At 54.2% G+C, this 230,686-nt stretch carries 204 protein-coding genes, 1 tRNA gene, 2 riboswitches and 1 other annotated feature (2 of these 208 only partly in view); of the genes, 149 read left to right on the forward strand and 56 right to left on the reverse strand.

The genetic code is table 11. From position 1 onward, the window contains the following. Positions 1-364, forward strand: partial view of a lipoyl synthase gene (gene lipA, locus MHH78_RS08020; RefSeq protein ID WP_341167073.1) — the 3' portion only. The gene continues 542 nt to the left of window position 1, outside the view; 364 of the gene's 906 nt are visible here — the last part of the coding sequence; the start codon falls outside the window, past its left edge; the stop codon is at positions 362-364. A gap of 404 nt (positions 365-768) precedes the next feature. After that, positions 769-1,428 carry a YutD family protein gene (locus MHH78_RS08025; RefSeq protein ID WP_341167074.1) on the forward strand — a complete coding sequence of 220 codons (660 nt, stop codon included), beginning with the start codon at positions 769-771 and terminating at the stop codon, positions 1,426-1,428. 164 nt (positions 1,429-1,592) lie between these two features. On the opposite strand, the gene MHH78_RS08030 is transcribed toward MHH78_RS08025, so the two are convergent. The 4 genes from MHH78_RS08030 to ylbJ all read right to left on the reverse strand — a co-directional run bounded on the left by MHH78_RS08030 (position 1,593) and on the right by ylbJ (position 6,631). Next, positions 1,593-3,044 carry a S41 family peptidase gene (locus MHH78_RS08030; RefSeq protein WP_341167075.1) on the reverse strand — a complete coding sequence of 484 codons (1,452 nt, stop codon included), beginning with the start codon at positions 3,042-3,044 and terminating at the stop codon, positions 1,593-1,595. Between the two features lie 34 nt (positions 3,045-3,078). Further along, complete coding sequence (locus tag MHH78_RS08035) at positions 3,079-4,257, reverse strand: stalk domain-containing protein (RefSeq protein WP_341167076.1); 1,179 nt, start codon at positions 4,255-4,257, stop codon at positions 3,079-3,081. A gap of 172 nt (positions 4,258-4,429) precedes the next feature. Next, positions 4,430-5,227 carry an NAD kinase gene (locus tag MHH78_RS08040; protein WP_076081552.1) on the reverse strand — a complete coding sequence of 266 codons (798 nt, stop codon included), beginning with the start codon at positions 5,225-5,227 and terminating at the stop codon, positions 4,430-4,432. A gap of 132 nt (positions 5,228-5,359) precedes the next feature. Then, positions 5,360-6,631, reverse strand: coding sequence for a sporulation integral membrane protein YlbJ (gene ylbJ / locus MHH78_RS08045; protein ID WP_341167077.1), 1,272 nt, complete (start codon positions 6,629-6,631; stop codon positions 5,360-5,362). Positions 6,632-7,070: 439 nt separating this feature from the next. Here ylbJ and MHH78_RS08050 point away from each other — a divergent pair, with 439 nt between their 5' ends. Continuing rightward, the gene (locus MHH78_RS08050; protein WP_036722077.1) at positions 7,071-7,454 is read left to right on the forward strand and encodes a globin domain-containing protein; all 384 of its coding nucleotides are present in this window, start codon (positions 7,071-7,073) and stop codon (positions 7,452-7,454) included. Positions 7,455-7,471: 17 nt separating this feature from the next. Then, on the forward strand, positions 7,472-8,188 hold the full coding sequence (locus MHH78_RS08055; RefSeq protein ID WP_036722075.1) for a DUF2225 domain-containing protein: 717 nt from the start codon (positions 7,472-7,474) through the stop codon (positions 8,186-8,188). A 120-nt stretch (positions 8,189-8,308) separates the two neighbouring features. Here the strand turns inward: MHH78_RS08055 and MHH78_RS08060 are convergent, their stop codons facing one another. Next, positions 8,309-8,539, reverse strand: a complete 231-nt coding sequence (locus tag MHH78_RS08060; protein ID WP_036722073.1) for a hypothetical protein — start codon at positions 8,537-8,539, stop codon at positions 8,309-8,311. After that, positions 8,536-8,727, reverse strand: coding sequence for a YycC family protein (locus MHH78_RS08065; protein WP_036722071.1), 192 nt, complete (start codon positions 8,725-8,727; stop codon positions 8,536-8,538). The genes MHH78_RS08060 and MHH78_RS08065 overlap by 4 nt, the downstream gene beginning before the upstream one ends. 105 nt (positions 8,728-8,832) lie before the next feature. On the opposite strand from MHH78_RS08065, the gene MHH78_RS08070 reads away from it, so the two are divergent. Together MHH78_RS08070 and MHH78_RS08075 are read left to right on the forward strand one after the other, a co-directional pair. Next, positions 8,833-10,632, forward strand: coding sequence for a M3 family oligoendopeptidase (locus MHH78_RS08070; protein ID WP_341167078.1), 1,800 nt, complete (start codon positions 8,833-8,835; stop codon positions 10,630-10,632). 353 nt (positions 10,633-10,985) lie between these two features. Further along, positions 10,986-11,399: a hypothetical protein gene (locus MHH78_RS08075; protein ID WP_036722066.1), complete on the forward strand. Its 414-nt coding sequence runs from the start codon at positions 10,986-10,988 to the stop codon at positions 11,397-11,399. Positions 11,400-11,513: 114 nt separating this feature from the next. On the opposite strand, the gene MHH78_RS08080 is transcribed toward MHH78_RS08075, so the two are convergent. Together MHH78_RS08080 and MHH78_RS08085 are read right to left on the reverse strand one after the other, a co-directional pair. After that, complete coding sequence (locus MHH78_RS08080; RefSeq protein ID WP_036701727.1) at positions 11,514-11,747, reverse strand: alpha/beta-type small acid-soluble spore protein; 234 nt, start codon at positions 11,745-11,747, stop codon at positions 11,514-11,516. A gap of 102 nt (positions 11,748-11,849) precedes the next feature. Beyond that, positions 11,850-12,821, reverse strand: coding sequence for an aldose 1-epimerase (locus MHH78_RS08085; protein ID WP_341167079.1), 972 nt, complete (start codon positions 12,819-12,821; stop codon positions 11,850-11,852). A gap of 447 nt (positions 12,822-13,268) precedes the next feature. Here MHH78_RS08085 and trpS point away from each other — a divergent pair, with 447 nt between their 5' ends. Next, the gene (trpS, locus tag MHH78_RS08090; protein ID WP_341167080.1) at positions 13,269-14,258 is read left to right on the forward strand and encodes a tryptophan--tRNA ligase; all 990 of its coding nucleotides are present in this window, start codon (positions 13,269-13,271) and stop codon (positions 14,256-14,258) included. 1 nt (position 14,259) lies between these two features. On the opposite strand, the gene MHH78_RS08095 is transcribed toward trpS, so the two are convergent. Next, positions 14,260-14,451 (reverse strand): hypothetical protein, encoded by a 192-nt coding sequence (locus tag MHH78_RS08095; protein ID WP_036701722.1) that lies wholly within the window; start codon positions 14,449-14,451, stop codon positions 14,260-14,262. A gap of 233 nt (positions 14,452-14,684) precedes the next feature. After that, positions 14,685-15,689: a metal-dependent hydrolase gene (locus MHH78_RS08100; protein WP_341167081.1), complete on the reverse strand. Its 1,005-nt coding sequence runs from the start codon at positions 15,687-15,689 to the stop codon at positions 14,685-14,687. Between the two features lie 206 nt (positions 15,690-15,895). Between MHH78_RS08100 and cyoE the strand changes: the two genes are divergently transcribed. Both cyoE and MHH78_RS08110 read left to right on the forward strand, forming a co-directional pair. Then, positions 15,896-16,828 carry a heme o synthase gene (gene cyoE / locus MHH78_RS08105; RefSeq protein WP_076081577.1) on the forward strand — a complete coding sequence of 311 codons (933 nt, stop codon included), beginning with the start codon at positions 15,896-15,898 and terminating at the stop codon, positions 16,826-16,828. Positions 16,829-16,859: 31 nt separating this feature from the next. Further along, on the forward strand, positions 16,860-17,477 hold the full coding sequence (locus tag MHH78_RS08110; protein WP_143803800.1) for an SCO family protein: 618 nt from the start codon (positions 16,860-16,862) through the stop codon (positions 17,475-17,477). A gap of 107 nt (positions 17,478-17,584) precedes the next feature. On the opposite strand, the gene MHH78_RS08115 is transcribed toward MHH78_RS08110, so the two are convergent. Both MHH78_RS08115 and MHH78_RS08120 read right to left on the reverse strand, forming a co-directional pair. Beyond that, positions 17,585-17,944 carry a DNA primase gene (locus tag MHH78_RS08115; RefSeq protein WP_076081579.1) on the reverse strand — a complete coding sequence of 120 codons (360 nt, stop codon included), beginning with the start codon at positions 17,942-17,944 and terminating at the stop codon, positions 17,585-17,587. A 110-nt stretch (positions 17,945-18,054) separates the two neighbouring features. Then, complete coding sequence (locus tag MHH78_RS08120; protein WP_341167082.1) at positions 18,055-19,233, reverse strand: MFS transporter; 1,179 nt, start codon at positions 19,231-19,233, stop codon at positions 18,055-18,057. A gap of 253 nt (positions 19,234-19,486) precedes the next feature. Here MHH78_RS08120 and MHH78_RS08125 point away from each other — a divergent pair, with 253 nt between their 5' ends. From MHH78_RS08125 to MHH78_RS08150, 6 genes are all read left to right on the forward strand, one after another. Continuing rightward, positions 19,487-19,930 (forward strand): hypothetical protein, encoded by a 444-nt coding sequence (locus MHH78_RS08125; protein ID WP_036722049.1) that lies wholly within the window; start codon positions 19,487-19,489, stop codon positions 19,928-19,930. Positions 19,931-19,981: 51 nt separating this feature from the next. After that, complete coding sequence (locus MHH78_RS08130; RefSeq protein ID WP_341167083.1) at positions 19,982-21,121, forward strand: transglutaminase domain-containing protein; 1,140 nt, start codon at positions 19,982-19,984, stop codon at positions 21,119-21,121. Positions 21,122-21,271: 150 nt separating this feature from the next. Next, a complete protein-coding gene (locus tag MHH78_RS08135; protein ID WP_341167084.1) occupies positions 21,272-23,338 on the forward strand; it encodes a peptidoglycan D,D-transpeptidase FtsI family protein in 2,067 nt (688 codons plus the stop codon). A 33-nt stretch (positions 23,339-23,371) separates the two neighbouring features. After that, positions 23,372-25,486, forward strand: coding sequence for a peptidoglycan D,D-transpeptidase FtsI family protein (locus tag MHH78_RS08140; protein ID WP_341167085.1), 2,115 nt, complete (start codon positions 23,372-23,374; stop codon positions 25,484-25,486). A gap of 93 nt (positions 25,487-25,579) precedes the next feature. Continuing rightward, positions 25,580-26,359 (forward strand): Cof-type HAD-IIB family hydrolase, encoded by a 780-nt coding sequence (locus tag MHH78_RS08145; protein ID WP_341167086.1) that lies wholly within the window; start codon positions 25,580-25,582, stop codon positions 26,357-26,359. 19 nt (positions 26,360-26,378) lie between these two features. Then, on the forward strand, positions 26,379-26,861 hold the full coding sequence (locus tag MHH78_RS08150; RefSeq protein WP_341167087.1) for a DUF456 domain-containing protein: 483 nt from the start codon (positions 26,379-26,381) through the stop codon (positions 26,859-26,861). Between the two features lie 194 nt (positions 26,862-27,055). Here MHH78_RS08150 and tnpB read toward each other — a convergent pair whose 3' ends face one another. Further along, positions 27,056-28,195, reverse strand: coding sequence for an IS200/IS605 family element RNA-guided endonuclease TnpB (tnpB, locus tag MHH78_RS08155; protein WP_445668035.1), 1,140 nt, complete (start codon positions 28,193-28,195; stop codon positions 27,056-27,058). A gap of 279 nt (positions 28,196-28,474) precedes the next feature. Between tnpB and MHH78_RS08160 the strand changes: the two genes are divergently transcribed. The 8 genes from MHH78_RS08160 (at position 28,475) to MHH78_RS08195 (ending at position 37,151) form a co-directional block, all read left to right on the forward strand. Beyond that, positions 28,475-30,103, forward strand: a complete 1,629-nt coding sequence (locus tag MHH78_RS08160; protein WP_209875896.1) for a putative polysaccharide biosynthesis protein — start codon at positions 28,475-28,477, stop codon at positions 30,101-30,103. Positions 30,104-30,217: 114 nt separating this feature from the next. Then, positions 30,218-30,562, forward strand: a complete 345-nt coding sequence (locus MHH78_RS08165) for a thioredoxin family protein (RefSeq protein WP_341167088.1) — start codon at positions 30,218-30,220, stop codon at positions 30,560-30,562. 108 nt (positions 30,563-30,670) lie between these two features. Further along, on the forward strand, positions 30,671-31,606 hold the full coding sequence (locus MHH78_RS08170) for a COX15/CtaA family protein (RefSeq protein WP_341167089.1): 936 nt from the start codon (positions 30,671-30,673) through the stop codon (positions 31,604-31,606). Positions 31,607-31,667: 61 nt separating this feature from the next. Further along, complete coding sequence (locus tag MHH78_RS08175) at positions 31,668-33,440, forward strand: UbiD family decarboxylase (protein WP_341167090.1); 1,773 nt, start codon at positions 31,668-31,670, stop codon at positions 33,438-33,440. A gap of 26 nt (positions 33,441-33,466) precedes the next feature. Further along, complete coding sequence (locus tag MHH78_RS08180; RefSeq protein ID WP_076081601.1) at positions 33,467-34,213, forward strand: Cthe_2314 family HEPN domain-containing protein; 747 nt, start codon at positions 33,467-33,469, stop codon at positions 34,211-34,213. A 92-nt stretch (positions 34,214-34,305) separates the two neighbouring features. Beyond that, positions 34,306-34,441: riboswitch (SAM riboswitch) on the forward strand. Positions 34,442-34,541: 100 nt separating this feature from the next. Continuing rightward, positions 34,542-35,558, forward strand: coding sequence for a methionine ABC transporter ATP-binding protein (locus MHH78_RS08185; protein WP_341167091.1), 1,017 nt, complete (start codon positions 34,542-34,544; stop codon positions 35,556-35,558). After that, on the forward strand, positions 35,558-36,217 hold the full coding sequence (locus MHH78_RS08190) for a methionine ABC transporter permease (RefSeq protein ID WP_036722016.1): 660 nt from the start codon (positions 35,558-35,560) through the stop codon (positions 36,215-36,217). The genes MHH78_RS08185 and MHH78_RS08190 overlap by 1 nt, the downstream gene beginning before the upstream one ends. Positions 36,218-36,275: 58 nt before the next feature. Then, the gene (locus MHH78_RS08195; RefSeq protein ID WP_340938298.1) at positions 36,276-37,151 is read left to right on the forward strand and encodes a MetQ/NlpA family ABC transporter substrate-binding protein; all 876 of its coding nucleotides are present in this window, start codon (positions 36,276-36,278) and stop codon (positions 37,149-37,151) included. Between the two features lie 184 nt (positions 37,152-37,335). On the opposite strand, the gene MHH78_RS08200 is transcribed toward MHH78_RS08195, so the two are convergent. Beyond that, the gene (locus MHH78_RS08200) at positions 37,336-37,584 is read right to left on the reverse strand and encodes a NifU family protein (RefSeq protein ID WP_036701687.1); all 249 of its coding nucleotides are present in this window, start codon (positions 37,582-37,584) and stop codon (positions 37,336-37,338) included. A gap of 82 nt (positions 37,585-37,666) precedes the next feature. Here MHH78_RS08200 and MHH78_RS08205 point away from each other — a divergent pair, with 82 nt between their 5' ends. Next, positions 37,667-37,921, forward strand: a complete 255-nt coding sequence (locus tag MHH78_RS08205; RefSeq protein ID WP_063829082.1) for a YuzB family protein — start codon at positions 37,667-37,669, stop codon at positions 37,919-37,921. A 26-nt stretch (positions 37,922-37,947) separates the two neighbouring features. Here MHH78_RS08205 and MHH78_RS08210 read toward each other — a convergent pair whose 3' ends face one another. Together MHH78_RS08210 and mqnE are read right to left on the reverse strand one after the other, a co-directional pair. Further along, a complete protein-coding gene (locus tag MHH78_RS08210) occupies positions 37,948-39,009 on the reverse strand; it encodes an NAD(P)/FAD-dependent oxidoreductase (RefSeq protein ID WP_036722010.1) in 1,062 nt (353 codons plus the stop codon). A gap of 78 nt (positions 39,010-39,087) precedes the next feature. Continuing rightward, positions 39,088-40,194 carry an aminofutalosine synthase MqnE gene (gene mqnE / locus MHH78_RS08215; protein ID WP_341167092.1) on the reverse strand — a complete coding sequence of 369 codons (1,107 nt, stop codon included), beginning with the start codon at positions 40,192-40,194 and terminating at the stop codon, positions 39,088-39,090. A gap of 381 nt (positions 40,195-40,575) precedes the next feature. On the opposite strand from mqnE, the gene MHH78_RS08220 reads away from it, so the two are divergent. From MHH78_RS08220 to MHH78_RS08275, 12 genes are all read left to right on the forward strand, one after another. Beyond that, positions 40,576-40,935 (forward strand): HesB/IscA family protein, encoded by a 360-nt coding sequence (locus MHH78_RS08220; protein WP_076081607.1) that lies wholly within the window; start codon positions 40,576-40,578, stop codon positions 40,933-40,935. A gap of 172 nt (positions 40,936-41,107) precedes the next feature. Next, positions 41,108-41,707: a hypothetical protein gene (locus MHH78_RS08225; RefSeq protein WP_341167093.1), complete on the forward strand. Its 600-nt coding sequence runs from the start codon at positions 41,108-41,110 to the stop codon at positions 41,705-41,707. Between the two features lie 263 nt (positions 41,708-41,970). Then, entirely contained in the window at positions 41,971-42,636 is a 666-nt protein-coding gene (locus tag MHH78_RS08230) for a GntR family transcriptional regulator (protein WP_341167094.1), read from the forward strand. Positions 42,637-42,654: 18 nt separating this feature from the next. Then, entirely contained in the window at positions 42,655-43,815 is a 1,161-nt protein-coding gene (locus MHH78_RS08235) for an amidohydrolase (protein ID WP_341167095.1), read from the forward strand. A gap of 42 nt (positions 43,816-43,857) precedes the next feature. After that, a complete protein-coding gene (locus MHH78_RS08240; protein ID WP_341167096.1) occupies positions 43,858-44,901 on the forward strand; it encodes a methionine ABC transporter ATP-binding protein in 1,044 nt (347 codons plus the stop codon). Further along, positions 44,876-45,535 carry a methionine ABC transporter permease gene (locus MHH78_RS08245; RefSeq protein ID WP_076081622.1) on the forward strand — a complete coding sequence of 220 codons (660 nt, stop codon included), beginning with the start codon at positions 44,876-44,878 and terminating at the stop codon, positions 45,533-45,535. The genes MHH78_RS08240 and MHH78_RS08245 overlap by 26 nt, the downstream gene beginning before the upstream one ends. A 27-nt stretch (positions 45,536-45,562) precedes the next feature. Next, positions 45,563-46,582 carry a uroporphyrinogen decarboxylase family protein gene (locus MHH78_RS08250; RefSeq protein ID WP_341167097.1) on the forward strand — a complete coding sequence of 340 codons (1,020 nt, stop codon included), beginning with the start codon at positions 45,563-45,565 and terminating at the stop codon, positions 46,580-46,582. A gap of 12 nt (positions 46,583-46,594) precedes the next feature. After that, positions 46,595-47,428: a MetQ/NlpA family ABC transporter substrate-binding protein gene (locus tag MHH78_RS08255; RefSeq protein WP_341167098.1), complete on the forward strand. Its 834-nt coding sequence runs from the start codon at positions 46,595-46,597 to the stop codon at positions 47,426-47,428. A gap of 16 nt (positions 47,429-47,444) precedes the next feature. Continuing rightward, on the forward strand, positions 47,445-48,260 hold the full coding sequence (gene proC, locus MHH78_RS08260) for a pyrroline-5-carboxylate reductase (protein WP_341167099.1): 816 nt from the start codon (positions 47,445-47,447) through the stop codon (positions 48,258-48,260). Further along, entirely contained in the window at positions 48,260-49,033 is a 774-nt protein-coding gene (locus tag MHH78_RS08265) for a VOC family protein (RefSeq protein ID WP_341167100.1), read from the forward strand. The genes proC and MHH78_RS08265 overlap by 1 nt, the downstream gene beginning before the upstream one ends. 122 nt (positions 49,034-49,155) lie before the next feature. After that, a complete protein-coding gene (locus MHH78_RS08270) occupies positions 49,156-49,635 on the forward strand; it encodes a DinB family protein (protein ID WP_341167101.1) in 480 nt (159 codons plus the stop codon). Positions 49,636-49,658: 23 nt separating this feature from the next. Then, entirely contained in the window at positions 49,659-50,198 is a 540-nt protein-coding gene (locus MHH78_RS08275) for a GNAT family N-acetyltransferase (protein ID WP_341167102.1), read from the forward strand. A gap of 383 nt (positions 50,199-50,581) precedes the next feature. On the opposite strand, the gene MHH78_RS08280 is transcribed toward MHH78_RS08275, so the two are convergent. Further along, on the reverse strand, positions 50,582-53,377 hold the full coding sequence (locus tag MHH78_RS08280; RefSeq protein WP_341167103.1) for an O-antigen ligase family protein: 2,796 nt from the start codon (positions 53,375-53,377) through the stop codon (positions 50,582-50,584). A 341-nt stretch (positions 53,378-53,718) separates the two neighbouring features. Then, positions 53,719-53,928 (reverse strand): hypothetical protein, encoded by a 210-nt coding sequence (locus MHH78_RS08285; RefSeq protein WP_036701644.1) that lies wholly within the window; start codon positions 53,926-53,928, stop codon positions 53,719-53,721. Positions 53,929-54,127: 199 nt separating this feature from the next. Between MHH78_RS08285 and MHH78_RS08290 the strand changes: the two genes are divergently transcribed. Both MHH78_RS08290 and MHH78_RS08295 read left to right on the forward strand, forming a co-directional pair. Next, the gene (locus MHH78_RS08290; RefSeq protein WP_341167104.1) at positions 54,128-54,790 is read left to right on the forward strand and encodes a YheC/YheD family protein; all 663 of its coding nucleotides are present in this window, start codon (positions 54,128-54,130) and stop codon (positions 54,788-54,790) included. Positions 54,791-55,117: 327 nt separating this feature from the next. Then, positions 55,118-55,261 (forward strand): sporulation histidine kinase inhibitor Sda, encoded by a 144-nt coding sequence (locus MHH78_RS08295; protein ID WP_036721967.1) that lies wholly within the window; start codon positions 55,118-55,120, stop codon positions 55,259-55,261. A gap of 132 nt (positions 55,262-55,393) precedes the next feature. Here MHH78_RS08295 and MHH78_RS08300 read toward each other — a convergent pair whose 3' ends face one another. Next, positions 55,394-56,392 (reverse strand): NAD(P)/FAD-dependent oxidoreductase, encoded by a 999-nt coding sequence (locus MHH78_RS08300; RefSeq protein ID WP_341167105.1) that lies wholly within the window; start codon positions 56,390-56,392, stop codon positions 55,394-55,396. Between the two features lie 301 nt (positions 56,393-56,693). Here MHH78_RS08300 and MHH78_RS08305 point away from each other — a divergent pair, with 301 nt between their 5' ends. Next, on the forward strand, positions 56,694-57,887 hold the full coding sequence (locus MHH78_RS08305; RefSeq protein ID WP_036701637.1) for an NAD(P)/FAD-dependent oxidoreductase: 1,194 nt from the start codon (positions 56,694-56,696) through the stop codon (positions 57,885-57,887). Position 57,888: 1 nt separating this feature from the next. After that, the gene (locus MHH78_RS08310) at positions 57,889-58,167 is read left to right on the forward strand and encodes a hypothetical protein (protein WP_076081643.1); all 279 of its coding nucleotides are present in this window, start codon (positions 57,889-57,891) and stop codon (positions 58,165-58,167) included. A gap of 157 nt (positions 58,168-58,324) precedes the next feature. Here MHH78_RS08310 and hemQ read toward each other — a convergent pair whose 3' ends face one another. Next, complete coding sequence (gene hemQ, locus MHH78_RS08315; protein ID WP_036721960.1) at positions 58,325-59,083, reverse strand: hydrogen peroxide-dependent heme synthase; 759 nt, start codon at positions 59,081-59,083, stop codon at positions 58,325-58,327. A 268-nt stretch (positions 59,084-59,351) separates the two neighbouring features. On the opposite strand from hemQ, the gene MHH78_RS08320 reads away from it, so the two are divergent. From MHH78_RS08320 to dnaI, 3 genes are all read left to right on the forward strand, one after another. Beyond that, positions 59,352-59,648, forward strand: coding sequence for a YuiB family protein (locus MHH78_RS08320; protein ID WP_341167106.1), 297 nt, complete (start codon positions 59,352-59,354; stop codon positions 59,646-59,648). A 180-nt stretch (positions 59,649-59,828) separates the two neighbouring features. Beyond that, a complete protein-coding gene (locus tag MHH78_RS08325) occupies positions 59,829-61,379 on the forward strand; it encodes a DnaD domain protein (RefSeq protein ID WP_076081645.1) in 1,551 nt (516 codons plus the stop codon). Between the two features lie 18 nt (positions 61,380-61,397). Beyond that, positions 61,398-62,357, forward strand: a complete 960-nt coding sequence (gene dnaI, locus MHH78_RS08330; protein ID WP_341167107.1) for a primosomal protein DnaI — start codon at positions 61,398-61,400, stop codon at positions 62,355-62,357. A gap of 126 nt (positions 62,358-62,483) precedes the next feature. Here dnaI and MHH78_RS08335 read toward each other — a convergent pair whose 3' ends face one another. Both MHH78_RS08335 and MHH78_RS08340 read right to left on the reverse strand, forming a co-directional pair. Next, positions 62,484-63,857: a glycoside hydrolase family 43 protein gene (locus MHH78_RS08335; RefSeq protein ID WP_341167108.1), complete on the reverse strand. Its 1,374-nt coding sequence runs from the start codon at positions 63,855-63,857 to the stop codon at positions 62,484-62,486. A gap of 207 nt (positions 63,858-64,064) precedes the next feature. Further along, complete coding sequence (locus MHH78_RS08340) at positions 64,065-64,226, reverse strand: YqzM family protein (protein WP_143803803.1); 162 nt, start codon at positions 64,224-64,226, stop codon at positions 64,065-64,067. 184 nt (positions 64,227-64,410) lie between these two features. Between MHH78_RS08340 and MHH78_RS08345 the strand changes: the two genes are divergently transcribed. From MHH78_RS08345 to MHH78_RS08375, 7 genes are all read left to right on the forward strand, one after another. Then, positions 64,411-64,857, forward strand: coding sequence for a GNAT family N-acetyltransferase (locus tag MHH78_RS08345; protein WP_341167109.1), 447 nt, complete (start codon positions 64,411-64,413; stop codon positions 64,855-64,857). 240 nt (positions 64,858-65,097) lie between these two features. Next, positions 65,098-65,415 (forward strand): thioredoxin, encoded by a 318-nt coding sequence (trxA, locus tag MHH78_RS08350; protein WP_036701616.1) that lies wholly within the window; start codon positions 65,098-65,100, stop codon positions 65,413-65,415. A gap of 178 nt (positions 65,416-65,593) precedes the next feature. Further along, positions 65,594-67,627, forward strand: a complete 2,034-nt coding sequence (gene uvrC / locus MHH78_RS08355) for an excinuclease ABC subunit UvrC (protein ID WP_341167110.1) — start codon at positions 65,594-65,596, stop codon at positions 67,625-67,627. 486 nt (positions 67,628-68,113) lie between these two features. Then, entirely contained in the window at positions 68,114-72,688 is a 4,575-nt protein-coding gene (locus MHH78_RS08360) for a galactose-binding domain-containing protein (protein WP_341167111.1), read from the forward strand. Next, entirely contained in the window at positions 72,688-74,361 is a 1,674-nt protein-coding gene (locus MHH78_RS08365; RefSeq protein ID WP_076081655.1) for an extracellular solute-binding protein, read from the forward strand. The genes MHH78_RS08360 and MHH78_RS08365 overlap by 1 nt, the downstream gene beginning before the upstream one ends. Positions 74,362-74,426: 65 nt before the next feature. Then, the gene (locus MHH78_RS08370) at positions 74,427-75,983 is read left to right on the forward strand and encodes a response regulator transcription factor (RefSeq protein WP_341167112.1); all 1,557 of its coding nucleotides are present in this window, start codon (positions 74,427-74,429) and stop codon (positions 75,981-75,983) included. A gap of 6 nt (positions 75,984-75,989) precedes the next feature. After that, positions 75,990-77,750 carry a cache domain-containing sensor histidine kinase gene (locus MHH78_RS08375; protein ID WP_341167113.1) on the forward strand — a complete coding sequence of 587 codons (1,761 nt, stop codon included), beginning with the start codon at positions 75,990-75,992 and terminating at the stop codon, positions 77,748-77,750. Between the two features lie 67 nt (positions 77,751-77,817). On the opposite strand, the gene MHH78_RS08380 is transcribed toward MHH78_RS08375, so the two are convergent. Then, positions 77,818-79,521 (reverse strand): CPBP family intramembrane glutamic endopeptidase, encoded by a 1,704-nt coding sequence (locus tag MHH78_RS08380; RefSeq protein ID WP_341167114.1) that lies wholly within the window; start codon positions 79,519-79,521, stop codon positions 77,818-77,820. A 241-nt stretch (positions 79,522-79,762) separates the two neighbouring features. On the opposite strand from MHH78_RS08380, the gene MHH78_RS08385 reads away from it, so the two are divergent. The 6 genes from MHH78_RS08385 to MHH78_RS08410 all read left to right on the forward strand — a co-directional run bounded on the left by MHH78_RS08385 (position 79,763) and on the right by MHH78_RS08410 (position 89,046). After that, positions 79,763-81,133 (forward strand): TrkH family potassium uptake protein, encoded by a 1,371-nt coding sequence (locus MHH78_RS08385; RefSeq protein WP_076081658.1) that lies wholly within the window; start codon positions 79,763-79,765, stop codon positions 81,131-81,133. A gap of 12 nt (positions 81,134-81,145) precedes the next feature. Continuing rightward, complete coding sequence (locus MHH78_RS08390; protein ID WP_036721939.1) at positions 81,146-81,814, forward strand: potassium channel family protein; 669 nt, start codon at positions 81,146-81,148, stop codon at positions 81,812-81,814. 245 nt (positions 81,815-82,059) lie between these two features. Next, a complete protein-coding gene (locus MHH78_RS08395; RefSeq protein WP_341167115.1) occupies positions 82,060-84,327 on the forward strand; it encodes an AraC family transcriptional regulator in 2,268 nt (755 codons plus the stop codon). A gap of 1,130 nt (positions 84,328-85,457) precedes the next feature. Then, on the forward strand, positions 85,458-86,417 hold the full coding sequence (locus tag MHH78_RS08400; RefSeq protein ID WP_076082240.1) for an ABC transporter permease: 960 nt from the start codon (positions 85,458-85,460) through the stop codon (positions 86,415-86,417). 14 nt (positions 86,418-86,431) lie between these two features. Beyond that, a complete protein-coding gene (locus tag MHH78_RS08405) occupies positions 86,432-87,331 on the forward strand; it encodes a carbohydrate ABC transporter permease (protein ID WP_341167116.1) in 900 nt (299 codons plus the stop codon). A 65-nt stretch (positions 87,332-87,396) separates the two neighbouring features. Further along, a complete protein-coding gene (locus MHH78_RS08410) occupies positions 87,397-89,046 on the forward strand; it encodes an ABC transporter substrate-binding protein (protein ID WP_341167117.1) in 1,650 nt (549 codons plus the stop codon). 115 nt (positions 89,047-89,161) lie between these two features. Here the strand turns inward: MHH78_RS08410 and MHH78_RS08415 are convergent, their stop codons facing one another. Continuing rightward, positions 89,162-90,061 carry a LysR family transcriptional regulator gene (locus MHH78_RS08415; RefSeq protein ID WP_036701597.1) on the reverse strand — a complete coding sequence of 300 codons (900 nt, stop codon included), beginning with the start codon at positions 90,059-90,061 and terminating at the stop codon, positions 89,162-89,164. 417 nt (positions 90,062-90,478) lie between these two features. Here MHH78_RS08415 and MHH78_RS08420 point away from each other — a divergent pair, with 417 nt between their 5' ends. From MHH78_RS08420 to MHH78_RS08450, 7 genes are all read left to right on the forward strand, one after another. Beyond that, positions 90,479-91,144, forward strand: coding sequence for a succinate dehydrogenase cytochrome b558 subunit (locus MHH78_RS08420; protein ID WP_076082248.1), 666 nt, complete (start codon positions 90,479-90,481; stop codon positions 91,142-91,144). A gap of 41 nt (positions 91,145-91,185) precedes the next feature. Continuing rightward, entirely contained in the window at positions 91,186-92,928 is a 1,743-nt protein-coding gene (sdhA, locus tag MHH78_RS08425; protein WP_036701593.1) for a succinate dehydrogenase flavoprotein subunit, read from the forward strand. Positions 92,929-92,966: 38 nt separating this feature from the next. Beyond that, positions 92,967-93,731 carry a succinate dehydrogenase iron-sulfur subunit gene (gene sdhB, locus MHH78_RS08430; protein WP_036727090.1) on the forward strand — a complete coding sequence of 255 codons (765 nt, stop codon included), beginning with the start codon at positions 92,967-92,969 and terminating at the stop codon, positions 93,729-93,731. A gap of 373 nt (positions 93,732-94,104) precedes the next feature. Then, the gene (locus MHH78_RS08435; RefSeq protein WP_341167118.1) at positions 94,105-94,938 is read left to right on the forward strand and encodes a DUF3891 family protein; all 834 of its coding nucleotides are present in this window, start codon (positions 94,105-94,107) and stop codon (positions 94,936-94,938) included. Between the two features lie 99 nt (positions 94,939-95,037). After that, entirely contained in the window at positions 95,038-95,724 is a 687-nt protein-coding gene (locus tag MHH78_RS08440) for an ion channel (protein ID WP_341167119.1), read from the forward strand. 37 nt (positions 95,725-95,761) lie between these two features. Further along, positions 95,762-96,694, forward strand: a complete 933-nt coding sequence (locus MHH78_RS08445) for a metallophosphoesterase (protein ID WP_076082256.1) — start codon at positions 95,762-95,764, stop codon at positions 96,692-96,694. Between the two features lie 52 nt (positions 96,695-96,746). Beyond that, positions 96,747-97,289: a GNAT family N-acetyltransferase gene (locus tag MHH78_RS08450; protein ID WP_339250861.1), complete on the forward strand. Its 543-nt coding sequence runs from the start codon at positions 96,747-96,749 to the stop codon at positions 97,287-97,289. 383 nt (positions 97,290-97,672) lie between these two features. On the opposite strand, the gene MHH78_RS08455 is transcribed toward MHH78_RS08450, so the two are convergent. Continuing rightward, the gene (locus MHH78_RS08455; RefSeq protein WP_341167120.1) at positions 97,673-99,232 is read right to left on the reverse strand and encodes an IS1182 family transposase; all 1,560 of its coding nucleotides are present in this window, start codon (positions 99,230-99,232) and stop codon (positions 97,673-97,675) included. Between the two features lie 820 nt (positions 99,233-100,052). Between MHH78_RS08455 and MHH78_RS08460 the strand changes: the two genes are divergently transcribed. Together MHH78_RS08460 and MHH78_RS08465 are read left to right on the forward strand one after the other, a co-directional pair. Continuing rightward, positions 100,053-101,375: an IS4 family transposase gene (locus MHH78_RS08460; RefSeq protein WP_076086935.1), complete on the forward strand. Its 1,323-nt coding sequence runs from the start codon at positions 100,053-100,055 to the stop codon at positions 101,373-101,375. A gap of 471 nt (positions 101,376-101,846) precedes the next feature. Beyond that, positions 101,847-102,587 carry an NADPH-dependent oxidoreductase gene (locus MHH78_RS08465; protein ID WP_341170296.1) on the forward strand — a complete coding sequence of 247 codons (741 nt, stop codon included), beginning with the start codon at positions 101,847-101,849 and terminating at the stop codon, positions 102,585-102,587. 190 nt (positions 102,588-102,777) lie between these two features. Here MHH78_RS08465 and MHH78_RS08470 read toward each other — a convergent pair whose 3' ends face one another. Together MHH78_RS08470 and MHH78_RS08475 are read right to left on the reverse strand one after the other, a co-directional pair. After that, entirely contained in the window at positions 102,778-103,587 is an 810-nt protein-coding gene (locus MHH78_RS08470; protein WP_341167121.1) for a histidinol-phosphatase, read from the reverse strand. 45 nt (positions 103,588-103,632) lie between these two features. Then, complete coding sequence (locus MHH78_RS08475; RefSeq protein WP_036701586.1) at positions 103,633-104,535, reverse strand: LysR family transcriptional regulator; 903 nt, start codon at positions 104,533-104,535, stop codon at positions 103,633-103,635. A gap of 386 nt (positions 104,536-104,921) precedes the next feature. Between MHH78_RS08475 and MHH78_RS08480 the strand changes: the two genes are divergently transcribed. The 5 genes from MHH78_RS08480 to MHH78_RS08500 all read left to right on the forward strand — a co-directional run bounded on the left by MHH78_RS08480 (position 104,922) and on the right by MHH78_RS08500 (position 109,820). Next, positions 104,922-105,377 (forward strand): chemotaxis protein CheX, encoded by a 456-nt coding sequence (locus tag MHH78_RS08480; RefSeq protein WP_036727095.1) that lies wholly within the window; start codon positions 104,922-104,924, stop codon positions 105,375-105,377. 28 nt (positions 105,378-105,405) lie between these two features. Then, a complete protein-coding gene (locus MHH78_RS08485) occupies positions 105,406-106,182 on the forward strand; it encodes an SDR family NAD(P)-dependent oxidoreductase (protein ID WP_341167122.1) in 777 nt (258 codons plus the stop codon). A 185-nt stretch (positions 106,183-106,367) separates the two neighbouring features. After that, positions 106,368-107,855, forward strand: a complete 1,488-nt coding sequence (locus MHH78_RS08490) for a DEAD/DEAH box helicase (protein WP_076082288.1) — start codon at positions 106,368-106,370, stop codon at positions 107,853-107,855. Then, positions 107,852-108,598, forward strand: coding sequence for an ABC transporter ATP-binding protein (locus MHH78_RS08495; protein WP_036701580.1), 747 nt, complete (start codon positions 107,852-107,854; stop codon positions 108,596-108,598). The genes MHH78_RS08490 and MHH78_RS08495 overlap by 4 nt, the downstream gene beginning before the upstream one ends. 1 nt (position 108,599) lies before the next feature. After that, entirely contained in the window at positions 108,600-109,820 is a 1,221-nt protein-coding gene (locus MHH78_RS08500) for an ABC transporter permease (protein ID WP_341167123.1), read from the forward strand. A 211-nt stretch (positions 109,821-110,031) separates the two neighbouring features. Here MHH78_RS08500 and MHH78_RS08505 read toward each other — a convergent pair whose 3' ends face one another. Further along, entirely contained in the window at positions 110,032-110,145 is a 114-nt protein-coding gene (locus MHH78_RS08505) for a YjcZ family sporulation protein (protein ID WP_209875980.1), read from the reverse strand. A gap of 153 nt (positions 110,146-110,298) precedes the next feature. Further along, entirely contained in the window at positions 110,299-111,600 is a 1,302-nt protein-coding gene (locus MHH78_RS08510; RefSeq protein WP_341167124.1) for an aminotransferase class I/II-fold pyridoxal phosphate-dependent enzyme, read from the reverse strand. A gap of 224 nt (positions 111,601-111,824) precedes the next feature. On the opposite strand from MHH78_RS08510, the gene MHH78_RS08515 reads away from it, so the two are divergent. The 3 genes from MHH78_RS08515 (at position 111,825) to MHH78_RS08525 (ending at position 114,807) form a co-directional block, all read left to right on the forward strand. Continuing rightward, the gene (locus tag MHH78_RS08515) at positions 111,825-112,610 is read left to right on the forward strand and encodes an AraC family transcriptional regulator (RefSeq protein ID WP_341167125.1); all 786 of its coding nucleotides are present in this window, start codon (positions 111,825-111,827) and stop codon (positions 112,608-112,610) included. Between the two features lie 407 nt (positions 112,611-113,017). Next, a complete protein-coding gene (gene gpmA / locus MHH78_RS08520) occupies positions 113,018-113,767 on the forward strand; it encodes a 2,3-diphosphoglycerate-dependent phosphoglycerate mutase (RefSeq protein WP_209994797.1) in 750 nt (249 codons plus the stop codon). A 170-nt stretch (positions 113,768-113,937) separates the two neighbouring features. Next, positions 113,938-114,807 (forward strand): imm11 family protein, encoded by an 870-nt coding sequence (locus MHH78_RS08525; RefSeq protein ID WP_341167126.1) that lies wholly within the window; start codon positions 113,938-113,940, stop codon positions 114,805-114,807. Between the two features lie 151 nt (positions 114,808-114,958). Here the strand turns inward: MHH78_RS08525 and asd are convergent, their stop codons facing one another. Together asd and MHH78_RS08535 are read right to left on the reverse strand one after the other, a co-directional pair. Further along, positions 114,959-115,750 (reverse strand): archaetidylserine decarboxylase, encoded by a 792-nt coding sequence (asd, locus tag MHH78_RS08530; RefSeq protein ID WP_341167127.1) that lies wholly within the window; start codon positions 115,748-115,750, stop codon positions 114,959-114,961. A 90-nt stretch (positions 115,751-115,840) separates the two neighbouring features. After that, positions 115,841-116,938: a YheC/YheD family endospore coat-associated protein gene (locus MHH78_RS08535; protein WP_341167128.1), complete on the reverse strand. Its 1,098-nt coding sequence runs from the start codon at positions 116,936-116,938 to the stop codon at positions 115,841-115,843. A 220-nt stretch (positions 116,939-117,158) separates the two neighbouring features. Between MHH78_RS08535 and MHH78_RS08540 the strand changes: the two genes are divergently transcribed. The 5 genes from MHH78_RS08540 to MHH78_RS08560 all read left to right on the forward strand — a co-directional run bounded on the left by MHH78_RS08540 (position 117,159) and on the right by MHH78_RS08560 (position 125,950). Then, positions 117,159-122,273, forward strand: a complete 5,115-nt coding sequence (locus MHH78_RS08540) for a WIAG-tail domain (RefSeq protein ID WP_341167129.1) — start codon at positions 117,159-117,161, stop codon at positions 122,271-122,273. 350 nt (positions 122,274-122,623) lie between these two features. Beyond that, positions 122,624-123,448, forward strand: coding sequence for a glycosyltransferase family 2 protein (locus MHH78_RS08545; protein WP_341167130.1), 825 nt, complete (start codon positions 122,624-122,626; stop codon positions 123,446-123,448). Continuing rightward, positions 123,445-124,437, forward strand: a complete 993-nt coding sequence (locus MHH78_RS08550; RefSeq protein ID WP_340827557.1) for a glycosyltransferase family 2 protein — start codon at positions 123,445-123,447, stop codon at positions 124,435-124,437. Before MHH78_RS08545 ends, MHH78_RS08550 begins: the two co-directional genes overlap by 4 nt. Further along, entirely contained in the window at positions 124,434-125,171 is a 738-nt protein-coding gene (locus tag MHH78_RS08555; RefSeq protein WP_341167131.1) for a glycosyltransferase family 2 protein, read from the forward strand. Before MHH78_RS08550 ends, MHH78_RS08555 begins: the two co-directional genes overlap by 4 nt. Positions 125,172-125,218: 47 nt before the next feature. Continuing rightward, a complete protein-coding gene (locus MHH78_RS08560) occupies positions 125,219-125,950 on the forward strand; it encodes a sugar phosphate nucleotidyltransferase (protein ID WP_341167132.1) in 732 nt (243 codons plus the stop codon). 792 nt (positions 125,951-126,742) lie between these two features. Here MHH78_RS08560 and MHH78_RS08565 read toward each other — a convergent pair. Further along, complete coding sequence (locus MHH78_RS08565) at positions 126,743-127,267, reverse strand: GNAT family N-acetyltransferase (RefSeq protein WP_341167133.1); 525 nt, start codon at positions 127,265-127,267, stop codon at positions 126,743-126,745. 275 nt (positions 127,268-127,542) lie between these two features. On the opposite strand from MHH78_RS08565, the gene MHH78_RS08570 reads away from it, so the two are divergent. The 9 genes from MHH78_RS08570 to MHH78_RS08610 all read left to right on the forward strand — a co-directional run bounded on the left by MHH78_RS08570 (position 127,543) and on the right by MHH78_RS08610 (position 135,213). Further along, positions 127,543-127,836, forward strand: coding sequence for a nucleoside-diphosphate sugar epimerase (locus tag MHH78_RS08570; protein WP_081751236.1), 294 nt, complete (start codon positions 127,543-127,545; stop codon positions 127,834-127,836). Positions 127,837-127,869: 33 nt separating this feature from the next. After that, positions 127,870-128,205: a hypothetical protein gene (locus MHH78_RS08575; protein WP_036727122.1), complete on the forward strand. Its 336-nt coding sequence runs from the start codon at positions 127,870-127,872 to the stop codon at positions 128,203-128,205. Further along, on the forward strand, positions 128,202-128,489 hold the full coding sequence (locus tag MHH78_RS08580) for a hypothetical protein (RefSeq protein ID WP_036701531.1): 288 nt from the start codon (positions 128,202-128,204) through the stop codon (positions 128,487-128,489). The genes MHH78_RS08575 and MHH78_RS08580 overlap by 4 nt, the downstream gene beginning before the upstream one ends. Positions 128,490-128,505: 16 nt before the next feature. Beyond that, positions 128,506-128,904, forward strand: coding sequence for a hypothetical protein (locus tag MHH78_RS08585; RefSeq protein ID WP_341167134.1), 399 nt, complete (start codon positions 128,506-128,508; stop codon positions 128,902-128,904). 190 nt (positions 128,905-129,094) lie between these two features. Then, entirely contained in the window at positions 129,095-129,637 is a 543-nt protein-coding gene (locus MHH78_RS08590) for a GNAT family N-acetyltransferase (protein WP_341167135.1), read from the forward strand. Between the two features lie 141 nt (positions 129,638-129,778). Continuing rightward, positions 129,779-129,877, forward strand: a riboswitch (purine riboswitch). Positions 129,878-129,938: 61 nt separating this feature from the next. Beyond that, positions 129,939-131,276: a 5'-deoxyadenosine deaminase gene (locus MHH78_RS08595; RefSeq protein WP_341167136.1), complete on the forward strand. Its 1,338-nt coding sequence runs from the start codon at positions 129,939-129,941 to the stop codon at positions 131,274-131,276. 326 nt (positions 131,277-131,602) lie between these two features. Then, the gene (locus MHH78_RS08600) at positions 131,603-133,501 is read left to right on the forward strand and encodes an LTA synthase family protein (protein WP_341167137.1); all 1,899 of its coding nucleotides are present in this window, start codon (positions 131,603-131,605) and stop codon (positions 133,499-133,501) included. 9 nt (positions 133,502-133,510) lie between these two features. Next, positions 133,511-134,923 carry a glycan biosynthesis hexose transferase WsfD gene (wsfD, locus tag MHH78_RS08605; protein ID WP_341167138.1) on the forward strand — a complete coding sequence of 471 codons (1,413 nt, stop codon included), beginning with the start codon at positions 133,511-133,513 and terminating at the stop codon, positions 134,921-134,923. 116 nt (positions 134,924-135,039) lie between these two features. Beyond that, entirely contained in the window at positions 135,040-135,213 is a 174-nt protein-coding gene (locus tag MHH78_RS08610) for an aspartyl-phosphate phosphatase Spo0E family protein (RefSeq protein ID WP_076082320.1), read from the forward strand. A 154-nt stretch (positions 135,214-135,367) separates the two neighbouring features. Here MHH78_RS08610 and MHH78_RS08615 read toward each other — a convergent pair whose 3' ends face one another. Then, entirely contained in the window at positions 135,368-136,144 is a 777-nt protein-coding gene (locus MHH78_RS08615) for an AAA family ATPase (protein ID WP_341167139.1), read from the reverse strand. 272 nt (positions 136,145-136,416) lie between these two features. On the opposite strand from MHH78_RS08615, the gene MHH78_RS08620 reads away from it, so the two are divergent. The 11 genes from MHH78_RS08620 to MHH78_RS08670 all read left to right on the forward strand — a co-directional run bounded on the left by MHH78_RS08620 (position 136,417) and on the right by MHH78_RS08670 (position 147,515). Continuing rightward, complete coding sequence (locus MHH78_RS08620) at positions 136,417-137,514, forward strand: CgeB family protein (protein WP_076082324.1); 1,098 nt, start codon at positions 136,417-136,419, stop codon at positions 137,512-137,514. Between the two features lie 32 nt (positions 137,515-137,546). Next, positions 137,547-138,698, forward strand: a complete 1,152-nt coding sequence (locus MHH78_RS08625) for a glycosyltransferase family protein (protein WP_083685550.1) — start codon at positions 137,547-137,549, stop codon at positions 138,696-138,698. Between the two features lie 178 nt (positions 138,699-138,876). Continuing rightward, positions 138,877-140,415 carry a glycosyltransferase family 4 protein gene (locus tag MHH78_RS08630; RefSeq protein WP_341167140.1) on the forward strand — a complete coding sequence of 513 codons (1,539 nt, stop codon included), beginning with the start codon at positions 138,877-138,879 and terminating at the stop codon, positions 140,413-140,415. A gap of 51 nt (positions 140,416-140,466) precedes the next feature. Beyond that, complete coding sequence (gene wecB, locus MHH78_RS08635) at positions 140,467-141,561, forward strand: non-hydrolyzing UDP-N-acetylglucosamine 2-epimerase (protein ID WP_036727134.1); 1,095 nt, start codon at positions 140,467-140,469, stop codon at positions 141,559-141,561. Continuing rightward, positions 141,551-142,537: a polysaccharide biosynthesis protein gene (locus tag MHH78_RS08640; RefSeq protein WP_076082328.1), complete on the forward strand. Its 987-nt coding sequence runs from the start codon at positions 141,551-141,553 to the stop codon at positions 142,535-142,537. The genes wecB and MHH78_RS08640 overlap by 11 nt, the downstream gene beginning before the upstream one ends. Next, complete coding sequence (locus MHH78_RS08645) at positions 142,534-143,373, forward strand: dTDP-4-dehydrorhamnose reductase family protein (RefSeq protein ID WP_341167141.1); 840 nt, start codon at positions 142,534-142,536, stop codon at positions 143,371-143,373. The genes MHH78_RS08640 and MHH78_RS08645 overlap by 4 nt, the downstream gene beginning before the upstream one ends. Further along, on the forward strand, positions 143,370-144,365 hold the full coding sequence (locus MHH78_RS08650; protein ID WP_076082330.1) for an NAD-dependent epimerase/dehydratase family protein: 996 nt from the start codon (positions 143,370-143,372) through the stop codon (positions 144,363-144,365). Before MHH78_RS08645 ends, MHH78_RS08650 begins: the two co-directional genes overlap by 4 nt. Next, positions 144,362-145,078: a glycosyltransferase gene (locus tag MHH78_RS08655; RefSeq protein WP_076082332.1), complete on the forward strand. Its 717-nt coding sequence runs from the start codon at positions 144,362-144,364 to the stop codon at positions 145,076-145,078. Before MHH78_RS08650 ends, MHH78_RS08655 begins: the two co-directional genes overlap by 4 nt. 73 nt (positions 145,079-145,151) lie before the next feature. Continuing rightward, positions 145,152-145,727, forward strand: coding sequence for a class I SAM-dependent methyltransferase (locus MHH78_RS08660; protein WP_076082334.1), 576 nt, complete (start codon positions 145,152-145,154; stop codon positions 145,725-145,727). 25 nt (positions 145,728-145,752) lie between these two features. Continuing rightward, positions 145,753-146,475 (forward strand): glycosyltransferase family 2 protein, encoded by a 723-nt coding sequence (locus tag MHH78_RS08665; protein ID WP_341167142.1) that lies wholly within the window; start codon positions 145,753-145,755, stop codon positions 146,473-146,475. Beyond that, positions 146,472-147,515 (forward strand): glycosyltransferase family 4 protein, encoded by a 1,044-nt coding sequence (locus MHH78_RS08670; protein ID WP_076082341.1) that lies wholly within the window; start codon positions 146,472-146,474, stop codon positions 147,513-147,515. The genes MHH78_RS08665 and MHH78_RS08670 overlap by 4 nt, the downstream gene beginning before the upstream one ends. 106 nt (positions 147,516-147,621) lie before the next feature. Here MHH78_RS08670 and MHH78_RS08675 read toward each other — a convergent pair whose 3' ends face one another. Beyond that, positions 147,622-148,692 (reverse strand): glycosyltransferase family 4 protein, encoded by a 1,071-nt coding sequence (locus MHH78_RS08675; RefSeq protein WP_209876019.1) that lies wholly within the window; start codon positions 148,690-148,692, stop codon positions 147,622-147,624. Between the two features lie 189 nt (positions 148,693-148,881). Here MHH78_RS08675 and MHH78_RS08680 point away from each other — a divergent pair, with 189 nt between their 5' ends. Continuing rightward, complete coding sequence (locus tag MHH78_RS08680) at positions 148,882-149,625, forward strand: YhcN/YlaJ family sporulation lipoprotein (protein WP_341167143.1); 744 nt, start codon at positions 148,882-148,884, stop codon at positions 149,623-149,625. 194 nt (positions 149,626-149,819) lie between these two features. Here the strand turns inward: MHH78_RS08680 and nagA are convergent, their stop codons facing one another. The 7 genes from nagA to MHH78_RS08715 all read right to left on the reverse strand — a co-directional run bounded on the left by nagA (position 149,820) and on the right by MHH78_RS08715 (position 158,660). Then, entirely contained in the window at positions 149,820-151,013 is a 1,194-nt protein-coding gene (gene nagA, locus MHH78_RS08685; protein WP_341167144.1) for an N-acetylglucosamine-6-phosphate deacetylase, read from the reverse strand. Beyond that, on the reverse strand, positions 151,001-151,729 hold the full coding sequence (gene nagB, locus MHH78_RS08690; RefSeq protein WP_341167145.1) for a glucosamine-6-phosphate deaminase: 729 nt from the start codon (positions 151,727-151,729) through the stop codon (positions 151,001-151,003). The genes nagA and nagB overlap by 13 nt, the downstream gene beginning before the upstream one ends. Then, positions 151,729-152,607 carry a MurR/RpiR family transcriptional regulator gene (locus MHH78_RS08695; RefSeq protein WP_341167146.1) on the reverse strand — a complete coding sequence of 293 codons (879 nt, stop codon included), beginning with the start codon at positions 152,605-152,607 and terminating at the stop codon, positions 151,729-151,731. The genes nagB and MHH78_RS08695 overlap by 1 nt, the downstream gene beginning before the upstream one ends. Before the next feature lie 427 nt (positions 152,608-153,034). After that, the gene (locus tag MHH78_RS08700) at positions 153,035-154,852 is read right to left on the reverse strand and encodes an FTR1 family iron permease (protein ID WP_341167147.1); all 1,818 of its coding nucleotides are present in this window, start codon (positions 154,850-154,852) and stop codon (positions 153,035-153,037) included. Positions 154,853-155,211: 359 nt separating this feature from the next. Then, positions 155,212-156,561, reverse strand: coding sequence for an iron uptake transporter deferrochelatase/peroxidase subunit (gene efeB / locus MHH78_RS08705; RefSeq protein ID WP_341167148.1), 1,350 nt, complete (start codon positions 156,559-156,561; stop codon positions 155,212-155,214). A gap of 5 nt (positions 156,562-156,566) precedes the next feature. Beyond that, the gene (gene efeO, locus MHH78_RS08710) at positions 156,567-157,481 is read right to left on the reverse strand and encodes an iron uptake system protein EfeO (RefSeq protein WP_341167149.1); all 915 of its coding nucleotides are present in this window, start codon (positions 157,479-157,481) and stop codon (positions 156,567-156,569) included. 201 nt (positions 157,482-157,682) lie between these two features. Then, positions 157,683-158,660 (reverse strand): LacI family DNA-binding transcriptional regulator, encoded by a 978-nt coding sequence (locus MHH78_RS08715; RefSeq protein ID WP_076082359.1) that lies wholly within the window; start codon positions 158,658-158,660, stop codon positions 157,683-157,685. Positions 158,661-159,137: 477 nt separating this feature from the next. Between MHH78_RS08715 and MHH78_RS08720 the strand changes: the two genes are divergently transcribed. Next, on the forward strand, positions 159,138-159,362 hold the full coding sequence (locus MHH78_RS08720) for a helix-turn-helix domain-containing protein (protein ID WP_019908812.1): 225 nt from the start codon (positions 159,138-159,140) through the stop codon (positions 159,360-159,362). Positions 159,363-159,484: 122 nt separating this feature from the next. Here MHH78_RS08720 and MHH78_RS08725 read toward each other — a convergent pair whose 3' ends face one another. Continuing rightward, on the reverse strand, positions 159,485-159,874 hold the full coding sequence (locus tag MHH78_RS08725) for a hypothetical protein (RefSeq protein WP_341167150.1): 390 nt from the start codon (positions 159,872-159,874) through the stop codon (positions 159,485-159,487). After that, positions 159,871-160,131 (reverse strand): hypothetical protein, encoded by a 261-nt coding sequence (locus MHH78_RS08730; protein ID WP_341167151.1) that lies wholly within the window; start codon positions 160,129-160,131, stop codon positions 159,871-159,873. The genes MHH78_RS08725 and MHH78_RS08730 overlap by 4 nt, the downstream gene beginning before the upstream one ends. 387 nt (positions 160,132-160,518) lie before the next feature. Here MHH78_RS08730 and MHH78_RS08735 point away from each other — a divergent pair, with 387 nt between their 5' ends. The 9 genes from MHH78_RS08735 (at position 160,519) to MHH78_RS08775 (ending at position 171,868) form a co-directional block, all read left to right on the forward strand. Beyond that, positions 160,519-161,508, forward strand: coding sequence for a LacI family DNA-binding transcriptional regulator (locus MHH78_RS08735; protein ID WP_341167152.1), 990 nt, complete (start codon positions 160,519-160,521; stop codon positions 161,506-161,508). Positions 161,509-161,528: 20 nt separating this feature from the next. After that, a complete protein-coding gene (locus tag MHH78_RS08740; RefSeq protein ID WP_076083023.1) occupies positions 161,529-162,518 on the forward strand; it encodes an N-acetylglucosamine kinase in 990 nt (329 codons plus the stop codon). Then, positions 162,503-163,801: a 6-phospho-beta-glucosidase gene (locus MHH78_RS08745; RefSeq protein WP_341167153.1), complete on the forward strand. Its 1,299-nt coding sequence runs from the start codon at positions 162,503-162,505 to the stop codon at positions 163,799-163,801. The genes MHH78_RS08740 and MHH78_RS08745 overlap by 16 nt, the downstream gene beginning before the upstream one ends. Positions 163,802-163,825: 24 nt before the next feature. Next, entirely contained in the window at positions 163,826-164,752 is a 927-nt protein-coding gene (locus MHH78_RS08750; RefSeq protein WP_076083030.1) for an ABC transporter permease, read from the forward strand. A gap of 43 nt (positions 164,753-164,795) precedes the next feature. After that, a complete protein-coding gene (locus tag MHH78_RS08755; protein WP_036723509.1) occupies positions 164,796-165,686 on the forward strand; it encodes a carbohydrate ABC transporter permease in 891 nt (296 codons plus the stop codon). Positions 165,687-165,720: 34 nt separating this feature from the next. After that, positions 165,721-167,355, forward strand: a complete 1,635-nt coding sequence (locus MHH78_RS08760) for an extracellular solute-binding protein (RefSeq protein ID WP_341167154.1) — start codon at positions 165,721-165,723, stop codon at positions 167,353-167,355. Between the two features lie 50 nt (positions 167,356-167,405). Beyond that, positions 167,406-169,145, forward strand: coding sequence for a family 10 glycosylhydrolase (locus MHH78_RS08765; protein ID WP_341167155.1), 1,740 nt, complete (start codon positions 167,406-167,408; stop codon positions 169,143-169,145). A gap of 12 nt (positions 169,146-169,157) precedes the next feature. Then, entirely contained in the window at positions 169,158-170,882 is a 1,725-nt protein-coding gene (locus MHH78_RS08770) for a beta-N-acetylhexosaminidase family protein (protein WP_341167156.1), read from the forward strand. A 224-nt stretch (positions 170,883-171,106) separates the two neighbouring features. Further along, positions 171,107-171,868: a SagB/ThcOx family dehydrogenase gene (locus MHH78_RS08775; RefSeq protein ID WP_341167157.1), complete on the forward strand. Its 762-nt coding sequence runs from the start codon at positions 171,107-171,109 to the stop codon at positions 171,866-171,868. Between the two features lie 7 nt (positions 171,869-171,875). Here MHH78_RS08775 and MHH78_RS08780 read toward each other — a convergent pair whose 3' ends face one another. Continuing rightward, on the reverse strand, positions 171,876-172,406 hold the full coding sequence (locus MHH78_RS08780; RefSeq protein WP_341167158.1) for an NAD(P)H-dependent oxidoreductase: 531 nt from the start codon (positions 172,404-172,406) through the stop codon (positions 171,876-171,878). A gap of 200 nt (positions 172,407-172,606) precedes the next feature. Here MHH78_RS08780 and MHH78_RS08785 point away from each other — a divergent pair, with 200 nt between their 5' ends. The 3 genes from MHH78_RS08785 to MHH78_RS08795 are packed head-to-tail and all read left to right on the forward strand — an operon-like array spanning position 172,607 to position 174,380. Next, entirely contained in the window at positions 172,607-172,981 is a 375-nt protein-coding gene (locus MHH78_RS08785) for a winged helix-turn-helix transcriptional regulator (protein ID WP_341167159.1), read from the forward strand. A 48-nt stretch (positions 172,982-173,029) separates the two neighbouring features. Beyond that, the gene (locus MHH78_RS08790) at positions 173,030-173,491 is read left to right on the forward strand and encodes a MarR family winged helix-turn-helix transcriptional regulator (RefSeq protein WP_341167160.1); all 462 of its coding nucleotides are present in this window, start codon (positions 173,030-173,032) and stop codon (positions 173,489-173,491) included. Between the two features lie 52 nt (positions 173,492-173,543). Continuing rightward, on the forward strand, positions 173,544-174,380 hold the full coding sequence (locus MHH78_RS08795; RefSeq protein WP_341167161.1) for an alpha/beta hydrolase: 837 nt from the start codon (positions 173,544-173,546) through the stop codon (positions 174,378-174,380). 322 nt (positions 174,381-174,702) lie between these two features. Here the strand turns inward: MHH78_RS08795 and MHH78_RS08800 are convergent, their stop codons facing one another. Together MHH78_RS08800 and MHH78_RS08805 are read right to left on the reverse strand one after the other, a co-directional pair. Beyond that, positions 174,703-174,888, reverse strand: a complete 186-nt coding sequence (locus MHH78_RS08800; RefSeq protein WP_036723496.1) for a hypothetical protein — start codon at positions 174,886-174,888, stop codon at positions 174,703-174,705. Between the two features lie 251 nt (positions 174,889-175,139). Beyond that, positions 175,140-175,601: a histidine kinase gene (locus tag MHH78_RS08805; protein ID WP_340950516.1), complete on the reverse strand. Its 462-nt coding sequence runs from the start codon at positions 175,599-175,601 to the stop codon at positions 175,140-175,142. Positions 175,602-175,856: 255 nt separating this feature from the next. On the opposite strand from MHH78_RS08805, the gene MHH78_RS08810 reads away from it, so the two are divergent. The 3 genes from MHH78_RS08810 to MHH78_RS08820 are packed head-to-tail and all read left to right on the forward strand — an operon-like array spanning position 175,857 to position 178,364. Then, entirely contained in the window at positions 175,857-176,855 is a 999-nt protein-coding gene (locus MHH78_RS08810; protein ID WP_341167162.1) for an ABC transporter substrate-binding protein, read from the forward strand. Then, positions 176,836-177,618, forward strand: coding sequence for an ABC transporter ATP-binding protein (locus tag MHH78_RS08815; RefSeq protein WP_341167163.1), 783 nt, complete (start codon positions 176,836-176,838; stop codon positions 177,616-177,618). The genes MHH78_RS08810 and MHH78_RS08815 overlap by 20 nt, the downstream gene beginning before the upstream one ends. Continuing rightward, positions 177,612-178,364, forward strand: coding sequence for an ABC transporter permease (locus MHH78_RS08820; protein ID WP_341167164.1), 753 nt, complete (start codon positions 177,612-177,614; stop codon positions 178,362-178,364). The genes MHH78_RS08815 and MHH78_RS08820 overlap by 7 nt, the downstream gene beginning before the upstream one ends. 107 nt (positions 178,365-178,471) lie before the next feature. Here MHH78_RS08820 and MHH78_RS08825 read toward each other — a convergent pair whose 3' ends face one another. Next, the gene (locus MHH78_RS08825; RefSeq protein ID WP_076083072.1) at positions 178,472-179,299 is read right to left on the reverse strand and encodes a TerC family protein; all 828 of its coding nucleotides are present in this window, start codon (positions 179,297-179,299) and stop codon (positions 178,472-178,474) included. A 636-nt stretch (positions 179,300-179,935) separates the two neighbouring features. Here MHH78_RS08825 and nifB point away from each other — a divergent pair. The 16 genes from nifB (at position 179,936) to MHH78_RS08905 (ending at position 199,411) form a co-directional block, all read left to right on the forward strand. Beyond that, on the forward strand, positions 179,936-181,303 hold the full coding sequence (nifB, locus tag MHH78_RS08830; RefSeq protein WP_341167165.1) for a nitrogenase cofactor biosynthesis protein NifB: 1,368 nt from the start codon (positions 179,936-179,938) through the stop codon (positions 181,301-181,303). A 6-nt stretch (positions 181,304-181,309) separates the two neighbouring features. Next, positions 181,310-182,176 carry a nitrogenase iron protein gene (nifH, locus tag MHH78_RS08835; protein ID WP_036723486.1) on the forward strand — a complete coding sequence of 289 codons (867 nt, stop codon included), beginning with the start codon at positions 181,310-181,312 and terminating at the stop codon, positions 182,174-182,176. A gap of 222 nt (positions 182,177-182,398) precedes the next feature. Then, the gene (nifD, locus tag MHH78_RS08840; RefSeq protein WP_341167166.1) at positions 182,399-183,856 is read left to right on the forward strand and encodes a nitrogenase molybdenum-iron protein alpha chain; all 1,458 of its coding nucleotides are present in this window, start codon (positions 182,399-182,401) and stop codon (positions 183,854-183,856) included. Beyond that, on the forward strand, positions 183,853-185,412 hold the full coding sequence (gene nifK, locus MHH78_RS08845) for a nitrogenase molybdenum-iron protein subunit beta (protein ID WP_341167167.1): 1,560 nt from the start codon (positions 183,853-183,855) through the stop codon (positions 185,410-185,412). Before nifD ends, nifK begins: the two co-directional genes overlap by 4 nt. Before the next feature lie 56 nt (positions 185,413-185,468). Beyond that, complete coding sequence (nifE, locus tag MHH78_RS08850) at positions 185,469-186,833, forward strand: nitrogenase iron-molybdenum cofactor biosynthesis protein NifE (RefSeq protein WP_341167168.1); 1,365 nt, start codon at positions 185,469-185,471, stop codon at positions 186,831-186,833. Beyond that, positions 186,823-188,151: a nitrogenase iron-molybdenum cofactor biosynthesis protein NifN gene (gene nifN / locus MHH78_RS08855; protein WP_341167169.1), complete on the forward strand. Its 1,329-nt coding sequence runs from the start codon at positions 186,823-186,825 to the stop codon at positions 188,149-188,151. Before nifE ends, nifN begins: the two co-directional genes overlap by 11 nt. Further along, positions 188,126-188,530, forward strand: a complete 405-nt coding sequence (gene nifX, locus MHH78_RS08860; protein ID WP_341167170.1) for a nitrogen fixation protein NifX — start codon at positions 188,126-188,128, stop codon at positions 188,528-188,530. Before nifN ends, nifX begins: the two co-directional genes overlap by 26 nt. Beyond that, on the forward strand, positions 188,523-189,080 hold the full coding sequence (locus MHH78_RS08865; RefSeq protein WP_341170297.1) for a DUF269 domain-containing protein: 558 nt from the start codon (positions 188,523-188,525) through the stop codon (positions 189,078-189,080). The genes nifX and MHH78_RS08865 overlap by 8 nt, the downstream gene beginning before the upstream one ends. Positions 189,081-189,116: 36 nt before the next feature. Next, positions 189,117-189,869, forward strand: a complete 753-nt coding sequence (locus MHH78_RS08870) for a HesA/MoeB/ThiF family protein (RefSeq protein WP_341167171.1) — start codon at positions 189,117-189,119, stop codon at positions 189,867-189,869. After that, complete coding sequence (locus MHH78_RS08875) at positions 189,866-191,008, forward strand: homocitrate synthase/isopropylmalate synthase family protein (protein WP_341167172.1); 1,143 nt, start codon at positions 189,866-189,868, stop codon at positions 191,006-191,008. Before MHH78_RS08870 ends, MHH78_RS08875 begins: the two co-directional genes overlap by 4 nt. A 396-nt stretch (positions 191,009-191,404) precedes the next feature. Then, the gene (locus MHH78_RS08880) at positions 191,405-192,175 is read left to right on the forward strand and encodes a Cof-type HAD-IIB family hydrolase (protein WP_076083110.1); all 771 of its coding nucleotides are present in this window, start codon (positions 191,405-191,407) and stop codon (positions 192,173-192,175) included. A gap of 474 nt (positions 192,176-192,649) precedes the next feature. Beyond that, on the forward strand, positions 192,650-193,876 hold the full coding sequence (locus MHH78_RS08885; RefSeq protein ID WP_341167173.1) for a BclA C-terminal domain-containing protein: 1,227 nt from the start codon (positions 192,650-192,652) through the stop codon (positions 193,874-193,876). Positions 193,877-194,219: 343 nt separating this feature from the next. Next, entirely contained in the window at positions 194,220-195,947 is a 1,728-nt protein-coding gene (locus MHH78_RS08890) for a glycoside hydrolase family 13 protein (RefSeq protein WP_341167174.1), read from the forward strand. Between the two features lie 297 nt (positions 195,948-196,244). Then, positions 196,245-196,982, forward strand: coding sequence for a class I SAM-dependent methyltransferase (locus tag MHH78_RS08895; protein WP_341167175.1), 738 nt, complete (start codon positions 196,245-196,247; stop codon positions 196,980-196,982). A gap of 41 nt (positions 196,983-197,023) precedes the next feature. Further along, complete coding sequence (locus tag MHH78_RS08900; RefSeq protein ID WP_341167176.1) at positions 197,024-198,019, forward strand: MBL fold metallo-hydrolase; 996 nt, start codon at positions 197,024-197,026, stop codon at positions 198,017-198,019. Positions 198,020-198,832: 813 nt separating this feature from the next. Continuing rightward, positions 198,833-199,411, forward strand: coding sequence for a TetR/AcrR family transcriptional regulator (locus MHH78_RS08905; RefSeq protein ID WP_341167177.1), 579 nt, complete (start codon positions 198,833-198,835; stop codon positions 199,409-199,411). A gap of 54 nt (positions 199,412-199,465) precedes the next feature. On the opposite strand, the gene MHH78_RS08910 is transcribed toward MHH78_RS08905, so the two are convergent. Further along, on the reverse strand, positions 199,466-200,257 hold the full coding sequence (locus MHH78_RS08910) for a hypothetical protein (protein WP_341167178.1): 792 nt from the start codon (positions 200,255-200,257) through the stop codon (positions 199,466-199,468). Between the two features lie 42 nt (positions 200,258-200,299). Beyond that, entirely contained in the window at positions 200,300-200,899 is a 600-nt protein-coding gene (locus tag MHH78_RS08915; protein ID WP_036694809.1) for a phosphatidylglycerophosphatase A family protein, read from the reverse strand. A gap of 196 nt (positions 200,900-201,095) precedes the next feature. Between MHH78_RS08915 and MHH78_RS08920 the strand changes: the two genes are divergently transcribed. The 8 genes from MHH78_RS08920 to MHH78_RS08955 all read left to right on the forward strand — a co-directional run bounded on the left by MHH78_RS08920 (position 201,096) and on the right by MHH78_RS08955 (position 210,087). Next, complete coding sequence (locus MHH78_RS08920; protein WP_341167179.1) at positions 201,096-202,217, forward strand: GerMN domain-containing protein; 1,122 nt, start codon at positions 201,096-201,098, stop codon at positions 202,215-202,217. 191 nt (positions 202,218-202,408) lie between these two features. Next, positions 202,409-203,167 (forward strand): ribonuclease PH, encoded by a 759-nt coding sequence (rph, locus tag MHH78_RS08925; RefSeq protein ID WP_341167180.1) that lies wholly within the window; start codon positions 202,409-202,411, stop codon positions 203,165-203,167. Between the two features lies 1 nt (position 203,168). Beyond that, positions 203,169-203,810: an XTP/dITP diphosphatase gene (locus tag MHH78_RS08930; protein ID WP_341167181.1), complete on the forward strand. Its 642-nt coding sequence runs from the start codon at positions 203,169-203,171 to the stop codon at positions 203,808-203,810. 482 nt (positions 203,811-204,292) lie between these two features. Further along, positions 204,293-206,347, forward strand: coding sequence for a glycosyl hydrolase family 18 protein (locus MHH78_RS08935; protein WP_341167182.1), 2,055 nt, complete (start codon positions 204,293-204,295; stop codon positions 206,345-206,347). Between the two features lie 740 nt (positions 206,348-207,087). Further along, positions 207,088-207,522: an NfeD family protein gene (locus MHH78_RS08940; protein WP_076083137.1), complete on the forward strand. Its 435-nt coding sequence runs from the start codon at positions 207,088-207,090 to the stop codon at positions 207,520-207,522. After that, positions 207,522-208,457, forward strand: coding sequence for an SPFH domain-containing protein (locus MHH78_RS08945; RefSeq protein WP_083685599.1), 936 nt, complete (start codon positions 207,522-207,524; stop codon positions 208,455-208,457). The genes MHH78_RS08940 and MHH78_RS08945 overlap by 1 nt, the downstream gene beginning before the upstream one ends. Before the next feature lie 145 nt (positions 208,458-208,602). Further along, the gene (locus MHH78_RS08950; RefSeq protein ID WP_341167183.1) at positions 208,603-209,061 is read left to right on the forward strand and encodes a cupin domain-containing protein; all 459 of its coding nucleotides are present in this window, start codon (positions 208,603-208,605) and stop codon (positions 209,059-209,061) included. A gap of 189 nt (positions 209,062-209,250) precedes the next feature. Next, positions 209,251-210,087, forward strand: coding sequence for an aldo/keto reductase (locus MHH78_RS08955; protein ID WP_341167184.1), 837 nt, complete (start codon positions 209,251-209,253; stop codon positions 210,085-210,087). Positions 210,088-210,183: 96 nt separating this feature from the next. On the opposite strand, the gene asnB is transcribed toward MHH78_RS08955, so the two are convergent. Next, positions 210,184-212,028 (reverse strand): asparagine synthase (glutamine-hydrolyzing), encoded by a 1,845-nt coding sequence (asnB, locus tag MHH78_RS08960; protein ID WP_341167185.1) that lies wholly within the window; start codon positions 212,026-212,028, stop codon positions 210,184-210,186. Between the two features lie 148 nt (positions 212,029-212,176). On the opposite strand from asnB, the gene MHH78_RS08965 reads away from it, so the two are divergent. Beyond that, the gene (locus MHH78_RS08965; protein ID WP_341167186.1) at positions 212,177-212,533 is read left to right on the forward strand and encodes a hypothetical protein; all 357 of its coding nucleotides are present in this window, start codon (positions 212,177-212,179) and stop codon (positions 212,531-212,533) included. A gap of 190 nt (positions 212,534-212,723) precedes the next feature. Continuing rightward, positions 212,724-212,797: transfer RNA gene (locus MHH78_RS08970), tRNA-Arg, on the forward strand. Positions 212,798-213,590: 793 nt separating this feature from the next. Here MHH78_RS08970 and MHH78_RS08975 read toward each other — a convergent pair. Continuing rightward, positions 213,591-215,711 (reverse strand): arginine--tRNA ligase, encoded by a 2,121-nt coding sequence (locus MHH78_RS08975; RefSeq protein WP_341170298.1) that lies wholly within the window; start codon positions 215,709-215,711, stop codon positions 213,591-213,593. Positions 215,712-215,765: 54 nt separating this feature from the next. Further along, positions 215,766-215,987, reverse strand: a binding site (T-box leader). Positions 215,988-216,221: 234 nt separating this feature from the next. Beyond that, complete coding sequence (locus MHH78_RS08980; RefSeq protein ID WP_076086516.1) at positions 216,222-216,527, reverse strand: hypothetical protein; 306 nt, start codon at positions 216,525-216,527, stop codon at positions 216,222-216,224. 204 nt (positions 216,528-216,731) lie between these two features. Between MHH78_RS08980 and MHH78_RS08985 the strand changes: the two genes are divergently transcribed. Together MHH78_RS08985 and MHH78_RS08990 are read left to right on the forward strand one after the other, a co-directional pair. Further along, entirely contained in the window at positions 216,732-217,091 is a 360-nt protein-coding gene (locus tag MHH78_RS08985; RefSeq protein WP_076086513.1) for a hypothetical protein, read from the forward strand. A 41-nt stretch (positions 217,092-217,132) separates the two neighbouring features. Then, positions 217,133-218,518, forward strand: coding sequence for an exosporium glycoprotein BclB-related protein (locus MHH78_RS08990; RefSeq protein WP_341167187.1), 1,386 nt, complete (start codon positions 217,133-217,135; stop codon positions 218,516-218,518). A 381-nt stretch (positions 218,519-218,899) separates the two neighbouring features. Here the strand turns inward: MHH78_RS08990 and MHH78_RS08995 are convergent, their stop codons facing one another. The 4 genes from MHH78_RS08995 to MHH78_RS09010 form a co-directional block, all read right to left on the reverse strand. Next, on the reverse strand, positions 218,900-222,244 hold the full coding sequence (locus MHH78_RS08995) for a DEAD/DEAH box helicase (RefSeq protein ID WP_341167188.1): 3,345 nt from the start codon (positions 222,242-222,244) through the stop codon (positions 218,900-218,902). A gap of 65 nt (positions 222,245-222,309) precedes the next feature. Beyond that, on the reverse strand, positions 222,310-222,996 hold the full coding sequence (locus tag MHH78_RS09000) for a TetR/AcrR family transcriptional regulator (protein WP_051478062.1): 687 nt from the start codon (positions 222,994-222,996) through the stop codon (positions 222,310-222,312). Between the two features lie 57 nt (positions 222,997-223,053). Then, a complete protein-coding gene (locus tag MHH78_RS09005) occupies positions 223,054-224,091 on the reverse strand; it encodes an ABC transporter permease (RefSeq protein ID WP_341167189.1) in 1,038 nt (345 codons plus the stop codon). Continuing rightward, the gene (locus tag MHH78_RS09010) at positions 224,088-224,819 is read right to left on the reverse strand and encodes an ABC transporter ATP-binding protein (protein ID WP_341167190.1); all 732 of its coding nucleotides are present in this window, start codon (positions 224,817-224,819) and stop codon (positions 224,088-224,090) included. The genes MHH78_RS09005 and MHH78_RS09010 overlap by 4 nt, the downstream gene beginning before the upstream one ends. A gap of 184 nt (positions 224,820-225,003) precedes the next feature. On the opposite strand from MHH78_RS09010, the gene MHH78_RS09015 reads away from it, so the two are divergent. From MHH78_RS09015 to MHH78_RS09040, 6 genes are all read left to right on the forward strand, one after another. Continuing rightward, positions 225,004-225,447: a hypothetical protein gene (locus tag MHH78_RS09015; protein ID WP_340938540.1), complete on the forward strand. Its 444-nt coding sequence runs from the start codon at positions 225,004-225,006 to the stop codon at positions 225,445-225,447. 171 nt (positions 225,448-225,618) lie between these two features. After that, positions 225,619-227,052: a stalk domain-containing protein gene (locus tag MHH78_RS09020; protein WP_341167191.1), complete on the forward strand. Its 1,434-nt coding sequence runs from the start codon at positions 225,619-225,621 to the stop codon at positions 227,050-227,052. 44 nt (positions 227,053-227,096) lie between these two features. After that, positions 227,097-227,960 carry a phosphate ABC transporter substrate-binding protein gene (locus tag MHH78_RS09025; RefSeq protein ID WP_076086489.1) on the forward strand — a complete coding sequence of 288 codons (864 nt, stop codon included), beginning with the start codon at positions 227,097-227,099 and terminating at the stop codon, positions 227,958-227,960. Positions 227,961-228,051: 91 nt separating this feature from the next. Beyond that, the gene (gene pstC, locus MHH78_RS09030) at positions 228,052-228,996 is read left to right on the forward strand and encodes a phosphate ABC transporter permease subunit PstC (RefSeq protein ID WP_341167192.1); all 945 of its coding nucleotides are present in this window, start codon (positions 228,052-228,054) and stop codon (positions 228,994-228,996) included. Further along, entirely contained in the window at positions 228,996-229,877 is an 882-nt protein-coding gene (pstA, locus tag MHH78_RS09035) for a phosphate ABC transporter permease PstA (protein ID WP_076086486.1), read from the forward strand. Before pstC ends, pstA begins: the two co-directional genes overlap by 1 nt. 240 nt (positions 229,878-230,117) lie before the next feature. Next, positions 230,118-230,686, forward strand: the 5' portion of a protein-coding gene (locus MHH78_RS09040; protein ID WP_341167193.1) for an RQC-minor-1 family DNA-binding protein. It continues 238 nt past the right edge of the window; only the first 569 of its 807 coding nucleotides appear in the window; the start codon lies at positions 230,118-230,120; the stop codon falls past the right edge of the window.

Consider the following 230,686-nt stretch of genomic DNA (forward strand, 5'->3'; position numbering starts at 1 on the left):
GTACCGCCGTTCCCTCGAGCTGCTGCGCCGGGCCAAGGAGATGAAGCCGGAGATTCCGACCAAATCGAGCATTATGCTTGGCGTCGGTGAGCAGTGGGATGAGATTCTGCAGGCGATGGATGACCTTAGAGCTGTAGATTGTGATATATTGACATTAGGACAATATCTTCAGCCTTCGCCGAAGCATCTGAATGTGGAGAAATACTATCCGCCGGAGGAGTTCGCGGTGCTGAAGGAAGAGGGCCTGAAGCGCGGCTTCAGCCATGTGGAGGCCGGCCCGCTGGTGCGCAGCTCTTATCGTGCCCATGAGCAGGTGAAGTCTGCTGCCGTGGCCCGTGAGGCGCGCTCCGTTTCACAGGCATAGGTAGGTCTTTTAGTCTATTTGCGTTGGGTTCGATTTTATAAAAACTTGTGTAAACAAGTTTGCCGCGTGACGGAGTCACAGTAGATAGGTTTTGGTTTTAATGTTTTTAGGTTTTAAGGTTTAGGTTTGTTTTTAAAAGGGGTTGAAGGGTCGAAAGAACCAATGCCGCGATAGCCGGCGAGGTTCTTGGGTGACGTTTGCACCCCCTTCACGTTGATGGAGTCATGGAGAGGGATTTTGAAATTGTAGGAGCGGCAGCGTCCGCCTTTGTGTTCTGATTTCAACCGCTTAGCGGTTAAATGGAGGAAATCAGAACACAACAGCGGCCGGAAATTCAAAATCCCGCGCAATGACGGCTTATCAACGCCCCCCCTAGATATTATTGAAAGGCAGGCGACACACGCTTGATCGTTATAGGTGGAAAAGGTTACGAGCTGATGCTCGATCATAAGGATGGCTGGAACCCGGAGGCTTTTCGCGGAAGATACAGCGAAGTGCTGGACCGGTACGATTATATCATCGGTGACTGGGGCTACAGCCAATTGCGCCTCAAAGGCTTTTACCGGGATAATCACCCTAAAGTGAACCGGGACACGGCCATCTCAGGCATGGTGGATTATATTAACGAATATTGTAACTTTGGTTGTGCGTACTTTGTGTTGCATAAGCTGAAGGAGTCCCCGCAGGAGGGAAGCTTCAAGGATATTCTGATCAAGGAAATCCCGGAGCCGGAGCTAGACGAAGATCTGGAGCAGGATGCTGAACAGGTGGTAACGGTAAAAGAACACCGGGAGCCGCAGACGAAGAGTGCAGGCCGGGAGCATGTAACCAAAGACAGACCGGTGCGTGAGCACCAGAGCCGCAATCACCGCAACAAAGAAGGCCAGGGCAAGAAGAACCATAAAGAGTTCCAGGGCAGAGGCCAGCAAGGCCAACCGAATAATCCCCGGCAGAACAGAGAACACAAAGACAACCATTCCAACCGGTCTAACAAGCAGGCGAATCAGAATAAGCAGGATAGACCGGAGAAGCAGGACAACCAGAGCAGACAGGATAGTAACTAGAACAAGCAGGACAACTAGACGATAGCCAAGGGGACAGCATGTACCCCCGGATCTCAATGTAACTCAAAAAGCCTCTTCAGCACATTAGCTGAAGGGGCTTTTTCTAATTCTATGGGCGGGCGAGAGGGCACGGGCCAAAGGTATGCGAAAAACCTCTGACGATTCTATTTAACAGCTAATTTCAGCTGTTTCAGTGAAGCATTGTAGCTCCATACGAGCGCAGGGAACTTTTTCTTGAAGGCATTCAGCTCGATGAAGGACTCTCCGTCCTGGAACAGCGCCTCCTTGGAGGCCAGGGTGAACCCGAATACGTTACCGGCGCCGGTGGTCAGCATTACCTTTTTATTCTTGGCATCCCAGGAGACCTCATTCTCCACTAGTGCGGCGAGGACACGGGAGGCAGCATACACCTTATCGCCCTGCTTGATCAGACCTACATTTCCGGCAAAAGCAGTGCCGTTGATATCCAGGATATGATGGTCACCAGACGCGACAATCTCTTTCATACCGGCAATTTGCAGAGCGGTAATCAACTGGGCAGTTTTGCCCTTGACCTCGATATCAGGCGCAAGCCCGATATGGTTGAAGTCCTCCTTGTTCGGAGTCAGATACTTCATGGTGGTCAGCTTCAGCTCGCCGCCGCCGGACATGGGAATCAGGCTCTGAATCCGGGCCTTTCCGTATGAGCGCGTGCCTACAACTGTAGCAAGCTTGTTGTCACGAAGTGCACCGGTTAAGGCTTCGGAGGCGCTGGCCGTATATTCATTGGTCAATACGACCACAGGCACGCCGATCTTGCTGCCGTTCGTAATTGCGACCGGCTTCAGTGTACCGGTCTGATCGGAGGTGTACATCATAATGCCGGAATCCATGAACTTTGAGACGATATTCTGAGCGCTGTCCATATATCCGCCCGTATTATTTCGCAGATCAAGAACCAGCGATTTCATGCCGCCTGAACGCATTTTGTCCAGCGCTGCGGAGAATTCCTCATCGGCAGTCTGGGTGAAGCCGTTGATGGAGATATAAGCAATTTTAGAGTTAAGCATCTTGCTGGTCACGGAGCTTGTAGCAATTTCACTGCGGGTTACCGTATAGGATTTGTTAGCTCCGTTTCTCTGAATCAGCAGAGAGACCTTCGTACCCGCTTTGCCGCTCAGCTCATCGCCGTTCGTATCAGCCACCCGCACCCCGTTGATCTTGAGAATGGAGTCGCCGCGCTTTAGCCCAGCGGCCTCGGCCGGTGAACCGCTCATGACCTCTTCAATATATAGCTCTTTGGCCGTATACATCAGCCGGACACCGATGCCGACATATTCCAGATCGACCTGATGACCGAAGTCAGCAGCCTCCTCCTTCGTGAAATATTGGCTATAAGGATCTTCCAATGTGCCTACCATACCGTCAATTGCACCGCGGATAAGTGTATCCTGGTCCACACCCTCAACGTTGTAATACTCCAGATATTGCATAATTTCATTGATGATCTCCGTCTTCGAGGCTTGCGCCGCTTCTGTAGAGGCAGCAGCATCTGCCGCTGAAGCAGCAGGGGCCCAGGCGATGGATAGCGCCAGACAGCCGCTTAAGAGTGCGGTAACGATTTTGGCTGATTTCATGAGTTCATTACATCCTTTAGATGAATTTTTGAATTTAGGACTGCGCGTCGAAGCCGATATGATAAGTAGTGTCGATCGTCCAGGCACCGCTCTCCGGCTTCGAGAGCAGGAGGATCAGAGACTGGGTATAGGTCTCCTTCGATTCACCGTCCGTAATCACCACTTCCGTATAGACTGCGGCTTCATAGTCAGTGTAATAGAAGACATTGGAGGAAGACACCGCATAGCTCAGATCGTAGGTTTTGAAATAATCACGCAGCTCCTCTTTGTAAGAGTCATCCTCTTCCTTATCGTACGAGGTCATCACGGCAAGGACTGCATCTGCATTGCGGGCATTCATACCCTGGTAGTATTTGCTGAGCGTATCCTTAATCCCGGTCTGATCGCCCTGTGGAAGCACAGCGGGCTTCATGCCTTGTTCGCGCGTCAGCAGCACAGAGGATTCCTGCAGCTCCATTTCGGAGATCTTCCACGCGCCGTCTTGACGGATCAGTGTATATAAATATTCGTACTGCTCATCCGGAGTATAATAACCGCCGGTTCGTACTGCTTTTTCGACAGTATAGACTGTAGCTTCATTACCTGTAACACTGAGGACTTTAAGACTCTCAATCGTGTTCTTGATGTCATATAGTTCGAACTGGGAATTCATATTGCTTACAGCTTCTGTTTTGTCTGCCCCTGCATCGACAAGCGAATAGAAGCTGCTGGCCTTCTCTTCATTATAATATTGGTTAGCTAATTGAATGATAGCCTTGATCTCCTGCTCACTGGAGGCGGAGGACGGCGATACGGTGATCTTCACGCTGCGGCTGGCTGCATCCCAGACCGCTGTGCCCCCGGTAGCTTCGGCAATGAAGCGCAAGGGTATGTAAGTGGTCCCGGCGTTCGATACAGGAGCGACTGTAAGCTGCTTGACGGTTCCATTGACGCTGGCCCGCTTGCTGCCTACCTTAAGGCTGATATCCAGCCCTGTTCCGGTGCCGGTTACCGTACCCGTCTTGGAGTCCCACAGCACCTGCAGGCCAAGCTTCTCAAAAACAACGCGGAAAGGCACGAGCACCGTATTATTCTTCAGATACGGAGTCCCTGCTGTGAAGGCAAGATTGCTGCCGTTAATATACACCTTAATGGGTTTGTCTGCGGCAAAAGCGGGAACCGCCAGCACAAGGGCCAGCAGGCTGATGCCTAGCAGGGATACTAATTTCTTCAATAGATTCGCTCCTTCAAATAGAAAACTTTGTAAAATAGAACCATTATACCATTTGGAAATTCCGTCTGTCTATTTATTCTACGGGATACTGCTAGGCTCAATAGAGTTCCCTTCAGCCGGCATGATAAAGCCGGAGATCGGGGGCATCTCCGGCTTTATCGGCAAATACTAACTAGACCAAGAAGGCCTCCCGGACACGGTTCCAGAACGGGAAAGGGCGGTAACGGGCGAAGCTGATTTTGTGGTCAGCGACCTGAGCACGTACCGAAATCAGATCATCCACCGGAATATTATTATGGTCAATGGTCAGCAGCAGGCGCTGATCCTTGCGCGAGAAGATATCGCAGTGATGATGCTTAGGCAGCATTAGCGGCGAGCCCATGGTGCGGAATACCCGGTTATTAATGGAGGCAATTTCAGCAATCTGCAGCGCCTCGATCGAGGGGTGTACCATAGCACCTCCCAGACTTTTGTTATAAGCGGTACTGCCGGAAGGTGTGGATACACACAGGCCGTCCCCGCGGAACATCTCAAAGGTCACATCATTAATATCCACCTGGATCACAACCGTCCCGTCCACGCCCTTAAGGGTGAATTCGTTCAGGGCAATGTGCTTGCTGGAGCCGGATTTCTTATGTATTTCCAGTTCGAGCAGCGGGTACTGTACGATACGGGGTTTATGCGGCCCAACCTCTCCGCACATGTAATCAATCAAGGACGGCAGCTCTTCGGCCTGCCAGTCCGCATAGAAGCCCAAATGGCCGGTATGCACGCCTACAAATGCGAGGTTCGGGATCTGATCGATAAACGTATGAAAAGCGTGCAGCATCGTGCCGTCACCGCCAATCGAGATCACGATTTCCGGTGACTTGGCATCCAGCTCCAGATTCCGGCCTTGCGCCAGCTTGTGAAATTGCTCCGCTAGTTGGATGGATAATTCATCTCCGCGGTCCAGAACATAATATCTCAAGGTGTACAGGCTCCTTTGTGTAATTCAGTCATACACCGATCATAATCAATCTTGACCCGGAACACAATATTAGCGCTGTGAAAAGCCGGAATCCGCTTCAGTGCTGCATCAATAGAGCCGTGGCATATCGAATTAGCTGCGGTGCGCATAAGATTGCCGCCACAGCTTCCCCAGCAGAAAGACCACCAGCGACAGGGCCAGCATGACTGCGAGCAGAAGGCAGAGCAGGCTGATGCTGCTGATTAGAGCGGCTTCTGGAGCGGCCAGCCCGGAGGCGGCGGGTAGTGCGGACCACTGACCAGCCAGTCCCGAGCTGACTACCGGCTTCCATAGCAGGAGAAGCAGAACCGCTGAGAGCAGGGCATGCACCAGGCGGGCGGCCATGAACGGGAGATAGCGCAGTCCGGTACCGTTCAGGATACTGGCGACCTGTGCATGAACCGACAAGCCGCCCCAGGAGAGGATGAACGCTGCCGCCGCAGCCTTGAATTGCAGCGGTACGCCTCCGGCAGCTTCACCAGCCGACCGGGCGCCAAGCGTCACTTCGAATAAGCCGCTCACCAAGGCGGCTGAGAGCTCAGGCGGGAAGCCGGCCAGCGACAGCAGTCGTCCGGTCATGCTGAACAGGGCGGACATTACGCCGGCACGGGCGAGCAGCTCCATCAGCACATTGAAGAAGACAACCAGGCCGCCGACAACAATAATAAGCTGGAGTGAGGAGGTAATGGCACTCTTCAGCAGCTCGCCGAGACTTCTGCCGTCTACCCGGCGCGCATGTGCCATCGCGTTCAGGGCAGTCCGCAGCCTGCCGGGGCCTTGTCCTTCCGAAGATTTAGAAGAGCTGCCTGAATGGAGGAGGGCGGTGTTCACAGCTGCTGCTTCCGGCCTGCCCCGGCCATGGAAGGACATCAGCAGACCTACGATGAGCCCTCCCCCGTAATGGGCAAGGGCAAGCACAAGCCCCAGAGAGGCATCGTGAAAGAATCCGACAGAGACAGCACCCAGCAGGAAAATCGGGTCCGAGGAGGTCGTGAAGGCGACGAGCCGCTCGCCTTCTATTCTGCTGATCATTCCCTGCTCGCGCAGCTTGGCGGTTAATTTCGCGCCGACAGGGTATCCTGATACATATCCCATTGCTAGGGCGAAGCCGCCGCTGCCGGGTATATTGAAGAGAGGGCGCATCAGCGGATCAAGCAGAGCGCCGAAGAGATGGACGATGCCGAAGCCCAGCATAATTTCAGAGATGACGAAGAATGGGAACAGCGAGGGAAACAGCACATCCCACCAGACGGCGAGCCCGCGCAGCGCCGCATCCAGGGAGCTGGCGGGATGGACCAGCATCAGCAGCATACAGCCCGCCAGCACGATCCCGAGCAGCGGGCTTGCGATTTTGTTCAGAGTCATCGGTTTCTCGCCTCCAGTTCTATGCTTAGTTGTATGCCGAAAGCTGGACAAACAGCACAAAAAAACGAGGAAAACGGTTACATTTACCGGTGCTTTTTCATTGAAATTATGGTATTATAAACTTAATTAATGCACATCTTGTTGAGATAGATTTTCAGGGATGGAGTGATGGTGATGAGTGTAGTTGCCGGAGTGCTCGTTTGTGCTTTTGTATATGTGATCCGGGTCTCCCTTGTCCCGCCTGGTGATGAAGATTTTAGAACATACTGATTAGCTTACGAGCGCTGAACTCCGGTTTGGCGCCTTTTTTTGTTCAAATTTTTATTTTCATAGGCTTAGCAGGCATGTCTTAAGGCAGGGATAACTGTGCAGCCTGTTTTTTGGTATAATGATAAGCAACTGCTTATCAGATTAATATGGAAGAAGGCGAAACCTCCAAATGAATCCGAAAGAGAGCCTGTATGACAGCCTGGGAGGCGCTGAGGGAATTCACCGTCTGGTGACTGTGTTCTATGCCAAGGTGCAGCTTCACCCGCAGCTCAGCCCGTTATTCCCTGAAGATATTACTCCGGTGCTGGAGAAGCAATATCAGTTCTTGAGTCAATTCTTTGGAGGCCCTGCCCTGTTCTCCGAGCAGCACGGCCATCCCATGATGAGAGCCAGACATATGCATGTCCCCATCACTCCTGCTCTGGCGGAGGATTGGCTCGCCTGCATGAAGGCGGCGCTGGAGGAGATTGGTGTGGAGGAGTCCCTGCGTACGTTTGTCCTGAGCCGGCTGGCGGGTCCCGCCCATCATTTTGTCAATATGCCCCATGAATAAAGTGTAGTTGTGAAAGGATGAGGGCACCCGTGCCGGAATTAATACCGCTTTACTCGATTAAGGTTACCTGCTGTAACTGTGAACATGAATTTTCAACCTCAAGAGTACGTCCCAGCCTTAAGAAGGCTATCCGCCGCGATGCGGACTTCTGCTCCTATTACAAGGCGGAGAATCCCGATTATTATGTGGTTCGGGTCTGTCCAAAGTGCGGCTTTGCCTCCACGGAGAATTCTGCAGACAAGCTGGCCGACTGGCAGCGCAAGTCCTTCGATGCACAAGTAGGAAGACGGTGGCAAGCCCGCGACTTCGGAGAGAAGCGTAGCTGGGAGGAGGCGCTGGAGACGTACAAGCTGGCGCTGATCTGTGCGCAGAGCATTAAGGACAAGGAACGTATTATAGCAAGCCTGCTTCACCATATTGCCTGGCTGTACCGGTATCAAGGGGATTCGGTGCAGGAGCAGCGTTTTCTGGCCTATTCGCTGGATGAGTATGTGAAGGTGTTCGAGAATGATTCATCCGGTGGTAATGATGCGCGGCTGATGTATCTGATTGGTGAGCTGAACCGCCGGATCGGGGAGTTCGCCGCTGCTGTGCGGTGGTTCTCAAGGGTCATTAATGACCAGCGGATTACGGACGCGGCCATGATCCGGGCTTCGCGCGAGCAATGGGCCATTCTGCGTGAGCAGATGCGCGGGCTGGACGTTGATCCGGACGGGCTTCCCGCAGGTACATAGAAGGCGGAGTGAGGGTGTTAGAGTGTCTATCCGGTATACCGGAACGCAAAAAGGCGTAGAAGGGATGCCTCTTCTACGCCTCTGCCCGCTTAAGCGGGGCCAACTGCCGGACAACCGCGTTTAGCGGACCGCCCGGTCAAACAACAAGTAGTCATTGTCATTATCAATGACGGTGGGACTTGCACTGCAGCAGGGAAAGACCAGCAGCTTTTTTTTGCCGTCACGCACGTGCTGCAGCTCCCGCGGCTTCATCGGCAGAAGAACATTCTCATGGTCGCAGAAGGGGCAGTATTGCACGTACATGTCGCCAAGAATAATGTCATAAGGCCAGGTATGGCTGAAGGGGATCATTGCTTGTCCTTCTCGTCAGAGGGAGCAGGCACGCTGCCTTCGGGGGTCTCGCTAGCGGCCTTCTTGGATAATTCAGCGATCTTTTGCAGCAGGATATGTTGGGGCATATGCATCAGGTGTTCCAGCGGAACGCCGAGTTGTTTCGATAAGGTGATGGCCGTCTCCGGCGATATTTGCAGTGGCTTCATCAGGATGCCCTCCTTACAATTAGTGGAGTATCATGATTCACTTTACCATGGCTGTACCGCAAATACAAAGAAAACTACTCTATAACGAAGGAATGGTGAGTATACATGAAACAACCGTTATCACTGACATGGGAGCTGGAATCGATTTTTCCGGGAGGCTCTGCCTCCCCGCAGTTTGAGAGCTTCCTCAGCCAGCTCGAATCCGATATTGAGCGCCTGCGCACACAGGTGGCTGCCGCTGCCGCACCGGCTGATGCGGCTTCAACGAAGGGGCTGGACCCGGTCATTGAGCTGCTGCAGAGCTGTGCCGGACGCCTTACACAGGCCTCGGAATTCGCCGGTTGTCTGGGAGCACAGAATCAGCTCGACAAAGGGGCGGTGAGACTGTCCTCCAAGGTAACGGGGCTGCGCGCCGGTTATGAGGGCATCAGCGCTGCCTTCGATAACGTGCTCCGTCAGACCTCTGACGCGGTATGGGCCGAGTGGATGGCCCGGCCGGAGATTGCCCCGCTGAATTTCGTGCTCAGTGAGAGCCGGAATCTGGCCCGTGAGAAGATGAGCCCGGAGCTGGAGAGCCTGGCACTTGAGCTTGCAGTTGACGGCTATCATGGCTGGAGCGAGCATTATGAGACGATTGTCGGACAGATCCAGATTCCTTGTGAAGAAGACGGGGAGCAGAAGCTGCTCTCTGCCGGGCAAGCCTTCAACAAGCTGGCGGATGAGAATCCTGAGGTCCGCAGTACGATGTTCCGCAAATGGGAAGAAGCCTGGGGCGGGGCGGCCGACTATTGTGCAGATACCTTGAATCATCTGGCAGGCTTCCGCCTGAAGCTGTACAAGGGCCGCGGCTGGGAGGATGTGCTGAAGGAGCCGCTGGGCATCAACCGTATGTCCCGTGAGACCCTGGATGTCATGTGGGGTGTAATCACGAAGAGTAAGCCTGCCCTGGTATCTTATCTGAAGCGCAAGGCGGAGATTCTGGGTCTGGAGTCACTCGCCTGGGTCGATGTGGATGCGCCAGTCGGCAAGTCCTCCGGCAAAATTCCCTATGAACAGGCAGCCGCCGACATCGTGACCCAGTTCCGCAAATTCAGTCCGAAGCTGGCGGATTTCGCCGAACGCGCCTTCGACAAGGATTGGATCGAGGTCGAAGACCGGGCCGCGAAGCGTCCGGGGGGCTTCTGCGTCTCCTTCCCGGAGAGCAAGGAATCCCGCATCTTCATGACCTACAGCGGTACGCCGTCCAATGTATCCACACTTGCGCATGAGCTGGGCCATGCCTATCATTCCTTCCTGCTGGAGGACCAGCCGCTGTTCAACCAGAACTATGCGATGAACGTGGCGGAGACGGCTTCCACCTTCGCGGAGGTCATTGTGTCGGATGCGCAGGTGAAATCTGCGACGGACAGTGAGGAGAAGCTGGCGCTGCTTGAAGCGAAGATCCAGAACAGTGTGGCGTTCTTCATGAATATCCATGCCCGCTTCCTGTTCGAGACCCGCTTCTATGAGAAGCGCAAGGCAGGTCTGGTAAGCAGTGAGGAATTGTCCGCGCTGATGGAGGAAGCCCAGAAGGAAGCCTTCTGCGGGGTTCTTTCCGAATATCATCCTCATTTCTGGGCGTCCAAGCTTCATTTCTATATCACAGATGTGCCGTTCTACAACTTCCCGTATACGGTAGGGTATATGTTCAGCACCGGTCTATACCGGCTCGCGCTTGAGGAAGGGGCTTCCTTTGCCGGTAAATATGACAGCCTGCTGCAGGATACCGGAGTGATGAAGCTGGAGGATCTGGTGTCGAAGCATCTGGGCGTTGATCTGTCCAAGCCGGATTTCTGGCAGGGGGCTGCAGATTTAATCGTTGCCGATATTAATGAATTCCTGGAAATGACGGAACAACGCGGCTAAGAATTTGTCGAAAATGAGACGAATTGTTTTTTTACAGTAAAATGATAGCGGTTGAATATGGTGTGAATGTGCAAAGACCCCGGTTTAGGGGTCTTTTTATGCTGTTTATTTGTCGATAAATGGCGACAAAAGTTTGTATATTGCTATTAATACTAAATAATTTGCGCATTTATAGGGATTATAACCCAATTATGTTGAATAATGTTGTGCGTGTTTAATTAGTATCCTATAATGAGCCTAAAGCCTTATATAAGCGCTGCTAGACCCACAAAATTCAAACAACTGCTTACGAAGCAAGTGTTGTGTGAGGCAGAGCCATGAGGCTGCATCACCCACAAGACTTTTAGGAGGAAATGCATGTGAGGACGGAACAATTATCGCTTGCAAGACAGATGGATCTGGTATTTCATGAGCTGCAGGAGGAATTGTCAGGACTGAATTCAGGGACCGTATTTGTACAGATCAGGAATAATATCATCGGCAAGTTCGGGGTCCGCCACAATCCGCTCGCCGGACGCAGCGGAAGCTTCGCAGCCGGGCAGGAGGGGCTGACTTCAGGCCAGCAATCCTCATTCCGCGTCATGGCGCTGGAGAGCCTGAAATATAAGAAACGGTGGACACATGGAGAGATCAGCTATGAATTTGCTGTACGCCAGGGGATGGTAGTGGTGGATGCCACGCTGGAGTCCAATTACAATATGGCGAATCTGATGATCCGCTATCCGCGCAGCAGCCACGGCGATGTCTCGGATCAATCCTTCGGCTGATTCTATATACATATAGAAAAGCCCCCCTGCGATTCGACGAGAAGCGCGGGAGGGCTGTGAAGCTGCTCGGTCTATGCCTCACGGCTTAGACGGTTTGTAAAGATAAGGTAGCGATTACGAACGACCGGACAGTTGTTGCTCTGCCAGTTGCACCAGACGTTTGGTGATATATCCTCCCAAAGAACCTGTTTCGCGGGAAGTATAGTTCCCATAATAACCGTCAGCCGGGATAGTTACTCCAAGCTCTTGTGCTGCTTCATATTTCAACTGCTGCAGCGCTGCATTCGCTTGAGGAACGACCAGGTTGTTAGAACGGCTACCACGACTTTGTTGACCTGCTTGACCCATGTGTGCTCACCTCCTTCGCCCGTTGTGAAGATAGTATGAGCGCGGGAGGGAGAATTCATGCACGGATGTTGAAGTTTTATAGGATGGTAATTATTATGAAATTTATTGTTCCGGGTAGATCATCTGCAGGGTGCCCCCCAGCACCAGCGTCTGTCCGGGTTCAAGCGTGATCAGCCCGGTAGCGGAGGCGTCCTGCTGGAGATTAGGCGCATCCGGGAGCCAGGTGAGCGGTTCAATGCACAGGAACTGGTCAGCCTCGCCTTTGGTATAGAGAATCCAGTGGCGGAAGAAGTCAGTATCGGCTGAGTAACGCAGCCCGTATCCATCATCGCGCATCAGCACGGCCTCGGCAGGCTGGCCCTCTGCTATACGCAGGACGGTATCCAGGTCCGCACCTTGAAGATTCAGCCGGGTGTGCAGGCTCGTAAGCTCTCCGAGCGGCAATAGCTGTCCGGTAGGCAGGAGATCCTCACTCAGCTCGCAGACGGCTCCGGCAGGAAGGGTAACATTCCAGCGGGACGGGGTTCCGTCAAGCATGAACCAGGTATGGTAGCCTGCGCCAAAAGGAACATGCTTGCTGCCGAGATGAGTGACCTTGAGCGTCTGCTGCAGCCGGTCATCCTGAAGCCGGAAGGTCATTTCAAGCTTCAGCGGCTCAGGGAATTGTCTGATCCACTCCGGATCATCTGTGGTTATGAACTCAGTGGTGACCGCACAGCCGAACTCGTCCTCCTCAATATCACTGACACACCAAGCCTGGGCGCGGTGCAGCCCGTGAATATGATGTTCTCCCGCATTCCGGTCGAACTGGTAGCTTGTGCCGTCGAACAGGAAGCTTCCGCCGCGTATGCGGCCAGGCGGCACAAGAAGCGGGAGGCCGAAGTGATAAGGCTTCTGCATATACGATGCCAAGTCGCTTTCTTCAGGCTGACGGAGGATCTGCCGCTCCATGGTGCGGTCCCATAATGAAATTACGTTATTACCCAGCCTGGGCAGAAGCGTGACTTCCAGTTCCCGGCTATGCAAAATATACGTATCATAACCGTTCCATTGCCCTTTGGTCACCTGTTTCATAAGAGATATGCTCCTTTGATAAGCTGTAATCAGATTACATACACACGAATACCTTTATCATACCAGATTTATCCGGCGGAGGTTAGGGATTTGACAACTTCTCCGGGCCGATCTATGATGGAGGCATCAATTAACACAGGTAACGCGATGACAGGGACAAGTAAGCATGGACTGTACCTCCAGAAAGCCGGTGGCTGATGTGAACCGGTGGTGCACCTCTGACTGAATGGACCCTTGAGCGCCGCGCTCGAACAGGCTACAGAAGCCCTAAGTAGACCGGCCGTCTCTTCCCCGTTAACGGAAGCCAAGGCTGTTTGCATAGATCCCTCCGGGGACTCCAGGCAGCGAATAAGGGTGGTACCACGGTCTCACGTCCCTTGCGGATGTGGGGCCTTTTTGCGTTCCTTGCGCCAGCGGACAATTATAATGATGATGGAGGATAAGAGGATGGCTAAAAAAGTATTGTCGGGCATACAGCCCAGCGGTTCACTCACACTCGGTAATTATATCGGGGCAATCAAGAATTTCGTCAAGCTTCAAAAGGAATACGAATGTTACTTCATGGTGGTCGATCTGCATGCCATTACGGTAGCCCAGGACCCCGCAGCCCTGCGCGAGAATTCGGAATCGGTAGCCGCGCTGTATCTGGCAGCAGGCATTGATTCATCGATCGCGCATGTCTACATGCAGTCCCATGTGCCGCAGCATGCCGAGCTGGGCTGGATTCTGACTACGCTCACTGCCATGGGTGAGCTGGAACGGATGACACAGTTCAAGGATAAGTCGGCCGGCAAAGAATCCGTAGGCGCAGGTCTGTTCGTCTATCCGTCGCTGATGGCCGCCGACATTCTGGTCTACAATGCGGATCTGGTACCGGTAGGCGAAGACCAGAAGCAGCATCTGGAGCTGACACGTGACCTGGCGGGACGCTTCAATCACCGGTTCGGTGACTTCTTCACCGTCCCTGAGCCTTACATTCCGGAGGTCGGGGCGCGGATCATGTCCCTGGATGACGGCACCAAGAAGATGAGCAAAAGCGATCCCAACCCCGGCAGCAGAATCGGACTCCTGGACCCGCCTGATGTAATCCGCAAAAAGATTAGCCGGGCCACAACGGATTCCGGCCGTGAGGTTATTTTCGACCCGGCGGCTAAGCCGGAGATCAGCAATCTGATGAGCATCTATGCAGAGTGCTCGGGAATGAGCCTGCAGCAGATTGCCGACAAATATGAAGGCCAAATGTACGGCGGCTTCAAAAAAGAGCTGGCTGAAGTGGTCGTAGCGCTGCTGGAGCCAATCCAGCAAAGATACCAGGACATCCGCAGCTCAGGGATGCTCAGCGATATTCTGGCTCAGGGTGCTGAAAGTGCACGTATAAGTGCCGCCCGTACCCTGGAGGGCGTGAAGGAACGGATGGGCTTCCTGCCTACCCGTTAAGTTAAGGGGTAGGCTGGTTGCTCTCCGCCTTGCGTCTCAGCCTGGCCTTGACGATGAAGCCCCAGCCGATGTTAAGCACGCACAGCGCGCCGAGCAGCAGCGCCAGCCAAATGTTATAGCTGATCGAGATGGAAGCTGCTGTGAGGAGTAGAATTGAAGAGCAGGCGAACCACAGTGACAGACCTTTACCCATATGTTCCAGCCTTCCTTTCTGCTTCAAATAGTGTACAAGTGAATCCCGGTGTGCCTCGCAGCATGCCGGGATTTTACGTAAAGTGAGCGTATATAGGCTTTGACCTGTAAGCGCTTTTGTTGTTGATTGTGCCTTATGCGGTCCCGGACGTCAAGAGGGTTGCCCAAGGCAGCCATTTCCTTCCTGGCTTCCGGGGCAACCCTCTCCATGGTGATTATCGTTTGCAAATCATACTACAGCTTGACGGTTCCCGGATCAACGGCGAAGCGCTCATCCAGCTTCTCGCTGCTCAGCCAGCCGACATAAGTATTCAGCGCTTTATACTCATGGTCCATGACCAGCACAGCCACGAACGGGAATTGCTTACGGTGTAAATAACGGACATCTCCCCAGCGTACAATATAACCAGAGGGCAGCTCCTCCACCTCCGCGACAGCGTACGAGGTGAAGTACAGGAAGGCCTGAATATCCGGATGGGATTTGGAACGCTCGACAGCGGGGTGAGTGGAGCACACCGCATGCTTGAACCATTCCAGCCGTCCGCTGTTCAGCTGCCCCACATTGTAGCTGCCGTCCGGCTTGGCTTTGACCAGATTCCACCGCGTTGGCGAAATGGTTGGGATCACATAGTAACGGTCGCCTGCATTATGGTGAACATCCTTGTTCTTGATGTTACGGGTAATGCGGGCATGAACGAGGGTCCGCCAGATGTAGTACAAGACGATGCAGGCATACAAGGTGATGAACAGGGGAGCGGGCGGCACCAGTCCGCTGGTCCAGAGAATAATCGCCGCTGCATGGCTGCCGAAGATAAACGGATCGAAAATATGGATGATGTTCCAGGCGATCCATTTCTCGGTGAACGGGCGTGCGGCCTGAGTCCCGTAGGTGTTGAACAGATCGGAGAATACATGGACGGCAACGCCGATGAAGCTCCAGAGTGCGATATGGCTTAAGGTGCTCAGGTCCGTGAAGCCGAACAACGGCCCGATGACCACGGTGATCAATGCCGGCCACAGCAGTAAGAAGGGCAGGGAATGGGTGATCCCCCTGTGATTGCGGATGTATACCGCGTTATCCTTCAGACGCAGGGCGGTATCGGCATCCGGTGCCTGAGAAGCCAGTACAGTAGCTACCATCACCGCTCCGGCAAGCGTTCCATTCGAAGCGACGAGCGGATCGACGAAGGACAGACCTGCAAGTCCAAGTCCCATAACAAAATGTGTGGCAGTATCCATTAGTCAGATCTCCTTTGTACGGAAGTTCTCTATTAATAACTACCCATTATTGGGCTAAGTTATTTAAGGACGGGGAAATAAATATCGTCACGTAATTGTCGAATTAATGAACATCTTGGTCAATGATTGTCAAAGTCTTTCCCAGTTTGCTATGATAAAGTTAATAGCGGAGTGTAAGAAGTTCCCTAGAAGGAGGAACCCGATACGTGGACAATCAATTGAGATATCAAGCTTCTTCTGATTCCGCATCAATGTCTGCCAAGTCTCCACCGGAAGGTGCAAGCTGGCGCGACTTTATTACCGTTACGAAGCCCGGCATTATCCGCTCCAATCTGATTGCGGCCTTCGCAGGCTACTGGGTGGCATCAGGCTGGGATGTACAGTATGGCCGTCTGATTCTGACTTTGCTCGGCACCATGCTGGTCATGGCTTCAGCCTGTGTCTTCAATAATTATTTTGACCGCGATTTGGATATGAAGATGGAACGGACCCGGGAACGCGGGCTGCCTACAGGCAGGCTGAAGCCGACAACGGTACTTATCTATGGCATTGGACTCGGCATTGCCGGGCTGGCCGTACTGTTCGCATTCTGCGGCGTGCTGGCCGGATTGTTCGGCATAGTCGGCATGTTCGTATATGTTGTAGTGTACACCCTTTGGCTCAAAAGAACCTCTACCTGGAGCACCTCGGTAGGTGCGATCTCGGGGGCCATGCCTCCTGTCATCGGCTATGTGGCTGTTACAGGAACAGTGGATCTCGGCGCCTGGCTGCTGTTCGCAATGCTCTTTCTGTGGCAGCCGCCCCATTTCTGGGCGCTTGGCATCCGCCGCAAGGAGGAATACCGGGCTGCAGGATTCCCGCTCCTTCCGGTTGTGAAGGGGACGCGCCGCACCAAATTCCAGATGATTCCTTATGTGGCGCTGCTGCTGCCGGTGCCGGTGCTGATGTATGCCTATGATTATGCAGGTATTTATTATCTGATTGTATCACTGGCCTTGTCGGTTGGCTGGCTCTACTTAACCCTCATCGGATTCAAGGCAAAGGATGATGAGGTCTGGGCGAAGAAAAGCTTCCTCTTCTCTATTAATTATCTGACGTTAAGTCTGATTGCCCTCGTGCTCAATACCATTCATGTGTAAGCATTCTTAGGATAGAGGGGGAAGGTGTCCTGTGCAGACCTTGAAACGTTACAAATGGACCTGGCTGTTGCTGCTGCTTGCAGTGATTATGGCGGTCTATCTGGCAGTCAAATCATTTGATTTCGGAGGTGAGAAGCTGCCGGTCATCGGTCAGGTACAGGACTTCTCCCTGGAGAATGTGGACGGGAAGCAGATCAGTCTGGCGGATACGGCCGGCAAGGCAAGGCTGGTCTATTTCTTCTTCACCGTCTGTCCCGATGTGTGTCCGATTACCACCTATATGCTGTCAGAGACGCAGGATATCCTGGTTAAGGATGGCAGCTTCGGCAAGGACGTTGAATTCGTCTCGATATCTTTCGATCCGAAGAATGATACCCGGGAAGCGATCAAGGCCTTCGCCGACAAGTTCCATGCCGATTACAGCGGGTGGTACTTCCTGCGCGGGGATCAGGAGCAGGTACGTAAGCTCGCAGCGGAATCCTTCAAGGTGTTGATCTACGGCACGAGCAAGGATGATTTCGCCCATGCGAACCTCATTGGTCTGGTGGATAAGAACAACCAGCTCCGGGGATTGTATGATGCCGGGGATACGGAGAATGTAACGCCGGAGTTCCTGGCGAGAACGGTGAAGAAGCTGGCCCGTGAATAGCATAGGCATGAAATAAACGAGGGTGTCCGTGGAGCAGTGGAGCTGCTGCACAAGGCACCCTCGTTTTGTGATGAATGGTTAAGAATATATATGCTTCATACGGTGAATTATCCTTCTATTCCCTGAGGATACGGCTGGGGGTAGATAATGTAGTCTTCAAGCCCTGCCTTCTCCAGCTGGGTGATGTTATATTCATCCGGAGTTCCTTCCACGCCTGCATAGCCCTTGCGGGTATACATATGAACGGCATCGGGAAAGGCGTCGCGCAGCACTGCGCGGATTTTTTTGCCTGAGCTGTCATTGTCCATGTACAAGTAGACTTCCCCGTCCCGGATGGTATTCCGCAGGGATTCCAGCTTCAGGGTATTCAGCGTACCGAAGGTGCACAGAATGTCGACCTCTGGTTCAAGCAGCCGCCTCAGTCTGCTGCGGTCGTTCTTGCCTTCGACAATAATGGTGATGGACATATGCAATCAGCCCCCGGATCTTAGTTGTTATGACGATATTGTACCTAAGCTGCGCTATTTTTAACAGCCGGGCGGAACAATATGTATTCATTCCCCGGGAAATGTCGCATTCAGGCGGCAGGGCTGTTCCAGCCGGGAGCGTAGGAAGAGAGACGGCCGGATCTGCCCGGAGGCAGCAGCATAAGAGCTGTCATCAGAAGGACGAAGGCGATGAAGTACGGGGACACGTACTCCCTTAGCTGTCCGGCAGCGACGGGTCCGGCAAAGGCCCCGAGGGACATGGCAATGGATTGCAGCGAGAAGGTCCGGCCCAGCCGTCCTGCGCCGCCCAGGCTGATGAAGAGGGAGGCCATAGCGGGGAACAGCACGCCTTTGGCAGAGCCGAGCAGGAAGAGAACCACTCCCGCCGGGATGCTGCGGAAGGCAGCCAGGGTGAAGAAGCAGAGAGCCATTCCCAATAAAGCAGCGGCAATGCGGATGCCTGGCGAGATGCGGTTCAGGAAGAACAGGCAGAGGGTCGCCAGCGCCCCAAGGCTGAGCAGGGAGAGCAGAATTCCGGTGGAGACCATTCCGTCCTGTCCCTGTGACAGGGGAAGCTCGAAGAAGAGCACGCCCTGGGAGCAGGATACGAAGAAGGGCAGCAGATAATAACGCCTGGAGACAGCGGGCCGGTCAGCAGCGGCCGCCCCAGGCGGCAGATTCTCCTTCACCGGGAGTGCAGGCTTATGCAGGGCCAGGGCCGGATTATGCTTCGGCACGCTGAAGAAGGCCATCACACCGGTGAAGATCAGTAGCCAACCCAATGTACTGAACGTGCCGGAGTAACCGGCTTTGGCGACGATGAAGGCTCCGGCGGCAGGGGAGACGACCGAAGCCAGCGTGTGAATAATTCCGTTGCCTGACATGTATTTACCCTGGGTCGCAGGGTCAGACGAGAGCGAGGCCAAGAGGGTCATACAGGCAGGGGAGAGGAACGCCAGGGCGAACCCGCTCGCTGCCCGCAGCAGGAGCAGATGCCAGGGCAGCTGGGCATGCGCCTGCAGAAGCAGGATCAGCCCCGCTACGGTAAGGGCGAATACGATATAGCGGCGGCTGCCGTTGCGGTCTACAAGTACACCGGCCAGCAGATTGCCCGGGAGGTGGGTCAGGGAATACATCCCCATCATCCAGCCGATGAAGGCCGGGCCCGCTCCCAGGGACATGGCAAAGGGTGTCAGGATAGGGTACTGGGCATGTAAATCGAAGAACGCCAGGAACATGAAGAGGTACAGCCACATTGCAGTTTTCACGGATAACACCTCCAGATTAGCGGCCAGCCGCTGATGACGGAACGGATTCCAGCAGAGGGAACAGCCTACTTGTACTTTACGTGCGGCAGCGGGGGCTTATACCATTTTCTTGGCCAGCCCCTGTATGCAGTTCTGCATTCCGGCAACCATGAATTATAAGGGTCATTCATGTATAATAATTAATATTAATGAAATGTCTGACGGGACAGCGTCCCGGAGTGGCGAAATTTGCGATTGGGGTGTTGTGAAATTGATGAATCCGGAAGTGTGGTCACAGTTTATCAGAGAGAATTGGCTTGTTATCGTTATTGCGCTTGTTCTGCTGTTCGCAGTCGTTAACATCGTTAAGACTATGCTGAAGTGGGCTATCGTCGTCGTTATTGTGGTAGGGTTGTTCATTTATAGCGGGGTAACCATGGATCAGATCGGTAATGCCGTTAACAAAGTGGCGGACGGGACGGTCAGCACGCTGAAGAATGAGGCGCAGGAGGTTATGCTCAAAGAAGCGCAGGAGGCGGTCTATACCTCTGGCGGTGACGGTACCTTCACCATCACTACTCCTAATCTGGAGGTGAAGGGCTCCGCTGCAGAGGACAAGGTGGAAGTGGTCTTCCGCGGAGTCAGCCTCGGGAAGTGGAGCGTTACGGATACAACCAAGACCTTCATCGACGAAGCCCGGAAGCAGGCGGGCAAGTAATAGTGCAGCGGGCTCAGGGTTACCTGCAGCAGCAGAAGGAGGAGTGATTCATTGAATAGCTGGATAGAAAGTCTTCGTGAAGCCAATATCATCTCCATTGTTCTGCTGCTTGTAGTTCTCTTCTCCGCACTGCAGGGCTGGGGCCGGGGCTTCCGCAGAGCAGCCGGAGGGCTGTTCGGCATGCTCGGGTCAGGAGTGCTTGCGGCAGCTTCGCTGGTGATGGCGATTCCCGCAGCCGTATACCTCTCGCCTGCTGCCGGGAACTGGGCTTCCGGCATTACTCCGCCGGAGGACAAGCTAAGCCAATGGCAGCAGCTATATTATACCGGTGCCTCTGTACTGGCGAATTCACCGGTAGTGCGGTTTCTGCTGCTGCTCTTGCTGTGCTATACCTTGATTCGTCTGCTGCTGGGTCTGCTGTTCCTGCTGCTGCCGTTCCGCCTGCCGCGCCAGTCCGGGAGGGGTTCGGGGCGGATCACAGGCGCCAGCCGGCTGGTCGGGGCAGTGCTTGGCACCGCCGCAGGGCTTACCCGGGCCATGGTGCTGGTCTTTGTCCTGTTCATCAGTGTCGCCCTGAACCCGGACAGCGGCTTCAGCCGCTATGTGCAATCATCACCGGTCTACAGCCAGAGCGCGGAAGCGGTATTTGAGCCGCTGGCCGGTGAACAGGTCAGAGGCAAGCTCCCGGTGCTGACCAAGGCGGTAGCCGCCGAGATGAGTGACATTCTCCGTCGTAAATATGAGGTGATTGACCATGATATTTCGGCGGATATTGCCGGTGCAGCCGCAGAAATCGCCGGACAAGCAAGCGGCGATGAAGAGAAGGCCAGGCTACTCTATGACTGGGTAGGCTCGCGTATTGCCTATGACTATAACAAGGCGAAGAATTATGAAGAGAGTCGGATCTGGCACGAGCAGACCCCGCAGGATACGATGGATACGCGGCTTGGGGTATGCATAGATTACGCGCGGCTCTATGCCATGATGGCCCGCTCGCAAGGTCTTCAGGTTCGGGTCGTCACCGGCAAAGGCTATGACGGTCAAGGCGGTTATGGCCCGCATGCCTGGAATGAGGTCTATATCAGCAGCAGCGCAGCCTGGATTCCGCTCGATTCCACCTGGGCCAGCAGCGGCAACTGGTTCAATCCGGGGGATTTCGACTCCACGCATATCAAGGAGAACATCCTCTGAGGAGGAAGCGGACGCTCTTGTATCTATGGTACAATAACAGCGGGCAAGTGGTAACGGCTGTGTCGTCCTTTCAAAGGACGGTACCGTTAGCTCTTGCCCTTGATCTGACGGATAAGCAGCACTGCAAACCATACAAGGAGAGGACTTGCTGTGAGATGGTTCGGTAAGCCGGGCTCCGGCCCGGGCAATGGAGAGACCCGCAACTACCAGAGCTTACGCATAAATCTGTTTTTTTTCGGCACTTTTTTAATTTTTGTGATCATTATGATCCGGCTTGCGGGACTGCAGTTTGTAGAGAGTCCCGAGCTTAGCGAGGTGGAGGCCAGCCGGGAGACCAAGGATGTTCCGCTTGCGGCGATCCGGGGGACTATTCACGCGGCGGGCGGGGAAGACATTGCCCATTCCACACCGATTCAGTCCTTATTCGTTACGTTAACCAAGGAATACACCGCGAAGGTCAAGAATAAGAACACCGGCTTATATGAACCCACCGCTGAAGCCAAGGCAAATACGAAGGCGCTGGTGGCGGGACTGACATCCGTTTTTGAACAGTATGGTGACCCTTCTGCGAAGAAGCTGCTTAAGGAGGATATCCTGCTGCTGCTTGATCTTGAATATAAGAAGTCACTGGGGTATGTCCCGCGCAAGATCAAGACCGGTCTTACGATGAAGGAAGTCGCCCATCTGATGGAGAACAGGCAGCGTTATCCCGGGGTGTCTGTTGTGGAGGAGAGTATCCGCCATTATGACAAGGACACGGTGGCCGTCCAAACGGTGGGCTATATGAAGCAATTCCGTTCTACAGAAACAGGATATAATTTATACAAAAATATCCGCAGCGCCATGAAACAAACGGGTGCAGATCCGGGGCTTAGCTACAGGGAAGATGAGTTCGTCGGCATCTATGGTCTTGAACAGCAATACCAGCGCGAGCTTAGAGGGAAGAACGGGTATCAGACGATCTCTGTCAATGCCCAGAATATGGCCGAAGAGGTTATCGCGTTGGTCCCGCCCGTCAAGGGCAACGATATCTGGATGACGATTAACAAGCAGGTGCAGATGAGAACAGAACAGGCGATTATGGATCAGCTCAACTGGCTGCACCGTAACCCTGTACAGGGAAAGCTTCATAAGGATGCGCTCACCGGCTATGCCGTTGCGATGGAAGTCGATACAGGCAATGTAGTGGCAATGGCGAATATGCCGGACTATGATACGAATGTCTGGAACGCCGAGAGGCTGCCGACAGAAGTGTGGGCCAAAATTGAGGACTATTATCAGAATGGGGCGATTACCGATATTTCTTCCGGTATCTCCGGCAACGGGCTGAAGTCATTGATCTACCTGGGTTCCACGATTAAGCCCTTAAGTGTCCTGATTGGTCTGGAAGAAGGCTTATTCACTACCGGCGATACTTATATGGATAAAGGAATCGCGTATTACGGTAAGGATAACAGCTCCTCGGTCAGGAATTCCTCCGGCCATGTCCTGGGCCCGCTTAGTCCGGCGAAGGCTATTCAGGAATCCTCGAATGCTTTTATGGTAGAGTGGGTCGGTAATGCGCTGTACAAGAAGTATCCGGGAGAAGGCATTGCCATATGGGATAAATATATGAAGGCCTTCGGGCTTGGGGTATCTACGCAAAGCGGGCTTCCCGGTGAAAGTCCCGGGGTTGCAGATTATCTTGATCCCAAGAAGGCAGGCTCTACCCAAGCGGCGCTGGTCTATGCCTCCTTCGGCCAGAAGGGGAAATACACCGCACTGCAGCTTGCCCAGTATACGGCAACACTTGCGAATGAAGGCGTGCGGATTAAGCCCCAGCTCGTCAGTAAGATTACAGATCCCGAAGGCAAGACGGTTAAGCAATTTGGACGGGAAGTCCTGGACAGCATCACGTTTCACCCTTCTTACTGGAAGGAGATCAAGCGCGGGATGAATACTAAGGTTAAGGCGTTTGACGGATTCCCGTATGACTTCGCCCGCAAGACAGGAACCTCCGAGATGGAAGCCTTCGGGGCCACCCGAGACAACGGGGTATTTATTGCTTATGCTCCGCGTGAGCATCCTAAACTGGCGGTGGCCGTGATTATTCCGGAAGGCGGATTTGGAGCGAACAGTGCAGCACCGGTAGCCCGCCAGATCTTTGAAGCCTATGACCAGGAGTATGGACTGGATGGAGTCCCTAAGAAGAATGTGCCAGAGTCAAGGGTGGATTAAACGGTTTATTTTGATGTAGAGGAGTGAAAAGCTGTGGGTGTTTTCCGAAAGCAGGCCTCCCCCCCGGAAGAGAAGGACAGCAAGAGCTCGCTTGGCCTGCGGCTTAACGTGTTTTTCTTCAGCACGTTTGTCATTTTTTGTGTGATTATTATTCGTCTCGCAGTTATTCAATTCGTTGAGGGACCGACGCTTACCGAGGTGGAGACCAGCCGGGATACCAAAAGTGTCCCGCTCGCCTCCATCCGTGGAGGCATCCGCGCAGCCGCAGGCGAGCAAATTGCCTACTCTACCTCCGTTCAAACGCTGTATGTTACGCTTACGAAGGAATATACAGCCAAGGCGGTGGACAAGGAGACGGGGATCAGCTCGCTGAAGCCGGAGGCAAGAGCCAATGCGTATGCGCTGGCAAATAATCTGGTTGCGAAATTTGACGAATATGGCGACCCGAACGGCGAGAAGCTGACCGTTAATGAAGTGATTAATTCTCTGGATTTATATTTCAAGAAATATTCGGGCTATATGGCCCGCAAGATCAAATCCGGTCTGACCACCAAGGAAATCGCTTATTTCATGGAGCACAAAAGCGAATTCCCCGGCCTTGAGATCGTGGAAGAAGGCGTACGTCATTACGACAAGGATACCGTAGCCGTGCAGACGGTCGGGTATATCAAGCCCTTCAAATCCTCCAATACGCTCAACATCTACAAGAATATTCAGAGCGCCATGAAGAAGATCGGCGCAGATCCCGGCCTGAATTATAAAGACGATGAATTCGTTGGCTTCGACGGCCTGGAGCTGCAATATCAGCGGGAGCTGCGCGGCAAGAACGGCTATCAGGTCATCTCGGTGAATCCGCAGAACATGGCCGAGAAGGTGGAAGAGGTTGTGCCGCCTGTCAAGGGTAATGACATCTGGATGACCATTGACAAGAATGTTCAGCTTAAGACGGAGCAGGCCATCACCGAACAAATTAATTGGCTGCACCGCAACTCTGTACAGGGTAAGACTCATCCTGACGCCAAGACAGGCTACGCCGTGGCGATGGAGGTCGATACCGGCAATATTGTGGCCATGGCCAGTATGCCGGATTATGATACCAATGTCTGGACAGCGGAGAAGCTGGATTCAGATACATGGAACAAGATCATGGGCAATTACCAGAACGGGACGATCACTCCGTATTCTTCCGGCCTGTCCGGTCATGGATTTGGTTCCACGGTACTGCTCGGTTCCACCATAAAGCCGCTGACGGTGCTGATTGGTCTGAATGAAGGCTTTTTCAGCACTTCGTATACGTACACAGACAAAGGGATTGCCTATTTCGGTAAGGATGATAAATCCTCAGTCCGCAATTCCTCCGGGCACGTATACGGACCCATGCGACCGGCTAAGGCAATTGAAGATTCCTCTAACGTGTTCATGGTGGATATGATCGGCAAGAAGCTCTATGAGAAGTACAAGGGCGAGGGGATCAATATTTGGGATAAGTATATGAAGGAATTCGGCCTGGGCGTATCTACGCAGAGCGGTCTCCCTAATGAATACCTGGGACAGATCAACTACACAGATACTAAGGCAGCGGGCAGTGCGCAAGCCGCGCTGGTCTATGCCTCCTTCGGACAGCAGGGCCGTTATACGGTGCTGCAGCTAGCCCAGTATGCCTCGACGCTTGCGAATGAAGGGGTGCGGATCAAGCCGCAGCTTGTCAGCAAGATTACGGATTCATCGGGCAAGGTGGTCAAGAAGTTTGAGCGCGAGGTGCTGGATGAAGTGACGACCTTTGACAAGTCCTATTGGAGAGAGATTAAAAAGGGCATGAACAGTAAGGTCTCCGCATTCGCTGACTTCCCTTATGATTTTGCCCGCAAGACAGGGACCTCGCAGCAGCTCGGAAAAGGGCAGCTGCGCGATAACGGGGTATTTATTGCCTTCGCCCCGCGTAATAATCCTAAGTTAGCGGTGGCTGTGGTCATTCCGGAAGGCGGATTCGGCTCCAACAGTGCCGCTCCGGTTGCGCGTAAAATTTTCGATGCTTATGACTGGGAGTACGGACTGGACGGTGTGCCTAAGAAAAGCCTGAAAACAGCGAACTCAAATGACGGCGCTGCTTCCGGTGACAGTTCCGATAATACTCCTGCAACAAACTGATGATATTATAATTGAGTAGGAGATGGATCTGCGTAATACCAAATATACGGTTGCCTTCAAACGAAAGAGCAACCAAGAATGGAGGGGTGGCAAATGACTGCCAAATACCGCCTGCTAGCATTGGATATGGATGGAACCCTACTGAACGACGAACAGAAGATTACCCCGCTTACGGTGGAATGGATCAAAAAAGCGATGGAAGCCGGCGTACATGTCTGCCTGTCTACCGGACGCTCCTCGCGCAGTGCGATGCCGTATGCTGAACAGCTTGGCCTGAACACTCCGATGATTATGGTCAACGGAAGTGAAGTCTGGCGTACGCCTCATGAGCTGTATCGCCGGTCCCTGATGGATGTTGAACTGGTCCGGGAGATGCACAAGATCGCTGAAGAATTCGATATCTGGTTCTGGGCCTACTCCGTAGATGAAGTGTACAACCGGGATAGCTGGGACGGGGGGATTGACAGCAGGGAATGGCTGAAATTCGGCTATTCCACCGAGGATAACGATATCCGTCATAAGCTGCTGATGCGCCTGCAGGAGCTGGGCGGGCTGGAGATCACCAACTCCTCGCCGTTCAACCTGGAGATTAATCCGCTGGGCGTCAACAAAGCTTCAGGCATACTTGAGGTCTGCAAGCTGCTCGGCATTAACATGTCCCAGGTTGTTGCCGTTGGCGACAGCCTCAACGATCTGGCGGCTATCCAGCAGTCCGGCTTCGGAGTGGCCATGGGTAACGCTCAGGAAACTGTTAAGCAGGAAGCGGATGCGGTTGTAGCTTCGAACAACGAGGACGGAATCGCGGAAGTGATCCGGAAGTACATCCTGACAGAGGCCGGAACCTCGGCCGGACGCATATCCAAGCGAGCTTAAGATTAAGGAGTTGAGGGAATTGACAATTCTGGGCTGGATTCTGATCATTGCTTTGTTCGCAATCGGGCTGGCGGGGGCGGTATATCCGATCCTGCCGGGGGCGCTTGCGATTTACCTGGCTTTCTTTGTATATGGCTGGTTCTTTTCCTTCGACTCCTTCGGTCCCTGGTTCTGGATTGCCCAGACCCTGATCGTTGTCGTTCTGTTCATTGCTGACTACGTGGTCGGGGCCTGGGGCGTCAAGAAGTTCGGCGGCTCCCGCGCCTCCGTGATCGGCAGCACCATCGGTCTGATCGTCGGTCCGTTCCTGATTCCGGCGTTCGGCCTGCTGATTGGTCCCTTCCTGGGTGCCTTCATCGGCGAGCTGATTGCCGGCGAGAAGGCCGGCAAAGCGGTTAAGGTCAGCTTCGGCGCTCTGCTGGGGCTGTTCAGCAGCACAGTCGTCAAGATTATTCTGCAGATTGTGATGGTCGTCCTCTTCTTTATCTGGATCGGACGTTAGTGAACTCCCCCCACCTGTAGAGGTGGCGGATTCTTGGAAACAACCCGCACTTGCTCAAAGCAGCATAACCCGTGAGCAGAGGTCAGATTTATTGCACGCTTAAGCAATTGGATGGAGCGGTTTAACCCCTCCCTTCGCACCAGCTCAACGCGCTACCCAAGCGATCCCCGCAGTCCCTGCGGTTCGTTGTCCTGTTAAAGTGTTTCTGCACCTTGCAGCAGGCGAAGCCCTTCTGCTCGAATGTTCAAGCTCGCATTTAGGTCACGGTCATGGTGTATGCCGCAACTTGGGCAGTTCCATTCCCGGATGCGGAGCGCCTTCTTCCCGCCTCTATGCCCACAAGCTGAGCACAGCTGACTCGAAGGGAACCAGCGTTCCACCTGCACGACTTGCTTGCCGTACCAGGCCGCTTTGTAGGTCAGTTTGGATATAAAGCTGGACCACGAGACGTCATGAAGCGACCGGGCGAGTTTGTGATTGCGCACCAACCCTTTGACATTCAGCGACTCCACACTGATTACATCGTGGTTATTGATGAGATCCGTGCTGAGTTTGTTCAGAAAATCATTTCGTTGGTTGCTCACTTTTTCATGCAGCTTGGCGATCAGTATCCGCTGCTTCTGGTAGTTGCGGCTCTCGCTAAGCGGACGCCCGTCCTTCTTCGCATGCTGCGCCCGGCGCGATAGTTTGCGCTGCGCTTTCGCCAGTGTAACGGCCGTTTTGGAGAGAGTCCTCGGATTCGGTATTTTTACTCCATCCGATGAAATCGCAAAATTCGTAAGGCCGAGATCAATCCCAATTACAGAACCCGTTTTGGGTTTGGGCGGGATATTCATTTCGCACAGCAGGGAAACGAAATACTTGCCGCATGCCGTGAGGGAGATTGTTGCAGACTTGATGACTCCCTGCGGCTGTCGATGTAATTTGATTCGCACCGGCTCCGTTTTGGGCAACTTTAAGTAACGACCCTCCTTAATTGCAATCGTTCCGTGCTGATTATTCGTGGTGTAGGATTGGACGGGATGTTTGCGGGATTTCCACTGGGGAAACCCGGAGGCGGGCTGCTGGAAAAATTGGCGGTAGGCGGCATTAAGATGGAGCTGCGCATTGGCGAGGGCCAGACTATCGACCTCTTTAAGGAAAGGAAACTCGTGCTTGTACTGTGCCGGTGTTGGGAATTTGATTTTCTCGCCCGTATCTTGATGCTTTTTGTATGATTCAATCCGGTCATGGAGCATGAGATTATAGACTTTGCGTACGCAACCAAACGTTTTGGCGAATAGTTCCGCCTGCTGTGTTGTGGGTTTCAAGCGATATTTGAACGCTTTGAGCACAAGTATGCCTCCTATGTACTATAATCGCCTTCCATTTGCTGTTATAACAGAAGATGAGTCCGCAGAATAGAACAAAGTTTCGGCTGAAAAACGAACCATGGATGTGGTCACCGAAAAGACCAACTAAAACCATTGCAAGAACATATATTCGCTTTATATAGCATAACCTAATTCCCTCAAAATTCCAAGCTTAAAACAATGTCATTCATCTCGCCACTTTAGAGGTAGGGAAATTTTAACAACAGCTAATTAAATTTATTGTGAAGAAGGCGAAACAGCTTGTCCACCAAGAAAGAATCCTTTGTCAAAGGCACACTAATTCTGGCGGCAGCCGCACTGGTGGCCCGTGTCCTAGGGCTTGCCCAGCGGGTGCCGCTGGAGCATTTATTCAATGAAGTCGGTAACGCTGCGTTTACACAAGCCAACAACGTGTATCTGCTGCTGCTGCCGCTGGCGACAGCGGGAATTCCCAGTACACTTAGTAAAATGGTGTCCGAGCGCTATGCGCTGAACCGCCCGCAGGAAGCACAGCAGGTGTACCGGGCGGCGCTGATTTTTGCGGCTGTGGTTGGTGTGCTTATGAGTGTGGCGCTCTACATAGCCGCTCCTTATTATGCGGAATCCAGCAAGGTTCCCGAGAGTACCTTGGCCATACGGGCGATTGCCCCGGCGCTGCTGCTATTCCCCGCGATCGCGATGATGCGCGGGTATTTCCAGGGGCGTAACAATATGATGGCCGGCGGCATCTCACAGATTGTTGAGCAGATTGCCCGGGTATCCACGGCCATTCTGCTTGCCTTCATTCTGCTGCGTCAGGGCTACAGTAACACCTGGATGGCAGCAGGCGCATCCTTCGGGAGTGTGCTCGGCAGTATCGGCGCCTTTGGTGTGATGCTCTATTATGCCATGAAGCTGCGCCGCAGCGAGGAGAAGGTTGCATTATATGAATCGAGTGAGGCCCGTATCCCGCTGCTGAAGATTTACAAGGATATTTTTAAGCTGTCCATACCAATTGTATTGTCTTCCGTTACGGTGCCTGTAGTGAACTTCATTGATACTACCTTTATTGTGCCGCTGCTTAGCGGACAAATCGGCTTGAAGGAAGCTACGTGGACACTGGGGATCTTCGGCAGCCGGGCACAGAGTGTGGCCGGGATTCCTCCGGTCTTGTCGATCGCCCTCAGTGCATCGCTGATTCCGATTATATCTGCCGCCTTCGCCCGCAAAGATGAACAGCACCTGCAGCGTCAGGTCACACTCGCCATGCGGGTATCCATTCTGACCGGCACACCGGTTGTGCTCTCACTGGTCGTGGCTGCTTATTCTGTGAATGGCCTCTTGTTCAAAACACTCGATGGAAGCGGCATTGTGGCGATGCTGACGCTGGGTACCATTTTCCAGATTACGATGATGACTACCAACTCGATCCTGCTTGGAATGGGCAAATCGCGGATATCGATGTATTATGTACTTGTTGGTATCCTCGTGAAGTTTGGTTCTAACTTCTTGTTCAGCCAGTGGTTCGGCATCTACGGCATTATCGGCTCTACGGCATTGTGCTTCATTGTCATTACACTGCTGAATCTGCGGATGCTCAAAAAAATCGTACCCTTCTCCATTCTCGGTAAACGCTGGGGAGGCTTCTCCATTGCGGTTCTGGCCTCGGCCGGTATCGGCTATGGTCTGAATGAAGCAGGCCTATTGATGACTGATCTGATGCCGGCCCGTCTGGCCTTCCTGATTACCTGTCTGGTGGTTGGAGCGGCAGTCGTGATTGTGTATCTGGTTCTCCTGATCATTCTGGGTGTACTCAGCAGTCAGGAGATTGCCGGTTATCCCCGTCCGCTGCGCAAGCTGCTGGGTCCTTTGATGAAGTTGCAGCCTGCCCGTGTGCGTGCCGGTGAATAATGATATGACTATTGTCTTGATTTGTCATTATTGTTTGACTTATTCCGTACATTTTGCTTCACTTAAAGAGCAAGCTTCTTGTGTAACTTTCTGATAGAAGGGAATGGTCAATAAATGGACAAAATCAGCTCGCCTGCCCAGTTCCAGGTGGCAATTCAGTCTCCGCGCCTGACGGTGGCAGTCTTCAAGGCAGAGTGGTGTGTGGATTGCAAATTCATTGATCCGTTCATGCCGGATGTGGAACAGAAATATGCAGAGCGTCTTACCCTGGTCGAAGTGGATGTTGATGCCGTAGGCGATGTCAGCCAGGAACAGAATATACTGGGCATTCCAAGCTTTGTCGCGTACACCGATGGACGGGAACTGGTCCGGTTTGTGAACAAGCTCCGGAAGTCCCGGGAGGAAATCGAGAAGTTTCTTGATACGGCGCTGGACGTTTATCTCAGCATTCACAAGTAATTCCGCAGCACCGCTTTCGCCCTATCCGAGCAGAAGCGGTGATTTTTTTCTAATCATATAAGCATTTATATGTTTCATACTCATTCCTATACAATACGGGTGATACTATTGACGACACTTCAATTAAAATGGCTAAGCTATCTGACCTGTCTCATTATGTTCATGGCGCTGTTTGGCGGGGTTGTGGTGACGAAGACCGGCTCGGGACTGGAATGCGGAAATCAGTGGCCGCTGTGCCACGGGAAGCTGATTCCGGCCTACACCATCGGCTCTCTAATTGAATATACCCACCGCTTGTTCAGCGGTCTGGCTGGCCTGCTGTCCCTGGCTTCCATGGTTGCCTTCTGGCGTTATGCCAGGCACCGCAGAGATCTGCTGGCCTATGCCCTGCTGACCCTGATCTTCGTCATCGTTCAAGGCGGGATGGGAGCGCTTGCAGTAGTGAAATCGCAGTCGGCTGCGGTTATGGCCCTGCATATGGGCTTCTCACTGATTGCCTTCGCCGGTTCGCTGATGCTGGCGCTTGGGACCAGACGGACATTCGCTCCAGGAGCGGAATTCAGCACAGGAAGTCCCAAAGTCCGCCCAGCCTTCCGCAACTTAACCTGGGTTACTGCAGTATATTCTTATATCGTTGTCTACATTGGAGCCTACGTAAGCCATACTAGCTCCCAGGGCGGGTGCTCCGGCTGGCCGCTGTGTAACGGGCAATGGATTCCGGAGATGAGCGGCGGAGTAGGGATCGTATTCATGCACCGGATGGCGGCGGCAATTCTGTTCCTGCTGACGGCTATACTTGGGCATCTGGCCTTCTGGAAGCATAAGGAGCTGCCGGAGCTGAGGGCTCTGGGAGTAGCGGCAGTTCTGTTATGCCTGATGCAGGTATTCAGCGGAGCCGCAGTGGTATACACATTAAATAATGAAAGATTGTACATATTTGCTGCGTTGTCTCATATCGTACTGATCTCCGGACTCTTTGGGGTTCTGTGCTACATGAGTGTAAGGGTCTGGCAGTTAAGCGGAGCTGGCAGGGGCAGCAAGTGATAAGGTAACGGCAACGGTGGACGGGATAAGCATAAGGTCCTGTTTGAGGAGGAACACTATAGTGCGATACGGTAATTTACGACAATGGATTGAGCAGCTCCGCAGGGATAAGGATCTGGCAGTGATAGATACCCCTGTTGATCCTTATCTGGAGCTTGCCGAAATTCACCGCCGGGTGGTGGAGGAGGAAGGCCCGGCACTGCTGTTCACGAACGTGCAAGGAACACCGTTCCCGGTCGCTACGAACCTGTTCGGTACAGTTCAGCGCGTCAACAAGGCCTTTGGGACAAGACCGGAGCAGCTGCTGAAGTCGCTGACAACGGCGATCGATCAGCTGATTCCGCCTTCAGGCGCCGGCTTATGGCGGGAGAAGACGGTGCTGCTGGAGCTGCTGAGGGCAGGAACCAAGAATATACCGCAAGGAGAGGCTCCGGTACTCGGCGTCTGCAGCAGCAGTGATCCGCTGAAGGAGCTGCCCCGGATTACGGCCTGGCCTAAGGACGGCGGGGCGTTCATCACGCTTCCTCTGGTCTATACGGAGAATATCACCAACCCCAAAGATCATAATCTCGGACTGTACCGGATTCAGATGTATGACGACAGCACCACAGGTATTCACTGGCAGATTCACAAGGGCGGCGGCTTCCATCACTCGCAGGCAGAGCTTCTCGGCGAGACCCTGCCGGTGTCTGTCTTCATCGGCGGGCCGCCGGCCCTGATTGCAGCGGCGGTGGCACCGGTGCCGGAACGGATTCCGGAGCTGATGCTGGCTTCGCTGATGCTGGGCGGCAAGCTTCCCATGGTGCAGGACCCTTTGGGCGGGCACCGGATTCCGGCTGAGGCGGAATTCTCCATCCGGGGACGCGTGTCTCCGCTGGAGCGGAGAGCGGAAGGGCCGTACGGCAGCCAGTCCGGCTACTATTCCATGCAGCATGATTTCCCGGTCATGCATGTTCAGCGGATGTGGCACCGCAAGGATGCCATCTACCCGGCGACCATCACCGGCAAGCCGCGTCAGGAGGATTATTATCTGAAGGATTATTTGCAGCGGCTGCTCGCTCCAGCCTATCCTATGCTGATCCCTTCGGTCAAAGCGCTGTGGTCCTACTCCGAATCCGGTTCGCATTCACTGACCTCAGCGGTTGTGAGGGAGAGCTATCCCCGTGAGTATATGGTGTCAGCGTTTCGGATCTTAGGGGAAGGTCAGCTCTCCTTAACCAAATTCCTGCTGCTGACTAATGTGCAGGTGGAGCTAACGGATTTCCCCAAGCTGCTGGAAACGGTGCTTGAGCGCTTCAATCCGCAATCGGATCTGACGATCTTTGCCAATACCTCCATGGATACACTGGATTATACCGGACGCAAGCTGAATCATGGCAGTAAGGCGGTGATGGCGGGCATCGGCAGCCCGGTCCGTCAGCTGCCAAGGACCTATACAGAGGGTCTGCTTCCATCAATCACCGCCGCTGTGCCTTATTGCGGAGGATGTTTAGCCGTTTCCGGTGCATCCTATGAAGAGGACCCGGAACTGCCGGAGCGACTGGTGGCTGCCTTCAAGGAGAGGGAGACCGCCTGGCCGCTGATTGTGCTGGTGGATCAGGCGGAAGAGGCGGTAAGCACGCAGACCTCCTTCCTGTGGACCGTATTCACCCGCTTCAATCCGGCAGATGATATCTATTCGGCGGCCGGGGTACACCGGGGCAGCGTCAGCTATACACTGCCGATCATTATAGATGCCCGGATGAAGCCGGGATACCCGGAGGAGCTGGCTCCGAGCGAAGATATTGCGAAGCGCGTAGGCCGCAACTGGAACCGTTATTTTCCTCTGGCGTAGAAGTGAATTTTAAGGAGGGTCAAAATATGCTGCGGACGTTACTTGGAGAGCCGCCCCGCGTGAACAGCGGTGTGCTGGCTGAAGCTATGGAGTCCATGGCGAAGGCAGCCTCCATGCTGCGCAAGGAGATGGCGGCACATGAAGACCATGACCATGAATACCGCAAGCTGGAAATTTGGACACGCGGCCTGATCTCCTCTCTGGATGAGCTGGAGCAGAGCTGGTTCGCAGCAGCCTTTTTCCGGAAGTCAGTGATAGCCGGTTATATGGACGACATGTCGTCCACAGAGCAGGGGGAGTACGCCAGATATGTGTATTTCTACAAGGATGGCTTCATCCGTGTCTTCTCGCTGCTGGACAAGCTGGGCACGGTGCTGAATAATCTGTACAATCTCAATACAGGCAAGGTGAAGACGCATTTCTCTTATTTCACGGTGCTGAGGCAATTTCAACTGCTTCACCCGCATCATCCGCTGGCGGAGAAGCTGGAGCGAATCAGGAATTCCTACCGGGAGCCGGTGGAGAATCTGCGCAAGCGGCGCAACGCTGAGATCCATTACATGAACGCGGAGATGACCGACGACCTCTGGCAGCGTCACCAGGGATTGCATGACAAGATTCGTCTGGAGGATCTCGACAGCCACCTGGAGGATTTGAAGCAGAGCCTGGAGATGGTATGCCAATCACTGGCCGCCGCATACAGCTACGGGAATGAACAATGGCACAAGAACAAAGCGGCCCCAAGCCCGAAATCCGGACAAGCCCGTCCGTAAAAACTTACCTTTGACAAAAATCTCGAAACTGAATTATACTTAGGCATACATTAACTTCTGACAGGATACGGAATCTATAACTTCATATTATGATCTTATCGAGAGCGGCGGAGGGATAGGCCCGATGAAGCCCGGCAACCGGTTTGAATACAGCCTTACGCTGCATCCAAATGTCATGGTGCTAATTCCTACAATGCCGCCGGATTCGGGGGTTTTGGCAGATGAGAAGGCATTGTCATTATACACACAGGGCCTCTTGCGATCTGCATGGATCGTAGGGGGTCTTTTTTGCAATGATGGAAGCTAGAACAGAAGGGGGACGCAGCGGTTGATAGAATTGAAGGATATAACCAAGGTGTATGGCAAAGGCAATAAGCAGGCAACTGCACTCTCTGCGCTGAGCCTGTCGATTAAGAAGGGGGAAATCTTCGGGGTGATCGGTCACTCCGGGGCCGGCAAAAGCACGCTGATCCGCTGCATTAATCTGCTGGAACGTCCGACTGCGGGCGAGGTGTGGGTGGACGGTGTCGAGCTGACAGCGCTCAGCCAGGGACAGCTGCAGGAGCAGCGGCGTAAGATCGGAATGATTTTTCAGCATTTCAATCTGCTCTCATCGGCTACAGTCTATGATAATATCGCGTTTCCGCTGCGGCTGATCGGAGCCGGAAGGAACGAGATTGAACAAAAGGTTAAGGAACTGCTCGCCCTGGTCGGATTGGAGGAGCATTGGAATAAGTACCCGGCTCAGCTATCCGGCGGACAGAAGCAGCGTGTCGGAATCGCCCGGGCGCTGGCAAGTGATCCGGATGTTCTGTTATGCGATGAGGCGACCTCGGCGCTTGATCCGCAGACCACAGACTCCATTCTGCGTCTGCTGATGGATATCAACAGCAGATTCCATCTGACCATCGTGCTGATTACCCATGAAATGCATGTGATTCAGAGCATCTGCGACCGTGTTGCCGTGATCCATGGCGGCGGTATTGTGGAGCAGGGTGAAGTGGCCGAGGTCTTTCTGAAGCCGAAGCATGAGGTGACCAAAGAATTCATCCGCAGTGAGACCCAGTCGGACGGACCGCTCCGGCAAGCGATTGATGCTGTGCAGCCAGGTTACACGAAGTCGGTCAAAATCACTTTTCTGGGGCAAAAGACTTACGGGTCGACGCTCTCACAGGTGGTTCAGGGAACCGGGGTTCACTTCGCCATTCTCCATGGCACCATCTCTACAATCAAGGATGTTCCTTACGGCCAGCTGATCGTCCGGTTCGAAGGACCTGCCGATGCGGTTGAAGCCACGCTCACTGAGCTCATAGCGCAAGGTCTTGATGTGGAGGTGATTTTGTAATGGACTTTAGCACAATCAATTGGGAAGAAATGCTGGAAGCTACGATTGCTACACTCAAAATGATCGCTATTTCAGGAATATTTACAATAATCCTTGGTTTACCGCTAGGAATTGTGTTATATTTATGGGGCAAGTCAAATAACGTTATTATCAGGGTGGTTTACTCGGTATTATCCTTCGTTGTGAATATCCTGCGTTCGGTTCCTTTTATCATTCTGATGGTTGCCCTGATTCCGTTCAGCAAGGCCATTATGGGCACTTCGATTGGTGTGCTTGGAACGATTCCGGCACTGGTGATCGGCGCGGCGCCCTTCTTCGCCAGACTGGTGGAGACGGCACTGCGGGAGGTTGACCGGGGAATTATTGAAGCGGCGCAGGGCATGGGAGCGTCCACCGGGCAGATCGTTATGCGCGTGCTGCTGCCGGAGGCTCGTCCGGGTCTGCTTGCCGGTGTAACCATTACTGTTGTGACCCTTGTCTCGTATACCGCAATGTCCGGAATGATCGGCGGCGGCGGACTGGGTGACCTGGCGATCCGCTACGGATATTACCGCTATGAGAAGGAAGTCATGCTTATCTCGGTAGCGCTAATGGTGATTCTGGTGCAGCTGCTGCAAATGGCCGGTGACCGGCTGGTAAGACATTTTACACGGAAATAAGGTACGTCCACATATAGCCTTATTCAATAAACCATATGGATTAGAGGGGGATTTACAGATGAAAAAAGTACTGCTTACATTCTTCAGCCTGACCTTGATATTGGTGCTTGCCGCTTGCGGAAACAACAAGGCGAATAACACCACGAATTCTGCTGCGACAACGGCACCTACAGAAGCGGCTGCTGCAGAGCCGACTACAGAGCCTGCTGCGGACCCGGTAACCCTGGTGATTGGTGCTTCTCCTGTACCGCATGCGGAGATCCTCAAAGCAATTGCCCCACTGCTTGAAGCCCAAGGCATTAAGCTGGAGATCAAAGAATTCACAGATTATATTCTTCCCAATACACAGCTTGCCGAGAAGCAGCTCGATGCGAACTTCTTCCAGCACAAGCCTTACCTGGATGATCAGAACACCAAGAACGGCACAGATCTCGTATCTGTAACTGCTGTTCATGTAGAGCCATTTGGCGCCTATTCCAAAAAGATCAAATCGATCGATGAATTGGCAGAAGGTGCGAAGGTTGCGATTCCGAATGATGCAACGAACGGAGGCCGCGCCTTGATTCTGCTGGCGAAGAACGGTCTGATCAAGCTGAAGGATGACACCAATATTGCTTCCACCAAAGCGGATATCACTGAGAACACCAAGAAGCTGGATATCATTGAGCTGGATGCAGCCATGCTGCCACGTCAGCTGGATGAAGTGGACCTGGCGCTGATTAACACCAACTTCGCACTGGATGCCAAGCTGTCTCCTACGAAGGATGCGTTGTTCATCGAAGGCGGAGATTCCCCGTATGCTAACCTGCTGGTAGCCCGTCCTGACAATAAGGATTCCGATGCCATTCAGAAGCTGGCAGCAGCGCTGACTTCCCCGGAAGCGAAGGAATTCATCGAAAAGCAATATGACGGAGCAATTATTCCGGCATTCTAAGCTTAAACCTAGGGAAGCTGAATAAATCTAATGAGACCAGAAGAAGCCCGTAGTCAGAAATGGCTGGCGGAGCGGCTTCTGGTCTTTTTTGAATAGCCGGGTGGTTGATCCTGCAGACGAAATCCTCTATAATAAAAAAAATCCCGGCCTCTTAGCGGAGGCCGGGATGGTTTATGAAACGGGATTAGAATACCTGAACGACTTCTTCCACGCCTTCTACTTCTTCAATCAGGGCGCGTTCGATCCCGGCTTTAAGCGTGATCGTGGAGCTTGGGCAACTGCCGCATGCACCCATAAGCTTCAGCTTAACGATGCCGTCTTCAACATCAATCAGTTCCACGTCACCGCCATCGCGCTGCAGGAACGGACGAAGTTTATCAAGGACTTCCAGTACTTCATCGTACATGGTTGCGCTTTGTACATTCTCACTCATTTCTCAATCACTCCTTTCGTATGTTTATTATAGTACAAAAAGTTAAAAAATAAAATGGTTAAGGCAGAATAGGGAGATCATCATGAGACCAATTATAGAATTCTGTGCCAGCAACATCGGCCACGGCACTGAACCGCTCAAGCTTAAGCTGGAGCAAAACCCTGAATATGATGTAGTGGAGTACGGCTGTCTGAACAACTGCGGAGAGTGTTATCTCCAGCCGTTCGCCATGGTTGACGGGGAGATCATTGAGGCTGATTCCCCCGCTGCTCTGGAAGAGGCCATAGAAGCCGCTATACGAGAGGCAGAGGCCTGGGACAACCTGGAGATAGACTAAGCCGCCTGGATTCAAGCCGGGATTCTTTAGCCGAAATGACGTTTGGACATCCACAGGACGCCGCTCTTCAGCAGGCGCGGGACCCGGCCCATGACGGAGCGGCGGCCCATCAGGCCGAAGCCGGCATTTTTGCCGAGTGAACCGAGGGTTCCCTTCAGCTTAATTTTATTCAGCTTCGGGGTTTCTCCCCGCCATAACGCCTGTAATATCTGTCCCACCTGCTCGCCCTGGGCACCCGCCGCCTGTGCACTGGGCGCGAAGGGCAGGCTGGCACAGTCCCCGATCACATAGACCTCCGGATATTCAGCGATATTGTAATATTCCCCCACAATGAGCCTGCCTCCACGGTCCTTCGGAAGCTCCAGCTGCTGCACGACCTTCACGGGTTGAATACCGGCAGTCCATACCGTCACATCCGCCGGAATAGCTTGGGTGCCATTGAAGATGGCATCCTTCTCGACATGAGAGACCGACACCCCGCCAATCGTCTCCACTTGATGCTCACTGAACCATTCCTCGACATACCTGGACAGCTTGGCCGGAAAAGAAGATAAAATACGTTCTCCCCGGTCCATCAGAGAGATATTCAGATCCGGCCGGCTCTCCCGCAGCTCAGAGGCAATCTCTACGCCGCTCAGTCCCCCGCCGACAATATTGACGGTTCCATAAGGCTTCACATCGTTCAGCCGGCGGTAAGTTTCCCGGGTTCCGGCGAAGCTCTGAATACTGCAGGTGTATTCCTCGGCACCCGGAATGTTATGGTAATTATCCGTACAGCCGAGGGCAATCGCCAGGATATCATAGGCTACCGGCTCCCCGGAATCGAGCAGGACAAGCCTGCTCTCCAGATCAATGGAACCCACCTGCCCGTAACGTACGGTCAGGCGGGGGTGTACCGGGAATTGAATCCGCAGATGGTAATCGGTGGCGGTGCCTGCGGCCAGTGCATAATATTCGGTCTTGATCCCCTGATACGGCATCCGGTCCACCAGGATGATTTCCACATCAGGAGGAAGATGATTATCCAGCAGTTGCTGAATGAGGGCAAGACCGCCGTAGCCGCCGCCCAAGACAAGTAGGGTTCTCATGCCAACTGATCTTCCTTTCGGGTACATAATGGACAAGGCAGTTCTGCGTTCACTGGCTGAGGTAAGCTTGTTCTTTTCTTATTCGTATACCTTGATCTCGTTATAGAAGGTATCCCGTTCTACAGGAATCCGTCCTGCGCCCTTCACGAGCCAGATCAGCTCATCCCGGGTCAAGCCCTCCGGTGTCAGCGCGCCGGCAGCGTGGCTGATCCGTTCCTTCAGGATCGTTCCGTGCACATCGGAAGCGCCGAAGTTCAGGGCAACCTGGGTCAACTGGGGCCCGATATTAATGAAGTAGGCCTTGATATGATCGAAATTGTCCAGCATCAGGCGGCTGACGGCAATGGTCTTCAGATCCTCATTCGCGGAGTTGCGGCGCATAATGCCCGCATTCTTGTTCTTAGGCTGCATGGACAGCGGAATGAATACCATGAAACCGCCGGTCTCGTCTTGTAGGTCACGAATTTGCAGCATATGGCGGATGCGGTCTTCACGGGACTCAATCGAACCGTACAGCATCGTGGTATGGGTCTTCATGCCAAGGTGATGGGCGGTGCGGTGCACCTCGAGATATTCCTCGACATTGGCTTTGTCGACGCGCATTTTTTTGCGGTACTGGTCAGACAGAATCTCTGCCCCTCCTCCGGTAAGGGTCTTCAGTCCGGCGGCGCGCAGCTGCTCCAGCACTTCACGGATACTAAGTCCGCTGATGCGGGTGAAGAAGTCGATCTCTGCCGCTGTATAAGCCTTGAGAGTCACCTCGGGGAAATGCTCGTTCAGAGCACGCAGCGAATCAACATAGTACTGGAAGGGCACATTATCATTATGCCCGCCTACAATATGGAACTCGCGCACGCCGGGATGAATATGCTGCTGCACATACTCCACCATCTCCTGGCCGGAGAGGGTGTAAGCCCCTTCTTCGCCTTCATCCTTGCGGAAATTGCAGAAGGCACAGCGGGATTCGCAGACATTGGTGAAATATAGACTCATGTTCTCGATAAAATAGACTTTATTCCCGTTCTTTCGCAGATTAACCTCATTAGCCAGCTGTCCGATCGTTAAGAGATCGTTACTCTCATATAAATAAACGCCGTCTTCCAAATTCAATCGTTCTCCGCCGCGAACCTTCTCAATGATGTTCGCCATCCGGGCATCTGTGTGGGGTGTAATAAGGGTAGACATATAAGTTCCTCCTGAAGGTTGGCGAGGCAATTGCATCGCATAATCGTGTACCTGAGAATATCCGGCAACAGCCGGCATTATAAATAGAGGTTAACTGCAACCCCCGTGACAATTTTTCGAAAATTTATCGCTTTTCTCATTATAAACTTCTCCCGTAGGGTGAGCAACCGCCAGAAACGGCAGGTCTTCCGGGACAAATCGCTTACCTTCGCCCGGTTTACGACTTGAGGGCAGAAGAATAGTGGAGTATACTGATTGAAAGAGCCGTTGAAAATGATATACATCATACTCATTATTTTCTCAAGCAAGGCATTGATTTCATTACGTACAGCCTGAAGGCTGCTTGATTCTAATACAATGATACTCAAGGAGGTTGTTATTATGATTAACATAAGTGAGACAGCGGCAGGCCAAATTAAGGCTATGCTTGCAGAGCAGGAAGTGCCGGATATGTTTCTCCGTCTGGGCGTAACCGCCGGGGGCTGCAGCGGATTCTCCTACGCTATGGGCTTCGATGATACCGAGACTGAGCAGGACATCTACATGGACGTTGCAGGTCTGAAGGTGGTCGTCAGCAAAGACGATATCCGTTACCTCAACGGCCTGGAGATCGACTTCGAAGAATCCGGCATGACCGGCGGCTTCACCATCAACAACCCCAACGCCAGCGCCACCTGTGGCTGCGGCTCCTCGTTCCGCACGAAGGAAGAAGCAGGGAACCCGGCGGCGGAGCCTTGCTAAGCTTGTGAATGCTGATTTATTGATAAGGTAAGCGTGGATTGCGGCTTTCTAGACCTCTTAATTGTGTATGGTGCAAACTGTACTTAATTAGGAGGTTTTTTATGTTGACTTAAACCATTATATGTTAAAATATGGTGATGAAATAATTAATGGAGCTGTGAGGAGGATAAAAATGATACGAATGCCATTTGAACGCCCAACAGAGCATTATGATGAACGGATTATGGATATCGATAAAGAAATTTGCTCTTTGATCAAGAAGAGAAAGGAGGTCTCGGATAATAATCCAGGATTTCCTCCGTTGGAGTATATTACTAAATGGTCAGAAGCCTTTGAACTCTATGAAGATTTCCTAAACTCCTTATTCTCAAGTATGATGAATGAAAAACAATTTAAACCAATGATCGAACCCGCAGGATTTAGACAACACATTGCAATTCTGAAATCAGTCGTGGAAGGGGAGCGTTTCTATACTCTAACGTCCTTACGACAATACACCAATGCAAGTGTATTAACACTAAATATAGATTGGGACGATGAGCCGAAAATGGACTCCAATTCTCATCAGCATAGCCATTACGAACTATATATTAATGACCAATATGACTGCCGAATGATTAATGGTGGAAGCGGATCGGACCATGCATCATACAAATATGTAGTCTCTCCGCCATTACCTGATGAGATTTCAGGAATTCAATTTAGGTTCAAAGAATACAGTCACCCGTTCAAGATGGGTGAGGCAAGTGATGAGATAGTATTTGAACTTTAGTAAGGTGAATAGCCCTCCACACCTATTAGGTGTAGGAGGGTTATTTATTTGTCCAATTTTAGTGTCGATTCGCAATTCCCCTATAAAACATACTTGACTAGTGGGATTAATAGGATTATAGTATGAAAAAAGCTTGATTGCACAGAGAGATTTTCAACTGATACTTTCATTTTATCTTGAATATCTTTCATCTTTAATAATTGTATACAATTATACAGTTGACCGGGCGACCCGCAAATGAGTAGCGAGGAGCAATGAAATCTATGGAAATGCGTTCACGAAGATTGTCGAAGGATAATACCTACTATGCACTTAAGCAAAAAATAATAGATAGCGAGCTGGAGCCGGATCAGGCGGTTAACGAAGAGAGCCTGGCGGCACTGCTCGGGGTCAGCCGGACTCCGTTACGGGAAGCGATTCAGCGGCTGGAGAACGAGGATTTCCTGGTGCGCCAGCCCAACGGCAGGCTGCGGGTAGCCCCTTTAACGATTAAGGAGGTCGAAGAGATCTTCCAGATCCGCAGTATGCTTGAAGGCCATATCGCCAGAAGCGCTGCCAGAAACGCTACCATCAAGGATATTCAGCGGTTAACGCTGATTCTGGAGAAGCTGAAGCAATCCTTCCAGATGGGGGATCAGCAGGATGTGGTATCCTATGGCTTCGAATTCCATGATTACTTGTGGGAGATCAGCGCGCTGAAGACTTTTGAGAAGGTGCTGAACCAGCTAAGAGACCGTTCCCTCCGGTATTGTCGTTATGTCTCTCTGCACGGGGACTGGAATACGCAGGCGGATGAGGAGCATCTTGTGATTCTGCAGAGGATTGTAGCCAGGGATGAGGAGGGGGCGGAGCGGGCGATGCGGGAGCATATCTTAAGCAGCCTCGCGACTGCACTGGAGCGGATTAGAGGAATTGAACATACGGAATGAAGGGGGAAGAACAGGAATATGAGACCACAGCATGAGACGGAAGAAGCACTGGCAGCCCGGCTAACCGAAGTGCGGAGGAACCTGCACCGTGAACCGGAGCTTAGCAATCAGGAGTACAGAACCACGGAGAAGCTGCGTAAATGGCTGACTGAAGCGGGGATACGTGTGCTGGACCTTCCTCTGAAGACCGGGCTGATCGCAGAGGTGGGGCAAGGTGATGGCAGCATAGTAGCGATCCGTTGCGATATCGATGCCCTGCCGATTGAGGAGCAGACGGGCCTGCCGTTCGCATCAGAGATTCCGGGAGCCATGCATGCCTGCGGCCATGACTTCCACACCGCTGTCATCCTGGGTGCGGCGAGCCTGCTGAAGCAGCGTGAGCATGAACTGCCGGGCAAGGTCAGAATCCTGTTCCAGCCGGCTGAAGAGACGGGACACGGTGCGGAGGATGTACTGGCATCCGGCGGGCTAAGCGGGGTGGAGGCCATCTTCGGATTACATAATTCACCGGACCTGCCTAACGGGGCGTTCGGCACAAGAACGGGAGCTTTAACGGCGGGGGTGGATCGCTTTGAGATTACGGTGCAAGGGGTCGGCGCTCACGCTGCTACACCTGAGAAAGGGGTAGACACCATTGTTACCGCCGCTCAGATCATTACGATGCTGCAAACCGTAGTCAGCCGCCTGAATAACACGCAGGAGCCGGTCGTGCTCAGTGTGACCCGGATCAACGGGGGCTTCACCTGGAATGTCCTGCCGGAGAAGGTGGAGCTGGAAGGTACAGTACGTACGTATAACGAAGAGATCCGCAGCAGCATCCCGGCCCAAATGACGCGGATCATAGAAGGGATTGCAGCCGCAGCCGGAGCAGAGGCGAAGCTGCACTGGTATCCCGGCCCGCCCGCTACGGTCAATCACGGAGCATGGACAGATTTCACCAAAGAGGTCGCGGCACAATCAGGCTATGAGGTACACGATATTCCGCCGCAGATGGGCGGAGAGGATTTCGCCTATTATTTGCAGCAGATCCCGGGTGCTTTTGTGAACATCGGAACCGGCCCGAACCATGCGCTGCATCATCCCCGCTTCGATGTCGATGAGGCGGCCATCCTGCCGGCAGCCAAGTATTTCGCTCTCCTGGCAGAAGAGGCGCTGGCGAAGCTGAAGCAGCAGGCTTGAATCCTGAGTCCTAAATTTACCAGATGATTGAGGGGAACAACTATGATTGAACTACGGAATGTGTACAAGACGTTCACCCGCAAAGAGGTGAAGATTGAAGCGCTGAAGGGGATTAGCCTGAAGGTGGAAAAGGGCGATATCTTCGGAGTCATCGGCTACAGCGGAGCCGGAAAAAGCACGTTAATCCGACTGGTCAATTACCTGGAACGGCCGTCTGAGGGCCAGGTGCTGGTGGACGGGTACGATCTGGGCGCGTACAGCGACAAAGAGCTGCGGGCAGCCAAGAAAAACATCGGCATGATTTTTCAGCATTTTAACCTGCTGGAGTCCAAAAAGGTGTTCGACAATGTGGCCATTCCACTCGTCCTGCTGAAAAAGAGCAAGGCGGAAATCCGTAAGCGGGTGGAGGAGCTGCTCGATTTCGTCGGGCTAAGCGACAAGGCTGGAAGCTATCCGAGCGAGCTGTCAGGGGGACAGAAGCAGCGGGTCGGGATTGCCCGGGCGCTTGCCTCGAACCCTTCCATACTATTGTGCGATGAAGCTACTTCCGCTCTGGATCCGCAGACGACACAGTCCATCCTGCAGCTGCTCAAGCGGATCAACGCGGAATACAACATTACCGTGATGATCATCACGCATGAGATGTCGGTGATTCAGGAGATCTGCAACAAGGTAGCCGTAATGGAAGAGGGACGGATTATAGAGCAGGGCAGCGTGCTGGATGTGTTCGGAGAACCGAAGCATCAGACGACGCAGAATTTCGTCAAAACAGTCATTCAGAACAGCATGACCACAAGCGTCCGCAGAACTCTGAAGACAGAGCAGGGGAGCCGGGTGTATAAGCTGAATTTTGCCGGGGAGAGTGCTTCTGAGCCTGTGCTGTATGAGATCATCCGCTCTTATGGCGTTAAGGTTAACATCCTGTTTGCGAATACGACAGAGATTCAAGAGACGACGCTCGGTACGATTATCGTTCAACTGCAAGGTGATCCGGCACAGATGGAAGCGGCCTTGAATTACATGAAGCAGCATGAGGTACGGGTAGAGGAGGTGAAGTCCTATGTTCTCGACATCGATCACAAGTGAGCAATTCCTGAAGGCGATTATTGAAACGATTCAGATGGTAGGCGTGTCGCTATTCATCGGCTCGCTGCTGGGTATTCCGCTGGGCATCCTGCTAGTCATTACCCGTCCGGGCGGCGTTCTGGAGAGCAAGTGGCTGTATACATTACTGAATCCCTTAATTAACGTCATCCGTTCAGTTCCGTTTATTATTCTGCTATTTGCCATTATTCCGTTAACAAGAGCAATTGTTCATACTTCGATTGGGACCAGTGCCGCAATTGTTCCGCTGATTATCTATATCGCACCCTATATCGCACGGCTGGTCGAGAATTCGCTGCTGGAAGTGAATCCGGGCATTCTCGAAGCTGCGGAAGCGATGGGCGCAACACCACTGCAGGTGATATGGTATTTTCTGCTGCCGGAAGCGGTGGGCTCGTTAATTCTCTCCCTGACCACAGCGACGATCGGGCTGATCGGGGCTACGGCAATGGCCGGGGCAGTAGGCGGCGGAGGGGTCGGCGACTTGGCAATCGTGTACGGTTATCAGCGTTTTGACGAGGTGGTCATGTTCGCGACGGTCATTATTCTGATCATTCTGGTGCAGGGGATTCAGTCCCTGGGCAACACATTGGCGCGCAAGATTCGCCGTTACTAGAGATTACGAGACAAAGGGGATAGGCAGATGAGTGTATGGAGCAAGCAGGAGCGTTTTCAGGCGATCTTATCCGGGGAACTTGCGGACCGTCCGATGGTCAGCGGATGGCGCCACTTTATTGACAAGGAGCAGAACGCTGAGGACTTGGCGTCGTCTACGATATCTTTTACGGAGAAATATGATTGGGACTGGGTGAAAATCAACCCGAGAGCGACCTATCTGGCGGAAGCCTGGGGAAATGAGTATAACTTCGCAGATTACCGGACGGTATTTCCGAGACAGCTGACTACGGCAGTTCCGGCAGCCGCGAATCTCTGGAATCTTGAGGTGAAAAAAGCCGCGCAAACCCCTTCGCTGCTGGAGCATCTGGAGGCGGTAAGGAAGATCCGCCAGGGCTTGCCGGATACGCCGCTGATTCAGACGGTCTTCTCACCGCTCACGGTATTGCTGTTCATAGTAGGACGTTCTGCTTATGTTACGGAGACCGTATTCGGGATTGAGCAGCCGGTGACGCTGGAATCGCTCTTCAAGGAACACCGTGCCGCTGCGCATCATGCCCTGCATGCGATTGCCTTAACCTTGGCCGATTATGTGCAGGAGCTGCGGCAGGCGGGATCAGATGGACTGTTCTATGCGGTGACAGGCACAGCCCACCCCGGCTTATTCGATGAAGCGATGTTCGATGAGCTGTCGAGACCATATGATTCCATCGTGCTGGAGGCGGCGGGCTATGGCAAGAATATTTTACATACCTGCGGTGCTCATGCCCAGCCTGCGAAATTCAATGATTACCGGATTGACGGGATTAGCTGGGATACGGTAGCCGAAGGCAATCCCGGGCTGGACGCCGATCTCAAGGCTACGAAGGTGGGCGGAGTGGATCATGGGCTGTTTGCCGGAAATCATCTGGAGCAGATTCAACAGCAGGCTAAGGAAGCCTTGGCCAAGATGAAGGGGCAGCCGTTTATTCTGTCGCCCAACTGCGCCATTCCGCTGACGGTTACAGACGAGGCATTAGTGCATTTTAAAAACACAGTATTAGGATAGGGGATGAGAGTGATGAGGAAATTACTGGCGGTTCTACTGATTAGTTCGATGGCGGTGCTGGCGGCTTGCGGTAACAATAAGGAAGCGGCAAGCTCCGGGGACAAAAAGGAAATCACAGTCGGATTCGGCGTAGGTACGTATGAGGAGCAGTTCCGGCAATCCATTCTCCCGATCCTGGAAGGAAAAGGGTATACTGTAGATATCAAAACCTTCTCGCAGAATATGCAGGTCAACCCGGCCATGAAGGAAGGCTCGATTGACGCGAGTATCTTCCAGAGTACGGCCTATATGGATGCGATCAATAAGGAAATTAGCGCCGATATGGTAGGTATTGCTTATGTTCCAGGTGCACCGCAGGGGCTGTACTCGGTTAACCACACGACGCTTGACGATGTGAAGGACGGCACTACGGTAGCGATTCCGAACGACCCGGTTAATCAGGAGCGCGCGCTGCGGATTCTAGAGGAGCTGGGTTGGGTCAAGATCAAAGAGGGCGCCGGGGTAGCGGACTTCAATGTGAACAGCGTGGAGCCGGACAAGTTCAAGATTGACCTGAAAGTGCTGGACCCGGCGCAGATTCTGGTCTCGCTGCAGGACGTTGATTATGGTGTAGTGAACGGAAATTATATCGCTAACGCTCCCGACCGCAAGATTACAGATGCGCTGAAGATTGAGAATACGCCTATGCAGCACAGAATCATCGTATCGGTGAACAAGAAGGACCAGGATACCCAGTGGGCCAAGGATCTGAAGGCTGCGTATGAATCCAAGGAGTTCGAGGAATACATCTTGGGACAGGAGAAATATGCCGGGTTCATTCTGCCGGAGGCTTGGGCCAATAACTAATCTAATCAGGGAGTGAATGGAAGTGTCAAAAGGCAAGATTCATTTCATTGGCGGCGGGCAGATGGCGGAAGCGATCATCCGGGCCTGCCTGGCAGGCGGCACGCTGGCTGCCGGACAGATTAGTGTAGCGGATATTCATGAGGGACGGCTTCAGCTATTAAAAAGCAAATATAACGTAGTCACGGAGAGTACGCAGCAAGAGGCCCTCTCCGCCGCCGAACTGATCGTTATTGCGGTCCGGCCGCAGGATGATCTGGCTGCACTTGGAGCACAGGTCAAGGAATATGCTGCACCGGCTGCTGTCATTGTATCGATTGTAGCGGGGGTAACGATTGCCCAGCTTGGAGATTATTTCGGAGCAGAACGTCCGATTGTCCGGGTGATCCCGAATACCTTGACCGATACCGGTTATGGATACAGCGGTGTAGCTCTGAATGCTGCCGCTTATCTGGAGCAGGTAGAAGCATTTCTACTGGGCTTCGGCAAGGTGCAGGTTCTGGAGGAATCCTATATTGATATCTTCACAGGCTTCGGGGTAGCCGGACCGAACTACATCTATTATTTCATTGAGTCGTTCACGGATGCCGGCGTTCTGGCCGGACTGCCGCGGGAGCAAGCCTGGAAGGTGGCGCTGGAAAATATGCTGGGAGCGGTGGCTATGCTGCAACAGACCGGACTGCATCCAAGACAACTGCTGGACATCAACAACTCGCCTGGCGGCGTCGGTATGCACGGCTTGTATGAGCTGAACAACAGTGATTTCGCTGCCGGGTTGCAGCGGAGTGTACTGGCCGCGGTGAAGCGGACCACGGAGCTGGGAGTGAAGAAGTAATGGCCGTACTGAAATGGGATCACCTTGTACATTATGTGAATGATCTGGACCAGCCGGTTCAGCTCTTCGCGGAGCATGGACTAACAGCCTTCCGGGGCGGATCGCATAAGGATTGGGGAACGTATAATGCCCTCAGTTATTTCGGGCTCACCTACCTGGAGTTCCTCGGCATCGAGAACCTGGAGCTGGCACGGGCGACCAAGCATAATGTGGTGGTGAGAGATGCCGTCACGCTTTTGCCGGAGCATGAAGTGCTTAGCCGGGTGGTGCTGCGCACGGATGATATTGAAGCTGTTGAGGCAACGCTGAGGCAAGCGGGTTTGTTATTGTCGCCGGTCATTGACGGCCGCCGTCTGGATGATCAGGGCCGGTTGATCGAATGGCGGATGATGACCATTGACGGTGACTTCCAGGGACTGCCCTATCCGTTCATTATTCAGTGGAACGAGAGGGATGAGCAGCGGCTGGCTAGTCTGAACAGTGCGGGAATCAACCGTCCTCACCCTGCAGGCCAGGTGGAGGTCGTCAGTGCAGGCTTCCGGGTCAGCGATCCGGCCGCTGCCGCCAGCCACTGGAGTGAACTGTTTGGTCTTCCGGTGAGCGCACCTGCGGATGGTTCGAATGGCAGCTACAGCCTTAAGGCCGGAGACCAGACGTTTGAATTCACGCCAGGGGAGGAGAACCGGCTCAGCCGGATCATGTTCCGCACGGACTCCCCTCAGCTGAAGGGACAGACGCTGACTGTTGGCGAAGGCGAGTACGTGTTTGAATAAATGCAGGATAAGCTTAGGGGACAGGCTGTTGCCGCAATTAGCGGTAGCAGGCCTGTCCTGTTTTATGTTAAAGTGTGACACAAGAATGGAGTAAGGGAATATATGGAGAATGGAGGCGGCGGATGCAGAAGCTATTTGAGTATAACTGGCAAGTACGCCAGGATTGGTTCAACTGGTGCAGCGGGGTGGACAGGGACGAATTGATGAAGCCGCACACCGGGGGCTTAGGCTATATCCTGCCCACGTTGTATCACATTGTAGCGGTTGAATACGGCTGGATCTGCGGCGGCATTCAGGAGAGAGCCATTGAAATTCCAGCATTCGGGGAAATCGCCAGCCTGGAGCTTGTGCAGGATTTCTCCGCCCGCTGCCATGCGGAGCTGGCTCCGTTTGTCTACGGCTGGTCGGATGAGCTGGAAGACCGGATTATGGTTGATATTACGGATGAAGGGGAACGCGAGCCCCACCCCTACGGGGAAGTGATGAGGCATGTGATCGCCCATGAGATCCATCATATCGGCCAGCTCTCGGTATGGGCGCGGGAGATCGGCAAGCCGCCGGTGACAGCTAATTTGATTGGCAGAGGGTTGTTCGACAAATAGAAGCGTAAGGAGGCCACAGAGATATGGAATTTGAGACCAGACGTCTGATCATCAGAGAGTTCACTCCAGAGGATATAGGGCAGGTACATGAGTATGCGTCCGATCCGGCTGTAGTGACACATTCAATATGGGGGCCAAATTCACTGGAGGATACCCGCGAATATATCCGCCATACGCTGACATTGCAGCAGGAGGAGCCGCGCCAGGGCTTCGAGTATGCGGTAGTTCTGAAGGAGAACGGGCTGCTGATCGGCGGCTGCGGCCTGCATATTACCGGAACAGGGCAAGGGGAGATCGGCTACTGCTTCAACCGGTTATACTGGGGACAGGGCTATGCGAGTGAGGCTGCTGCTGTGCTGCTGGAATGGGGCATTGATGAACTTAGACTGCACCGCATCTATGCCACCTGCCGCCCGGAGAATATTGGCTCGGCCCGGGTGATGCAGAAGATCGGGATGATCTACGAGGGTCATCTGCGGGGACATATGTACCATAAAGAGAAGTGGATGGACTCCTATCAATATTCGATTCTGGAGGAGGAGTATAAGGGGCTGCACCGTTGACAGCGGCGCAGTATATTGCATTCATTGTTTTTCGCTAATGGCGACTAATGCGACCGGAAATCTTCAACTCTAATTCCATTTTATACAATAGATTTCACTTTAGTTCACACTAAAATGCAATCTGCTGTATTTGATACATTTGATTTCTGGATTTTTGCTTGGGAATGCCTAATTACTGAAATTCTACTGTACAAAGTGCAATAGATTGTCTTTTTGGGTGAATTTCAGAGGTATCTATTGTAGGAAATACAACAGAACCAAAAACAGAAAAAATCCAGCAAAAAAGGGGGGCGATAGCCATGAAATGGCAGCACTGCCCCCGCAGACAGTAAAGAGCGCCTGCCTGAACGGCTGGGCGCTCTTTACTGTTATTTGAATGGCGGTTACAGCGGCATTCCCGCCACTTCATTAATTCTTGCCGCTTCTTCCGGGTCAGCAGCGATCAGCTTCTGATAGACCGCCTGATCCTGGGCGCTCTGCATCCGCTGCTGAACTGCCAGTAACCACCGCGCAAGCTCGCGGTTAACAGGGCTGCTGTAGTCCTCACTAAGGCCTTGCTTCAGTGTAGCTTCTGCGGCCTGCATGTCCTGCGACATGTATTGGATCTTCGCGGTGTTCAGCAGCAGTTCCGGCGTGACGCTAACGCCCTGCTGCTGTGCATCCTGATCTGCGGCGGCGTAAGTATAAGCATCCAAGCCAGTTTTGAAATACCGCTGCTTGTTAAGGGTCTCCTGGTCCCTGATCTCCAGCTTCCCCTCAGCCGCAGCTTCCTGCGAACGTTTCAGGGCTGCGGCTCCCAGCTCCTGGGACCGGGCAATCACTCCGCTGTACCAGGCGGTCGTCCACAGGCTTCCGCTGTCCGTCAGATCCTCGTAACCGCCCGCAAAGCCCTGCTTCAGTGCAGCGGCTGCGTCCTCCTGGTCTCCAGACAGGTGCTGTACTCTCGCAATGCTCAGACCTATCGTAGGTGTGACGAAGAATTCACGGCCCTGAAGCTGCTCAGGAGGGAGGCTTTTCAGATGCGCTATACCGTCCGTTACATGTCTGTAGGCAGCAAGTGCGGAAGCGAAATACGTCTGTTGCCCGGCTTCATCCTGCTTGGAGTAAGCTTGCTGTCCAAGGAGGGAGGACCGGCTGATCAGACCGGCATACCAGTTAATATCCCACATGAACTTGTCCGCGTTGTCCAGATAGATCTGATAGGCCGCATCGCTCTCGCCCTTCAGATCATAGTAGCTGGCGAGCTGGGTCAGCAGCTCTTTGTTGGACGGCTCATCCTTCAGCGCACGGGTCAATACCGCATAGGCCTCGTCCAGGAACTGCTCGTTCTTGGTCTGCTCATACACCTTCTGATCCAGCAGGTACAGGTACACAGCGGATTCCGGGTGGTATGGGCGGATGTTGAGTGCTTTTACGAAAGGGGCCTTGATCTCCTCATAGGACTGGCTCACTTGGATCAGCTTCTTGCCTGCACTGGCTTCAGAGCTTGAACGAATGTAACTCAGAGACAGGAAGAGCAGATAGGCCGTGCCGATTCCGAGTACTGTGAAATAACCCGCTCTGATCCACAGCTTGTTCCACTGAAGACGGAGCGGCTTGCTCTCCATGGCCACGGCCATTCCCCCCAGAGCGAGGAATACGAGCATACCCATGAAGGCAAAACTGAGGTTGAAGTCCAGCAGGCTGTGAACGAGAATCGACAAGGCGATAATAAGATAGAAGAATCCGTTGCTATAGTCATCGGTCTCCCGTCTCAGGTACTGTCTGCTGAATTTGTAGAAGATAAACAGGATGAAGCCCATGAACACCAGGAAGCCTACAATGCCCACCTCAATCAGATATTGCAGGAAGAAGTTATGCACCTGGCGGCTCAAGTAAGGGTTGTTCTGATAATGCTCATAGAGTGTGGCCCAGCCGCCGCCGCCCGCGCCCAGTACCGGGTAATCCTTGACGACCTTCATGGCATCCTCGTAAAAGGTAAAACGCTCCAGGACACTGTGCTGCCTGAAGTTGATATTCTCCAGCCGTGTTCCGATATTCTCCGGGAGAATATTACGCGCGCTGGTGCCGATGAACAGGAAGGCGATGATCGCGACGCCAGCCACAGACACGGCTGGAATCCACAATCCGCTCATGCGGCGTGATTCTAGTCTGTCAAGCTTGCGGCTCAGATAAGGTGCCAGGTAACGCTGAACTAAGAAGCAGAGCACAGCCGCACAAGCGGATGCTCCCAGCAGATATCCCCAGCCCTGAAGGGCGGCAGACGAGGTGAACTCCGTATTCAGCTCCAGACCCAGCCGTGTGACCGGGCTGGTAATCAGCAGAGAGAATAGGCCGGCAATCGCAAGATGGACAATCCATAGAATCTGCTGCACAGGCTTCAGGAAGAGCAGCAGGAGGATGAATACTACCGGCAGCAGCACGAGTCCGCCACGGGATAAGGTAAGCAGCAGCGAGACGATGATTGGCACCAGCATGAAGCCGTGCAACAGCTGTCCGGCCCATTTGCGGGAGCGGATCAGCGCGAAGACGGCCACGAACAGAAACGCCATCAGGAAGGCTGCATATGTATTGGCATACTGGAAAATGGAGGTCAGGCGGAGCCCGTTCGAGTCGGTCATTACCGCTTCGCTATACCTGCCGCTATATACAGTCTTCGAGAACCAGCCCACCAGACTGCCAGCCAGCTTCCAGCTTCCGAGCCAGTTGAGCAGTCCAAAGCCTACGATCAGGTAAGCGAGGGTAAGCACACCATGCTGGACGGCGGAATTGAGCCGCTTGTGCCGGAGCAGAAGGATGCTGATGATGAAGACTGCGGCATAGGTGAACTGGGTGAACAGCATGTTCATCGCCATATACCGGGAAGCAGCGCCGAATAGCGACAGCGCATAGGTTAAGGGAAGCAGGAGGGCCGCTACGGTAAGCAGATCACGCTGTCCCTCCAGCCGGAAGGATCTGAAATACAGGACGGCAGCGGCCAGCAGGAGCAGGCAGCTTAATAAGGCGGCAACATAAATGGGCTTCTCGAAATCCGCCGTCATTCCGTTGAACAATCCGATCTGAAAAGCGGCCCAGCCAAAAAACAGCAGGAACGCAGCGCAAAGCATCCAAGCTGCCCCTGAAAGCTTGTCCGTAGCTTTGACAGAAGCCGCCTGTTTTCCGTACACAGGTTTCGACACGATAGAATCTCCTTTTTCAAAATAGTAGGTCTTCCAATTTATTGTACATACATATTACGGATATAAAGTGAAAAAGTTGTTGTCTGAACGGAAATTTCAAAGATTGGAGTGTCTTGCAGGAGAGGGAGGAGCGAAAAAGTGGGGAATAGGCCGGAACCTGCTCAGCGAATGAAGCAGTCTGTCCGCACAGGCCAGCCTGACGCAATTTTCATAGAATATGGTAACGGAGCGAATCTATGATTCATGTAAGAATGGACGCTTAAGAGTTCCGCCCGAAGGCAGCAATGACGGCAGGGGAACGCGCAATCCGCTTCCTGGGCCACTGCTGCCGGGAACAAGCTTCAGGCGGGGATAATAAATTTCAGGTTAATCATGAACACGATCAGGGCGGAGGCCCCCAGGGAAAAGGCGATGCAGCCGGCACCGAGCACTCTGCGCCGGTCCTTGATGAATTTGAAGCCAAGCGCACAGACGAGTATTGTCGTTCCTGCCAGTACAACAGACATGCCGATCATCGCAAACCAATACAGGATTTCAAAAAACTCAGCCATTAGGAAACCCTCCCTTTCAGGCAATAATACAACGAATTTTAATGATTTTCCAGTCAAATGAATCAGGGACATAAGGCCCCGCAGCCATATGCCCTTTTTTGCTGTGGCCTGCTATACCACGGACAATCATACAGGAGGGCACGGCCCTTCGTGAGTAATCTATAGGGTAGGCTGGGAATGCGAAAGGAGAGGGCAAATAATGGCGGGGAGAGAACTGGCAAGCAAGCTGCTGAAGACGGCGGCGCTGCTTAGCGATTCACGGGTTGCCGGTTACATTCCGAGAACGCGGGAATATAGTGCTGCCGGATTGTCCGCGATGCTTGGAAGATACGGCAATGTTGTCATCAAGCCGGTTGTAGGCGGAGGAGGATATGGTGTCATCAAGGTGTTCCGGGATCATAGAGGGTATGGCTTCACGTATATGCAGAGCACACGTATCTATGGAGACTTTACTTCCATGCGCCAGGCACTGGACAGATTCAAGGTGAAACGGAAATATTTGATCCAGCAGGGCATTTCCCTTGCACGGATCTCCGGGCGTCCGATTGATTACCGGGTCAAAGTAGTGAAGAACGGCGAGCACTGGGAGTTCCGATCTATGGTAGGGAGAGTAGCCCGGCCGGGATTGTTCGTTACGAATCTCTGCAAAGGAGGTACGATGGTCAGCTGCCGCCAGGGACTGCGAAGATCATTGCCAAGAGTGGGGACCTCATCCAAAAAGGCGGAGATGCGCAGGCTGACTTTAGTCTGTATCGAGCTGCTGGAGCGTCATTTTCCGGGGATCGGTGAACTGGGCTTCGACTATGCTGTAGATCATCGGGGGAAGATTTGGATTCTGGAAGTAAATACAAGACCAAAATGATTAATAAAATTTTTATATTTGACGATAAATACAGTAATAGGATAATATTGCGTTTAGTTGTTTAGATTCTGAGGTAATACAACAAGAAATATCCCAGCCAATTATGAACATTCTAAAAAAGTTTTTGTGTGGAGATGTCAGGTTTCAGCCCTGTGTATAACTGTTATCCCCATAGTCCACTGCGCAATTGCTGACATTATAACCCTTACTCACATATTATACACAGGATTTCCACAGCAGCTTGTGGATAATGAGAACGCTTGTTCGAAAAATGATAGTTTGCTATGATAGATTCAGATCCAAATAAAGGAAAGGTAGGTGAACGTTATGGTTGAATTGTCGGATGAGATGCTGCTTGACTCTTATCACAGAGCGATAGAGCTGCATTTGGAGCATGATTTCATCGCCCTGCTTCTCGCTGAAATTCGCAAACGGAACTTACACTCTCCAGACCATGCGGTTCTGCATTAAAGATCAGAGCACATCCTGCAGCATTGGACTTCTTTAAACCGCAAGCATCAAGGAATAGGGTATCTTTTCAAGTTGAGGTGGAATCAACCTGAAAGGATACCCTTTTATTATGGCTATAAGGTTATAGACGACCTAGAGCTTAAGGTTACTGCTGTGTCCCGGAGACAGCTTCGCATCCGGATCAATATACACCTTGGCGTTATTGACTGCTGTTGGCGCTTCTCCGAATCCTACAGCGATCAGCTTCAGCTTGCCTGGATAAGTCGTGATATCGCCAGCGGCGAAGATTCCCGGAATGCTGGTCTCCATGCGGGAGTCAACTACAATAGAGTTGCCCTCAATGTCGATTCCCCACTCGGCAATCGGGCCCAGAGAGGAGACAAAGCCGAAATTGACAATAACGCTGTCTACTTCGATTTCTTGAGTTTCCTTGGTCTTGATATGGGACAAGGTGACCTTGGTAATGAACTCTTCACCGTGAAGCTCCGTAATCTCGGACGGCGTAATCACATTTACCTTAGAGGCCATCAGATTCTCCACACTATGCTCATGCGCACGGAATTTATCGCGGCGGTGAATCAGGGTTACCTGTTCAGCGATCGGCTCCAGCATCAGCGCCCAGTCCACAGCGGAATCGCCGCCTCCGCTGATCAGCACCTTTTTATCCTTATAAGCATTCAGATCATTTACGAAATAATGCAGGTTGGCTTTCTCGAAGCGCTGTGCATCCGGCACCTCCAGACGCCGCGGCTCAAATGCGCCTACGCCTCCCGTGATGATAATGGCTTTGCTGTGATATTCAGCCTTGTCGGTGGTGACGGTGAAATGGCGCTCACCCTGCTTCACAACCGATACGACCTTCTCCTCCAGACGGATATCAGACTGGAACAGCTCCATCTGACGGGCAAGGTTATCCACCAGCTCTTGTGCGGTGACCTTAGGGAAGCCGGCGACATCGTAAATATATTTCTCAGGATACAGAGCAGCAAGCTGCCCACCGAGTTGGGGCATACTCTCAATAAGAGTTACTGAAGCCTGGCGCATACCGCCGTAAAAAGCGGCAAACATACCGGCTGGTCCTCCGCCTATAATCAGCAGATCGCTCATAGGAACGGTTTGCTCTAATGTCATGTAAAACTACACCTCCGAGTTGATAGTTTCAAAATGCCATACTTGCGTACCTACTCATTATAAACATAGTCGCACCTGCCTGCAAAGGTCTTGATTTCAAAGAAAAAGTGTGACATTTTGTTGTATGATTATATTTGATTAAAACGATACTAAGGTTTACAATGGATATGGTTATTTTAGAAATCCTTTAAGTTTTATTGGAAATTCTTCTGAATTTAAGTGTATAAATTCACAAAAGAAACCTGATTTTTTTACAAAAAATAACACATAGACAGATTCACCTGTTGGAAGGAGCCGGAACATGAGCAGTATTCCCAAAATCGTTATTCTAGGCGCGGGGTATGGAGGGATTTTGACCGCCCAGCGGCTGCAGAAAGCTTTGAATTATAATGAAGCCGATGTAACCCTAGTTAACCGCCATGAATATCACTATTTCACGACCCATCTGCATATGCCTGCAGCGGGCACGGACAGCATCGAGCATACACGCGTGTCTATCTCCAAATTAATCGATGAGTTCAAGATCGATCTTGTCAAATCCTCGGTGCAGGAGATTCGCACCCAGCAGAAGAAGGTTATTCTGGAGGACGGAACGCTCTCGTATGATTACCTCGTGATTGCCCTTGGCGGTGAGCCTGAAACGTTCGGGATTCCGGGACTCGACAAATATGCGCTGACCATCCGCAGTATCAACTCTGTGCGGCTGATCCGGGAGCATATCCAGTACCAGTTCGCCAAATACAAGAATGAGAATAATGCACAGGAGCATATCAACTTCGTCATTGGCGGTGCGGGCTTCAGCGGGATTGAATTTGTTGCGGAGCTGGCTGACCGGATTCCTGCACTATGCAAAGAATTTGATGTCGATCCAAGCATGGTCAACATCTATAATATAGAAGCTGCGCCTACGGCTCTGCCGGGGTTCGCGCCTGAGCTGGTTGAGCATGCCATGACCGTACTCACCAAGAAGGGGGTAACCTTCAAGATGGGCGTAGCGATCAAGGAATGCCTGCCTGGCGGCGTGATTCTGGCCACGGGTGAAGAGATCAAGGCCTCCACCATTGTATGGACCGGCGGTATCCGCGGGAACCGTCTGATCGAGGCGGCCGGCTTTGAAGCGATGCGCGGACGGGTGAAGGTAGACGAATATCTGCGGGCTCCGGGACATGAGAACATCTTCATCATAGGTGACGGCTCCCTCATGATTAATCCGGAAGGGCGTCCTTACCCGCCGACGGCACAGATTGCCATGCAGCAGGGAGAATGCTGCGCGCATAATCTAGTAGCGGCCATCCGCAGCCAGCAGCCGAAGAAATTCGCCTTCAGCAACAAGGGGACCGTAGCTTCACTTGGTAAGGGCCAGGGAATTGCCGTAGTCGGCGAGAAGACATACAAAGGCTGGAAGGCAGCGCAACTGAAGAAGGTTGTCGATATGCGCTACCTGCTCATCATCGGCGGCATCCCGCTCGTGCTCAAAAAAGGAAGATTCCTCTAAGATGCGCCACTGCAGCGTGCAAGTACGCGGACTGCTGACGCGCGAGGAGCTCGACCGCTATAATGCTCTGATTGAGGTAGGCTCTTATCTGGAGGATCAGACGCGGTATGATCTGGCCTACAATATCCAGAAGGAAATCGACATTCTCATTCTCCCGGCCATCGAACGCCTGAAGGATAAGGGCCGCGCGCGTGACCGGGCGACGGCTGAATATCTGGAGAGTCTGCGTGACGGGGATGAGGACGAAGACGAAGAGGACGATAAGGAACCTTCGGTCTAAGTGGAAGTAGAAAAGACGTACAATGCAAAGAGAGCCGTGCTGCAAGCGCGGCTCTCGGGTGCAATAGCCGCTTTTAAGGGCGGCGGCTTTCGGAAAAGTAGTCAAGAAATAGACCGCATACCTCTGCTGAGGTGGCGGTCTATTTGCGTTTATGCTGTTACAGCTTCAGCATCTCCTCGAACGATTCTTCGTTCAGCAGGTTGCCGACATAGAAGGGGCCGAACTCTCCGTAGCGGGCGCTGACTTCATCGAAGCGCATCTCGTAGACGAGCTTCTTGAACTGCAGGGCATCCTCGGCGAACAGAGTCACGCCCCACTCCCAGTCATCGAAGCCGACGGAGCCGGTGATGATCTGCTTCACCTTGCCGGCATAGCTGCGTCCGATCAGGCCGTGCGAATACATCAGCTCCCGGCGTTTCTCCATATCCAGCATGTACCAGTTGTCGGCAAGCTCACGCTTCTTGTTCATCGGGTAGAAGCAGATATGCTTCATTTGCGGCAGTACAGGCTTCAGCCGGGCAGCGACATGCGGGTTCAGCATCGGATCGCTGCCGTCACCGGCACTTCCTCCTGCGGCGTAGTTGCTGAGCTCAACGATGCTTACATAGGAATAAGCCTTCGTAGTATATTGGGCAAAGGCGATTTTGTTAAAAGCGGTCTCCAGCGCATTCAGCGCCTCCAGACTCTCTCTCAGAAACATCATCACGAAATCAGCCTTCTGGCCCACGATGGAATAGACAGCAGTGCTGCCCTCCTTCGCTTCCTCGACAGGTCCCCACTCCTGCATGAAGGCATGCAGCTCCTCCAGGGCCACTGCCCGTTCCTCGTCATCGGCTGCCGTCCAGGCTGTCCAGTTCAGTGAGCGGAAGTCATGCAGCGCATACCAGCCTTCCAGTGTCAAAGCGGCTTCGTTCAAGTTGTTCACTCCTTATAGGTTATCGGTGGAATATCCTCGCGTAAAATCTTCTTGGTCCGCATACCTTAAATATGTATGAACATAGGTCGGGTGCTATTTGCATTGTAGCGCAGCGGGCGGCAGAGAGCAAACGCCAAGGCCCCCATTCACGCGAATTCCGGTATTGGGCGCGATAATGTTCATTGCTTCGCTACATTTTTTCTAGTAAACTTACTATTATATAAGCTTGGGTGTGCGGTTCTTTATAGAGAGAGGGGATGGCGGTACGATGGGCTTTATTCCGGTGTTTGTTCTGGCCGTTTTATTCTTTGTGATGATGTTCGGCATTGGCTTCATTCTTAACATGCTGATGAAGACTACCTGGTTCCCTGCCTATCTGTTCGTCATTGTCATTCTTCCGGTGGTGGTCTACTCCATCTGGGACCGGAGCGCGATGTCCTTATGGGAGCACCTCTCTACCTTCCACATTGTGGATTATCTTACCGGGGTAGTCGGTCTTGCCGGAGCGGTGCTGAGCGGCTGGACCATTCAGAAGCTGCGGCTGGGCGGATACAAGATGTTCTAAGCGCTGCCTGAAGGGCGGTACAACAAGAAACGGCTAATCTTCTGTCATGGGGGGAGCCGTTTTTTTCTTTTCCGCCAGAAGAGCCAAGGATTCATCTTTATTTTACATTTTTGGCCGGGTGTTTTGTGATAGAATAGAAATCTATATGAATTCGTATAGAAGAGGGGGAGGTATCCGCAGATGCGTATGAGCAACCTGCATCATTTCACTGAACATCACCGGTACTGCGTGTCCCGCGAATTCGGTCTAAGCCAGCTGGATGGACGTATGCTGGGCTCAGTCTATCAGCCAATGGTAGGCGCGTTCGCCATCAGCCTGTACAGATTGCTGTTCGAGCATATTCCGGCTGAATCTATCGGTTACTCCGGTGTGGAGCAGCAGCGCAGGCTCTTTATGACCCTGGGCGTTGAACCCAACGAGAAGGGCCGTAAATATATGGTAGACCAGGCTTCCCGGCTGGAGGCGGTGGGACTGCTGCAGACCTGCCGGCTGTATGCCGCGGAGAATGATGATTATATGTACGAATACGAGTTAATGCCGCCGCTGTCGCCGGCTGATTTCTTTGCAACCCAGCATCTGACACTGCTGCTCCGGGATAAGATCGGCAAGTTCGCTGTGCTGTCGCTGCGTGAGCAGTTCTGGCACCGGGAACCGGAGGAATGGAGCGGGCGGTCGCTCGGGAAAGAGAATATATCACTGCCCTTTTATGATATTTTTGAGCTGAATACCCATGTGATCGACTATGAGCTGGAGCAGGCGCTGGCCGAGGTAGCCTCCGTGCGTCAGCCTGGCACCACTCAGGCGGTTGAGCCGAATATAGCCTACAGCGATATTATCCTACGCTTCCCGCGTGAATCGGTGAACCGTGCGCATGTTGAGAAGCTGCGTTTTGACCATAACCAGATGGGTGTCATTAATTATGTGGCCCGCAAATACGAGCTTGGCCCGCAGGATGTATGCCGTCTGCTGGATGAGGATGATGTCTTCACGCCGGACGGAGAGGTGATTCTGGATACGCTGCAGTACAAGGCGAGCCAGCATTTCCGTCAGGATAGGAAGCGTCAGGAGAAAAGAGAGATTGCTGCCGCCAAGGTAGTGTCGCTGCGCTCCGCCGCTGAGGAAGAGAGTGATCCCTCCGCAGTGCCGGTGGAGCAGGCTGTCGAAATGGAGTTCTATGTAGAAGTGCCTCCGCAATTTCTGTCCAAATGCGACATTCACCAATATAATATGATGCTGCGCAACGAGCCTTATACACGGCTGCTACAGACGTTCTTCCCGGGGGCAGTTCCGGGCCAGCTGATGGATATTTTCGAGAAGATTGATCTGAACTATAAGCTCAGCGGCGAAGTGATCAATGTCCTGATCCATTATCTGATGACGATGGTGGCCTCCGGCGGCGATCAGCGGATGAACCGCAACTTCGTGGAGGCGATTGCCTCCAATATGCTGGTGAAGCAGGTGAATACTTACGAGAAGGCCGTGCGCTATATCCGTGACCAGTCGAAGGTGAAGGGCAAGGGGGCGGCTTCCGCCTCCTCCGGCACAGGCACTGCGGGAGCCCGCCAGCGTTCGTATACGAAGAGCGGCGGGCGGTCCGGCAAGCAGGAGATTCCGATTGTGCTTGATGACGGCAGCGCCGGAACCGTATCGGAAGAGGAATTCGCGGCGATGATGAAGAAAGCGGCCGAGATCAAGGCCAGCAAGAAAAAAGGCGTTCTGAGAACGCCCTGAAGAAAGTGAGGTGCAGCGATGGAGTCCATGGGCGAAGTGCTGCGTTCGATGAACAACCCCGCTCTGCGCCAGCGCTCCCGTGACCTGGAGCAGACCCTGCTGAACCATCCCCTGGTCAAGGAGCTTCAGGCGGAGCATCCCGAGCTGGACGAGTCCCGGCTGCGGCTGCACTTGAGCCGGCTATACCAGTATGTCGAAGAGGACCGGCATTGCAAGAACTGCCCCGGCCTGGCGGATTGCCCGAATGATTTCCAGGGGCATTACAGCAAGCTTACTGTAGAGACGGTTAATGGTGTAACGGATCTGTACGAACGCAAGACACCGTGCAAGCTGAAGATTGCACAGGATAATCAGGATAATGTCCGCAAGCGGATTCGCAGCTTCTACGTGGATGAGCGGGTGCTGAACGGCGGATATGATGAGATGGATATTATGGGCAAGGACCCCCGGCGGGCCTCAGCCGTGAACAAGATATTTGACTATATAGGAGCTGTGCGGGCAGAGGGCCTGACTTCGCGGGGGATCTATTTGCAGGGCAGCTTCGGGACCGGCAAAACCTTCCTGATGTGCTATCTGCTCCATGAGCTGGCTATCTCGGGCTACAGCGGCGTGATTGTCTATATGCCGGATTTCATCGAGGAACTGAAGCTGATCATGATGGACAACCAGAAGCTGAAGGAAATGGTCGATACGATGAAGAATTGTGATCTGCTCATCTTCGATGACATCGGCGCCGAGAATCTCAATCCCTGGGCGCGTGACCATGTGCTCGGAGCGATCCTGAACTACCGGATGAACCGTAAGCCGACCTTCTATACCTCGAATTATCCGCTGGACGGGCTGGAGAAGCATCTGAGCATCACCAGCAAGGACGGGGAAGAGCTCTACAAGGGTCAGCGGCTGATGGACCGGATTGCCCCGTTCGTTGAGGTGATTCCGCTGCATGGGGAGAACCAGCGTGGCAGGGCCAGAAACTGAATTTTTATTAATACAAGCGGAAACGGCTTCGGATAAGTTATCGGGTGAAACATATAAATTCTATATTTTAAAACAGGGGACCACGCCAGCATCTGGCCGGGGTCCCCTGTTTGCCTGCGCTTAGATTTAGCTGGCGCTGAATTTCCACCAGTTGATATTAAACAAGTATCCGCTACCGCCTGTAAATTTCAGGTAAAGGTCATGAGTCCCGCTTGCTCCGCTGACCGTGCAGGTCTTGGTCACCCAGCTCTGCCAGCCCCCTGTATTCTGCACTGCACAGATGCCGACCAGCGTTCCAGTCGGGCTGTCCAGCCGCAGCTCGATATTACCGCCGCTGCCTGCTGACGCTACCCGGGCTTCGAAGGCTGCGGCTCCGGCGCCGAAGTTCACATTTTTGATTTTGAGATAATCGCCGTGATCTATGAAGCCGACATTCATTCCCCCGTCCGTATCTGAGGTGGTCTCGGTCTCTACCCCGGCCGCCCATGCGCTGGTCTCGGCTTGTGTTCTGACATAGGGGTTAAGGGTGGCGATGGGCTGCGGCCCGGCGGTTGTCATGTTGATGACCGGGAAGCTTCCGTCCGCGTTGTAGGTGAATTGCTCTACTCCCACTGACCGGGTGAAGCCACCCCCTCCAGGCAAGGCGCCATTATGGTAAAAGAAATAGGAGCGACCTTTGAAGTCGATGATGCCCGGGTGATTCGTGAAACTCCCGCCCTGAGTGGGCATAATGACCCCTCTGTACTTCCACGGGCCGGTAGGCGAAGAGCTGGTGGAATAGGCGATATTCTCTGGAATACCGCTTGCGGCGTAGACCATGTAGTATAAGCTGCCGCGTTTGTAGAACCAGGGTCCTTCTTCGTAGAGGGTTGGTCTGTCAGCATTGCCGTTTCGCACACCGAAGCTGTCTGTGGTCATAGGTACCTGGACAATACCTGTGCTCTGGTTGTAGGAGATCATATCCGGGTTCAGCTTCACATACTTCAGTGTCGGATTCCCCCAGTAGAGATAGGCCTGGCCGTCACTGTCTACATATACCGTAGGATCGATGTCGCCCCAGCTGCTGGAGACGAGCGGTTTGCCGATAGCGTCCACGAACGGGCCGGTCGGGCTGCTGGAGACGGCGACGCCGATGGCGGGCCGTCCGAGCGAAGTGCTTTTTGCCGTGACATAAAAGTAGAATTTGCCGTTGCGCTCAATGACCTGGCTGGCCCAAGCTTCTCCGCTCGACCAGCTGAATGCCTTGTAGGATAGCGGTGACCCGTGATCCGTCCAGTTCGCCATGTCCTTGGAAGAATAGACCCTCCAATCATTCATCGTATAGTAGGTCGAGTTGTCTTCGTCATGTCCGGTGTACAGGTAGACCGTATCATTGTATACAAGCGGGGCCGGGTCTGCCGTGTAGATGGTCTGTACAACAGGGTTGTCAGCGAACGATACCGGGGAATATAGCGCCGATGCCAACAAGCCTGCGACAGCAAGGCTGACAAGCTTTTTCATTCTTCTTTCCTCCTCAAAATAGGGTATAAGAGCGCTTTCGCATACAGAGTAACACGGCTCCTGTGAAACAAAAATGTGTTTTCTTTTTATTAAATTGTAAATTTATGTTATTATTGATGATCCGTGATAGAACGCAACCTGAACGCAAAAAAATCCGGCATCCTGCCCTGACGCGGGCAAAGAATACCGGACACTGCAGCTAAGCAGCTATTCGGACAAATACTTGATAATCACCATTCCGAAGAAGACCACGGTCATGAAGCCGGTCATCCCGAAGAAACCGGCCATCAGATCACCGAGATCATTGCGGGGCTCCTCATTGATATGCTCCCGCGGGTCACGGACCTGTGCGTTGACATTGACGTCCATTCGCTTCTTCCTCCTTGCTGTTGCATGACTGCATGAAGTGGGTTACAGTTATACATGTGAGCGAAGTCATTGACAATTAATGCGCTTTCTTCAAGTATACGAAGATGCAGGGAAGTTGTAAAGATAGAAGGGTGATTTTATGATACATATAAGACCTATGGAACCGCAGGAGTATGATTTTCTTATGGATATGCATTATGAGTCCATTCATATTGAACAAGGTAAGCCGCCCAGAAGTGAACTGCTGAATTCCCCGGGGATTGCGAAGTACAACGAACATTGGGGGAGACAAGGCGACAGGGCGGTAATCGCACTGGTGAACAATCAGCCCGCAGGTGCTGCCTGGTACAGGCTGTTTGACGAGACGAACCAGGGCTACGGGTTTGTGGATGCCACAACCCCGGAATTAGGCGTTGCTATTCGGTCTGACTACAGGCAGCAGGGATTGGGAATCAGGCTAATGGAGGGCATCATACAGCAAGCCGTGTCCGATGGATACCCGTCACTTTCGCTCAGTGTTGATCCGGAGAATCAGGCGGCCGTCCGGTTATATAACAAGCTCGGCTTCGAGTATGTCGGGACAGCCGGTACCTCGTGGACTATGAAGCTGAATCTCAGGGACAAAGTTTAAACCGTTAAAATACAAATTAATTTTATGCAATATAATTTCTCGAAATATATAACAAATGCATTGTATTTATGTTATACTGTGGATGTGTCGGTAATTGATAATCTGGTTATCATATTACATGAAGCATTTTATCCCGCTATGATCTCGGAGTAAATTCTGCGGACTTGGCTCAGGCTATAGAAGCGGAAGTTATTTCGTACAGCTTAAGCTCAACAAAACTTTTTGAGGAGGAACAATATCATGGCTATCGTGAACGTGTCTGACCAATCCTTCGTGAATGAAGTGGAAGGTCAAGGTACTGTAGTAGTAGATTTCTGGGCACCTTGGTGCGGCCCTTGCAAAATGCTTGCCCCCATTCTCGAGGAATTGTCCACCGAGCTGGGTGACGATGTGAAGATCGCTAAATTGAATGTCGATGAGAATCCTGAGACAGCTTCCCGTTTTGGAGTAATGAGTATTCCTACTCTGATCTTCTTCAAAGACGGCCAGCCTGTCGACAAAGTCGTAGGACTGAACTCCAAGGACTCCCTTAAGAATATCGTAGCCAAGCATCAATAATGGGTTACAATCTGCTGTAACCTGGGCCTTGTGGCCCTTCAGACAAAGCGCCTTCGGATTACCGAAGGCGCTTTGTCTGTCCTATAGAAACGGATGTTCTATATTAAGGCTTGAATGTGTAGTACATTCTATTCTAAACTTACCTTATAACCGTGTAGTAACAGGTGGGGGAGAACTTATGGATTATATGGATAATATCCGCAACAAGCTTGCGCTGCTGCCTGATCTGCCCGGCTGCTATCTGATGAAGAATCAAGAGGGTACGATCATCTATGTCGGCAAGGCCAAGGTACTGAAGAACCGCGTGCGCTCTTATTTTACAGGCAGCCACAACGGGAAGACGCAGCGGCTGGTCGCCAATATTGTTGATTTCGAATATATCGTGACGTCGAGCAACATGGAAGCACTCATTCTGGAGTGCAATCTGATCAAGAAGCATATGCCGCGCTACAACGTGCTGCTGAAGGACGACAAGACCTTTCCTTATCTGAAAATCACGAACGAAGCCCATCCGCGCCTGGAGGTTACCCGCCGGGTGCTGAAAGATAAAGCTAAATATTTCGGCCCGTATCCGAACAGCTATGCCGCCCAGCAGACGAAGAAGCTGCTCGACCGGATGTACCCGCTGCGCAAATGCGGGGTAATGCCGAAGGAAGTCTGCCTGTACTACCACATGGGCCAATGCCTGGCTCCGTGCGAGAAGGAAGTGCCGAAGTCTGCGTACGAGGAGATTATCCAGAATATCTCATCCTTCCTCGGTGGAGGGCATGATGCGGTGAAGAAGGATCTGCAGAAGAAGATGCAGGAGGCGGCCGAGGAGCTGTATTTCGAGCGGGCCAAGGAGCTGCGCGACCAGATTCAGCACATCGATGCCGTGATGGAGAAGCAGAAGATCAATACAGCCGATACCAAGGACCGCGACGTCTTCGGCTATGCGGTAGACAAGGGCTGGATGTGTGTGCAGATCCTGTATATGCGGCAGGGGAAAATGATTCAGCGCCACTCGTCGGCTTTTCCGTTCTACGGAGAGGCGTACAGTGACTTCATGTCTTATGTGACGCAGTATTACAGCGACAATCCCGCGCTGCCGCAGGAAATCCTGCTGCCGGATATGGCCAGCGCCGGAATGCTTCCGCCGGAAGCAGGCAGCGCCGCTGGTCAGGGAAGCGGCGGACCGGAGGCTGTAGGAATGCCGAGCGGGCAGGCGCTGATGGCGGCACTGGGCGCAGAGGATGAGTCGGAGGCCGGAGAGGAGTTGCGCGAGGTGGAAGCCGCCGGTCAGGTGCTTGCGGCTGATGAAGCTGTGCAGGGACAGGCGGAGCAGGAGGCAGCAGCCGAAGGAACCGTGGATGCGGCCGGAGGCGCAGCCGCTCTGCAGGAGTGGCTGGGCATTAAGGTGCTGGTGCCGCAGCGCGGGCTGAAGAAGCAGATGATCGGCATGGCCTGCCAGAACAGCCGGGTCGCGCTGAATGAGAAGTTCCGCCTGATCGAGCGGGACGAGGAGCGCACCTCCGGGGCGGCCAGCAGTCTAGGGCAGAGCCTGGGGCTGGACTCGCTAAACCGGATCGAGGCGTTCGATAACTCGAATATCCAGGGGGCGAATCCGGTCTCAGCCATGGTGGTCTTCATCGACGGCAAGCCTGCCCGCAAAGAGTACCGTAAGTATAAGGTCCGCACGGTGCAGGGGCCGGATGATTATGAGACGATGCGCGAGGTGATCCGGCGGCGTTATGAACGGGTGCTGAAGGAGAATCTGCCGCAGCCGGATCTGATCGTAGTCGATGGAGGGAAGGGCCAGATCTCTTCGGCGATCGATATTCTGCAGAATGAGCTGGGGTTATTCATTCCCGTCTGTGGTCTGGTTAAGGATGACAAGCACAGAACCGCCCAACTGCTGGTCGGCGACTCCGCCGAGCCAGTCTCGCTCGCCAGGGACAGCCAGGAGTTCTACCTGCTGCAGCGTATCCAGGATGAGGTTCACCGCTTCGCCATTACGTTCCACCGGGAGCAGCGCGGCAAGTCGATGGTCACCTCGAAGCTGGATTCGATTCCGGGCATCGGGGACAAACGCCGGAAGCTGCTGCTGAAGCATTTCGGGTCGCTCAAGAAGATCAAGGAAGCCTCCATCGAGGATTTCAAGGTGCTGTCCATCGGCGAGAAGCTGGCCGGTCAGATTCTGGAGGCGCTGAAGGATGAGGAGCCGTCAATCTAAATAGGCTGCAACAGCATGAGACGAAGGCCGGCCCTGTGGGGCCGGTTTCTTTGGGTTTGGTTAGGAATGGATGGTATCTTCAGACATCCCGCTAGTCGTCTGGATGGCAGGCCAATGAGGGCGAAATGTAGTCGAAAAACCGAACATATTGGGCGCTGCGTGGGCGCGTGGGCGAAATGTAGTCGAAAAACCGACCACAGTGGGCGTGGTAGAGGCACGTGGAGTAAATGTAGTCGAAAAACCGACCACAATGGGCGTGACGGAGGCACGTGGATCAAATGTAGTTGAAAAACCGACTACATTGCGTTGGGTGGCGCCGTGCGGGCCAAATGTACATAGTAGACTGGACACTATGAGCTGCTGCATAATTAGGTTAATCTTTACTTTCTGCATAAAATCGTTGATTTGTATAATTGCAACCGGTTTCGGTAAAGGGTACGCTTATCTTGAATCTATGAAAACGCTTATAAGAGGAGGATTAAAGAAATGGGATATTCAAAAACAGTAAGACGCAAAAAGGGGATCAATGGGACTGCTCTTTGTCTGAGCATCATCATGCTGCTGAGTCTCGTGCTGGCGCTTCCGCCAGGACCGGCACATGCTGCGGACTCTTATCTGCTCTCCAAAGACCGGCCGGCGTATGCCTCGGGCACAGAGGGCAATAATACCCCGGATCTGGCGGTGGACGGCAATACGGGTTCAAGGTGGAGCAGCTCATGGGGGACGGACCCAAACTGGATCTATGTTGACCTCGGGGCAACTGCCGCCGTAGACCGCGTGGTGCTCCGCTGGGAAGGGGCTTACGCCAAGGCCTACAAAATCCAGGTATCCGCTGACGAATTGAACTGGAGTGATATCTATTCCACAACTACAGGAGATGGCGGTGTGGATGAGCTTACGCTAAGCGGCACCGGCCGTTATGTCCGGGTATTTGCCACGGAGCGGAACCTGACGCAATACGGTATCTCCCTCTATGAGTTCGAGGTATATGGCACCGGCGGCGTTAATCCTCCTCCGGTGGTTCTGGGGCCGAATGTGGCCTTGAACAAGCCTGCGACGGCTTCATCCTATCAGGTGGCCGACTATCTCCCTCCCGGCTCAACCCTGCCGGAACTAGCGGTGGACGGTAACCTGAGCACACGCTGGTCTTCCAACGCTACCGATAATGAATGGCTGAGCGTTGATTTTGGCAGCGTACGTACGCTGGGCCGGATCATCATTAACTGGGAGGCAGCCGCCGGCCGGATCTATGATATTCAGGTCTCGAATAACGGAACCTCATGGACTACGATCTACCGGGAGCTTCACGGCGACGGAGGTACCCTTAATCTTCCCGTCTATGCCAGCGGCCGCTATCTGCGGATGAAAGGGATCAGCAGAGCAACCTCCTTCGGGTACTCGATCTTTGAATTCCAGGCCTATGATTATGTGGCAGGCGATCCTAAGCCGGTCTATAACATTCCGGCCCTGCCGGAGCTGACTACAGTGGCCGTGGGTCAAGGCAGTCATGCTGCGAATGACCTCTCGGTGCCCCAGCCCAAATATCCGCAGTATAAATCGGATGCGCTGACTGCACCGCTGCCTTCCAATGACTGGTGGCAGTCCATCATGATCAATCAGCTTGGTAACGGCATTATTACTCTTCCGCTCAAATCGAAATATACCAAGCAGGGCCTAAGTATTCTGAACCCGGGTGCAGGCTACCTAAGCGCCGACGGCAAGGCGCAGGAAGCGGCGGGAAGCCCGGACCTGTTCCTGATGGCCGGCAACATTAATACTTCGGGGATGTCGAACCGGATTACCGGTTACGGCGACTGGTCGGCGACTGCGGTGTTAAGCGATGGCGCTGCGGAGAAGCTGAAGACAACGTTCGTCAAAGGCTCGCCTTACCTCTACTCGCAGTTCAGCGATCCGTCCAGTCCTGAAGTGTATCTGCCGGCCGGGGCCCGCTTCTTTAATGACAGCAATACTACGATTCTGGCTGCAGACGGCGACACCGTGACTGCAGACCATATCGGCATTGCGGTTACCAATTCCAACGGGGCGCCAACGCCTGAAATGGTAACCAGACACTATGGGCTGTATGCTCCGGCCGGTACAACCTTCAAGCGGGTAGGCGCCAAACTCAAAATTCAGCTGGGAGGAGGCCAGAATTACCTGTCCCTGTCGGCTCTTCCGGCACCGTCCAATCTGAATTATTTCTACCAGCATGGCTATGCCTTCGTGACGGACACGAAGGTGGCCTATACCTTCAACGAGACGACCTCAGATGTCACGACCACCTTCAATGCGGTAACAGAGCTCAAGCGTTCGGGCTTCCCGAATACCACGCTGATGGCCCAGCTTCCCCACCAGTGGAAGGTGACCACAACGCCGCTGACCGCGGTCTCCTTCCCGTCCATCCGTGGAACGATGAAGGTGACAGAGGGCAATTCGTTCGCCACTACGGATAAATTCCACGGCATTGTGCCGCAGTTCACCGAGCCGGGCGATTCTACCTATTCCCGTCAGGATCTGCTGAATTACCTGGCACTGCTGGATACGGACACCGCCACCAATCTGATGCAGGCCGATGCGTACTGGCAGGGCAAGAAGCTGCATCCGCTGGCCATGGGTGTGCTGATCGCTGATCAGATCGGCAATGAGAGCTACAAGAATCTGTTCCTCTCCCGGATGAAGACGGTGCTTACAGACTGGTATACGTACACCTCGGGGGAAACCGATTATTATTTCGACTACAACTCTGACTGGGGAACATTGATCTATAAAAACAGTGAGTTCGGTGCGAACTCCGGCATCACGGACCATCATTTCACGTATGGCTATTATGTTTTTGCATCGGCCGTGCTCGCCACCTATGATACCGACTTCAGGAACAAATTCAGCGGGATGGTTGATGAGCTGATCAGGGATTATGCTAATCCGTCGAAGACGGATCCGAAGTATCCTTACTTCCGCAACTTCGATCCGTATGAAGGCCATTCCTGGGCCGGCGGTTATGCCGACAATGACAGCGGAAATAACCAAGAAGCGGCCGGAGAGTCACTGTTCGGCTGGGTCGGCCAGTATATGTGGAGCACACTCACCGGCAACACGGCCTTCCGCGATGCGTCCATTATGGGCTTCACGACGGAGCTTAGAGCAGTACAGCAGTACTGGTTCAACTACGACCAGGATAACTGGCTGCCGGGCTATACGCATAAAACTGTGGGTCAGATTTACGGAAGCTCGAATTTCTTCGGCACCTTTTTCAACGGGAATCCGGTGTATGTCTATGGCATTCACTGGCTGCCTACAGCAGAATATTTAACCAGCTACGGGTTCGATACGGCTAAGGCGGCTGGATTATACAGCGGCTTCGTGGCCGATAACGGCGGGCCGGAACCGGACTGGTACCATATTGTCTGGCCGATTCAGGCGCTGAGCGATCCGCAGGCTGTGCTGAATAAATGGAATCCGGCACTGCCGCAACAGAACGAATTGTTCAACACGTACTGGTTCGTGCACAATATGGCCACGCTTGGATCACGCACCAAGGACATTTGGGCGGAGAACGGCTACAGTGCAACGGTGTATAAAAAAGGTTCCGCCTACCGTGCGCTGGTCTGGAATCCGACGAATGCGGCAATTACCGTTACGTTCCGCAACAGCGGAGGAGTGACAGGCTCGGCTGTAGTCCCGGCCGGGAAGCTGGTGAAGGTGGACCCGACGAAGGTGACCACGGATACGCTTCTTACTCCGCCTGCGCTCACAGCTGATACCACCCAGAATGCTGCCGGCCAGCCGATTGAGCTGACGTTCACGGAGAATGCGGCCTGGAGAAATGCAATTACTGCGGTAAAAGTGGATGGAACTTCAGCAGCTGCGGCGAATTATACTGTAGAAGCCGGTAAAATCACCCTGAACACCGCGCTGTTCCCCACGGCGAAGACTTACACGGTTACAGTGACAGCAGACGGATATACCGATACTTCGGTGCAGCAGGTCATTACCGGCGGAACACAGCCGTCCGGGAACCTTGCCCTCAATAAGGCGGTTACCGCTTCGGAGAATCCGAAGCAGCCTGCTGCCGGCGCTGTAGACGGAAATGCGGGCACCCGCTGGGAATCGGACTTCAGTGATCCGCAGTGGATTCAGGTGGATCTTGGCTCTGCCCAGACGGTCAGCCGTGTCCTGCTGAACTGGGAGGGGGCGTATGCCAAAGCCTACACGATCGAGACATCGGCAGACGGCGCGAACTGGGCAACGGTCTATTCGACAACCACTGGAGACGGGGACATTGACGATGTCAGCTTCACCCCGGTCAACGCGCGGTATGTGAAAGTAAACGGCACAGAGCGTGGCACGCCGTACGGGTATTCCTTGTGGGAACTGGAGGTGTACGGCAGCGGCAGCGCCGTGACACCGCTGGCTCCGCCTGCTCTGACAGCCGATACCACCCAGAATGCTGTCGGTCAGCCGATTGAGCTGACGTTCACGGAGAATGCGGCCTGGAGAACTGCAATCACTGCGGTGAGGGTGGATGGAGTGGCAGCAGCGGCAGCGAATTATACCGTGGAAGCCGGTAAAATCAAACTGAATACCGCGCTGTTCCCTACAGGGAAGACGTATACGATTGCAGTAACAGCAGCGGGATATAACGATGCTTCGGTGCAGCAGGTGATTACCGGCGGCACACCGCCGCTTGTGAACCTTGCGCTGAACAAGGCGGTTACCGCCTCGGAGAATCCGAAGCAGCCCGCTGCCGGAGCTGTGGACGGAAACGAGGGCACCCGCTGGGAATCGGATTTCAGTGATCCGCAGTGGATTCAGGTGGATCTCGGCTCTGCCCAGACGCTCAGCCGTGTCCTGCTGAACTGGGAGGGGGCGTACGCCAAAGCCTACACGATCGAGACGTCGGCAGACGGTACGAACTGGACCACGGCCTATTCCACAACAACCGGGGACGGCGGACTCGACGATGTCAGCTTCACCCCGGTCAGTGCGCGGTATGTGAAAGTGAACGGGACGGAGCGCGGCACCCAGTACGGCTATTCTTTATGGGAACTGTCAATCTATTAATGCCCAGGTCAGCGGCACTCCTGTTCTTGCTGGTTCTAAGCAGTCTTAGTGCCTGCTCGGACAGCGGCCGCTCCGAAATTACGCTGCCTGCGGGCCATCCTTCAGCCGTCCCCCTCTCGGAGCTGGCCTCCAAGGTGAAGCCGGTTCAGTTCACCGTCTTTGTGAACTATGACTGGTATACGGCGCCGGACTGGGAGGCCGGGCCGCATAGCCGGTGGATCACCGATCATCTGAAGGTGAAGCTTCTGCCGGTACCATCGAGCGGTGCTGCCGCCCAGAAGCTGAATGCGATGATAGTCTCGGATCAGCTTCCCGATGTGCTGGTTATGGATCGCGGCAAGGATGTGGAACGGCTGCAAAAGGCGGGCAAGCTGGTGGCGCTGGACTCTTATCTGGAGCAATATCCTGAATTCGCCCGGACGGTCGGTGAGAACACGCTGAACATGCTGCGCAGTGAAGACGGCAGGCTGTACCAGATTCCGAACTGGTATATTAACGGCAGCGGCGGCAGCGGCAACGCCGGTTTCCTGGTGGAGAAGAGAATATACCGCGAGCTCGGCTCCCCTAAGCTTGCGACATGGGATGATCTCGAAGCGTATCTGCAGCAAGTGCAGAGGAAATACCCGGATATTGTGCCGATCGACTTCGGGGAGACCCGGGACGGCTTGGAAATACAGATGATCGGCATGCTGTACAGCGGTGCGGCGGATAACCGGACGCCAAGCTTCATCTCTCCCGGTTCAGGCCAAATCTTCGGTGTGCCCTCCGGCACCCGGCTGACTTCTGTGTACCGGGACCCGGCATTCCTGGAGACGCTGCAGCTGGCGGCCCGGCTGGTCCGTCAGGGACTGACCTCTCCGGATCTGTTGACCGAGACACGGGATCAGGTGCTGGAGAAGCTGAAAAGCGGCCGGATCGCCGTATTCGGCGCTTATGACGCTGTCGTGGAAGGGATCGGCCGGGAAGCGAATAATCAGCTCTCGGCTAAGGACCCGCTGGACGGCTATGAGCTCATCTGGCCGTTGCACCGCGAAGGCGTTGATCCCGGCAAGGTCTACCCCTCCGGGTACAATACGCTGGGCTGGAATGTCAATGTCATTACAACCGCTGCCCGGGACCCGGAGGCCATTTTCTCCTATATGAACTGGGCGACGAGTCCTGAGGGGCAGCGTATTCTTTTCTTCGGGCCGGAGGGATTGTTTTATGATAAAGTAGAGGATGGAGTTCCCATCCCAAATGATTCCTATATTGGACGTGACTTGAAATGGTATGATGATCTGAAGATCGGAGAATTCAACTGGTACGGTAATACTTCATACATTGATGCTGCCAAAGCACAGCGTGAGAAGCTGCTGCCCGCCGGAGCCCGGGACTGGACGACCCTTGGACAAGCCAATATAACGTTCAAGACTTCGATGAACATCACCGAATTCTCTAATCTTGACCCGGCGCCTGCCTCGGAAGAGGGACTTATTCTGCAAAGGCTGAGGGATCAATATGCGCAGGTGGTGCCCCGGATGATTTTTGCCGCAAGTGATGAAGAGCTCCGGGAGCTGCTTAAGGCAGCAGACAGGGAAGCATCGGACCTGGGCTATGACAGGCTGCTGGCCTGGAAGACCGGAGTGTGGCAGAGCAATCTGAAGAAGATCAAGGATTACACACCAGAACAATAAACGTTTGGAGAAGAAGAGGGATACGTTATGTACCCTCTTTTCCGCATGAAGGAGTGCTGGTTGCGATGTACAGAGCTGTCTTGGTAGATGATGAGAATTATGACCTGGAGGGGCTGCGCTGCCTGATTCCCTGGAGTGAGCTTGGGATTGAAGTGGTCTGCAGTGAGAGCAACCCGCTTGCCGCTCTCCAATATATCGAGAATCATGAGATTGATCTGCTGATTACAGACATCCGGATGCCGGCGGTTTCCGGTATGGAGCTGTCCCGCCTGGCGCTGGAGCTGAACCCGGGGCTCAAAATCGTGTTCATCAGCGGCTACCAGGAATTTCATTATGCGAAGCAGGCACTCGACTTGAAGGCCCATGCCTACGTTCTTAAGCCGGTTGATGATGAGGAGCTGATCGGTGTACTGCGCACGGCTACCGCCGAGCTAGAGATGGAACGGAGCAGGGGTCCGGAGGACGGCGGGATGATCGCTTCCTTCGATTTCATCAAAAATGATGTGCTGCAGCATCTGCTGGAGGGCAGCATTGACGGGGCTACGCTGGGCGCCTTCCTGGACCGGTATCCGCTCGATTTGGCCTTCTCCAGCGCTTCTGCGGTGCTGATTGAGGCCGATGATGTTCTGATGCGGGTGCAGGAGCAGCCGGAGGATGTCTATGCCGGTCTGGACAGGCTGTTTCAATACATCGGGACAGAGATTGACGCCGCCGCTGCCGGGAAATGGTGCCGGTTGAACCGTTCACAGCTCGGTTTCGTCTATACCGGGCAGCGCCTGACGCTGGAAGAGCGGCTTCAGCAGCTGGTGCAGAAGGTCCGTGAGCACACGGAGTATACGATCACTGTAAGTTATGGAGCAGAGGTGGGGTCTCCGGAAGGACTGGCCTCCTCCTTTTCCCAGGCGAAGGCTTATATGAACGGCAAAATGTTCATCGGCAAGAACAGGGTGATTCCGCCGGTGATGAGCAAGCCGGGCATGGTTCAGGAGATCAAGGAGCTGAGCGTTGTCCTTGAGGGGATGTTCGGGGCCATGGCGGCCTACAGGCTGGCTGATATTTGCGACTGCCTCGACGAGCTGTTCGAAATGGCGGCGCTGTTCGAGCATCCGGTGAAGGTCTATCATTTTTCTATTCATATCGTTACCCGGCTGGAGGCTTACCTGGGGACACTCAACGAGACCTACGAGAGTCTGCAGCAGATGGACGTTATTCATCATCTGGAGACCGTTGACGATATCAAACGCTGGCTCCGGTGTACCTTGTTTGAGATTTCCGAGCTTCTGTTCATGAAGAAGCAGCACAAGAACCGCCGGCTGATGGAGCGGATTGAAGCCTATATCCGGGAGAGGCTGACAGAGAATCTTACCTTGCGGGCGGTAGCTGCCCATTTTGCCTATTCGCCGAATCATCTCGGGGTTCTGTTCAAAGAGCACACGGGGGAGAGCTTCAATGAGTATCTTGTGCGGCTCCGCATGGAGAAGGCGATTCTCCTGCTCGATCAGCCTCAATACAAAATTTACGAGGTGGCTGATAAGGTTGGCTACAAGAACATTGCTTATTTCAGCAGGCAATTCCGGGAGTTTTTCAATATGACCGCAGCCGATTACAGAAAGCAGAGCTGATCCGGCATGCAGATGAAGCGTGCGAAATCCTTATACATTCCCATAAGCTACAAGCTGCTTATTTCTTATCTGCTGCTGGTGCTGACACCGATCATCGCGATCGGCAGCTATGCCTACCTGTCGTCTGTGCGTTCCACCGAGCAGCATACCAGAAGCAATCTGGAGGTGGCTGTCAAGCAAATGGCCAGCAACGTGGATTTCCGGCTAAAGGATATGGTCCGCAGCACCGATGAGCTGTATGCAGACCAGACCCTGGCGCGTTATCTGGCAGGCTATCATTCCGGCTGGGAGAGATACAGCATTATGTCCCAGTATATCCTCCCCAGGCTGAAGAATGCGGCGAATCTGCCGGACCCGGAGGTCGAGCTCTCCGTCTATGTAAGCAATCCTGATGTCGGGGAATTCTATTACAACGATAGTGCAGCAGAAGATGTCCGGAAGTACTCTTTGTTTCATATGGACCGCATTGAGGATGAAGCGTGGTACAGAAGGCTCGATCTGCATTACGGCTCCAGTGCATGGCGGCAGACGGGCAATGACAAGGCGGATGGCAGCATCTCCTACCTGCGGCCCCTGATCAACTACGATACCCTGCAGCTGAATGGTCTGATCAAAATGACGGCGAATATGAAATACATCTTCTCTGATGCAGTCTCGGGGCAGCTGGGCGAGGACAGCATCCTGTTCATCGCGGATAACGCAGACCGCCTGCTGTTTACAAGCTCCCCGAACGGGGTTATCCCTGAGCCGCTGGCTTCAGCCGCTTCAGGTTATATTAAGCAGCCCGGTTCTTATATGCAGATCAAACAGCCGGTTACCAATATGCCGGCCAGTGTAGTGGCCTGGATTCCATATGCTTCGCTGCAGAAGAATTCACAGCAGGTCCGCAATGTGACCATCGGCATCTGTCTGGTTACCCTAGTGCTGCTCTTTCTGATCAGTCTGGCGATGTCCCAGTATTTCTCGCGGAGCTTCCAGAAGCTGGTGTCTTCCCTGAAATCTTTTCAGGAAGGGGACTTCCACAAGCGGATGCCGGTCCGGGGCAATGATGAGTTTGCGGAGATCGGCAGTGCTTTTAACGAGATGGCTTCAACCATTCAGCGGTTAATCGATGAGGTCTATGTCGTCAGTCTGGAGAAAAAGGAGACCGAGCTGCAGGTGCTGCATTCCCAGATGAACCCGCATTTCCTGTATAACACCTTCTCTTCCATCAGCCGGATGGCCAAGCTCGGGGAGATTGATAAGCTGCATGAGGTCATCCGTTCACTGGCCCGGTTCTACCGGCTGACGCTGCACCGGGGGGAGATGATTATTCCCGTGGAGCAGGAGCTGCAGATCGCGGAATCGTATCTCGACATTCAGCGGATCAAGAATGCGGACCGGATTCATGTCGCCTATGCTGTAGCGCCGGAGGTGCTGGAGAGCGAGAGCGTGAAATTTATTCTGCAGCCGTTTGTGGAGAATGCGCTGGAGCATGCCTGGTATGACGATGAAATCTCCCTGGTTATCCGTGCTTACATGGAAGAGGGGGATGTGGTCTTTGAAGTGGAGGATAACGGGCTGGGGATGAAGGAGGAGCTGATCGGACAGATTCTTGAGCCTGCGGGCCAGGGTATCGGCTATGGCATCCGTAATGTGGACCAGCGGATCAAGCTGCAGTACGGCAGACCCTATGGCGTAGCTATTCACAGCTCTCTGGGCGAAGGAACGCTGATCCGGCTCCGCTTTCCTTACCGTCCGTATCATTCTGTGCCGGAAGAGGCATGACAGCAATAGCTATACAGCAGCAGCGGCTGCGCTATCCCGGAAGAGGAGGCGCAGCCGCTGCTGGTGCTTATGGAGTAGAGATCGGTTCTACCGGCTTCGGCTCCCGTGGAGGGTTGAAGCGGTATACCAGGTAACCTACGATGAACGGCAGGATGATGGTCACGATGCCTGCGCCGACATTCACCGTATCCTGCATGAAGATCAGCGTAGCGCCCATCAGGATGCTGTCGAATACCACATGGCTGAACATCACCGCAATGAACCCGTAACGCAGGAAAATATAGCTGAACAGCAGGCCGATGACCGTCAGCTCAATCGGCCGTGAGATGACGGGATAGATCGGGTAGAGCGTATGTCCGAGTGCCCAGATCAAGGTCGTGATCAGTGAAGCGATGAGCGTATTCTTGACCAGCTTCTTCAGCATTCGGATACCGAACAGACGGTAGACCGCCTCTTCCGAGAGCCCGGCCAGCCAGGCTACAATCGGCAGCAGCCAGGCATATTTCATATTGTAAGGCGACTGGCTGGCGTCAGTGGTGGACCAGTTATCCAGCGTATAGGACAGAATAATGAACATGACGGTCTGTACGCCAAGCAGGATGAAGGCCCAGATATAACCAGCCTGAATACTCTTCAGTACATAGTGGCCGTAGCCGGGCTCGGAGGCCCGGGGCCAAGGATTCAGCTTCTCCTCAGAGCGCCACAAGCCGTCCCCTCCGACCAGAGAGAAGTAGAGCAGGAGCGACATCAGCAGACTGTACAGAACGTAGATGACGAACATGACTACTGCTGTAACCCTGGCTTCAGCGCTGCCGCTGCCGGATTCGGATACCACATTGTAGCTGCTGACCATCATGATCAGGAAATGGACGGAGCTCAGGAAAATTCCGCGTTTCCAGGAAGTATGCTTCCTGCGCAGAATGCCGTAGATCATCGCCAGGATACCGAGCAGCAGGGTAGGCAGGCCGTAGCCGAACAAGGTGAGCTTCTTGGCAAGCGAGGTCTGCCCGTCCACATAAGTATCATGCCAGGCAGGAGCCGAGAATCCGGCACGGAAGTACGAGACCTCGCCGTTCAGATAATTGAATTGGTACTTAAGCGGTAATTCACCTATGGTGATGGAGTTGTCGGAATAGACAAGCCCGTATCCATCAAGGTTAGCCTCAATCTTCAGCTTGGCAGGATTGGCCCCCCATAGCTTCAGCCAGGGAAGGGCGAGCTTCTCTTTTGCCTCCAGGCTCAGATCCGGTATGCTGCTTACAGGATTGGCAGTATCGGTACGTTTGGTTGCCGCCGTGGGCCGCTCCCCGTAATTCAACCCGGACGCAGCGTCGGCATCGGCGCCAACAGCAAAAGCCACAGGCTCGCCGGTATACATATTGAGATCGACTGCCAGCCGGGCTGCCGCCTCTCCGGACGTATAGAGCACCGCATGGTACACATCGAACGGATAACGCTGGTCCAGCTTATTCTTGGAATAGTCCGGAAGCAGCTTCTCACGGGACATATAGCCGTAGAAGGAAGAGTCCGTCTTGTACAGGATCACCCATTCATCTCCGGCTGCGGCTTCATAGCCGAGCTGCCCAGCGGCGAATGCGGCGGCCTTCTCCCGGATTTCGCTTTTGCTGAGAATGGCTGTATCCCCGTCTGAACTGGAGAGGAGCTGTGGAGCGATCTGGAACATGACAAATAGAATGAGTCCTAGAATTCCGGCTAGGATAAGTTTGGTAGTAAGGGGCCGCTGATGCAGGGGCTGGCCGACGGGATTCATGGAACGCCTCCTTGAAATAAAATGCTCTCATCCATCCATTATAGTATTACATGCCGGGCAGGTACAAAGAAATGCCTTATTATCCTTTTACGTGAAGAAGTCCCGGCTTATGCTTAAAGGCTTGTTATTTTTGTCTTCTTATCAAAATGAGTCTTTGTGAAGTTAGGCAATAACGTATATAATTTTGTATGCTTATCTGATACTGACCGATTCGTAATTTCTAATATGGAACCCTGAAAGGATGAGAAGTTTGGCGTCACCGTCTTCCAAGATCACCGGCTTCCGATTCCTGAAGCTGGCTCCTCCGCAAATCCTGGTGCTGAGCTTTGCTGCGGTCATCCTCATCGGCACGTTGCTGCTTATGCTTCCAGTATCCAGCGTACCCGGTCAGCCGCTCCGCTTCATGGACGCGCTGTTCACAGCCACCTCTGCCGCCTGTGTGACCGGACTGGCTGTAGTGGATACCGGTACCCATCTTACGGGCTTCGGACAAGCGGTCATTCTGGTGCTGATCCAGATTGGCGGGCTCGGGTTCATGACGATGGCCACGCTGTTTGCGCTGGTGTTCAGGCGCAGAATCTCACTGCGTGACCGGCTGATTCTTCAGGAAGCCATGAATCAGAGCTCGATGGAAGGGATTGTGCGGCTGATCCGCAAGGTGCTGCTCTATTCCCTGGTCATTGAAGCTGTGGGAGCGCTTCTCCTGTCCATCCGCTGGGCGGTGGATATGCCGTTTGGCCGCGCGGTCTACTACGGGGTGTTCCACGCGGTGTCGATGTTCAATAACGCCGGATTCGATCTGTTCGGCGGGCATGATCATAGCTTAATCAGCTATGTCGGAGACCCGGTCATTAACCTGGTCGTTATGTTCCTGATCATCTCCGGGGGAATCGGCTTCATCGTAATCTCCGATCTGGCCGACTTCCGCCGCACCCGGCGGCTGTCGCTGCACAGCAAGGTGGTGCTGTCGATGACAGCCGGACTGATTGTGACCGGAATGGCGGTCATCTTCATCTTCGAGTTCACCAATTCGCGGACCCTGGGACCGCTGAACCTCGGGAGCAAGCTATGGGCCTCCCTGTTCCAATCGGTGGCACCGCGTACGGCAGGGGCCAACACGCTGGATATTACGGGACTGCGTCAGGCCACTCAGTTCTTCATCGTGATCCTGATGTTCATCGGGGCTTCCCCCGGTTCTACCGGCGGCGGCATTAAGACCACAACCTTCACGCTGATGATCGGAGCTGTCATCTCCATGCTGCGCGGCCGCGAAGACATCGTGCTCTTCCGTTACCGGCTGGCTCAGGAGCGCGTGTTCAAGGCACTGACCATTACGCTGCTGGCGCTGCTGCTGATCGTTACGGTCTCGATGATGCTCTCGACTACCGAGGGGCTGCCGTATCTGATGATTCTGTTCGAGACGATCTCAGCGTTTGCCAATGTCGGACTGAGTCTGGGACTGACCCCGGAGCTGACGCAGGTCGGCAAGATCCTGATCTGCCTGACCATGTTCGCCGGACGGCTGGGACTGCTGACGCTGGCGTATGCGCTCGGTCCGAGACAGGGTAAACCATTATATAAATATCCGGAAGGCAAAATGATAATTGGATAGGGGAATCAAGTCATGAAACCACAGCAGTTTGTTGTAATCGGCCTGGGCCGCTTCGGCTCAAGTCTGGCGCTGGAGCTGATGTCCATGGGCTACGAGGTGCTTGGCATTGACCACCAGGAGGAGCGGGTGGAGGAGATGACCGGACGGCTGACGCATGCAGTCATGGCCGATGCTACGGATGAAGGGATTATGCGCTCGCTCGGGGTGCGTAACTTCGACTGCGGCATTGTGGCGATCGGCGATAATATGGAGCGGAGTATTCTGGCCGCGATTCTGCTGAAGGAGCTGGGCGTCAAGCAGGTGGTTGGCAAAGCCATCTCCATTCTGCATGGCCGCGCGCTGTCGAAGCTGGGGGTAGACCGGGTGATTTTCCCGGAGCGGGATATGGGTATCCGCGTGGCTCATCAGCTGGTGACGCCGAATCTGCTCGATTATATCGAGATCTCCAAGGATTACAAGGTCGTTGAGCTGACGGTGCCCGCCTGCATGAACGGCAAAAGCCTCTCCGAGCTGAACACCCGCGCCAAATACGGCTGCAGCATCATTGCCCTGAACCGCGAGGATGGCATCATCGTTGCCCCGACTGCGCATGATCATGTGCATCAGGGAGACATCATGGTGGTGATCGGCTCCAACGACAGCATCGAGGAGTTCGAGGATGAAGCGGTGAATGCGGAGTAAGGACTTTCTGCCAGCCAGCTTATCCCGATAAAAGAAAGCTAAAAACGCCCGGATGGCAATGCATCCAGGCGTTTTTGCTGTTCGGCGTAAGCCTGCAGCCGCACATTAGAACGCCTGCACATCAGCCTGTAACATGCCGCGCGGGGGTTGAAAAATTTTCCTATACACATATGTAAAATGTATCCTGAAATGATAAAATAAAAATATTGTAAGCGGTAACATAGAAATGCTTAGGGGGATATGTGATGAAAAAAACACCGATGATCCTGCAGCTGGCGTTGATTCTATTCTGCATTATGGCTATTCCTACAGCAGTCCTGACCTGGTACAGCGGGTCACAGATTATACAGAATTCTGAAGCGGCTATCGGGGAATCCACGCTGGCCGGGCTTAATGCCAACCGCAGGCTGAACGAGAACGCGCTGGCCAATCTGGCCCAGGATACGTCGCGTCTGGCGGCGACGAATATTTTTGACCGCATCCGTAGCTTCGAGACCTACGATGAGATTAACGCCAACTATAACAATGTAAGTCTGGCGCTGTCCGTGACCAAGGAGCTGCTGAACCTGAACCGCCGGGTGGACGGTGTGTATTCTTCATTCTTTGTCCTGGAGGATTCGGATTATGTCTTCTCTACCGACAGCAGCATCACGACGCTTGCCCGCTATGAGCCTATCGGATGGATCACAGAAGCGCTTAAGGGGCGCAGGGGGATCAGCGGGGTATGGGTGCCCCGTAAGCTTGCGTCGGGCGAGAATGTGGTGTCTTATGTGTACCCGCTCAACCGCCTGTCCACCACCACCCGGGGAGTGATTGTCGTCAACATGAAGGAGAGCCAGATCGGCAAATATCTGCATGCTACCGAGGTGGGTGACAGCAACTACCTGCTGCTGGACGCTGCGGGTACGGTGATCTCCTTCAATGACCGGTCCATGCTGCTCTCCGACAGCCGTAAGCTGCCGTTCTTACAGGAGATTCTGAATCAGGAAGCCAGTGAAGGCTACACCTTCCGCAAGCTGGAGGGCAAACGGACGGTGTATGCCTGGAGCCGCTCCTCCTTGTCCGGGTGGTGGAATGTCAGCTGGAGCTCCATGGATGAGCTAATGACCAAGTCCCGGGAGATGCAGGGAAATATTATTCTGCTGACGGGGGCGATCATTGTACTCGGGACGCTGCTGGCCATCTTCCTTGCCACCTGGCTATCCAGGCCCCTGAGGCAATTGGTGCAGACGATGCGCTCGAAGCTGGATCTGGGCGTAGTGAACAAGAATGAGCTGGCCTTCCTGGATCTGGCCTTCAAACGGATGCAGGAGGAGGAAGAGAGTCTGTTCCAGCTGCTGCAGGAGCGCGAACAGGATACCCGCAGTCTGGCCGTGCACCGTCTGCTGCGCGGTGAGATTCCGCCGCGGATTACGGAGGTTTTTCCGCATGCCTGTTACAGAGTGGTGGTGGTCTCCATCGACCAATATAGAAGATACGTGGGCCATACCAATGGGGAGACGCGCAGTTATCACCGGTATTTGCTGAGTGCCAAGTATGAGAATGTTTTCCCTGAGGAGCTGGTGGCCCGCTGTGTCTACCATAATGATGGCTGTACAGTGATTGTACTGAACTTTGCTCCGGAGGAGGGGGAGGCGCATAGTACTCTGATTCATCAGGCGCTGGAGGAGATCCGCGATCAGTCTCTTGAGCTGCTGGAGCATTCGGTCACGATTGGGGTGAGTGAGCGGACGGATGCTCCGGAGAGGGTGGCGTTGCGGCTGTTCGAGGCGATGGAGGTGATTAAGCGCAGGATGATCAAGGGGGCCGGAAGCATCATGTACTGGCATGACGGGGAGGATAACAGCCGCAAGTATGTTGACTCTGAGAGCAGCGAGCGGCGAATTCTGAATTTCCTGGATGCCGGCGACCTGGTGGGAATCTTCAAGGAGCTGCAGAGCATCCGCAGCCAGATCTCCGCAGAGGAACATATCTCCTACGATAATATTATGTTCATCTATCATCAGCTGATGGGCGCGACGATCAAGCATCTCCGGGAGAACCACCTCGGAACCGGAAGGATGATTATGGGCCGGGGCAACGTGTATTCGATTCTCGCCGCGATGGATACGCTGGATGAGCTGGAGGAGTACCTGTATGATTTCTACTGTGAGATTGTACAGAGCCTGGATCGGAGCACCCATGAGACCAATTATGCGCAGCGGATCATGGAGTACCTGAAGCAGCACTACCGCGAAGAGATTGTCTTCGAGGACATGGCCAAGCAGATTGGCATCAGCTACTCCTACATGCGTAAGCTTGTCTATGAGCAGACCGGCAGCAGCATGATTGATTTCGTCAATCAGCTAAGGATCGAGCAGGCGAAGGAGCTGCTGCTGGATTCGGGGCTGACGATCAAGCAGATTGCCGCAGAGGTCGGTTACGCCAATGTGCAGAGCTTCAACCGTTTTTTCCGCAAGTATGAAGGCATGCCGCCAAGCGGCTACAAGTTAGCGAAGAGCAAGAGTTCTTAGGGGCTCATAGGTGGCCATAGAAACCTATAGAAACCTATAGAAACCTATAGAAACCTATAAAAGCCCATAAAAGCCCATAAAAGCCCATAAAAGCTCATGGAAACCCGTAGAAACCATTAGAAACCCATCCCCGGCGGACCGGTATCTCGTTTCAAGGATCTTGGTTTTTCGGCTTGTAGGTGGAAAGTGGGCAGGCGGTGGAAATGAGAGGGATAAATCCCTCTGATGGAGCCGAATGTGGGCGGATGAAGAGCACAAGTGCCCCTGAATTCCAGGAAAGTTGGCTAAACGAGTAAATGAAGAGCACAAGTGCCCCTGAATTCCAGGAAAGTTGGCTAAACGAGTAATTCAGGAGCACAAGTGCCCCTGAATTCCAGGAAAGTTGGCTAAACGAGTAATTCAGGAGCACAAGTGCCCCTGAATCCCGGGAAAGTTGGTTAAACGAGTAAATGAAGAGCACAAGTGCCCCTGATTTCCAGGAAAGTTGGCTAAACGAGTAATTCAGGAGCACAAGTGCCCCTGAATCCCGGGAAAGTTGGCTAAACGAGTAAATGAAGAGCACAAGTGCCCCTGAATCCCGGGAAAGTTGGCTAAACGAGTAATTCAGGAGCACAAGTGCCCCTGAGTTCGTGGAAAGTAGGAGTGTTCAAATCTATATTAGTCAAAAGCGGGCGGGGCGAGCAACAGTAGTTCCCTAATCATTCCTGATAGCTCTCATAGCTCCCGAATCGCTCCCTGTTAGCTATCATTGCTCCTTGATCGCTCCCTCATCACTCCCTCATCGCTCCCTCATCGCTCCCTCATCGCTCCCTCATCGCTCCCTCATCGCCCCAATCACTCCAATCACTCCAATCCCCCCTGGCCCCATCCCTCCCCATGCCTTTCTATCCAACTAGTACCTTCCCCCTCAAATGAAAGCGCTTTATTAATTTTGGGAATGCCTATCAGTTTTGATTATTCTCCTGCGGCTGAGGCCTGGAGTGCCGGGAGGCAATCCATTGGCAATCAATTGTGATAGGTGATCATCAATACTCATGATATTCAAGACCCGGCAAAGGCGGTAGCATAGGAGCCAGGCCGGAGAACACGAGCCGGAAGCCGGCAAGAAGAATTCAAGGCAGGAGGTGAATATGTTGAAAGCTGCAAGCGCTTCACAAACGGATCACAGTCCATTATTAAGAAGGAAACAGGGGTTTAGCTATTATTTACAGCGGGATTGGCAGCTCTATCTGCTGGTGATGCTTCCGCTGGCTTTTGTCATCGTATTCAAATATTTGCCCATGACCGGACTTGTAATCGCCTTCAAGGACTATAAGATCGCCAGAGGCTTCTGGGGTAGTGAATGGGCCGGACTGCAGGTCTTCCAGGACCTGTTCGCCAAGCCTGATTTCATCCGGGCCGTCCGCAACACTCTGCTGCTGAACGTGCTTGACCTGTGCTTCAGCTTCACGATGCCGATTGTGCTGGCTCTGCTGCTGAACGAGATCAAGAGTGTACGGTTCAAAAGAATCAATCAGACGGTGCTGTATTTGCCCCATTTCCTGTCCTGGGTCATTATCGGAGCCATCGCCTATCAGCTCCTCAGTGAGGGGGGCGGCGTTGTCAATAACCTCATAGAGCTGATGGGAGGCACCCGGATTCCGTTCCTGCAGCAGGATACGAATTGGCTCATTAGCTATCTCGTGATCGGGGTCTGGCAGAGCATGGGCTGGGGCACGATTATCTACCTGGCGGCGATGAGCGGGATCAACCCTGAGATGTATGAAGCGGCTACGGTGGACGGGGCAGGCCGCTGGAGAAAGGTATGGAATATCACCCTTCCATCAATCCGGGCAACGATTGTGACGCTCTTGATTATGGCGCTGGGCAAAGTAATGGACGGCTCCTTCGAGCGTATCTATGCGCTGCAGAATAAGGCCACCACGGAGTTCACCACCACCATACCGGTCCTGGTGTACCGCTGGGGGATTGAGAGCGGTAATTTCAGCCGGGCGACCGCCATCGGATTATTCCAGTCCGTCATCGGAATTATTCTGGTCATTTCCGCGGACCGCGTAGCCAAGAAGCTTGGCGAGGATGGGATTTTGTAGAAAGGAGAGGAACCATGAAAGCAATAGCCGGAGGCACTGCCGCACCCCATAAAGCACGTATCGATATCTGGGAAACGCTGATCCGCCTCGTCATTATTATCATCTCGCTATTCTGCCTGCTGCCGTTCATTCATGTTGTATCGAAATCGCTGAGCTCTGACTCCTTCGTCATTGCCAACAAGGTCTTTCTGTGGCCGCAGGGCTTCACCATTGAAGCGTATAACAAAATCTTCGCGGATGCCAGTATCCTCCGTTCCCTGTACATCTCGGTCATCGTGACTGTGCTGTTCACCTTTCTGGGCATGATTCTGACCATCTGTGCCGCCTATCCGCTGTCCAGAACCCAGTTCAAGGGGCGCAGGGTAATCACCTTTATCTTCCTGTTCACCATGTACTTCAGCGGGGGCATTATCCCCGACTATATGAACATCAATAATCTGGGGCTGATGGATACCATCTGGTCACTGGTGCTGCCGCTCTCCTTCAGCGCTTTCAATCTTCTCATTATGAAAACCTCGCTGACCAGCAGCATTCCCGTCAGTCTGGAGGAATCTGCGCGGATCGACGGTGCCGGGCATTTCCGGATTCTGTTCAGCATTGTGCTGCCATTATCCAAGCCGATTATGGCGACACTCGCTCTCTTCTATGCAGTGGGCCGCTGGAATGCTTATCAGGACGCATTGTTCTATATCAAGCATGAGACTTCACTCCGGCCGCTTCAGCTCAAGCTGTATTATCTGGTCATTCAGGCAAGTGAAAGCTTCCAGCTGGAGGCCAGCCAGGTGCAGCTCAGCAATCCCGAAGTCCTGAAGGCGTCAGTCGTTGTATTCGCTACCTTGCCTATCCTCTGTGTGTATCCGTTCGTCCAGAAATACTTCGTTCAAGGTGTTATGCTCGGAGCCGTCAAGGAGTAATCCTGCGTCCCTGGTATATAGTCATTCTTTGGAATTACGAAAATTCAAAAAATGGGGGAATTGCGATGAGTAAAAGAAGCGTGTATTCGTTAATGATGGCATCCGTCATGACGGCTGGCCTGCTGGCCGGGTGCTCCGGGGGAAATAACACCAAGGATACAGCCGAAGCCAGCAGTAAGCCGGCCGAGACTGCCGCTGCTACGAACCAGACCGAAGGAGCCTATCCTGATTATTCCAAGGGCTTTGAGAAAAAAGTCTCGCTCGACATTCCGGTCTATGAGCGTGCCTATGAAGGCTGGAACGTGTCCGATAACTACTATACCCGCTGGGTGCAGGCGGAGTTCGGCGACAAATATAATATAGAGGTTAACTATGTGCCAATTACCCGCTCCAAGGAAGTAACGGATTTCGAACAGCTGCTGGCTTCGCACAAGGCTCCGGATATTATTTTCCACTATGATATGCCGCAAGCGCTTACTTATTATGGTGAGGATGTGATGCAGCCGCTCGACTATGCAGAGATCCAGAATTATGCGCCGACCTACTGGAAGAACTTGGGTGAGACAATTGAACAGTATGGTACCGTGGACGATCAGAAGACCTTCTTCTTCGCTGCCCGCCCTGAAGCCGACAACTTCGTCAACATTATCCGCAAGGACTGGGTGGAAAAGGTAGGCATGAAGGTTGAGGATCTGACCTCGCTGGAGAAGTATAACGAGATGCTGGCCAAATGGAAGGAAGCCGGACTCGGGGTAAGCGGCGGCAATCTGCAGCAGAATTTCTTCAACTTCAACTATCCGTTCCGTAAATGGCCGGTGGATGCGAAATATCGTGCGCTGTATTCCGATCTCAGCGTGGCCGATCTGACTACGGAGGAGACTGAGGCTTACCTGCGTAACCTCAATTATCAGTATAACAATGGCCTGATTGATAAGGAATTCTATCTGCGCAACGATGAACCGAAGATTAAGGCTGAATTCGTGGCAGGTAAAACCGGCAACTTCGGCTTCTATCTGGCGAACAACACTGATGTCTTTGCGGCTACGCTGCAGAATAACCCGGATGCCGAATTTGCGGTGGTGCCTCCGTATGCGGGAGTTCCGGAAGGCAACAAGCCTCAGGGACGCGCTTACTGGCCGTTCGGCTTCATTATGGGAATTAACTATGAATCCACGCCGGAAGAACGCGCAGCCGTGTGGATGTATCTGGAATGGCTCAGCCAGCCGGAGAACCTGTTCAAGTTCCAGAACGGGATCGAAGGGGAGAACTATACGCTTGACGCAGACGGCATTGCGCTGAAGAACCCGGATTATAAGGGCGAAGCGGTGCTGGCACAGAACAATAACAAGGACTATTGGGGTCTGGTGACAGAAATTGCCCAGTACCCGGATGAAGCCAAGACCCGCAAGGCCAACCTGCGCAACTGGGCACCGGCCGGTTATGAGCCGCTGGCGGATGATCTGGTGAAGTATTATGACGAGGTTGCCGAATTCCGTACACCGGATGCCCTGTTCAATGTGGTGCTGGAGAAGGTGAACGAATACAAGGCGGATCTGAATACGCTGTTCCAGGAGCTGTACGTGAAGGTGGTGCTCGCTCCGGAGGCTGAATTCGATGCTACTTATGAAGCGGCCAAGAAGACGTACCTGGAGGCAGGCTACCAGGAGATTCTCGATGAGAAGCAGGCGGCAATTGATGCAGGCAAGTTCCGTTAATCTTGTGTAAGCCTGGCTTAGTATAGCAAAAAAAATTACCCGGCAGTATCCTTACCCGGCAGGCCGATCCGTAGCATTACGGAGGCTTGCCGGGTGATTGCTGTGTTCCCCGCCGCTACTCGCGGCTGTTCAGGAAGACATCCTCCGTCACCTGCACCAGGCAGCGCGCTGCCGTGCTGAGTCCGCCGCTGCTCTGGTAGATGAGGCAAGTGGTCCGCTGCGTCTGCTCCAGCTCCTTGATGTGCAGGGAGACCAGCCCCCCGCCGTTCAGCAGCTCCGGACGCAGATACGAATTCGGCAGCAGGGCTGCAGCTTTGATGGTCGGAAGCAGGCGGACGATGGCCTCGAAGGAATCGATCTCCATCCGTACATCGGGATCAACCCCGCAGCGCTGGAAAAGATCATCTGTCGTCCGGCGGTACCAGGTTCCCTTGGAGAAAAGGATCATCGGCAGCCGGGAGAGATGCTCCATGGTGAGCCGCGGTGTCAGGGTCAGCGGATGCTGCTCGGAGACGACCAGCCGGAGCTGGTCCTCGAACAGCGGGATGCAGCGCAGCCCCGGCTCCTGGACCTGGGAGGCGATGATGGCCACATCGCATTTGCCTTCACTGACAGCGGTAACCATCTCATGGGTCTTCCCGGTGATGAGCTTCAGCTCGGCTGCCGGATACTTCTCTGTGTACGCTTTTACCAGAGGAGGCAGGGTCGTCTGAAGCGTGGTCAGGCTGGCCCCCAGCGTCACGAGCTGCGGCTCGCCTTCCTTGAACTTCGATAACGCTTCCAGGAACTTGGAACGCTGCTGACGCTGCTCCAGCGCATAGGTGTAGGTAAGGCGGCCTACCTCTGTAAGCTCCAGGCGCTTGCCGAAGCGGTTGAACAGGGCGACGCCGAGCCGCTCCTCCAGCTTGGAGATTTTGCGGGAGAGGGCCGGCTGGGACAGGTTGAGCTGGCGCGAGGCCCGGTTCAGGCTGGAATGCTCCACCACCGCAGCAAAAGCATCTAAATCATCATACATTTCATAGTGCTCCTCTCTCTCCCAAATTCCCATTCAACTGTGATAAAAAGTATAGCAGATGAGCAGGGTTGCCCCTGATGCGCAGGAAGACAAGTCTGGATTGTATGTTATTAATGAAGCTAAATGAGAATTATTATCATTTTAAAAATATTCTTATGCAATTATAGTATAACGATTAATAATTAGATTGCAATTCCCTTATAAGCGAAAAAAGAGTAACATGAAAAGTGACACAGGATATTCACATATTGTGAATTATTCAGCAAAGTCCGGGAAAACAATGGATAGTGGTGCAAACAGACTATTAGCCGGTAAATCAAGCCTGCCGCTGCCCTGTTTCAACTGTACTCCCGGCGGTGTATGCTCTTTAAAAAGACTTGTGAAAACGCTGTTTTATATGGAAAGGGGACACTTTGCATGAGAGGATTTTATTCCAGAAAGATTCATTCCTTGCTCGGCGTTATCCCGCTCGGGGCATTCTTCCTTGAGCACATGCTGACGAACTTCGCAGCAGTAGAGGGTGGCGCTTCTGGCTTCACAGACAGTGTGCTGTGGCTGAACAGCCTGCCGCTTGTCTTCTTCCTGGAATTGTTCGGCATCTGGCTGCCGCTGCTGTACCATGGAGTCTACGGCCTGTACATCGCGTACCAGTCGAAGCCGAACCTGAACCGCTACAATCTTGAGCGCAACTGGCGTTATACGCTGCAGCGGATTACCGGAGTCGTCACCTTCATCTTCATTGTCTGGCATCTGTGGGACACCCGCGTCCAGGTAGCGCTCGGCAAGGTGGAGCATGATCAGCTTGGCGGAGTGATGCATAACATTGTGACCCAGCCGCTGCTGATGACTCTCTATATTGTCGGAATCGTGGCTGCCTGCTTCCACTTCTCCAACGGTCTATGGTCGTTCCTGATCAGCTGGGGAATCACGGTGGGGCCGCGTTCGCAGAGAGTATCGTCCGTACTTTGCCTAGGTATTTTCGTTCTCGTTACTTTCATGTTCGTCCTGTCGCTGGTTACCTTCCGTAACGATGAATTCCAAACTGCCGCTACGGCGATGCAGTCAGTGCGCAGTTTTATTTAAGAATATAAACGCATTTTATTGTAATTAGGAGGGGAACAATCATGGCATCAGCCGATATCATCATCGTGGGCGGCGGTCTGGCCGGCCTGATGGCTACCATTAAGGCCGCTGAATCCGGCGCGCATGTACATCTATTCTCACTGGTCCCTGTCAAAAGATCACATTCCGTCTGCGCGCAAGGCGGCATCAATGGCGCCGTGAATACCAAGGGCGAGGGCGACTCGCCCTGGGAGCATTTCGACGATACCGTCTACGGCGGCGACTTCCTGGCCAACCAGCCTCCGGTGAAGGCCATGTGCGAAGCGGCACCGGGCATTATTCACCTGATGGACCGGATGGGCGTAATGTTCAACCGTACCCCAGAGGGGCTGCTCGACTTCCGCCGGTTCGGCGGAACGAAGCGCCACCGCACAGCGTTTGCCGGGGCGACTACCGGCCAACAACTGCTCTACGCACTGGATGAGCAGGTGCGCCGCTGGGAAGCGGAAGGCCTGGTTACCAAGAGCGAGAACTGGGAATTCCTCTCGGTGATTCTGGATGACGAGCGGGTCTGCCGCGGCATCAGCGCCCAGAATCTCAAGACGATGGAGATTCAGACCTTCCCGGCGGACGCGGTCATTCTGGCCAGCGGCGGTCCGGGGATTATTTTCGGCAAAACCACGAATTCGGTCATCAACACAGGAACCGCCGCAAGCGCCGTGTATCAACAGGGTGTGCATTATGCGAACGGGGAATTCATTCAGATTCACCCGACGGCGATTCCCGGCGATGACAAGCTGCGGCTGATGTCGGAATCGGCGCGCGGTGAAGGCGGACGGATCTGGACCTATAAGGACGGCAAACCGTGGTACTTCCTTGAAGAGAAATATCCTTCGTACGGTAACCTGGTGCCGCGCGATATTGCTACCCGTGAGATTTTCAATGTGTGTGTGGATCAGGGGCTGGGCATTAACGGCGAGAACATGGTCTACCTGGATCTGTCGCATAAGGACCCGAAGGAGCTTGACGTCAAGCTGGGCGGCATTATTGAGATCTACGAGAAGTTCATGGGGGATGATCCCCGCAAGATTCCGATGAAAATCTTCCCGGCTGTGCATTATTCGATGGGCGGCATGTGGGTCGACTATAATCAAATGACGAATATTCCCGGCTTGTTCGCGGCAGGGGAATGTGAATATCAATACCACGGGGCCAACCGTCTGGGAGCGAATTCCCTGGTCTCTGCCATTTATGGCGGGATGGTCTCCGGTCCGAAGGCTGTGGAATACATCAAAGGCCTTAAGAAATCGGTCCAGGATATCTCCTCCACGGTGTTCGACAGCTTCCACAAGACGCAGACCGATAAATATGAGTCGCTGCTGGGGATGACTGGCACAGAGAATGCTTACGTGATCCATAAGGAGCTTGGCGAATGGATGACGGCGAACATGACCGTGGTGCGTGAGAACAAGAAGCTGGAAGCGACCATCGGCAAAATCAAAGAGCTGAAGGAACGCTACAAAAATATCAATATGAGCGACACTTCGCGCTGGAGCAACCAGGGCGTGGCCTTCACCCGCCAGCTGTGGAACATGCTGGAGCTGTCGGAGGCGATGACGCTTGGAGCCCTCCTGCGCAATGAGAGCCGGGGCGCGCATTACAAGCCGGAGTTCCCGACACGCAATGATGAGGAATTCCTCAAGACCACCAAAGCGGCCTGGACGGCTGACGGCCCGCAGATCTCCTACGAGGAAGTCGATGTATCACTGATTCCTCCGCGCGTGCGGGATTACTCGAAGGACTGACCGGTTAGACTAACCAAATTTTCTAGGAGGTAACTGACATGGCGGAAACAGCAGCAGCTCCCAAAAATGTGAAATTTATTATTACCCGCCAGGATGAACCGGAGACCAGCCCCTATACGGAGGAGTTCGAGCTTGCCTACCGCCCGGGGATGAACGTGATCAGCGCACTGATGGAGATTCAGCGTAATCCGGTGAACGCAAAAGGCGATAATACAGTTCCTGTATGCTGGGAATCCAACTGTCTGGAAGAGGTCTGCGGTGCTTGCTCCATGGTGATCAACGGCAAGCCCCGTCAGGCCTGCGCAGCGCTCATCGACAATCTGGAGCAGCCGGTGCGCATTGAGCCGATGAAGACCTTCCCGGTCGTCCGCGACCTGGTGATTGACCGCAGCCGGATGTTCAATGCCCTGAAGCGGGTCAAGGCCTGGATTCCGATTGACGGCACGTATGATCTCGGTCCGGGACCGCGTATGCCGGAGAAGAAGCGCCAGTGGGCGTATGAGCTGTCTAAATGCATGACTTGCGGCGTCTGTCTGGAGGCTTGCCCGAATGTCAATGAGAAGACTGACTTCATCGGGCCGGCAGCCATCTCCCAGGTGCGCCTGTTCAACGCTCACCCTACAGGAGAGATGAACGCTGAAGAGCGCCTGGATGCGCTCATGGATGACGGCGGGATCGACGGCTGCGGTAACTCGCAGAACTGTGTGCGGGCCTGCCCGAAGGGCATTCCGCTCACGACCTCCATTGCCGAGATCAACAAGCAGACAACGAAGCATATGTTCAAGCGCTGGCTGGGTGTCTGACAGCATCTTAGACCATTCGTCTATAAGCAGAATCGTAGCAGGCCATTCAGGTGTCATTCCTGAGTGGCCTGTTTGGCTGCGCCTGGCATAGTAACAGGTACGGATGTTTCTGGTCGGCTGGAAAAAGGGTACATGTGTAGACAGCCTGTAATGAAGAGCCTGTAGCTGCATAGAATAGCCATACGTGTGCAGGTTCCAATAAATATAGGTGAATATGTTATAATCTACATAGCCAAGTGGAAACGGCTTTGCCGTCCTTTTAAGGACGGTATCGTTTCAGCGAGAAATAGAAGGATAATTTATAGCGTAAAACCTATAAATTCTTATATTTTGGAGATTGCCGCCTGACAGCGGATAACGGGGAGGAATGACTGTGATTTGCCGTGAACAGGATGGAACACTTGTAATGACGAAGCAGCATGAGCACGGGCTGCTGGCTGGAGAATTTGCTAAGTGGTTCAAGGAAGAGCATACGCCCGCGGAAGGCCGCCGGGCTGAGGTACTGTGGGCAGTAAGCAACCATGACCGGGGCTGGATTGATCTGGATGAGACACCGTTCTGGAATGATGCGGAGGGGCTGCCTTACAGCTTCCTCGATTTCCCGGTTGTGCCGAAGCTGACCTTTTATAGACGGGGAATCGATGAGGTGGAAGCGAAGACGCCATACGGGGCGCTGCTGTGCAGCTCGCATTTTGAACGGCTGATTGAGGTGTCGGGTGAGGAGTGCCCGGAGCTGACGCAATATCTGGAGGGTGAAGCGGACCGCCGCGCCCGTATCCACCGAGAGCTGGAGCAGAGCAAGCCGCTTGAAGAAGGCGAGCTGTATTATGACGCCAGACTGCTGCAATTCTGCGATGATCTGTCGCTGTTCCTGGCGCTTAGTAGGCCGGGCAGCGCCGAATCCGAGAAGCACCCCTGGTTCGTAGACGGCTTCTCCGGCAGCGAGGAATTCAGCTTCACCTCCGGCCGTGCCATTGAGGCGGAGTGGCAGGACAGTTCTACGCTGACCCTGACTCCGTTCCCGTTCACGCAGGAGGTTGAAGTGAGCTTCAAGCAGCGGCGGGTCAGCCGCAAGGACATTCAGGCCAAGGGGATTGCCCGCGCCTACCGCGAGGCTCCTGAGGAAGAATGCCGGATCAGAGTCATAAGCGGACCAGAAGAAGATTCGCGGGCTAAGACCGGAGCCGGTCAGCGCACTAAGGGGTAGAATAAGTCCTGGCAAGCCGCAGCTCTGCGAGTATCGGCAGGACCGGATAAGGACCTTCCCGGCGGGAAGCCGGGAGCTTAGAACAGGAGCGTAAAAGCCATGGCATGGTGGATCTGGGCTTTTAATATCATTGTCATTGTATTCCTGGTAGTGAGGTTTGCCGGGTTGAAGCTGAACTGGATGGGCAGAGGCGTGCTGCTTGCTCCTATTCTGATCTATGCGCTGATCTCGGTGGAGGATCTGCTGAACCTGATCGATCTGGGGACGATTGTGCCCGGCAACCGGGGACTGCGCGGACTGATTCTGTTTTTTGTCCTGGCTTCAGTCCTGTTTTATATTCTGTTTATTTTCCATGAAATCAGGGATTCCAACAGTAAGGAAGTCAGAATGCAGCAGACGCTGGTCCGGATCAGCATCGCTGCGTTCACCTGCATTCTTTTTTTTACAGTCGTATATACATCGATCTATAAGCTGTTTGGACAGTCCTCGTTCCAGGGAGAAGGCTTGGGCCAGGATCTGCTTAGCCAGTTGATTACGTTCCTCTATTTCAGCGTGGCTACTTTTACGACCGTCGGTTACGGAGATATAGCTCCCATAGACAATACCTCAAGGCTGGTTGTAGTTATGCATATCTGCTTCAGCTTCATTACGGTCGCCTATGCGCTGTCCATGCTGGGCTTGTTCCGCAAGATTCTTGGGGTAAATACCACGGAGGAAGAGATTGAGGCGGCCATTGAAGTAGATATTGATGACAAAGTGGATGACGCCGTAGCCGATCGACAATAACCCGATTAGAATTCAAGACAGAGAGGAGAATCTCCCTATGAAAAAATCGTTCGGAGGCTCTCCCGAGCGTACGGTTCCTGCTGCTGCGGATGGCGCGGGAACAGGCCCCCCGAAGCCGGAAGGCCGAAGCGGCCGCAAGATGACCCGCCGCCAGTTCCTGGCCCGGGGGGCAGGAGCGGTGGTAGGGGCGGGTCTCCTCGCCGGCGGCTATGCCTGGCAGGGGGAGCCGAACTGGTTAGAGGTGACCCGCCGGGAGCTGCCGCTTGCGGAGCTGCCGTCCGCGTTCGCCGGGACCCGGCTGGTCCATTTCAGCGATGTGCATCTGGGCTTCAACAAGGATGCGAAGGATCTGGCCCGGCTGACGAAGCATATCAAGGAAGAGCAGCCGGATCTGATCTGCTTCACCGGGGATATCGTAGACAGCTATGCCGAGGATCTGACCGACTCAGTCCCCCTGCTGGCAGAGCTACAGGCTCCGCTTGGGAAGTATGCCATCCTCGGGAATCATGATTACAAGAATACGGAGCTGCTGACCCGTCTGCTGACGGAGGCCGGATTCCGCGTCCTGCGGAACGAGTCTTATCTGATCAAGCAAGGCGGAGCGACGATTGCCGTAGCAGGACTGGATGACATGCTGCACGGCAAGCCGGACCCGGAGGCAGCCATCCGGGATATTCCAGACGGCATCTTCACGGTGCTGCTGATGCATGAGCCGGATTACGCCGATGTGGCGGAAGCGTACCCGTTTCACCTTCAGCTCTCGGGGCATAGCCACGGCGGTCAGATTCGCCTGCCGCTGGTCGGGGCGCCGTTCACGCCCTACGGATCTCAGAAATACATAGACGGCTTGTATTATACAGAGAATAAGGCCATGCCAGTGTATGTGAACAGAGGTTTCGGCGAGACATTGATGCCGCTGCGCTTCCTGTGCCGCCCGGAGCTTACCGTGCTGACTCTGCGCCGGGGGTAGCCGGACTGCAAGAGTGGGACGCCATAGGCGGGAGAAGAAGAGGGAGAAGTTCATGAGCACTTATGAGATGATCATGGGGATGTCACTGCAAGGTTCTAAGGTAGAACTGAAGAATATGGCGTCCGGCGACGGAGCGCTGCTGAAGTCGCTGCTCTCCCACCCTGAGGTGCAGCCGCATATTCAGCTGCGCCATGGATCGACTTCCCGGCAGGGTGTGCTGGATAAGCTGGTGAACCGGATGCTACACGGCTATGATCCCGGCGCACTGCATGCAGGAATCTATATGTTAGGCCAGCCGGAGCTGATCGGTTCAGTCTCCTTGCAGAACTGGAACCGGCAGGAGGGCCAGGCGGTGCTGGGCTATATGCTGAATCCGTTATGGTGGGGTCGCGGGTATGCGACCGAGGCACTGGGATTGCTGCTGGCCTACGGTTTCAGGGAACTTGGCCTGAGGAAGGTCGAGGGGCGCTGCCGGGGGGATAATTACCGGTCCGCTCAGGTCATGCTGAGGAACGGCCTGACCCTGGAGCGGACCCTGCCGATGGCGGACGGCTCGGGCGACGTAATGAAAGTCTTCACTTTGTCATACAAATGAAATAATGCCGTTATCAAACTCTAACAGTCAGCGGTTAAACTAAGTACATGACCCCCTTTTGAAAATATAACTGCTGTTGGGACCCGATGATTCGGGTCCATTTTTTTTGGCCATGTGCGGGCCTGGGCTCCCGATGAAAGGGATAAATCCCTTTGGATTGGCTGGAAGTGGGCTGAATGGGGAAATGAGAGGGATAAATCCCTTTGGATGGGCCGGAAGTGGGCTGAACGGTGAAATGAGAGGGATAAATCCCTTTGGATGGGCCGGAAATCGGCTGAATGGGGAAATGAAAGGGGCTGTCCCAAAAGTAGATACTCTACTGGTGGGGAAAAATCCCATGCCTTCTTAAAAGATTAATTTGTAAGAAAGGGAGCGATTCTCCGTTATTGGAGGATCGCTCCCTTGCGTTTCTGGTCATTCGCTGCTTGCTTCAGCAGGTTGTGAGCAAGCGAAAGCCAACCGACCTCTAGCGTCACTTTTTCCATGCCGCGAAGCAGAAAGCGCCGGAAGCCCCGGTTATTCTTTAATTGTCCAAATACACTTTCCGGCTCCGTCATTCGACGTACGGCCAATAGATAGCCTTCCTCGCTTCGGAGGATTTCTTTCGCCTGTTTCTGGTATCTAAGCCGCTCCAAACTGACTGCGATTTCCCGGTTTCCGCTTCCCTTCGTGCAGTTTTCTTTTAGCGGACAACCTCCGCAGCTTTGACTTTGGTAATGACGCTTCTTAATTTCGTATCCACTCTCTGTGGTTTCCTTGCTCTCTCGTTGGAAATGCAGCGGGTGTCCAGCTAAACACGTCCAGCGATCCTCGGATCCGTCGTAGGTCCAGTTTTCGATTTTTCCGACGTCGGATTTCCAGGCTTTGCTCTTTTCTTTGTGGTAGGTGCTGTATTTCACGACGGCCTGTATCTCGCTCTTTTCCAGATAGGCGTAGTTTTCTTCACTTCCATAGCCGGCATCTGCAATGACCGTCTTTGGAAGTTTCCCGAGGAATTGCTTTGTTTTTGCCAGATGTGGTTCTAAACAGCGGGTGTCACCCGGTCTTTGATGTATACTGTAGGTTAAAATAAATTGGTTTTCGGTCCCGATCTGTAGATTATAACCTGGTTTCAGTTGGCCATTTCGCATGTGATCTTCTTTCATCCGCATAAACGTTGCCTCTGGGTCGGTCTTGCTGAAACTGTTCCGGTCCCCAAGCAGCTTTTGATATTGTTCGTACTTCTGCAGTCGAGGGAGCAAATCCTTACGCAACGTCCGAACCGTCTTGTTTAGGGGCTTGTCTTTCGGTTTTTCGGCAAGCTGAGCTTCAAGCTTTTGCACGGCTTGTTCGAGTTTCTCACTGTCCATTTCCGAACCCGTGCTGAGTTCAGCCAGATCTTTGCCCTGATTCTCTTGTTCTTCCTGCTCTTCGGCTGCTTCAATGTCAGCGAATAGGGCCTGCACCTTATCTTGCAGTTTCGCTTTGTGTTTGCTGACCGCTTTGCTCCAGACAAAGGTGTAGCGATTGGCATTCGCCTCGATCTTAGTTCCGTCCACAAAATAATGCTTCAGAGACACGTATTTTTCGTTAGCCAGAAACTGAAGCACGGCGGTAAATACCGTTTCGAGGACATTTCTCATCCGCTGGGAACGGAAGCGATTCAGCGTGCGGAAGTCGGGTCGCTGCCGTCCGGCCAGCCACATGAAGGGAATGTTCTCCCGGACCGCTTTGGCGATTTGGCGAGACGAATAGATTCGCTGAGTGTAAGCGTAGATGATGACTTTGGTGAGCATTTTAGGATGGTAGCTGTCACGGCCGCCGCCGGGATAGGCCGCGTCAAAAATGGCGTTGTCCAGCCGATTGACGGCGGCATTCACGACGCGAACGAGGTGATTTCCCGGGATATCTTCTTCCAGATCCATTGGCAAGCAAAGTTGGTCCATGGTATATTGAATGTACAAAGAAACCTCTCCTTTGAAATGGTTGTGTGGTAACTCCATTTTAACAAAAGAGAGGTTTCTTTTTGTGATTTTAGAAAGATTTGAAGAAACTTTTCCCACTTAAACAGCGGAGAGGACGGAACGATTGTGTAAAAGCGGCAGCGGTCGCCTTGGTCTCCGGATTTTCACCGCTAAGGGGAATGAAAAAAATCTGGAGACCACAGCGATTGGAACAACGGTCCGTTCGCGCAGCGTCCACCCAAGTGCTCACGTTGATCCTACTACAAAATAAAGAGCTGTCCCAAGCAGCCATTTCATGGCTTTTGGGACAGCCCCTTTGAATCAGCTGGAAGTTGGCTAAGTGGCCGAATGAGGAGCATTAGTGCACTTGAATTCGTAAATAGTTGGCTAAGTGGCCGAATGAGGAGCATTAGTGCACTTGAATTCGTAAATAGTTGGCTAAGTGGCTGAATGAGGAGCATAAGTGCACCTGAATTCGTAAATAGTTGGCTAAGAGGCCGAATGAGGAGCATAAGTGCCCCTGAGTTCGTAAGTAGTTGGCTAAGAGGCCAAATGAGGAGCATAAGTGCCCCTGAGTTCGGAAGTAGTTGGCTAAGAGGCCAAATGAGGAGCATAAGTGCCCCTGAATTCGTAAGTAATTGGCTAAGTGGCTGAATGAGGAGCATAAGTGCCAATGTCATTAAGTTAAGATATATAGCCAAAAACAAGAAAAAGGCAGGTTATCGAAAAGATAGCCTGCTCTTTTTTTGCACAAAAAAATCTTGACAATCCGTAGAAAACGTGTGGCGAAGCCCCTTGAAAAAACGAGGAGGTTACGCCAATGAATGCTTATGCAAATTCGCTGAAAGACAGACTGACATCTCTCATCCGTGAGATGGCGGCTGCCCCCGCGCCTTACGTCAGAAACCCGGGAAAGGATTTTACCCGAACGAAAAAACTACCCTTTGAAATGGTTATGCAAACCCTGATCTTTATGGGCGGCAACAGCCTCTATAAGGAACTGTTGGAATCGCAGGGCTATGACGTTAACACCGCAACTTCTTCTGCTTTTGTTCAGCAAAGAAATAAAATTTTGCCGTCTGCGGTCGAATCTTTGTTTCACACCTTTACCGCGTCCCATACGGAATTCAAGGATTATCGAGGCTATCGATTATTGGCCATTGACGGTTCCGATCTGCATATTGCAACAGATCCTGCGGACCCGTTGACCTATTCTCAAAGTCAGCCCCACTCGAAAGGCTTTAACCTTCTGCACTTGAACGCTGCTTATGACCTCTGTAACCGGCTTTACGTGGACGCCATCCTTCAACCTCGAAAGCTGCGCAACGAAGGAAGGGCGCTGTCCACGATGGTGGATCGGTCCCCTATTCAGGGGAACGTCATTGTGTTGGCGGATCGAGGATTGGAAAGCTACAATACGTTCGCGCATCTGGAACGGAAAGGATGGAAGTACGTCATACGGGTCAAGGATTTGCATTCGAATGGCATTCTTTCGGGCTTGCACTTGACCTTTGAAGGGGCGTTTGATCAGGAGATTCACCTGACGCTGACTAAAAAACGAACGAAAGCGTTCAGGGATCACCCCGAAATCTATAAAATTCTTCCGGCCACCTCTAGCTTTGATTTTCTGGACATGCAAAAGAACCTGTTTTACCCGATTTCCTTTCGGGTGGTTCGTTTCCTCCTGCCCAGTGGCGATTATGAAACCGTCATTACCAATCTACCGGCTGCTGAATTCTCACCGGATGAACTCCGGGAACTGTATCACCTGCGATGGGGGATTGAGACCTCTTTCCGGGCCTTAAAATACACCATCGGTCTGACCCATTTTCACGCAAAGAAGCAAGAGTCCATTACCCAAGAGATATTCGCAAGAATGATCCTCTACAATTTCGCTGAAATGATTACCTCGCACGTAGTCATTTCCCAAAAGGATAAACGGCACCTCTACCAAGTCAACTTCACGGTGGCCGTTCACGTCTGTAGACATTTCCTGCGCTCCAAGGGCGATGGACCCCCGCCTGATGTGGAAGCTTTGATTCGCAAAAATATTTTGCCGATTCGTCTCACCCGTCCTGGGCAAAGGAATACACGCAGAATACGTAGCAAATCCGCCATTAGCTTCGTCTACAGAGTAGCATAATTCGGTTCGCATGAACATTTTTTTAAGTGGATCTTCCATCCGCTTTGTTTGCTATGCGCTTTTTTCCTTCCTTACACCAAAAACAAACGGCATAGGACGTTTCCCCATACCGTTTTGGATTCTCTTTATTAATTCCAAACTTATCTTTGAACTTATCTTAATGACATTGGCATAAGTGCCCCTGAGTTCGTAAGTAGTTGGCTAAGAGGCCAAATGAGGAGCATAAGTGCCCCTGAATTCGTAAATAGTTGGCTAAGTGGCCGAATGAGGAGCATAAGTGCCCCTGAGTTCGTAAATAGTTGGCTAAGTGGCCGAATGAGGAGCATTAGTGCACCTGAATTCGTAGCGACCATACTTGCGGTATCAAACATTGTTGTACTGGCAGTCTCCAAGCGGATTGAGCTATGATAGTGTAAATGGTACATGGATAAGACAAGTATAGATGGGGGAGGAAATGAACCTTTGAATGATGTGATTAAATTACTTATGAACCACCGTTCATTCCGTAACTACAGCGGGCAGGCGGTGGAGCCTTGGAAGCTGAAGACGATTATTGAGGCAGCCCAGGCGGCACCGTCGTGGGTGAATGGCCAGCAAGTATCGATAATTGCGGTACGCAGCGAGGAACGCAGGCAGCAGCTGTCGGCGCTGAGCGGTAACCAGAAGCATGTGGCGGAAGCACCGGTATTCCTGGTGTTCTGCATGGACTTTCACCGGGCCAAGCTTGCGGCAGAGCTGGAAGGCCAGCCGTTTGAAACAGCTGCGGATATAGACGCGCTGCTCGTTGGGGCTACGGATGTCGGCATTGCACTATCTAACGCAGTAGCTGCTGCCGAGTCGCTCGGGCTGGGGATTATCCCGATTGGGGGCGTGCGCCGCAACACGGCAGGGGTGATTGAACTTTTGCAGCTGCCAGAGTATGTATTCCCGGTGGTCGGACTCTGCATCGGCTATCCGGCGGGAGAACAGCCGAAGGGTTCACGCCTGCCTATAGGAGCTGTGTACCATGAAGAGGTCTATAACCCGGATCAGCAACACTTGATCGAAGAATATAATGAGACGCACCGGGAGCTGCTCAAGTCCCAGGGGCTGACGGAGCGGAGCTGGACCAGCATGATTGCCCGCTTCTACGCTCTGAATCCGCAGTATGGGGACTCGCAGCGTACCCTGAAGCAGCAGGGCTTCACCTGTGAGAATCTGAATAAGGAATAAGCACAGTATTAGGTGTACAGCGCAAAAAAGCACCACAGCAGCAGGCAGCGTGACGGGGAGTGTCCCGTTACGCTGCCTGTTTGCGCGGTGCTCGTTGAATGAGGAGGAGCTCTAACGGTAGCGCTTCAAGCCAATGATAAACCTCGTCTTGCCAGATTTCTTGCAAAGCGAGGGTTTTGCATTATACTGCCTACAACGCGACCTTAACCTTCTCGCGCCGCTTGTAATAGACCCAGTATTCGAATCCAATCTCCTTCAGCCGGGCAGCCACCTGATTGCGCTGGTCGGCAACGCGGGCAGGGAGATGGGCATCGGAGCCGAAGCTGACCTCCACGCCGAAGTGCAGGGCCCGCTCCAGAATCTCATCGGAAGGGTACCAGCCGCCGCACAGCTTGGTGCCGCCGGAGGTGTTGATCTCGATGGCCGGGCCGCATTCGCCTATTACACGCAAGGCTTCGTCAATCTCCTTGGGGGCAGCGATCTTGGAGAACGGCGGATAGTTCCCCTTCATGGCATCGATATGGCCGAGAATCTGGAAGATGCCGCTGCGTGCGGATTCGGCAATCAGCCGGTAGTACTCGCTTTTGGAGGCAAGCCTCTGCGCGGGGTCAAGCCCCTTCCAGCGGCCCTGGTTGAAGATACTGACCTCCTCCACATGATGCACGGAGCCGATTATATAATCGAACGGGTATGCGGCGTAGGTCTTGCGGTACAGCTCCGCATGCTCCGGGAAAAAGTCGGATTCCATACCGAGCAGAACATCAATGCGGCCTTTGTATTCTTTTTGCAGCGACAATACTTCTTCTACATAGTGGACCAGCTCGGACTTGGCCATAGCAATGCGCGGAAAAGCCTGCTCGGACGGGCTTCCGAAGTAAGGTGAATGATCGGAAATACCGATGACATCCAGCCCCGCCGCTATTGCGGCTTCAATATAATCCCGGATCGTGCCGTCAGCATGGCCGCAGCGGAAATGATGGGTATGCAGGTCGAACTTCATAATGGGAACATCTCCTTAGGCCAATATGGCGAAATAGGGTGCAGGTTACTCTGAGCCGATGAACTGGGTCTCGGGCATTCCCTTAAGGTCGCTCAGGAACTGTCTCATCGCAGAGTTGACATATTTGCCCGACTTGGTAATAACACCTACAGGATGGGTAACCTCAAGCTCGATGATCGGGACGATCCGCAGGGTGCCGCTTCTGACCTCGGCAGTGACAGACTGCTTGGAGATGACCGCCGCTCCCAGATCAAGCTCGACCATCCGCTTCACTTCCTCACTGCTGGTCAGCTCCATAATCACCAGCGGCTGAATACCGTGCCTCGCCAGTACCTCATCGACAAATTTCCGGCCGACCGTATCCGGTGAGAGCAGGATGAGCGGGATGGTGCCCAGTGCCTCGATCCCGGCTGTTTTGACCTGGGCCAGCGGATGGCGGGGCGAAACCACCAGTTCAAAAGTATCATAATACAGGACCGAGGTCGTCATCCCCGGATTACGGCCGATCAGATAGCCGATGCCGACATCCACAATCCCGTTCTCGACTTGCTGGTAGATCTGGGAGGAGGACATGGATGAGATCGAGGTTTTGATATGAGGGAACTGATCCTGGAAGTAGGAGAGCACCCGGGGGAGAATCTGGATGGCGATGGAGGTGGTCGTACCGAGAATAATATGCCCTTGGGGATTCTCTTCGAGATCGGCAAGGCGCTGCTTAAGCTCATCTACGATTCCGACAATCTGTTCCGCGTGGGCGAGGAAGACCTTGCCCCTGTCCGTCAGCGTCACCGGCTGGTTCCGGTCAACAAGCTGCGTTTTGAACTCTTCCTCCAGGCTTTTGATCTGGGCCGAGACCGCCGGCTGCGTCAGGTTGAGCAGCTCGCCCGCCTTGCGGAAGCTCATGGTTTTGGAGATGGTGATCAATGTTTCGAGCTGGCTGATATTCATGGACTGTCCCCCTTATGGCTACCGGATGGTGCCGCCGTATATTTGTACAAACAGGGAAAGCCGCAGCTTTCCGGAGGGCGTATGCGCACATGCCGGCTTCCAGAATTAGAGTCTGCAAGCCGCGGATTCTGACAAAGCAGATAGGTACAAGGGTCGCTGTGAGTGCTGCACTCGGAGGGTGTGACGCCGCAGATCTTACGTTTATTGATTAAATTATAGGAGATTCCTCCCGGGAGGGCAATGTTGCGCTCCAAACTATCTTCAGAAATCATTCGACAAGACCATTAATTTTTGGTGAATAATGCCGATATATGAAGTATAATAAATTTTATTGCTTAGGACTTTTGGTATATGACTAAAGACTGGTCGAGGGGGACAGCACTTTCATGAAAGCAGAAGTAATCAATCCGTTTTTAGAGTCTGCGCGCATTGTAATTGAACAGGTGATCCAAGTCTCGCCGTCCACCGGTATGCTGGGGATTAAGGATATTGAACTGATCGATAATCATATATGGATTCAAGTGGGAATGACAGGTCAGCTCAGCGGGAATATTATCTTCGGGATTGCCGAACCGGTAGCACTTAAGATGGTGTCGGCCATGATGGGCGGTTATGTGATAACAGAGATGGATGAGATGGGCCAGAGCGCCATTTCCGAGCTGGGCAATATGATCAGCGGCAATGCCAGTACTATTCTCTCCAATCAAGGGGTGTCGGTAGACATTACCCCGCCGAAGCTGATGAAGTCCGAGGGCATGTCCATCCTGCCGCGCAAAGCATTGAGTATTCCTCTTCTGATGGAAGGCATCGGGGAGCTTGATATTCAGGTTATGATCTCTTAGGCAAATAATCGGGAGTTGAACCTATTCCATGGCAGTACAAGGCAAGATTGTGGTGATTACAGGAGCTTCCAGCGGGATTGGAGCGCTTACGGCACAGATGCTCAGCGAGCGTGGGGCGGTCCCCGTTCTGCTGGCCCGGTCCAGGGACAAGCTGCAGGCTGTTGCGGCGGGCATTCAGGGGGAGCATGGGCTGTTCGTCTGTGATGTGACCGATGAAACGGCAGTTAAGCATACCTTTGCGGAGATCCTGGAGCAATACGGCAGAATTGATATTCTGCTCAATAATGCCGGTTACGGCAAGTTTGCGGCTTTTACAGAGATGGAGTCTGAAGAGTTCGCCGACATGATGGATGTTAACTATATGGGAATTGTGCGCTGCACCAAGGCTGTCGTTCCTCATATGCTTACACGCGGCAGCGGCCAGATCGTGAATGTGGCTTCCATGGCCGGCAAAATCGGAACCGCACGCTCAGTGTCCTACACGGCCACCAAGCATGCTGTTCTCGGCTTCACCAATGCGCTCCGCCAGGAGCTTCGTAAGAGCGGTATTATTGTCTCGGCTGTGAACCCCGGACCTATCGCCACCGAATTCTTCAAAACCGCCGACCCTTCAGGAAATTATGAACGAAGCGTAAGCCGGATCATGATGACGCCGCAGCATGTGTCCGCTAAGATCGTCAAGCTGATGGACAAGGGCAAAGAGGAATTGGATTTGCCCGGTCTGGCAGGCTTCGGCATCCGGCTCTATGGCCTGTTCCCGCGGCTGGCAGACAAGCTGACCTATAACCTGATGAACAGAAAATGACCAGATAAGTATAGATCATAATTACCGTCTGTGGCGTGAACGGCTTGTCCCCCTTTGGTATACAGGATGGTATGACCGTGTTAAATACGGCCCCAACTTAGATTTTATGGCCTTCCATTTGGTGGAGAGGCCTTTTTGGCATATAATGAACATATTATCTTAAGTGAAAAGGATGAAACCCTATTATGAATAAAGCTTCTTTTGCGGCTATCGGCATCCAGGAAGACCTTGCTGCCCGATTGTCTGAATTCGGCATCACCGAACCATCCCCTGTACAGGAGCAGACGATTCCGCTTCTGCTGGAAGGAAGAGATGTTCTGGCCGCATCCCAGACAGGAACAGGCAAGACACTGGCTTATCTGCTGCCGCTGCTGCAAGGGATTAACCCGGACTCGAAATCGGTGCAAAAGCTGGTGCTGGCCCCAACCCAGGAGCTGGCGATGCAAATTCTCCGTGAAGCGGAGCGCTACGGGGCACACCGGGGCATCCGGGCCATGGGGCTGATCGGCGGGGCGGCGATCAAGCGCCAGATTGACAAGCTGCGGGAGCATCCGCATCTGGTGGTAGGCACCCCGGGACGCATACGTGAGCTGATCGGGCTGCGCAAGCTCAAGATGCACGAGGTGAGCACGATTATTCTCGATGAGGCAGATCAGATGTTCCAGCTTAGCGGTGCGGGCGAAGTGACGAAGATCGTCAGCAGTGCGCTGCGTACGCGGCAGCTGGTCATGCTGTCAGCCACCATTGGACCGGAGACCCGTCTGCTGGCAAACCGGGAAATGAAGAATCCGGCGGAGGTGGGCATTGATCCGGAGATGATGACCGCAGCGAGCCTGGAGCATCACTATGTGGTGTGCGAGGAGCGGAACAAGATCGATATGCTGCGCCGGGTCATCCGCCACTACAAGCCGGACCGGGCCATTGTGTTCGTGAACGCTACGGACGACATCGCTGAAGTGACTGCGAAGCTGAACCATCTGGGGCTTCCGGCTGCTGCGCTCTATGGAGATGCGGACAAGGTGACGCGCGCAAACGTGCTGACCCGCTTCCGGGACGGCAAGCTCAAGGTGCTGGTCGCCAGTGACGTAGCGGCGCGGGGCTTGGACATTGAGAATCTGACGCTTGTCGTCAGCTTCGATCCGGCCTTTGACTCCGAGCACTATGTCCACCGTGCCGGACGTACCGGGCGCATGGGCAAACGCGGCTTATCCGTAACGATCGTTACGGAGCAGCAGACGTTCATCATGCGCAAATTCGCCCGCGAGCTGGATATCCAGCTGGACGAGCGGGCGATGGCCTTCGGCAAGGCGCTGGCGGAAGGCGAGCGCAGTGATTTAGGCGGCGGGGGCGGGAACGCCCGCCGCGAAAGCGTTGCCCCGCGCGGCGGCATTGCAGCGCGCACCGGCAAGCCGCAGGTGCGGACCTCGGCGGCTGGAACAGCAGCCGGAGGGACGGGCGGCGACGCGCCGGCAGGCCAGCCGGGCGCAGCGGCTGGCGGCAGTGGCGTTACGGCGCGGCGCGAGCAGCACCGGCCGGGAGTGAGCGCCGGCACGCGCAGCGCGGCGGGGCCCGGGGGCAAGGCCCGCAGCAATGCTGAGCGGGAGCAGAACCGCAAGAATAAGGGAGCCCCGAAATGGCTCAAGAACAAAACCCCGAGAGGTGACGGTCAATGAATACAGCTCCCGTATTGGAAATTACGGGCCTCAGCGGAGGCTACAGCCTGAACAAGCCGGTGCTTCATGACATTGGCCTGCAGGTGCAGCCCGGTGAGATGGTTGGGTTAATCGGACTGAACGGTGCGGGCAAGAGCACCACCATGAAGCATATCCTGGGGCTGATGTCCCCGCATAAGGGTGAGATTACGGTACAAGGGAAGACGCGCAGCAGCGATCCTGAGAGCTACCACAGTGCGCTGTCCTTCGTGCCGGAGTCCCCTCTGCTCTATGAGGAAATGACGGTTCGTGAGCATGTAGAATTCACTGCCAGAGCGTATGGCGTGGAGCGCAGTGATTATGAATCACGCACCAGCCAGCTGGCTGCACTCTTCAATATGGAGGACAAGATGGATACCTTGTCGTCTCATCTGTCCAAGGGCATGAAGCAGAAGGTGATGATTATGTGCGCATTCGTAGCGCGTCCGGCCCTGTATGTCATCGACGAGCCGTTTCTCGGCCTCGACCCGCTGGGTATCCGCTCCCTGCTGGATTTCATGCTGGACCTGAAGAAGTCGGGAGCGTCGATTCTGCTCAGCTCGCATATTCTCTCTACGATTGAGAACTATTGTGACCGGTTCATTGTGCTGCACGGCGGTAAGGTGATCGCGGAGGGAACCCTCGCCGAGATGACCGCGAAGGCCGGGCGGCAGGGCTTGAATTTGGAGCAGCTGTTCTACGAGCTGGTTCAGGGAGGGAAATGATATGGATTTGAAGGAGCTGCGCCGGCAGCGGCGCAGCCGGTTCACAGGAAGCCTTGTCCCTTATATGGGATATATCATTCAGAGCGGTGTCGCCATGGTGTTCCTGCTTGTGCTGATTATTTTCTCCGCCTGGTACACAGCGCTGCTGCGCGATATTCCGCCTGGCATACCGATCCGCTGGATTATGTTCGTCCTGCTGGTGCCTGCGGCGGTGCACAGCAGCTTCCGGACGTATCTGCAGACCCCGGATACGATCTTCCTGCTGCCGCAGGGCCACCGGATGAGAGAGTATTTCGCCCCGTCCTGGGTCAGCGGCAATGTGTGGAAGATTCTGCGCCTGGCCTTTATCCTCATTACATTATGGCCGCTGTACATACGCACCGAGGAGTCACCCCGGGGGCTGCTGGCTACCCTGCTGGTGCTCATTCTGGTCAAGCTGTTATCCAGCTACGGGTTATGGCGGGAGACGGCGATGCTCTCCCGCCCCGCTGCGGCTGGCTATAACCTGCTGCGCTGGGCGGTCGGCGCTCTGATGGTTGGCGCCTGGTTATGGCAGCCGTCCATGCGCGCCCTGATCTTCATCCTGATTCTGGCCGCAGCCTATGCGGCCGCGCTGGCCGTTCCCGGACGGCATGCTGTTCCGTGGGAACGCCTGATCACCATGGAGAAGAACCAGGGGACCCGGGCGCTGATGGTCCTCGGCTGGTTCGTCGATGTTCCGGGACGCGAGCAGCGGGTCTATGCCCGCCGTTATCTGTCGCGTTGGGGCAGCGGGCTGAGCTGGCAGCGGGATTCAGCCTACCGGTTCCTCTTGACCAAAAGCTTCGCCCGGGGTGACGTCTTCGGCATCGTCCTGCGGATGGCTGTGCTGGATCTGTTCCTGGTGTGGATGATGAAGGACAGCTATCTCGGCAGCGGCATCTATGTATTCTTCCTCTTCCTGATGGGCATTCAGCTGACGGCGCTGCGCAAGCTGCACAGCGAATCGTTCTGGCTGACCGTCTACCCGCTGCCGGAGGGCAGCAAGGGCAAGGGAACGATCCAGTTTGTCTTCCGGGTCCATCTGGTCCTGGCGCTGCTGACCGGATTGCCGCTCCTGCTTCAGGCCGGGCAGCGCCCGCTGGAAGTGCTGGGCACCTTCGCCTGCGGATTCCTGCTGGCGTATCTGTTCAAGGCCAACTCCACCCGCAAGGAAGCGCGTGTGGATGAAGATGACCTGTAGAACAGATTGCCGCAGCCGACAAGGCGTACCCGCAAGCGGGTATGCTTATCACAAATGGCCTCAGACTCTCGCGGATGCGGAGTCTGAGGCCATTTTCAGAAGATAAGAATGTATAAAAGGGAATTCCCTCTTCATATCAGGTGGAGCAGGGAATGCTATAACACGTGGATCGGAGAGAGCACGCAGCTCCCTCCAGGGGACTCACTCCCTGTTAGACAAAGAGTGAACGGCTGATGATGACCAGCAGGATAAAGAGAACCAGAATCGCTCCAGTGCTTGTGAACCCGCCGCCGTATCCGTATCCGCCTCTAACTTCTTCGCTCATGTTCATTCCCCTTTCGCGTGTGAGTTGTTGTACTTGAGTACATCGTATTGTATGTGCGGAGGGCAGAACGTGTATAGGCCAATGCCGTAGCACCGGGCAAAAAAAATCAGCCCCGGCCTTCCGGGGCTGACGCAGGTATGCAAAGGCGGATGATCAGGCCTTCTCCAAATCACGAATGCCCGCATAGACCAGATCGAACAGATCTTCCAGCTGATCCTCCTCGATACAGGAGAAGGCAATGCGCAGGTCGCTCTCGCCAAGGGCGATGGTGCCCAGGCCGTAGGTGTGAATCAGGTGAAGCCGCAGATCCTCCGCAGAGACAGTAAAGAGCTTCAGGCACATGAAGTACCCGGAGTTGAACGGATAATACGTCCATACATCATTGCCGTATTTACCGCTGTCCAGCAGCGCCTTCACTTTGTTGGCCCGGCCTTTCATGATCTGGAACTTCTCTTCCTTTTGTGCGGCGAATTCCGGCGCCTTCAGCGCGTCGAGCACGAAGGTCTGCGATGGATGTGCTCCGCTGGAGATGGTGGCGCGGATAATGCCCAGTGTTTTTTGCTCCAGGGCTGCCAGCAGCTCCTTGTTCTCCGAAGCGTAGGTGATGAAGCCGACGCGGAAGCCCCAGACGAATTCTTCCTTGGTGGCTCCGTCAATCTTGACCGCCAGCACGCGCGGATGCAGATTCGCCAGCTTGCCGAACAGGGATTCCTTGAGCGAATCCTCGAAAAAGAGTCCGAAATAGGCGTCATCGCTGACCACTACCACATTAATACCTTCTTCGGCGGCGCGCAGGATGGCGGCAACGATGGCTTCGCCTTCCTTAATGCCCGGTGTATATCCGGTCGGATTGTTCGGGAAATTCAGCAGGACGATGGCTTTGCCGCGGTCCTTCTGGGACAGCAGCGCATCCAGCAGACCTTCACTATTGAAGTTCATATCCTCGGTGAAGAGCGGATAATTAACGGTCTCAGTCTGGCGGCGGATGCCGAAGGTCAGCTCGTAGTTCTCCCAGTTTTTGTCCGGATAGATGACGGCATCCCCTTGCTCTGCGAACAGATCGGCAACGATGCTAAGCCCGTGGGTCAGCGCATTCGTTACGATTGGATTACTGAAAGACTTGCCTTCAAGCGACGGATTCTCACGCAGCATCTTCTCCCGCCATACGGAGCGAAGCTCCGGCTTACCTGCTGGAGGTGCGTAGCCGTAAAGGTCTTTGGGACTGTAGGCGGAGAGTTTATCCTGGATCACACCAAGGTGCATCGGCAACCCGTTCTCGGTAGCAATCCCGATGGTGGCGTTATACTTTTTAGCATGAGCCGTTGCCTCTGCGGATTGGCTCAGAATCCCCTCTTTGGGAAAATAGATCGCTTTACCGAGACTCGAGAGCATATCGTATACATGTTCATTGCCTGCCTTGATGCTGTCATTCAATTGTCCAGCCAGTGGATTCATCAGTTTCATCCTTCCGGTATTCTTCTGGGATATATACGCTAACATTGCCTAACATTATAACACCGTGGATTGCCGCCGTCACTTAGGAATGCTGCGTTTTCATAAATAGTTTTGGAAACGAAGCGGCGTCCCGTCCCCATGCGTAGCCCAGAAGATGTACAAATGGGAACCGGACAAGGTATTATGAAAAGTAAGCTTACGCTATATCTATAGGAGGGAATCATATGCTGCATGCATCGCCATCCTCTTTTGTAATCCTCCCGGCTCTGGCGAAGATTGTCTGTGAACCGGGCTGGAAGTGGCAAAAAAGAGAGAAGCCGCTGCAAAATTACGATTTATTCTACGTCTGGAGCGGGGAGGGGACTGTTGTGCGCGGAGGAGTGCCCTATCAGGTAGGGAAGGGAAGCTGCTTCCTGTTCCGCCCGGGGGATTATACCAGCGCCACACATAATCCGCAAAAGCCGCTTGTGCTTACATATATTCACTTCGATGTTACCGAAGAGGTGACCGAGGTGCCGGCGTTCTACCACGAGCTGACCGAGACGGTGGAGTTCGAGCATCTGCTGGCCCGTTATGTCCGGCTGTTCCTGGTGCAGACCTACGCTGCGGAGGAGGAGGGCCGTCTGATTCTGAAGCAGCTCATGATTCATCTGCTGCGGCAGGATCAGGCAAGGCCGGTCGAGCGCCATGTCAGCAACCAGCTGGCGGAGGTGATCCACGAGGTCGCCAACTATGTCAGCCAGCATCCCGGGGCGGCGCACCGGGTAGAGGATCTGGCCGCCCGTGCAGGGCTGTCCCCTCGCTATTTCTCGATCAAGTTCAAGGAGATCACCGGCTCCTCGGTCCAGTCCTATGTGATTCGCGCACGGATCGAACGGGCTCAGCATCTGCTGCTGTATGCGGGCATGAACGTCACGGAGGTGGCGGATGCGCTCGGCTACAGGGACATCTTCTTTTTCAGCCGCCAGTTCAAGCAGCATACCGGGAAGAGCCCGTCAGAGATTCGCTGAAGCGGCGGGGGAGCATCGTGCTGAGTGTGTTATAGGTGCTTCGGGGGCTAGATATGCTGGGTATACTTTGGGTGCTTGATGTGCTATGTGTGCCATGTACTACGTGTGCTACGTGTGCTATGCGTGCTATGCGTGCTATGCGGACCGTGTGGACCTTATTTTGCGAAAAAGTTACTTATTCCGCCCATCGCGGACTCAGGGGCCGTTATCTGACTGATAGGAGCTGAAATAGAGGAGTATAGGCAAACTTAAGAGCATCTGAGTCCGCTTGCCCTCCGTAATCAGGCAGAATCACTGAAATAGCGGCTCTCCAGTCCGCAAGACCGGCCAGAAGTTGAAGCGGACACCGCGCTGTGACAAAATAAAGGAAAGCACAGCAAAATATACACGGGAGAAGGAGAATACTTATGTACGAAATCGTTCTGATACGGCATGGAGAGAGTGAATACAACCGGCAGAATCTGTTTACGGGCTGGAGTGATCCCGATCTGACGGAGAAGGGCGTGGAGGAGGCCAAGAAAGCGGGCCGGCTGCTGAAGGAGAACGGATACACCTTCGATCTTGCATTCGCTTCGGTGCTGAAGCGTTCGATCAAGACGCTGAACTATGTGCTGGATGAGATGGACCTGCTGTGGATTCCTGTGCAGAAGTCGTGGAAGCTGAATGAGCGCCATTACGGTGCACTACAGGGCCTCAGCAAAAGTGAAACGGCCCTTAAATACGGTGAGGAGCAGCTCCATATCTGGCGGCGCAGCCTCTCGGTCCGCCCTCCGATGCTGGAGCCGGATGATCCGCGTTATGCCAGACATGATATCCGCTACAAGGAAGTGCGTCCGGGTGACATCCCGCGCGGCGAGAGCCTGGAGGATACCGTGCACCGGGTTGGAGATTTCTGGACCAACCGGATTGTGCCGCTGATCCGCAAGAAGGAGCGGGTCCTGATCTCGGCGCATGGCAACACGCTGCGGGCCTTGATCAAGTATATGGAGGATATCGACGAGACCGCACTGCTGGATCTCAATATCCCGACCGGCGTTCCGCTGGTCTACAAGCTCGACGACGATGTGAAGCCGATCAGCCGCTTCTACCTCGGCGAACCGGAAGAGGTGCAGCAGAAAGCCCGCGAGGTGGCGAATCAGAGTAAGGTTACGGAGTAACCGGAGCGGCGCTGCGTTCAGCTTAGCATAGAGGATGATAAAGGGAGTATTCCAGCCATTTAATGGCGTTGGGATACTCCTTTTTTTGGTATCATGGAATTGGGATCAACTATGCCTACAAGTAAGCTTCATAACTACCCTTCACTACAACAAGGGGAAATTGCGTACTAATGAGTACAAACTATGCAATGCAACGATATGGGGGGAGAAAAACGAAAGTATATAGCTTAAGATCCAATGAAGATTCCAGCGATTTAATGCTGGACAAGTCTGTGAGTGCAGAGCATCCTATAGAGTTGAAATTTAAAGGGCAATCTAAAATGCCGATGTGGACGCCACCGCTCTTGTACACTAACAATAAAAGGAAATACAATGATTTTCCAAGATACTTATCTGGACAACCAATTGTATCGGAGAAGGTAAAGGATATTTTATTTCCAATTATTGCGGAAGAAGTTGAAATTCTTCCGTTAGCTCATCCTGAATTAAATTTGTTTATGCTTAACATCACCAATGTCATTGATTGTGTTGAGTATAACCGCTCAGAAATTAAGCTTACTGGGAAAGGAAACTTTGCGCGATTTATTAAATTTGTTTTTGATTTTTCAAAAATACCTGAAAAAACCTATATGTTTAAAATCAAGGAAACAGCTGTCGTCCAAGTTTTCGTAACTAAAGCATTTAAAGACCTTGTAGAACTTCACGGCCTTAAGGGCTTGGATTTCTCAGAGGTTTACGATTCAGCTTTTACTTCAGAAAAAGAAGAAGAACAGAAACGGAATTATCAAGCAGCCCTTGATTCTATTGAGCACAGTAAAGGGACTGAGTTTTCTTATGATGAAGCTCGTATTCTTATGGAGCAGGGAAAAGCGGTTGCCAGCGGCAAATGGAAAATGCAATATGATGAAAAGGGAGAATTATGGCTGGGAGAACTTATGCTGGATTTGAAATACGAATGGGGTAGACCAGTATATATTCCACCAATTCTCCTTGGCTACGCATGGCATGAAGTTGACTTTACCCAAATGAAGCATACATAGGCATAAATGAGTGTCATATCCAATAATTGGATGAAAACTATCATAATGTAAGCTATAAACCTAAAAAGGAATGCTAAATAACCATGAAATATCTGCATATTAAAAGGACTTTAGGCAGAAACAGCCTGAAGTCCTTTTTGAATAGATTGTGTTACAACGGCCGCCGCATCTCTCCCAGCAGCTCGCCCATCTTCACCTTCGTATCCGGGGCCAGCCCGGGGCGCGGGGTGAAGGTGCCGCTCTCCATCAGCAGGACTACCGTGGAACCGAATTCGAAATATGCCAGGTCGTCGCCGCGCTGCCATTCTCTGGCTGCCTCATCGGTGTAGCGGATACTGCTCACATTCATTGCGCCTACCTTGACCACGGCGGTCTCGCCATAGCTGCCGGCTATATAAGTAATCAGCCGTTCGTTACGGCTCAGGACACTCTTCATATGGCGCATGCCGAAATCATTCACGGGGTAAGCCCGTCCCCGGATATAATCGCTCTCCCTCAGCTGTCCGGTTAACGGGGAGTGAATCCGGTGATAATCGGTAGGGCTTAAGTAGAGGACGAAATAATAGCCTTTCTTGTACAGTTCGAGGTGTGGTGAGTGATTAAGCAAATCCTCCAGCGTATAATCCTGCCCCTTCACATTCATTATCGTGCCGCAGTTGATTTCGCCCATTGCCGTAATCATCGCGTCTACAGGACTGGCTACGGCATGCTCACCGCTGGCCACCGGGCGCATCCCCGGCTTCAGGCGGCGGCTGAAGAATTCATTCAGTGTACGGTATTCTCCGGCAGCCTTCTCCGCCTCGGCGGCAGGAATCTGATAGGAACGAATAAATACCGGAATCATAAGGCGGCTGAGTCTGCTGTGGGATAAAGCTCCCATCAACCTGGAAAGCCATCTGTGCGAGGATAGCTCGGTCATCAGCCGCAGCAATTGTTTAACCATGCCCATCTCCCTTCCATCATGCAGCAGTGTTATCCTGTGCCAAGGGACTCCACCCGCTCTGCATTATATTGACATAGAATAGGAGACAAATCAATAAGAGTTCATTCTTAATGCTTCTTCGTACAGGTATCTGGCATAGCCCATAGGCTGGCGGTAGCTGTCTTTCCATACCCCGCGCAGTCCGGCCTTCTGGAAGCCGTAACGCTGGTCGCGCCCGTTGCATTCAATGAAATAGAGATGTCCGTGCTTCGTGACACCGATGTCCAGACCGATATCGGCCAGCCCCGGCAGACTCTTCTCCAGCTCACGAGCGAGGGCGAGACTGAGTGAGAGGACGGACATACGGATTCTGGCTGCCTCTTCTCCAGGGAATGCCTGCTCCAGGGCAAAAGAGGACTTCAGGGCTTCGCCTCCTCTGGCAATGTTCGATACAAAGCCGCCTGGAGCGGCGAGCTTGGCGAACAGGCCGGTGACCTGCCACGCTCCGCCCCAGCCCCGCTGTACCGTAACACGCAGGTCAAAGGGGCGTCCGTTAATCTCGGCCAGCGGAATCCGTTCCTGGACCAGATAGGGCACAGAAGAGAGCCGGGCGCGGAGGACACGGGGAAGGGCGTCCGGGTTAACGGATCTGCTAACCTTGCGTCTTGAGCCAGATAGAGAGTAGCTCCAGAGCCAGCGCCCTTCGCCGCTGCGGGTGAGCCGCATCACACCGTTACCCACGCTGCCCCGGCAAGGCTTGAGGATCAGATCCGGGTAGCGGCCCATCATCTCCCTCAGGCTGGAGAGTCCGCTTGCAGTGACCGGCAGATAAGCTTGCAGTTCGCGGCTGCGCTCCAGCAGGCCGTGAATCTGATCCTTGCCGTAGCGGTTGCAGCTGTTATAGACCTGAATTCCCTGCCGGAGCAGGCGCTCGACGCCGGTGCTGCGGGGATCATAGATTGCCCGGTTGTGGATGACCTCCGGCGTAGGGACGATCTGTCTGCGGTAGCCTTGCGGACCTTTCTTCATATAGACACTGCTGAAGCCGGACGCCACGTCGATGTCGGACAGCTTCACAAAGCAAGGGGTTAATCCGTATGCGGCGGCGGCCTCTTCGTAGTTGGCCAGAGATTCCTGTCCGGTTTTTAACCGGGGAACGCCCCCGTGCATAGCGGCATTTAGCATTATCCCAACGAGCTTTTGCCCCATGTTCGTTCCTCCTGTTATCTTGAAGTACTTCCCGGCTGTTTTTATGTCTCCTGTCATTGTATGTATGTACGTGCCCGTAAGGGTTGGACGGATGCGCGGCGGCAGATGCCCTTTTTTGAAAGGAGAAGATTGGATTACCGGCAAGGGGAAGGGTGTCATCCGCCCATGCTGCTGCATATGATGCCTAGAAGATACAACAGATGGAAGGAGGAGACTGCTTGTGAAGAGTCCCAAACGAAAACAGCAGCGCAGTTCCAAAAGACCGCTCTATTACGTGGATAATCCCGATACGACTGAACTTAGCATGCTAGACAGCAGTCCCAAAACACAAAGAAACCAGGAATTGGAATGGGTGGAAGTGGCAGAGGGAGAAGACCTTGCCCTGCAGGTGAGCGCGGTGGAGATGCTGGAAGTGACCGCGCCTCTCCAGCAGACTGTGCCTGCACCGGAGGGGAATCAGGGAACGGTGACGGAAGAGGAACGCCAGCAGGAAGGCCCTGCTGCCCTGCTAGAAGCGGAGGTAACAGCTCCACCGGAAAAAGAACGCCTGCAGCCCGTATACACCGATGATCTGTCCGATGGCGCCGTCACCGGTGCCAAGATTGCTCCACGAACCATTGACGGGTCCAGGCTAAAGCATGGCATCATCGGCACACCCTGGCTGCAGGACTATGCAGTGCAGAGCATCAACCTTGCGGACCGGGCGGTTACCTCCTCGAAGATAGCGCCGGAGTCCGTTACCGGTGAGCATCTGGCGGAGAGCAGTGTCAGCGGGGGCAAGCTACTGGATCACTCCATCGGTGGCGAGAAGCTGAAGGATGGCAGCGTCGGTCCGGAGAAGCTGGCAGACCGGATGATCAGCGGAGGACATATTGCCGATGGTGCCATCAGCAGCCGGCATCTCAGTGAGTTCATTATCACAGCGGAGCTGCTGGATGATGGGGCAGTGACTGGTGAGAAGATTCTCAGCAGCAGTATTGACAGCCGCCATCTCAGCAACGGCAGTATTGACCGCTCTAAGCTGGCTGACGAAGCGGTATCCGCCGACAAAATCGCCGATGGCGAGATCAGCGGTGTCAAGCTGGGTGATGCAGTGATCGAGAGCCGGCATGTGGGGGAAGGCGTCATTACCGCGAGGCATCTGGCACCGGGCGCCATTGGACGGGAACAGCTGGCGGCGCGCCTGATCGGCAAGGAGCAGCTGCAGCCCGGTATTATTGAGAGCGGGCATCTCGCAGATGGGGCAACCGGGTCCCGGCAGATCGCGGCGAAGGCTATCCGCAGCCAGCACATTAACCCGGAGAGCATCCATGCGGACCATATCGGCGAAGGTGAAATTGGCAGCCGTCATCTGGCAGACCGCAGCATTTCTTTTGTGAAGCTGGCGGACGGTGCGGTAGGAACTGCGCAGCTGATTGAGCAGGCGGTTACCTCTTCCAAAATCGCGGATCAGAGCATTCTGGCCCATAAGCTGGCTGACGAAGCCGTGATGACGCGTCATATTGCGAAATCCGCAGTGCGCAGTGCTCAGATTGCCGCGCAGGCGGTCACTTCGGCACATTTACAGCGCGAGGCCGTGGATCATTCTCATCTGGCCGCAGAATCTGTAGGCTCAGTCCAGTTGCAGGAGCATTCCGTCCTGACCGGCCATTTGGCCAAAGGAGCAGTTACGGAAGAACAACTGGGATATGAATCCGTTACAGGAGAACATATTAGCCCCCAGAGTATTACTGCAGCCAAGCTGGCGGACGGCAGCATCATTACCGCCAAGCTGGCCACGGGCGCGGTCGGGGGGGCGATTCTGGCAAAAGAAGCGGTCAGCGGAGAGCATATTGCGGTCTGCGCCGTGGAGGAGAAGCACCTGGCGGATGGCAGCATCAGCGGGCGGGTGCTGCAGGAGGAGGCTGTAGACGCCAGTCATCTGGCATCCGGCGCCATCGAACGACGGCATTTGGGAGACAGCAGTGTGACTTCATCCGCGCTGCAATCCGGTTCGGTAACGGCAGATAAGCTGTCCTCCGGTGCCGTCAAGGAGGCCCATCTCACTGCTGCGATTGTACAGCCGCATCATTTGGCCGACTATGCCGTCACTTCGCTGAAGCTATCGCCGGAGAGTGTCTCAACGGATAAACTCGGTGATCTGGCCGTAACTTCAATTAAGCTGGCGGACGGCAGTGTAAGCGCGGAGAAGCTGGCAGCCTCAGCAGTGCAGACTGAGCATCTGTCGGCAGGCGCTGTCGGCCCGGATTCGCTTAAGGATACGTCTGTGCAAGGCAGACATTTGGCGGCTGGCAGCGTGGGCGGAGCGCATATCCGGCCGATGTCGATCGGCAACGGACATCTTACTCCAAGCTCTGTCTCCTCCATCCAGATTCAGGATGACAGCATCAGCGGCTCGAAGCTGGCTGAGGGAGCGGTAGCATCCCGCCATCTTACTCCCGGCAGTGTGGGCGGAAGCCAGCTGGCGGAGGCCTCCGTGGAAGGGCGGCATCTCGCGGATGGCGGCATTAGTCTGGCGCATCTGGCGGAGGAGGTCCGCAGTGCGGAGCTACTGCCCGACGGAAGCATTGGCGCGCAGAAGCTGGCAGCGGGTGCTGTAGAATCGGTTCACTTGGCTGAAGCGAGTGTGCAGGCCGTTCATTTGGCGCAGGCAGCGGTGGAAGCCCGGCATATCGGTGCCGGAGAGATTACGCTGGCCCATCTGGCCAAAGAGACGCGCAGCGCGGATCTTCTGCCGGATGGCAGCATCGCAGGCAGCAAGCTGGGAGCAGGAGTGGTAGGGGCCTTCCATTTGGCTGCAGGCAGTGTGTATGGCGGCCACCTGGCTGCGGATGCAGTAAGCAGCCGGCATATCCGCGCCGGCAGCATTCAGCTCAGTCATTTGGCTTCCGATACGCGGGGAGCGGACCTGCTGCCGGATGGCTGCATAGGCGGAAGCAAGCTGGCTGAAGGCGCAGTGGATTCGCAGCATCTCCAGCCGCAGAGTGTGGACGCAGAGCATCTTGCTGGCGGAGTAATTCAGGAGCGTCATCTCGGGGCGGGGATTATCCGGCTGGCGCATTTGGCTGAGGAAACGAGGAGTGCGGAGCTGCTGCCGGATGGCAGTATAGGTGGAAGCAAGCTGGCTGAAGGCGCAGTGGATTCGCAGCATCTCCAGCCGCAGAGCGTGGACGCAGAGCATCTTGCAGACAGAGTAATTCAGGAGCGTCATTTGGGCTCAGGAATTATCCGGCTGGCGCATTTGGCTGAGGAGACGAAGAGTGCGGACCTGCTGCCGGATGGCAGTATAGGTGGAAGCAAGCTGGCCGAAGGCGCAGTGGATTCGCAGCATCTTCAGCCGCAGAGCGTGGACGCAGAGCATCTTGCCGGTAGAGCCATCCAGGAGCATCACTTGGGCTCAGGAATTATCCGGCTGGCGCATCTCGCGGAGGAAACCAGAAGTGCAGAGCTGCTGCCGGATGGCAGTATAGGTGGAAGCAAGCTGGTTGAAGGCGCAGTGGGTTCGCAGCATCTCCAGCCGCAGAGCGTGAACGCAGAACATCTTGCAGGCGGAGTAATCCGGGATCGCCATTTGGGGCCGGGAATTATCCGGCTGGCGCATCTCGCGGAGGAAACCAGAAGTGCGGAGCTGCTGCCGGATGGCAGTATTAGTGGAAGCAAGCTGGCCGCGGGTTCCGTGGGCTCTATCCATTTGGCTTCCGGCAGCATCTACGGAGGTCACCTGGCGCCTGAAGCCGTGGATAGCTGTCATATCCGTCCCGGCAGCATCGGCCTGGAGCATCTGGCCCAGGATGCCCGGACCTCCGAGCTTTTGCAGGATGACAGTATTACAGGGGGGAAGGTTGCTCCTCACAGCATTGGAACCAGGCATCTGGCGGAAGGGGCAGTGGGAAGCTCAGAGCTTCAGGATGAGGCGGTGGATGGTTCCAAAATCTCTTCCTTTGCCATTCAGTCCCGGCATCTGGAAGAAGACAGCGTGCAGAGCTACCACATTGTTCAGAATGCGATAAGCGGGGATCATCTGGCGCCTGATTCAGTGGGTAGCAGCCATCTCCGCGCGGGCAGCATTCAGCGTGAGCATCTGGCCGAGAATACGCTGACCTCCGAGCTGCTGGGTGAGGGCAGCATAGACGGCAGTAAGCTGGCGCCAGGAGCGGTGGGCTCTAATCATCTGGCTCCGGGCAGTATCTACGGAGGCCATCTGGCTCCCGGAATCGTTGACGGACGCCATATCCGTCCTGGTAGTATAGGCCTCGAGCATCTGGCCGGGGATGCGCTGACCTCCGAGCTGCTCCCTGACCATAGTGTTACCGGAGAGAAGCTTGCGCTTCACAGCGTCGGCACCGGCCATCTGGCTGAAGGTGCGGTAGGCAGCACTGAGCTGCAGGACGAGGCGGTGAAGGCTTCCAAAATCGCTTCCTTTGCCGTCCAGTCCCGGCATCTGGAAGAAGACAGCATCCAGAGTCATCATATTGCTCAGGGTGTAGTGAACGGAGATCATCTGGCGCCTGATTCAGTGGATAGCGGCCATCTCCGCACGGGCAGCATCCGGCGTGAGCATCTGGCCGAGAACACGCTGACCTCCGAGCTGCTGGGTGAGGGCAGTATAGACGGCAGCAAGCTGGCGCCAGGAGCGGTGGGGCCTAATCATCTGGCTCCGGGCAGCATTTACGGAGGCCATCTGGCTCCCGGAATCGTTGACGGACGCCATATCCGTCCTGGTAGTATAGGCCTCGAGCATCTGGCCGGGGATACGCTGACCTCCGAGCTGCTCCCTGACCATAGTGTGAACGGAGCGAAGCTTGCGATTCACAGCGTCGGCACCGGCCATCTGGCTGAAGGTGCGGTAGGAAGCTCTGAACTGCAGGATGAGGCGGTGAAGGCTGCCAAAATCGCTCCCTTTGCCGTCCAGTCCCGGCATTTGGAAGAAGACAGCATCCAGAGCCATCATATTGCTCAGGGTGCAGTGAACGGGGATCATCTGGCGCCCGGATCAGTCAATGCGGAGCATCTGTCCTTCCATCCGGTGCAGAGTGTCGGGAATCGCGATGTTTTGCAGCAGTTCGGGATGACGGCGTTCATGTTCAATGGTGAGGCGGAGAGTGTGGAGGTGACGGTTTCTTTTGACGAGAGCTTCGGCCATACCGGCTATGTGCTGGTTGCCATGGCTAACCAGCCGTACTTCCATGCCTCGCTTAAGAACAGAACGGGCGGAGGAGCGACGATTGAGGTGGTGCGGCTGCGCGAGACCCAGCATTTCTATGGCGTGCTGTCGTGGATTGCGCTCGGCACTCCGCTGGTCAAACCTGCTGTGGAGCATCGTGCTTTTGATTGATTCAGGGCAGAATAGATTGTACATGAGGCGCAGCCGTGGGTTGCGCCTTTTGTGCATGATTACGCCAGCGTTTATAGGCTTCACGCTATTCATTTCTGCTAATTGTACAAGAAGAGAGGCCGGGAGAAGTGTTGTAGCTGCTTTAATATACTCCTGTTGCTGATGATCGGAAGTGTTCCTCCTCCTGTAAGCGCTCTCCTGGCGGCCTATTGCCGGGTGGAGGCGCATAGCGGCATTTGTCCAATTATCTGCGCTCAGGGAGACACTTGCCGTTACCGGGGGTGGCGGGATACATAGACTATGGTGTAACCCTCAGCCCGGGAGCAGCCCTGTGAAGGAAGGTGGATGGCATGAAAAGAAAAGGAGCATCTGCCCGCCGCACGGGGCGGCGGGCAACCCGGACAGCACGACGGCCTGCTGCACTGCCGCCTGCGGTGAATCATCCGCAGCCTGAGGTGTCGGTTATTATTCCGGCCATGAATGAGGCGGCAACGATTGCCGCAGTGATTGCCGGAGCCAGAGGCGTTCATCCCCGCTGTGAGGTTATTGTGATTGTTAACGGTTCTGCGGATCAGACCGCAGATATTGCGCGCTCCTGCGGAGCTAACGTAATTGTGTATGAACAGCCGCTCGGACACGATGTCGGGCGAAGCGTAGGCGCGGAGGCGGCGAAGGGAGCGGTTCTGCTGTTCACAGACGGGGATCTGGTGATCCCCGCCTCGCAGCTGCGTCCCTTCGTGACCGCGGTCAGCGGCGGAGCGGATCTGGCCTTGAATGATTATTCCGGCCCGGTCCGCAGCAGATTTCCGCATCCGGTGGTGTTATCCAAGCATGTGCTGAATCTTCTGCTCGGAAGGTCTGAGCTGAAGGGCTGCTCCTTGACCGCCGTTCCTCATGCGATTAGCCGCAGGGCGCTGGATGTTCTGGGCAGCGGTCTGCTGTCGAGGCCGCCGCTCGCACATGCGCAGGCGGTACTGGAGGGCCTGGTGGTGACGGCGGTGCATAACGTGCCTGTGGGCAGGATGAATGCGGTCCGCCGGAAGCACAGCGGCAGTGATCTTCTGCAGGAGGCTATCCTCAGAGACCACCTGGATGCTGTAGCAATGGTGCTGGAACGCAAGGGCGGCCGGGCAGGCTTCGGGGACGGCATCCGGCGAAGGGAGATGGTGAGATGATGGGAGCGCGGGAAGTATCCGTCAGCGGCCGGTCTTCAGCGGGGCGTACTGCGCCTGGAAGCAGCGGCTCTACAGGCCGCGCCGCCAGACGCAGCGCAGTAGTGCGTGGAGGCGCGGCTAAGCGGCGGTCCGCGAAGCGCCGCAACAAGCCTGTGGCGGCGGGCCCTGGCCTCTCCCGGTCCAAGCGGAAGCCCGCTTCCGGGCGTAGGGGCCTGTCCCTGCCGGCATCGCAGGGTTCGCTGTCGGTAATTATCTCGGCCAGGAATGAGGAGCAGACGTTGCCGAAGCTGCTGGAGCAGGTGGAACGCCTGAAGCCGCAAGAAATTATTGTTGTGCTCAATGGATGTAATGACCGCAGCTTTCAGCGGACCCGGCTATGTGCTCAGGCAAGTATAGTGTACATTCCGGAATCTGCCGGACATGATGTGGGACGTTCTCTTGGCGCCAAGCTTAGCCGGGGAGATATCCTGTTGTTTCTGGACGGCGATATGGTGATCTCCGCCGGGCAGCTGTCCTCTTTTGTGGCTGCGGTGGACCGGGGGGTGGATGTGGCGCTCAATGACCTTGATCCGCTGCTGCCGCCCTTCGGGCTAAGTGATGCGGTTACCCGCTGCAAGCTCTACCTGAATCAGGTTCTGGGCCGCCCTGATCTTGGAGCAAGCTCCATGACGGCGGTTCCGCATGCCTTATCCCGCCGGGCGCTGGAGAGAATCGGCTACCGCGAGCTGATGGTGCCGCCTCGGGCGCTGGCGCTCTCCATTCTGGGCCGCCTGCGGGTGGAGAAGGCCGGAGGGGTGAATGTGATCAAGCAAAACCGGCTGCGACAGGGGAACACGGGAGCCGGGAATGCCATGGAGCAGCTGATTGCCGGTGATCACGCGGAAGCCCTGGTCTGTGTGATTGCCCACCAGCAGAGCAGCGGGCAGCTGTCGGCCGATAATTTGCTGGAGCACCGCCGGCAGATTGCCGCCTGGAGGAACGCGTTATGACAATGACGAGCATTATTATTCCTACGTATAACAGGCTTGGGCTGCTGCGTTCCTGCGTCGAATCGATCAGAGCGCATACCCGGTCAGCCTATGAGATTATTGTAGTGGACAATGCCTCGGATGATGGTACCGAAGCCTATTGCCGCGCCAGCAAGCTGACGTTCATTTCCCTCCCGGAGAACCGCGGTTTTCCGCTGGCCTGCAATATTGGGCTGCAGCTGGCTGCGGGGGAAGAGCTGCTGCTGCTGAACAATGACGTCATTGTGTCGCAAGGCTGGCTGGATAATCTGAAGAGCGCCTTGTACAGTGCCCCCGATATAGGAATTGTCGGACCGGTGACGAATTATGCCAGCGGACGGCAGCAGGTGCAGACCGGCTATACCGATATTGCAGGCTTCCATGCCGAGGCGCTCCGGGCCAATATTCCCGATGCAGACAAGTGGGTGGAGACCCGAAGGCTTGTAGGTCTGTGTTTTTTATTCAAAAGACAGCTTATGGACGCGATCGGCCTGCTCGATGAACGATTCTCGCCGGGCCATTATGAGGATGACGATTACTGCTACCGTGCCCGGCTGCAGGGATACCGGCTGCTGATTGCCGGAGATTGCCTGGTTCATCATGAAGGCAGCGCCAGCTTCAAGGAGGTCTATTCCGCCTCATTGCAGGAGCTGGTGGAGCGCAACCGCAGGTTATTTATAGAGAAATGGCAAGTGGACCCGGCGCAGTTCATCTGAGGCCGCTGGCCGAAGGCAAAAGACGTAGAGAAAGAGGAGGAACGTAAGTGAAAGGAGTCATACTGGCAGGCGGAACAGGAACAAGGCTATACCCGCTCACCCGGCTGATGAACAAACATTTGCTTCCGGTCGGCAAATACCCTATGGTGTGCTACGGGATTGAGCGGCTGCGCCAGGGGGGGATCACCGATATTCTCCTGGTCATCAGCAAACAGTCCGCAGGACAGTACACTGACTTTTTGGGCAGCGGTGCGGAATTCGGCGTATCGCTGACTTACAAAATCCAGGAGGCGGCAGGCGGCATCGCGGAAGCGCTGGAGCTGGCGGAAGGATTCATCCTGACGGGGGAACGGTTTGTCGTGCTGCTGGGAGATAATCTGTTCATGGATAGTCTGGAGCCTTACGTGAAGAGCTACCTGCAGCAGCCGGCGGGGACCGCGAAGGTGCTCCTGAAGCCTGTGGAGGATGCGCGCAGATACGGGGTTCCGGTGTTTGACAGCGCCGATGCCTCCCTGATAGCTTACATTGAAGAGAAGCCGGAGCAGCCGAAGACAAAATTCTGTGTTACAGGCATATATATGTACGATGAAGCAGTATTCGATATCATCCGCCGGATTTCGCCTTCCAGAAGAGGAGAGCTGGAGATTACCGATGTGAACAACCTGTATGCTGCTGAGCGCAAGCTGAGCTACGATGTGCTGCAAGGCTGGTGGAGCGACGCGGGAACCTTCCAGTCTCTGCGAGAAGCCGGAGATAAGCTGAGAGATACGCTGCCCTGAGGGGCGGCTTTTTTTTGGAAATAGAAGAATTTATATGTTTCACACGATAACTTATCCTTCTATTTCTCGCCGAAACGGTACTGTCCATTAAAAGGACGGCAAAGCCGTTTCCGCTTGGTGGGGGCGATTAATGTAGGGCGGCGGAGAGGAACTTGAATGGTCAAAGGTAACTAAAGGGATAAATCCCTCTGAATTTGCCGGGAATGGGCTGGCGGCTGGAATGAAAGGGATAAATCCCTCTGAATTCGCTAGAAGTGGGCTGGAAGCTGGAATGAAGAGCACAAATACACTTGAATCCGGAGAAAGTTGGCGTTCGGCGGAAATGAAGAGCACAAATGCCCCTGAATCCGGCAAAAGTCGGGGTTGGGCGGAAATGAAGAGCACAAATGCCCCTGAATGCGGAGAAAGTCGGCGCTGGCCGGAAATGAGGAGCACTAATACCCTTGAATCGGGCAAAAGTCGGGGTTGGGCGGAAATGAGGCACAAATGCCCCTGAAACCCGCCGCAAGCGGGCGCAGGGATCCAAAGTCGTTCGAGCTGCCCCGATGGGCAGTGCAGCAGCCAGCTCATCGCCGCCAGCTTACAGCCTCAGCTTAACGTCTTCAACTCATCGCCGCCAGCATGCAGCCTCAGCTTAACGTCTTCACTCATCGCCCCCAGCTAGCAGCCTCAGCTAAACGTCTCTACTTATTGCCCAAGCATGCAGCCACCAGCATATCGTTCGCAGCATATCGCCCCAGCTAGCAACCTTCAGCTCAACGCCCTCAGCTAAACGTCTTCAGCTCATCACCATCAGTCACTGGCTGGCCGGGCGATTCGCCACCAGAATAAATCCTCGGTCTCGCGGTATAGCTCTGCATCCAGGTGCTGCAGGACACGGTGGGAGGCGAGGTTGTCCTTCTCGGTATCTGCAGTGACCCAGCGTGCGCCGGGATGGCTGAAGATCCAGGCGGTGATCTGCCGCAGTGCTTCTGTGGCATAGCCTTGGCCCCGGTATCTCTCGTCCAGGACATAACCAACGATGACCTCCCCTTGCTCGTTCGGGCAGCCTTTGAGAATCAGGAAGCCGATGAGCTGCCGCTGCTCCCGGTGGATGATGGCCCACATGGTCAGCCAGCAGTAGTTCTCTTCATCCTGTAGTACCTTCGCATGCCTGACCCGCAGCGCATAGCGCATCTCTTCATCGTCCAGCAGGGTTGCGGTTGCCGTCACGTTCAGGCCCAGCGCCTGCTCCAGCCCGGCGTAATTCTCTAAGGCTAACGCCAGCTCGGATGCGCTTAGAGGAGATAGGTCCAGGTGTTCACCTGTAAGTTTCATAGATTGCCTCCAGTTCTAATGTGGGTACATAGATGCGGACATACACCATTAGGAAGTATTTTCAGCCAAGCATAGTCTGCCGTCCTGTTCCTTGTCAATAATATGCTCCAGTTTGCAGCCTTCTCCGTACCTTGAAGCGGAAGCGGACACGGGGATTCGAACGTTGAAATTAATGGTCATCTTGCGACATGTCCCAGCCCAACTTGCGGCGCTTCTCCGGCACCGTCAAGGCGGATGCCGCATATGCTGTAGCAGGGCGTTTGAGCAAAGGAGACATGAAGGTGCAGAGTAAAATTACAAAAGTCCTGCAGCACATGGCCCATACGCACGAACAAATGGCACGGATTCTCGACGCCGAACGCCACGTAGCCGTCCGTATGTCGCAAATAGTTCACGATCTGCCGGATGCGGACCCTGATTTCGGCGGATTCAGTGGGCTGGTGGAAAGCTCAGGCCAAGTCAACAAAAATATCATTGCTTACCTCAATGCACTTGCCGATCTTGAAGAGGCGATGGCTGAGGGAGTAGGCAGGGTCATCAAGGAATTAAACGGTCAGGAAGAAGAGTAAGGGTAACGTGTAACCTGAGCAAGGAGGCGGAGGATGAGCAGAGAAAAGGCATATCTGCAAATGCTGGAGTCGACCGCTGCCATCCAGTGGAACATCGCGATGATTCTCGAGGCCAAAGCGGTGGAAGCGGAAAAAGTGAAGCAGTGGACCCATCATCATATCCACGCTAGAGCGTTCGACTCCCACGAAGACCAGTTGAAGGAATCCATCTCTATTCACGAGGTAATCGTGGAAATGGTAGAGGGGCTGACGAAGCTGGAGAACGGGCTGTACAGCAATCTGAAGGCGGTGCTGGGCAGCGGGGAAGACGAGGGCGGCGATTTCGGCGGGGATGGCGAGGGCTTCAGCTTCGGGGACGACAGCAAATGAGCGGCGGGCTGCTCTCCGAACACGCCGTCAAGCTGGAGATGATCCGCTCGATCGCCCGCAGCCAGGCAGCGCTTGCAGCCATCCTCGAGAGTATTGCTGAAGTGACGGGGCAATCGGAGCTGACAGCCCGCAAGCTGAGCGACAATATCAGGATTCTTAGCGGGTACCAGAGTTCAATGTGCCGGATGATATCCGGTATTTCGCTGCATGAGCCCAAAGAAGGAGTGCCTGCAGCCCCCTGGCTGAGCAAGGTCTGCTCAGAGGGGACCGCCAGGAGTAGATGAAGTACAGGAGGCGTAGATGATGAAGAGAAAGAGACTGGGCAAGCTTGGTTCCAAGGGCAAGGGCAAGGGCAAGAGACGTAGACCGCTGCTGTCGCGGAAGACACGGGTACGCAAAGGTCCCGGACGCAAATCGCGCAAGAGTCTGCCCGGCAAGCCGGGGAAGAAATCCCTGCTGCTGCGCAGAAAAAGAAGACTCCGCAGACGGTTACGTAGGGTGCGCGCTGTGCAGGTCATACCGGCAATTGAAACACCATTGGTGCCGCAGGTGATTCCGCTCCCCCCGGATCTGGGCGTCCCGCCGGAACTGCCGCCGGGAGACGCCTATCAGCAGGGCTACACCGAAGCATACAACGTGGGGTTCGACGCCGGTTTCGCCAAGGGCTTCGAGGACGGGCATAAGCTGGAGCTTGGCTGACAGAGCCGCAGGAACAGCAGCGGACCAGGGCTGCGGTTATATAGGGGGCTGGCGCATATTGCGCCGCCCCTATAGCACATGGGGAACTTTGGGATAAGGCGGGCTCTCGGAATTTCCGGCCGGATATGGTAGACTTCTTAACAGAATCTTTACCGGGGTCACTATTCAGGCAGGAAAGCGGGGAACACACATGATGGGGAATGAGATACGAAGAGCGCGGAGTGAGGAAATCCAGGAGATCATGAATCTGATTGCCAAATGTGTACAAGTTATGCAGGCAGGCGGAAGCGATCAATGGGATGAAGGGTACCCTAACCGTGAAGTCATTAGTGAAGATATCGGCAAGGGAACCTTATTTGTCTGCCTGGAGCATGAGGCGATTGCCGGAATTCTTGTGCTGGATGAGAATCAGGCGGAGCAATATGCAGGCATTGAATGGGAACAGCAGCAGGGGCCGCATCTGATCATGCACCGGCTTGCGGTACATCCCGAGATTCAGGGCAGAGGGATTGCCCGGCGGCTGATCGCCTTTGCCGAGGAATTCGCCCGCAGCAGCGGGTATAGAAGCATCCGGCTTGATACATATGCGAAGAATGACAGGGTGCTTAAGCTGTATCCTTCGCTCGGGTATTCGCAGAGAGGCGAGATTTGTTTTCCCGGCCGTACCGCTGGTTTTCCGGTGTTTGAGAAGGTGCTGCCAGATAATATGGAGAGACAACCTCCACTTGAGTAAGTTAACGTTACATTAATGGCTGATTTTCTAGTGTTAAAATGTTTATTCATGCCCTAAACTCACTTTATCGAATATTTATGTTAACTTTAATAACTCTTATTGACATGAAAGTTGTCTTTGGATTATGATGGGATTATTCATAAGCATTGGAATAGTCCTTTTCGTATATCCTTAATAATTGGTTTAAGGGTCTCTACCGGGAACCGTAAATTTCTGGCTACGAAAATATGCTAAGGCATATTTTTGTGGCCTTTTTGTGTTACAGGCAGCCGGATATCAGTAAGACTAGGGGGAGAAGACAATGGCGAATATCCTGATCAAGCATGCGGAGATTATTACGATGAACAAGCAGGAGGACATTATATACGGCGATATCCGCATCGAGGGTGATCTGATTGTAGAGATCGGCACCGGCCTTGAAGTGAAGGGGGAAGAGCTTGTCATAGAGGCCAAGAACCGGACGGTCATCCCCGGCTTCATCCAGACGCATATTCATCTGTGCCAGACGCTATTTCGCGGCAAAGGGGATGATCTGGAGCTGATGGACTGGCTGCGCAAGCGGATCTGGCCGCTGGAGGCGGCGCATGACGAGGAGTCCCTGTACTATTCTGCCATGCTCGGCATTGGGGAATTAATCACCAGCGGCACAACGACCATCGTGGATATGGAGACGGTACATCATACGGATTATGCCTTCCAGGCGATTGCGAAGAGCGGTATCCGCGCCTTGTCAGGGAAGGTCATGATGGACCGGAAGAACCCCGAGGCACCGGCGGCCCTGCAGGAGGAGACGGCGGCTTCGCTGCAGGAGAGTGTGGATTTGCTGGAGAAATGGAACGGATATGCGAATGGCCGGATTCAGTATGCTTTTTCCCCGCGGTTTGTCATTTCCTGTACGGAGCCGCTGCTGCGGGAGGTGCAGAGCCTCTCGGCCCGTTACGGGGTGAAGGTGCATACCCATGCTTCCGAGAATCTGGGCGAGATCGAGCTTGTGCAGGCGATGACCGGTATGCGCAATGTCGTCTATCTGGATCACCTGGGGCTGGCTAACGAGCGTCTGATTCTGGCCCACTGTGTCTGGCTGGATGAGCAGGAAAAGCGGATTCTGCGGGACCGCGGGGTTCATGTCAGCCACTGCCCGGGCTCGAACCTCAAGCTGGCCTCCGGCATCGCCGATACGCCGGGCATGCTTCATGACCATATTCACCTCAGCTTGGGTGCAGACGGCGCGCCATGCAACAATAACCTGGATATGTTCAACGAGATGCGTCTGGCGGCAGTCATCCAGAAGCCCGCGCATGGCCCGACTACGATGGATGCTCGAAGCGTCTTTCGGATGGCGACCATTGGAGGTGCGAAGGCGGTAGGCATGGAGGATCAGATCGGCAGCATCGAGGTCGGCAAGAAGGCGGATCTGGCCATCCTTAATCTCTATAATTTTCATACCTTCCCCTCTTATGATGTGGACCCGATCTCGCGGATCGTCTACTCCGCCACCCGTGCCGATGTGGAGACAACGATGGTTGACGGTGAGATTCTCATGCACACAGGGCGGCTGAAGACCATCGACAAGGAAGTAGTGCTTCATGAAGCGAACCATTCCATTAAAAGATTGTTGGGCAGCGCGCGGCTATCCTGAGCGGTAGGGGCTCCACGCCAGTTGTTCCAGACAAACTGACTATAGTGACCGGAGGCATGATTGCAGCCTCGACCAGAAGCATCTCAGATTCAAACTGTATCCTTGCAGGGGACTTCGCGCCTCTGCTTTTTTGTGCGGATATTGATAATGACCTTAATGACCTTAATGACCTTAATGAACCTTTTCTCCCGCTCAGTTGTTTAATAGGGTGGCCCTCTTTTGATTCCCTTAACAAGTATTGCTATACTAGAGCAACGTGAGCTTTTTACAGAAATAAGGAATTGTTTGTACACCACTATTAATGAAGAGAGTAAGAGGGGATGGCAATGAGAGAGGGCAAACCTGCGTCTGCGCAGGCTCATTTCTATATCGTGGCGGGACTGCTGTGGCTGAAGCTGCTGCTGCTGAGAGGGCTGTTCTTTGACCGGATTGCCTGGGAGTGGATCGCTGCGGATCTGGCGCCGGTGCTCCTGCTGCTCGGTGTGCTGGCTATAATTACGCCTCAGCGGATGAGAAGAGGGGTCTTCTGGAGCTTCAATGGCCTATTGTCGCTGCTGCTCTTCGCGGCCAGTGTGTACTTCAATCACTTCGGCTCGGTGCCTACCTATCTGGCGCTCTATGAGCTGAACCAGGTCTTTCAGGTCAAAGAGAGTGTGGAATCTACGATTGAGTGGATCGATTATCTGTTTTTTGCCGATCTAATCATAGTGATGGTCTATTCGCTGTTCCGCAGATGGAAAAGAGGCCCTATGCGCTGGCAGCGGGGCAGCCAGCCTGCAAGCAGAACCCGGAGCATCTATCTGGTGGTGCTGCTGGTGGCAATCATTGGAGGCGGCTCGCTGTCGGCGTATTCGATTCATTCGGCCAGGGGAATTACCAATGAGCTGGTCCAGGCGGAGACGGCCGGATTCCTGAATTATGAGGTGGTGGCAGCGATCAAGGCCCGGGAGGATAACGGCCTTATCGGGACCGGTGATATTCAGGAGACGATAGCCAAGGTGAAGTCACTGGAGGCTACCTATCCATACAAGGCTGTGACAGGTGGACTGCCAGAGCATTTCGGATCGCAAAAAGGGAAAAACGTCATCATCATTCAACTGGAGGCGTTCCAGAATTTCCCGCTGCATCAGTCACTGGAGGGTCAGGAGCTGACCCCGGTGCTGAATGGTCTGGCCGGAGAGGGCTTCTATTTCCCGCATGTGTATCAGCAGGTAGGTCCGGGCAATACCTCGGATGCGGAATTTATGAGCAACACCTCGATTTATCCGATCGCTTCGCTTGCTATGTCCACAGGCTTCGGGGACCGGGAGCTGCCGGGACTGCCGCGTCTTTTGCGGGATAAGGGGTATGAGGCGTACACGTTCCATGTGAACAAGGTCGGCTTCTGGAACCGGAATGAGCTGTATCCGGCGCTTGGCTTCAACGGCTACTATGACAAAGGCTCCTTCAAGAATGACCATTTCAATTCGTTCGGGGCTTCCGATGAGCAGCTCTATGCTACTGCCGTGGAGAAGCTGGCGGTGCTGCATCAGAAGGGCACGCCTTTCTACGCCCAGCTGGTGACAGCCTCCAGCCATCATCCGTTCAAGGTTCCGGACAGCTTCCGTCGTATTCAGGTACCGGACAAGCTTCAGGGCACGATGCTGGGCGATTATCTGAGCGCGGTGAACTATACGGATTATGCGATAGGCACGCTGATTGACAGATTGAAGCAGCAGGGGATGTGGGAGGATACCGTGCTGGTGCTGTACGGTGACCATTTCGGCCTGCAGCCGAAGGACGTCCCGGCGGAGCAGGTGGAGGACGCGCTGGGTATCAAGTATGATGACCGGATCAGCCGGTTCAACATTCCGCTCGTGATCCACGTGCCCGGCATGAAGCAGGGACAGGTTGTGGAGCGGACCGGCGGACAGCTGGATGTGCTGCCGACGGTAGCCAATCTGCTCGGGGTATCGCTGAAGGACGAAGGGTTCACCGCATTCGGGCATGATCTGCTGAATGTGGACCGCAACGTGGTGGGCATGCGCTATTATTTGCCGACAGGCTCGTTTTTTAATGATGAAGTGTTGTTTGTGCCCGGTAAGAGCTTCGCGGACGGTGAGGCGGTCTCGCTGGATACGCATGAGCCGGTGAAGGATTTCAGTGCCTATCAGAGCGATTACGACTACATCCTGAAGCTGATGGGCTTATCTGATGAATATGTGAAGCTGCTTCCGCAGCGTTAGGAGAATGTTATGAAAAGACTATGGAAACCCGAGTACCTCATCTCGCTGGCCGGCGCTGTGCTGATCCTCTATCTGCTGTTCGTGCGGCCCTTCACAGGCGTTGCCGATAACGGCGATTTCCTGCGGATGATGAATACGGTCGGACTGAATTATTTTGATGCCGGGGAGGACTATGCCGACCGCTTCTTCAGCTACAGTCATTCTAAGTTTGCTTATGATGATCTGTTCAAGGGCTTCTACCCGTCCTCGCAAATTTTGCTGGTGCTGGTGCCAAGGCTGCTTGCGGGCATATTTCACGGCAGTTATTTCGATATCCGTCTTCTGGCAGTGGTATATGCAGTGCTGCTGCTGGCTGCCACGTGGATGATCGTCAAGCTGGGTGCGAAGAGCTCCTATGCCACGGGCCTGCTGCTGGGTGCGGGAATGCTGTTTGTGTTCTACGATATCGGCTATCTGGCTTATTTCAACTCCCTGTTCGGCGAACCCGTGTCGATGGTCTTCATGCTGCTTACGTTCGCGCTGGGTCTGAGGCTTACCGGGCAGGAGCAGCCGTCCTCCAAAGGACTTACGCTGTTCTTCATTGCCGTGCTGTTCCTGATCTGCTCCAAAATCCAGAATGCCCCGGTCGGCCTCGCCTTCGCGCTGATCTTCCTGCGCCTGCGGACGCTGAATGGAACAGGCAGCTGGCGTAAGCTGGCGCTAAGTCTTGCGGTAGCTACGGCGCTGGTATCGGTGATTATGTATGTGGCGGCGCCGAAGGAGCTTAAGCATATCAACCTGTATCAGACGGTGTTCTTCGGCATACTGAATGAATCGCCGGATGTGCGCGGCGATCTGCGCGACCTGGGGCTGCCGGAGCGCCTCGAGGTACTGGCGGGGACGAATTATTTCCAGGGGGATACTGCGATCAAGCAGGATGATCCATTGCTGGGGCCGGATTTCTATGACCGTGTATCGCATAAGGATGTGCTTTTCTTTTATATGAAGCATCCCGGGCGGTTAATAGAGAATATGAAGTATGCGGCTGCTAACAGCATGTCCATCCGTCCCTACTATCTCGGAAGCTATGAGAAAAGCGAAGGCAAACCTGCGGGCGCGGTAGCAGGAATGTACAGCGGGTGGAGCGAGCTCAAGAACAAGCATCTGCCCCATTCCCTCGGATTCCTGGTTATTTTCTATCTAGTGTATTACGCCGGAGTGTTCTATCAATACTTCCGTACGCGGGAGGCGGCAGGGCGGATTGCCGGAGAACTGATGATGCTGCTGGGACTGATCGGGCTGTTCTCGTTCCTGGTTCCGATCCTCGGTGACGGCCGCGCGGATATCGGCAAGCATCTGTTCCTGTTCAATGTCTGCTTCGATATGATGGCGGTAGCGATGCTGGGCTGGACGCTGCATAAGCTGACGAAGCTGCTGAAATAACTTATCATGTCAAACCCTTAATTGACCCCTAGCGGATTATAGAATACAATGTGTTTGGAACTTTAGTAAAAGAGTGGAAATGGCTTGATACAGCCTCATCCTACAAGGGGGCCGCTATGGGGAATGACGAATACAAGGACAAGATTGAACAGGCAAGACAGGAACTGAACAAACTGGCCTTGGAGTACGGGATGCAGGATGTCCGGGTACTCCGCCAATCGGTGAAGCTGGATGCGCTCCTGAATGAATACAGTGATTGTAATACGGAGAAGGATGACCAGCTTTATTAGAGAAATACAGAGCAGCTATGCAAATACAAGAGACACTTTGACGGTTAACACCGCGGAGTGTCTTTTTTTAAAATTTAAGCGTTTATATGTTTCAATCCTAACGTTCTCGCTGAAACGAATGCCGTTCTTAACAGGACGGCCGAGCCGTTTCTGCTTATAAGGGATCAGGCTCATCGCCCAGCAGCTCGCGGAGCATCTTCTCCCGGTTCGTCATGAAGGCGCGGGTGACCGTATAATGATCCGTGTCTTCCAGCGCAACAGGCGTGATACTCTCTCCCTTCAGCAGAAGAATCTCTGCACCCGGATAGGACATCAGAATCGGGGAGTGGGTGGCGATGATGAACTGGGAATTCTGCTCAGCCAGCTCATGCATCCGCGCCAGCAGTGACATCTGCCGCAGGGGAGACAAAGCGGCTTCGGGCTCGTCCAGAATATAGATGCCCTGTCCGCCAAAGCGGTGAACGAACGTGGAGAAGAAGGATTCTCCATGCGACTGCTCATGCAGCGAGCTCCCTCCATAGGAGGATTTAATGGGTCTTCCCGCCTCGGGGTCCTCATCCAGCTCATCGATGTAAGTAGCCACATTGTAGTAGCTCTCCGCACGCAGGAAAAAGCCGTCCTTCGGACGCTTCACCCCTTTGGCAATCCGCAAATATTCGTAGAGACTGGAATGCGAGGCGCGGGTATTAAACGAGAAATTCAGCGTCCCCCCTTCCGGATTGAACCCCCAGGCAGCAGCAATGCCCTCTAACAAGGTAGACTTCCCGCTACCGTTCTCTCCTACCAGAAAAGTAACCTGCTTCTGAAAAGCAAGCCGGTCCAGGGTGCGTACCACCGGCAGATTAAAAGGATAGCTTCCAAAGGAAGGGACTGCATCGCGCAGCAGCTCGACATGGCGCAGATACAGCATAGGGCCATAGATGGAACTCATATCTTAGTGCCTCCTCAGTAAGTATTTCTTGTGAAAGGTGATGCCTCTAATTGTAGATGATTCCCGTCTTACCCGCAAAGGACTTGAGTAGGCTTCGAAATGCAGACCCTGCCTCTGCATGGACAAGAGTGGACGGATTCTGTAGAGGTTCGGGCCAAGCGGGCGAAAGACCGGGGGCATATGCCAATTTCGGTGTGATACAGACAGATGTCCATGAGGCGGATGCTGACTCCGCATATAGTACTACTGTCTTGAGAATATAACGGGGCAGGGTGAAGGCCGTGAAAACAAAAAAGAGAGGCGGGCTTCCACAGGATTACCGGGATGGCTATCTGCAAGGGTACCATCTCGGCCTGTGCGAAGCCGTGAAGCGCCTGAATACTCCTGAAGTGGGGGAACGTCAGCCGTTAAAACTGATGTATGTTCCCCAGGGGTTTCAGGCCATCGATGCGGGAGTCGCAGAAGCGCTGCGGCTGCTGGTAAGCGAGCTGATCATCTGTCCTCCGGAAACTATGCTGGAGGTGGCATCGCGCGAATTGCCTGAGGCGGTGCTGGTGATGAACGGGCTGCATGTATTTCCGGAGAATCATCTGGAACAAATTATGGCAATAAGACAGCTGGGTATCCCGGCGGCGATCTGGTTTGTGGATGATCCTTATTTCACCGAGGATACATCCGTCATCTGCCGGCATTACGATTATGTGTTCACGCATGAACTGGGCTGTGTGGAATTCTACCGTTCGCTGGGGACGGCGTCTGTGCACTATCTTCCGCTGTGCGTCAACCCCCAGATGTTCTACCCGCGCCACACCGGACCGCAATATCACTATGATGTCGTGTTCATCGGCAACGCCTTCCGCAACCGTACGGAGCTGTTCGATGAACTGGTCCCCTTCCTGCAGGGAAAGAAGGTGCTCATCGCCGGCGGATTCTGGGAGCGGCTGGCCCACTTCGAGGAGCTGTCTCCGTACATCAGAGAGGGCTTCATCCCGCCGGAGGAGACCGCCAATTATTACAGCGGCGCGAAGCTGGTCATTAATATCCACCGGCCCTGGGAGGGAGGGATGGACAACCGGAATACGTTCCAGCTTCCGTCCCTCTCCATTAATCCCCGGACCTATGAGATCAGCGCCTGCGGGACGATGCAGCTGACCGATATCCGGCAGGATCTGGATATCCACTACAAGCCGGGCCGGGATCTGGAGACCTTCGCTTCTGCCGATGAGCTGAAGCGCAAAATTGATTATTACCTGAAGCACGACAAGGAGCGCCGGCAGTATGCGCTGCGGGGACTGCAGACCACGCTGCGCCGGCATACCTTTACTTCGCGTCTGCCTCATTTATTGGGTGTTCTTACTTCAAGAGGGTGAATTTCATTATGGATCAAAAGGAGCGAATACTCATGAACAACGAATTTATTATGCCTGCCCCGCCGTTGCCGAGAACCCCTGCGGAGGAAGAGAAGCTGCGGGGACGTCTGACCGGCTTCAAGGGAGGCTATGACGAAGGATATCTGCGGGGACGTCTGGCCGTTCTGGACGGACGCCCGGAGGAGCCGCAGCCGGTAAGGAATATCCATGTGATGTACGTGGCTTCAGGCAAAGGCTATCCGTATTCACCGTTGGATGATGCCGTGCTCTTCGCACTGCAGCGGTTAACGGTTCAGGTCACGATTACTGATGTGCGGCAGAATCTGGTGGAGCTGGCTTCTGCCCAGCGTCCCGACCTCGTGCTGGTGCTGGATGGTCTGGATTTACCGCTGGAGCAGGTGGCTATTCTGCGGGGCCAGGGCATTAAGACCGCGATCTGGTTGACCGATGATCCGTATTACACCGATTTCACAATGAAGATTGTGAGTCACTATGACTATGTATTCACACTGGAGCGTAATTGCGTAGAGATCTACCGCGGCCTTGGCTGCACGGAGGTCCACTATCTGCCCTTTGCCGCACACCGTGAGCATTACCGTCCGACTACCGGACGTTCGCCGGTCAGCCGGGAGGTCAGCTTCATCGGGTCTGCCTACTGGAACCGGATTAATTTCTTCCGCGATATTATGCCGGAGCTGATGAGCTATAACACGGTCATTAACGGAATCTGGTGGGACCGGTTGCCGGAAGCGCCGCTCTATGGCGACCGGATTGAGATCGGCAAATGGATGTCCCCCCAGGAGACGGCTGTAGCCTACAGCGGCTCGAAGATTGTGATTAACCTTCACCGCTCGCACATTGACGATGCAGTCAACAACAACGCACTGTATATTCCGGCCGTATCGCCGAATCCGCGTACGTTCGAGATTGCTGCCAGCGGCACGCTGCAGCTCAGCGATGCCCGTGACGATCTCGGCTCCTTCTACAAGGTGGGCGAAGAGATCGACACCTTCTCCAGCCCACGCGAGCTGATGGACAAAATCCAGTACTATCTGACGCATGAGGAAGAGCGCCGGGAGATGTCCCTCCGCGCCTTCGAGCGGACGCTCAGGGATCATACGTATACCAGACGTCTTAGTCAGCTGCTCACTATTATTTACGGTAAGCCAGCAGGGCAATCGTAGAACAGGCTGTCAGCAAAATGTGCGTATCACAGGGGACAGGTGTCGTGCCGGCATCTGTGCCCCCTCAATATACTGGAGTACCGGGCAGAGATGTTAGCCTGTCAGCTAATATACCCGTCCCAAGCAGGAGCACTGCTGAGTGATAACAGATTGTGTGCATTCAAATTTTAGGAGGTGAATGGCTGCTCCACAGCCCTTCGCAGGGGAGCGCCGAGACACCATGGCCGACAAAGCGACGATCGTCCTCTTTTCCCATGTCTCCAACACGCGCAGTATTACGGGTGCGGAGAAGCTGCTGTTATTCTTCAGCCGGGAGCTATCTCCTTACTTCAATTGTATCCTCGTAGCCCCGCAGGACGGGAAGCTGACACAGCTGGCCCGGAGCTACGGCCTTCAAGTCCGGCTGATGTCTATTCCGCTGGTCTATGGAGTGTACACTCCCTATGCCGGTCTTCCGGCAGATATCCGCAAGCTGCAGGAGGGCCGGGAATATCATGAGCTGACTCACTGGCTTGCGGAGCTTCGTCCGTCCTTCGTGATCACCAGCACCTGTGTGCATGCCCTGCCGCCAATCGCGGCGAAGTCAATGGGCATACCCGTGATCTGGAAGATCTCGGAGACCATTACAGACAACGAGTTCACCCCGGTCAGCGTAGAGCTGATCCACAACAACAGCGATGAGATTCTGGCGATTTCACAGACAGCGGCAGCGTGCTTCCCCGAGGAGATCCGCGATAGCAAGGTGACCCAGCTTCCTCCGTCATGGAGCGACGCGGATTTGATGTTCGAGGCCTGGAGCAAGCTGCGCGGGGAACGGCGGAGTGAGCTGAAGATCGCCCCGGGGGACCCGCTGATCGGCTATGTCTCTTCCTTCATTAATAAGGAGAAGGGGCTGGAGCATTTCGTCAAGATGGCGGTTCTGGTGCATGAGCAGCATCCGGCTGCCCGCTACCTCGTAGTGGGGACTCCCGGGGATAAAAGCTACTATGAGCGCTGTGTCCGCAAGGTGAAGCTGGAGGGTCTGACCTCACGCTTCCGGTTTGTCGGGTACGAAGAATGTCTGCCGGCCGCTTACTGCGCGATGGATCTGCTTGTTGTCCCCAGCCTGATCCGGGAAGGCTTCGGCATGACCGCCCTGGAGGGCTATGCCTTCAGCAAGCCGGTTGTCGCTTATGATTCCGGCGGCCTGCGGGAGATTCTGGACGCCGCAGGCTGCGGCGAGCTGCTAGTGCCTGCGGGAGACATGGAGGCGCTGGCCGGGCGGGTGAACGCGCTGCTGGCCGACCAGGCGATGGCGGCCGGCATTGGCTGGCAGGCGCGGGAGCGCATCGAGGCCGTCTACGGCCTGGCGGCTTACCGCGTCCGGCTTCAAGGCTTAGCGGAGAGGTGGCATCTCCGCTACTGCCTCCAGCCGCCGCAGCTCATCGGCGGCCCGGAAGCCCCGCCCGCAGCTGCGCCGGCGGGCGGGAAGAGCGCCCCCGCGGCACAGCCGACGCGGGGCAAGACCGGGCGCCGCGCCGCACGGCTGCGGGCCGCGAAGCTGCGGCGCGGCAGGCTGCGCCGCGCCAAGTCCCGGAGCGGCGCGGCGGGAACGCGCCCGCGCCGTAAGAAGCGCGCGGCAGGCTCCGCGCGCCGTCGGGCCAGCAGCGGCGGCAAGAAGCGCCGCGCGGGCCAGGCCGGAAGCCGCCGGAGCAAGCGGCGGCGTAAGGCATCCTGAGCAGCCTGCCCGGTTCCTAAGGGCAGGCCATAATCAAAGGGGAGTGAACCCATGAAGATCATGACGATTTTGGGCACGCGGCCCGAGATCATCCGCCTTAGCGTTATCATTCCGCTGCTGGACCGGTATGCGGAGCGGCATGTGCTGGTGCATACGGGACAGAATTTCACGGCCAGCCTCAGCGGGGTATTCTTCGCTGAGCTGGGACTCCGCGCACCGGACTACGTGCTGCAGGATAAGCAGGCCGGACTCGGGGGTCAGCTGGCCGCCATGTTCGGCAGTCTGGAGAGCATTCTGCTTCAAGAGCAGCCGGACCGCGTGCTGCTGCTGGGGGATACCAACAGTGCGCTATGTGCCATTCTGGCCGAGCGGATGGGCATCCCTGTGGTGCATATGGAAGCAGGCAACCGCTGTTACGATCTGAAAGTGCCGGAGGAGAAAAACCGCCGTGTCATAGATGCCGTCTCCACCATAAATATGCCCTATACCCAACAGAGTAAGAGACATCTGCTCAGCGAAGGGTTCCCCAGCCAGCGTATTGTGTTAACCGGCAACCCTATCCATGAGGTGATTACGCATTACGAAGAGCAGATCGCGGCCAGTGACATCCTGTCCCGGCTGAAGCTTGAAGCCGGCCGGTATCTGCTGGTAACAGCCCACCGGGCCGAGAATGTCGATGATCCGGAGTCGCTGCTCCAGATTATGTCCGGGCTGAACCTGGTGGCTGAGCATTTGGGACTCCGCCTGATCTGCAGCATCCATCCCCGTACACGCTCCAAGCTTACGGAGCAGTTCCCGCTGAGTATGAACCCGCTGGTGGAGTTTCACGAACCTTTCGGATTTTTTGACTTTGTTCATCTGGAACGCTATGCCCTGTGCGCCATTACCGACAGCGGCACCGTTCAAGAAGAATGTTGCCTGATGGGAGTGCCTACGGTGACCATACGCCGGACGACAGAACGCCCGGAAACTATCGATTGCGGAAGTAATGTAGTGTCCGGGGTAGAACAGAACAGCATTCTGCGCTGCACCGTGCTGATGACGTCGCTTAAGCCCGATTGGGAGGCGCCGGAAGGGTATCTTGCCCAAGGTGTCTCGGTAAAGGTAGTTAAATTTCTGCTTGGAGGGAACCTGCATGTTCAATAATAAACGGATTCTGGTTACAGGCGGTACCGGTTCCTGGGGGCATGAGCTGATCCGGCAGCTGCTGCCGCAGCATCCCAAAGAAATCATCGTATTCTCCCGCAGTGAGTCTGCACAGGTAGCCATGAGCCGTGAATTTGAAGATAAGCATCTCAGCTTCATCATCGGCGATATCCGTGACAAGGATGCGCTGGTGGCTGCCTGCCGCGGTGTGGATTATGTCTTCCATCTGGCCGCGCTCAAGCATGTACCCGTCTGCGAGGACCAGCCGTACGAGGCGCTCAAGACGAATGTGGTCGGCACACAAAATGTCATCGAAGCCGCGATTGCCAACAATGTGGAGAAGGCGATCTACATTTCTACCGACAAGGCGGCCAATCCGTCGAACTTCTACGGTATGACCAAGGCCATCGGTGAGAAGCTGTTCGTCTATGCCAATCTGATCGGCTCAGGCACCAAGTTTGTTACGGTGCGCGGAGGCAATGTGCTGGGTACGAACGGCAGCGTGGTCCATCTGTTCATGAAGCAGATCAAGGACAAGGGACAGGTAAGGATTACGGATATGAACATGACCCGGTTCTTTTTCACCCTGCGCGATGCCATTACTCTGCTGTTCAAGGCTTCCGATGTCAGTATCGGCGGCGAGATCTTTGTCATGACCATGCCGACCTGCCGGATCGTGGATTTGGCCGATGTACTGATCGAAGCTTCCGGCCGGACGGATGTCAGTATGATCGAGACCGGCATCCGCCCGGGTGAGAAAATCCATGAGATCCTGATGAGCGATTTCGAGAGCCTGACTACGGTGGTCTACGATGAGCAGTACTTGGTTATTCTGCCCACACTCGATATGCCGGAGCTGAAGGAGCATTACCGTCATTTCCCCCATGTGTCCTTCAGCAGCTTCAGCTCGGAGAATCATCTGATGGAGCAGGCTGAAATCAAAGATATCCTGATCCGGGGAGGGTTCCTCCAGTGAAGCTCCTGATTCTCGGCGGAAATGGTATGGCAGGTCATATGCTGGCGGAGTATTTTCGCCGCCAGGGCAAGCACCACATCTTCCATACAACCCGGGATAAGAAGGATCTTGGAGGGTTGTATGTAGACGCCGACGACATCGCCGGTGTAGAGAAGCTGGTTGAAATCGTCTCCCCCCATTGCATTATTAATGCGATGGGGGTACTCAATCAATTCGCCGAACGGGACCGGATCGGCGCGTATCATGTCAACGGATTTCTGCCCCACCGCCTGCGGCGGGCAGCGGACCAGATCCATGCCCGGCTCATCCAAATCAGCTCCGACTGCGTGTTCGAAGGAACACGCGGCGGATATACGGAGGAGGATGCCGCGGATGGAACCTCGGTCTACGCCCTCACCAAGAGTCTTGGAGAAGTGCGCGATCCCGGACATCTCACGATCCGTACCTCCATTATCGGGCCCGAGATCCGCTCCGGCGGAATCGGCCTCATGGAATGGTTTCTGGCCCAGAAAGGCCGGGTAACCGGATATGAATGCGTGATGTGGAATGGAGTCACCACCCTGGAGCTGGCCAAAGCCATCGATTCCCTGCTGGACTCGGATCTCTCCGGGCTGATTCATCTGGCCCACCCGCAGCCCGTAAGCAAATATCAGCTGCTGCAGATGATGCAGACCGCATTTCATAAAGAGGATGTTGAGATCATCCCGCAGCAGACGCCGGTTCAGGACCGGACGCTGATCAGCACGAGAAGCGATGTCACGATTGAGCTGCCTTCCTATCCCCGGATGCTTAGCGAGCTTGCCGACTTTATGCGCAGCTCAGAGCTGCTGACATGAGCGGGCGGCGTCTCCTGATTACCGGAGCTTCCGGCTTTACCGGCAGGCATGCCGTGGCCTACTTTGCCGCCGGAGGAGCGGAGGTGACTGCTGTAGTCCGCCGCAAGCCAGCTGCGGAGTTGTTCCCGGACGGCGTTCAGCAGTATGTCTGTGACCTGGGGGACCGCAGGGCTGTGGCGGCAATGATTGGAGCGGTGAAGCCGGATCAGGTGCTGCACCTGGCAGGCAAGAATTCGGTCCCGGAGTCCTGGAGGGACCCGCTGCTCTACATGGAAACCAATGTAATGGCTACTCTATATTTGCTTGAGGCGCTGCGTGTCCAGCCGGCCAGCCGTATTCTGGTGGCCGGCTCCCGGCTTAAGTATAGACCGGGTGCGGCAGACCCGCCCCATCCCTATAGCCTTAGCAAGACGCTGGAGGAGCTGGTATCGCTGGCCTGGGCAACGCTGTTTGCACAGCCGGTGCTGATGGCGGAGCCCTCGAACCTGATTGGTCCGGGTCCGTCCACCGGCTTCTGTTCCCTGCTGGCACAGCATATTGTGCGCAGTGAAGCAGCCGCTGTAACCGGATCGGCTGCACCTGCTGCGTTTCGGCTCTCCTCGCGCCATGCGCTGCGTGACTTTCTGGATGTGCGTGATGCGGTCAGGGCCTATGGCTTCATTCTGGATTCGGGCGAGACAGGAAGGATCTACCGCATTGATTCCGGGACAGAGCGGGAGCTGGGGGAGGTTGCGGCGAAGCTGCTGGCCCATGCCGCAGCTCCGGTTGCGATGGACTGGGGCCCGCAGGAGGAGCACAGTCGGGGCAATCCTTCCCCGACACCTGCCGTTCCGGCGAAGCCTCCATTTGAATCTGCTGATAGTAAGGTACCGCCTGAAGAATCGGGGGACTATGCTGTTATTTCCGGCTGGATGCCGGAGATTGCGCTAGACCGTTCGCTGGCGGATATTATCGGCTATACAAGGGCCGGTAAGGAAGGAAGGTTGTTATGAAGCCCAGAGTATCCGTAGTTATTCCTTTTTACAATTGCCCTTATATTGAGCAGGCGCTGCAGAGCGCCATGAGCCAATCCTGGCAGCCTTATGAGATTATCGTAGTGGATGACGGTTCAACTCTGCATGCAGAGCGGATTACCCCTTATCTGCCCTACATTCACTATCTGGGCAAGGCCAACGGCGGCACCGCTTCGGCACTTAACCACGGTATTGCGCATGCCACGGGAGATTATGTAGTCTGGCTCAGCTCGGATGATATGTTCTATCGTGACAAGATCAATAATCAGGTTCTGTTCATGGAACAGAACCGTTTGCTGATCTCGTACACCAACTTCAATTACATTAACGGAAACTCGCAGGCTATGGAGCTGAATGCTGCGGCCGTATTCCCGAACCAGCTTGAATATCTGCGCTGCTTCCTGTACGGCAATCCCATCAACGGCTGTACGGTGATGTTCAAGCGGGAGATCTTCGGAGCCATCGGGATGTTCGATGAAGCACTGCCGTATACCCATGATTATGATCTGTGGTACCGGGCGATTCTGAACGGTTATGCACCGGTGATGCTGAACCAGTCCTTGACGGCTTACCGCCGGCATGAGGGAATGGGCACGCTCAGACACTACGATGTCATTATGGCCGAGGCTGCAGCAACCAGTGCCCGTTATCACGCTCCCTTAAGCGCCCTGATTGCTTCCATGGGCGGCTAGCTGCCGGAGCGCGCATAGCCGGCACGGCAGCACAGCCCAAGACCAAGCAACTAACGCTTAGGAGGGAGAGCATATGTACCGGGAAATTGAAGTGAAAGACTTCCTGCCGGTCCTGCTGGAGCAGCTGAAATTCTCCGAGAGTATTCTGGATATCGGCAGCGGTACCGGTACGCTGCTGGAGCGGTATGAGGCCGCTGTAGTGCTGGGGCTGGATATCCACAGGCCTTATCTGCTGCACCGCAAATACAAGTCCCCTCATATCATTCCGGTTCATGCCGATGCCGGCCATATCGATAAGCTGTTCCTGCCGGGAACCTTCTCTGCGGTCACTCTGATCGATTCTCTGGAGCATTTTTCGATGAGTGAAGGCATAGAGCTGCTGCGTAAGGCGGAGCTTATCGCTGCGAACCGTGTCATCGTATTTACACCACGGGGCTTCTTCCCGCAGGAGGGGAAGGACCATTTCAATCTGCATGGGGAGTATTACCAGAAACACTGGAGCGGCTGGGAGCCTGAGGACTTCCTGAAGCTGGGCTACGCGGTAACCGTACTGAAGGGATTTCACCATGCGGAGAATCCTTCATTCCGGGAAGCCTTCGGTGAGAATCACGCGCCGCTGGACGCCCTGCTCGCCTGCAAGACAGTATAAATGAACTCAGGGAGGAGGCCGGGGCATGAATCAGAAGACCAAGGTCTCGGTGGTGATTCCGTTCTATAATTGTCCCTACGTGCATCTGGCGGTTGAGAGCGTGCTGGCCCAGAGCTACGCGGATATCGAGCTGATCGTGGTGGATGACGGTTCCACACTCCATACGGAGAAGCTTGAAGCCTATAAGAGCCGGATCGTGTATGTCCGCAAGACCAACGGAGGAACCGGCTCGGCGCTTAATAGGGGAATTGAGGTGGCAAACGGAGCTTATTTTGCCTGGTTAAGCGCGGACGATCTGTTCCATCCCGATAAAATCAGACGGCAAATAGAAGCCATCCGCAGCTCGGGAACCTCCTTCAATCATACGGCTTACTACTATATTAATGAGCACGAGCAACGGTTTCACGACATCGTTCGGATGCCGGCCTGCAGCAGGCCGGCCCTCATTCAGACCATGATGTCCAGCTGTCCGGTTAACGGCAGCACGGTGCTGTTTGATATGGAGATCCTCTCTAGGGTCGGTATGTTTAATGAGACCCTCCTGTATACACAGGATTATGATATGTGGCTGCGGATTCTGCCTCATTATGAGTGGTCTTATATAGAAGAGCCGCTGCTGGATTACCGCGTCCATAATGAGATGGGCTCGGTCCTGCACAGCGAAGCGCAGAACCGGGAAATTGCCAAGGTGCAGTTCATGCACAGGGGTAAATTGACGGAGCTGCTGAGAAAGGAGAGAAGGAATTGAGACTGACATTTCCGGTTCTGACCTTATCCAGAGGCGGCGCGCAGCGGATGATAACCGAGCTGGCTAACCGTCTGGCTGAAATTGGCCATGAGGTCGTTGTTCTTTTGCCCAGCCATGGCTTTGTTGAATATGAGATGAAATGTCCGATTATTACTGCACCCGCTACGGTACTTACGGAACATGATTTTCCTTATGGGGATGTAATTATCTCCAATTATTATACAACCGTTCCGGTTGCCGAGCGGGCCAGCCGGCAGGGCAAGGGGCTGCATATCCGGTTGGCTTTATGCTATGAGCCGAATTTCCTGCCGGATAATAATCAGTCGTTTGCTTCCTACGGCATTACCCGCAACCTGCTTGTACTGTCGCGCTGGCAGCAGGAGGTCATACGGATCAATCATGGCATTAAGGGCAGAATTGTTCCGGTCGGTGTTGATTCGGATTTCCATAATACGCATTTACGCGACACTCCGGACCGGCCGTTGATCGTCTCGGCCATTATGCGGCGCCCGGAAGGCGGATTCTCCGGCCACCGGGAGCAGGAATATCTGATTCAGCAGCTTGATATGGTCAAGCGGCTTCATCCTGAGGTGGAGATCTATATTATGACCCCTCCTGCTGAATTTACGGCCTCGTTGAGTCTGCAGGCCTTGATCAACACCGGTCGCTATCAGCTTAGGACACCCGGCAATGACAATGAGCTGGCTTATCATTATAATGAGACAGATATTTTTGTCAGCGCAAGTACCAATGACGCCGGTTCGTTGCCGGGGCTGGAGGCGATGCGCTGCGGTGCGGCGCTGGTCACCGTATATTCAGGAGGGAACCTCGAATACTGCGCACACGGGCAGAACTGCCTGATGTCGTATCGGCATGAGAACCGTCTTGCTGCGGATATCGTGACGCTCATTAAGGACCAGGAGCTTCGCCGGCGTCTGGCTGCCAGAGGAGAGCGGGATTCCTTGAAGTTTACCTGGGAGAGAAGCGTGCAGATTTTCCAGGCTGAGCTGTTTGAGATGGTGTCCAGACAAGGCACGTAATGCCTCAGGGCAGAATGCCATACACAGAGAAACCTTCAACCCCCGGCTGATGCTGGGGGTTGAAGGTTTTTTTGCCGGAAGACAGGGGATAGGAAGCTTGCAATAGTTAGAAGATAGAGAAGGAATTCATCATCTCGCGGAAGGAATGTGCGTATTGATCGAATCCGAAATGCGTAACCATATGCTGACGGCCCTGATAGCAGATGGCTTCACGCAGCGCAGTGTTATTCATCAGCTCAAGTCCTTCGTTCACGGCAGCCTCCACATTGCCAAGCGGATAGAATTTGCCGGTAATATTATGGGTGATGAAGGATCTGACTCCGTCGGAATCCGTGCTGAGTACTGGACAGGAGCAGCAGACAGCCTCAGCTACAGCATATCCGAAGCCTTCTGTGACTGAGCTGGACAGCAAGAAGCCTCCTGAAGCGGCAATCGATGAATAATAGACAGGCATCATCTGGTTAGGCATGTTCGTGAACACATTCAGCCGGTCATTCAGGCCAAGGGCATGCAGCTCTTCATTGAATGCCGCCTTCTGGTCATCGGAGGCCAAGCTCGGATCATGGAACATCCAGAGATGAAGGTTAGGCCTCTGTTTGCGGATATGATAGGCAATCTTCAGGTACTCGCTCCAGTTCTTGTTGGGCTCCAGCCGCCCTACCCAGGCGATAACAGGATCAACGGGCGCTTCGGCTGGGATATAGCGGAATCCTTGTACATCCACGAGGTTCGGAATAACATAGCGCTGTAGCCAGGGGCAGATCTCGATAAACAGCTCCAGTAAATGATCGGTGGGGGGAATCAGCACGGCATTGCAGAAGGCTTGGAGATAAGGCACGGACTCTATAATCACGTTACGTGCTTCGCTTCGTGTTCCCAGACCCTGGGACTCGTAGATCAGGATGCCGCCATACCCCAGCCGGCGCAGGCGTTCGAGCAGAAGATAATCGGAGGTTACGATAATGGCGTCATAATGATGGGTATTCAGTACCGTTCTGATCTCTTCATCCTGGTTCGTGACAAATACCGGGAAGCTTACACTATTGTGGGTGCCGGACCCCGGCATGAGATAGAGCACATGGCATTCGATGCCGTTCTTCTGAAGGCTCTCACACCGCAGTCTGTTCAGGGTCTCCACCCCGCCGCTCGGTACATAAAACGTAAATAGAATTCTCAAGCTTACCCCTCCTGATCTGGACTCTCGCGGAGAAACACAGTCTGCTGTTATATAAGATACGCCGGAGTTCTCTTACATGTGACTGTGGAGGCAGCTCTGCCAAATCCTTTCTGGATAACCGGGCAGCGGAGGAGCCATGCTAAGGGTTGTCACACTACACTACATTATTCTGTGATGGGGGATGAAGGAATGTTGCGATCGAAATTAGGCTTGTCCGTGTCTGCAGCCTTGCTGCTCGGCACCATAAGTATGACCGGCTGCGGTGCCGGCCATTCGGGAGATAGCGGCAATATGCAGACGAAAAGTGTACTGGGGACAGACGGGCGAATCCACGTGAACTCCGCACGGAACATGAACCGTGACGATGACTTCAGCAGCATGGAGATGAGCAAGGAATTGGCTGAACGTGTTGCGGCGATGCGGGAAGTCCGTTCGGCTAACGTTATTATGGTCGGCCGAAGCGCTTATGTTGCTGTAATGCTGGAGGATGCTTCGGGCAAGGTTCACACCCGGAGTATCACCCGCGAGAAAGCTACCGGAAGAGGAACTGCTGCGGGGGTTCCAGGAATGACGGGAACAGGCGGCTCCATGGCCGGCATTCCTGGAAGTCTGACAGGCACTGGAACCATTGGCGGTACAGGTATGGCAGCTCCCGAAGATTATCCGGGGAACGGCAATAACGGGCTGATGTCCAGAAGCAGTATGGGGGATGATAAAGACACGCTTCCCGGGGAAATCAAGAACAAAATCGCCGCAGAGGTTAAAAAAGGCAACACATACGTCAGCAATGTCTATGTCTCGGCGAACCCGGATTTCGTGGAACGGGCCGATTATTATGCCCGGGAATTCCGTGCCGGACATCCGCTCAGAGGCTTCGCGAATGAATTCCGCATCATGGCGGAACGGATTTTCCCTGCGCGCAGCGGACAGTGAGCAGGCGCTACAGCATAGTGCCTTGAATGAAGATAGTATTCCAGAGGGATATGAGGCTTATTCATAGGACGGGCACAGACACAAATAATGCAGCCCTCTCACCCGGAAAGCCGGGTGAGAGGGCTGCATTGTTGTATTTATACCGCTGAAACGGACCTTTATTTATAAGGATACAAAGATGTGTATTCCCCGAATTAGGCCTCCAGCTTGCGTCCGCCGATCCATACACCGCGCAGGTTCAGGTCTTGATCCAGCTGCAGAATATCGCCGCGCTTCCCTGCCTCAAGCGTTCCGATAGACCGCTGCATGCCGAGCGACAGCGCCGGATTAAGGCTGGCAGCCTGTGAGGCTTCCAGCAGGCTGAGACCAACCTCCTGAACCAGATAACGGAACCCGCTAATCATCGTCAGTGTGCTGCCGGCCAGCGCTTCGGGGTGCTCCTTCAGCGTGGCTATGCCGTCCTTGACGATCACAGGCAGATCACCGATGGCATATTCTCCGTCGCTGAGTCCGGTTGCTGACATGGCATCTGTGATCAGCAGCAGATTATGATTGTTTTTGAGCCGGGTAATGAGGCTGATGGCTGCCGGATGAACATGGATACCATCGGCAATCACCTCAGCTCTGATCCGGGGATCAAACAGGACGGCACCGGCCGTTCCCGGCTTGCGGTGATGCAGCGGTGTCATGGCATTGAACATGTGCACCGCATGGTTCAGCCCGGCATCTGCAGCGGTAATCACCTGCTCGAATGTGGCATCTGTGTGGCCGAGCGCAGCCGTAATGCCATGCTTGCGCAGCCACTGGATAGCTTCCAGGGCAGCTTCACGCTCAGGAGCCAGGGTGACCTGACGGATCATTCCCGGATACTTTTCCTCCCATTCCTGCAGCCATTCTATATTAGCCGGAACAATGTGCTCAGGATTCTGCGCTCCTGGCCATCTCACGCTGATGAACGGTCCCTCCAGATGTACACCTGCCAGCCTTGCATAAGGCATGCCGCCTTCACGGGAACGATAAGCATCCACCTCAGCTAACACCTGATCGATGTCTGCCTTGGCAGCCGTCATGGTTGTAGCAAGCATAGAGGTCGTCCCGTGTGAGGCATGGAACCGTGTGATATCGTCAAGCGCAGCTGCATCGCTGTACATGAAGTCATGTCCGGCTCCGCCGTGCACATGCACATCGACGAATCCGGGGATCAGCAGATCTTGCGGATCCCGGGTGACTGTCTGCCAGCTCTCATAGGCTGCGGGCAGCCAGGAGGCTTCTCCGGCATATTGAATCAAGCCATCCGCTACGGCAATCACACCCTGCTCGGTGATTCCGTCAGGAGTCAGCACCTTGCCGTACAACAATTCTCCGTGCGCACCGTTTATTTCATCCATTTCGCAGCTCCTTCATCCAGCAGGACGACCACATTCGGATGGCTCTGCAGCAGCGAGGCGGGACACTGGGTAGTGATTGGGCCCTCCAGCGCATTTTTAACCGCTTCCGCCTTCTCTTCCCCGCGGACAAGCAGTACAATCTGCTTCGCCTTAAGAATTCCGCCGATGCCCATTGTTACCGCCTGACGCGGCACATCCTCTACACGCTCGAAGAAGCGGGCATTGGCTTCCAGGGTCTCTTCCAGCAAATCGACCACATGTGTTCCGCTGCTCAGGCTGGCATCCGGCTCGTTGAAGCCGATATGGCCATTGCTGCCGATGCCGAGGATCTGCAGATCCACCGGACCGTTATCCTCCAGCAGCTTGTCATACGCACGGCATTCGGCCGCAAGGTCTGGAGCATTTCCGTTAGGCACATGGGTGCGTGCCAGGTCGATATCAATGTGATTGAACAGATGCTCATTCATGAAGCTCCGGTAGCTCTGTGGATGATCCACAGGCAGTCCGACATATTCGTCCAGGTTGTAGGATGATGCTTTGGCGAAGCTGACATTGCCCTTGCGGTGCATCTCCACCAGCTTCTCGTATACCCCGACAGGGGAGCTTCCGGTAGCCAGCCCCAGAACGGCTCTGGGATTGCTCTGCAGCAGACTGGCGATCAGGTTAGCTCCTGTGGCTGCGAAATCTTCTTCATGCTGAAATTTCAAAATATTCATTAGATTTGACCTCCCCGTTTATGACGGTAATGTTGGACGTTCCGGTAAGATTGCTCAAGCCTTGGGATGAAATCCCCGAACCGGGTACTGACCATGCCGGTGAACAGAATATCGATAATGTGCAGCTGAGCGATCCGTGAGGCCATATCACCGCGCCGCATGCCCTGCTCAAGAGACGAGGAGAACAGCGGAATATCAGCGAGTGTAGCGAGAGTACTGCTTCCGTATGAGGTTAACGACACCGTGGCTGCGCCGCTTGCGGCCGCACAGGTTAAGGCATCCACCGTCTCCGGGGTCTCTCCTGAATAAGAGACTGCGAAGGCTACATCGCCGGAAGAGAGTGAGGAAGCGGAAGTAATCTGCATATGGGAATCGGCAAAAGCGGTACAGTTCACGCCGATGCGGATCAGCTTCTGATAGAAATCCTGGGCTACGATGGATGAGGTTGCCATCCCGTACAGATCAACCCGCCGCGCCCGGCACAGCAGATCAATGACCTGCTGCAGCCGGCTCAGATCCAGCAGCGAGGTGGTATCCCGGATCGAGGCCAGGTGGTTGGCCTGCATGGCCTCTACAATGAATTGCAGCGGATTGCCGGCCACAATGTCCTGATAAGAGGAGCTGCCGGTCTCCGGCGAGCCATCGCTATGCGCCAGCTCAGCCGCCAGCTTGAGCTTGAAATCGGGATACCCCTTGAAGTGCAGCGCTTTGCAGAACCGCGTAATCGTCGCTGTGCTGATACCGCATTCCTCCGCCAGCTCGGTGATGCCCATATGGACAATCTCCCCGGGCGAGGCCAGAATACGCTCAGCCAGCTTGCGTTCCATTTGCGACAGCTTGGGCTTGTCATGCTCCAGAGCATGCAGAATGGGAGACAAGCGTTCACCTTCTTTTCTATAGATTCAGATTCATGTAGCTTTCTCTACGTATAGAATGAAAATGCAGAAATGGACATGTAGTATGGATATACTTAGCTTTGCCTAATGCACCGCTCATGAAATTGTTTTACAAAATTAATACGTTTTTAAAGAAAATTATTTTCATAATCAGAATAAAACAAATCGCGGAAGGTTGCAATAGGCAGTTTGGTTTGGGGTTGAAAAAGGAGAGGGAGATCGCGACCATTAAACTTTAGAATTGTAGCAAAAACTCTTTGGACATCCCTGTATGAGGATCATAGTCAATTAGTTCACTGTGAAAAATGCATCCCGCAAGGTTTGACAAGTGGCAGGAGATACAAAAAGCTGCAATCTGCGTGTTTGAGGAGCACACGCACAAGATTGCAGCTCTTTATAGTAAAAATGTTTACTTCGTGATCCCGTTTGCAGCCTTTGTCCTATTGGCAGTCCGTCTGCTGCGCAGCAGCTCCCACAGGATGAAGGCAAGAATCAGCAGCTGCGGGAGGGTGGTCTCCCAAGTCGGATATATGCCAAGCCAGCCGATGGAAGGCAGACTTTGCCCGTTATGGGCAGGCAGCTTGCCGGCGATCTGCAGCGCATGGAGACTCTCGCCAAGGAAGCGGAACACCAGATAGTAGATCAGCACTGTAGCAGCGCGGAAGAAGGCGGCAACCGGCAATCTGGCGCTCAGTGCAATCATGGCATAGCCGAGGATAATCAGGACCACAAGGGCACTGCCAATCCCGAGCAGCAGCTGAGAGGTATCAATGGCCGGTGCCATTCCTGCGTAGAAAATCGTAGTCTCGGCCCCTTCGCGCAAAATGGCCAGCGCAGCGATGAAGAACAGGTACCACAGATTGCCTTTGGCCAGAGCGCCCTGCATCTGGCGGTCCACATATTTATTCCAGGCTGCCGTGCTGGATTTCCCATGCAGCCAGCGGCCGACGGTGAGCATCATGACCACAGCGACGAGGCCGGTGATGCCTTCGATCAGCTCGCGTGCGCCGCCGGAGGCGGCTTGGGAGAGGGAATAGGTCAGCAATACGGCGAGGCCGATACTTGCAGCCAGACCCGCTGCCGCGCCGGACCAGACCCAGCGGCGGGCCGCCGGTACTGCTTCACGGCGCAGATAGGCAAGCAGGGCGGCGAGTACAAGAATCGCCTCCAGCCCCTCGCGCAGCAGAATGAGTGCCGCATCCCATGCGGTATAAGTCTGTTCCCCGGCCAGCGGCGTCAGCTCAGAGAGCATTGTGTCCATAAGCGATAGCGCTTGGTCCAGCTTCGGAGGACTGGAGAGCAGATAACCGGTGACGGCGGTGCTCTTGTTCTCGACGCTGGCATAGACCTTGGGTGAGGCCAGCTGGACCTGGCCTTCGGCCGAAGGCCAGGCAGCGATGAACTGTTCCATTATATCTGCGGCTGCTGTGCTGTCGCCGGCCTGGGCAGAGGCGGAAGCTTGCTTCAGATAGCTGATCAGCCCTTCAATGGAAGCCGGCTCCGCTGGCGCGCCACCGGTATCGACGGCCTGGCCTTCGCTGTAGCCGGACAGCAGCGTCACCAGCGCTTCCGCTTCCGCCTGCGCTGCTTCCCCGCGGACCGGCTCTGCCTGCAGTGCAATGCGCAGCAGGCTCATCTTCGTCTCCAGCAAGCCGTAGACGGCGGGATTGTCCGCCCGGATGCCGCGTTCCACTGGCGTCCAGCCGTTCACCACGGCGCGGTAGGCTTCCGCCGCCGCGGCCCAGTCGGCGCTGCGCGCCGCATCCCGCGTGCGCTCCGCCGCGGGCAGCAGCTTCGCCGCCGCTGCGCGTCCGGCGGCGCCCGTGTCACCGCCGCCTTCGCCTGCGGCGGCGGTGACGAACCCGTCCACGCTGCGGGCGAGCGTGGACAAGGCCGCCTTGGCGGGCGCTCCGCCGCCGCCCGCCAAGGCTTCCGCCGCAGCGGCCAGCGCGGCGTCCACTTCAGCAGCCGGACCGGCGAGTGCCGGGTCCGGCGTGCTCTCGTTCGCGCTGCGCCACAGCGCCGCGAACGAATCAACATCGGCCGCCGCCTCCGCCCAGCGGCTCTGGCCGGCCTCGACCAGCGCGCTGCCTACAGGCGGCAGCAACTCATCCAGCGGCGCGCCTGACGCAGAAGCCGGCGCGCCGGGCAGCAGCACAAGCAGGCAGAGCAGCAGCAGCGCTGCCCTGAACTGCCGCCATGGACTATGTGTAACCGTGATCATCATCGGGATCATTCCCTTCAAGTTTAGCGAGGAGGGGTCAATTGCAACGGACTCAGCTGCGCCTATTTTAGTAATATTAACGTTTCTGCAAGTTGAACGGACTCAGTGGAGCTTATGTACAAATAATTGGGAGGAAAACGCCCGCTGTAGCGGAAATAAGCGCCGTGCAGTCCGCTGGAGTAGCTGAATATGCTCGAAAAGAGAAAATAAAGGCCTCTCAGTCCATAACGATCAGCTACCTGTCCGTCCTCTCCGGTCCCCGAATCGCCGCAGCTCCGGTCCCCGAATCGCCGTTGCGCTTCAGGCCTCGCAATTCCCATGGCTCCTGCTTTCTCAGCGTCACCGTTCACAGCCTAGGCATTTCATCCCTCGAGCAGCAGCTCCCCGATATAACCGCCTTCCCGGACACCGGGAAAGCAGGCGAAGACAGCACTGCCGGTATGAACCATATATTCATTCAGCCGGTCATTTTTGGCGAGGCGCTGCTGGATGCTGACGAACTGCTTCAACAGGTCCTTCTGGAAGCTGATGAACACCAGACCGGCATCGAGCTGACCGGTCTTGAGATCCATGCCGCTGGAATAGGAGTAGGAGCGGCGCAGAATCTTGACCGAGCCGTCCCCATGAGCGAGAGCGGAATGGGAGTCCGGCGGGATGAGCGGCTTACCAGCAGCATCGGCTGCTGCCAGATTCAGCTCGGCGAATTCATCTCCGGCTCCAATCGGTGCACCGCTCTGCCGGTGCCGCCCGAAGGTGGCTTCCTGATCGCTCAGCGAGGAGCGGTCCCAGACCTCAATACGGAACCGTACGCGTCGCACCGCAAGATACGTGCCCCCGTTCATCCAGGCCGGGCCATCGGCGCTGCCGCTCCAGACGATATTTCGCATCTGCGTCTCATCGGTGACGTCCGGATTCCCCGTGCCGTCCTTGAAGCCAAGCAGATTACGCGGGGTGCCGCCTGACGGATCGGCGCTGCCGCTGCGCTGGAAGCCTTCCTGGGTCCAGCGCAGCACCGCCGTGCCCCGGGCGATGCGGGCCAGATTGCGGATAGCATGGAATGCCACCTGCATATCGTCCGCACAGGACTGGACACAGAGATCTCCGCCGCACCACTGCGGCTCCAGGCTGTCTCCTGGGAAGGACGGAAGCTCAGTGAAGGAAGCGGGGCGCTTTCCGGCCAGCCCGAACCGGCTGTCGAACAGGGCCGGACCTGCCCCGAAGGTAAGTGTACACTTGGAAGGGGTGAGGCCATCCGCCTCGCCGGTGTCGGTAGGCGGGAGATTGGGCTTGTCGTTTGCCGTGCCGATCATCGTACCCGAGGTCAGGGCAGCGGCGGCGGCAGTCCAGTCCTCCAGCAGTTTTTTCAGATCACTGACCTTGGTAGTCGTCACATCAAATGAAGCGAAGCATAGAAAATTCTGCGCAGGGGTAAGAATCCCCGCCTGGTGCTTGCCGTAGAAGGGGATCGTATCCGCCTGTTCTTCATTCTGCCCGGAGGCTGCGGCGGCCGGGACCGCCCGTCCTGCTGCCTGGCGTGCCGCCATAATGCCGCCCACACCGCCTCCGCCGAGCAGCAGCCCGAGACCCGAGGCACCGGTCAGCCGCAGCATATCGCGGCGGCTGAATTTGGTGTTGAACAGCTGGGTCTCCGGCGCAGGAATCCCGTGATCCGCGTCAGCCTTATTCCGGGAATTAGTATCTTTCTTGTTCATATCGGTCACACTCCCAGAATCGTTCCCATGTTGGATAGCGGCTCAGCCAAGGCGTCGAGGTTCTGGCTTAACCTGCGGACCTCCTCCGGTTTGAGCGTTTCGTAAGAGACGTAGCCCTCCCCCGATTTGAACGGCGCCAGCTCATTCATTAAGGCGGTGAACCGCTCGCCGATGGTTTGCTCAAGGGCCGGATCTTTTTTGGCCAGCTCCGGCTTCAGCAGCTCATAGATCTTCTGGGCCCCCTCCACATTCGCCACAAAATCATACAAATCCGTATGGGAATAACGCTCCTCTTCCCCCGTTACTTTGGAGGAGGAGACCTCATTCAGCAGCTCAACAGCCCCGGTAACGAGCAGATTGGCATCGATTCCGGCCGTCTCCACCTTGGCGCGCAGCAGCTGCGCATCCTTCAGCAGGCGGTCCGCGACATCCGTCATGTCCTCCGTTGTATTGTTCTGCCAGAGAGCCTGTTCAATCTTATGGAAGCCGCGCCAGTCCGCAGCATCTACATCATTCTCACGGGCATCAATGTTCGGGTCCAGATCCCCAAGCGCTTCAGCGATCGGCTCGATCCGCTCATAATGCATGCGTGCCGGAGCATACAGCGCCTTGGCTTCATCCAGCTTGCCCGCCTTGACGGCATCCGTGAAGCCCTCGGTCTGCTTAACGAACGCATCGCATTGTTCAATGACGTATTTGCGGTATTTGTCGATGGCAGTGGTGAAATCTGCATTCGTCTCACCTCCGGCCTTCGCTACACTTTCTGCCCCGCTGTCTGCCTGGGCTGCGGCATTATTCCCTGATTTGTTACCACTGTTGCCGTTGTTGCCATCGTTATTGTTGTTGTCCTTGCCCGCACAGCCGGCAAACAGGAGGGAAGCCGCAAGCAAACCTGCGGGTACTGCATAGCCTATTTTCATCTGTATGGATACCCCTTTTCATTTATGAAAATGATAATCGTTATCAATGATGGACTTATCATAAATCTCCCCCTATTGGCTGTCAATAAAAATGTGATAATTATCATATTCATAATGATCCGCACAAATAAAATGCAAAAATACGCCTCCCGGCAGGCGGAAGACGCAGTTCGTATATATAAATTTCCGGCTGATCGGATTCTACACCGTGGCCCGCTCAATAATCCGGTAGTCCAGCTTGCGGTAGACCGGCTCGGGGCGCTCCGAGTGAATCTGCTCATGGATAATGCGGAAGGCGGCGGCCCCCATCTCATACAGGTGGTTGTCCATGGTGGTAATCTGAAGCAGCCGTCCAATCGGCTGGTTATCGAAGCCCATAACTGCGAGGTCCCCAGGGATGCTGAGGCCGGCTCTGCGCGCTTCAATAATCAGCCCGGCAGCTACATGGTCTCCAGTAATAATTATGGCTTCCGGCCGCTGTGGCATCTTCAGCAGGGACTGTGCAGCGGCTGCGCCGTCTTCCTCTGTTGTACAGTCATAGATCATCCATTCCTCTTCAAAAGCCAGCTTATGCTCAGCAATGAATTCGCGGTAAGCAGCCTGCCGGATCACGGCGCTGCTGCCGTTACTCCTTCCTTCGCAATACCCGATGGAGCGGTACCCTTTGCCGGTCAAGTACTCCAGCCCTTCCTTGAAAGCCGCATAATGCTCAATATAGACAGAGGAATAGCGCCGCTCTCCGCTGTCCTGGCAGGTGACGACCGGACCGTAGGCCGTGTACTCCTCGATGATGTCCGGTTTCAGCGCAGTAGATACAATAACAACACCGTCAATCTCTTTATGGCGCAGCATCTCCAGCACTTTGATTTCTTCTTCCTCCAGGTAATTGCTCTGGCACAGAATCAGCCGGTATTGCGAGAGCAGCGCCTCGTGGGCAAGGCCATTCATAATAATCGAGAAATAAAAAGCGTGAATATACGGCAGAATCACCGCCACCGCACCGGTACGTCCGGTAATCAGATGAACGGCGTTCATATTGCGGGTATAGTCGAGCTGCTCAATCGTTTGCAATACAGCGGCTCTTTTGTCCTTGCTGACATACGGATGATTATTGAGCACCCGTGAGACGGTCGTTACAGACACTCCGGCCATCCGGGCGATTTCTTTAATATTAGCCACGCTTCTCTGCGCCTCCTGTGTGAGACTGGTATGTCATTATTCTAACATAGAAATGAACAGCTTTTCGGCCGATAAAAAGCTTGCTATGGAATCCATTTCATACTTTACACTGGGGGTGCAACAAGCCTTACCGGAGAAACCGGCGTGACCGCAAGGGCGTGACGGACCGGTAACGTTAGCCATTTCACGCTGCAGGCAGGAAGGATGTTCAGCAATATTTTTTGCCTGAGCAACCCTTTAGCAGCTTGGTTTCTATAGACATTGCCCGACGGATGCCGCCTTAATGACTAAGGAGCAGCAGCCGTTTTTTGTGTGCATTCCGGTCAGAAGTACCGGGTTTGTCCATGCTCCGCGCCTGCCCCCGCCCAATTTAATGCTGCGACAGCACCATTAACTGCCCCTCCACATAGTATGTTTTGACTGTATCCCTTTACCTTGTTATACCAAACAAACCCAGGGCAAGGAGGGGTGACACCATTGAAGGGCAACGAACATCATAGCAAATTTTTGCTGACGCATCGTGAACGCGAAGTATTCGAGCTTCTTGTGCAGGACAAAACTACACGGGATATTGCCGGACTGTTATTCATCAGCGAAAAAACCGTCCGCAACCACATCTCAAACGTAATGCAAAAATTAAACGTAAAAGGCCGTTCGCAAGCGGTTGTCGAGCTGATCAAGCTTGGGGAGCTGAAAATCTAGCTGCCATGCTTCAGAGGTGATGCGTTTAAGCCTTCTCTTATCCTTCGGGATGAGGGGAGGTTTTTTGTTGCGGGCAAAAATAAACCAAGCGCTTGCTGACCTCTGATGGGGCATCGCTTGGTTTATTTATCAAATTCGATGGTCATGGTTTCAAAATTTACCTTGCATTTGGCGCTCATCATAAAATCAATGCCAATAATTCCATCAAAGCCGTAAGGCTCTTGAATCGAACCAAGCTGTATGGGAAAATCACTCAAATCGATATCTTCAATGCAAAAGTCGGGAATCTGCTGCTCATAACAAATTTCGCTCGTTCCTCCTACTCCATACATTCGCTTGGCTCTTCCGTTAATAAAATCAATATCGATACCTATTACAGCTAGTATATCGGAATCAAAGACGGTTGCAGCACAGCCAGTATCAAATAAAAGATTTCTAAGAGAAATGGATTCACCTTGGTAAGTTAGTGTCAAAGAAATAATAGGCAGGCCATGAAGGAAGTGTAACTTCATATCGGTTGCCTTACTCCTGAGAAAATCTCTTCCACAACCTCAACATCATTTCTGCTTGTATGGAATACATACAGTTCACGGTTTGGATGAAGTTTGTGCAGCTTTTTATAGCCGCTCCACGCTTCTTGCGGGTTATCGTAATCTTGTATGACTGCCATATCTTCTAAATGACGCATGCGGTTACTTGAGCTTGCTTTAATTGCTTCCACCAGTACAAAGCGGCTTGGGTGCAATTCTGTAATCTCTCCCCACTTCATTGGCTTCACCTCACTTGGCTTATCATATCTTTAGTATAGCATAGCTGCCCTGCTTCAGCTTGCGCCACGTTTAAGCCTTCCTTTACCCTTCACGGGTGAGGGGAGGTTTTTTTTGCTCTTACTAGTCCCGGCGATCCAACCTCCCGGAATATTAAGCACGGCTGCATTTTATGGATTGACGGCCGGGGGAATTGGTTGTAAAATCAGTGTAAAGTATAAACCTTTAAACTTTCTGGATGGTTTTGATACTTTTAATAAATACAAAGCTGACGTCCAATGTTCGATTTTTCAGTCAGGCTGTGAGTTATGGCGTGCTGATTAAATCTTTTTTATTACTTTAAAAGTTAAATCGTTTAAACTTTTGAGTGTGGAGGCGTAGATACTTAGATGAATATTCATGATGTAGCCAAGAAGTCGGGGCTCTCTGTAGTGACCGTATCCAGAGTCCTTAACAATTCACCCTCTGTACGTGAAGGCAACCGCCAGAAAGTGCTGAATGCGATAGAGGAATTGAATTATCAGCCCAATTCAGCGGCGCGGAGTCTGGTGCGCGGCAAGACCGGAGTCATTGGGATGTCGATTACCAACTTTAACGATTCTTTCTATGACCGGGTGATTCGCGTAGTGAACCGGAAGCTGGCAGAGCAGGGGTACTTCCTGGCCCTGTCCATCGCCGAGAATGACGATGATGGGGTGAACTTCCTGTTCCAGAAGGACCGTGTGGACGGGATTATCCTGTTGTCTCCGCTGGAGGAGAAGGAATATGTGGAGGAGCTGAAGCGCAAGAACATCCCGGTTGTCCTGCTGGATAACCAGTTCGAGCATGAGGATGTTCCGAGTGTTGTCGTCGATAACTATCAGGGCGGGTATGAAGCAACAAGACACCTGATTAGTCTTGGACACACCCAGATTGCCTATATCGGCGGCCCTTCGGAGTTCCTGAGTGTAACGGAGCGCAAACGGGGTTATGTCCAGGCGCTGGATGAAGCGGGACTAACGCCCTTTGGCACGGAATATTGCGGCTTTACGGTAAGCAGCGGTTATGAGGTGGCGAAGAGATGGGTCCGCGAGGATAAGCTGCCGACAGCCATTTTTTCGGGAGACGACTTTATTGCCCTCGGGGTTGTTCAAGCCCTGCGTGAGGAGGGGATTCTGGTGCCTCAGGATATCTCCGTGGTCGGCTTTGATGATCAGCAGTTCGTCGGTGAATTCTACCCGCGGCTCACAACGGTTAGACAGCCAGAGGCGCAGATGGGCAATATCGGCGTTGACTTACTGCTGAAGCTGATCAATGGGGAGGTGATGCCCCCTGCGGTAACGAAGCTTGCTCCTCAGCTTCTCATCCGTGAATCTACCGCTTCTGTTCGATTAACTTGAAATTTAGGAGTGAATGATCTGTGAAGTATTTTTTGGGAGTGGATGCAGGGGGCAGTAAGACCTACGCAATGATTGCAGATGAACAGGGGAAGCTTCTCGGTGCAGGCAAGGGCGGGAACGGGAATCATCAGCTGAACCGTGAGCAGGCGGAGAACAGCTTGCAGCAGGCTGTATCGGAAGCCATTACAGCATCCGGGCTGACCAGGGAGCAACTGGATTATTCCTGGTTCGGATTGGCGGGAGCGGACAGAGAGGCTGATTTTAGGATTTTACGGCCCATCATCGGCCGCCTCGGCCTTCCCCGGACGGAGATTTCCTGTGATACCTGGAATGCCTTGCGTTCAGGTACAGAGAAGAACTACGGGATTGTGCTGATTTGCGGATCGGGCGTGAACTGCAGCGGTAAAAATCCGGCGGGTGCTGCCTATCAATGCGGCGGCTTCGGCTACCGGTTCGGGGATTTCGGCGGCGGCTATGACTTAAGTATGGAGGTTTTCCGCAGCGTCCTCAGGGCGGATGACGGAAGAGAACAGAAGACGGTCCTAAGCGAACGCTTAACTCAGTTGCTGGGCTATTCCAATGTCCCGGAGCTAAGAGAGGATTACCTCGATCATTTCAGAGATCTGCCTCCCCAAATTGCGGAGCTGCTGTTTCAGGCGGCAGAGGAAGGGGACCCGGTGGCCACCGGGCTGCTGGTCAAGCAAGGGGATGAGCTGGGTCTGGCGGCTGCCTCGGCTATCCGCCGGTTGGCCATGGAGGAGGAGTCCTTCGACATCGTGCTTGCAGGCAGCCTGCTGACCAAGGGAGACCGTGCGGGCATCATCCGCCGGGCCATTGAGCGAAGAGTGAAGCAGGCGGCCCCGGACGGCACATTAAGGATTTTAACCCGGGAGCCGGTTGTAGGATCGGTCGTTCTGGCGATGGAAAGCAGCGGGTTGCATGTGAATCAGGAGGTTCTTGATCATCTATCACAGGGTAAGGAGGAGCAATTATCATGGGGGAAACATTGAAGCTGGTTGTTATCGGAGCGGGGTCATCGTATACGCCTGAATTAATTGAAGGGATCATCCTGCACCACCAGGAGCTTCCTGTCCGCGAAATATGGCTGGTGGATATTGAAGAAGGAAGAGAGAAGCTACATACGATTACGGAACTGAGCAAGCGGATGATTGCCGAGTCCGGACTGCCGATTACCGTTGCAGCGACGCTTGACCGCCGGGAGGCCATTGCCGGAGCGGACTTCGTCTGCACGCAGATCCGGGTAGGGATGCTTGAAGCACGCAAGTGGGACGAATTGATTCCGCTTGAGTACGGTGTCATCGGTCAGGAGACTACAGGCCCTGGAGGAATGATGAAGGGCCTGCGGACCATCCCGGTTATTCTGGACATTTGCAAGGATATCGAGGAGCTGGCCCCGGATGCCTGGCTGCTGAATTTTACGAATCCGGCCGGGATGGTGACTGAAGCTGTTCACAAATATTCATCGGTTAGAAGCGTGGGCCTGTGCAACTCGCCGATCGGATTTCAGAAGTGGCTCTCCGAATTCTTCGGGCTTCCCGTGGAGAAGATCTATGCGGAGTTTGTCGGCATCAACCATCTGCACTGGGTATCCGATGTCGTGATTGACGGGAAGAGCAAGCTGCAGGAGCTTATTGATTACCCCGAGAGCTATAAGGCAAGCAATGTGCCGTTTGATTCCTGGGACCACCGGTTTCTGAACGGTCTGAAGGCTATCCCTTCCTATTATCTGAGCTATTACTATATGACGGACGCGATGCTGGCGGAACAGAAGGAAGCAGCGGCAACGGCCGGATCACGCGCTGAAGTTGTGAAGAAGGTGGAGGAGGAGCTATTCGAGCTGTACCGGAACATGGAGCTGAAGGAGAAGCCGAAGCAGCTGGAAAAGCGCGGCGGAGCTTATTACTCGGAGGCGGCAGTGCTGCTGATGCGCTCTATCCATAATGATTCCCGCGATATCCAGACGCTGAATGTAAGGAATAACGGGATTATTGATTTCCTGCCGGACGATGCCTCGATTGAGGTGAACTGTATGGTCACCAAGCAGGGGCCGCTGCCGATTCCGCTGCGCAAGGTGCCCCAGTCTGTCAGAGGCCTGCTGGCTGCGGTCAAGCAATATGAGAGTCTTACGATCGAGGCGGCTGTGCACGGAGACCGGGATGTGGCCCTGCAGGCGATGGTTCATCATCCGCTCATGCCTTCGGTCACCGTAGCTGAACAGCTGCTGGATGAAATGCTGGAGAAGAACAAACCGTTTTTGCCGTTATTTCAATAGAATCGTCCAGAGGAGGTCAAGCGGATGAATACGGCCGGGAAACCGAGCAGGTGGAAGAAATTTAACAGTCAATTGGATTTGCAGTCTATGGTTTGGCCGGGAATTATCTTTGTATTCATTTTCAGTTACATTCCGATGTATGGCGTGGTTATGGCGTTCCAGCAATACGATATTTTCGGCGGCATGATGAATAGCCCCTGGGTGGGATGGATGCAATTCAGAATGTTCTTCGAAGCGCCGGAGTTCTGGAATGTGATGCGTAACACCCTTGTAATTAGCCTGTTAAAATTGATTATCTCTTTTCCTGCCCCGATACTGCTTGCGCTGATGCTGAATGAAGTCGGGCATATGGGCTTCAAGCGCGTGATCCAGACCGTCAGCTACTTACCTTATTTCCTGTCCTGGGTTATTGTATCCGGTTTCGTATTTTCGCTGTTATCCGTTGATAACGGAACGGTGAACTATCTGCTGGAGCGGTTCAATCTGGTCCAGGAGCCGGTTAACTTCCTTGCGGTACCCAAATACTTCTGGTCTATTCTGGTAAGTGTAAATGTCTGGAAGGAAGTCGGATTCGGAAGTATTGTCTATCTGGCGGCGATTGCCGGCATTGATCCGACCCTGTATGAGGCTGCATCCATAGACGGAGCAAGCCGGTTTAAGCAAATTCACCTGATTACACTCCCCAGCATTACCCCCATTATCGTCATCTTTATGATTCTTGCCATCGGCGGTCTGCTCAGTGCGGGCTTCGAGGATATTCTGCTGCTTGCAACTAATCCAATCCTCAGGCCCTACTCCGATGTTATCGATACCTATGTGTACCGCGTCGGGATATTAAATGCCAGATTCTCTTATGCGACAGCGGTAGGGCTGTTCAAAGCGGTAATCAGTGTCATTCTGCTGGTGACAGCCAACAAAATCGCCCGCCGGGCAGATGTAAGTCTCTGGTAGATACCACAACAATGCTCCATAAACCTTTTAGGAGGGCCGAACAATGAGACTAAGCCTGGGCGACAAAATGATGCAGCGGAGTATTTATATCCTTTTGGCATTGCTGGCGCTACTCATGCTGTACCCGTTTTGGAACGCGCTCGTCATTTCCTTTAATCTGGGGAGCGATACGGCGCTCGGCGGTGTAACCCTGTGGCCGAGAGCCTTTACCCTGGAAAATTATTATATTGTGTTTCAGGATGACCGCCTGCTGAATTCGTTTCTGATCACCATTCTCAGAACGCTCTGCGGCACAGCATTATCCGTATTCTTTACGGCCTTGCTAGCTTACGGCATGTCCAAGAAGACCTTGCTGTTCCGCAAGCAATACATGGTGTTTTTCATGATTACGATGTTCTTCAGCGGAGGGCTTATCCCCAGTTATTTACTCATCCGTTCTTTGGGGATGCTGGATACCTTTTGGGTGCTGATTATCCCCGGCATCATCAGCGTCTGGAACATGATTGTCATCCGCACCTTCTTCAGCGCTTTGCCGGAGGGACTGGAGGAATCCGCCAAAATCGACGGCAGCAGCAACTACGGCATTTTCTTCCGGATTGTGATTCCCGTCTCCGGCCCGGTGCTGGCCACGATAGCCTTATTCACCGCAGTCGGTTACTGGAATGACTGGTTTACGGGAGCGATCTACATTACCGAGGATCGCCTGCTGCCTATACAGACGCTGCTGCGGCAGGTAATGAACTCCAACATCATGACCCAGATTGGCTCCTCGAATGCGATCGCGCTGGATCATATGAACCGGAATCGGACGATTACCACGAAGTCACTGACTATGGCTACGATGATGATCGCTACTATTCCGATTATCCTGACCTACCCTTTTCTCCAGAAGTACTTTGTGAAGGGCGTGATGGTCGGTTCATTGAAAGAATAGCAGTCCCCATCTTACGTAGAAAGAAGGAAAAAGAATGCGCAAACGCCTAACATGGGTAGCTCTGTTGCTGACTTCGCTGGTGCTGCTGCTCGCTGCCTGTAGCGGAGGGGGGAATTCTGACACTTCACAGAACAATCTGAATACCGGGGCCGCTACAGATGACGGCAGCGGGATCAAGCCTGTCACCTTCAGCTTCTATGGCAACTACGACTGGCTCACGACATCACCATGGGGGGAGAATGAGGCGACGAAGTGGATTCAGGAGAACCGCAAGGTTACGGTTGAACCGATCCAATCCGGAGGAGCGGCCGGAGAAAAGCTCAACACGATGATCGTCGGCGGCGATTTGCCGGATGTCATTTTTACGGACCGGGGGTCCTCAGTGGAGAGGCTGGTGCAGGCGGGGCAGCTCGTTGCACTGGATGATTACTATGAGAAATATCCGAACTTCAAGAAATATGTGAAGGAATCGACCCTGAATCTGCTCCGTTCCGACGACGGGAAAATCTATCAAATCCCGAACTGGTATACCTCCGGGCAATTCGGCAATGGCGGATGGATGGTGAATAAGGATATCTATAACGCACTCGGCAGACCCGCTCTGGAGACCTTCGATGACCTGTATCAATATTTGCACACGGTGCAAGCAAAGTATCCTGACGTAGTTCCTCTGGAGGTGGGGGAGAAGGGCGCAGGTCTGGAAATTATGTATGGCGGTTTCAAGGAGAATTCCACCAGCAAGTTCGTTACACTCATGGGTTATCCGGATGGCGATAAGCTGAACTCTATCCTGGATGATCCCGCTTACGAGGAGATGGTGCTGTACATCAACAAGCTGTACCGTGAACGGCTGATTACGCAGGATGCGCTGCAGCAAACCCAGGATGCGGTCAAGGAGAAGGTCAATACCGGCCGGGTAGCAGTCATGGTCGAATCCAATATCACTACGTATGGAGCCGAGGGACACCGGGCATTGACAGCAAGCAATCCGGACAGCGGTTATGAAATTATCTGGCCTGTCCACAAAGCAGGAATAGACAAGACCAAAGTATTTGTAAGCGGCTTTGAGACGCTGGGCTGGAACGTCAGTGTTATTACCAAACAAGCCAAGGACCCGGAGGCTATCTTCGCTTACTTTGACTGGATTACAGGCCCGGAGGGACAGAAGGTGCTGTTCTTCGGCCCTAAGGGCTTGTACTGGGATGAAGAGGATGCGGATGGAGCGCCGATTCCGAACGAGAAATACAAGACGACGCCTGCTAACGAGCGCACGGATACGATGCGGAAATTCGAGGACTTCAACTGGGCCGGGAATACGACCTTCATTGATACGGCCAAAATGAGCCTCGAGGCGCTGCTCTCCGCGAACCAGAAATCATGGGAGACCGTGGCCCAGTCCACAGTGACCTGGAAAACCGCGCTGGACATTACACAATTCGTAAATACCGACCCGCTTCCCGATACAGAGACCGGCATTATCGCACAGAATATCGCAGATATTTACACTCTTGCTTACGCCCAGATGGTTCAGGCGAAGTCGGATGAAGAGGTGCTGTCGGCGCTGGATACCGCCAGAAAAAACACCGCAAAAGCGGGACTGGATAAGCTGCTTGAGTTCAGAACCGAAAAATGGCAGGAGAATGTAAAGAAAATTAACCTGACGAAATAACTGCCGTACGGGCAACTGGCCAAATAAAACTATGATGTGGAGGCGATATTATGGCATTTACATTGAGATCGAGGTTCATGGCAGTGTTAGGCATTGTGTTGGTTTCTTCGGTAGCGGGGGGTTCCCTTCCCCTTCCGGCACAGGCCGAGGAGCAGAGCAATCCCCCATTTGAGACGGAAGTGATTGTACGGACTGTTAACCAGTTCAAGAACTTGGCGGATGTGCAGAATTTCATCGCGCTGTCCACAAGCTACGGGGTCGATGTCATCAGCATGAATGTAAAGCAGGATGAAGATGATGAGGTTCCGTCCGGCAGTGTATTTTATCAGAGTGATATCGCTCCTATTGCCCAGGGCTACCAGAATTTCGATGCCCTGCAGGCTGTCATTACGGCAGCTCATGCCGCAGGAATCAAGGTTCATGCCTGGATTCCCCAGTTCCATGACCAGCAGGCCTTCCTCGCTCATGATGAATGGCAGATGCAGTCGTTGGTGAACGGGGTTCAGACTCCGTTTACGGGCTCTAACGGTAACGAATATTTCGTCAATCCGATTCACCATGAAGTGCAGCAGTATGAGCGTTCCATCATTCAGGAAGTGATCGAGAATTATGATGTGGACGGTGTTGTACTGGACTGGATCCGCTTCGACAATTACAACATGGATGTCAGTGATTATACGGTTGCCAAGTATCAGGCGCAGTTCGGGTATTCGCCGCTCAGCATTGACTTCGATACGGATTCACCGCAGCGTCAGCAGTGGAATGAATGGAGAACCGAACAAATCGGACAGTATGTAGGCGATATCCGTGAGGATATTTCCGAATCCGCGAATCCGGATGTGCAGCTTGGTGTATATATTCTGCCGCCGGAATTTACCGAGGTTGGACAGAATGTAGCCAAGTTCAAGGATGAGATCGACTTTGTCGCACCGATGGCGTACTTCGATGACTGGGAATTCAACAGTGATTGGGTATACAGCACCTCCTACGGTATCCTGAAGGATACCAGTGACGCGATTAGCGGCAGTGATGTTGACATCGTAGCTACCCTGGATAATGACTGGACCGATGATCAATATCAGGAGGTCTACAAGGGAATCCGCGAGAATTATCCGGATGTGAAGCGCCTGTCGTTCTTTGCCTATGGGGCCTGGCCGGAAGAGGAGCTGGCGAATATCCATGAACGTGAGACCTGGCCGACGCCAGGCTGGACGGCTCCGGTAGAGCAAGATTATCCGGCCCAGCTGCCTGCAGTATGGAAGGCGCGGAATATCGGCTCCATGCCGGGGAACGCCACCTACAATGCTTCCAATAAGCAATTTACACTCAGCAGCAGCTCTACGGATATTTGGGGCAATGGAGATCAGCTGAATTATATCTATCAGCCCGTGAGCGGCAATGCGGAGATTGTGGTTAAGGTGCAGTCCACCAGCTGGCTGGACGGCTGGGCCAAGGCCGGTATTATGATCCGGGAGTCGCTGAGTCATAATTCCAAGCATGCGGATATGATGATTACCCCCGAGAATGGGGCTACCTTCCAGTATCGTACAGAAACCGCAGGCAGTATGGCTGACCATACTGCGGCTGCTTCTGCTCCGAAATGGCTGAAGCTGACGAGAACCGGAAATACGTTCAAAGGGTCGATTTCTTCAAACGGGAACAGCTGGCAAACGGTTGGAACGGTTCAGATCCCAATGAAAAGCAAGGTGTATATCGGGATTGCCCTTAGCAATCCCGGGAATGACTCGCGGAACAAGGCTGTGTTTGGAAATGTGAAGGTTACGGATTAAGGAGGTATGCATATGAACATGCCGCTAAAAGAACGGCAGTATTACTTTCGGGACTACTACGATCAGGGTGAGGAGCTGTTGCTGGAAGGGCAGCAACTGAGAATTGAGCTGACTTCAAAATTTTCCTTGATCCAGAAGTGGGAGTGGCCGCTTGCCGCCGAAGGCCCGATTGTGATCCTTGAGCCGCCTGGAGAAAATGAGGAAACACCCGAACCTGGCAATATCAAGCTGGAGCTGGAATACGAGGGATCGCTTAAGGCGGATGGCTATCTGCTGGATATCCGTAAGGACGGCACAGTTACCATAGCTGCCTCCAATAAGAGGGGACTACAGTATGGAATGGATGCTCTGCACCGGCTGCTGAGCGTAGATGAAGGCAAGTGCCGGTTGCCTGTGGCGACTATTCATGATGAGCCCTCTTTTCCAGTCCGCGGCATTATTGAAGGCTTCTATGGCACGCCGTGGAGCTGGGAGGACCGGATGGATGCGGTGCGCTATCTGGCAGCTCACCGGATGAATACCTTCATGCATGCTCCCAAGGATGATCCCTATCACCGCGAGCTATGGCGTGAGCCTTATCCTGAGAATCTGTTCGAGCAGATTCGTGAGCTGAAGCAGGAATGTGATACGCAGCTGGTGGACTTCTATTATTGCATTAGTCCGGGGAATGATCTGCAGTTTCGCAGTGAAGATGATTTTGCCAGTCTGGAGGCGAAGCTGAGCGCGATGATCGCTATTGGTGTCCGGCATTTCGCTCTGCTGATGGACGATATAGACTACGCATTGTCAGGGGAGAACCTACATTACCTGGAGCGTTCCGGACTGGCGCACGCTTATGTGGCCAACCGTGTCTATGACTATCTAAGCCGTCAATTGCAGAAGGTTACTCTGGTAATGTGCCCTTCTGAGTATTGGTCCTCCTGGGATACCGAATATAAGCGGGATATCGGTGAGAAGCTGCATTCGGAGATCAAGGTATTCTGGACCGGCCCTGCCGTCTTTGCCCGGCAGGTCGGGAGCAGACCAGCACAGGAGAATTACAGCCATTATGGGCATGAGCTGTGGCTGTGGGACAACATACCTGTCAATGATGCCGACTATGACCGGTTGTTTCTGGACCCGGTTCGCGGGCGTTATTCCCGGCTTGGCCAGACCGGACATCAGGCCGTGGTAGCGAATCCGATGGTGCAGTGGGAATGCTCCAAGATTACACTGAACACCATGGCCCACTATATGTGGAACAGTGAGCGTTATATGCCGGAGCTGTCCTGGGAGCTGTCGGTCCGCGAATTTGCCGGAGAGCTGGCAGACGACATGATGTTCTTCTGCCGCCAGAATCTCAATAGCCAGCTCTATAGCGGTGGATATAAGGAACTGAAAGAGGCTGTGCACAGCAGAGATATACGCTGGCTTGACGCGTATTTCGACCGTCTGGAGAGCATGTCCTGCAGGCTGCTTGAAATGGAGAATTCCAAGTTCCAGACGGAAGCAGAACCCTGGCTGCACAGAGCCCTGGCGGATGTAGAGCTGTGGAGGGCCTTGCGGCGGAAGGTAATAACCGGGGGAACTGAAGCCGGAGCCGATGAAGAACTGCGTAAGCGGGCCGAAGCCTGCCGGGCCTTTGAGGTCCGGCTGGGGAGTGATCCCGCCTGGATGGCAGCCGAGGCCTGGGGACTTGCTGCCAGGGAAGGCAAGAAGGGATACCGGCTGATTTTGGAGGATGAGGTGGTAATCTAAGCGCTTATTGATCCTGATTAATGGATAGTACCGTACCAAAATTAAACGTAATGCTGGAAATATTGCCGCCATACTCCAATGACAATACGTGTAAGCCTTCCTTTACCCTTCGGGGTGGGGGGAGGTTTTTGTTTGCCAAAATAACGGAAGAGTGAGTTAGATCACCTTTTGATTTTGAGTACCTGATAAATTTGAGCTAATAAGGTAATCGAGGAGGATCTGTTATGACCAGATATGAACAACAAAGAAATTTTCTGAAATCCAATTTTCATGAATTCAAACGGATTAAAACAGACAAGATTAAGGGTATTGCACAGCCGCCGGTTGTGAAGGCGTTTGATCCGGATTCGCTTATTATTGATTTGCCCAAGGTCAGCAGGGATACTGTAGGTAAAGACAGCATTTTTGAATGTATAGAGCAAAGAAGAAGTACACGCTTCTATTCTGCGGACACGTTAAGTCTGGAGGAGTTGTCCTATTTATTGTGGGCCACCCAGGGGATTACTGGAATGAACAAGAACGGGCTTACGCTGCGGACTGTACCCTGCAGTGGCGCGACACATACCTTTGAGACCTACTTGATGATTATGCGGGTAGAAGGCATCCGGCAGGGGATTTACAGATACCTTCCTGTGGAGCATAAGCTCTTGTTTATGTTTGAATTGGATGAGCTGGAGCAGAAGATTGATGCCATTACGCTGGATCAGCCGTTTGTCCCTAACTTTGCACGCAAGGCTTCTGTGCTGTTCGCCTGGAGTACCACACCGTACCGCTCGGAGTGGAAGTATGATATTTCAGCCCACAAAAAAATCCTCATCGACGTTGGACATGTCTGCCAGAATCTGTACCTAGCCAGTGAATCGATCGGAGCAGGCGCCTGCGCTATCGGAATCTATGACCAGAAGCTGATTGACGAGATTTTGGCGCTGGACGGAGATGAAGAGTTTGTGATCTATCTTGGCGCAGTGGGGAAGAAGCGGGAATAGCGGAATATTACCGGTTCCGAAGGGTATACTCCAGATAATCCACGGCACTCTGATTAATTTCATCGTCACTCGCCTGGAAGGAGGCGCCGAAAACGGCGAAGTAAGGCAGCGTAGTCGCACCGACATGGATGGCACTGGCTTTGAACGGGGCGATAATCTCATCTACTTTAAAAGAAACGGACCCGGCCGGCAGGTAGTTTTCCTTTTTATCACCGATGGTCATAGCTATGCCCAGCTTCTTACCCTTCAGCTTGTTCCCGTTTGAGCCGTAAGCCCAGCCGTGAGTGAACACATCGTCCAGCCATTTTTTCAGCAGCGGCGGGTAGCTGTACCAGTATAAGGGGAATTGGAAAATAATCAGGTCATGCGCCTCCAATAAATGCTGCTCCCGCGGAACATCGATGCTCCAGTCCGGGTACTCTTTGTAAAGCTCGTGGACAATAACGTTCTCCGGATGCAGCAGCAGCTCTTGTCTCCATCTCCGGTTCACTCTTGAAGCCTCTATATCGGGATGCGCCAGGATTACCAGGGTTGTCATTATGGATCACCTTTCCGGTGTATAATTTGTGTTGTGCAGCTGTTTCTATTATTTTGTAAGTCCCTGAAAATGTAAATACACACAATGAAGTAACCAGGTTACCTCCAGGTGTGCATTGGCCTTCTGCGGGATCTGTGGCATGATAGAAATCATGAGATGCGATAAGATATAGTTAATTCGGTATGAATGAGGTGGCAGGTATGAAGCAATATCGTTTAGGCATAGAAGCAACGCTTGAAATTCTCGGCGGCAAATGGAAATCGTTGATCATATGTAATTTAATGTCGGGCGAGAAAAGGACAAGCGAATTGCAGCGCAATATCCCAGGTATCTCGCAAAAGGTCCTGATCCAGCAGCTTCGCGAGCTGGAAAAGGACGGAATGATCGACAGACAGGTCTATCAGCAGATGCCGCCCAAAGTGGAATATTATATAACGGAATATGGAATTACAGCCAATGAACTCATCAATGTCATGTGTTCATGGGGCAGGGCCAATATCAGAATGAGACAGCAGCAGGGTGAGGCTATAGTGCTTTTAGAGAATACTGCGCCGGAATCAGCGTCTTACGAATAGCTAGGGTGATCTATCCCCATATTTTTGACGGCTCCAATGGAGTTCCATATGATTGACAATAGTTTGATAACAAACTATAATTCCTGTATGGAAACTAGAGACGCTATTTCACTTATATCCAAGATCCGCGAGAAGGTTAACCGGTTCATCGTACAAGAGCTGGCGAAGCAGGGAGTAGACGGCATTGCCACCTCACACGGGGATATTCTGTATGCGCTGCTGTCTAAGCACAGACTCACCATGGCCGAGATCTCGGCACATATTCATAAGGACAAATCTACAGTTACAGCACTTGTGGATAAGCTGGTCCGGCTGGGACTGGTTACGAAGGAGAGGGATCAGGAAGACACCCGGTATGTATACGTTACTTTAACAGTGAAGGGGAAGGAGCTGGAGCCGGTATTTGAATCGGTCTCTTCTGCCATGCTGAAGCAGTTCTACCGCGATATTACGGAAGAAGAGCAGAAGATTTTGCTGACGATTTTAATGAAAATCAATCATAATTTCTAAAAAAATTTGTATTATAGTTTGATATCAAACTAATTATGGAAAGGACATTAAAATGAGAGACTACACTAATGAATTACCGCCGCATACAGAGAAATATGTCGGTGAGCATGATCTCTTCCTGGAGATTTATAAGGGAGAGGAGGCGAGAGAAGGCCAGGAACAGGAGAATAAGGTACCCCTGCTGTTTGTGCACGGTGCGTATACCGGAAGCTGGATGTGGAGCAAATACCTTCCCCATTTCATCCGTGAAGGCTGGACGTGTTATGTGATGAATCTGAGAAGTCATTACCGGAGCAGAGTGCTGGATATGACACAGATCACCTTTGAAGATTATCTGGAGGATATCCATGAGATAGTGCAGTTGATTGAGGCTGAATGCGGAGCTGCTCCGGTCCTGATCGGGTTCAGTATGGGCGGGATCCTCAGCCAGAAGGTGGCGGAGACAGCCGGGCTGGCCGGGCTTGTGCTGATGGATTCAAGTCTATGCAGGGAGGTTCATGAGAAGGTGCCTTATACGGATATCGTCAAAACAGTACCGGGTAACGTAGTACCCGCTCCCGTCCGGGAAGAGGAGAGCAGCCTGGATGAGACGGCAGAAGACATAACATTTCAGCGCAAGTACCTGACGATGGAGTCCGCCGAGGCGTTTCGAACCTTTTCTTATCATTTCGGGGCAGCAGGAGTATCCGTAGACAGCGGCTCCATTACTTGCCCTTGTCTGGTGATCCATGCCGTTAACAGTGATGAAGATGAGCGCCGGGGCAGAGCCAATGCAGCGTATTTCCGCGCAGCCTACGCAGGTCTTTGGGGCACCACCCATACCGGTCTGCTCGTAGGACAGCGTTATCTGGAAGCGGCACAGATGATCCTGAGGTGGTTAGCAAGATAATGAAGCTATATAGATTGAACTAAAAAATTATAGTTAAAGGAAAAGTGGCGGAGGGGAAATTTGGAACTGAAGGAGCGGTAGCGTCCGCCTTTGTCTGCGGATTTCAACCGTTAAAAACGGGGAAAATTAAGAAATCTGCAGAAGGGCAGCGGCCGGAAGTCCAAAACTTCTCTGGAGTCACGGCTAATCCTAAAACCTAAAAATCATTAGTTCAATTTATACAGTGCAACAAATAAAAGGCCGCTTGAACCGGGATGCTCCCGTTCCTTGGCGGCCTTAACCTGATAGGTGAAGGGTGTTCTATATATACATCTCCTGGAGATTAGTGGAATTTGACAGTCTTGATGCGCGATTCCTGCTCATAAGTAAGCGGGCTTGGTGTTGGCGGTGTGTGTAGATGGCGGTGTGCGCTGTATTCCATTCTCCGGTAATCCTCTTCTCCGGAAGCCATCCCCGGCTGCCACATTCCAGTTACCCAATTCTTCAGTTCCTTAATTCCTGCCAGCATTGCATTCATCCTCCTTGGCGATGAAATACGGTAATGAACCTCTGGGACATCTATCCTGGTTACGCTTTCATTATAGCATAGATAATCAATAAATCAATGTGATGTCCGCCTGTAAAAGACAAATAAATAAGGAATAATGTTGCCATAACTGGTTTTGTATTTGTATAAGAGAACAATGTCCTTGTGAGATGGACTGCGTGCGGGCAACAAAAAAGCGGCAGCCGGGAGGGCGGTCGCTTCGGGGCAAGATGTTATGCAGAAGCAGCTAAACGTTTCATTTCAGCTTCCTGATCTATAGAACGCCGGGCCAGGATATCCAGTGTTGCGTCATGTCCGCGCAGGCTCCGGTCGATCCGCTCCAGTGAATCCCGGCCAGCAACGACTTCAGTATTCACTTCGGACACCGCCTGTTGAATAAGCGGGATTAGCTTCGTATCTTCCTTGATGCTTTCGATATCATCCTTGATGGTAACGATGTCGGTCTTGATGTTTTCAATTTCATTCTTGATGTTTTCAATTTCATCCTTGATGATAACCAACTCGCCAACAATTTCAGACTTGAATGTAGCGAATTCTGACTGAAGATTTTTAACATCGGACTTGATTCCTGCAATTTCGGTCTTAATTCCTGCAATTTCAGATTTCATTCCGTTAATTTCGGACTTTACGCCTTGCAGCTCGGCAAGAATCTGCTGGAGAATTACATCGCTCATAGGGCACAGCTCCTTAGATAGGGTTGGAATAGGACTGCTGCTTGAAGGGGGGATACCTGCGAAATAGGTACAGGTCATTATAGCATATTTGCGTCATTATTGGGTGCTGCTGTAAAAAGAATTCCATGAACATATTGGACATTAGAAAACTGATACTTAAATTTATAAATATACAAAATAGGACAATGGGTGTACTATGTATGTGAATAAATTCGCATGAAGTGTAACCGATAAGAGATGGGGGAATCAAGATCCATGAAGACAAGAAACTGGAAACACCTTATGAAGCTAGTCGTGCTGACTGCTGCTGTCAGTGTAGTAGCTGCCGGATGCGGTAGCGCAAATCAGGCAGGAAATTCCAAAGATACTAATACAGGAGCTGCTACAGCTGTACCTGCTGAGGCCGTTACGATATCGCTGGGACTGCTGCCATCCATCGATGCAATTCCTTTTATTATTGCCCATGAGCAGGGATTTGATCAGAAGCATCATGTGAACCTGGATATCCAGACCTTCAAGAGCGCGAAGGATCGTGATGTGGCTTTTCAGGCGGGTAAGGTAGATGGCCTCAGTGCGGATCTGGTGGCGATCTCGATCTATAATGAAGCAGGACTCGATGTCAAAATCACCAGCACGACCACAGGCGAATTCGACCTGCTGACCGGAAATGATGAAGTGAAAGAGGTAAAGGATCTGAAGGGGAAGACCGTCATCCTGTCTAAGAATACCTCAACCCAGTATACCGTTGCCATGATGCTGAAGCAGGCAGGCCTGACGGAAGCCGATATTACTGTAACGGAAGTGCCGCAGATTCCAACGCGTCTGGAGCTGCTTAAGAATCATAAGGCGGATGCGGCTGTTTTGCCGGAGCCTTTTGTCACCATGGGCCGTACTGCCGGTCTGAGTGTTCTCAGCTCCACCCATAGTGCGGGGATCAATCCGTTTGTGCTGGCTTTTCCACAGAGTGCCATTGATGCCAAGGGTCAGGGAATCCGCGATATGTACGCCGCTTATGATGAGGCTGTCGATTATATGAAGACGCATGACCAATCGGAATATATCGACCTGATTATTAAGGAAGTGGGCTATCCCGATACGCTGAAGAATGAGATTAAGGTGCCGGAGTATCTGCCTGCGAACCAGGTGGATGTGAAGGAAGTGGAGGCTGCTTTTGCCTGGGCTCGTGAAAAAGGACTGTTGACCAAAACGCTATCGGCTGAAGATGTGATCTCCGATGTCCAGTTTAAAAAATAGCGGTCTCCGCATTAATCAGCTCCATGTAGCTTATCAGAACGGGCAGCTGGCCCTGGGGGAAATGAACCTGACCCTGCCGGAGCACGGGATTTATACGGTGATCGGTCCCTCGGGCAGCGGCAAATCCACGCTGCTGCGGGCGATTGCCGGCCTGCTGCCCGGTTACGAAGGCGAACTGCTCTTCAATGGCAGATCTGTCCATGACAAGGACACGCTAATCGGGCTCGTGCCGCAGAATTATGGCCTGCTGCCCTGGAAGACGGTCAAAGACAACATCGGGATTGCGATGCGGATCGCCCGTCCGGCCGGAGCGGGGCGGGGCAGGCGGGAGCAGGACCGTCAAATTATGCACTGGCTTGAATCCATGGGGATCGCCCAGCTCGCCGGCCGGTTTCCGCTCTCGCTGAGCGGCGGTCAGCAGCAGCGGGTAGCCATTGCCCGCGCCTTTGCCATTCTGCCGACCCTTCTGCTGCTGGATGAGCCGTTCTCGGCGCTGGACGCTATTACGCGGGAAGGGCTGCAGCAGATTTTTATCGACAACTGGCAGGCGCATCCGGCGACCACGCTGTTCGTCACCCACGATGTGGAGGAGGCGATTCTTCTGGGACAGAAGATTATCATCCTGCTGCCCAGGCAGCAGGAGCCGCCGGAGATTCTCGATAACGCTGCTGTATTTGCCATGAAGCATTCCGAGAAGCGGGAGAGCGAGGAGTACTTTATGCAGACGAAGAGAATCCGAAAGGTAATGATGGAAAAATGGTAAAACGACGGCATTTTGTTCACCTGCTGCGCCTGCTGCTCGTTTTTGCCGGAATGAATGCGCTCTGGTATGTCGCTTATCTGCTCATGAATCACGCGATTCTTCCCAGCCCGGGCGCGGTCTATAAGGCAATGTTTCAGCTTGGGGCCCATGATGTGGCGCTGAATGTCGGCTACAGTCTGATGCGCATCACTGAAGGTGTGCTGCTGGCTCTGCTGCTCGGTCTGCTGGCCGGTCTGCTGATGGGCCGCTCTCCCTTCTGGAACCGGGTACTGGACCCGGTCGTCTATCTGACCTATCCGATCCCCAAAATTGCGCTGTTGCCGGTGGTCATGCTCTTCTTCGGACTCGGAGAAACCTCCAAGGTGCTGATGATTATGCTGATCCTGCTGTTTCAGGTCATTATCTCGGTACGTGATGGTGTGAAGGCCATCCCCGAGAGTACTTATGATGTGCTGACGAGTATTGGTGCCAGCACGATGCAGAAATTCTGGAATGTGACGCTTCCCGGCGCCTTGTCGGTGATCCTCAGTACGATTCGTATTTCGCTGGGCACAGCGATTTCAGTACTCTTTTTCACCGAAATCTACGGTACGGAGCATGGTATGGGCTTCTTTATCATGGATGCCTGGCTGCGGCTGGACTACCCTGAGATGTATGCCGGAATTATGCTGTTCAGTCTGGTGGGATTCGTGCTGTTCCTGCTGGTGGATGTGCTGGATTACAGATTCATGAAGTGGCGGAGATAGCCGCAGAGTATAACCATTCAACACAATAAAGCCCGCTTCCCCAAATGGAGGAAACGGGCTTTTTGGTATGTTTAAAGCATAACAGAAGCCTTCAGATCTTTCCCGGATTATTTGCCGAGTTGCTTGTCGACTTCCTTGACAGGATTCTCGCCGACATTCTCTTCGGTCTTGACACTGCTCATGAACCAGCCTGTAGCTGCAATGATGATCAGAACTACATAGAAGGTCAGTTTCCACCAGGTGCTGTGTGCGAAGTCTTCAGACAATACACCCAGAGCAGGATGGGCCAGCGTGATGACTGCGAGCTTAACCCCTACCCAGCCGACGATGAAGAAGGCAGCAACCTCAAGACCCGGACGGGTGTGAAGCAGCTTAACGAAGAAGGAAGCAGCGAACCGCATAATCACGAGGCCAATGAAGCCGCCCGCGAAGATTACAAGGAACTGTCCGCCGTCGAGGCCGCCGATGTTGCGGATACCACTTGCCGGAAGAGCAACGGCCAGGGCTACGGCTGCGAGGATGGAGTCTACGGCAAAGGCAATATCTGCTACCTCGACCTTAAGTACGGTGAACCAGAAGCTGGCTTTCTTCTTATTTACAGCTCCAGGGCTTCCGCTTTCAGCGGCGTCTTCCGTGACCGGCTTAGCGAATAACACTTTTCGGAAGATGTGATTCCCCGCGATAAATAACAGATATAGCGCACCGATGGCTTGTACCTGCCAGATGTCTACCAGATAGGAGATGACGAACAGCGATCCGAACCGGAACACAAACGCTCCAGCCAATCCGTAGAACAATGCCTTCTTACGTTCCTCATCAGGAAGATGCTTAACCATAATTGCGAGTACAAGTGCGTTGTCTGCGGCAAGCAGCCCTTCCAGTGCTACGAGAACGAGCAATACCCATCCGTACTCTAATAATAATCCCCAATCCATTGCTGTTTCCTCCTCAAGTGGGTTTAGCTGCTTTTTTGAGAAACTAACGGTGATACCATTAGTTTAACCAAAAATATATATAAAAAAGACCTTTACCAAACAGATTAGCCTTTGGAATAAAGGTAACCTGGTTGGTAAAGGTCTCGCTAACAATAATCTATTGCCGATAAAACCGGAGAATATCCTCATATTCTCGTATTGACGATTTTATCTAACAGCTACTCCCCTTTACGGGATTATATGAAATTTTAGGTGATTCGTTTCTGGCTAAAAGTATCATATCCGAGTTAAGAGGTGTTGTCAATGTTTTTGTGAGAACAACTATCAATAGAAATGACAGGCCTGAAAACGGAAACATGATAAGTATGAGTCATGTAAGTTGACATGTCATATGGCGAAACTGCAAACAAAAGGAAATAAAGGGCAAAACGAACGTTGGACTAATTGACGATCCCCGGTAATGAAAATATGATGAAACTAATTAAAGCGGCCAAGTGAATTTAATGTTAGATAAAATAACATTAACCAAAACAAAGGCTATTTGAACCATAAAACTTAAGTTAATACTTCCGAAGCGAGTTTTGTACGCAGAATGCGCAGAGAAGCCTAGCTTACAAAACTTTTAGGAGGTGGGAAATGATGCAGCCGTCATGTCTATCAAGTGAAGCGGAAGAGGAGATTAGCCGCCACCCTTGCTACAGCGAGGAGGCCCACCGGTTCTATGCCCGGATGCACATCCCGGTTGCTCCCGCCTGTAACATCCAGTGCAATTACTGTAACCGCAAGTTCGACTGTGTGAATGAGAGCAGGCCGGGCGTGGTCAGTGAGGTGCTTACTCCGGAGCAGGCAGAACGCAAGGTGCGGGGAGTTGCCGCCGGGCTGATGCAGCTCTCGGTAGTGGGTGTAGCCGGGCCTGGAGATCCGCTCGCGAACCCGGAGCAGACCTTCGATACCTTCGCCCGGGTCAGGAAGCATGTGCCTGATGTCTCCCTCTGTCTCAGCACTAACGGACTCACGCTGTACCGGCATGTGGATGAGATTATGGAGCTGGGCATCCGCCATGTCACGATCACCATCAACGCCATTGACCCTGAGGTCGGCCAGTCGATTTATCCCTGGGTGTTCGATGAAGGGGCCCGGTACGAAGGCAGAGAGGCAGCCGAGCTGCTGATCAGCCGTCAACTACTGGGACTTGAAATGCTGGCAAAGCTGGGGATTCTGGTCAAAGTGAATTCCATTATGATTCCGGGGGTTAACGATCATCATCTGACTGCAGTGTCAGCGCGGGTAAAAGAGCTCGGGGCCACGCTGCACAATGTAACACCGCTTATTATCGCGCCGGGCAGCCAGTATGAAGCGGATGGCCGCAAGGCGCCCCGTCCAAAGGAATTGCTTAATTTGCAGGAGCAGCTGGGCCGCGCGGGAATGAAGGTTATGCGCCATTGCCGGCAGTGCCGGGCGGATGCGATCGGGCTGCTGGGCCAGGACCGCAATCCCGATTTTCCGCTGGAAGCGATGGAAGCCGAGCCGGTCATTAATGAAGAAGCCCGGGCGATGTTGCAGCGTGAGCTGGACACCAAGATCCGCGAGCGCATCTTGGCCAAACAGGCCAGACGCATTCAGGCCGGAGGGCCGAAGACACGGGTCGCGGTTGCCACCAGAGGCGGCGACAAAGTGAATCAGCATTTCGGTCATGCCACTGAGTTCCTGGTCTACGACACCGACGGAACCGATGTACAGCTCCTGGGTGTCCGCAAGATCCAAGCCTATTGCCATGGCAAGGCCGATTGTAACGGTGACAAAGCAGCTACGCTGCAAGAAATTATAACGATTCTAAGTGACTGCCGCATTCTTCTCTGCTCCGGCATCGGCGAGGCCCCAAGGGCCAGCCTGAACGCAATCGGTGTCCTGCCTCTTGTCCGCAAAGGCGGCATTCAGGAAGCCATTCTCGAAAGCGTGAAGTACAGCTCTTATTTTGAAAAACTAAACATTTCGAAGGGATGATGAACAATGAGACAAATAGCTTTCTACGGTAAAGGCGGTATCGGTAAATCGACAACTTCACAAAACACCCTGGCTCAGCTGGCCACCAAATTCAAACAAAGAGTCATGATCGTAGGCTGCGACCCGAAGGCGGATTCCACCCGTCTGATCCTGAATACCAAAGCCCAGAACTCCGTGCTGGAGCTGGCGGCTGAGCTTGGCTCCGTAGAGGACCTGGAGCTTGAGGATGTGCTGCAGACAGGCTTCGGCGACATTATCAACGTAGAGTGCGGCGGGCCGGAGCCGGGGGTAGGCTGCGCAGGACGCGGGATTATCACTGCGATCAACTTCCTGGAGCAGGAGGGCGCCTATCAGGATCTGGATTTCGTCTCCTATGACGTACTGGGTGACGTAGTATGCGGCGGATTCGCCATGCCGATCCGTGAGGGCAAGGCCCAGGAGATCTATATCGTCTGCTCCGGCGAGATGATGGCGATGTACGCAGCGAACAATATCGCCCGAGGTATCCTGAAATATGCCACTAGCGGCGGCGTAAGACTCGGCGGCCTGATCTGCAACAGCCGGAATACAGACCGTGAGGATGAGCTGATCATGGAGCTGGCCCGCCGCCTGAATACACAGATGATTCACTTTGTTCCCCGCGACAACATTGTTCAGCATGCTGAGCTGCGCAGAATGACCGTAGCCCAATATAATCCTGAGCACCAGCAGGCGAAAGAATATGAAATACTGGCCGAGAAAATCCTCAATAACAAAATGCTGACGATCCCTACCCCGATCTCGATGGAAGAGCTGGAAGAGCTGCTGATGGAATTCGGCATCATTGAAGATGAAGAAGCTGCGATCAAGAAGCTGGCGGCTTCCGGGCAATAAGGCTTACTGAAGAACTTAACAAAAAGCGTAAAGAAGCGGAGGGGAAATTTGGAACTGTAGGAGCGGTAGCGTCCGCCTTTGTCTCCGGATGTTATCCGCTAAGCGGAATAATAAAAAACATCTGGAGACAACAGCGGCTGGAAGTCCGAATGTTCACCGCAGTGACGACCACGCTTTAAGTTCAACTCATAGGTAAGCCATTAAGAAAAGGAGGGTCAAACGATGGGACTGAATATTGAAGAGAATCAGAAGCTGGTTGAAGAGATTCTGGAAGCCTATCCCAAAAAGGCGCGGAAGGACCGTGAGAAGCATTTTCAGGTGGCGGATGAAAAGGCCATTGATTGCAGCACCTGTGCGGTAAAGTCCAATATCAAATCCCGTCCGGGTGTCATGACCCCGCGCGGCTGCGCCTATGCCGGCTCCAAAGGGGTGGTCTGGGGTCCGATCAAGGATATGGTCCATATCAGTCACGGGCCGGTGGGCTGCGGACAGTATAGCTGGGGCTCACGCCGTAACTTTGCGAATGGGACGCTTGGCATCGATAACTTTACAGCGATGCAGATTACCAGTGATTTTCAGGAGACGGATATCGTGTTCGGCGGGGATAAGAAGCTGGCCGTCATTATGCGTGAGATTAGCGAGATGTTCCCGCTGGCTAAGGGGATCTCTGTTCAGTCGGAATGTCCGGTCGGCCTGATCGGTGATGATATCGAAGCGGTGTCGAAGAAGATGTCCAAAGAGCTGGAAATGCCGGTTGTTCCGGTACGCTGCGAAGGCTTCCGCGGAGTCAGCCAGTCGCTGGGCCATCATATTGCGAACGATGCGATCCGTGACTTCGTGATGGGTCGTGCCGAGCTGGCGGAGACCGGTCCCTACGATGTGAATATCATCGGCGACTATAACATTGGCGGCGACGCCTGGGCCTCCCGTATCCTCCTGGAAGAGATGGGCCTGCGCGTTATTGCCCAGTGGTCCGGTGACGGCTCTCTGAACGAGCTGGAGGTAGCCCACAAGGCGAAGCTGAACCTGATCCACTGCCACCGCTCCATGAACTATATGGTTGACCATATGGAGAAAGCCTACGGTATCCCTTATCTGGAATACAATTTCTTCGGGCCTACGAAGACGTATGAGAGCCTGCGGGCGATTGCAGCGCTTTTCGATGACACGATTCAGGAGAATTGCGAGCAGATGATCGCCAGATACAAGCCGGTCATGGATGCAGTGATCCGCAAATACAGACCGCGCCTGGAAAATAAGACCGTCATGCTGATGATCGGGGGCCTGCGCTCCCGCCACACCATCGGAGCTTATGAAGATCTGGGGATGGACATCGTAGCCTCCGGTTATGAATTCGCCCACAAGGACGACTATGAGAAGATGCTCCCGATGCTTGCTGAGGGAACCATTGTCATGGATGATCCTACAGCTTATGAGCTGGAAGAGCTCACGAAGAAGATGAACATTGATCTGGTGGGCTCAGGCGTGAAGGAGAAATATGTCTATCACAAGATGGGCGTGCCGTTCCGTCAGATGCATTCCTGGGATTACAGCGGCCCGTATCACGGCTTCGACGGCTTTAAGGTGTTCGCTAAGGATATGGATATGACCGTGAACAGCCCGGTATGGGATCTGGTGAGCAGACAAGGAACAATGGAGCCGAAGGAGGCGGGCGTATGAGCAGGGATGAACTGAACATTAAAGATAATACCAGCTTGTTCAAGGAAGAGCGTTATGTGCAGCAGCGGGAGAACAAGAAGCAGTTCGAAGCGCCCTGCAGCGAGCAGGAGACCGCCGAAGCACTCGCGTACTCCAAGTCTGCCGAATATATGGAGAAGAATTTCAGCCGCCAGAATGTGGTGATTAATCCGCATAAAGCGTGCCAGCCGCTGGGTTCAGTCATGGCCGCGCTCGGATTCGAGAAGACACTGCCGTTCGTACACGGGTCGCAGGGCTGCAATGCCTACTTCCGCAGCCATCTCAGCCGCCACTTCAAGGAGCCTACGCCGTCCGTATCCACGTCCATGACAGAGGATGCCGCCGTATTCGGCGGGATGAATAACCTGATTGACGGTCTGGAGAACAGTGTCGCCTTGTACAAACCGGAGATGATTGCAATCTGTACTACCTGTATGGCTGAGGTCATCGGGGATGACCTGAACTCTTTTATCGGCAATGCCCGCATTAAGGGGGTGATCAGTGAGGAATATCCGGTAGCCTACTGCAACACGCCGAGCTTCGTCGGCTCACATATCACTGGCTACGACGCTATGATCAAGGGTATCCTGAGCTACCTCTACACCCGTTCGGGTATAGAGAGCAAGCCGGGAAGCGGCGCGGAGAGCGGAGAGAAGCTGAATGTGATGCTGGGCTTTGAGCCGTACACCGGGAACTTCGCGGAGCTGCGCAAGATTCTGGGAGCCTTCGATACCAAGTACACCATACTTGGAGACCACAGCGGGAACTACGATTCACCGGCAACCGGAGAGTATGAATACTACTACGGCGGCACGAAGCTTGCGGATGTTCCGCAGGCAGCCAATGCGCTTGCCACCCTGTCCCTGCAAAAGTATACGCTGAAGAAGACCCAGGAATATATCAGCGGTACCTGGAACCAGCAGCTGGTAGCGTTATCCACGCCGCTGGGTATTAAGGGCACGGATACGCTGCTGGATACGATCAGTGAGCTGACCGGTCTCCCGATTCCAGCAATACTCACCGAAGAACGCGGCCGTGTCGTGGATGCGCTGATGGATAGTCACCCTTACCTGCATGGCAAACGGGTGGCGCTGGTAGGCGACCCGGATCTGCTCATCGGCCTGATCGGGTTCTGCCTGGAGACCGGGATGGAGCCGGTGCACATTATCTGCTCGAACGGTGATGTGGACTTCAATGAAGTGAAGTTCAAGGACGAAGCTGAAGCGCTGCTGGCAGCAAGCCCGTATGGCACCGAAGCTACTGTGCATGTCGGCAAAGACCTGTGGCATATGCGCTCGCTGCTGCTGAATGACAAGGTGGATCTGGCGATTGGCAGCTCCCATCTGAAATTTGCCGCCAAGGATGCGGAGGTGCCGCTGGTGCGGGTCGGCTTCCCGATCTTCGATCGCCATCACATGCACCGTTATCCTATTATCGGGTATCAGGGAACACTCAATTTGCTCAGCCTGATCGTGAACACGATTCTGCAGCAGCTTGATGATCATAACTCCGGCTTTAATTTTGAGCTGGTGCGCTAACTGCGCGTAAGTCTGGCGTGAATTCCAGCCTCTTAAGCGAAGGAGATGAAGAGCCGATGGACCCTTTACGGCAAGATGAATTTGATTCCCAGGCTTGCGGGAGTATAGCGCCTAAGGCGAAGCCCTGTCCAAGGCCCAAGCCGGGCGAAGCTGCTGGAGGCTGCTCCTTCGACGGAGCCCAGATCACGCTGCTGCCGATTATGGATGCGGCGCATCTGGTTCACGGACCGATCGCCTGCGCGGGAAACAGCTGGGAGAGCAGAGGCACGTTGTCCAGCGGCCCCTCCCTGTCCCAATACGGCTTCGCTACGGATCTTACGGATTCTGATATTATTTTTGGCGGCGAGAAGAAATTGAAGGACAGCATTGATTATATTGCCGGGCGCTTTGCGCCTCCGGCAATATTTGTATATTCAACCTGCGTGACCGCGCTGATCGGCGAAGATATGGATGCGGTCTGCAAGGAGGCGGCGGACCGGATCGGGATTCCTGTGATCCCGGTGAACAGCCCTGGCTTCGTCGGCAGCAAGAATCTCGGGAACCGGCTGGCGGGGGATGCGCTGCTGCAGTATGTCATCGGGACGGGGGAGCCGGAGCCGGAGACGGATCTCGGGGTGAATCTGATCGGGGAGTACAATATCGCCGGTGAGATGTGGGATATTGAGAAGCTGATGAACAGCGCCGGGATCGCTGTAACCTCGCGGATTACGGGGGATGCACGCTATAAAGAGATTACGTGGGCACACCGGGCGAGAGTGAATATGGTGGTCTGCAGCCGGGCGCTGCTGGGCCTTGCCAAGGAGATGGAGTCAAGATACAGCATCCCGTATTTCGAAGGCTCGTTCTATGGTGCGAAGGAAACGACCTATTCGCTGCGCCAGATGGCCTATCTGATGAATGACCGGGAGATGGAGCGGCGTGTGGACCGGCTCACCGAGCGGGAGGAGGCCAGGTTAAGCCAGGAGCTGCGGCCTTACCGCAAGCTGCTGAGGGGGAAGCGGGCCGTACTCTATACGGGCGGGGTCAAAAGCTGGTCCGTAATCTCGGCCCTGAAGGAGCTGGGCGTTCAGGTCGTCGGGGTAGGCACGAACAAAAGCACGGAGGATGATGTGCGGCGGATTGCCGACCGTGTGGGCGATGATACAGAATACATTCCCGAGGGCGGGGCCAGCCGGATCATCAAGACGGTAAGAGAGCGCAAGGCGGATATTATGATTGCCGGCGGCCGCAATATGTATGTGGCGATGAAAGAGCAGATTCCCTTCATTGATATTAATCAGGAGCGCCACAAGGCGTATGCCGGATATGAAGGGCTGCTGCGGCTGGCCAAAGAGCTGACCTATTCACTTGCGAACCCGATCTGGAAGCTGGCGGCAAGCCCTGCTCCCTGGGATAAGGAGGCGCCGCCCTATGACCGTTAACCGGAGAAAAAAGCCCGCATCGGTCAACCCGATGAAGATCGGGCAGTCACTGGGTGCCGTACTGGCCTTGCAGGGCTGCTACCGGGCCATGCCGCTGATTCACGGCTCCCAGGGCTGCTCCGCTTTTCCGAAGGCGCTCCTGACCCGTCATTTCCGGGAACCGATTGCTGTGCAGACCTCGGCGCTGCAGGAGATGGATGTCATCTTCGATGCCAACCGCAATCTGGAGGAGGCGCTGAATCTGGTGCTGAGCAAGCACCGCCCGGATATCATCGGCATCATTGGGACGGAATTGACCGATGTAGCCGGTGCGGATTATCAGAACATGCTTAAGACGTATAAAAGAGAGCGGAATATGCGCGGAGGTCTCGCCTTCTCAGTGGTGCTGCCTGATTTTCGCGGATCGCTGGAATCGGGCTTCAGCGCTACGGTGGAGTCTATGATTGACGAGATGATCCAGCAGGTAGGACACCGGGGGCAAAGAAGCGTGAATACCCGGCAGATTACCCTGCTGCCCGGCTCGTTCTTAACCCCGGCCGATGTGATGGAGCTGAAGGAAATCATCTCCTCCTTCGGCTTCGAGGTGATTGCGCTGCCGGATATCTCGACCTCCTTGTCCGGCCATCTGCTTACCGGCTTTTCGCCGCTGACGCGCGGCGGGGTTCCGCTGGACTCTATGCTCCAGAGCCTGCAGTCCGGGCTGACGATTGCCGTGGGCGGCAGCATGGAGCGTCCTGCCCGACGGCTGCATAATGCCATAGGCACCCCGTATAAGGTATTCGAAGGGGCGATGGGGCTTAAAGCAACCGATGAACTGCTGCATTTCCTGCATCAGATCAGCGGGGAGCCGGTGCCGCTGCGGTATTGCTGGCAGCGGGAGAATCTGCTGGACGGTATGCTGGACGCCCATTTTCAATTTGCCGGAATGTCGGTTCTTGCCGCACTGGAACCGGATCATCTGTATTCGGTCTCGGGGTGGCTGGAGGAGCTGGGCGTAGAGCAGAAGGCGCTGATCACTTCGTTCGAGACCCCGCTTATTGCCGGAATGGAGCGCGAGGTATGGGTGGGCGATCTGGACGATGCCGAGGTGCTGGGCAAGGGGGCGGATCTCTGGATCAGCAATTCCCACGGGATCGCCGGGGCGCAGCGGACGGGTGCCGCCTTCATGCCGGCCGGGTTCCCGGTCTGGAATGAGCTTGGGGCTTACATGTCCGTCTCCGTAGGGTATCGGGGAGCAATGGAATGGAGTAATAAGGCAGGGAATCTGTTCATGCAAAGGGAGGCAGGGCACCGTGAAAGTAGCGTTCGCCACAGATGATGGAAGCCGTGTGAATGCGCATTTCGGACAGAGTCCGATGTTCGCTGTATATAATGTAACGAAAGCCGGAGCTGAGCTGGTGGAGCTGCGCAGACTGTCAGCTGTGCCCAACCAGGATGAAGCAGGCAAAATCGACAGCCGCCTGGATTCCGTAGGCGACTGTACCCTGATCTTCATCATGCAGATCGGCGCTTCGGCCGCTGCGCGGGTAACACGCCGGAAGATTATGCCGGTGAAGGTTGCGTTCGGCAGCCCTATCGAGGAGCAGCTGAAGCGGCTGGTCGAGATGCTTCAGGGCAAGCCGCCGATGTGGCTGGCCAAGGTACTGCGGGCAGAGGAAGAGAACGAAGGAGGAGAAGAGGGTGGAACCCATGGCTAATGAGAGTGCGGTACTGCAGGGTAAGGTGGTTCCGGGAGCTGCGGCGGTGAGACAGCGCAGTCCCAGAGCGCGCAAGGAGCTGAATCCGGAGACCGCAGATGCCCTGATCCGGCGTCTGTGTCATCTTCTGGATGCCGCAGACTTTTTCGGACATAGCAGCAGCCTTCCTCCGCTGGAGAAGATCGCGAAGCTGTTCCTGGCATCTGCCGGGGATAAGGATCAATCGGAATTCAATTGCGCGGTGTCGCCCAAGGTCCGCCAGCAGGTGCCGCTGCTGTTCCAGGCTATGGCAGGCGTTATGGAGGAGAGAACCGGCCTTATGATCCAGAGTACGGCGGAGATTAACGGCGAGGGCTTCGGACGGGGGCTGCTCTACAGCGGCAGAGTCATTGTGGTGCTTAAAAGCCTGCGGGCAGGCTTCCCCTTCCCGTTCACTTCGGCTGAGAAGACGATTTCGTACGGGGTGGAGTGTATTGAAGAAGGGATGGCTTGGCTGGAGAAATATAAAGAGCTGACTTCAGCGCATGGCCTGCTCAGCCTGGAGGGCTAAGGGAGTATATGAATTCAGTCACAGGGGGAGTCAGGGATGGAGCAGCTTGCCGGAGGGTTGGAGCTGGAACGGTACACCCGGCAGCTGAAGCTGCTCGGGGAAGACGGGCAGAAGGCGCTGAAGGAAGCGACGGTTATGGTCGCCGGAATCGGCGGGCTTGGCGGAACGGCTGCCCTCTATTTGGCGGCGGCTGGCGTGGGCCGGCTTATTCTGGCCCATGAGGGGGTCATTTCAGCCCCTGACCTGAACCGGCAGATTCTAATGGACAGTGAGCATCTCGGCCAGGAGCGAATGAGTACGGCGATTGCCCGGCTGAAGCAGCTGAATCCGCAGGTAGAGATTGAAGGCTATAATTCCAGAATTGAATATCCTCAGGCACGCCCCTGGGTAGAAGCGGCCGATCTTGTGATCGATGCCCGGTACGACTTCCCTGAGCGGTATGCACTGAACCGGCTGTGTGTCGATACGAATACACCTATGGTGGAGGCGGCCATGTATGGCTTTGAAATATCGCTTACTACGGTGATTCCCGGACTTACGCCTTGCCTTGAGTGCTTGTATCCGGTGGTGCCGCCGCAGTGGGAGCCGCTCGGGTTCCCGGTCCTGGGTGCCACCTCCGGGATTGCCGGTTGTCTGGCAGCGCTGGAGGCCGTAAAATGGATTACAGGGGTAGGGACAACTTACGCGGGCGTAATGCATCGCTTCAGCTCACTCGACTTCGCCTGTTATAGCGTCCGTATTGCCCGTAATCCGAATTGCGCTTGCTGCGGAGAGGGAGGTAAACCGTGAAACGTCTCAAGCTATGTGACACGACACTCAGGGATGGTGAACAGGCGGCTGGAGTATCATTCACGAGGGCGGAAAAGCTGGAAATCGCAAAGTTGCTGTCGGAGAGCGGAGTAGAGCAGGCAGAGGTAGGCATTCCTGCCATGGGCAAGCGGGAGCAGGAGGATATTGCCGCTGTTGCTGAGCTGGGATTACCCATGAAGCTAATGACATGGAACCGCTCGGTACCCGGGGATATTGACAAGGCCAAGGCTACCGGTGTGAGCTGGAGCCATATCTCCATTCCAGTGTCGGAGATTCAACTGCAGGGCAAGCTGGGGCTGACGCCCCGTGAAGGTCTGAACAAGCTGCTGCGTACCGTGGAATACGGGCTGCGGCAGGGCATGAGCGTATCGGCAGGTATGGAGGATTCCTCCAGGGCGGAGTTGAGCTTCCTGATCGAAGTGGTGAATACCTTATACAAGGAAGGCATCCGCAGGTTCCGGTATGCAGATACCGTCTCAGCCCATCATCCGGGCCAGATGGCAGAGCGGGTAAGCCGGCTGCTGGGAGAAGTGCCTGAGGATGTGGAGCTGGAGGTACACTGCCACAATGACTTCGGGCTGGCCTGCGCGAACACACTCAGCGGCATAGCTGCCGGAGCGGTGTGGGCCAGTACGACGGTGGCCGGGATCGGCGAGAGGACCGGCAATGCGGCCATGGAGGAAGTTGCCATGGCCTGGCGCTATTTGTACGGCGGGGAATGCGCGGTCCGGCTGGAGGGGCTGCAGGGCCTCGCCGACAAGGTCATTGCCGCGTCCGGCCGTAGTGTCGGCGATGCGAAGCCGGTCGTCGGGCAGCTCGCCTTCACCCATGAATCCGGGATTCATGTGGACGGGCTGATGAAGGAGCAGGAGACGTATCAGTTCTTCGATCCGGCGGTGGTTGGCCGGGCGCACCGCTTCGTGCTGGGCAAGCATTCCGGCAGCGGCGGCGTGGCCCATGTGCTGGAGCAGCAGGGACTTGCGGTCAGCGCCGAGACGGCCGGCCGTCTACTGGAGAAGGTCCGGGCCTACGCGGAGGCCCGCAAGGGCACTGTGCCGGAAGTCATGCTGCTGCAGTGGCTGATGGAAGAGCAGCAGCGCGCGCAGAATGCGGTTTAGGCAACGCACTAAAGAATTTAACAAAAAGCAAAAAGAAGCGGAGGGGAAATTTGGAACTGGAGGAGCGATAGCGACCGCCTTTGTGTTTGGATTTCTACCACGAGGAGTGGTTGCAATTAGGAAATCCAAAAAACAACAGCGGCCGGAAGTCCAAATGTTCACCGCAGTGACGACCAAGCTTTGAGTTCTACTATAAGTGCGTTTTATATATGCGGATGCATAAGCTGGGCTGTCCTCCATGTGGAGTGCGGCGCAGCTTTTTTTGGAATACAACGGCTGATGATATCCGGGGCTGGCAGGCCGGGGGGAGAATAGACTCTACTTTGACGGAGGATTTTGTTACAATTTGAGCAGGCTGTAAATAGGCAGAGCGTATGGAGAAGGGAAGGCATCACTTTGAAGAAAACGATTTTTTTCGATATTGACGGTACGATCTATGATGAAGACAAGAATATTCCGGCTTCCACCAGAGAAGCGATAGCGGAGCTGAAGAGACGCGGGCACCATGTAGCAATTGCTACCGGAAGAGCGGATTATATGTTCGAGGGGCTGCGCGAGGAGCTGGGAATTGACTCATATGTCTCGCTGAACGGGCAGTATGTAGTCTATGAAGGGAAGCCGGTGTACAAGAACCCGATTGCGACCAGCGTGCTGGAGGAGCTGACCTTGTTCGCGGAGAAGCTGGATCACCCTGTTGCGTATACGGATACGGCGGGCATGAGAGTGAATGTGGCCGATCATGAGTACATCAATACGAGCGTTGGTTCGCTGAAGCTGGTATTTCCGACGCATGACGCCGGATATTTCCTGAAGAATGACATTTACCAGGCGATGATCTTCTGTCCGCAGGAGAGTCAGCAGATCTATGCCGAGCGGTACCCGGAGCTGAATTTCATCCGCTGGCACCCGCTGTGTATGGATGTGCTGCCCGGCAACGGCTCCAAAGCGAACGGGATCGCGGAGATGTTGAAGGTGATCGGGGTGAAGAAGGAAGAGGTCTATGCTTTTGGCGATGGCCTGAATGATGTGGAGATGCTGGGGTATGTCGGGTATGGCATTGCCATGGGCAACGGCGAGAAGGCAGCGAAGGCGGCCGCCTCCTTCATTACGAAATCTGTCCGCGAGGACGGGATCTATGAAGGCTTGAAGATGGTCGGGCTGCTGTAAATAGGAGCACTCGGTTGCTATGGTCTCACTTCATTGAACTCTTGAGGGGATATTCTTACCTCCAGGGGCGTTGCCCGGAGCGGAAAGGCTTAGATGAGTATTTGATTGCAGTTTATGCAATGGAATACTCTTTTTTTTTGCATTTTGAACGGTTTCTATTGCACTCTATACAGCAGAGAAGTAGACGAATAGGTCCATCTGAGGACTCTGCACCGAAATCTACTGTATGAACTGCAATCAAATATGATCACCGGGGCAATCGAAGGCGGTTTGTCCGGCAATAGTATATGTTTTGGCTGGACGGGGTGTGATAGGGCGGGTGAACAATTTTGGCTCTGCGCAGATAAACTCAGCTTGTCCAACCGGTACAAATCACCCGTTTTCCAAAAATAAATATTTGCCTACGGGATGAATGTCCATGCCCCCTCTGGGTAAACGGAGTAGGATACATAAAGTCTATAGGAGGTGTCAAATATGGGTCGTACGGAACGTAAGAAGAAAAAGCGGAGCTGCACAGAGGAGTTTGCCGGATGCCCTCTGCCAAGAGCGAAACGTCCCGCGACAAAAGGGAAGGACAACAAATGCGGCTGCAAGAAAATTATCGTCAAACAGCAAATTGTCCGCGTCAATATTCCATTAGGTGCGCTGGGGGCCGCGGGTGCGGCAGGAGCCTTAAGCGCGGCAGGCGCTGTTGAAGCGCTGGGAGCGGCGGGAGCCGCAGGTGCAGCAGGTGCGCTCGGCGCAGCGGGAGCAGCCGGAGCGCTGGGCGAACAGGGAACCGCAGGGGCACTGGGGGCAATTGGCGCGGCCGGAGCACTTGGCGCCGCAGGTGCAGCCGGTGCCGCAGGTGCCCGTGGAGCAGCGGGAGCAGCCGGGCTGTTGGGCGCAGCCGGAGCAGTCGGGGGGCTGGGCGCAGCCGGTACCCAAGGTGCGCTCGGCGCTGCGGGAGCGGCCGGAGCATTAGGCGCGGCCGGAGCGCTGGGCGGGATCGGTCCCGCGGGCCCGGCGGGGCCAGCTGGAGCGGCAGGAGCCATCGGCCCGGCGGGGCCAGCTGGAGCGGCGGGAGCCATCGGCCCGGCGGGGCCAGCCGGAGCGGCGGGAGCTACCGGCCCGGCGGGGCCAGCGGGAACGGCAGGAGCTACCGGCCCGGCGGGGCCAGCGGGAACGGCAGGAGCAGCGGGGGCCACAGGTGCTACGGGAGTAGCGGGGCCCGCTGGAGCAACGGGTGCAACAGGAGTTGCCGGTCCAGCCGGGGCAACGGGAGCGACGGGTGCCACAGGGGCAGCCGGTGGAATTGCCCAGTTCGGATACGTCTATAACCTCGGCGCGCAGGTAGTGCCGATTGAGGCAGATGTGTCTTTTGATACGAATGGGTTGTTAACTCCCGGAATCACACATGCCCCTGGTACAACTACAATATCGGTAACCAATGCGGGGAGCTATGAGGTTAATTTCTCCGTATCCGGAGTGGAGCCCGGCCAATTTGCATTATTCGTAAACGGGGCGCAGGTTCCGGGAACAGTCTATGGTTCGGGTGCAGGCACCCAGCAGAACACCGGGCAGGCGATCATCGCATTATCGTCAGGCGATGTGCTGACGCTTCGGAATCACAGCTCGGCTGCCGCAGTCACTCTGCAGACGCTGGCTGGAGGAACACAAGCCAATGTCAATGCTTCGATTGTCATTAAGCAGCTGGCTTAGTACAGCATCAGTACCAAGAAGTGAATTCATTCACCATGAGCAATTTATGGGGTTCGGTTTAACGTATCACCGGTAATACATCAGACGATTTAGATGTACGGAATGCAATTAGGCGTACCGTATGTAGTGTCATCTTTCGGCTTTCGACCAGAATAATTTCACTCATTGGGCCGGATACGTACCGGCAGAAGGCGGGGTACCCGATCAGGTATCCGGCCTTTCTTTTTGCCGCAAAGGTCGATCAGGCATGTGAATACGAAGGTTGGTTGAAGGCGGTTGTTCTGGTTAAAATATATTAATGTGTCTTATGCAACAGGAATCGAGAGAAGCGGAGGTATCTGAAGTGAACCCTAAATGGTGGAAAGAGAGTGTTGTCTACCAGATCTATCCGATTAGCTTCATGGACAGTAACGGTGACGGCATTGGAGATCTGCGCGGGATCTTATCGAAGCTTGACTACTTGCAGGACCTCGGCGTGGATGTGATCTGGGTCTGCCCGATTTATAAATCCCCAAACCATGACAATGGCTATGATATCAGCGATTATTGCGACATTATGAAGGAATTCGGCACGATGGATGATTTTGACCTGCTGCTGCGCGAGATGCATTCCCGCGGGATGAAGCTGATGATGGACCTGGTGCTGAATCATACCTCGCATGAGCATCCGTGGTTCGTGGAATCCAGAAGCTCGAAGGACAATCCCAAGCGTGACTATTATATATGGCGAAAAGGTAAAAACGGCGGTCCGCCGAACAACTGGGAATCCTACTTCAGCGGTTCGGTCTGGGAGCTTGATCCCCGTACGGATGAATATTACCTGCATCTGTATTCCCGGTTCCAGCCAGATCTCAACTGGGAGAATCCGGCCGTCATCGACAAGCTGCACGAGATGGTGCAGTGGTGGCTGAAGAAGGGTGTAGATGGCTTCCGCTTCGATGCAATTGCCCATATCGTGAAGGCGGAAGGCTACCCGGATGCCCTGAATCCCGGCGGCACCCCTACTGTCCGTGCCTATGACATGTTCTCGAACCTGAATCATGTGCATACCCTGCTGCAGAATCTGCACGATCAGGTGCTCTATTACTACGACATCATGACGGTAGGGGAGACCTCCGGGCTTGGGCCAGAGCAGGCGCTGGATTATGTCGGAGACGGACGCCGCGAGCTGAATATGACCTTTCAGTTCGAGCATATGAATCTGGATGCCGCCTCGCCGGGCAGCGGGAAATGGGATGTGGTGCCCTGGAAGCTGACGGAGCTTAAGACCATCATCAGCGATTGGCAGACCGTCCTGCATAACCGGGGCTGGAACGCCAACTATCTGTGTAATCACGACCAGCCGCGCTCGGTCTCGCGGTTCGGCGATGACCTGTACTACCGGGTACCGTCGGCCAAGATGCTCGCCACCTTCATTCATATGCTTGAAGGCACGCCGTACATTTATCAGGGTGAGGAGATCGGCATGACCAATGTAGCCTTCGAGTCGATCGATGATTACCGGGATGTGGAGACCTTGAACTATTATGAGGAAAAGCGCAACGCCGGTGTTCCCGAAGCCGATATCATGGCTGCTATTCATACCAAAAGCCGCGACAATGCCCGGACTCCGATGCAATGGGATGATAGCGAGGATGGCGGGTTCACCACAGGTGTCCCGTGGATCAGGGTCAACTCGAACTCCCGGGAGATCAACGCGGCTAGCAGCGTCAAGGACCCGGACTCTATTTTCAACTATTATAAGAAGCTAATTCAGCTGCGCAAAAAACATCAGGTCATCGTCTATGGTGAATACGGACTCTTGCTGGAGGAGCATCCCGAAATCTATGCTTACACCCGGACGCTGGAGGATCAGCGGCTGCTCGTGATCCTGAATTTCTTCGGGCATGAGCCGGTATTCGAGCTGCCGGAGGAATTCCAGCCGGCCGCGAAGCTGGAGCTGCTGATCTCCAATTATGAGCCTGCTCAGGAGGAGGATCTCCAGCAGTTGAAGCTCCGCCCTTATGAAGCGCGCGTGTATCTGCAGCGGTTGGATAAGGGGTCTGCTAAAGCGAACCCAAGCGATAATTAAGCATAGAACCGAACGAATCCACAACCGACCTATAGATGTGCAGCAGTTCTGGCGGGAACGCCGGGACTGCTGTTTGTTATGCGGAAGACTGAATACATATACGTCGCGAAGTATTGAGAATTATTACGTTTTTAACCCGCACTGTGATCCTATTCCTTTAATTATAAATAAATGATTATGTGTTGCAGGTCTGTGACTTCGCTGGGCTTCTATAGTAAAAGGCGGTACAATAGGCGTTATTAGAGACAGGGATAAGCCCGTGCGGTGAAGCGGGGTATGGAGGGAGTTAGGAGAGAGATGAGTGAGTGGTATGAGCAATGTTTTGGCGAGGACTATCTGATTGTATACAGACACAGGGATTTCAGCGGTGCGCGTCATGAGGTGGAGAGCCTGATCCAGTGGCTTGGCCTGCCCCGGGGTGCGAAGGTGCTGGACCTCTGCTGCGGCATGGGCCGCCATTCGCTGGCTCTGTCGCAGGCTGGCTATGAAGTAACGGGCGTGGATCTGTCGGAGGTGCTGCTGCGTGAGGCGCGTGCGCAGGCGGGTGCGGAGCAGGTAACCTGGCTGCGCTCGGATATGCGTGAGCTTCCGCTTACGGGCGGCTTCGATGCTGTGGTCAATTTGTTCACTTCTTTTGGGTATTTTGAAGAGGATGAGGAGCAGATTAAGGTGCTTAAGGAGATCTGCCGGATGCTGAAGCCGGGTGGCCGGTTCCTCATTGATTTCCTGAACCCGGCTTACGTCATCCGCCATCTGGTGCTCCATTCGGTCCGGGAGGATGGAGATATCACGATTGACGAGACCCGCCGGATCGAGGAGGGGTATGTGAAAAAGGAGATCCTGCTGACCTCGAAGACCGGGAGCGCTCCGGCCCGCAAGTGCCAGGAACGGGTGAAGCTCTACACGCTGGAGGATTTCCGCAGAATGCTTGACGCTGCCGGGCTGCGGCTGGATACCGTTCACGGCGGCTACGATGAAGAGGAATATGACACGGAAGCCTCAGCCCGCATGATCTTCATGGGAGGCAGACCTTAGAGATGGCATCAGGGAGAGGGCTTAGAGGAGGCGAAGGAAGGTTGAACAAGGAGATGATTCAAGCTTGGGACGAAGGAGTTCTTCAGGTATCTGTTCCAATGGGGCTGCCGCTGCGCCAGGTTAACAGCTATCTTCTGCCGGACAAGGACGGCAGGGTTACAGTCATTGATCCAGGGCCGCATACACCGGCTGCCGAGCTTGCCTGGCAGGGGGTGCTCGAGGCGCTGAGCCTTACCTGGACGCAGGTGCGGGATATCGTGGTGACCCATCATCATCCCGACCATTACGGGCTGGCAGGCTGGATGCAGTCCCGCAGCGGAGCGCGGGTGTGGATGAGCGAGCGGGCGCATGCCGAGGCTGCCCTGGCCTGGGGGGACGAGGCGATTCTGAATGAGGCGCTGCCGCTCTTTTTCCGGCGGCATGGCATGCCGGAGGAGTGGCTTCGGGGTATCCGGGAGCATCTGGATAGCTTCCTGCCCGAGGTGACCCCGCAGCCGGAGGTCACCTATATCCATGCCGCGGAGCCGTTTGTGATGGGCAGCCGGAAATGGCAGCCCATTATCACAGGCGGGCATGCGCCGGGGCATGTGTCGTTCTACCACGGCGGCAGCGGGCAGATCCTCTGCGGCGATGCTGTGCTGCCGCAGATCTCGCCCAATGTCGGCCTGCAGCCGGGCAGCGATCCGCAGCCGCTGCTGACGTTCCTGGAGGGGCTGCGGGAGCTGCGCAGCCTGCGGGTTACGCTGGCGTTCCCGGGCCACCGGGAACCGTTCCAGGGGTTCACGGCGCGGGCGGACAGCCTGCTCCGGCACCATGAGGAGCGGCTGGATGCTACAGCCGCGCTGCTCGCGGGCGGACCGCAGAGCGGGTTCGCGGTCTGCGAGGGGTTGTTCCGCAGCCGGGTCGCGACAGCGCACCAGATGCGGTTCGCCATGAGCGAGGCGCTGGCCCATCTGGCCGAGCTGGTGCGCCGGGGGCGGGCGGCCGAGACGGAGGCCGGGCCAGGCGGCGGCCTGCTTTTCACGGCTGTGGAGTAGACTGGTGCGAGGAAGCGGTGCCGACTGCTGGCAGCAGATTACAAGATACTGTAATTTGCTGCCGATAGCCCGCTGCTCATCACATGTAGTTCATAACACATACACGTAGCTCATCACACTCAGCCAATTACAAGTAGCTCATAACACGTAACTCACAATTCATAACTCTTAAGCTCACAACCCGTAACTCACAACCCGTAACTCAATGGTCACAACCCGCTGCTGATACCCCGCTGCATACAACCCGCTGACGGAAAACCGCTCATTAGCCTGTTGTTACCCTCACACTATTCTGAGAAACTAGGGAACTGGAATTACTGGAAGAAATGGCTAATTCGTTGGTGAAAACTTGTAGCCTGAAAACAACACTACTCATCTCATCCCTCCTCCAAAGTCGGCTGTAAGCGGTGAGGTATGAGATTCAAAGGGATAAATCCCATTGATTTTGCTGAAAATGGCGGATGTGTAGAAATGAAAGGGATAAATCCCATTGATTCAGCTGAAAATGGCGGATGAGCAGAAATGAAAGGGATAAATCCCATTGATTCGGCTAGAAGTGGCGGATGGTCCGAAATGAAGGGGATAAATCCCACTGATTTGGATGAAAGTGGCGAATGATCCGAAATGAAAGGGATAAATCCCTTTGAGCAGTCTGAATGAAGAGCACAAATGCCCCTGAATTCGCCGAAAGCGGGCGGGGAGCGTAAATGAAGAGCACAAGTGCTCCTGAATTCTGCACACCTGTTGATTTTTTGACAACTGTTAAATATAATGAACCCAACTAAGAACTCAGGGGAAGGAGATGTAAGAGGGATGGCGGTGGACAGGCGGATTGGGAAGACGCGGGATGCTATTTTTAAGGCGTTTCTTAGTCTGATGGAAGAGAAGAGCTTTGAACAGATTACGGTACATGAGATTGCGGAGCGGGCTAATGTCAGCAGAGGGACTATCTATCTGCATTTTGTGGACAAATATGATCTGCTGGATCAGTGTGTTGAGAAGGAGATGACGGAGCTGCGTGACCGCTGTATGGGCGTCCAGGAGAGTCTGGATTTCACCTCTTCCGGTCCTCTGCTGCGTACGGCTGAATATGTGGAGCAGCATGCTGCCGTCTTCATTACACTCATTAATAACAGCGGCATTCCTGCCTTCAGAAGCCGTCTGCATGCCATGCTGATGGAGGGACTGGCGGAGCAGATCGATATGGAGGGTGTGAACCGGGGGATGAACAAGGAGATGCTGCTGCATTTTATGGCTTCGGCTGCCGTGGGAGTCATGGAATGGTGGATTACACACTCACTGCCTATTTCGGCCAAAAAGCTGATGGAGGATATCAGTATCCTCCTCGAACGCAACCAAATGGGACCGCAGCCGCTGGACGCTCTGCCCTAGACAATAATCTGACGGTGTCGTCCAGTGGCCTGCGGTCTGCAATTATCCCCATTCTTAAGAATCTGGCTGGATCACCTTCATCTTGGACGGGTTGTTGATTTTGTATTTGACCGGGTGCTGGGAGAGCTTCTTAGCCACAATCTTCGCTTCAAAAGAAACAGGGTCGCCCTCCTTCAGCTCCAGCTTCTTCAGCGTGGCACTATGGCTTGACCAGACTTCGTCAATGGCCAGCTCATGCCCTTCTATCGCTACATTGTCATAGATAATCACTTCATCATCGTTATCCGAAAAGTGGTTGGGAACGGTCGTGAATTCCTTGACAACCGCTGTAACCTTGAGCTTGTCTTCCGGCAGCTGCAGGGCGGGCTTCTTTTTGGAGGCGGCTGGCTTGCGCGGCTTCTCTGCAGGAGCTGCTGTCTCCGCAGCAGTCACGCCTCCAGCGGCATCAGCACTTCCCGCACCCTCCGCATCAGCCTCACCGCGAACCTCCTCAACCGGCTGGTTCTCCAGCAACTCGGCTTCTCCGGCAGCTTCTGCCGGGTCCTCGGACCGTGCATCTGCCGCCGCTTGCGCGCGCTGGCCGAAGCTGGCGGTCTGCATTTCTTTGAGGTACGCCGGGTGGATACAATGCTGCTGCTTATTCTCGAACTGGACCACCACCGTCTGATTATCCACAAACCCTATAATTTCACAAGGCAGGGTCAGGCCCTGCCGCTTGTACAGATAAGTCTTGACCCGGGTAGCTGAACCGGGCAGAAGATTCCATTCCTTACACCGCTCAATCCGCTCATCCTCACTCTCGAAATCCTGGACGGCCAGCGGCTCCACTACGAACGAATAGGTCATGCACACTTCGCACCTTTCCTTTTATGAATAGTAGCTCTCCTCTTATTCCGGCAACGTCTCCTCCAGCCGGCTGCGCCGTGCAGCCTCTTCCGCGTCCTCCGGGGCATGGGGCAGGCCCAGCTCCTGCTCGCGTTCCGCCTGCTTGCGGTGGGCGATCCGGCTGCTGGCCGCTGCGGCTACAGCACCTACGATATCATCCAGATAGGTATGGATCTGGCCGGTGGTTTTGTCATTCAGCCTCTCCAGTACGCCGGGCTTGAGCTTGTCCACGTAACCATAGTTGGTGAAGCCGATACTGCCATATACATTAACAATCGAGAAGGCGAGAATCTCGTCTACCCCGTACAATCCTTCATCGTTCTCAATCATATCCTGCAGCGGCGAGAACAGCTTGCCCTCCTCCGCCAGCACATCCAGCTGGATGCCGGTCAAGACTGCATTCTGCACCTCACGCTTGCTGAGGACCATCTCAACGTTATGAATACATTCTTCCATGGTCAGGCCCGGATAGTATTTCTTTTGCAGCATCATGACAAGCTCGGCAATCTCCTCCAGAGTGACCCCGCGTTTGTGCAGCCAGTACCGGGTCGCTTCGGCAACGGCTTTGCTGTTGAGGCTGTAAGGAATTTTGGCATCAGTCATAGGAAGTCCTCCATTCGTGAGTCGGGTGTGATTTGGGTATGTACTAAATTGTACGCAAGCGGCAGACCGATGTCCAGAAACGTCCGGAATAGAACTTCTGTAATTTAGGATAAGCTGTTGTTATTTTTTGGACACAGGGCTCGTATACATAGCAGTACAAACTGATCTTAGCGCTAGAAAGGGGTAATGAAGATTGATGAAACCAGTGAAACACCTCCGCGGGGCGTCTGCCGCTTGCCTGCTGGCCGTTCCGCTTGTGCTCTCCGGCTGCAGTCTGTTCGGTTCAGAATCCGCCGCTGTGGACCCGCCTCCCGCCGCCGTAGAAGCGCAAATGCTGCAAGTGAGCGGGGAAGATACGCTGGATACCGGTGTATTCGGACCGGCCTCCATGGATGAGACTGATCTGTCTGCCGGGGTGAAGGATACCGGTGCGCCTGCTGTAGCCGGGGAGCGGACTACTGTGTATCTGGAGGATCAGAACGGTCTGCTGGCTCCGGTGGCTCTGTCTTTTCCGAAAAGCGAGGACACGGTCATGCTGAAAAATTCCCTCACGGCACTGGTCAGCAAGGGGGATTACGCGTCTGCCCTGCCTAAGGGCTTCCAGGGCGTACTGCCCGCAGGGACGATAGTGAATCAGGTGTCGGTCGGCCAGGATCATGTGGCAATTGTTGAATTCAACTCGGCGTTTAACGACTACGATCCTGCAGATGAACGCAAAATTCTCGAAGCGCTGACCTGGACATTGACCGGGCAGGACGACATTAAGGGAGTGCAGCTCTGGGTCGATGGCAAAAAGCTGACTGAAATGCCGCTGCAAGGCACACCGCTGGATCGTCCGCTGTCCCGTACCATGGGTATTAATCTGCCAAAGCATAACGCACTGATGATGAACTCCAGTGCAGTCACGGTCTATTTTGCAGCTGCTTCACCGGATGGCGGCCACCAGTATTATGTTCCGGTTACCCGTTTTGTACCCGCTGGCGGGGATACGGTGAAGGCAGCTCTGAGCGAGCTGATTGCCGGACCGCAGTCCGAGAACGGCCTGGAGATGGTCATGACGCAGGGAACGGTAGTTGATTCTGTAAAAGCAGGGCAGAACGGGGTAGTCACCGTATCGCTGACCGATGATATGTTCGAAGGCAGCACAAGCATTCCCGAGGAGATGCTGGAGTCGGTCGTGCTGACAGTGGCCCAGAATACAGATGATTCGCTGGTACAGATCCGTCTGAACGGCAAGGATACGGTTACGGGCACCAATAACGTCGATTACGGCCAGCCGGTCTCCGCGCCGGAATATGTGAACGAACTGCCGCTTTAGGCCGAAGCCGCCGGTTTAAAAAGATGCTTTTGTGCCTACTCTTTGATAGAATAAAGTATTGTTCATCCGAATAACGGGTCAGGAGCAGCGGTGCCGTTCTCTTCCATAGGGGGCGGCACCCGTTTCTGCGTATAAGATACGGATGAATGCATACCCAAACTTTGCGCTATACGATGTAGGAGGCAGAAAAGATGAGATCAAACAGACGCAACGAAGACCAGCTCCGGCCACTGACGATAACGACCCAGACCAACAAATATGCAGAAGGCTCCGTCATCATTGAGATGGGAGATACCAAGGTTATCTGTACGGCAACCGTGGATGAGAAGGTCCCGCCGTTTCTAAAGGGACAAGGCAAGGGCTGGGTAACCGCCGAATATTCGATGCTTCCCCGCGCGACCCAGACCCGCAACCAGCGTGAAGCTGCACGCGGCAAGCTGACCGGGCGGACCATGGAAATCCAGCGCCTGATCGGACGGGCCCTGCGTTCGGTGGTAAATCTGCAGGCGCTCGGCGAACGCAGCATTACGCTGGACTGCGATGTCATTCAGGCAGACGGGGGAACGCGGACGGCTTCGATCACGGGTGCTTTTGTAGCGATGGCCTTCGCCATGAACAAGCTTGTCCTCCAGAATAAGCTGACGGTCTTCCCGATTACAGACTACCTGGCAGCCATCAGTGTGGGTGTCGTTGGCGACAAGACGCTGCTCGATCTGAATTATGAAGAGGATTCCAAGGCGAAGGTGGATATGAACGTGGTCATGACAGGCAGCGGCGCTTTCGTTGAGGTTCAGGGCACGGGCGAAGAGCGGCCGTTCACCCGCCAGGAGCTGGACCAACTGCTGGGTCTCGGAGAGAAGGGGATCTACGAGCTGATCGCTGTGCAAAAAGAAGTCCTCGGCGCCATAGCGCTCAAAATCCCTGCCGGCCAGCCCGGTCAAGAGGTGTAGGATGAAGTCCGGCAGCGGAATTCTGATTGTCGCGACGAAGAACAAAGGCAAGGTGCGGGAGTTCCAGCATGCCTTTGCTCCCTTGGGACTTACGGTCAAAAGCATGTATGACTACCCGGATCTGCCGGATGTGGTCGAGGACGGGGCCACTTTTGCCGAGAATGCCTTCAAGAAATCCCGCGCCGTAGGGGACGCTCTTGGGCTGCCTGTGTTGGCAGACGATTCCGGTCTGTGCGTAGAGGCGCTGGACGGAAGCCCCGGCGTATACTCGGCCCGTTATGCCGGCGAGGCGGCGGATGATGAGGAGAATAATCTGAAGCTGATGAGCGAGCTGGAGCGGCTGAAGCAGGGGGAGGATACCGGACAGCCGCTGCTGAGTCCCGCCCGGTTCGTCTGTGCCCTGTCGCTTTATGATCCGGCAGACGGCCGGGAATGGACGGCTGAGGGTACGGTTGAAGGCTGGATTACCTCAGAGCCGGCGGGTGCCGGTGGGTTCGGCTATGACCCGCTGTTCTATCTCCCGGAATACGGGAAGACGATGGCTGAGCTGACGCTTGAGGAGAAGCAGTCGATCAGCCACCGCGGGACGGCGCTGCGGCGTCTGACCGAGAAGCTTGCTGCTGCGCAGAGCGGCGGTAAATAGAAGAGTTGGAATCTTGGAAGCAGCCCGTAAGCAGAATATGCTCGGGGCTGCTTCTGTTTTTTTAGATAATAATCCCCCCTGATTATGGAAATTTATCCCTAGCATATCCTCCGGCTTTGTATGAGAATAAGAGTTGACTTCACCCCTTCGCAGGTCCTGCATCCTTCCGCAAATCGTCGCAATCCACCCACCCTGCCCTGTACCAAACAACAACGTAGGCCGTAGCGGAGCGAGTGATCCGTATGCTGCTGAACTGCGCTTTTTTTGAGCTGTATTTCACTATTCTACCAGTCAGTTTGCCAGGAGTTTAATAGTTTCACAGGGTGAAGGTCAAGGCCAATCGGGTCCGGGAGGTGAACGCTGAGCTTTCTCATGCGCGGCAAGGGAAGAACGGTCACTTAATATCCTTGATGGCAAAGACGCATGGATGTCCATGAAGCAGGCTTACAGGTTACGCATTGAACCGGGGAGGTAATCACGAAATGGCCTTTATCAAAAGCAAATCCTTTGTGCTTGGCTTGGCGGCAGTCTTTTTCCTTACTCTTTTTTCGGCTTTTGGTGCAAACAGCAGAACTGTTCAGGCAGCCGGAGACTACAAGATTGTCGGCTACTATGCTTCATGGGCCGCCTACGGGCGGGCTTATAATGTAACGGATATCGATCCCGGCAAAATGAATGTCATCAACTATGCCTTTGCCGACATCTGCTGGAACGGAATACACGGCAATCCCGATCCGACCGGGCCGAATCCGGTCACCTGGTCCTGCCAGAACGAGCAGGGACAGGCGATCAGCGTACCCAATGGCACCGTAGTGCTGGGCGATCCCTGGATCGATGCCCAGAAAAGCTTCGGCGATGATAAATGGGATGACCCGATCAAGGGGAATCTGAAGCAGCTCTGGAAGCTGAAGGAAAAGAATCCGAATCTGAAGACAATGATCTCCGTCGGGGGCTGGACCTGGTCCAACCGCTTCTCGGATGTGGCTGCCACGGCGGCAACCCGTGAGGTGTTCGCCAACTCCTCCGTGGATTTCATCCGCAAATACAAGATGGACGGTGTCGATCTGGACTGGGAATACCCGGTCAGCGGCGGACTTGCGGGCAACAGCTACCGTCCTGAGGATAAGCAGAACTACATCCTGCTGCTCCAGAAGATTCGGGAGAAGCTGAATGCCGCCGGAGCTGCCGACGGCAAAACGTATCTCCTGACCATTGCCTCCGGTGCAGGCCCCACTTACATCCAGAATAACAATCTCAGCGGAATCGCCTCCGTGGTGGACTGGATCAACATTATGACTTATGACTTTAACGGCAGCTGGAATCCCACTACCGGCCACAATGCGCCGCTGTATTATGACCCGGCAGCCGCTTCATCAGGGTTGACCGAGCCGGCGAATTATAACATCGACAAGGCGGTGACCAGCTATCTGAGTGCAGGCGTACCGGCAAATAAGCTGGTGCTCGGCATGCCGTTCTACGGCCGGGGCTGGGGCGGGGCTCCTGCTGTGGGCAACGGTCAGTATCAAGTGTCCGCCGGGATCTCCCAGACCGGAACCTGGGAGAAGGGCAACTACGATTTCAGTGATCTGGAGGCCAATTATATCAATAAGAACGGCTACACCCGTTACTGGAACAACACCTCCAAGGTCCCTTATCTCTATAACCCGTCCAATCAAACCTTCATCAGCTATGATGATGCCGAATCCATCGGCTTCAAGGCCAGCTATCTCAAGAGCAAAGGCCTGGCCGGAGCGATGTTCTGGGAGACCAGCGGAGACCGCAACAAGACGCTGCAGACCAAGCTCAGCGCAGAGCTGGGTGGCGGAGTGGTGACACCAACGGCTACGCCGACCGCGACCGTGACGCCGTCAGCCACGCCAACAGCTACGGTGAAGCCATCGGCTACGCCGACTGCAACCGTAACGCCAACGGCAACGGTAAAGCCAACGGCCACGCCGGCCGCGACAGTGACGCCAACGGCCACGCCGACCGCAACCGTGACGCCAACGGCAACGGTGAAGCCAACGGCTACGCCGACCGCGACCGTGACGCCAACGGCAACGGTGAAGCCAACGGCCACGCCGACCGCAACCGTGACGCCAACGGCTACGCCGGGGCAATGCTCTACGGCAGCCTGGAGTTCCACCGTTGTCTACACACAGGGCCAGCAAGTCTCCTATGGCGGGCTGATCTATCAGGCCCAGTGGTGGACGCAAGGGGACCGGCCGGATCTTAGCGGAGCCTTCGGGGTGTGGCGGGTGACCGGAACCTGCGGTAACGCTACTCCGCAGCCGACAGCCACGCCACTCCCGACAGTAAGTCCTTCGGCTACGCCGACAATAGCGCCAACTTCTACTCCTGTAATGACGCCAGTCCCTTCGGCTACCCCAGGTGCTGCTGTCTGGAAAGCGGGCACCGCTTATAGTGTCGGCAATATCGTAACTTACAGCGGGCAATCCTACACCTGCCTGCAGGCGCATACCTCACTTGCCGGCTGGGAACCGAATGTCACTCCTGCGCTCTGGAAGCTGAACTAAAGGCGGAGCGGATTATAGAACAAGGAACGGTGCCGGCTTTTAAGCTGGCACCGTTTTTAAGTGCTTTTTAGAATGATACGTTGCTACGAGCGATCCTGCTGTTTAGTCTGCTTGCTATTATGAATAGTGAGCGGACACAGTTGGAAAAAAGGCATTTAATTTCGCTGAAACGCTGTCCTTGAAGGAAGCAGTTGGAAAAAGTACAGTTAATCCGCCGTACTCTCTCGATTCACGGGAAAAAAGGACTGGTTAAGTGTTGTTTTTCCAACTATTTTCTCTATGTGCCACAATGACCCCGAATTAGATGTACAGTATCCACTTGCTTCATCCGCCGCGGTTCAAACTAACAGATAAAGTACATCAAGTTGTGCTGAAACGACACAGTGTTATTGTCTAGCGTAACTATTTACACACCCGTCAGCCCCTCACCGCATAATCTCAGGTTTCAGTCCCAGCGCGGTGGTTTGCACCATCTCTATAGCTAATTCCGTTCCTTGGAGGTTTTGGAAACAGGATTCCGGGGTACGGAAATTTGGGTAATGAGTTTTTTGCGCTTCGTTTGGATATATTTATGTTTAAATACAATTTAGCCGTCCTGTATCCCGCTTAGGGTTCATAAGCTTCCACAGGCTGAAATATAATGAACAGACAGGCGGCTGTCCCGGCCTCTAAAAATTTGTGAAACGTGATGCCGATTATTTCGTTATAGTAGTATATAGCGGAAGGTGGTGGGTTCACCAATGAGTATGTGGGTATTGTGGTTAATTGCCGCTGGCGTCTTGTTTGTTGTAGAGATGTTTACGTTTACATTCTATTTGTTATGGCTTAGCCTGGGAGCCTTGGCTGCCGGACTGGTTGCGCTTGTGCTGCCGGATGCATGGCTGCTGCAGGTCGTAGCAGGTTCGCTGTTAGCCCTGGTCCTGACGTTCTTCACCAAGCCTTTGTCTGAGCGGCTGCGCAATGCGCGGGGCTTCAAGGATACGGGTACCGAGATTATCGGCAGACAGGGTCTGGTGACCGAACCGATTGAGCCTGGCCGTTACGGGCAGGTCAAGATTGGCGGCGATACATGGAGTGCAACCTCAACAGTGGCACTGGGTAAGGGTCAGCAGGTAATTGTAGTAAGAAGAAGCACTACCATTATTGAAGTAGAACGATGGGGGGATATGTACTAATGGAATTGATAATTATCGGAATTATTATTGTTGTTGTCGTAGTATTTATCGCAATGACGATCAAGATTGTCCCGCAGCAAAGAGTTGGAGTTGTAGAGCGTCTGGGTAAATTCCACCGTCTGCTCACACCAGGTCTGAATATTCTCATTCCGGTAATTGATCAGGTGCGGGTCTACCATGACCTGCGGATTCAACAAGCGAATGTACCGCCGCAGACGGTAATCACGAAGGATAACGTGCAGGTGCAGATCGACACGATTATCTTCTATCAGGTGGTAGGTCCGGAAGAAGCAACGTACGGAATCTCCGATTATGTGTACGGGGTACGGAATATCTCCACAGCCACCATGCGTCAGATTATCGGTAAGCTGGAGCTGGATGAGACCTTGTCCGGCCGTGAGAAAATCTCCTCCGACATCCGTCTCGCGCTGGATGAAGCAACAGAGAAGTGGGGCGTGCGCATTGAGCGTGTCGAAGTGATCGACATCAAGCCGCCGCTCGATATTCAGGAAGCCATGGACAAACAGATGAAGGCAGAACGCAGCAAGCGCGCGATTGTCCTGGAAGCGGAAGCCGCCAAGCAGGATATGATCCTTCGTGCTGAAGGGGATAAGCAGAGTAAGATCCTGAAGGCGGAAGGGGATAAGGAAGCCCGCATCCGTCAGGCGGAAGGTCTCGGTCAGGCGCAGGAGCTGGAAGCCCTCGGCCAGGCCAAGGCGATCGAAGCAGTCGCGATGGCGGAGAAGGCCCGGATTGCCATGATTGCCAGCGCAGGACTGGATGAAAGAGTGCTGGCTTATCAATCCTTTGAAGCCTTGACTGACATCTCTAAGGGACCTGCGAACAAAATATTCCTGCCGACTAGTGCGGTGGAGACACTGGGCAGCCTGGGAGCGATCGCCGAAGTATTCAAGGCCAGCAAAGAAGGCAAATAAGCGTAAGACAATTTACAATTGCTGAAGATTCCGTTACAGTTAATAGCACAATCAGGCCGAGGCTTAGCAGGTACTCTTGTACCTCTTAAGCCTTTGCTTATGAAGACTGTTTTGCCGCTGTGCAGAACTTGAAGGAGAAGATACCGTGACGCAAAAAGAAATTTCCCCGCTCGTAGAAACCCTGGGGCTGCAGCCCCACGTGGAAGGCGGATGGTACAAGAGACTTTGGAATTCTCCGTTTGAGATTCCTCAGGACACGTTGGGCGAGGCTTATTCGGGCCCGCGCGCATCAGCTTCATCGATCTATTTCCTGCTTCATGCTGACGAGACTTCAGACTTTCATACGGTGCTGTCCTCCGAAATCTGGCTGTATCATTCCGGCAGCCCGATCGTGCTTAGTCTGGGAGGCAATGGCGCAGAGCCGGAGAACGTAACGGAGGTTATCTTGGGTCTGGATATCGCTGCGGGCCAGCAGCCGCAGGTAGTGATTCCTCCAGGCGTATGGCAGGCCGCTCGTCCGCTCGGCGAAGAGCCGGCGCTCGTCTCCTGCATCGTATCGCCGGAGTTCCACTTTGACGATTTCAAGCTGATTGACAAGAAATAAGCAGGCTTGTAATGGAGTACGGCCGGGAAGGGGCTGTGCTCCATTTTTGTATATAAGAGGCATACAATCTTCACGATTTGGCAACCTATTCGCTAGAACGGGAACGGATTTCGCAATTGGATGATTATGAGAGCGGTAATACGGTTAAGGAAGCTTGTTGAATTCAAATTAGGCTTGGAGGGTATCCATATGAGTGAAAAGAACGCACCATTTACAGGCGGGCCTACCTTGAACGATGGAGTAACTATGCCGTGGCTGGGTCTTGGCGTATGGCAGACCAAGGATGGCGAGGAGGTTATCCGCGCGGTGAAGTCTGCGGTGGAGACGGGGTATCGCAGTATTGATACGGCTGCCGGCTATAACAATGAAGAGGGTGTGGGGCAGGCCATCCGTGAATGCGGAGTCCCCCGGGAAGAGCTGTTTATTACCACCAAGGTCCGCAACCCGGATCAGGGATATGAATCGACACTGAAGGCCTTTGAAGTCAGCCGCAAGAAGCTGGGCCTGGAGCAGGTAGATTTGTATCTGATCCACTGGCCGGTGGCCGGCAAATATAAAGAAACCTGGAAAGCGCTGATCCATCTGCAAAAGGAAGGACTGGTCAAATCCATCGGGGTGAGCAACTTCCAGCCGCATCATCTAGAGGATATCATCGAGGACAGCGGCGTGGTGCCGGTGGTGGACCAGGTGGAATTCCATCCGCTGCTGACCCAGCGTGAATTGCTGAAGTATGCACGGGAGCATGATATCCAGCTGGAAGCCTGGAGTCCGCTCATGCAGGGTAATCTGGACCTGCCGCTGCTGAAGGAATTGGCGGAGCGTTACGGCAAGACGGTAGCACAGATTGTTCTGCGCTGGGATCTCCAGCAGGGTGTCATCACCATTCCGAAGTCGGTCCATCCGGAGCGGATCATCGAGAACGCCGGCTTCTTCGACTTCACACTCAGCGATGAGGATGTTAAAGCCATCGAAGAGCTGAATCAGAACCACCGCTTCGGCCCGGACCCGGATAATTTCAATTTCTAGAGTTTAGATCGATGGATAATTAATTGTGCAATACAAAAGGTGCCCGCCAGAATGTGTGCTATACATTCTAAAGAAGGCACCTTTTTCAATTTGAACTCAGCCGATCGACACATTGTATGTCTTCAGCCACAGGTTGACCTGGGCCAGATAAGCGAATAATTGCGGGCCGGACATCAGCTGGCCGAACCACGGCAGATTGGTGGAGGACTCTGGCGATGCCGCGATTTCTCTGATTTTGTCCGGATCAAGGAGCGGGAGAATAGGGGAGGAAGGATCGTCCAGAATGCTTAGTACCTGTGAGCGCACCTTGTTCAGATAGGCAGGGTTATGCGTTTTGGGGTACGGGCTTTTTTTGCGGTAGAGCACATCGTCCGGCAGCACGCCCTCCAGCGCCTTGCGCAGGATGCCTTTCTCCCGGTTGCCTACCATCTTAATCTCCCATGGAATGTTAAAAACATATTGCACCAGCCGGTGGTCACAATACGGAACGCGTACCTCCAGTCCCACGCCCATGCTCATCCGGTCCTTACGGTCCAGCAGGGTCGGCATGAAGCGGGTTATGTTGAGATAGGACATCACCCGCATCTGTGCCTGTTTGCCGGTCTCGCCGTCAAGCTTCGGTACCTCAGCCACCGCATCGCTGTATCGGTCTCCTAAATATTCCAGCGGACGTATCCACTCCCGGATTTCCGGCGATAATAATCCGGCACGCATATTGGGGGCCACTGACCAGGGGAAGGTACCGGAAGATAGCATCTCCTCACGGTGGAACCAGGGATAGCCGCCGAAGATTTCGTCTGCTGCTTCGCCTGAGATGGCTACTGTGGCCTTCTTTTTGATCTCCTGGCAGAACAAATAGAGTGAGGAATCCACGTCGGTCATCCCCGGCAAATCGCGGGAGTACAGGGCATTATCGAGAGCGGCTACCAGCTCCGGAGTGTCAAAAGCGATAAAGTGATGATTCGTGTCCAGCTCGTCGATCATCCGCTGAATCCAGGGGCCGTCGGCTCCGGGCTGGAAGGCATGGCTTTTGAAATGCTTATCGTTGTCTACATAATCGACGGAGAAGGTATCGACCCGGCCCTGGCCGGTCCGCTTGTAATAATCCACGGCAAGCGCGGTCAGGGCGCTGGAATCAAGTCCTCCGGAGAGCAGCGAGCAGACCGGGACATCGGAGACCAACTGGCGCTCCAGCGTATCCTGAAGCAATTCACGCACCCGTGCTGCCGTCGCATCCACGTTATCGGTATGCCGGACGCTCTCCAGCTTCCAGTAAGCATAGCTGCGGATTCCGCTGCGGCTGTAAATCATGGCATGACCCGGGCGAAGCTCGAATATATCTTTGTATACCCCTTGTCCCGGAGTCCGTGCCGGACCGATAATGAAAATCTCGGCCAGGCCCTCCGGCCCGACCTTCGGCTGGACCAGGGGATGCTGCAGCAACGCCTTGGGCTCGGACCCGAAGACGAAGACGTCCTCCACTTGGCTGTAGAACAGCGGCTTCACGCCCAGACGGTCGCGGGCCAGGAACACCTGATCGCGCAAGCTGTCCCAGACGGCGAAGGCGAAGATGCCATTGAGCTTCTCCGTGCAATCCGGCCCCCATTCGATGTAGGCATGCAGCAGAACCTCGGTATCGCATTCCGTGAGAAAATGATGCCCGTGCTGCTTCAGCTCTTTTTTCAGCTCAGGGGCATTATATAGCTCGCCGTTATATACTATAGCGTATAACTTATCCTCATGGCGGGCAATCATCGGCTGTGCACCGTTCTCGGGATCGATGACGCTGAGTCGGCGGTGTCCGAAGGCAATAGGCCCTGAAATCCAGGTTCCGGCTGCATCCGGTCCGCGGTTGGCTAACGTTTCGGTCATTCTGACGAGCAACTGCGAGTGCCCGGTAAGATCACCGCGCCACTGGACAAATCCGGTTATTCCGCACATGTCTGATTCATCCTCTCTTTTGTGCGATTGTTGTCTGTCCTTTCTTTTTTGCCAAGTAATACAGATATATGCCGATTGAAGGGATAAAATGTATGTCCTTATCCGAACACTAGGGGAGAGGGAAATTTGCCAGGAGGGATGATGACAAGTGTATTATATTAAAGACGCCAAAATCCGCAGAATGACTGACTATGACGGCGCGCCTTGCGCAGAGGTTGGCGTATTGCCGGGAGTTGTGGGCGATTCCGCACTGCTGGTGTATATTGTTGAGGATCAGCGCGAGGAGGGCTATGAAATTGTCCGGATTCTGACGAATGATGCGGATACGGCCACCGACTGGTTCGACAATAATCTGCATGATGCCTTCAAGGACGTTACGGTCAGCGGCTTCACCGGCAGTACGGTGATGACCCCGGAGGATGAACGCTCCAAGTTCCAGCGCGAGCTGCTGATCTTCGGCGATCTGAAGCGTCAACTGGGCGAGCACTTCCGGCAGGTTCCCTGAGCCCACATCTTTCGCAGGTCATGTCCAGGCTTAACTATAGAGCAGGAGGCTTTCCGTGACGGTGGTTGCGGGAAGCTTCTTAACTGGAAGAGTTTGGTCTTGCTAATTCTGGTGAATCAGGTATAATAAATAACGTTGCGTTAATACATATCTCTTCAAAAGCTTCAAGTGATACAATGTTATCCTACATGTCCCGGTAGCTCAGTTGGATAGAGCATGCGCCTTCTAAGCGCACGGTCGGGGGTTCGAATCCCTTCCGGGACGTCAAAACAGCAGCCTTCCTTCGGGAGGGCTGTTTTGACGTCCGGAGGATGAGAACCCCCTTTTATTTTGAGTAGGATCAACGTGGGCACTTGGGTGGACGCTCCGCGAACGGACCGTTGTTACAATCGCTGTTGTCTCCAGATTTTATTTATTTCCCTAATCGGTAAAAATCCGGAGACAAAGGCGACCGCTATCGCTTTTCCGCGGGTCGTTCCGTTCTCTCCGCTGTTTAAGCGGGATGCGAAATTCATAACATTCTAAAGAGCCCAAAACCATCCATCCCAAAGTGATCTTAGTACACTGAATTTATTGAATGCAGCCCAAATGAGCGAATGTAGTGTATAAGTACCCCTGAGTTCACCAGATGTGAGCCAAATGAGCAAATGAGGAGCACATGTGCACTTGAATTCAGCGGATGCGGGCCAAATGCGGAAATGAGATGCAGAAGTGCACCTGAATTCAGCGGATGCGGGCCAAATGCGGAAATAAGGTGCAGAAGTGCCCCTGAATTCACCGGATGCGGGCCAAATGCGGAAATGAGGTGCAGAAGTGCCCCTGAATTCACCGGATGCGGGCCAAATGCGGAAATGAGGTGCAGAAGTGCCCCTGAATTCACCGGATGCGGACCAAATGCGGAAATAAGGTGTACAAGTGCACCTCATTACACAGGATGCACCCAGAAGTGGGCGGATGGAGAAGGGGGAGCCGTGCAAGCTGCACAGACCCGCATAGGTTCCTGCTCATTCATCCCATAGAGCAGGTATGTTCTTAAACGGATGTAGACTCAGCGCGTCTACATCCGCTCCGGCTTAGGCAGACCGAGTACGTCGAGCGCCTCGCCGAGCGTCTCGGTGAAGCTCCGGGTCAGCCACAGGCGGAAGGTAATGCGGGCTTCCTCGCCCTTGAGAATCGGACAAGCTGAGTAGAAGTTACTGAACAACGAGGCCAGGGAATAGGCATAGTTACAGATTGTATTCGGCGTAAGCTCCCGGCTTGCTGTGTAGAGTGTGTCTTGCCACAAGCTGAGCTGTCTCAGCAGGGCAAGCTCAGCCGCTTCAAGCTGCGCCGGGAACAGCGGCACCTCGCCAACGTCGGACTCGCCACCGCCGGACTCGCCACCGCCGAACTCGCCACCGCCGAACTCGCCACCGCCGAACTCGCCACCGCCGGACTCGCCACCGCCAGACTCGCTAGCGCCGAACTCGCCACCGCCGGACTCGCCACCGCCGAACTCGCCACCGCCGAACTCGCCACCGCCAGACTCGCTAGCGCCGAACTCGCCCACATCAGACTCTCCAACGTCAGACTCGCTAGCGCCGGACTCGCTGACACCGCTCCCGCCACCCGCCGAAGCGGCCTTACTAAGCACGCGCTGCGCCCGGGCATAGGCGTACATCAGGTAGACGCCGGTGTTTCCGGAGATTTCCATCGCCTGCTTGAAGTCGAACACAATCTCGGTGCCCAGATTGAAGCGCAGCAGGTAGTAACGGATGGCAGCGGTGGCGATGAGCCGGCTGGACAGGCCGTTTTTGTCCGAACGGGTGGATTCAATCATGTCTTCCATGAGCCGGACCAGCTCGGTTACCTTAATGCCAATTCCCTGGCGCCCGGACATGGCGTAGGAGCTTTTGCCGCTGGAGGTATCAATGCCCAGCCCGGCCGCAGAAGCGGGACTCAGCGAGACCACCCCATAGCTGACATGATGCAGCGCGTCTGCCTGCGCACCGAATCCCAGTGCCTTGAGCGCCTGCTTGACCATCTGCTGCGGATATTCCTGCCGGTAATCGATGACGTTCACGACCTGATCCGCCCGTCCAAAAGGCAGAACCTGTCCGCTCAAGCCGGTCGTCCACAGCCCGCTCTGAAATTCACTGTAGCTGAAGTCCTTCTCCAGCAGTCCGAACTTCCACAGATGATAGGCGATGTCCTTGGCAGTATAGGTCAGAATTCCGTTCGAACGCACCAGTACCTTATCCTTCTGATGCTCCTCCAGCGTGTCTGGTCTAGCGTCTTCAGCGGGTTGCTTCAGAATCCAGCAGCCTGCCAGCTTGCCTTCCGTCTCCTGCACGAAGATCTCCGTCTGCGACAGAAGCTCGAATGCCGAGGCCCAGAAGCCCTCCTTCAGAATGTTGCTCTCCCACACCAGCAGATCGTAGTCAATGCCGAACCCCCGCATCTCCTCTACATGCTCTCTCACGATCTGCCCGGCGACGAGTGTGCCAATCCAGGCGGTGTTGCCATGGCCCTCTTCCAGAGCGTGAAGAATCTCAGTCCGCTTCTGCACCATTTCCGGCTGCTGCGCGTACGTTTTGTTAATCTCGGCATAGATGTCCCAGCAGTAGTCTCCGAACCGGACATGGGCTCCCACCAGCGGAACATTCAGCAGGCCGGCTACGGTATCTGCCAGCTGATTGCCGAGATCATCGACATAGTTGTGTACCTCAACAGTATGGCCGGTCGCCCGCAGTACTCTCACCAGCGCGTCCCCGATACAGGAGTTTCTCAGGTGGCCGATATGCATACTTTTATTGGGGTTGACGGAGGTATGCTCGACGATCACCTTCGACCCTACTGTATGCTGAGGCAGAGTGAAATTCCCCTTCGCCCGTGCCCAGGCCTGCCAATCCAGATACATATTAATAAACCCCGGACCGGCAACCTCGGTTCTCAGCACCAGTCCGTGAACAGAGCCCGAAGCTTCGAGCTCAGCGACGATCAGCCCGGCGATGGCAAGCGGAGCTTTGCGCAAGTGGCGGGCCAGCTGCATGGCGATATTGCTTGAATAATCCCCGTGGTCAGCACTCGCCGGCTGCTCCAGGGCAACATTTACTTCAGCGATGGCGGGCACGCCCAGGGTTAGCGCGATTTTGTGAACAGACTGCTTCAGGCTTTCTTGGATTAGCTCACTTAGCATTGGCATGAATAACAACCTCCTGAATAAAATAACGACAAAAAAAGCCTTCATCTCCTAAGAGACGAGGCTTGTGCGCTCGCGGTACCACTCTTGTTGCTGAGCCTTGCGGTTCAGCCACCTTACAGGTTAACGGTCCTCGGCCGGGGCTTCCTACTACAAGGTTCAGAAGTCCATCTCACGGGTGCGCTTCATGGTTCTAATCTGTACCGGCTTCCACTTTCCCGGCTCGCTGGGGACTAGATATAAGACCATTACTCTCCCGGTCATCGATTGAATATGGATTTGTATCAGTATAGCGAATTTCTGAAAGAAAGCAAGAGCAGATTGCTGTGCAGCAGGAGTCCTCCGGTTAAGAATTACACGTCACTAGGCGCCCCTGTCAGATTCTTGATGTCCGTTGAACCATAAATCAGCAGCATAATTACAATGACCAGCAGGAGTCCGCCGGCAAATCCTTCTCCGTCAAAACTGTCCATAGCCCCGTTCCCTCACTTTCACTTCCGTATGTGTTCAGGTGTTTTCGGCTTTCTTTTTCAAAGCGGCCATGATCTCGTTCAGCGTCAGGCTGCTGTTGTCATCGAGGAAGCTGACCAGCTTATCGACGTTGTCACTACTTAGCTCGCTTAAGGTTTTATATTTGCCTACCAGACTGACGAACATCGACGCGTCCGTGTACATCTGGATAGAGTCTACTTTCAGCTTGCCGGTCAACAGAAGGGCAGCTACGGCAAATTCAAGCCCCTTAGGTGTCTGGGTTTTGGAGCTGGACGGTGTTTTTTTGGCGGCGGGCTTCTTTCCTTTTCCTGGAGGGGGCATGGGAGTCCCTTCTTCCGTTCGGCGTTCGTAGGGGAAGCGCAGCGTGGGCGGTATTCCTTAGTAAAAGATATGCGTCTCTGCAGATATTGGTGAATAGGCTAAGGCCTGTGTCCACACCGTTATACCAATACTTGAATATGAATATGTCGAGCGATTAAACTCAATCGCCGTGACTGAGTTTAGAGGCAGAAGGGAGGGAGCGGGATGGCGATATTATCAACAGGACCTATTGAGAATAATGCCGTTTCAGGAGTCAGACCTACACAGACTGTAACAGTAAGAATAGTGAAGCGGGATACGGCTGTCACTTCGGCTGTCAGCATTCAGGGTTATGTACTGGGAACGACAAGAACGCTGTATGTAAGTGAACTTATTAATGTTGCCCCTAATGAAGCGGTGACCAGAAGTTATTTTGCCGATCTGGATGCCTATGAATTTGTATTTACGACTGAAGAAGCAGATGAAGAGGAAATCGGAATTTCAGTATGGGGAAAAACATCATCCGGTCAGCTGGTGAATGCTCATCGTGTGGTTGCACATGAGCAACTAAACCCGGAAGTATAAATTCCCGTTAAAAATGATTATAAACAGGAGGACTGAACACAATGACCTTTTTATCCACGGGACCCATAGAAAATAATAGGGTTAACGGAGTGAGACCAACTACCCAGGTTACGGTAAGGATTGATAACCGCAGCGAAACTACTGCCTCAACAATAACAGTTAAAGGTTATTATTTGAGCGGCGGAGTGAGAAATCTGTATGTCAGCGAGGCGAATAATGTTAACCCGAATCAGTCGGTAACTAAAACCTATTATGCCGATCTGGACGCTTTTGAATTTACATTTGTGACATCTGTGACTGCGGATGACCCAATCCAGGTATCGGTCTGGGGCAAGAGCAGTACCGGTGCGCTGGTTACTGCTCACCGCCTGGTCTCAGAAGAATTGCTAGGGGAAGGTTCCGGCACTGCCGGAACCACCGGTCCGGCAGGAGCAACAGGTCCAGCAGGTCCAGCAGGTCCGGCAGGAGCAACAGGTCCTGCTGGTTCTGGCGGCGGAGATACCGGAGCAACCGGAGCTACAGGGGCCACAGGTCTGACTGGGGCTACAGGGGCTACAGGCAATCCGGGTGAGACCGGGGCTAAAGGAGCTACGGGCGCTGGAGGCGGAGCAGTCGGTGATACCGGTATGACCGGAGTTACAGGAGTAACAGGCGCAGGCGAAACTGGAGCGACCGGTGAGACCGGTATGACCGGAGCTACAGGCGTGACAGGTGTGACAGGTGCTGGTGAAACTGGAGCGACCGGTGAGACCGGTATGACAGGAATAACAGGGCCGACCGGGGCGACAGGAGCAGGTGAGACTGGAGCGACAGGCGAGACCGGCATGACAGGAATAACAGGGCCGACCGGTGTGACAGGAGCAGGTGAGACTGGGCCGACCGGCATGACCGGAGCTACAGGCTCAGGGGCAATTATCCCTTATGCATCCGGGATTCCTGCAGAAATGACGACTGTCGTGGGAGGAGTGAACAATACCTCCAGTCTGGTGGGCTTCGGCAACACCGTGACAGGTGTCGCAGGCGTGCCAGCCGGAACCATTGATCTGACTGGTTCGGCGGGCACAATGCTCAATGTTGCCTTCTCTGTGCCCCACGATGGCACCATAACTTCGCTGGCAGCTTATTTCAGCACATCGGATACAGTTGCACTCACAGGATCTACAATGACTGTAACGGCACAATTGTATCAATCGGTTACTCCGAATAATACATTCATCCCTGTTACCGGAGCGTTGGTCACGTTAGCCCCTGCGTTGACAGGTGCTGTTACCCTAGGTACGATCAGCAGTGGATTAACTACAGGGCTGTCTATCCCGGTAACTGCAGGAACCCGTCTGCTGATGGTCTTCTCTGCTGCAAATACAGGTGGAACAGATGCAGCGGTAACTATTCCTGGTTATGCCAGTGCAGGACTTACCATCGTCTAATTCAGTAGCGGTATGCCATAGGATATAAAGAACAGGGACCTCCCGAGCGTGATCGCTTAGGAGAGTCCCTGTTGCCTTTCGAGGTGATTGCACTTTGTGCAATAGAAACAGTACTTTTCCGCTCAGAAAAGCATTCTATTGCACTTCATACACTTGATTCCCGGATTTCTGCTCAAAAACAGCGTTGACCCGAAATTCTAGTGTACGAAGTACAGCAGGTTCAATTTCTCAACGATTTTGGAAGTGTTCTGTTGTACAAAGTACAGCAGAGCTGAGGAAGGGTTGAGCAGCAAGCATTAATTCACCAGCTCCTCCATCCTCAGCACTCCATCCCCCTCGTCCGGCTTTGGCATACACTGCCTTGCTACAACCTTCGGCTGGTCAGATCGACAGGATTTCACGTATATCCTGCTCGCTGAGGCTCGACAATGCCTCCTGCCCCGGCTGGATCACCTCGTCAATCAGGTTTTTCTTTTTTTGCTGCAGTTCGTACATTTTATCCTCCACCGTACCCTGGGCGACCAGGCGGATGACCTGGACGATCTTTTTCTGCCCGATCCGGTGGGCGCGGTCGGCGGCCTGCTGTTCGACCGCAGGGTTCCACCACAGGTCATAGAGAATGACCGTATCGGCGCCGGTCAGGTTGAGGCCGGTGCCGCCCGCCTTCAGCGAGATCAGGAACAGGTCGCGCTCGCCTTCATTGAAGCGGCTGCACAGCTCAACCCGCTGGGAGGCCGGGGTCTGTCCATCCAGATAGAAATGCGGAATCCCGAGCAGCGCCAGCTCGCGCCCGATCATACCGAGCATCTGCGTGAACTGCGAGAAGATCAGCATCCGCTTGCCGGAGCTGCGGCATTCGTCGATAATCTCCAGGAGCTGCTCGAATTTACCGGAGCCTCCGGTATATCCGTCCACGAACAGGGCGGGATGGCAGCACAGCTGGCGAAGCCGGGTCAGTCCGGCCAGCACCTTGAGCCGGCCGTTCCCGAAGCTGTCGCTGTCCAGATGCTTAAGCGCTTCTTTGCGCAATCTGGCCAGGTAGGCGACATAGAGCCTTTTCTGCTCCGGCAGCAGCTCGGAGGCCTGGAGGGACTCGATTTTGTCCGGCAGCTCCTTCAGCACATCGCTCTTCAGGCGGCGCAGCAGGAAGGGGCGGGCGCGCCTGGCGACCGTCTCCCGGGGAAGGTCATGGAACGCCTTCTTCCCGGGGAATAACCCGGGGAAGACGACGCTGAAGATCGACCACAGATCCTCCAGCGCATTCTCCACCGGTGTTCCGGTCAGCGCAAACCGGTAGCGGGCCTGAAGCAATCTGACCGCCTGCGAAGTCTGGGTTTCATGATTCTTGATCATCTGCGCTTCATCCAGAATGAGCGTATGGAACGACTGCTTGGCATACTCATCCACATCTCTGCGCAGCAGCGGGTACGAGGTGATGATGACATCATGCCCGGCCGTGTTCCGCAGGGCCCGGCTGCGTTCACCGGCGGTGCCGTCGGCAATGACCGCCTGAAGCTCCGGGGCAAAGCGCTTCAGCTCGTTAAGCCAGTTATAGAGCAGGGAGGCCGGCGCCACAATAAGCGCAGGCACGCCGCTCTGCCGGATGTCTTCCCGCATCGAGAGCAGGAAGGTGATGCTCTGCAGTGTTTTGCCAAGGCCCATATCGTCCGCCAGAATCCCGCCGAAGCGGTAATGGGCCAGCGTCCTCATCCACTGGAAGCCGTACTGCTGGTAATCCCGCAGCACGGGAGCCAGACTCTCCGGCACTGGGAAGTCCAGATTTTCGGGACTCGCCATGTTGGCCAGCAGCCGCCTGAAGGAGCGTCCGGTCTGGATGGTCTGCCCCTGGACGGTGCCTGCATGGAGATGGAGGGCGCGGACCAGCGGCAGGGAGAACTCGGTACTCCGGATATCCACGCTGCGGACGCCCAGCTCGTTCATCAGCGCGATAATCTCCTGGAACTCAGCGGTATCCAGCGGGAGCAGGGCTCCGTCCTTGAGCCGGTGATATTTACGCTTTTCCTGGAGAGATTTCAGGACCTCTGTAATGTCCTTCTCCGTGATGCCCTCCATGGCGAACTTGAAGTCCAGCCAGTCGGTCTTCTCGTTCCAGCTCAGGCTGACCTTGGGCGCTGCATGCTCCGTAAGCACCCGCTGCTTGACCGCAGTGGTCGCATAGACCTGAAGCAGCGGTTCCAAGAGCGGGATGGTATGGTGCAGGAAGTCGAATTCCCCGTCCTCGTCACGCATGATATATCCGCTCTCGGTCCGCGAGAAGGACTCATGCGCCATCAGGTCCAGAATCCGCCGCTCCGCTTCCCCGTCCCGCATCAGAATGACCTCGCTGCTCCGCTCATGCGCCTTCTCCTCCAGCGGATTGATGACAATTCCGCCGTACTGGAATTCCAGCCCGGCCAGCAGCCGGTCCCTTACCCGGTCCAGGTAGAGTCTGGCGTGTAGCCGGGTCTGGACGATCCGGTCCGCGATGGCGTCGGCAATGCTTACTCTGCCCAGCTTCTTCAGGCCGGGTATGACCCTGTCCATGAAGGGCTCCATCTGCTCAGGCGCAATCGCCAGGCTATCCCGCCGGCTGCTGCTGAGCATCCGCTTCAGCTCTGCGAGACGCCCGCATTCCTGCGCCGGGAGCTTCAGCAGCCTGCCTTCGGTCAAGACCAGCCCGTAGCTCTCCAGAATCGTAAGCTGCTCAAGCCCCCGGACATCCAGCCGGTAGCCTTCCTCCTGTGCCTGGTCGAACTGGAAGCTGAGCGGCAACGGCTCCTCCGAGACAGACAAGCGGTCAAGTTGAAGCTGTCCATGCTGAAAGCGTACGGCAGGCACGGCTTCTAGCAGGGGGTACAGACTCTTCCAGAAAAAAGGGGCCACCGGCAACAGCCGGTCATTTCCCGGATGGCTGGAGCCGGCAGCATACGGATTGTTGAGGCTGTTGTAGACCTTCTCATTCTGCATGATCTCAATCAGCTTCAGCAGGACCTCATTATCTTCCTTGGAGAAGCTGTGCAGGGCGGGATCATAGCTGAAGTGCGCTGTGAACTCAAAAGGCTCGCCCCGGCGAACCTGCTCCAGAAAAGGTCTGATCTTCTGCGCGATATAGAGGCGCTTGGGGCCCAGCTTCACTTCGATTCCAAGCATCGTGCTGTTGTAGCCGATGTTGAAGGGCCGGCAGATGAACTCGACCTGGAGCGGTGTCCGCAGGTCGATATACGTGCCGGCACCGCTTGGCAGCTGCCGCCCTCCGGTGAATATTCCGAGCATGCTGTTCACCAGCTGCCGGTCTGCGCTGCGCTCCCTGTGCTCTGCCCCGGAGAGGGGAGAGCTGCCTTGCACGAGCGGCAGACTGCCGTCCCTTGCGGGATAAATCTCCTCCGCATCTGCCTGCATATCCGCCGCCTGGTCAGCTCCGGCAGCCCGGCTGCGGTAGAGGACCGCCACCAGCGCCGCCGCAATATGCTTGCAGAAGGGGCCGCCGTGAACATAAGCCGGGCAGGTGCATTCCCCCTGCACATCCCCGTCACTGTCGATAATCAGCGCGATCTCATGGCTCTCCAGCCCATGGACCTCAGCGCGGTATTTGGAATATTCGTCTTCCTCGTTATGCTCCGTATAGACAAGATCCACCTTATGGGCATGATAATAAGCCACTCCCTGGTCAAAAGCAGCATTGCCGCACAGCAGCTTGATTACCCGTTCCGGCACCTGATAACCCACGTATACTCACTTCCTTTTATTGCTTCTATCTAAGCCACCCCCACGGGGGATATCGTACTTAAAGATTATCCATTCCCGCCGATCCCGTGCAGAATGAAGCTTATCGTCTGTTCAATCTCTGCCTCATCATTCCAGTCCTGCTCCGGCATCAGCACCAGCCGGGTCAGCAGGTATCCGGCAATCGCGGAGATGGTAAAGCGGATAATCGCAGGAGTGGGCGCATCAATCACTTCACCTTCCGCCTTGAAGTGCTCGGTAATTGCAGTGACACGCGCCAGAACCTGCTCGAAGATATTCTCGGTCAGCTGCTCCTTCAGCGCAGGCTGGAAGGGGATCTCCTGAATGAGAATTTTGACGATTTTCAGATTCCTGCGGACGAACTCCAGCCGGTTCACCATGAAGGCCTTAAGGAAGGCTTCGTAGCTCTCGAACGGCACATCCAGTACACCGCTGAAGTTGCGCAGCACGAACGGGGCGATCATCCGGCTCATGGTGGGCACAACGATGGCGAGCAGCAGATCTTTTTTGGTCCGGTAATAACGGAAGATCGTGCCTTCGGCCACGCCGGCCTTCTGGGCAATCTCACTGGTGGCGGCCGCCGAGAATCCCTTCTCTGCAAAAACATCAATCGCCGCCCGCAGAATGGACAGCTGCTTGGGCGTGACCTGCTCCTTCTCGCTGAGGTCCAGCAGCTCCTGGACCCACTGGTCTTGCTCCAGCTGCCCCTGATCGGCAGCAGGGTTATTCTCCATCAATAGAACCTCCAGACTCTTGCAGTTCCTCCTAGTGTACCATAGCCTGTTCACCCTTTACATTCTGCGGTGCTTGCGCAGAGCCAGCACATTCAGCAGCATGAACAGCAGGGAGAAGCCGATCAGCACGAACACATCCGGGGCGATGTCGGTCCAGCCTTTGCCGCGCAGCATGATGTCCATCAGCGCCTGTGAACCGTAGTACATGGGAGTGGCAAGTCCAATGCGCTGGAGCCAGAGCGGCAGGGTATCCAGCGGAAATAATCCGCTCAAGAAGATCTGCGGCACAATGACCAGGGGGATGAACTGGATCATCTGCAGCTCATTGGCGGCGAATGCCGAGAGCAGGGTGCCGAGGGTCAGCGCAGACATGGACAGCAGAAGCGTCATCAGCAGCACGTAACCGAAGCTGCCTGTCATCATAATCCCCAGCACCTGGATGGAGAACCAGGAGATCAGCAGAGCCTGGAAGACGGTGAAGATGCCGAAGCCGCACACATATCCGGTGACGATCTCCCAGCGCTTCAGCGGGGTGGAGAGCAGACGCTCCAGTGTGCCCGTAGTCCGTTCGCGCAGGAAGGAGACACCGGCAATCAGGAAGACAAAGAAGAACACGAACACCCCGATCATAATCGGGCCGAAGCGGTCGATCGTCTTCATATCCTCCGCGCCATAGAGATAGCTGATCTGCGGCTGGAGCTGCCCGCCACCCGGAGCTTGCGGCCGGAGGCTCTGCGCAGCTTCCTGGAGCGCCATGATCACAGCGCGGTTAGCTGCCGGATTGCTGCCTTCAAGGACAACAGCAGGAGCGTCTCCCTTCATTGTAAGGAGAGCATCGATGGCTCCCGCCTTCAGGGCGGCCTGCCCGGATGCTTCATCGGCATAGCTGGTAACCTCAGCCTGCCGGGTTTTCAGTGCTGAACTGAACACTGCCGTATCCCCCGAGACGCCGATTCTAGGCTCATAAGCATCGCTGCCGAACACCAGGCTCATCAGGCTAAGCACCAGCAGGGGAGCGATGAACATCAGCGCCATGGTTCTCCGGTCATGGATGAACTGCTGCAGAATTCTCAGAGTAATCGCTCGGATTCTCATCGGCGCACACCTCCATAGCAAAGGAAGGCTTCCTCAATACTGGCGGTGCCGGTAGCCTGAAGCAGTCCGGCGGGGGTATCAGCCGCCAGCAGCACGCCGTCCCGGATCATCGCCAGCCGGTCACATTTCTCCGCCTCATCCATCACATGTGTGGTCAGCACAATCGTCGTTCCTTTGCGGTTCAGCGCCTTCAGCTCCTTCCAGATGGACTGGCGCAGCACCGGATCGATGCCGACCGTCGGTTCATCCAGCAGCAGCAGCGGCGGCTCGTGCAGCAGGGCAATCGCCAGGGACAGCCGGCGCTTCATGCCGCCGGAATATTGGTCCACCCGCTTCCGCAGATGCTCCTGCAGATTCACCAGCTCCATCACATCCCCGATCCGCCGTGTGCGGTTGCCGCCCTTCAGTCCATAGAGCGCGGCGAAGAACTCCAGATTCTCCTTGGCGCTAAGCTCGGTATACAAGGCATCCGACTGGGCCATATATCCGATTTGCTGGAGCATGGCAAGCTTCGGCATACGCACCCCCAGCACGGTGACCTCACCGGAGGTTACCTCGTCTATACCTGTAAGCAGCTTGACCAGCGTGGTTTTGCCGGAGCCGGATGGCCCCAGAATCCCGAAGGTCTCTGCCTGATTCACCTGAAGCGTAATATCCTTCAACACCGTTTTATTGCCAAAAGCCCGGTTCACATGAGTAACCGCAATGACAGGCTTCCCCTCATCCATACCAATCTCCTCCATCCGCCATAATAATGAGTGAGCGCTCACTCATTATACTAATGATTCCCTGCTCAAAAGTAAATAAAATTGTAAGGATTATCCGTTACTCCTGCTCTTTATCCGGGTAATAAAAGGAACATCCTATGGTTACCGGCATCCTGAAACCCAATTCACTAAAGGCGGTGGAATTATGGCAGGACATAAGCTGCTCCTTCCTCTGGCAGCTCTGCTGGCTGCGGCTGGACTTAGCGGCTGCGGCGATGCGGACAAGTCTGGCAGTGGCGGACGGTTTCATACCTTGGCAGACGAGAAGACGGAGGCAAGGCAATATTTGCCGGAGGATCTGCCGATTCCCGAAGGGGCAGGCATTACTTTTACCCAAGGTGAACAGTCAGAGGGGAAGAAATCCTCCATGCTGATCTATCAGACGAAGGAGAGTATGGCCGCTCTTGGAACTACATATCAGAAGTATGTAAGAGAGAAGGAGCTGGAACTCGGTACAGAGCTTGTCGACAGCCATAACCTGCTGATTAACGGCAAAGTGAACGGCTCTTATTCGTATTCTATTATTGGCAGTCCCTCGGAATCAGAGCGCGGCGGGAACGAGATTATCGTGACGTGGATTGTGAATTAACACAGGATTTACAATAGGCCGGTCCGGGAGGGTTCCCGGGCGGGTCTTCTTTGGTTTGGGCTTGTAATTATTTTTACAGTTAATATTTCCATAACATTCCTGCGCAACAGAATTGACACTCGTAGACGAAAATAACATTAGCAGTTACCTATAGGAAAAGGGTGAATCTAATTGAAGAATAGTAAATGGATCGGCGCGGCTCTGGCTTCTACACTTCTCGTAACAGGGGGAGCTGTTAGTGTTCTGGCCACAAGCAGCCAAGTAAGTGCCGCAGCTGTGAACACAGCAGCCGTAGAGGGCAGCATGTCCTGGAGCATCAACGGTACGCCGGTTACACTCAGCACAATTAACAGCGGCGGATACAAGCTCTATTCATTGAGCCAGGTAGCCGCAGAGCTGGGAGCTGGACTTGTGCACGGCAGCAGCGGAATCCAGCTGAATGACAGTAAAGGTCTACATAGTGTGCAGCTCCAGCCTGGCGTGAAAAGCTATCAGGTGGATGGCGAAACCCTGGAATTCACAGTGGCCCCGGTTGTACGTAACAGCAAAACGTATGTGGAGCTGACGAAGCTGGTTACGGCGCTTGGCGGTGAGCTTGCGGCCGATGCCCATACGATTCTGAGCTTTGCCCGGCCCGCCGGTTCATTCGATACTCTTCACTGGAGCGCTGACGGCGGCCTGATTGCGAACAGAAGCGACGCTGAATCCACCCTGCTCTATAAATTCACCCAGACTCCAGGCAACTATGATCTGTTCTCTTCCAGCGAAGGCGCGGTGGATTTCGCAGTCTCCGCCGACCAGCAGTGGGGCGCATTCAGCGATGAGACCGGCCAGCTGAAGCTGATCAAACTGTCCACCGGCTTAATCAGTCCGCTCGGCAAGGACACCAGCGTGAAGACAGATATCGTGTGGTCCAGTGACGGCAAGACGCTCTATTTCGTCCAGGGCGACAAGCAGGAGAAGCTGGCACAGATTTCAGTAGAGACCGGAGAGATCAAGGCTCTGCTTGAGGATAAAGTGGAGAACAAATCGGAGCTTCGCATATCGGCAGACGGCAAAAGTGCAGTGTACATCGTCAACATCACCGGTACCGCGAAGAATGATGCCGACAGCACAGAAGATTCACTTACCGTAGACTTCAGCAAGGCCGGAGAACAGCTCTATAAGCTGGATCTTACGACCAAAGGTGCTAAGCCGGCAGCCTTGACTACTACGCCTGACAACAAGCTGTATCCTGAGATTCTGGCTGGCGGCAGCGTGACCTACCTGAGTGCAGATGCAGACGGCAATGCGGCTAACACACTGAAGCTGATTGCAGCAGACGGTAAAAGCACAGATGTCGCCCTCGGTGCAGAAGCGAACTGGTCTATAGGGGTTAGCACGGGCCTCGTTGTCTCCGGGACTACAGCGGACGGCAACACGGTAATTTACTCTATTGCAGGCAGTGCAGCTCCGGTTGAACTGTACCGGACAGCTGAAGATGTATCGGAAGTGGCGGTATCGGCAGACGGCAGCAAGCTGGCTATTATCAGCGACGGCAAGGTACTGGTCATTCAGAACGGCAAAGCGCTGCAATTGTCAGTCTCACCGGAAGCTGCTAATTAATTACAACATTTATCGGCGCACACCGCCGGGAGGAGAATTCAGACATGAAGATGTTCAAAAAATTCACAGTTACAGCACTTACCGCGGTGATCGCGGTTACCGCATCCTTTGCAGGGGCAGCCGCAGCAGCGGACAGCCTCAAAGGTAAAATCACCGTTAACGGTTCTACGGCCCTGCTTCCGCTGACGCTGCAGGCCGCTAAGGAATTCCAGAAGCTTCACCCTAAAGTGAAGATTGCCGCTTCCGGCAAGGGCTCCGTGACTGGACCGCAGGCCGTGAAGAAGGGGATTGCCGATATCGGAGCCTGCGACTGGGATGCCAGCATTGATGTTCCGGGCTTCAAGGCCTTTGACGGACAAGTGGCGAATAAGGTCGCTGTGATTCCTTTTGCAACCATTGTTAATAAGAATGTCGGAGTCGACAACCTGACTACAGAGCAGCTTAAAGGCATCTACGCCGGTAAAATCACCAACTGGAAAGAGGTCGGCGGATCGGACGCGAATATCGTAGTGATCACCCGTGCCTTCGGCTCCGGTACGCGCGTTAACTATCAGGCCAAGGCGCTGGGCGGCGGAGATATCGTGAAGAAAGAGAAGAACTACAAGGAAACCGGCTCCAGCGGCGACATGAAAACAGCTGTAGGTACAACGCCTAACGCTATCGGCTACATCGACCTTGTATATGTAACCGGCAATGATATCAAGGCTGTAAAGTTCAATGGTGTGGAAGCTACTACGGATAACGTGATCAACGGCTCGTACAAGATCTGGGCTTACGGCTACTACATGACGAAGGGCCAGCCGACCGGCGCGACCAAAGAATTCATCGAATATGTACAGAGTAAGAAGTTCCAGCAGGGCTCGCTTAAGAAGCTTAAGTTCATTCCAATCTCTGCGATGCAATCCTAAGATTCTTGAACCAAGCAAGCACAATAAGATTGATAGGTAACAGCGGCCAGCTCCGGGATATACGGGGTTGGCCTCTTACAGGAGGGAAAGTATGGGGGCACCGGTTCATGGCCTGACAGCGAAGACACAGACAAGCCTAGAGGAAGTTAAACGTAACACCAAGCGGCATCGCAGACATCTGCTCGGCAACAGCATCTCCCGGTATTATTTCTTATTCAGCATCCTTGCGCTCTGTCTTGTGCTGGGACTAGTTATTGTATTCATCGGCAAAACGGCGCTGCTGCTCTTCACCCGCATCTCCCCGCAGGACTTCTTCTTCTCGTTCAACTGGACGCCGGAAGAGGATGCCTTCGGCGCCGCCGCCTTCATCGTAAATACATTGTCGCTTACCGCGCTGACCCTGGTCATTGCCGTGCCCATCTCGGTCGGGATGGCTGTGCTCTGTGCGGAGATTGCCCCGAATTGGCTGAAGAGCTTCATCCGTCCGGTGCTTGATCTGCTGGTCGGTATTCCTTCTATTGTATACGGCTATCTGGGCTTGACCGTGCTGCTGCCCTTCCTGCGCAGAGTCAGCGGAGAAGGCCTCGGGGACGGACTGCTTGCCGCCGCATTCGTGCTGGCATTGATGGTACTGCCGACCATCTGCCGGATCAGCGATGATGCAATTGTCTCTGTTCCGCGCAAATACCGTGACGCTGCCTATGCGCTCGGATCGACCCGGCTTCAGGTCATTATGCGCGTCGTTCTGCCCGCGGCCAGCCGGGGCATTATCTCGGCGGTCATTCTTGGCATGACCCGCGCAGTGGGGGAGACCATGGCGGTGGTGATGGTCATCGGCAATACGCCGCAGCTGGCGAAAAGCCTGTTCGCACCCACCTCGGTGCTGACCAGTAATATCGTGATGCAGATCTCCAACGTGGAGTTCGACTCCACCTGGAACTACTCCCTGCATATGATGGCCTTCCTGCTGCTGCTGATCTCGTTTGTACTGATTCTGATTATCCGGCTCCTGGGCCGCAAACGGAGGGATGCCTAATGAACGGATTCACGCGCACACGCCATACAGCCAGAGCCCAGCGGCGCAATAAACTGGCGACCATCGGCTTCTATACGCTGGGCGTTCTGGTCATGCTGCTAATCTTCTGGCTGCTGTTCACCATTCTAAGCAAAGGCTTGCCTTCGCTCAGACTGGACTTCCTGCTCAAGCAGCCGGAGGAGATCGATCCCGGCGGCGGGATTGGTCCCGTCCTGTTCAACTCCTTCTATATCCTGTTCATCTCGCTCCTGATCTCCGTTCCGATCGGGATCGGGGCAGGGATCTATATGGCGGAGTACGCGCCGGATAACGCCTTCACGGGTGCGCTGCGCATCTGCGTGGAATCCCTGTCCTCGGTGCCGTCCATCGTGTTCGGCCTGTTGGGCCTGGCGATCTTCGCCGAATATTTCGGCGTCGGCCTGACTATCCTCGGCGGGGGTGTCAGCCTGGCGCTGCTGAATCTGCCGATGCTGGCCCGCGTCACGGAGGAAGCAGTGCGAGCGGTCCCCGGCGAGATCCGAGAAGCCGGCTACGCCCTCGGCATGACGAAATTCCATGTCATCCGCAAGGTCGTCGTGCCGGTAGCCCTTCCGGCCATCGTCACAGGCGTCTGCCTGGTGGCCGGACGCGCCTTCGGGGAATCGGCGGTCATCATCCTGACCGCCGGGCTCAGCACATCCGGCGAGATGTGGGACTTCAACCTCTTCTCACCGGGCGAGACTCTGGCTGTGCATCTGTGGTACGTGCAGTCTGAGGCCATCGTCGAGGATGCGCGGCAAATCGCGGATAAGTCTGCCGCTGTGCTGGTCTTTGTCGTGCTGCTGATCAACTTTATGTTCCGCTTCCCGCTGTGGCTGGGCAACCGCCGCCGGGGACGCTGAGAGGGATGCAAACGGGAGAATAGAGCTATATCCTGGAAGAACAGGCTGCTCTGCTATGGAAGTTTCATGGCGGGCAGCCTGTTTGCTGTGTAATGGAGGGAGCTTAGGAGTGCTTAGGAAAGCGCTGTAATTCACCCTGAATTTCCTGTTTCCGGGTCTGGATATGTTATAATTCGGCTATAAAATAAGTGCAGGCTGGACTAGCCTGTGCCCATGATAAGGACAAGGAGGCAGAACGCTGTGAGTACGCAGAAGACCAACCGCCGTAAGCCGGGCCGGAAGCAGGCGCCCGTGTATCCCTTGAATACACCGCTGCCGAGACCGGAGCTGCTTGCCATTCTGCAGGCAGCTGATGAGATTATCGGTGCAGGAGGGCGTACGCTTTTGGCCAAGATCCTGAAGGGCTCGAAGGAGAAGAAGCTGCTCGAACTCGGCCTGGATCACACGCCCGCCTATGGCTTTTACCGCGAACTGACGATGGAGCAGACCATGGAGAAGGTGGACGTCCTCATAGAAGCCGGGTACCTGAAGATCGGGCTGTACGGGAAGCTTCCCATGATCGAGTTCACCGTCTACGGCTGGACCGTCCGGCGGGAACGGGCGGCGGAGGAGCTGCTGCGGGAGTGGGAGAAGTGGCTGGACCAAGGGATCACGCCGGTCAGTATGGAGTATCTGAAGGAACGGAACCGTGGCATGATTCTGTTGTTTCTGTTCAAAATCCTGTGTACCGGTGACCAGAAATACATCCCTTTCCTGGAGCAGTGGCAAACGATAGAGTTTCAGAAGGTACAGACTCAAATCCGCCAGCT

This window comes from Paenibacillus sp. FSL H3-0333 (assembly GCF_038002805.1).
Taxonomy (GTDB): domain Bacteria; phylum Bacillota; class Bacilli; order Paenibacillales; family Paenibacillaceae; genus Paenibacillus_AQ; species Paenibacillus_AQ silagei.

Coding starts and splice junctions, on each gene's coding strand:
- MHH78_RS08780 (WP_341167158.1), bottom strand. CDS start 172,406: ATGACAACCCTGGTAATCCTGGCGCATCCCGATATAGAGGCTTCAAGA.
- MHH78_RS08810 (WP_341167162.1), top strand. CDS start 175,857: ATGAAGACAAGAAACTGGAAACACCTTATGAAGCTAGTCGTGCTGACT.
- MHH78_RS08800 (WP_036723496.1), bottom strand. CDS start 174,888: ATGCTGGCAGGAATTAAGGAACTGAAGAATTGGGTAACTGGAATGTGG.
- MHH78_RS08795 (WP_341167161.1), top strand. CDS start 173,544: ATGAGAGACTACACTAATGAATTACCGCCGCATACAGAGAAATATGTC.
- MHH78_RS09010 (WP_341167190.1), bottom strand. CDS start 224,819: ATGGATGAGGGGAAGCCTGTCATTGCGGTTACTCATGTGAACCGGGCT.
- MHH78_RS08420 (WP_076082248.1), top strand. CDS start 90,479: ATGAGAGGATTTTATTCCAGAAAGATTCATTCCTTGCTCGGCGTTATC.
- MHH78_RS08865 (WP_341170297.1), top strand. CDS start 188,523: ATGGCTAATGAGAGTGCGGTACTGCAGGGTAAGGTGGTTCCGGGAGCT.
- MHH78_RS08990 (WP_341167187.1), top strand. CDS start 217,133: ATGACCTTTTTATCCACGGGACCCATAGAAAATAATAGGGTTAACGGA.
- MHH78_RS08760 (WP_341167154.1), top strand. CDS start 165,721: ATGCGCAAACGCCTAACATGGGTAGCTCTGTTGCTGACTTCGCTGGTG.
- MHH78_RS08595 (WP_341167136.1), top strand. CDS start 129,939: ATGGCGAATATCCTGATCAAGCATGCGGAGATTATTACGATGAACAAG.
- proC (WP_341167099.1), top strand. CDS start 47,445: ATGGAAGTGTCAAAAGGCAAGATTCATTTCATTGGCGGCGGGCAGATG.
- MHH78_RS08060 (WP_036722073.1), bottom strand. CDS start 8,539: ATGATCCCCTTCAGCCATACCTGGCCTTATGACATTATTCTTGGCGAC.
- MHH78_RS08935 (WP_341167182.1), top strand. CDS start 204,293: ATGGCCTTTATCAAAAGCAAATCCTTTGTGCTTGGCTTGGCGGCAGTC.
- MHH78_RS08915 (WP_036694809.1), bottom strand. CDS start 200,899: ATGACTGATGCCAAAATTCCTTACAGCCTCAACAGCAAAGCCGTTGCC.
- asnB (WP_341167185.1), bottom strand. CDS start 212,028: ATGTGCGGAATAACCGGATTTGTCCAGTGGCGCGGTGATCTTACCGGG.
- MHH78_RS08380 (WP_341167114.1), bottom strand. CDS start 79,521: ATGAATCCCGTCGGCCAGCCCCTGCATCAGCGGCCCCTTACTACCAAA.
- MHH78_RS08300 (WP_341167105.1), bottom strand. CDS start 56,392: ATGACATTAGAGCAAACCGTTCCTATGAGCGATCTGCTGATTATAGGC.
- rph (WP_341167180.1), top strand. CDS start 202,409: ATGAGATCAAACAGACGCAACGAAGACCAGCTCCGGCCACTGACGATA.
- MHH78_RS08500 (WP_341167123.1), top strand. CDS start 108,600: ATGGATTTGAAGGAGCTGCGCCGGCAGCGGCGCAGCCGGTTCACAGGA.
- MHH78_RS08825 (WP_076083072.1), bottom strand. CDS start 179,299: ATGGATTGGGGATTATTATTAGAGTACGGATGGGTATTGCTCGTTCTC.
- MHH78_RS08680 (WP_341167143.1), top strand. CDS start 148,882: ATGTTGCGATCGAAATTAGGCTTGTCCGTGTCTGCAGCCTTGCTGCTC.
- MHH78_RS08320 (WP_341167106.1), top strand. CDS start 59,352: ATGGGCTTTATTCCGGTGTTTGTTCTGGCCGTTTTATTCTTTGTGATG.
- MHH78_RS08475 (WP_036701586.1), bottom strand. CDS start 104,535: ATGAATATCAGCCAGCTCGAAACATTGATCACCATCTCCAAAACCATG.
- MHH78_RS08945 (WP_083685599.1), top strand. CDS start 207,522: ATGGAATTGATAATTATCGGAATTATTATTGTTGTTGTCGTAGTATTT.
- MHH78_RS08055 (WP_036722075.1), top strand. CDS start 7,472: ATGAGGGCACCCGTGCCGGAATTAATACCGCTTTACTCGATTAAGGTT.
- MHH78_RS08785 (WP_341167159.1), top strand. CDS start 172,607: ATGAAGCAATATCGTTTAGGCATAGAAGCAACGCTTGAAATTCTCGGC.
- MHH78_RS08405 (WP_341167116.1), top strand. CDS start 86,432: ATGAAAGCAATAGCCGGAGGCACTGCCGCACCCCATAAAGCACGTATC.
- MHH78_RS08165 (WP_341167088.1), top strand. CDS start 30,218: ATGGACAAAATCAGCTCGCCTGCCCAGTTCCAGGTGGCAATTCAGTCT.
- MHH78_RS08145 (WP_341167086.1), top strand. CDS start 25,580: ATGACTGCCAAATACCGCCTGCTAGCATTGGATATGGATGGAACCCTA.
- MHH78_RS08290 (WP_341167104.1), top strand. CDS start 54,128: ATGGCGGGGAGAGAACTGGCAAGCAAGCTGCTGAAGACGGCGGCGCTG.
- MHH78_RS08550 (WP_340827557.1), top strand. CDS start 123,445: ATGATGGGAGCGCGGGAAGTATCCGTCAGCGGCCGGTCTTCAGCGGGG.
- MHH78_RS08745 (WP_341167153.1), top strand. CDS start 162,503: ATGGGGGAAACATTGAAGCTGGTTGTTATCGGAGCGGGGTCATCGTAT.
- MHH78_RS08305 (WP_036701637.1), top strand. CDS start 56,694: ATGAGCAGTATTCCCAAAATCGTTATTCTAGGCGCGGGGTATGGAGGG.
- MHH78_RS08980 (WP_076086516.1), bottom strand. CDS start 216,527: ATGCCCCCTCCAGGAAAAGGAAAGAAGCCCGCCGCCAAAAAAACACCG.
- MHH78_RS08255 (WP_341167098.1), top strand. CDS start 46,595: ATGAGGAAATTACTGGCGGTTCTACTGATTAGTTCGATGGCGGTGCTG.
- MHH78_RS08870 (WP_341167171.1), top strand. CDS start 189,117: ATGGAGCAGCTTGCCGGAGGGTTGGAGCTGGAACGGTACACCCGGCAG.
- MHH78_RS08065 (WP_036722071.1), bottom strand. CDS start 8,727: ATGAAGCCACTGCAAATATCGCCGGAGACGGCCATCACCTTATCGAAA.
- MHH78_RS08555 (WP_341167131.1), top strand. CDS start 124,434: ATGACAATGACGAGCATTATTATTCCTACGTATAACAGGCTTGGGCTG.
- efeO (WP_341167149.1), bottom strand. CDS start 157,481: ATGAAAATAGGCTATGCAGTACCCGCAGGTTTGCTTGCGGCTTCCCTC.
- MHH78_RS08485 (WP_341167122.1), top strand. CDS start 105,406: ATGGCAGTACAAGGCAAGATTGTGGTGATTACAGGAGCTTCCAGCGGG.
- MHH78_RS08365 (WP_076081655.1), top strand. CDS start 72,688: ATGCCCAGGTCAGCGGCACTCCTGTTCTTGCTGGTTCTAAGCAGTCTT.
- MHH78_RS08295 (WP_036721967.1), top strand. CDS start 55,118: ATGGTTGAATTGTCGGATGAGATGCTGCTTGACTCTTATCACAGAGCG.
- MHH78_RS08630 (WP_341167140.1), top strand. CDS start 138,877: ATGGCTGCTCCACAGCCCTTCGCAGGGGAGCGCCGAGACACCATGGCC.
- MHH78_RS08525 (WP_341167126.1), top strand. CDS start 113,938: ATGAGTACAAACTATGCAATGCAACGATATGGGGGGAGAAAAACGAAA.
- MHH78_RS08600 (WP_341167137.1), top strand. CDS start 131,603: ATGAGAGAGGGCAAACCTGCGTCTGCGCAGGCTCATTTCTATATCGTG.
- MHH78_RS08360 (WP_341167111.1), top strand. CDS start 68,114: ATGGGATATTCAAAAACAGTAAGACGCAAAAAGGGGATCAATGGGACT.
- MHH78_RS08735 (WP_341167152.1), top strand. CDS start 160,519: ATGAATATTCATGATGTAGCCAAGAAGTCGGGGCTCTCTGTAGTGACC.
- MHH78_RS08310 (WP_076081643.1), top strand. CDS start 57,889: ATGCGCCACTGCAGCGTGCAAGTACGCGGACTGCTGACGCGCGAGGAG.
- MHH78_RS08495 (WP_036701580.1), top strand. CDS start 107,852: ATGAATACAGCTCCCGTATTGGAAATTACGGGCCTCAGCGGAGGCTAC.
- wsfD (WP_341167138.1), top strand. CDS start 133,511: ATGAAAAGACTATGGAAACCCGAGTACCTCATCTCGCTGGCCGGCGCT.
- MHH78_RS08190 (WP_036722016.1), top strand. CDS start 35,558: ATGGACTTTAGCACAATCAATTGGGAAGAAATGCTGGAAGCTACGATT.
- MHH78_RS08490 (WP_076082288.1), top strand. CDS start 106,368: ATGAATAAAGCTTCTTTTGCGGCTATCGGCATCCAGGAAGACCTTGCT.
- MHH78_RS08590 (WP_341167135.1), top strand. CDS start 129,095: ATGATGGGGAATGAGATACGAAGAGCGCGGAGTGAGGAAATCCAGGAG.
- MHH78_RS08460 (WP_076086935.1), top strand. CDS start 100,053: ATGAATGCTTATGCAAATTCGCTGAAAGACAGACTGACATCTCTCATC.
- mqnE (WP_341167092.1), bottom strand. CDS start 40,194: ATGTCTACCCTTATTACACCCCACACAGATGCCCGGATGGCGAACATC.
- nifB (WP_341167165.1), top strand. CDS start 179,936: ATGATGCAGCCGTCATGTCTATCAAGTGAAGCGGAAGAGGAGATTAGC.
- MHH78_RS08345 (WP_341167109.1), top strand. CDS start 64,411: ATGGATATGCATTATGAGTCCATTCATATTGAACAAGGTAAGCCGCCC.
- MHH78_RS08655 (WP_076082332.1), top strand. CDS start 144,362: ATGAAGCCCAGAGTATCCGTAGTTATTCCTTTTTACAATTGCCCTTAT.
- MHH78_RS08125 (WP_036722049.1), top strand. CDS start 19,487: ATGAATCCGGAAGTGTGGTCACAGTTTATCAGAGAGAATTGGCTTGTT.
- efeB (WP_341167148.1), bottom strand. CDS start 156,561: ATGAACAAGAAAGATACTAATTCCCGGAATAAGGCTGACGCGGATCAC.
- MHH78_RS08955 (WP_341167184.1), top strand. CDS start 209,251: ATGAGTGAAAAGAACGCACCATTTACAGGCGGGCCTACCTTGAACGAT.
- MHH78_RS08395 (WP_341167115.1), top strand. CDS start 82,060: ATGAAAAAAACACCGATGATCCTGCAGCTGGCGTTGATTCTATTCTGC.
- sdhA (WP_036701593.1), top strand. CDS start 91,186: ATGGCATCAGCCGATATCATCATCGTGGGCGGCGGTCTGGCCGGCCTG.
- MHH78_RS08570 (WP_081751236.1), top strand. CDS start 127,543: ATGAAGGTGCAGAGTAAAATTACAAAAGTCCTGCAGCACATGGCCCAT.
- MHH78_RS09025 (WP_076086489.1), top strand. CDS start 227,097: ATGAAGATGTTCAAAAAATTCACAGTTACAGCACTTACCGCGGTGATC.
- MHH78_RS08340 (WP_143803803.1), bottom strand. CDS start 64,226: ATGGACGTCAATGTCAACGCACAGGTCCGTGACCCGCGGGAGCATATC.
- MHH78_RS08805 (WP_340950516.1), bottom strand. CDS start 175,601: ATGAGCGATGTAATTCTCCAGCAGATTCTTGCCGAGCTGCAAGGCGTA.
- MHH78_RS08325 (WP_076081645.1), top strand. CDS start 59,829: ATGCGTATGAGCAACCTGCATCATTTCACTGAACATCACCGGTACTGC.
- MHH78_RS08195 (WP_340938298.1), top strand. CDS start 36,276: ATGAAAAAAGTACTGCTTACATTCTTCAGCCTGACCTTGATATTGGTG.
- MHH78_RS08535 (WP_341167128.1), bottom strand. CDS start 116,938: ATGGGGCAAAAGCTCGTTGGGATAATGCTAAATGCCGCTATGCACGGG.
- MHH78_RS08070 (WP_341167078.1), top strand. CDS start 8,833: ATGAAACAACCGTTATCACTGACATGGGAGCTGGAATCGATTTTTCCG.
- MHH78_RS08515 (WP_341167125.1), top strand. CDS start 111,825: ATGCTGCATGCATCGCCATCCTCTTTTGTAATCCTCCCGGCTCTGGCG.
- asd (WP_341167127.1), bottom strand. CDS start 115,750: ATGGTTAAACAATTGCTGCGGCTGATGACCGAGCTATCCTCGCACAGA.
- MHH78_RS08205 (WP_063829082.1), top strand. CDS start 37,667: ATGAGACCAATTATAGAATTCTGTGCCAGCAACATCGGCCACGGCACT.
- MHH78_RS08085 (WP_341167079.1), bottom strand. CDS start 12,821: ATGAAACAGGTGACCAAAGGGCAATGGAACGGTTATGATACGTATATT.
- uvrC (WP_341167110.1), top strand. CDS start 65,594: ATGGATTATATGGATAATATCCGCAACAAGCTTGCGCTGCTGCCTGAT.
- MHH78_RS08665 (WP_341167142.1), top strand. CDS start 145,753: ATGAATCAGAAGACCAAGGTCTCGGTGGTGATTCCGTTCTATAATTGT.
- MHH78_RS08390 (WP_036721939.1), top strand. CDS start 81,146: ATGAAACCACAGCAGTTTGTTGTAATCGGCCTGGGCCGCTTCGGCTCA.
- MHH78_RS08030 (WP_341167075.1), bottom strand. CDS start 3,044: ATGAAATCAGCCAAAATCGTTACCGCACTCTTAAGCGGCTGTCTGGCG.
- pstA (WP_076086486.1), top strand. CDS start 228,996: ATGAACGGATTCACGCGCACACGCCATACAGCCAGAGCCCAGCGGCGC.
- MHH78_RS08440 (WP_341167119.1), top strand. CDS start 95,038: ATGGCATGGTGGATCTGGGCTTTTAATATCATTGTCATTGTATTCCTG.
- MHH78_RS08730 (WP_341167151.1), bottom strand. CDS start 160,131: ATGAAGTGGGGAGAGATTACAGAATTGCACCCAAGCCGCTTTGTACTG.
- MHH78_RS08545 (WP_341167130.1), top strand. CDS start 122,624: ATGAAAAGAAAAGGAGCATCTGCCCGCCGCACGGGGCGGCGGGCAACC.
- ylbJ (WP_341167077.1), bottom strand. CDS start 6,631: ATGACTCTGAACAAAATCGCAAGCCCGCTGCTCGGGATCGTGCTGGCG.
- MHH78_RS08445 (WP_076082256.1), top strand. CDS start 95,762: ATGAAAAAATCGTTCGGAGGCTCTCCCGAGCGTACGGTTCCTGCTGCT.
- MHH78_RS08505 (WP_209875980.1), bottom strand. CDS start 110,145: ATGAGCGAAGAAGTTAGAGGCGGATACGGATACGGCGGCGGGTTCACA.
- nifN (WP_341167169.1), top strand. CDS start 186,823: ATGACCGTTAACCGGAGAAAAAAGCCCGCATCGGTCAACCCGATGAAG.
- MHH78_RS08245 (WP_076081622.1), top strand. CDS start 44,876: ATGTTCTCGACATCGATCACAAGTGAGCAATTCCTGAAGGCGATTATT.
- MHH78_RS08985 (WP_076086513.1), top strand. CDS start 216,732: ATGGCGATATTATCAACAGGACCTATTGAGAATAATGCCGTTTCAGGA.
- MHH78_RS08095 (WP_036701722.1), bottom strand. CDS start 14,451: ATGGGTAAAGGTCTGTCACTGTGGTTCGCCTGCTCTTCAATTCTACTC.
- MHH78_RS08480 (WP_036727095.1), top strand. CDS start 104,922: ATGAAAGCAGAAGTAATCAATCCGTTTTTAGAGTCTGCGCGCATTGTA.
- MHH78_RS08210 (WP_036722010.1), bottom strand. CDS start 39,009: ATGAGAACCCTACTTGTCTTGGGCGGCGGCTACGGCGGTCTTGCCCTC.
- MHH78_RS08180 (WP_076081601.1), top strand. CDS start 33,467: ATGCTGCGGACGTTACTTGGAGAGCCGCCCCGCGTGAACAGCGGTGTG.
- MHH78_RS08075 (WP_036722066.1), top strand. CDS start 10,986: ATGCATGTGAGGACGGAACAATTATCGCTTGCAAGACAGATGGATCTG.
- MHH78_RS08385 (WP_076081658.1), top strand. CDS start 79,763: ATGAGAAGTTTGGCGTCACCGTCTTCCAAGATCACCGGCTTCCGATTC.
- MHH78_RS08240 (WP_341167096.1), top strand. CDS start 43,858: ATGATTGAACTACGGAATGTGTACAAGACGTTCACCCGCAAAGAGGTG.
- nifE (WP_341167168.1), top strand. CDS start 185,469: ATGGACCCTTTACGGCAAGATGAATTTGATTCCCAGGCTTGCGGGAGT.
- MHH78_RS08575 (WP_036727122.1), top strand. CDS start 127,870: ATGAGCAGAGAAAAGGCATATCTGCAAATGCTGGAGTCGACCGCTGCC.
- MHH78_RS08225 (WP_341167093.1), top strand. CDS start 41,108: ATGATACGAATGCCATTTGAACGCCCAACAGAGCATTATGATGAACGG.
- MHH78_RS08080 (WP_036701727.1), bottom strand. CDS start 11,747: ATGGGTCAAGCAGGTCAACAAAGTCGTGGTAGCCGTTCTAACAACCTG.
- MHH78_RS08375 (WP_341167113.1), top strand. CDS start 75,990: ATGCAGATGAAGCGTGCGAAATCCTTATACATTCCCATAAGCTACAAG.
- MHH78_RS08115 (WP_076081579.1), bottom strand. CDS start 17,944: ATGTCCATCACCATTATTGTCGAAGGCAAGAACGACCGCAGCAGACTG.
- dnaI (WP_341167107.1), top strand. CDS start 61,398: ATGGAGTCCATGGGCGAAGTGCTGCGTTCGATGAACAACCCCGCTCTG.
- MHH78_RS08220 (WP_076081607.1), top strand. CDS start 40,576: ATGATTAACATAAGTGAGACAGCGGCAGGCCAAATTAAGGCTATGCTT.
- MHH78_RS08815 (WP_341167163.1), top strand. CDS start 176,836: ATGTCCAGTTTAAAAAATAGCGGTCTCCGCATTAATCAGCTCCATGTA.
- MHH78_RS08770 (WP_341167156.1), top strand. CDS start 169,158: ATGAACATGCCGCTAAAAGAACGGCAGTATTACTTTCGGGACTACTAC.
- MHH78_RS08625 (WP_083685550.1), top strand. CDS start 137,547: ATGAACAACGAATTTATTATGCCTGCCCCGCCGTTGCCGAGAACCCCT.
- MHH78_RS08750 (WP_076083030.1), top strand. CDS start 163,826: ATGAATACGGCCGGGAAACCGAGCAGGTGGAAGAAATTTAACAGTCAA.
- MHH78_RS08200 (WP_036701687.1), bottom strand. CDS start 37,584: ATGAGTGAGAATGTACAAAGCGCAACCATGTACGATGAAGTACTGGAA.
- MHH78_RS08580 (WP_036701531.1), top strand. CDS start 128,202: ATGAGCGGCGGGCTGCTCTCCGAACACGCCGTCAAGCTGGAGATGATC.
- MHH78_RS08905 (WP_341167177.1), top strand. CDS start 198,833: ATGGCGGTGGACAGGCGGATTGGGAAGACGCGGGATGCTATTTTTAAG.
- MHH78_RS08820 (WP_341167164.1), top strand. CDS start 177,612: ATGGTAAAACGACGGCATTTTGTTCACCTGCTGCGCCTGCTGCTCGTT.
- MHH78_RS08230 (WP_341167094.1), top strand. CDS start 41,971: ATGGAAATGCGTTCACGAAGATTGTCGAAGGATAATACCTACTATGCA.
- wecB (WP_036727134.1), top strand. CDS start 140,467: ATGAAGATCATGACGATTTTGGGCACGCGGCCCGAGATCATCCGCCTT.
- MHH78_RS08335 (WP_341167108.1), bottom strand. CDS start 63,857: ATGAAAAAGCTTGTCAGCCTTGCTGTCGCAGGCTTGTTGGCATCGGCG.
- MHH78_RS08975 (WP_341170298.1), bottom strand. CDS start 215,711: ATGCTAAGTGAGCTAATCCAAGAAAGCCTGAAGCAGTCTGTTCACAAA.
- MHH78_RS08415 (WP_036701597.1), bottom strand. CDS start 90,061: ATGTATGATGATTTAGATGCTTTTGCTGCGGTGGTGGAGCATTCCAGC.
- MHH78_RS08050 (WP_036722077.1), top strand. CDS start 7,071: ATGAATCCGAAAGAGAGCCTGTATGACAGCCTGGGAGGCGCTGAGGGA.
- MHH78_RS08585 (WP_341167134.1), top strand. CDS start 128,506: ATGATGAAGAGAAAGAGACTGGGCAAGCTTGGTTCCAAGGGCAAGGGC.
- nifK (WP_341167167.1), top strand. CDS start 183,853: ATGAGCAGGGATGAACTGAACATTAAAGATAATACCAGCTTGTTCAAG.
- MHH78_RS08285 (WP_036701644.1), bottom strand. CDS start 53,928: ATGGCTGAGTTTTTTGAAATCCTGTATTGGTTTGCGATGATCGGCATG.
- nagB (WP_341167145.1), bottom strand. CDS start 151,729: ATGAATATTTTGAAATTTCAGCATGAAGAAGATTTCGCAGCCACAGGA.
- MHH78_RS08660 (WP_076082334.1), top strand. CDS start 145,152: ATGTACCGGGAAATTGAAGTGAAAGACTTCCTGCCGGTCCTGCTGGAG.
- MHH78_RS08510 (WP_341167124.1), bottom strand. CDS start 111,600: ATGAATCCACTGGCTGGACAATTGAATGACAGCATCAAGGCAGGCAAT.
- MHH78_RS08725 (WP_341167150.1), bottom strand. CDS start 159,874: ATGAAGTTACACTTCCTTCATGGCCTGCCTATTATTTCTTTGACACTA.
- MHH78_RS08885 (WP_341167173.1), top strand. CDS start 192,650: ATGGGTCGTACGGAACGTAAGAAGAAAAAGCGGAGCTGCACAGAGGAG.
- MHH78_RS08755 (WP_036723509.1), top strand. CDS start 164,796: ATGAGACTAAGCCTGGGCGACAAAATGATGCAGCGGAGTATTTATATC.
- MHH78_RS08910 (WP_341167178.1), bottom strand. CDS start 200,257: ATGACCTATTCGTTCGTAGTGGAGCCGCTGGCCGTCCAGGATTTCGAG.
- MHH78_RS09000 (WP_051478062.1), bottom strand. CDS start 222,996: ATGGAGAATAACCCTGCTGCCGATCAGGGGCAGCTGGAGCAAGACCAG.
- MHH78_RS08615 (WP_341167139.1), bottom strand. CDS start 136,144: ATGAGTTCCATCTATGGCCCTATGCTGTATCTGCGCCATGTCGAGCTG.
- MHH78_RS08470 (WP_341167121.1), bottom strand. CDS start 103,587: ATGAAGTTCGACCTGCATACCCATCATTTCCGCTGCGGCCATGCTGAC.
- MHH78_RS08270 (WP_341167101.1), top strand. CDS start 49,156: ATGCAGAAGCTATTTGAGTATAACTGGCAAGTACGCCAGGATTGGTTC.
- MHH78_RS08400 (WP_076082240.1), top strand. CDS start 85,458: ATGTTGAAAGCTGCAAGCGCTTCACAAACGGATCACAGTCCATTATTA.
- gpmA (WP_209994797.1), top strand. CDS start 113,018: ATGTACGAAATCGTTCTGATACGGCATGGAGAGAGTGAATACAACCGG.
- MHH78_RS08565 (WP_341167133.1), bottom strand. CDS start 127,267: ATGAAACTTACAGGTGAACACCTGGACCTATCTCCTCTAAGCGCATCC.
- MHH78_RS08640 (WP_076082328.1), top strand. CDS start 141,551: ATGTTCAATAATAAACGGATTCTGGTTACAGGCGGTACCGGTTCCTGG.
- nifH (WP_036723486.1), top strand. CDS start 181,310: ATGAGACAAATAGCTTTCTACGGTAAAGGCGGTATCGGTAAATCGACA.
- trxA (WP_036701616.1), top strand. CDS start 65,098: ATGGCTATCGTGAACGTGTCTGACCAATCCTTCGTGAATGAAGTGGAA.
- sdhB (WP_036727090.1), top strand. CDS start 92,967: ATGGCGGAAACAGCAGCAGCTCCCAAAAATGTGAAATTTATTATTACC.
- nagA (WP_341167144.1), bottom strand. CDS start 151,013: ATGGATGAAATAAACGGTGCGCACGGAGAATTGTTGTACGGCAAGGTG.
- MHH78_RS08920 (WP_341167179.1), top strand. CDS start 201,096: ATGAAACCAGTGAAACACCTCCGCGGGGCGTCTGCCGCTTGCCTGCTG.
- MHH78_RS08370 (WP_341167112.1), top strand. CDS start 74,427: ATGTACAGAGCTGTCTTGGTAGATGATGAGAATTATGACCTGGAGGGG.
- MHH78_RS08765 (WP_341167155.1), top strand. CDS start 167,406: ATGGCATTTACATTGAGATCGAGGTTCATGGCAGTGTTAGGCATTGTG.
- MHH78_RS08610 (WP_076082320.1), top strand. CDS start 135,040: ATGGGGAATGACGAATACAAGGACAAGATTGAACAGGCAAGACAGGAA.
- trpS (WP_341167080.1), top strand. CDS start 13,269: ATGGCTAAAAAAGTATTGTCGGGCATACAGCCCAGCGGTTCACTCACA.
- MHH78_RS08100 (WP_341167081.1), bottom strand. CDS start 15,689: ATGGATACTGCCACACATTTTGTTATGGGACTTGGACTTGCAGGTCTG.
- MHH78_RS08450 (WP_339250861.1), top strand. CDS start 96,747: ATGAGCACTTATGAGATGATCATGGGGATGTCACTGCAAGGTTCTAAG.
- MHH78_RS09015 (WP_340938540.1), top strand. CDS start 225,004: ATGGCAGGACATAAGCTGCTCCTTCCTCTGGCAGCTCTGCTGGCTGCG.
- MHH78_RS08775 (WP_341167157.1), top strand. CDS start 171,107: ATGACCAGATATGAACAACAAAGAAATTTTCTGAAATCCAATTTTCAT.
- nifD (WP_341167166.1), top strand. CDS start 182,399: ATGGGACTGAATATTGAAGAGAATCAGAAGCTGGTTGAAGAGATTCTG.
- MHH78_RS08930 (WP_341167181.1), top strand. CDS start 203,169: ATGAAGTCCGGCAGCGGAATTCTGATTGTCGCGACGAAGAACAAAGGC.
- MHH78_RS08895 (WP_341167175.1), top strand. CDS start 196,245: ATGAGTGAGTGGTATGAGCAATGTTTTGGCGAGGACTATCTGATTGTA.
- MHH78_RS08700 (WP_341167147.1), bottom strand. CDS start 154,852: ATGATGATCACGGTTACACATAGTCCATGGCGGCAGTTCAGGGCAGCG.
- MHH78_RS08650 (WP_076082330.1), top strand. CDS start 143,370: ATGAGCGGGCGGCGTCTCCTGATTACCGGAGCTTCCGGCTTTACCGGC.
- MHH78_RS08275 (WP_341167102.1), top strand. CDS start 49,659: ATGGAATTTGAGACCAGACGTCTGATCATCAGAGAGTTCACTCCAGAG.
- MHH78_RS08235 (WP_341167095.1), top strand. CDS start 42,655: ATGAGACCACAGCATGAGACGGAAGAAGCACTGGCAGCCCGGCTAACC.
- MHH78_RS09005 (WP_341167189.1), bottom strand. CDS start 224,091: ATGAGAATCCGAGCGATTACTCTGAGAATTCTGCAGCAGTTCATCCAT.
- MHH78_RS08790 (WP_341167160.1), top strand. CDS start 173,030: ATGATTGACAATAGTTTGATAACAAACTATAATTCCTGTATGGAAACT.
- MHH78_RS08410 (WP_341167117.1), top strand. CDS start 87,397: ATGAGTAAAAGAAGCGTGTATTCGTTAATGATGGCATCCGTCATGACG.
- MHH78_RS08265 (WP_341167100.1), top strand. CDS start 48,260: ATGGCCGTACTGAAATGGGATCACCTTGTACATTATGTGAATGATCTG.
- MHH78_RS08250 (WP_341167097.1), top strand. CDS start 45,563: ATGAGTGTATGGAGCAAGCAGGAGCGTTTTCAGGCGATCTTATCCGGG.
- pstC (WP_341167192.1), top strand. CDS start 228,052: ATGGGGGCACCGGTTCATGGCCTGACAGCGAAGACACAGACAAGCCTA.
- MHH78_RS08940 (WP_076083137.1), top strand. CDS start 207,088: ATGAGTATGTGGGTATTGTGGTTAATTGCCGCTGGCGTCTTGTTTGTT.